Below are 175,968 nucleotides of genomic sequence, written 5' to 3'. Positions count from 1 at the left end.
CGCGTCGATCTGGTCGCGGAACACGGACGCCACGTACGCCGGGTCCAGATTCAGGCCGGCGGCCACGACGGATACCGCGTCGAGCACCTGCTGTTCGCGGGCCGGGTCCTCCACGGGTGATCGCGCTCATCGAAATTCCGCAGGTGTGCTCGCCGAAATTCCTCACCTGTGAGCAGCGGTCAGTGTAGTTGTTGGCGGGTGCCGGTGGTGGTTCGGCGCAGGGTTTCGGCGGCGGCCTGGTGGTCGCGGAGGCGGTAGGACTCGCCGTCGAGGTTGATGACCACGGAGCGGTGCAGCAGGCGGTCGAGCATGGCAGCGGCGACGGTGGTGTCGCCGAGGATCTCGCCCCACGCGCCCACGCCGCGGTTGGTGGTGATGACGATCGATGTTTTCAAATACCGTTGGGAGACCACCTGAAACAGTGCTGAGGCTGCTTCGGCGGGAAGTGGTAGATAGCCGAGTTCATCGATCACGAGCAGGGTGGGGCCGGCGTAGAAGCGCATGGTGGTGGCCCAGCGTCCCTCGATGGCGGCGCGGTGGCAGCGGGCGGCCAGATCGGCGGCGGTGGTGTAGGTGCGGTAGCCGGCGTGGGCGGCGGCTCGTGCCAGTCCCACACCGAGGTGGGTTTTGCCGGTGCCGGGTGGGCCGATGAGCAGGATGTTGGTTGCTGACTCCAGGTAGCGGCAGGTGCCGAGTTCGTCGATGAGCTTGCGGTCGATCCCGGCGGCGGCGTCGATGTCGAAGTCGGTCAGGGTGGCGGGGGTGGGCAGGCAGGCGAACCGTAGCCGGCCGGCCAGTCGGCGCGCGGTGCTGGCCTCGACCTCGACGGCCAGCAGCCGCTCCAGGGCCATGGTCAGCGACAGCCCTTCGGCGCTGGCTTGGTCCAACACGGCGGGTAGGGCTTCGGCGGCGGCGGTGAGTTTGAGTTCGGCCAGGTGTGAGCGCAGCTGCTGGTACCGCGACGCGGCTGCCGAGGGCGACTCCTCGGTGGTGGTCGTGGTGGTCTTGCCGGTGCGGGGTGTGGGGGTCATTGGATGGTCCTGTTCTGGGCGGCCCGCTCGTAGGCGGACAGGTCGATGACGATGGAATCGGTTGACGGAGTGAGGGTTTGGGATTTCTGGTTACTGACGTCGTTGGCCTGACGCAGGTGTGCGGCAGCGGCTTTGGCGGCCGGGCCCGGTGGGATGCGTTCCTTGCGGCGGTGCGGGCGCCCGGTGGCCGCGGTGGCCATCGCGGCGGTGTCCAGGGCGATGACATGGCCACTGTCACGCACCATCACCTGCAGCCCGTCAGCGGCCATGCGGTGGCGGGCGATCACGATCCCACCGACGGTGGCGATGTCGAGGAACTGTCCGCCGACCGGATGGGACACCACCACTTGGGCGGCGGCCAGCTCCGGGGGCACCGAGTAGCGGTTGCCGCGGTAGGACACCAGCGCCTGCCGCGACGCCGTGCGGGTCTCGGCCACGATCACCGGATACGGCGCCGCCGGTGGCGGAGCCAGCGGTTCGGCCTTGGCCGCCACAGCGACCGAGGACCGGCCATCGGCGGTGGCCCGCAGCCGGGTGTCGCCCCGCAGGGCCGCGAAACGGTCCAGGCTCACCTGGGCCGCCTCGACGGTCAGGTCATCGGGCAGGGTGCGCCACCAGCGTTGCGCAGCGGTGTGGTTGACCTTCTCCACCACGCCCTTGCGGTTGCCGCGCCGGGCCGGGCAGATCGCCACCGCCACCCCGTAGTGCTTGGCCACCCCGGCAAACGACGCGGTCACCCGCCCGCTGCCGGGATCACACACCGTGGCCATCCGGTCGAACCGCCATTGGCGTGTGACGCCGCCCAGGCCGCGGGTCACCCGGTCCAGGCCGGCGACCAGGTGCGGCTGATCCTCGCTGGGCGCCAGGAAGCCGCGCCACTTGCCCGAATGCGCCAGCGAGCCGACCAGCAAATGTGCGGTCTTACCCCACCCCCACAACTGCGGCGGATCAGGTAATTCCAGCCAGTCCCACTGGGTCTCCTCACCCGCAGGGTGTGGGATCACCGAGTTCGGCCGCTCCGTGACCGTGCGGCACGCCTGACAGACGGGGCGTAGATCGCGGGCGCGGATGTTACGGGTCAGGCTCTGATACGACAGACCAAACCCCAGCTCCTCGAGCTCGTCGAACAAGGTGCGGGCCCACAGATGCGGGTCCTCGGCCAGCCGGGCGCTGACGTAGTCGACGAACGGCTCGAACCGATCCGGGCCCGGCCGCGCACGCACTCCCGGCGTGCGCTTGCCCGACAGATAATCCGAGATCGTCTTGCGGTCCCGGCCGGTGTGACGGGCAATCGCGGCGATCGTCCAACCACGTTTGTGTAGGGCATGTATTTCCAAGTCGTCCTCCCATGTGAGCATGAGAAAGCGGGCCTCCTTCGGTGAAGCAGCTGGCGTCAGACACCAGCAGCATCGAAGGAGGCCCGCCCTTCTCGGCGGAGCCACACGGGTGGGGAATTTCGATGAGCGTCAGTGGGGAATTTCAGTGAGCGCGGTCACGGGAGCACCGGAGTGGAATTTGGCGGCCACGACGGGTTCGGCGGCCTGAAGCCGCCGGGTGGCCGCGTCGACGAGGTCGACGAGGGTGTAGTGGGGCTGGCTGTGCGCGGACGGGGCGCAGATCAACGACAGGACCGCGACGGTCACCCAGGGCAGCACGCGAATCAATCGTGGATCCAACCCGCCGACACCTCCAGGACGAGCCTGCTCCCACAGGCCACATTGAGAAATGCGCCATCGATTGCGACCTGCACCGGGTGCTGACATCGGAAGAAGCAGCAACCGCCTCGACAGCGACATCACGGCAACCTCACATCTACTTTACGACAGCGCGTACGCTGGCGAATCATCTACGGCCGGTGGCCACTTCGGAATCGTCGGTGGAGTTCGACGAGATGCGTCAAGAACTTGTGTTGGGCGCGTTGGCCAGGCACCGGAAATTGGACTTCGAGTGAACCAAGCCGGGGTCTTTCCGCCGGATCGGGTTGCCGTGACGCATTTCCGCGCGACAAGCATCAATCCGAAAGCAAGTTGCCCGTTCTGCTCTCCAGCGGAATTTCGCCGGCGATCTTGCCGATCACCCGTCCCGGCCAGGCATAAGGCTGGCTGTGGCGAGCGAAGAGCCGCCCGTCGGTCTCGGCCCGCAATTCCGTCTCCTCGCCAAGCGGATCGATCACCGTGGCGACGAGATCGCCCTTGCGGACCACCTCGCCCAGCCGGCGGCGATAGGCGACGAGCCCCGGGACCGGCGAGCGCAGTTGCGCCATCGCAGTCAGCGCCGTGGCGCGGCAGGACAAACGCGGGCGCCCGCCCGACCCATCGACAAAGCCGCGTCCCTGCAACATCCGCAGCAGGCCTGTGGCTTGATCGGCGGCGCGTTCGGGATCGACATCGTCGTTGCTGCCCATTTCCAGCGTGGCGGCAAGGCAGGCCGGCGGAATGGGCAGACCGGGGTGGTTCGTGGCCAGCACCCACCATGGACTGGCGCAGGCCTCATCGAAGGGGTAGCCGCCGGACACCTCTGACAGCAGCACCGCTCGCGCATCGATCGCCGCGGCGATGTCCTCGGCGGCCGGCCACAGCGCCGGGCCGACATACATGTGCGGCTCGGCCTCGTTGTCGGCGTGCAGGTCGAGCACGAGGTCGGCGTCGTGGGCGAGCGTCAGCAATCTGTGGCGCAGATGTGCCAGTGCTTTATCCGGCTGCATCGCCGCAAGCCGCGCGGACATCGCGGCCCGGATCGTTTCGACGTTCGACGCCGCGTCGGGGCCCAGCGACAGGTTTCCGAGATCTGACAGATCGGCATAGTTCCGGTTGAAGTTCTCCCCGGTGCCGCTTTCGATCCGACCGGACACGAAGCTGGTTTCGGTCTGCGCCAGGCCGATCGGGTTTGCCTGCGGCACCAGCAGGATTTCACCGCGGACCCCGCCGCGAGCTTCCGCTTCGGCCAGATGCCCGGCCAGAATGCGCAGGACCAACATGCCGGGGAACTCGTCGGCATGCAGTCCGGCTTGCAAATAGGCTTTCCGGCCCGTCCCCGCCGCGCCGAAGCTGAGCACGGTCAGGCGATGTGGCGAGCCCGGCAGATCGTAGGTCTGGCGCATCGCGGTTTCACTCCACCTGTCTCACTGCGGCTGCGGAGCTTCCGGCTCGCCGGCCGGAAGCACGAACACCTCGGTCTCGTAGTAGGCGGCACAGGCGGCATGCAGGCGTTCCTTCAGCTTGCCTTCCGTCGCCAGCGCCCCTGCGATCAAACGATGACCTGGGGGCATGTCGCGCAGTTCGATCCCCTGCGCATCGAGAAAGGCCGTCACGCCGGCCTCACCCAGTTCCGGCAGCGCCATGGCGGCCTCGATGACGGCGAGCGCCGAGGTGTAGCGCGGTCCCGCGGCCGCAATGGCAGGGGCGTTTGCAGCCGCTTTCTCCGCATCGGAAAGCAGCGTGGTGAGGGTGGTCCCATCGAGATACATGACTGTCCGTTCTTTCAGTTTCATCTGTGCCGATTCATCCGTGCCGATCACGGATGCTTTCAATGTCGAGATAGCCGGTGCCATCCTCGTGTGAGCGATAGCGCAGGGCAATATGGGCTTCGTGTGTGCCACCGGGCGCGGTCACCGGGCCGGCATTGCCGACGCATTCCTCGATCAGTTCGTCCACCAACGTATCCAGCGCGGCGGCGGAAGCGGCAGCCGGCGCCAGCCGGGTGACGGTCCCGGTCGCCATGTCGATGACATCCCCCGGACCGGCAAAGCACAGCCTGGTGTCCCCCGCGATGAAGTCGTCCCCCTGCAGCTCGGTCTTGAGCGAATCGAGCTCGACCAGGACGGCGCCGCGCGCGCCGGTCGCGGTGAGTTGGCTGTTGTCGTGGTTGGCGATGACGCCGCTGTCTTCCAGGAGACCGAGGCCGAAGCGTACGCCTTCCTCGGCGCAGGCGACGGCAAGGCGGCCGAGACGGCGCGAGGACGACAGTTTCTGGTCGACGATGGCGGCGCCGAAAAATCCCAACCCTTCCTGGATCACCAATCCGTGCCGTCCCATATCCGAGGCGATGCCGAAGCGCAGCGCTTCGTAGGACGTGCCGCCGCCGATCATGAAACCGGACAGCGCCGAGGCCGCGCCGCTGACCCCGACGATCATCGCGCCGGCCGCCCGCGCCCGCGCAATGGCGGTCAGCAGCGGCGTGACATCGCCACGGTAGAGCAGGCATTCCACCAGCCTGATCTGGTTACCGCCGGTCAGGATGATGGTGCGCAGGGCGGCGATCTGCTCGACCAGCGCTTCCTCGCGCATTCGGCGATCGACGTTGTCGATGGTGACGGCCAGATCGGTGGCCTCGACGCCGTGGCTCTGCAAGGCGCCGATATATTCCCGCGCGGCCGCGCGGGGCTCGGCGGAAGCGGCGGCAAGCACACCCACCTGCCCCTCGCAATACGACGCCAGTTCAGCAAGCAGCGGGCTGCCGGGATCGAGCGGCGCCGAGCCCAGCATCATCACGCGGGCCTGCTGTCCCGGCTTCTCACCGTAGTCGCGGGACAGCGCCGCCCGCCGGTTCTCCGCCAGTTGCGCCGCATTGAGCCGGCGCGTCTGCATGCTGGCCCGAAAATCCACCGCCGTCATGCGGAAATCACGCCCGCCTCCGGGAATGTAGGCGGCCGCACGGCCGCCCCGGCGGGATATCTCGACGCTGGTGGCGCAGCCCGCCTTGGGCTCTATCGCGCGGGCGCGATCCGTCGGATAGGCCTCGGGGTCCCCCAGCACCAGCCGCGCCACGAGATCGTAGAGCGTATAGGCGGCGAAGACGTTGCGGAGCGAGCGGGCGGGGGCGTTGTAGGTGATGTCGCGCCGGGTCACCGGCCGCTTGCCCGGACCGGGGACGACCTCGCCCGCTTCCAGGTCATAGCTGTCACCGTTGTCGGCATAGCTGAAACCGATATTTTCGATCAGCCTGCGGCGGCTATCGACTTGCGCCTCCTCGAGATGGAACACGAAGGCGCCATATTCGCCGATCACCCGCGCAATCTTGCCGTCGACGAACAAAGCGGTGTTCTCGTCGATGCCGAAGCCGAGCTTCGCGCCGGACGCCTGCATGCCGACGACCAGTCGGCCGAACCGGCCGCGCTTGATGAAATGCTGGTCGACCATGCCCCATGGAAAGAAGCCGAGCCCCGGCTCCAGCAGCATTCCGGGGTGGTCCGGGTCATCGGCCACACCGTAGGTCGCCGCTTCCAGCGACGTGCCACCGGAAATCATCACATCGGACATGATGGCGGCCCCGGCGCTCGACCCGGCGACCAGAGCACCGTTGCGCTGCGCTTTGCGGATCGCCTTCAGCACCCGGCTTTCCCTGCCCTTCGGCGCCAGCGCCCCGGTGATCAGGGCCTGGTCGCCGCCGGTGAAATAGACGCTGCCATAGTCCTCGACGAGATCGGCGATCGCCTTGTTCTGCGCGGCCCCCACCGCCCCGGCGCCGTGAACCCCGGCCAGGACGGCATCGAAGCCATGGGCGCGAAACACGCCGACGGCTTCAGGGCCGACCTCCTCAGGCACCGACGACGCCGTCGCGAAGACGACGATCCTTCCGCCCGCCAGACGGCGCATCTCGTCATAGATGGCGGCATTGTCATCCTCCAGTCGGCCGCCGACGATCGCCAGTTTCGGGTGGAACTCCTCACGATGAGCGAATGAGAATATGCTGCGTCTCCCTGTCATTTCGCCGGAACGACCAGCACACCTCGATCATCCGACGTGAGAACGAAGCCATCGGGAACACCGAAGGTGGATGCTGCCAGACGCTTTGCGATGGGCTCCGGTCCGGGCGCGGTGAATTTCGGGGTGAAGTGGATGATCTGCTTCCAGCAGCGCGTTATCGCCTCGCAGAAGTACAGCACCAAATCGTCGGGTCGCGCCTGCTCGAGCGCCGCGGCGAGGGCCTCGTCTTCCTCCTCGATGATGCTGATCGCGTCGGGCGCGACGCCCTGGGCAATCAGGGCGTCCCGCAACAGCGTAGGCACTTCGTCTGGCCTGCGATCGCGCAGATCGTCGTCGCGGTGGCAGATATAGGTGTCGAAATGGCCGGCGACCTTAGCCGCAATCGCCGCCACGTCCTCGTCGCGCCGGTCGCCCGGGCAGGTCACGCCGACGATGCGGCGCCCGCGCGGCTTGAGCCTGTCGACCACGTCGACCATGGCCGCCACCGCCGCCTCGTTGTGCCCATAGTCGAGGATCACCCGGAAGCCGTGTTCATCGAAGACATTCATCCGGCCGGGGCTCTGGAAGAAGCTGTTGTCGAAGGTGCGCAATCCGCTGCTGATCTGGTCCAGTGTCTTGCCGAGCGCATAGGCCATGCCGGCGGCGAACATCGCGTTTTCGACGTTGTGCAGCGCCTTGCCCTCCAGTGTCGCCGGGATGAGCTGGGTCCACATCAGCGGCATCTGTGTGCCGTTGTCGTAGATCACGATCTGGTCGCCGTTCACCCCCTGCTCGAGAACGACCGCAAGCTTGCCGAGCCGGATATGTTCGCGCACCAGTTCATGCTCCGGGTTGCGCGTCACATACATGACCTGCCTGGCGGGCGAGAAGGCCGCCATTTTCAGCGTCTGCTCGTCATCGGCGTTCAGCACCACCGTGCCGCGCGTGACTTCCGCGACAACGCGTTTCACCCGGGCAAGGCCGTCCAGCGTGTCGACGCCACCGAGCCCCAGATGGTCGGACGCGACGTTCAGCACCGCTCCCACATCGCAGTAGTTGTAGCCCAGGCCGGAGCGGACGATGCCGCCGCGCGCCGTCTCCAGGACCGCGATGTCGACCGAGGGATCGCGCAGCACCATCTTGGCGGAGGCCGGCCCGGTCATGTCGCCCTTGACGGTCACGTTGCCGTCGATCACCACGGCGTCGGTCGAGGTCTGCCCCACGACATGACCCGCCATTTTCAGGATGTGCGCCAGCATGCGCGAGCAGGTGGTCTTGCCGTTGGTTCCGGTCAGGGCGGCGATCGGAACGCGCGCCTGGGTTCCCGGCGGGAAGAGCATGTCCATGATCGCCCCGCCCACGTCGCGAGGCGTGCCCTCGGAAGGCGCGATATGCATGCGCAGGCCGGGTCCCGCATTGATCTCGCAAATGCCGCCGCCGGTCTCGCGATAGCTCTTGGTGATATCGGTGGTCAGGAAATCCACGGCGCCGACATCGAGCCCGATCGCCCGGATCGCCCGCTCGGCCATCAGCTTGTTGTCGGGATGGATCGTGTCGGTGACATCCACCGCCGTGCCGCCCGTCGAAATGTTCGCGGTCTTGCGCAGATACACTTCCTCGCCCTCGGCGGGGACCGTCTCCGCGGTGTAGCCCTTTTCCTCGAGCAAGCCCTTCGCCTGATCGTCGAGTTCGAGCCGGGTCAGCACGTTTTCATGCCCGACGCCGCGGCGCGGGTCATGGTTGACGATGTCCACCAGCTCGGCAATGGTGTGGCGCCCGTCGCCCTTCACATGGCCCGGCACCCGGCGCGCCGCGGCGGCGAGCTGGCCATTGACCACCAGAAGCCGGTGGTCGTCACCGTGCAGCATGGTCTCCACCACCACGGCCGATCCTTCGGCATCGGCGGTCTCGAAGGCGGCGGCGATGCCGTCCTCGGATGTGATGTTGACGGTCACGCCCCGGCCATGATTGCCGTCGACCGGCTTGATGACCACGGGATAACCGATGCGTTCGGCGGCCCCCATCGCCTCGTCCACGCTGTAGACCAGCTTCTGCCTCGGCGCGGGCAGACCGAGATCCTCGAGGATGCCGTTGGCGAGATTCTTGTCCGAGGCGATTTCGACGGCGATATGCGAGGTCTTCGACGTCAGCGCCGCCTCGATCCGCTGCTGGTACTTGCCCTGGCCGACCTGGATCAGGCTGGCGTCGTTGAGCCGGTAGACCGGAATGTCGCGGGCCTGGGCCGCACGCACCAATTCCATGGCCGAGGGCCCCAGAGAACGCCTATCGGCATAGTCCAGGAAATCCTCGACGTTGTCGTGGAGGTCGGGGGCCTCTTGATCATCGGAGTCGGCGCGGGCGATGGCCGCGAGCATGTCGCAGGCGACCTCGCCTGCCTCGATACCGATGTCCTCATTGCCATAGCTGTAGAACACCTCGACGATATCTGGATCGCCCGTCGATCCAGACCACGCCAATGTGCCGTCAACGCCGGCGGCATGCTGAAGCGCCAACGCCAGCCTTGCCACCAGATCGCCGATGGACAGCCCCTCGCCGGCGCGCAATGCGGCAAGCCACTCGGACTGTTCCAGCGCAAGCCCCGGCAGCACCGGCGCCAATCTGTCGATCACGCCCGCCCCCAGGTCCTCGAGGGTTTCCGCATAGCTGGGCTTGACGTCCAGCTTGAGCCTGATCACCGCCTCCCGCGCATGAACGTTCGGACCGACATAAACCGAAAGGGAATCGATATTCACCGGGGGCATCCTCATCAAGCGTCGGGCACTACACACGAGAACGCGGTCGGACAGAGCCGCGCAACGCAATAGAGCGTATTCCAACGTGCGGGACAGTCATCGGCAGAACTTGAGCATCACGAGGAATCCGGCTCTTTGCAGATGCGGGTGTAGAGGTGTGCAGGTAGAACGTGCAGGTAGAACGTGGTGGCCAGGGCCGGGATCGAACCGGCGACCTTCCGCTTTTCAGGCGGACGCTCATACCAACTGAGCTACCTGGCCGGACGGCACCGGATCACTGATCGACAAGTGCCTCGCCGTGCTGGCGACCCTGACGGGACTCGAACCCGCGACCTCCGCCGTGACAGGGCGGCGCGCTAACCAACTGCGCCACAGGGCCTTGCTGTGCTGCTCGACGACGGTTGCCGTGCGTACCCCCTACGGGATTCGAACCCGCGCTACCGCCTTGAAAGGGCGGCGTCCTAGGCCGCTAGACGAAGGGGGCCGGCCGAATCTCTCCGGGGTACTCACAACAACGTGTCGTTGGGAGCTTCGATAGCTTAGGGTACCGAGACCCAAATCCTCAAACGAGCAGCCCACCGCTATCATTTCGTGGTCGAAGCCCCTATAGCTCAGTTGGTAGAGCTACGGACTTTTAATCCGCAGGTCCCAGGTTCGAGCCCTGGTGGGGGCACCACAATCGCCGTGCCGGGCGCCGGTGGTTCCCGCACGCCTCTCCCTCTTAGAGTTGGGTGCCATGAGCGACCTTCGCGGCAACGCGCCGGGCGCCGGAGGGTTGTCCGAACGCAACCGCACGGTGGGGATCCTCGCGCTCGCGGCCCTCGCCTGGATCGGCGCCTACGCCCTCAACGAGTACCTCTGGGATGCGATCGTCGGCTGGCTGGGACTGAACCTCGAGGTTCGCGCGGTCGGTGCGATCCACTTCTTCTGCTACGACACCGTCAAGATCCTGCTGCTGCTGACCGGTCTGATGTTCGTGGTCGGCATGCTTCGCGCCAGCCTCGATCTGGACAAGGCCCGCGACTATCTGCAGGGCCGGGGGTTGTTCGTCGGGTTGGTGCTCGCCGTCGTGCTCGGTGTCGTCACACCGTTTTGTTCGTGCAGTTCGATTCCGCTGTTCATCGGCTTCGTGGCCGCGGGCATCCCGCTGTCGATCACGCTGACGTTCCTGATCGCGTCACCGCTGGTCAGCGAGATCGCCGCGATCACGATCGGCGACCAGTTCGGCTGGGGCATCGCCACGGCGTACGTGGTCGCCGGGAGCGTGCTGTCGCTGGTGATCGGATGGATCTTCGCCCGCCTCGACCTGTCCCGATGGGTCGAGGACATGGTGTTCACCACCAAGGTCGCCCAACTCCGGGCCGAGGGTCACGTGCCCACCCTCGCCGAGCGGGCCGGCGCCGCCCTCGCCGAGACCAAGGACATCTTCCGCACCGTGTGGCTGTGGGTCGTCGCCGGGGTCGCCATCGGAGCGGGCATTCACGGTTGGGTGCCGGCCGACCTGTTCGCCAGCGTCGCGGGGCCGGGCAACCCGTTCGCGGTCGTGGTGGCGACACTGGCGGGAGTGCCCCTCTACGTCAACGGTGCCGGCGTGGTGCCGATCGCCGAAGCCCTATGGGCCAAGGGGATGTCGCTCGGGACCGTGATGGCCTTCACCATGAGCACGATCGCCCTGTCGATCCCGCAGGCGGTGATGCTGCGCCGGGTGTTGAAGCCGCCACTGTTGGCGATCTTCTTCGGCACGGTGGCTGCGGGCATCATGCTGATCGGATTCCTGTTCAATATCGTCGGCTGATGATGCAGCCCACGCGAAGGGAGTCGACGTCATGATCGTCAAGATCCTCGGACCGGGTTGTCGCAATTGCCACACGCTGGAGGCCCGCACCCGCGAGGCGCTCAGCGATCTCGGCTTGGATGCCGAGATCACGTCGGTGACCGATTACGGCGAGATCGCGGGCTACGGCGTGATGCGCACGCCCGGCCTGGTCGTCGACGAGCAGGTGGTGGTGAGCGGCAAGGTTCCGACCGTCCGGGAGCTCACCAAGCTGCTCGGCGCACGCTGAGGATTTCGGGCCGAAGCACCGGTCAGCGGAAGTAGAGCTCGCCGCCGGACGGGTAACCGCCACCGGTGGTGGTGATGTGGACGTGGTCGTAGTGGCCGTAGCCACCGGACCGCGCGCCACCGGGGGTGTAGTAGGCGCCCCGCCAGATCGCATCCTGGATGCCGAATCGCTGCGCGTTGGCCATCACGTAGGCGACGATCTGGTTGCCCAGCGCGATCCCGGCCTCCGAACTCGGGTTGGGGATCATCACATCCAGCGCGAGCCCGTTCGGGTGCCAGCGCAGCGCGTCGGGCCGGACGCCGCCGATCTGGTGGATCTCGGGGAACTCCGCGCTGACACTGCGCGCCGTCAGGATCGTGCGGACCTGAAGGCCGCGTTCGGGGGCGACGCCCGCGGGCAGGGTGCGGCTGACCACCCGCCACCGCGAGGCGGACACCACCGGGTCCTCTGCCGGGGCGGCGCCGGCCTGGTCGACGATGCGCGCGGGCTGGGGCGCGGTCGGCGGCGAGGCGACGATCTCGACGCAGCAGGGCACGCCGGGTTCGAGTCCCTCCGCGGGCGCCGGCGAAGGCTCGGCGACCGGAGCGACCTCGGAGGGGTCGACGGCCGGAGCCGGGTCGCCCTTGGCGACGAGGAACACCGCGGCGGGGGCCAACACGGACGCCAGAAGCACCGACGGGTTCCGTCGCTGCTTGGTGTACGAATGTCGACCCACGACAAGCAAGATACGTGGAAATCGCGCAATGTACAGCACCTGACGAAAAAGGTGAATACGGCGCGCGGATCGTTACCCGACCGGGATCAGCCGGTTAGCGACGGTATACACCACGCTACCCATCTCCGGCGCGGTCGCCATCGGTGCAGGTCAGACCGGGCACCCTGCTATGCGACCACGACCAGCGCGGCGAGCACGGCGACGGCGAGTAACGCCGCCGCGGCGGCCAATACCCCGCCGGCGCGGCGCGGCCGTTTCGCGGGCGGATCCAGGCAGGCGCGCATCTGCGCGGCGCTGCCGAACCGCCACCGCGGGTCGGGGGACATCGCCCGCTCGACGGTCGCGCGCAGGGCCGGATCGATGTCGGGTCGCAGCGCGCTCAACGGTGTCAGCCGCGCCGCACCGATGGCGTCGGCGAGCGCGGCCAGGTTCTCCTGGGGATAGGCCCGGCGTGCCGTCAGCGCCTCGTAGGCGACCACCCCGAGCGCGTACAGATCGTCGCTGGCGGTCGCCGGCCGCCCGGCGATGCGGTCGGCCGGCAGGTAGGCCATCGTCCCGAAGACCCGGTTGGTCAGCGTGTGCGGGCTGTCGGCGCTCTTGGCGACCCCGAAGTCGGCGATCTTGACCCCGCCGAACGTCGTGAACAGGATGTTGGCCGGCTTGATGTCGCGGTGCAGCACGCCGGTGGCGTGCGCGGCACCCAGCGCCGCGAGCACGTCGCGGAGGATCGCGCGGACGTGTTCGGCGGGCATCGGGCCGCCGCGGGCCAGGACGTCGGCCATGCTGGCGCCGGGCAGCCGCTCCAGCACGATGTAGGGCCTACCCTCGTGCACGCCGGTGTCGTGCACCGCGACCACGTGCGGATGGTTGACCAGCGCCGCGGCCCTCGCCTCGGTCGCGAACCTGCGCCGGGTGTCCGGCTGCGCCTCCGCGGTGGGGTAGAGCAGCTTGACGGCCACCGGCCGGCCCAGCCGCCGGTCCCAGCCGTCGTGCACCTCCGCCATGCCGCCACGCCCGAGGATGCCGCGCAGCTCGTAGCGTCCGCCGAGGACCTGCCGGGCCTGCATACCCTCCAAGCTAGCCGCAATGCCGCCGGCCCAAACCTCACGGCCGTCGGCCGTATGCTTGACCACGATGCTCTACCAGCACGTTCAACGCCCGCTGTGGCGCCGCCATCCGGTCATGGCCGGCGCCGCCGCGGTGGTCGCGGTGTGGTGGCTGGCCTACGGCTGGTACGAGCCGCTCGCGGTGGCCGCGGTACTCACCGCCCTGTGGGCCCTGAGCCGGCGCCGCAGGGCCGCCACGGTGCGTGACGCGGGAATTCGGGCACGGGCCGACTACGAGCACCGGCTGAGCCTGGCCGGCGATCCGCGCGGCACGTACGGCCGTTACCCCCCGGTACAGGCCGGCTGGTATCCGGATCCGCGCAACGGATGCCTGTTGCGCTACTTCGACGGTGCGACGTGGACGTCGCACGCGGTGTGGCGGTAGCGCTCAGACCTTCGGGCTGTAGAAGTGCGGGTCATCCCGGTACTCGACCGGCGGCAGGTTGCGCGCGGGGGTCTCCACCAGCGGCGCATCCACCGGCAGCCGGCCACTGGCCCGGTCGCACGCCGACCGCTTGCGGGGGTGCATCAGCATCCGCTTGGGCAGCACCCTGGCCACCCGGTAGATCGTCGCCCCGAACAGCCGGTGCAGCCGCTCCTGGCGGGGCGACCACGGGTAGCCCAGCCGGTCGCGGACCGCCGGGTCGAACAGGCCGACGGTGGTGAAGTTGAAGAACCGCTGCATCGCGGCCAGGTTCAGCCGCCACAGCCAGTCGGGCATCCACCGCAGTGCCGGATGCTTCGGCATGGTGGACAGGTCGAGGACCGCGCGGGTGGCCCAGTTGTCCTCCAACACGTTGCGGCACATGTGATCCCAGTACTCTTCGAAATCTTCCCAGGACTTCGGGACCGGTCGCATGCTCATGCCGTACATCGAGTACCACTGCACGTGCTCGTCGAACAGTTGGTGCTGCTGCTCCAGGGTGAGGCCCCCGCCGAGCCATTCGGCGGCCAGGATCGTGGACTTGAAGAACGTCGCATGCGCCCAGTAGAAGACGTCGGGATTCAACGCGCTGTAGCGCCTGCCCTGGTCGTCGACGCCCTTGATGCCGATGTGGTAGTCGCGGACCTGGGCGCCGGTCGTGGGCGCCCGGTCCCCGTCGAACACCACGCCCCCGATCGGGTAGACGGAGCGGAACAATCTCGGCATCCGCTCGAGGAAGAAGATCGAGTGCTGCTGCACTGCGGCGCCCAACTGGGGGTGCATGTTCTGCATCGAGCCGGCCCACGGCCCCTGCAGCATGCCGGTCCACTGGCCGAAGTACTTCCACGTCAGCGAGTCCGGGCCCAACGGCTGCGGCAGGGCGTCGTAGCCGCCCCCGCTGACGGGGCAGCCCGCCGCGGGCCCGGCGGCGTCGGTGGCCGGCGCGCTGTTCACCGGGCATGCCGCGGACGTATCTTGAGTCACCGGCTGAACTTCCCTTCGATACGGTCGGGTTATCTCGACTACCCAGGATAATTTTGACTACACACGTTGTCACCTGGGGAGCTTAGGAGGAGTGTGCCGTCCGGTCAACGACGAGGCAGGTGGTCGGGCGTTCCGCTGCAGGACCGCCAGGCCCTTCGCCGCGACGAGCTGGTCGCCGCCGGCATCGGGCTGCTCGGCAGCCCGGGCGGCCCCAGCCTCACCGTCCGCGCCGTGTGCCGCGCGGCCGGGCTGACCGAGCGCTACTTCTACGAGAGCTTCAGCGACCGCGACGAATACGTCGCCGCGGTCTACGACGACGTGTGCGCCACCGCGATGTCGGCGCTGATGAACGCGTCCAGTCCGCGCGACGCGGTCGAACGGTTCGTCGCGCTGATGGTCGACGATCCCGACCGCGGCCGCGTGCTGCTGTTGGCACCCGAACGCGAACCGGTGCTGGCGCGTTCGGGGTTGCGCTGGATGCCGAACTTCATCGACCTGCTGCAGCGCAAGCTCACCCGCATCACCGACCCCACCACCCAGGCCATGGTTGCCACCGGGCTGATCGGGGCACTCACCGCGTTGTTCAGCGCGTACCTCGACGGCAGGTTGACGGCCACCCGGGAGCAGTTCATCGACCACTGTGTTGAGCTACTGCTCAGCCGCGCGGCGACCGGAAAGCCTTGACGACCTGCCTTGACGACCTGGGTGTGCATCACAGCGTGGCGGCTTGAATGTCACCGAGATACACAGATATATTGAGTGCAACCATCAGGTACAGATAACTGGGAGGTGTCGTGTCGAAAGACCTGACCGACCTGCAACTGCTGACCGAGCTCGAGCCCGCCGTCGAGCCCCTCGTCAACCGGCACATGCGGATGACCAAGGACTGGAACCCGCACGACTACATCCCGTGGTCCGACGGCAAGAACTACTACGCCCTCGGCGGCCAGGACTGGGACCCCGACCAGGCGCAGCTGTCCGAGGTCGCACGCGTGGCGATGATGGTCAACCTGCTCACCGAGGACAACCTGCCCGCCTACCACCGCGAGATCGCGATGAACTTCACGATGGACGGGCCGTGGGGCTTCTGGGTGAACCGGTGGACCGCCGAGGAGAACCGGCACGGCATCGCGCTGCGCGACTACCTGGTGGTCACCCGCAACGTCGACCCGGTCGAACTGGAGATGCTGCGCATCGAGCAGATGACCCGCGGCTTCAGCCCGGGCCAGAACCAGCAGGTCGAGGCCGACCTGTTCGCCGCGAGCCTGTTCGATTCGGTCATCTACGTGACGTTCCAGGAGCTGGCCACCCGGGTGTCGCACCGCAACACCGGCCGGGCCTGCGAGGAGCCCATCGCCGATCAGCTGCTGCAGCGCGTCTCGGCGGACGAGAACCTGCACATGATCTTCTACCGCGACGTCTCCGAGGCCGGCTTCGAGATCGCGCCCGACCAGGCGATGAAGTCGTTGCACAAGGTGCTGCGCAACTTCCGGATGCCCGGCTTCACCATTCCGGACTTCCGGCGCCGCGCGGTGTCCATCGCCTCGGGCGGCATCTACGACCCGCGCATCCACCTCGACGACATCGTCATGCCGGTGCTCAAGAAGTGGCGGATCTTCGAGCGGGAGGACTTCTCCGGCGAGTCCGCCGCGCTGCGCGACGACCTTGGCCTGCTGGTCGAGGAACTGCAGGAGACGGTCGACAAGTTCGAGGTGGCCAAGCAGCGCCGCCTCGAGCGGCAGGCCAAGGTCGCCGAGAAGAAGGCCGCCAGGAACCAGCTGGTCGGATCCTCAACGGGCAGTTGACCGTCACCACCGAGACAACGCAACCGGCCCGATCCGCCTTGCGGATCGGGCCGATCGCGTTGCGCAGCCCCGTCGTCCTGGCCCCGATGGCCGGGGTGACCAACGTCGCGTTCCGCACGCTGTGCCGCGAACTCGAGCAGAGCCGCGCCGGTACCGTCAGCGGCCTCTACGTGTGCGAGATGGTGACCGCACGCGCCCTGGTCGAGCGGCACCCGGTCACGATGCACATGACCACCTTCGCGCCCGAGGAGTCGCCGCGGTCGCTGCAGCTCTACAGCGTCGACCCGGCCAACACCTACGCCGCGGCGAAGATGATCGCCGACGAGGGCATGGCCGATCACATCGACATGAACTTCGGCTGCCCGGTACCCAAGGTCACCCGGCGCGGCGGCGGCGCGGCGCTGCCCTACAAGCGCCGGCTGTTCGGCCAGATCGTGGCGGCCGCGGTGAGAGCAACCGCCAACTCCGGTATTCCGGTCACCGTGAAGTTCCGGATCGGCATCGACGACGACCACCACACCCACCTGGACGCCGGGCGCATCGCGGCCGAGGAGGGGGCGGCGGCGGTCGCCCTGCATGCGCGCACCGCCGCGCAGCGCTACTCCGGCACCGCCGACTGGGAGCAGATCGCCGCGCTGAAGGCGCACGTCACGAATGTTCCGGTGCTGGGTAACGGCGATATCTTCGACGCCCGAGACGCGCTGGCCATGATGGCCGCGACGGGCTGTGACGGCGTCGTGATCGGCCGGGGCTGCCTGGGACGGCCGTGGCTGTTCGCCGAGCTGTCCGCCGCCTTCAGCGGGGCGACGCCGGCCACCCCGCCGACCCTCGGCGAGGTCGCGACGATCATCCGTCGACACGGCGCTCTCCTTGCTGCCCATTTCGGGGAGGACAAAGGAATGCGGGACATCCGCAAGCACGTGGCGTGGTACCTGCACGGGTTCCCCGCGGGCGCCGACCTGCGCCGGTCGCTGGCGCTGGTCAAGACGATCTCGCAGCTCGACGACCTGCTCGGCGAGCTCGACGGCGAGGTGCCGTTCCCGGAGGCCGCCAACGGCCCGCGGGGCCGGCAGGGATCGCCCGCATCGGTCACCCTGCCCGAGGGCTGGCTCGACGACCCGGACGACTGCACGGTGCCCGTGGGCGCCGACGTGATGCACTCCGGCGGCTGATCCCGACGAGATCGAGACGTATCTGACACCCGGGTTGGCCTAGCCGTCTCTCAGGATGTCTCAGTACGATAAGTGGTCACACTGTCCCGCTCGGGTGGCGGGGCTGTGACCAGTGCTTTAAGACAGATAGCAGGCAATCGGCACTCTGCGTGCCGGTGCGCAACGACGCGCGACCCTGCCGTAGGAGTCCGTGGGAGCTGGAAGGCCGGTAGAAAATGAGTGACGGTGATCACGTTACTCCCGGCCGTCCCCACTCCGCCGACGGCAGTGCCGACGGTGACTGGCATACCAGGCCGGAGTCCCCGGCACCCGGCGACACGCCGGTAGACGCCGGACCCACCGCCCCGGTCACCGTCGCCGACCTGATCGCCAAGATCGCCGCCGAGGCCCCTTCGGCGCCGCCGACCCGGCATCGTGCCCGATCCGATGTCCAGCCGGATCCCGGACCCGATGCCCGACCGGATGCCGGACCCGAACCGGACGCCGAGCCCTACCCGGTCTCCGACGACCTGGACACCACGGTGCTGCCGATCGCCGCGGCGCTGCTGTCCGAGTTGCCCGACCTCACCGCGCCGCCGGCGGTCCCGCAGCCCCGGCCCGCCGCGCCCCGCCCCCGGCCCCGGCACCGCCGGGCGGCGCTGGCCGGCCGCGCGGCGGCCGCCCTGCTCGCGGTGCTGGCCCTGGCGCTGACCGGAGGCGCCTGGCAGTGGCAGGCCAGCAAGAACAGCATGCTCAACCGGGTGGCGGCGCTGGACCCGGACTCGAGGGACATCGTCGATCCGAACGCACAGTTCGGTGACGAGAACTTTCTGATCGTCGGTGTCGACAGCCGTTTCGGCGAGAACCTCGACATGGGTGCCGGCGACACCGAGGCGGTGGCCGGTTCGCGCTCGGACACGGTGATGCTGGTCAACGTGCCCGCCAACCGCGACCGTGTCGTCGCGGTGTCGTTCCCGCGCGACCTCGAGATCGCGCCGATGAAGTGTGAGCCGTGGGACCCGCAGAGCACGGAGTACGGGCCGATCTACGACGAGGAGACCGGCACCTACGGTCCGGACGAGGTGTACACCGAATACAAGCTGAACTCGGCGTTCGCCGTCGGCGGCCCGAAATGCCTGGTGAAGGTGATCCAGAAGCTGTCCGGCCTGCACGTCAACCGGTTCATGGCCGTCGACTTCGCCGGCTTCTCCAAGATGGTCGACGCCCTCGGTGGGATCGAGGTGTGCAGCACCGAACCGATCGAGGACAGCATGCTGGGCACCGTGCTGGCCCGACCCGGCCGCCAGATCGTCGACGGCCACACCGCGCTGAACTATGTGCGGGCGCGGTACGTCACCACCGAGACCAACGGCGACTACGGCCGGATCAAGCGCCAGCAGCTGTTCCTGTCGTCGCTGATGCGCTCGCTGATCTCCAAGGACACGTTCTTCTCGCTGTCCAAACTGAACAACGTGGTCAACATGTTCATCGAGGACAGCTACGTCGACAACATGGACACCAAGGATCTCGTCGAACTCGGCCAGTCCATCCAGGGGGTGGCCGCGGGCCGGATCACGTTCGTGACGGTCCCGACGGTGGGCTACGCCGACGAGTGGGGCAACGAGGTACCCCGCACCGACGACATGAAGGCGCTGTTCAACGCGATCATCGACGACGATCCGCTGCCCGAGGAGCGCAACGCCGACGACACCCCGGTCGCGGGCACCCCCGAGGCCCTGGCCAACGCCACCACGGGCACCGGCCAGGACGGCGACGAGGTCGTCGACACCATCGTCGGAGATCCGGGCGACATCACGGTCCAGGTCTCGAACTCGACCAGTGAAGCCGGCCTGGCCACCGATGCGGCCGACGCGCTGCAGGCGCACGGGTTCAACATCACCACCCCCGACGACTACCCGGGCCCGCTGTCGCAGACCACGGTGTTCTACTCGCCGGGTAACGAGGAGGCGGCCGCGACCGTCGCATCGGCGTTTGCTGATCCCGCAGTCGAGCGTGTCACCGGCATGGGCGACGTGGTCCAGGTGGTGCTCGGCAATGACTTCGACGCGGTGTCCGCACCGTCCCCCAGTGGGTCCTCGGTGCAGATCCACGTCATCCGTGGCACCAAGACCACGCCGACGACGCTGCCTGAGGATCTGACCGTCACCAACGCCGCCGACACCACCTGCGAATAGCCGCGGTTCCGCCCGATTCCGCCCCTGGGCGCACCCGCCGGGCAGACGGCATTCACCTGTCGTTCACCGGCCTGCTCGTGCCGTTTCGCGGGGTTTGCCCGTAGGCTTGTGGACATGCGTACCGCTTACCACGAGCAGTTGGACGCCCTGACCCAACATCTCGCCCAGATGTGCGGGCTCGCCGGGGTCGCGATGGAGCGCGCCACCCAGGCGCTGCTGCAGGCCGACCTCGCGCTTGCCGAGCAGGTCATCACCGACCACGACCAGATCTCGCTGCTGAGCGCCCGGGCCGAGGAGGACGCCTTCGTGCTGCTGGCGCTGCAGGCGCCGGTGGCCGGCGATCTGCGCGCGGTCGTCACGTCGATCCAGATCGTCGCCGACGTCGACCGGATGGGCGCACTGGCGCTGCACGTGGCCAAGATCGCCCGCCGCCGCCACCCCCAGCACGCGCTGCCCGAGGAGGTCAACGGCTACTTCGCCGAGATGGGCCGCGTCGCCGTCGAACTGGGCAACAGCGCCCAAGAGGTCCTGCTCACCCGCGATCCGGAGAAGGCCGCCCGGATCCGCGAAGAGGACGACGCGATGGACGACCTGCACCGCCACCTGTTCACCGTGCTGATGGACCGCGAGTGGAAGCACGGCGTCGCCGCGGCGGTCGACATCACGCTGCTCGGCCGGTTCTACGAGCGTTTCGCCGACCACGCCGTCGAGGTGGCCCGCCGGGTGATCTTCCAGGTCACCGGCCGCGACCCCAACGAGGAAGAGCTGCCGACGCCCCGCTGAGGCTGTTTCCCTGGCGCAACAAGAATCCCCCGGGGATGTCCCCGGGAGATTTCTGGTTTGACGCCTCCCCGCGCCGGGTCAGCCGAACCGGCCCGAGATGTAGTCCTCGGTGGCCTTCTGGCTGGGGTTGGAGAAGATCTTCTCGGTGTCGTCGATCTCGATGAGCTTGCCCGGTTTGCCGGTGGCCTCGAGGTTGAAGAACGCCGTCTGATCGCTGACCCGCGCCGCCTGCTGCATGTTGTGCGTGACGATCACGATCGTGTAGTCCTGCTTCAGCTCGGAGATCAGGTCCTCGATCGCCAACGTGGAGATCGGGTCGAGCGCCGAGCACGGCTCGTCCATCAGCAGGACGTCGGGCTGGACCGCGATCGCGCGGGCGATGCACAGCCGCTGCTGCTGGCCGCCGGACAGCCCGCCACCGGGCTTGTCGAGCCGGTCCTTGACCTCGTTCCACAGGTTGGCGCCCTTCAGGGACCGCTCGGCGGTCTCGTCGAGGACCTTCTTGCTGCGCACCCCCTGCAGTTTCAGCCCGGCCACCACGTTGTCCTTGATGGACATCGTCGGGAACGGGTTAGGGCGCTGGAACACCATGCCGATGGTCTTGCGCACGCTCACCGGGTCCACCCCGGCCCCGTAGATGTCCTCGCCGTCGAGCAGCACCGAGCCGTCCACACGCGCACCGGGGATCACCTCGTGCATCCGGTTGAGCGTGCGCAACACCGTCGACTTGCCGCAGCCCGAGGGGCCGATGTAGGCGGTCACACTGTGCGGCAGCACCGACATCGCCACGTCAGCCACTGCGTGGAAGGACCCGTAGTAGATGTTGAGGTCCTTGAGATCGAGCCGCTTGGCCACTGTGTCTCCTAGAGTGCTTGTGAAGTCTAGACCCGGTTGCGGGTCAGGAATCGATTGACGAGTGCCGCTGCCAGGTACAGCACGGCGACCATGATGATCAGGGTGAGCGCCGCTCCCCAGACCCGGTCGACTCCGGCGGCCTCGGGATTCTTCAGCTCGGTGTAGATCAACAACGGCAGCGAGGCCATGTTGCCCTGGAAGACGTCCATGTTGATCGCGGTGCTGTAGCCCACCAGGATCAGCACGGGGGCGGTTTCGCCCATCACCCGGGCCAGCGCCAGCAGGATGCCGCTGATCATTCCGGGCAGGGCCGTCGGAATGACGATCCGGACGATGGTCTTCCACTTCGGCACCCCGAGCGCGTAAGACGCCTCACGGAGTTCGTCGGGTACCAGTTTCAGCATCTCCTCGGTGCTGCGCACCACCAACGGCAGCATCAGCAGCACCAGGGCCAGCGAGACCGCGAAAGCGCTCTGCTGAAAACCCATCGTCGCGATCCAGGCGGCGAAGACGAACAGGGCCGCGACGATCGAGGGCACCCCGGCGAGGATGTCCACCATGAACGTGGTGGTCCTGGCCAGCGCGCCCCGGCCGTACTCGACCAGGTAGACACCGACCATGATGCCCAGCGGGACCGAGATCGCCGCCGCGATCAGCGACTGGATGATGGTGCCGTAGATCGCGTGGTACACCCCGCCGGCAAACTGCTCGGGCAAAATACCGTAGAGCGAGTTGGTCCACCAGGTCGGGTGGATGACCGCCCGAAGGCCCTTGCCGAGCACCGTGACCAGCACCCAGGCCAGCGGGACGAGCGCGACCAGGAACGCCCCGGTGAACAGGATCGTCGCGAGCTTGTCCTTGATCTTGCGGCTGGTGCTGATCGGGTGGAACGTCGGCCCCTTGACCGCGGCGTCCAACGTGTCGGTCATCCTCCACTCACCCTTCCTCCGGCGGCCGCGCGGGCGAACGCGTTCACCACGAACGTCAGCAGGAACAGCACGAAGCCGGCGGCGATATAGGCGCCGGTGGGCAGCGGTGCGCTGAATTCCGCTGCCGCCGAGGCGATCTTCGAGGCGAACGTGTAGCCGCCGTCGAACACGGACCAGTGCCCGGCTGTTGCGGCCGCGCGCAGGATGATCAACACCGCGACCGTCTCACCGAGCGCGCGGCCCAGCCCGAGCATCGAGCCGGCGATCATCCCGCTGCGGCCGTACGGGAAGACCGTCATCCGGATCACTTCCCACTTGGTGGCGCCCAACGCCTGGGCCGCTTCGACGTGGCCGCGCGGCGTGAGGGCGAACACCTCGCGGGTCACCGACGTGATGATCGGCAGGATCATCACCGCCAGCACGATGCCCGCGGTGAAGATGGTGCCGCCGCCGGCGATCGACACGTTGCCGTCGGCAAACAGGAAGAACCATCCCAGGCTGCTGTTGAGGAACCGCGCGATCGGATCGAGCCACGGGGCCAGGATGAAGATCCCCCACAGGCCGAACACGATCGACGGAACCGCGGCGAGCAGGTCGACCAGCATGCCGAACGGCTTGGCGAAGCGCCGCGGCGCGTAGTTGGTCAGGAACGCCGCGATACCGACCGCGATGGGTACCGCGATGGCCAACGCGAACACCGAACTGAGCACGGTGACCTGGAAGAGTTCGGCGATACCGAACCGGAGGTTGCTCGCGTCGCTGGTGCTGAACTCCGAACTCGTGATGAAGTTGGCGTTGTTGGCCCGCAGCGACGGCCAGGCACGCACCAGCAGGAACAGGCCCATCAGGGCGATCGCCGCGATGATGGTGCCGCCCGCGGCGACGGCCAGCGACCTGAAAATCCTGTCGCCCCACCGGTCCAACCGGCCCTCACCGGTCTTCAGAGCCGTTCGTCGTTTCGGTGGTTGTGCCGACACCTGTGCAGTATCCCCGTCCCGCGGCAGGCCCGCAGGCTTTGCCCGCGAACCCGCCGCCGGCGGATCCGGTCTCAGTGACATGACCTTCCGTATCTTCGGTTTGCCTCGCGAAATGCCCTAGCCCTCAAGGCCTCGCTAGGAGATCGCGTCGATGGCGGTGGTGAGCCGCTCCTTGAAACGCTCGGGGATCGGGGCGTACCCGTTGTCCTCGAGACCGTCCTGCCCCTCGTTGATGGCAACCGTCAGGAACTTGCTCAGCGCCGGGGCCACGTCGGCCTCCGGGTACGTCGAGCAGACGATCTCGTAGGTCGCCAGCACGATCGGATACGAACCGCCCTCGGTGGGCAGGTAGAACGACGAGGTGTCGAGCACCAGGTCGTTGCCCTCGCCCTTCACCTTGACGCCGTCGATCGACTTGCCGACGGTCTCCGCGGTCAGCTCCACCGGCTCGGGTCCGGCCGAGGTGATGATCCGCGCGATCGACAGACCCTGGCTCTTTGCGTAGGACCACTCGTTGTAGGTGATCGCGCCGGGGGTGTTCTTCACCGCCGCCGAGGTGCCCTCGTTGCCCTGCGCGCCCTCACCGACACCGCCGACGAAGGTCTTGCCGGCGCCCTTGCCCCAGGCCCCGTCGGACGCGGCGTCGAGGTACTTCTGGAAGTTGTCCGTGGTGCCGGACTCGTCGCTGCGGAACAGCACCGTGATGTCCTGGTCCGGCAGTTCCTTGCCCTCGTTGAGGGCGGCGATCTCCGGCGCGTTCCACTTGGTCACCGCACCGCTGAAGATCTTGGCCAGGGTGGGGCCGTCGAGCGCCAGGTCGGTGATGCCGTCCAGGTTGTAGGTCACCGCGATGGGACCGAACACCACCGGCAGGTTCCAGGCGTCGTTCCCGCCGCAACGCTCCTTGGCCTTGTCGTACTCGCCCTTCTCCGCGCTCAGCGGCGAATCGGAGCCGCCGAAGTCGGTGATGCCGCCGGTGAACTCGGAGACACCCGCACCGGAGCCGCTGGAGGTGTAGTTGACGGTGAACCCGGGGCACGCGTTCTGGTAGGCGGTGATGAACCGGGTCATGGCGTTCTTCTGCGCCGACGAGCCGCTGCCCTTCAGCGCCTCCTTGCCGGAGCAGTCTCCCGATGCCGCACTGTCGCCACCCGTAGCGGTCGTCGTCCCGGCGTTGTTGTCGCTGCCGCACGCAGTGAGCGTCAGCCCGGCAATCGCGGTCGCCGACACAGTCGTCATCAATGCCTTGCCGATCGTGTTGCGCTTCACCTGTCTCGCTTTCCTCATGTCTGTATGAGGCCGCACCGGGCGATGTCGCCCCGAAGGCCGGTTCCGTACCAACGGGAAGTTAGGCGTTGGGGGTGGCCAGTAGCCCCATGCCAGGTGAACGCAGGGTGAACAACCAGATGAACCGGGGGTGACCAGAGGCTGTGAGCGGGTATGGCGTCACGACCCGACCTCCGCCGGCGTCAACGCGTGCGGTCGACCTGCGCATAGGCCGCGTCGACGGAATGCACGGCAAAGGACAGCTTCTCGTAGGTCCGCACCGCCGCGCCGTTGTCCGCTTCGACGTACAGCATCACCTCGGCGTCCGGGCCGGCGGCCGACAGCCGATCGGCCAGATGGTGCAGCCCGATCAGCGTGAGCGCGGACCCCAGTCCGCGGCGGTGCGCGGCCGGATCGACGCCGACCACGTACACCTCCCCCAGCGTTGCGGAATGCCGCTTGGTCCAGTGGAAACCGAGCAGCGCGCCGGTCTGCTCGTCACGCGCCAGGAACAGCCCCGCCGGGTCGAACCACGGCTCGGACCGGCGTTCGGCGATGTCGGCGTCGGTCCACCCGCCCTGCTCCGGGTGCCACGAGAACGCCGCGTTGTTCACCCGCAGCAGTTCGGGGTCGTCGGCTGCCCCGGAATAGGTGGTGAAGTTCACCCCGGGCAGCGCCGGGGCGGCGGGCAGGCCGGCCAGCGGGCGCCGCATCTGCAGCAGTTCGCGCACCACCACCAGACCGAGCGCGTTCGCGGTGGCTCGCGCAGGCTCGAGGTTCCCGTGCGCCCAGATCCGGGTGTCCGGTCCGGCCGCGTGCAGCGCGACACGGATCAGCGCCGAGCCGGTTCCGCGGCGCCGGGCCTGCGGGTGCACGGCCAGCTCCGCCATCGCCGGGGTGTCCCCACCCGCGGGAGCGAGGTCGAGGTATCCGCAGACGTCGTCGTCCTCGGTGGCGAGCAGGTGCCCGGTGCGGTCGTGGGCGAGCTCGCGCAGCACCTGATCACCCACCGGGGCGACACCGTCGGCGTCGGCCGCCGCAGCGATCAGCTCGCGCACCGACCGCTGTTCGGCGCCCGTCAGCCCGGCACGCCAGCCGATCGACGACGTCACTTACTGGGCAGCGCTTCGGGCGGACGAACCGTCCAGGGCCTCGCCGACCCCGTCGGGGCTCAGCGCCCCGATCCCGTCCTGGTAGGGGTCGTCATCGATGTCGTCGTCGAGATCGGCGCCGCCGGCCGGGGGGCGGCCCCGCGCCGGCCGGACCGCCTTGTATCCGACGTTGCGGACCGTCCCGATGAGCGACTCGTACTCGGTGCCGAGCTTGGCCCGCAGCCGTCGCACGTGGACGTCCACCGTGCGGGTACCGCCGAAGAAGTCGTAGCCCCACACCTCCTGGAGGAGCTGAGCCCGGGTGAACACCCGGCCGGCATGCTGGGCCAGATACTTCAGCAGTTCGAATTCCTTGTAGGTCAGGTCGAGCGGACGGCCCCGCAGCCGGGCCGTGTAGGTGCCCTCGTCGATGACGAGCTCGCCGAGGCTGATCTTTCCGACGTTCTCCTGGCTGGCCATGCCGCCGCGGCGGCCCACGAGCAGGCGGAGCCGGGCGTCGATCTCGGCCGGGCCGGTGCCGGGCAACAGGATCTCGTCGAGGCCCCACTCGACGTTGACGGCGACCAGGCCGCCCTCGTTGACCACGGCCACCACCGGGACCGATGTTCCGGTGGTTCCGAGCAGCCGGCACAGGCCGCGCGCCGCGGCCAGATCGGTGCGCGCATCGACGATCGCCACATCCGCCGTTCCGGCCTCCAGCAGCGACGACACTTCGGTCGGCGCGGTGCGCACGTTGTGAGCCAGTAGCGACAACGAAGGCAGGACCGATTCCGGATGCGGATCAACCGTCAGTAGGAGTAAGTCCATACTGGCCCTCCGACTGCCGTGGAGTTCTCACCATGACGTCGATGTCGCTCGGTGACCTTCCAGATTCATGCCTGACACATGGCCGTTACCCGACCTTTGGTGCCCTAACGATAGCGTGCCACCTGTTGGTAAGCCTCTCCGAACTAGTTCCGCGGTTCGCTTGGGCCACAATGTCGGGGTGCGCAAGCTCGTCATCGGTGCCCTCGCCACCCTCGTCACGCTGGTCGTCGGCGCGGTCGGCATCGATTTCGGCTCGGCGATCTACGCCGAGTATCGCCTGGCCAGAAGCGTTCGCACGGCAGCGAACCTGAGCTGGGATCCGTCGGTGGCGATCCTGGGCTTCCCGTTCATCCCGCAGGCCATGCGCCGCCACTACGACGAGGTGGAGATCAAGGCCAGTGGCGTTGGTCACCCCGTCGTCGGCAAGGTGTCGCTGGAGGCCACCATGCATTCGATCGACCCGGGCGGTTCCTGGCTGATCCCCCCCGACGCCACCCTGGTGGTGGGCAAGCTGGAGAGCCGGATCATCATCGACTCGACGCACCTCGGCCGCTATCTGGACATCCCCGATCTCCTCGTCGAAGCGCCCACCGTGGAGACCAACGACGCCACCGGCGGCACGACCGAATCCGGGATCTCCAGCAACGTCGGGGTGGTGTTCACCGGGACGCCGGCCAAGGCGGGTTTCGACAAGAAGGTCAGCATCTCGGTCGACCTGTCCGTCGCCGGACCGGAGGCGACCACGCTGGTGTTCACCGCCACCGGGGTGCTGACCGGCCCGGGGACCGCAGACCAGGCCGTTCCCGACGAGAAGCTGCCCGCGGTGCTGGCGGCGTTCACCGCGACCCTGCCGGGCCAGAAGCTGCCGTTCGGTGTCGCACCGACCAGCGAGGGTGCCCGCGGCTCGGACATCATCATCGAGGGCATCACCGAGGGAGTGACCATCGACCTGGACGAGTTCAGGCTGTCATGAGCCCGTCCTGGGTCGTCGTCGCCGCGGTGCTGATCGCGGCGCTGGGCTTCGCCTACGTGATCGGCAGACTGGTCACCCTGCGGGCCGGCCTGCTCAAGGCCGCCGAAGCGATCGAGGTGGACACCACCGGTCTGGGGTTGTCCACGACCGGGCCGACGATCCTGCACTTCACCGCCATCTGGTGCGGCCCGTGCGCGGGCGTGCGCGGGGTGGTCGACCAGGTCTGCGCCGAGCTGCCCGCGGTGGCGCACGTGGAGATCGACATGGATGCCGACCCCGACGCCGCGCGCCGGCTGTCGGTGCTGTCGCTGCCCACCACGTTCGTCTTCGACGCCGACGGCAGGCAGCGCCTCCGGGTGTCCGGCGTACCCAGCGCCGCTGAGCTGCGGGCGGCCGTGGAACCGCTGTTGGCTTGATCACCCCGTCATTGGGTAGGCTGTCTGCCGTGTCCGCCCGCCTCGAGCTTGTGCTCACCAAGCGCCGCGCAGTCGATCTGTGCCGCGTTGCGGGTTGTTTCTGTTGTTGTTGCAGCTGCTGAGTAGCCGCGCCGTTCTCGTCGCGTAGCACTCTGCGAGCGACCCTTGTCGGGGTTCGCCGTGTTCAGCCAGCAATTCCTTGAACAGCAGGAGCACAGTCATGTCGAGTATGTCCAGCACCGTCCGGCCCGGCGCCCGGGTCGACGTGCGCGCGCCGCGTTTCGCCGCGTGGGTCACCACCGTCGTGCCGGCATTCGTCGCGGCGCTTCTCAACGCCGCTTTCGGCATCTGCCCGGGCTGTCGGCTCCACCCGTTGTCCACCCGCTTCAGCACCACCTCCTGACCCTCCCGCAGCACCCCGGCAATCGAAAGGATCCACCCATGGCACGCCCCGACGTCCTGGTCACAGCCGACTGGGCAGAGCGCAATCTCGACGCGCCGAACACCGTCTTCGTCGAGGTCGACGAAGACACCAGCGCCTACGACACCGGCCACATCCCGGGCGCGGTCAAGCTGGACTGGAAGACCGATCTGCAGGATCAGGTCAAGCGCGACTTCGTCGACGCCCAACAGTTCTCCAAGCTGCTGTCCGAGCGCGGCATCGCCAACGACGACACCGTCGTCCTCTACGGCGGCAACAACAACTGGTTCGCCGCCTACGCCTACTGGTACTTCAAGCTGTACGGCCACCGGGACGTGAAGCTGCTCGACGGCGGCCGCAAGAAGTGGGAACTCGACGCGCGCCCGCTGTCGACCGACAAGGTCGAGCGGCCCCAGACCAGCTACACCGCCCAAGAACCCGACACCGGCATCCGCGCGTTCCGCGACGAGGTGATCGCCGCGATCGGCGTCAAGAACCTGGTCGACGTGCGCTCCCCCGACGAATTCTCCGGCAAGATCCTGGCCCCCGCGCACCTGCCGCAGGAGCAGAGCCAGCGCCCCGGACATGTGCCGGGTGCCATCAACGTTCCGTGGAGCAAGGCCGCCAACGAGGACGGCACCTTCAAGTCCGACGAGGACCTGGCCAAGCTGTACGCCGAGGCCGGCCTGGACGGCGAGAAGGAGACGATCGCGTACTGCCGGATCGGCGAGCGCTCGTCACACACGTGGTTCGTGCTGCAGGAACTGCTGGGCCACCAGAACGTCAAGAACTACGACGGCAGTTGGACGGAATACGGCTCCCTGGTGGGTGCCCCTATCGAGTTGGGAAGTTGATATGTGCTCTGCACCGAAGCAAGGCCTGAGGTTGCCCGCGAACGTCGACCTGGAGAAGGAGACGGTGATCACCGGCCGCGTCGTCGACGGGTCGGGTCAGGCCGTCGGTGGCGCGTTCGTGCGCCTGCTGGACGGCTCCGACGAGTTCACCGCCGAGGTGGTCGCGTCGGCCACCGGCGACTTCCGGTTCTTCGCCGCGCCCGGCACCTGGACGCTGCGCGCCCTGTCGAAGGTCGGCAACGGCGACGCCGTGGTGGCCCCGACCGGAGCCGGAATCCACGAGGTCGACGTCAAGGTCGCCTGACCCCGCAATCGGGTTCGGCGGGAATTAACGCGTCCGTAAGTGGACGTTGGGCTGATCTTGCTGTGAAAACGCTGCAGGATTAGCTGTTGTCGGCGACGATATGGTGAGTTCCCGCGCTGCGCAGCACGGGAACTCACCATCCGACCCGCGGCTGGCCGCGGTTATCCCGAGGACCGACGATGAAGATCACGATCGCGTGTGGCGCAGTGGCGGCGTTTGCCACAATGGCTCTGGTGAGTGCTCCCGCGGCTATCGCGGACCCCGAGGGCGATTTCCTCACGGTGATCTCCGGCGCCGGCATCACCTGGCCGTCGGACAAGACCGCCCAGGTCATCGAGACCGGCTACGCGGTCTGTCAGGACTGGGACAACGGGGCCACCTTCGAGCAGGAGGTCGCCGATCTGACCGGCGTCACCAACTGGACGGACTACCAGGCCGGCTACTTCATCGGGGCGGCCACCGGGGCCTTCTGCCCCGACTACGAGTACAAGGTCAGCTGAACCTCGGCGGCGCCCGGCGGCTAGACTTCCTGCCGTGGTGCTGTTCTTCGAGATTCTGCTGGTCGCGGCCGTCGTGGTGATCACCTGGTTCGCGCTGTACGCGCTGTACCGCCTCGTCACCGACGAATCGTGACCCGCGCACGCGAGGAGCGAAAGGTGATCCCGCGCACGCGAGGAGCACAATGACGCCGCGCACGCGAGGAGCACAATGACCTCCGGCGACGAGGCGGTCGCCGCAGCAGCCGAGCGGGCCAGGGAAACCGCCGGACGCAACATCCCGGTGTTCGGTGACCTTCCGCTGCCCGCCGACACCGCCAACCTGCGCGAAGGCGCCAACCTGCACGATGCGCTGCTGGCGCTGCTCCCGCTGGTCGGCGTGTGGCGTGGCGAGGGCGAGGGCCGCGGCTCCCACGGCGACTACCGATTCGGCCAGCAGATCGTGGTGTCCCACGACGGCAGCGACTACCTGAACTGGGAGTCGAGGTCCTGGCGGCTCAACGAAGCCGGCGGGTACGACAAACCCAACCTGCGCGAGACCGGGTTCTGGCGGTTCGTCGCCGACCCGGGTGATCCCGCCGAATCCCAGGCGATCGAGCTGCTGCTGGCCCACTCGGCGGGCTACATCGAGTTGTTCTACGGCCGTCCGCTGAGCCAGTCGTCGTGGGAGTTGGTGACCGATGCGCTGGCCCGAAGCAAGTCCGGCATGCTCGTCGGCGGCGCCAAGCGGCTCTACGGCATCGTCGAGGGCGGCGACCTGGCCTACGTCGAGGAGCGGGTGGACGCCGACGGGGGGCTGGTCCCGCACCTGTCGGCCCGGCTGTCGAGGTTCGTCGGATAATGCGCCGGCCGGGACTGTTCGCGACGCTGCTCGTCGCCGGTGCCGCGGTGGCGTGCTCCGGACCCGCCGAGGAGATGCCGCCGACGTCGGCGGTGCCGAGTGCGGGCCACGGGTCGCTGGCCTTCTGCCTCAACGAGCACGGGGTGTCCACCGGTCCGGCTCCGACACCCGGGCCACCTCCGGGTGTCGATGAGGCCACGTGGCATGAGGCGATGGCGGCCTGCTCGTCGCTGGCCCCCGGGCCCAGCGCCGGTTAACTCAGCACCGGCGCCCGCCCGGCATCGGCGAGCCAGCGCTTCTTCAGCCGGTCCAGGGTTCCGTCATCGCGCAGCGTGTCCACCGCCCAGGACACGCACCGGGTCAGCGGGCTGCCGTGGTCCAGCACGATGCCGAGCTGCTCGACGCCGTCGCCGACGGTGGGGAACTGCCCCACGATGACCCCGTCGGGCAGTTCGTTGGCCACCGCGAACGCCGTGGGCAGGTCGGCGACCAGGGCGTCGATCCGACCCTCGACCAACGCCATCTTGGCGTCGACGTTGGTGTTGTACACCTCCATCCCGCCGGCGCCGGCCACCGACGAGGCGGCGGTGTAGCTGGTCGTGCCGACCTGAGCACCGAGCCGGACGGCGCCCAGCCCGGCAAGGGTGTGCACCGCGGCGGCCGGCGATGTCCGCACGGTCAGCACCGCCTGCGTCACATCGAAGTACGGCGAGGAGAAGTCCACGGCGGCCCTGCGCTGGTCGGTGATCGAGAACTGGGACAGGTTCGCGTCGAACGGTTTGGCCCCGGGGGTCAGCGCGGCGTTGAACGTCACCCGCACCCAGCGCACATCATCGGGCGCGTAGCTCAGCTTGCCGGCGACGGCGTACGCCAGCGCCGACTCGAAACCCTCGCCGTTGGCCGGGTCGTCGCCCATGTACCAGGGCGGGTAGACCGGCTGATCGGCACCGAAGGTGAGGATGCCGGAATACAGGGTGCCCAGCGACTCCTTGGTGCACTTGCTCGGATCCACGCTCGGCACCGTCTCGGGTGCCGGCGCGGCGCACGCGGTGACCGCCACCGCGACGACGGTGGCCACGGCCGTCCCTGCGACGACGGAAGCCCGGTGCATAGCGGGCATCATCGCAGACACCCACGGACTCGGCAGGTTCAGCAGACCGGGCTCCGACATGGATCGGCCCCCGAGCCGTGGTTCCTGGTCGGACAAGACACAGGGGCTCGGGGGCCGGGTGACTGCGGGGAATTCGCCAGCGCGCACGAGTGTGCGTCATGCGCATCCCCGGCGCTGCTAGCTCGCAGCCACCTCACATGTCCACAAGTCACTCAATTTGCCGGACCACCTCCTTCCCTGTGTACCCGCGACCGTACTCGCGCTCTCGCAGGGCGACAAGCGATTTAGCCTCTCAGCGATCGGCCAGGATCGCCGCGTCGACCAACTCGGCGAACTCGTCGGCCAGCGCCGCGGGCCGCAGCGCCGCCCCGTCGAGGGTGTGCACCCGGGCCGCCAGCGTGATGCTCGAGACCAGCCAAACCCCTTCGGCGGCAACGAGATCCTCACGGGTCAGGGCCTGATAGTCACAGTCGTAGCCCTTGTTGCGGGCCACCTCGAACAGTGCCTGCTGAGTGGTGCCCCGCAGGATCGGGTACCACGGCGGCGGTGTCAGCAGGCAGGTGGAGCCCGTGTCGGGGGACGTGGTGGCGATGACGACGGTGGAACGCGGCCCCTCCAGGATCCGGCCGTCGGTGCTGACGAAGACGACGTCGCCGGCGCCGCGCCGTTCGGCGTGCCGCAGGGCCGCCATGTTCACCGCATAGGACAGCGTCTTCGCCCCCGCCAGCAGCCAGGGCATCGCGTCGACGCCCTCCGACGGCAGCCCGCGGTCCAGCGTCAGCGCGGCCAGCCCGTGCCGCCGGACGTCGGCCACCCGGGCGGGCAGCCGGCCGATGGTGGCGTAGGCGGTGCCCGGGCCCGGCGAGCTCTCCCGGCCCCGGCTGTACACCAGCCGCAGTACGCCCTCGTCACCTCCGTCGGCCAGCCACCGATCGACGGCGAGGCCCACCGCGGAGCGCCAGCGCGCCGGGTCCGGGGCCGGCAGGTCGACCATCCGCGCCGAATGCGCGAGCCGGGCCAGATGGGATTCCAGCAGGCAGGGCCGACCGTGGCGGATCAACAGCGACTCGAAGACGCCGTCGCCGCGCACCGCGGCCAGGTCGTCGGCGTGCAGCAGCGGTGCGTGCGGATCGTGCACCTGCCCGTCCAGCGTGACGACTACGCCCGCCGGGGCACCGGTTCGCTCGGCCATGGGGCATCAGCGTAGCCGCGGCCCCGGAACGCGGATCGTAGAGTTGAACCATGCCCGCCGTTCCCGCCCCCGACCCCGGACCCGACGCAGGCGCCGTCTGGCACTACGGCGATCCGCTCGGCGAACAGCGCTCCGCCGCGGCGGCCGCGGTGGTCGTCGACCGCTCGCATCGGGCCGTGCTGACGCTCACCGGAAGCGAGCGCAGATCGTGGCTGCACAGCATCTCCACCCAGCACGTCAGCGAGCTGCCCACCGGTGCCGTCACCGAGAACCTCAGCCTCGACGGACAGGGCCGCGTCGAGGATCACTGGTGGCAGACCGAGCTCGACGACCGCACGGTGCTCGACACCGAGCCGTGGCGCGGCGAGCCGCTGCTCTCCTATCTGCAACGGATGGTGTTCTGGGCCGACGTGGTGGTCGAGCCCGCGGATCTGGCGGTGCTGTCGCTGCTCGGCCCGCAGCTCGCCGATGCCGCGGTGTGCGACGCCCTCGACATGACCGCCCTGCCCGCCGCGGGCAGCGCGGTGCCGCTGCCCGGCGGCGGGTTCGTGCGCCGGCTCCCGGTGGCCGGGCTCGAGGTCGACGTCGTCGTCCCCCGTGCCCGCGCCGAGGGACAGCGCGACCGGCTGATCAGCGCCGGGGTGCGACCGGCCGGGGTGTGGGCCTATGAGGCCCACCGGGTCGCCGCGCACCGGCCCCGGCTGGGTGTCGACACCGACGAACGCACGATCCCCCACGAGGTCGGGTGGATCGGGGGCCCCGGAATCGGGGCGGTGCACCTGGACAAGGGCTGCTACCGCGGCCAGGAGACCGTCGCACGGGTCCACAACCTGGGTAAACCACCCCGCATGCTGGTGCTGCTGCATCTGGACGGGTCCGTCGACCGCCCGTCGCCCGGCGATCCGGTGCTCGCCGGCGGCCGCGCCGTCGGGCGGTTGGGCACCGTCGTCGACCACGTCGACGAGGGCGTCATCGCGCTGGCGTTGCTCAAACGTGGCCTGCCGGCCGACACGCCGTTGACCACCGGTGGCGAGGTCGAGGCGACGGCGGCCATCGACGCGGACTCGCTGCCGGCCGCGGACGTGACCGGCGCGGGGCGCCTGGCGGTGGACAGGCTGCGCGGCGGCACACGGTGACCAGGGCCACACCGGCGGACGCACCCGGGCCTGCCAGCGCCGCGGCGATCGGCACGGTAAGGTGTTGGCAGGACAATAAGCACACTCAGATCGGAGCCGCCTGATGAACGGGCCGCTCCGTTATTGCGCGAGGGGGTTCCCCCATGGGCCGCGGCCGGGCAAAGGCAAAGCAGACCAAGGTTGCACGTGAGCTCAAGTACAGCTCACCGCAGACCGATTTCGACCGGCTTCAGCGCGAGCTGTCGGGCGGTTCGGACGACGACCGCTTCAACGGCAGCGACGCCGCCTCCGACGAAGGCTGGGCGGACGAGGACGACTGGCGCCGCTGATCGGGGCCCGACCGGCACCGGCCTCAGAACCGCGGGTGCTGACCCACGAGGGTTGCTCGTGAACCTTCCTTGCCGCCCTTCATGACGGTTCCGAGGGTCCAGCAGTTCAGGTGACGGGCGGTCAGCACCGCCAGTGCGCGGTCGGTGTCCTCCGCCGCGACGACGGCGACCATGCCGACGCCCATGTTGAACGTCTTCTCCATCTCGGGCTGTTCGATACGGCCGCGCTGGGCGATCATGCCGAACACCGGGGCGGGCGTCCACGTGCCGCGGTCGAGTTCGGCCACCAGCCCGTGCGGGATCACCCGCTCCAGGTTCCCCGCCAGCCCGCCACCGGTGACGTGGCAGAACGTGCGCACCTGCGTCTCGGCGGCCAGCGCCAGGCAGTCCTTGGTGTAGATCCGGGTGGGCTCGAGCAGCTCCTCACCCAGCGTCCTGCCGAACTCCTCGACGTGTCCGGCCAGGTTCATGTGGTCGATCTCCAGCAGCACGTGCCGGGCCAGTGAATAGCCGTTGGAGTGCAGCCCGGTGGAGGCCATGGCGATGATCACGTCGCCGGGCTTGACCCGCTCGGGGCCCAGGACGTCGTCCGCCTCGACCACGCCCACCCCGGTCGCGGAGATGTCGTAGTGGTCGGGGGCCATCAGGCCGGGGTGCTCGGCGGTCTCACCGCCGAGCAGGGCGCAGCCCGCCAGCACGCAGCCGTCGGCGATGCCGGACACGATCTCGGCGACCCGTTCGGGCACGGTCCGGCCCACCGCGATGTAGTCCTGCAGGAACAGCGGCTCGGCGCCGCACACCACCAGATCGTCGACGACCATCGCGACGAGATCGATGCCGACGGTGTCGTGCTTGTCCATCGCCTGGGCCACGGCCAGCTTGGTGCCCACACCGTCGGTCGACGAGGCCAGCAGCGGTTCGCGGTAGCCGCCGCGCAGCGCGAACATCCCGGCGAACCCGCCGAGGCCACCGCGCACCTCGGGACGGGTGGCCTTCTTGGCCAGCGGTTTGAAGAGTTCGACGGCGCGGTCACCGGCTTCGATGTCCACCCCTGCCGATGCATAGGAAATGCCGTGTTGTTCGGCGCGCTCGGTCATCGCGACCTAGGCTACCGGTCGCCGCCCACCGCCGATACGTGCCCGCGGTCAGCCCACCCGGCGGGTCAGCCATTCGTTGAGTGGTTGCCCGGCGCGCAGGGCCGCGACCACGCGGTCCTTGGCCTTGCGGGTCCCCAGCCAGGCACCCACCGGCCAGGTCTTCATCATCGCCAGACCCTTGTGCCGCAACAGCTCGATGCGGGGATGGTCGGGCGGAAAGCCCCGGGGCGCCGTCTTGAGGACGTCGTGGGCCATGGTCTGGTACCCGCCCCGGTGCAGCTCGGCGACGATCCGGGCCAGCTGCGCGCCGGACGTCTCGGCCGCGACGGCGTCACGAAAGCGCTTCAACGCTGCCGCGTCGGGCATGTAGAGACCGCTGCCGACCGACAGCCCCTCCGCCGAGAACGACACGTAGCCTCGCGCGAGGCCGTCACCCAGCTGCGCCGCGCAGTTGGTCTTGTAGGGCGTCTTGTCGGCGCTGAACCGCACATCGCGGTAGGGCCGGAACACCTTGCCGGTGCCGAAGTCGTCGGCCAGCTCGGCCAGCAGTTCCTCCATCGGCGCCCGGACCTGCTGGTCGTAGGTCGTCTTGTGGTCCTGCCAGTACACTTTCGAGTTGTCCGCCTCAAGCCCCTCGTAGAACTCCACCGCCTCGATCGGCCAGCCGCGAAACGCCATGGCAGCCATTGTGACGCCCGAGGCCGCCCGGTCCGGCCGATTCGGCCGTGCTTCCGGCAATCCGGGGTGCCGTCGGCAACGAAGAACAGTTTGGTGGATGTCGACGATCGGAGAGGCGAGTGGCGGCTGAGCGAATCCTGGTGACCGGCGCGACGGGCTATATCGGAGGCCGGTTGATCCCTGAACTGCTCGAGCGTGGCCATCCGGTGCGGGCGATGGCGAGGACCCCGGCCAAGCTGGACCATGCCGGGTGGCGGGACCGGGTCGAGGTGGTGCGCGGTGACCTGACCGAGCCGGACACGCTGCGCGCCGCGTTCGACGGCATGGAGGTCGTCTACTACCTCGTGCACTCGATGGGCACGACCCGCGACTTCGTCGCCGAGGAGGCCCGCTCGGCACGCAACGTGGCCGCGGCCGCCGAACGCGCGGGGGTCCGCAGGCTGGTCTATCTGAGCGGCCTGCATCCTCCGGGCACCGGGCTGTCCCGACACCTGGCCTCCCGGGTCGAGGTCGGGCAGATCCTGATGGACTCGCCGGTGCCGACCGTGGTGTTGCAGGCCGGCATCGTGATCGGTTCGGGCTCGGCGTCTTTCGAGATGGTGCGCCACCTCACCGACCGGCTGCCGGTGATGACCACGCCGAAGTGGGTGCACAACAGGATCCAGCCGATCGCGATCGGCGACGTTCTGCATTACCTCGCCGAGGCCGCCACCCGGCCGTTCCCCCGGTCCCGGACGTGGGATATCGGCGGCCCGGATGTGATGGAGTACGGCGATGCGATGCAGGCCTACGCCGACGTCGCCGGGCTGCGCAGGCGGCTCATGGTGGTGCTGCCGTTCCTGACCCCGACGATCGCGAGCTGGTGGGTGGGCCTGGTGACGCCGATCCCGTCGGGCCTGGCCCGGCCGCTCGTCGAGTCGCTGGAATGCGACGCGGTGTGCCACGAACACGACATCGACGCGGTGATCCCCGCCCCGGAGGGCGGGTTGACCGGCTACCTCGACGCCGTCCGTCAGGCCCTGCATCAGGAGGGCGCGGGCGCCGACGGGCGGCGCCACCTGCTGCGGTTCAGCCCGACCGAATCGGGCTAGGGCCGGCGCAGTGCCGGATCGCGCCGCTAGGGCCGGCGCAGTGCCGACGCGTTGTCGTTGTCCGGCTGCAGCGGCACCCCGGTACGCGCCGCGGTGGCCAGCATGTGCTCGATGACGTTCTTGCCCAGGGCGGTCTCACCGGGCAGCTCGATCGGGTACACCCCGTCGAAGCATGCCGAGCACAGGCGTGACGCGGGCTGCTCGGTGGCCGCGATCATGCCCTGCTGCGAGATGTAGCCGAGGGTGTCTGCGCCGATCGCGTGGCGGACCGCCTCGAGCATCTCGTCCCCGTCGGAATCGACGTTGCCCGCGTTGGCGATCAGCTCGGCGGGGGTGGCGAAGTCGATCCCGTAGAAGCACGGCCATTTCACCGGCGGCGAGGCGATGCGCACGTGCACCTCGACCGCGCCGGCCTCCCGCAGCATCCGGATCAGCGCCCGCTGGGTGTTGCCGCGCACGATCGAGTCGTCGACGACGATCAGCCGCTTTCCGCGGATCACCTCGCGCAGCGGATTGAGCTTCAGCCGGATACCGAGCTGGCGGATCGTCTGCGAGGGCTGGATGAACGTGCGGCCGACGTAGGCGTTCTTCATCAATCCCTGGCCGTACGGGATACCGGACTCCTGTGCGTAGCCCACCGCCGCCGGTGTGCCTGATTCCGGCACACCGATCACCAGGTCGGCGTCCACCGGCTTCTCCCTGGCCAGCCGCCGGCCGATGTCGACCCGGGTGGCGTGCACCGAGCGACCCACCAGCGTGCTGTCGGGGCGGGCCAGATACACGTACTCGAAGACGCAGCCCTTGGGCGACGGCGGGGCGAAACGGGTCGAGCGCACGCCGTCGGCGTCGATGGCCAGCAGCTCACCCGGCTCGATGTCGCGCACGAACGAGGCGCCGACGATGTCGAGCGCCGCGGTCTCCGAGGCCACCACCCAGCCGCGGTCCAGCCGGCCCAGCGACAGCGGACGCACACCGTACGGATCGCGCGCGGCGTAGAGGGTGTTCTCGTCCATGAAGGTCAGGCAGAACGCGCCGCGCACGGTGGGCAGCAGCTCAAGGGCGGCCTGTTCGAGCGACGAGTCCGCGGCGCCGTGCGCCAGCAGAGCGCCGAGGATGTCCGAATCCGTGGTGGCCGCCGCCGCACCCCGGTTGTCCATCAGCCCTTCGTCGCGGGCACGGGCCGCCAACTCGGTGGTGTTGACCAGGTTTCCGTTGTGGCCCAGCGCCACCCCGGTGCCCGCGGCGGTGTTCCGGAACACCGGCTGGGCGTTCTCCCAGGTCGTCGATCCGGTGGTGGAGTAGCGGCAGTGCCCGACGGCGACGTGGCCCTGCATCGCGGCCAGGGTCTGTTCGTCGAAGACCTGGCTCACCAGCCCCAGATCCTTGAACACCAGCACCTGTGAACCGTCGGCGACGGCGATACCCGCCGCCTCCTGTCCCCTGTGTTGCAGGGCATACAGGCCGTAATAGGTGAGCTTGGCCACCTCCTCGCCGGGCGCCCAGACCCCGAATACACCGCATTCTTCGCGCGGCTCGTTCTCAACCTGTTCGGGCTGCTCGGCGGTCACGATCAGACTGCTCCCTGGGGGCTGTGGGTGACGCCGCCCAGTCTACGGTGAACGGCGGGAAAACGCGGAATCGGGCGCCGGTGTCGCCGGTGCGACGACGGCGTATCCGAAGACCCCGTTGCGGGCCGGCGGCCCCGGTCAAACGCGTTGACGGCATGCCGTTTTCAGCAACCGCGGCGGTCCTCAGCCCGGCAGGCCGACCACGGGCAGCGATGCGGCGATCTCGGCGGCCCGCGATCCCGACAGCGTCAGCGCGCCGGCCGCTGCGGCGGCGTCGACCGACACCAGCCCGGTGGCCAGCCGCAGCCAGGTGCGCGGATCGGTTTCCACGACGTTGGGCGGGTTGCCCCGGGAGTGCCGCGGACCCTCGATGCACTGCACCGCGACGAACGGCGGTACCCGCAGCTCGACGGCGGCTCCCGGCGCCACGGCGGCCAGTGTCCTGGCGGTGGCACGGACCGCGTCGGCGAGTTCCGTACGCCCCGGCTCGCCGGCGTTCTCGTCGCGCAACCAGTCCGCCACCGCGGCGACGGCTGCGCGGGTCTTTGCCGGATCGACGCTGCGGGCCACGAGGACAAATGTAGGGCCTGTCGATCACCCACGTCGGGGGCGTCGGCGCTGAACGGCCAGTGCCGCAACAGCGCCCGCTCCGTTGACCGAGGCGTGCGCCAGCATCGGGGCGACGAGGCTGCCCGACCTGGCGAACAACCAGCCGAACGCCCACCCGGCCACGCCGGTCACCGCCACGGTGGGAAGCACCGGCTCACCGACGGCCCGCGCGTCCGGGATGTGTGACAGCCCGAACACCGCTGCGGTGAACAGCCGGCCACCCTGCTCGCCGAACGCCCCGGCGGCCGCCGTGCCCAGAGCGGCACGGTAGGCCGCCTCCTCCGACCACACGGTGCCCAACGGGATGCGCAGCAGCAGCCAGCGGCTCGTCGAGCTCGGCAGCGTGCGGGACGCCATGCCGTTCCGCACCGGCGGGATCGCCGTGCTCGCGGCGACGCCGACCAGCACCGGCGCCGCGGCCGCCGCACCGGTGCGCAACCCGGCCCACACCGCCGGCGGTCGCAGGCCCAACGGGGCACCGGTCAGCGCCGCCAGCGCGGTGCCGAACAGGATGTGGGGCAACGGATGCCAGCGCGCAGGGATCCGCGTGCTGAGCGCGCTCCACCCGATCAACACCGTCGCCAGTGCGGCCGCACGAACCGTGTCGCGCACTACAGCGGACCGTCCTCGGCCTCGGTTCGCTTCAGCGCCAGCCGGATTCGCTCGGTGTCGGCGGCGGTCCAGCCGTCCGGGGCCGCGACGCCTACCCAGCCGTCCAAGAGGAGGTCGCCGTAGTTGTGCCCGTGCCCGCGCGGCACCGACAGCGCATTGGACAAGTCGGCGGCGACCTGCCAGAACGTGATGATCGGATACCACCGCATCGACGCGGTGCGGCCGTGGCCCGGCGGCTCGGCCAGCCAATCGGGCCGGGTGAACATCAGGTCCGTCGACCACCACACGATCGGGTCCGATGAATGCTGCAGGAACAGCACCCGCGTGCCGTGCCACGGCGGGGCGGTGTCGTCGGCGATCTCGGTTGCATCGATGGCCTGGGAGAACCGCACCGTGCGGCCGTCGTCGTACCGGGGTTCGACCTCGGGGGTGCCCGGATCGCGGCGCATCGTGAGGCCATGCCAGAGCGGGCTGGCGTTGGGCGGTCCGACCCACAACACCGAGGAGAACCCCATCGCGGCGATGTCCGGCAGCCAGGTGAACGCGGTCTGGCCGGCCAGCGAGCCCAGGCTCTCGCCGTAGAGCAGCAGCCGTGGGCGCTTGTCGGGCGGCCGCTGCGCCCACCGCCGATGGATCGCGTCGATCATCTCCCGGCCGGAGTCCATCGCGGTCTCCCGATCGCCCAGGAACGCGATCCAGCTCGGTAGATAGGAGTACTGCGATCCGACGATCGCGGTGTCGCCGTTGTACATCATCTCCAGGGACCTGGCTGCGATCGGGTTGACCCAACCCGTACCGGTGGTCGGAACCACGACGAGCACCTCGCGGTCGAAGGCGCCGGTGCGCTCCAGTTCGCTCAGCAGCACCGCCATCCGGGCTTCCTCGGTGTCGGCGGTCTGCAGCCCGGCATACACCCGGATCGGTTCTTTGGCGGGCCGCCCGTTGATCCGGGTCAGCTCCTCGGCGTCGGGTCCGGTGCCCACGAAGTTGCGGCCCTCGTAGCCCAGCGTGTCCCACGCTGCGAACGACTCCGGGCTACCGGACCGTTCGGGCAGCTGCGGCTGGACGACACCGATCCGGGTGGTGGCGTTCTGCGGCTGGGAGATCCGGTTGGCGCCGGCCAGGAACCCCCGCCACAGCACGCCGTTGACCAGCGTGAGCACCAGAACCACCACGATCGCGGTGCCGAAGAGCAACGCCAGTTCGTCGGACAGCCGCCAGCGCCGGATGAAGTACCGCGCCATCGTCTTGATCAGGTCGATCAGCGCCCGGGACGCCGCGATGCACACCGCGCCGACCACCGCCGCGATGATCAGCGTGCGCAGGTAGCCGACGGTGCTGGGGCCGGTCATGCCCATCAGGTCCGACACCTGGCGCTGCCAGGCCGCTGCCGGGATGACCATCAACACGCAGGCACCGGCGGCGGCCGCCACGATGATGACCTTCAGCAGGGAGGACATGTGGGCGGGCGGCCGCCACGAGCGTCCCGACAGTACGAAGCGGCGCAGCATCCGCTCGACGAAGACCCCGATGCCGTACCCGATCGCGGCGTTGAGCCCGCCGACCAGCCCGGCGAACAGCCAGTCGCGCGGTAGCAGCGACGGGGTCAGCGACAGGCAGAAGAACAGCGCGCCGAATGCGACGCCGGTGAAGTCCAGGCGCAGCAGTCGCCACGCCCACATATAGCGGGGATGGTGTTCGCGGTTTTCCGTCGTCACCCGAACAAACCGGGCAGCACGCCTTCCCACGTGCTCCGCAGCTCCTGCAGGGTCACCGTGAACCAGCCCTGCACCTCGAGGGTGGCCTGGCCGCCCGCCGGACCGTCGTCGACGACACCGATGCGGGCGGCGGGCAGCCCGCGCGCCTGGCACATCGCGGTGAACCTGCTCTCCTCGGTGCGCGGGACCGCCACCAGCGCCCGGCCGGCGGACTCGCTGAAGAGCGTCACGAAAGCATCCCAGCCATCGGGAAGCACTATGCGGCAACCGGTTTCGCCGGCCAGCGCGGCCTCGACGACCGCCTGGATCAGGCCGCCCTCGGACAGATCGTGGGCGGCCGACACCAGCCCGTCCCGGGATGCCGCGGTGAGCACCTCGGCCAGAAGCCGTTCCCGCTCGAGGTCCACCTTCGGCGGCACCCCGCCGAGGTGGTCCGCGGTGACCTGGGCCCAGATCGATCCGTCGAACTCGTCGCGGGTGTCGCCGAGCAGCATCAGCGTCTCGCCCGGTTCGGCGCCGAGGCCGGTGGGGATGCGGCGCCTGACATCGTCGATGACGCCGAGCACCCCGACGACCGGGGTCGGCAGGATCGCCGTGGTCCCGGTCTGGTTGTAGAAGCTGACGTTGCCTCCGGTGACCGGGATCCCCAGGGCCGCCGCGCCATCGGCCAGGCCGCGCACCGCCTGGGCGAACTGCCACATCACCGCGGGGTCCTCCGGAGAACCGAAGTTCAGGCAGTTGGTCACCGCGACCGGCGTGGCCCCGGTGACGGCGACGTTGCGGTAGGCCTCCGACAGCGCGAGCTGCGCACCCGCATAGGGATCCAGCGCGGTGTACCGGCCCGAGGCGTCGGTGGAGATCGCGATGCCGCGTCCGGTCTCCTCGTCGACGCGCAGCACGCCGCCGTCGGCGTGCTCGGCGAGCACCGTGTTGCCGCGCACGTAGCGGTCGTACTGCTCGGTGATGAACGCGCGGCTGCACAGGTGCGGGCTGCCGAGCATCGCCAGCAGCGTGGCACGCAACTCGTCGCCGGTGGACGGGCGGGTCAGCCCCGCGGACGTGTCGGCGATCAGGGCGTCCTGGCTGTCGGGCCGGGCCACCGGGCGCCGGTAGACCGGGCCCTCGTGGGCGACGGTGCGCGGCGGCACGTCGACCACCGTCTCACCGTGCCAAGTGATCTCGAGGCGGTCGCCGTCGGTCACCTCACCGATCACGGTGGCCAGCACATCCCACTTGCGGCACACCGCCAGGAAGGCCTCGACGTTGTCCGGGGTCACCACCGCGCACATCCGCTCCTGCGACTCGCTGGACAGGATCTCGGCCGGGGTCATGTTCGCGGCGCGCAGTGGCACCTTGTCCAGGTCCACCTTCATGCCGCCGTCGCCGGCGGAAGCCAGTTCGGAAGTGGCACAAGATAATCCGGCGCCGCCGAGATCCTGGATACCGACGACCAGATCGGCGGCGTAGAGCTCCAGACAGCACTCGATCAGCACCTTCTCGGTGAACGGGTCGCCGACCTGCACGCTGGGCAGCTTCTTGCGGCCCGCACCGCCCTCGTCGCCGCCGAAGGTCTCCGAAGCCAGCACCGACACCCCGCCGATGCCGTCGAGCCCGGTGCGGGCACCGAACAGGATGATCTTGTTTCCGACACCGGACGCGAACGCCAGCTTGAGGTCCTCGGTGCGCAGCACCCCGACGCACAGCGCGTTCACCAGCGGATTGCCCGCATAGCAGGCGTCGAACACCGTCTCGCCGCCGATGTTGGGCAGCCCCAGCGAGTTCCCGTATCCGCCGACGCCGCGCACCACCCCGTCGAGCACCCGGCGGGTGTCGGACGCGTCGGCGGCGCCGAACCGCAGCTGATCCATCACCGCAACCGGCCGGGCGCCCATCGCCATGATGTCGCGGACGATGCCGCCCACGCCGGTGGCCGCCCCCTGATAGGGCTCGATGTAGGACGGGTGGTTGTGGGACTCCACCTTGAACGTGGCGGCCCAGCCGTCGCCGATGTCGACGACGCCGGCGTTCTCGCCGATGCCGGCCAGCATCGACGCCCGCATCGCGTCGGTGGTGGTCTCCCCGAAGTAGCGAAGGTGCACCTTCGAGGACTTGTACGAGCAGTGCTCGCTCCACATCACCGAGTACATCGCCAACTCCGCGTCGGTAGGCCGACGGCCGAGGATCTCGCGGATCCGCTCGTACTCGTCGTCCTTGAGCCCGAGCTCACGGAACGGCTGCGGCTGATCGGGGCTGGCAGCGGCCCGCTCGACGGTGTCGACTTCGTGGCTGGACCCGGATGTCACAGCAGCAGTCTAGCCAGCGGGCCCGTCATCCTCCCGCGACGCAGAAGGCGTTGCCCTCCGGATCTGCCAGCACCACCCAGGAGAATTCCTCGCCGAAGCTGTGCCGGCCGGTCTCCCGGGCGCCGAGGCCGACCAGGCGGGCCACCTCGGCCTCCTTGTCGGCGGCGTGGAAATCCAGATGGACCTTGTTCTTGCCCGGCGTCGGGTCAGGCACCCGCTGGAAGCCCAGTGCGGGGCCGGCAGGCGGGGCGACCATGACGAACTCGCCGGGTGCCACGGCGTTCAACTCGCCCTCGACGGCCTTGGCCCACCAGTCGGCCAGCCCGTCGGGATCGGTGCAGTCGAACGTGATCATCGCGGTGTCGAGGGACATGCGAAGAGCGTAGGTCAGCCCACCGACAGCCGGTAGACGCGGCGGGCGTTGCCGCGCAGCATCTTGTCCTCGTCGAGTCGGTCGGCCAGGACGTCGCGCAGCATCCATACGCCGTCCGCAAGCACCAGGTTGGGTTTGTCGATCGGGTAGTTCGACGACCAGAACGTGCGGTCCGGGCCGAACGCCGCATCCAGGTGGGAGATCAGCGGAGCGGCGAGATCGCGCAGCCGTTCCCGCGACACCGGACCGGCACCCAGCACCGGCATGCCGAGACCACTGTGCTTGGCGACCACGTTCGGCAATTCCGCCAGCGCCGAGATGTCGTCGCGCCAGCGCCGCAGGATGTCGTCGCGGGCGATCGAGGTGTCGCCGGTGTGCCTGCCCCGAGGACCGAACACGCCCACCGGGGTGCCGTAGTGGTCGAGGACGAAGGTGGTCTCCGGGTACTCCCCGGCCAGCACCACCGCGTCGGGCAACTGCTGCCCGTATATCCACATGTCGAAGGTCAGGCCCCGTTCGGCCACAGCCGCGAAGCCCCGCAGGAAGCCCGGTTCGGTGTACAGGTGCGATGCGGGCGTCCACGACAGGACCCCACGGTCCTGGCTGTGTGCGGCCAGGCACCGCACGCCGCACACCAGCGCGCTGGCGGCCAGGTGTGCGTCGAGCACCTCGCCGACGTGCGGATCGTGCGGCTCCGCGTGCACGACGATCCCACCGAGTTCCGGTGCGCCGGCGGAACCGAACGGCAACCCGGCGACCCAGCGGGTCTCATCCACGACCGCCAACGGATCCTTGGCCTGCCAGCCGGCCTCGATGTGCACAACGGTGCCCACCCCCGCCGCTGCCCCGTCGGCCCGGTAGTCCCGCGGCAGGTATTCGCGCACGAGGTACTGCGGGTCGCCGACGAACTCCCGTTTGCTGCGCGGAAAGAGCCGGGCCAGCGCCGGCAACAGCGGGGGCACGCGCCGCACGACCTTCGCCGCCGCCGTCACGACGCGCGGCGTGGTGAACGGGTCCCACTGGTGGATGTGCGCATCCACGACGTCTCGCGCTTGCTCCGTCACCCGATCACCTTCGCGGTCGTCGGCGCGGCCGCGGGGCATATTCCCTGAATTGACGGGCTCAGCCCGGTGACATGAACGCCCGAAGCGCGGCCGAATAGTCGCCGACATCCGCCGCGCCCATCACCTCGCGGGCCGAGTGCATCGCCAGCTGCGCCGCCCCCACGTCGACGGTCGGGATGCCGGTGCGCGCCGCGGTCATCGGGCCGATCGTCGACCCGCACGGCAGGTCGGCGCGGTGCTCGTAGCGCTGCAGCGCCACCCCGGCCTGCGCGCAGGCCAGCGCGAACGCCGCCGCGGTACGACCGTCGGTCGCATACCGCAGGTTGGGCTGCACCTTGAGCACCGGCCCGGCGTTGACCTCGATCAGGTGTCCCGGCTCGTGGCGCTCCGGATAGTTCGGGTGGGTGGCATGGGCCATGTCCCCGGACGCCACCATCGAGTCCGGCAGCCGGCGCAGGAAATCCTCCCGGCCGCCGCCGGCGGCCAGCGTGATCCGCTCCAGCACCGTCAGCAGCAGGTCGGACTGCGCGCCGTGGTCGGACTGCGAGCCGACCTCCTCATGGTCGAACAGCACCAGCACCGGCGTCACACCGGAGCCCACACCGGCGGCCAGGAAGGCCTCCAGCCCGGCGTAGCAGGTGGCCTGGTTGTCCAGCCGCGGAGCGCTGACCAACTCGCCCTGCGCACCCACCAGCCGCGACGGGGCCAGGTCGTGGGTCATCAGGTCGAAACCCAGCACCGCGTCGGCGCCCACCCCGGCGCGCTCCGCCACGAAACCCAGGAAGGACCGCGGGCCGTCGCCGATGCCCCACACCGCGTTGACGTGGCGCTGCGGGTTGAGCTCGACACCCTTGCGGTCCTCGGCCAGGTGGATGGCCAGCTGCGGCACCCGCAGGATCGGCTCGTCGATGCGCACCAGCACGTGCTGTACGGCGTCGCCGGCGCGCACCGACAGCCGGCCGCTGATCCCGAGGTCGCGGTCCAGCCAGGAGTTCAGCCACGCGCCGCCGTAGGGTTGCAACGCGACCACCTGCCAACCGGAGACGTACCGGTCCGGGTGCTGCTTGACCCGCAGATTCGGGCTGTCGGTGTGGGCGCCGACGATCCGGAACGGCAGCGCCGGGTCACCCACCGACCGCCACGCGATCAGCGAGCCGGCCCGCACCGCGAAGTGGTCACCGGCACCGGGCCACGGGTCGCTCTCGGCGAGCTCGCCGAAACCGGCGGCGAGCAGACGCCGCCCGGCGGTGCGACAGGCGTGGAACGGCGACGGTGAGGCATCGACGAACTCGCAGAGCCCGTCGGCGGATGCGGCGCTGGACATGGGATCCATCCTTACCGGTGGCACAAGGTCACGGGGCGATAGGGTGCAGGTGTGGCCCGCCCGCAGCCGATCCTGACCCCGCTGAGTCCGGCAGCGATCTTCCTGGTGGCAACGATCGACGAGGGCGGCGAGGCGGCCGTCCACGAGGCACTCGCGGGACTTTCCGGACTGGTCAAGGCGGTCGGCTTCCGGGTGCCCGACGCGCAGCTGCGGCTGAACGCCGGTATCGGGTCGGCAGCGTGGGACCGGCTGTTCTCCGGCCCCCGGCCGGCCCGGTTGCACGAGTTCGTCGAGCTCACCGGCGCGCGCCACCACGCCCCCGCCACCCCGGGCGACCTACTGTTCCACATCAAGGGCGGCGCCCTGGACGTGTGCTTCGAGCTCGGCGGCCGGATCCTGGCCTCGATGGCGGGCGCCGTCACCGTCGTCGACGAGGTGCACGGGTTCAAGTTCTTCGAGCAGCGCGACCTGCTCGGCTTCGTCGACGGTACCGAGAACCCCGACGGCCCCGACGCGGTGGCCGCCGCGCAGATCGGGGACGACGACCCGGCCTTCCAGGGCGCGAGCTATGTGCACGTCCAGCGCTACACCCACGACATGGCCGCGTGGAACGCGCTGTCGGTCACCGAGCAGGAGCTGGTCATCGGCCGCACCAAGCTCGAGGACATCGAGCTCGACGACGCGGTCAGGCCGGCCAACTCGCACGTCGCGCTCAACACCCTCGACGACGAGGACGGCAACGCGCTGCAGATCGTGCGCGCCAACATGCCGTTCGGCTCGCTGGGTGACGGCGAGTCGGGCACCTACTACATCGCCTACTCCGCCGACCCGGCCGTCACCGAGCGGATGCTGGAGAACATGTTCATCGGCGACCCTCCCGGCAACACCGACCGGATCCTGGATTTCTCCACCGCCACCACGGGCACCATGTTCTTCGTGCCGACGATCGACTTCCTCGACGACCCGCCACCGCGCCCCATCCTGGTGGCCGAACCCGACGAAGATCCTGAATCCTCCGAAAGTCCTTCCTCACCAACTGTTTACGAAGGCTCACTGGCGATCGGCAGCCTGAAAGGACAACCCCAATGAACAACCTGTACCGGGACCTGGCACCGATCACCGACGCGGCGTGGGCCGAGATCGAACAGGAGGCGACCCGCACCTTCAAGCGCCACATCGCGGGCCGGCGGGTGGTCGACGTCAGCGAGCCGGGCGGACCGGTGACCGCGGCGGTCAGCACCGGGCACCTGCTCGATGTCGCCGCGCCCGGCGACGGCGTGACCGCCCACCTGCGCGACGCCCGGCCGCTGGTGCGGCTGCGGGTGCCGTTCACCGTGGGCCGCACCGACATCGACGACGTCGAACGCGGCTCGCAGGATTCCGACTGGGACCCGGTCAAAGACGCCGCCAAGAAGTTGGCATTCGTCGAGGACCGGGCGATCTTCGAAGGCTACGAGGCCGCGCACATCGACGGGATCCGCAAGTGCAGCTCCAACCCCGCGCTGGCGCTGCCCGAAGACCCCCGCGAGATCCCCGACGTGATCGCGCAGGCACTCTCCGAGCTGCGGCTGGCCGGCGTGGACGGCCCCTACTCGGTGCTGCTGTCGGCCGATGCCTACACCAAGGTCAGCGAGGCCACCGCACACGGGTATCCGATCCGCGAGCACATCAACCGGCTGATCGACGGCGACATCATCTGGGCGCCCGCGATCGACGGCGCGTTCGTGTTGTCCACCCGCGGAGGCGATTTCGACCTGCAGCTGGGCACCGATGTGTGCATCGGGTATCTGTCCCACGATGCCGACAACGTGCAGCTGTACCTGCAGGAGACCCTGACCTTCCTGTGCTACACCGCCGAGGCCTCGGTCGCCCTCACCGCATAGCGTCTTTTTCGCGAGCGCGCGTTGCTGCACGCCTGCGCACGGCGTGTTGCGTGCGCGAGCGCGCGCTCGCCGGCGACGAGAGCGCGCGAAATGACAGCGCGAGCGGCGCGCCGTCGTACAGACGCGCGCTCGCGCGGAAGAAGTCAGGCCAGCAGGTCGGTGATGGGAGCCCCGGCGACGATCTTGCCCCTGGTCTTCATCACCTTGCCCGGCATGCCACCGCCCACCACGCCGACCACGATGCCGTCGCGCTCGTAGTAGGCCAGGAACTTGCGGCCGTCGTCCTGGACGACGTGCACGGTGTCGGTGGCCTCCGGCTCACCCAGGCACTGGATCTTGACGTCGTACTGGTCGCTCCAGAAGTACGGGACGCTCACCGCCGCGGACACTTCCTGGCCCAGCATCGAGGGCACCATCACCCTCGCCTGGTCCGCGACGTTGCTCCAATGCTCCACGCGCACTTGGTCACCCACCGGGTCGCGCCAGGACGCCACATCCCCGATCGCCCATACGTGTGGGGAGCTGGTACGGCCCACCTCGTCACAGACCACGCCGTTGTCCAGCGCGATGCCGCTGTCCTCGAGCCAGCCGGTGGCCGGATGCGAGCCGATCCCGACGATGACGAGGTCGGCTTCGATCTCGCTGCCGTCGCCCAGCGTCACCTTGCGCACCCGGTCATCGCCGCTGACCTCCGCGACACCCACCCCGCAGCGCACGTCCACGCCTTCCGAGCGGTGCAACCGCGCCACCAGCTCGCCGATGGTCTCCCCGAGCACCGAGGCCAGCGGCGTCGGCTGCGGCTCGACGAGCACCACGTCGACTCCCAGTCCGCGCAGGCTGGCCGCGACCTCGCAACCGATGAAACCGGCCCCCACCACGACCGCGCGGCTCGCACTACCCGCCTCGGAGCGCAGCGCGAGGCTCTCGTCGTAGTTGCGCAACACGTGGATCCCGGCCAGGTCCGGGAACGACGGAATGCGCTTGGGGACCAGACCCGTGGCGATGACCAGCTCGTCGTAGCCCAGCGTCGTGCCGTCAGCCAGCCTCAGGACGTTGGCGACGGTGTCCACCGACGCCGCCCCGTTGCCCAGCAGCACGGTGATGTCGTTCTCGGCGTAGAACTCGGCAGGCTGGAGCGTGACATCGTCCTTCTCGGCCCGCAGCACCTCTTTGGACAGCGGCGGCCGGTCGTAGGGCAGATGGTCCTCGTCGCTGACGATCGCGATCGGCCCGGCGTATTCCGACCGGCGCAATTGCTCGGCCACCCGCGCGGCGGCGAGCCCGCCGCCGACGATCACAACACCGTTCGAACCGCCCGTCCCCGCTGATGTGGTCACGTGGGTGGTTCTACACCATGACGCCGAGCTGATGCGCGCCACCCCATGCGTAGCGGCCCCGTCAGGCCCGGGTCCGGTCGATCAGATTCGACAGCACGACGATGCTCTCGCTGCGCTCGATGTCCGCACTGGCCCGGATTCGCTCCAGCGCCTCCTCGAGGTGGCGCATGTCCCGGGCCAGCACGTGCAGCAGGGCATCCGAGGTTCCGGTGACGGTCGCGGCGCTGACCACCTCGGGGATGTCCTGCCACGCCGCGCGCAGCTGGTCCGGCGCGATGGTGCCGTGGCAGAACACCTGGACGTAGGCCTCGGTGGTCCAGCCCAGCGCATTGCGGTCGACGATGGTGGTGAACCCCCGGATGACGCCGGTATCGAGCATCCGGTCGACCCGTCGCTTGACCGCGGGCGCCGACAGGTTCACCCGCTGCCCGATCTCGGCGAACGTGGCCCTCGCATTCTCGGCCAGCTCGGCGAGGATGCGCTCATCGGTGTCGTCCAGACGTTCCATCATCGCTCCTCCGCAATAAATATTCACGATTACATGCTAGACGCAATGAATAGCATCTATACACGCAACATCAGTCGATTGATTGCGTCTTAGATAACCAATATCGTTGATTTCATGACGTTGACCAACGCCAACGGCGCCGCCGCGCCGGTTCTCCGCACCGCCGCACCCCGGACCGCGCGCCCCCGCCGGTATGTGATGACCGCCCCGACCCATTTTGCGGTCGAGTACGTGATCAACCCGTGGATGGACACCTCCACACCCGTCGACGTGTCGCGCGCGCTGTCCCAGTGGGAGGCGTTGCGCCAGGCTTACATCGCCTTGGGCCACTTGGTCGAACTGGTCGAACCGATCGCCGGACTGCCGGACATGGTCTACGCCGCCAACGGCGGCCTGATCGTCAACGACCGCGCCGTGGTCGCCCGTTTCGCCTATGCCGAGCGCGCCGGAGAGGCGGTCGCCCATGCCCAGTGGATGTCGGCCAACAGCTTCACGCCCGTCCAGACCCGCCACGTGAACGAGGGCCAGGGCGACCTGCTGGTGGTGGGCTCGATGGTGCTGGCCGGCCACGGGTTCCGCACCGACCGACGGGCCCACGACGAGATCGCCGCACACGTCGGGATGCCGGTGGTCGGCCTCGAACTCGTCGACCCGCGCTTCTACCATCTCGACACCGCGCTGGCCGTCCTCGACGACACGACGATCGCCTACTATCCCCCGGCCTTCGCAGAGCAGTCCCGCGCGACGCTGGCCCACTTGTTCCCCGACGCGATCGAGGTGGCCAGCGCCGACGCCTACGTGCTCGGCCTCAACGCCGTCTCCGACGGCCTGAACGTCGTGCTGCCCGCCGCGGCGACGGGATTCGCCGAGCAGCTGCGCCAGGCCGGGTTCCGCCCGATCGGGGTCGACCTGTCCGAGCTGCTGAAGGGCGGCGGATCTGTCAAATGCTGCACGTTGGAGGTGCATCCATGACCATCCTGGAAACCATGACGGACCATGCCAGCACCGTCACGATCGATCTCGACGCCCGCCACGTCGCGCACAACTACGCGCCGCTGCCCATCGTGGCCGTCAGCGCCGAGGGCGCGTGGATCACCGACGTGGAGGGGCGACGCTACCTCGACTGCCTGGCCGCATATTCGGCGGTCAACTTCGGCCACCACAATCCCGAGGTGATCGCGACGGCACACGCGCAGCTCGACAGGCTGACGCTGGTCAGTCGCGCGTTCCACTCAGACCAGCTGGCTCCGTTCTGCGCGGCACTCGCCGAGTTGTGCGGCAAGGACATGGTGTTGCCGATGAACAGCGGCGCCGAGGCCGTGGAGAGCGCGATCAAGGTGGCCCGCAAATGGGGCGCCGAGGTGAAGGGCGTGCCCGCCAACCAGGGCAACATCGTCGTGGCGCGCAACAATTTCCACGGCCGCACCACCACGATCATCAGCTTCTCCGACGACGAATCGGCCAGGCGCGGGTTCGGTCCGTACACGCCGGGTTTCCGCTCGGTGCCGTTCGGCCCCGACGATCCGAACGCCGACGCGATGGCCGCCGCCATCGACGACCACACCGTCGCGGTGCTGATCGAGCCGATCCAGGGTGAGGCCGGCATCATCGTGCCGCCGGACGGCTATCTGCCCCGGGTACGCGAGCTGTGCACCGCCCGCAACGTGCTGATGATCGCCGACGAGATCCAGTCCGGGCTGGCACGCACCGGGCGCACCTTTGCGTGCGACCACTGGAACGTGGTGCCCGACGTCTACCTGCTGGGCAAGGCGCTGGGCGGCGGCGTGGTCCCGCTGTCGGCGGTGGTTGCCGACCGCGGCGTTCTCGGCGTGCTCAAACCCGGCGAACACGGCTCGACGTTCGGCGGCAACCCATTGGCCGCGGCGATCGGCCACACGGTGGTCGACATCCTGCGACGAGACGAATTCCAGTGCCGTTCAGCCGAACTGGGCGCGCGGCTGCACGACCGTCTGCGGGCCCTGATCGGCCACGGCGTGACGGCGGTTCGCGGGCGGGGGCTGTGGGCGGGCGTTGACATCGATCCGTCGCAGGGCACCGGCAAACAGATCAGCCTTCGGCTGGCCGAACGCGGCGTGCTGGTCAAGGACACCCACGGATCGACGCTGCGGTTCGCCCCACCGCTGGTGATCACCGCGGCGGAGATCGACTGGGCCGTTGACCGGTTAGCCGACGTTCTGGCGCAATCGGGTTCACACTAGAAGACCCCGGCCGCCGAACGATCGGGAACGATGATGCCCGACCCGGTGCCGGTGCTGCCGAGCTGGTCAGTACTTCATCACGCCACGGTCGACGGCGATCTGAGATCCGCTTATCGCCATCGACCCGTCGGAGGCCAACCAGGCCACCACCTCGGCGACCTCGGCCGGGTCCATGAACTCGGCAAGACCCGGCTTGCCCTCCCGGGCAACCGGTTTGAGCGGCATCGGGGCGAAGCTGTGCAGATAGCCCGGATACTCGGAGAAGATGGCCCCCATCGCCTTCGGCTCGATCATCGGGGTCCGAATCGAGTACGGGTGGATGGAGTTCACCCGGATACCGAACTCGCCGGCCTCCAGCGCCAGCGCGTTGGTCAGCGCCACCAGCCCGTGCTTGGACGCCGAGTAGTGCGCGTTGCCCGGGGTGGCCTTGAGCCCGGCCGACGAGCTGACGACGATGATGGACCCGCCGTTGCCCGCCTCGATCATCGCGGGCACGGCCGCGCGGAGCGTGCGCCAGGTGCCGTTGAGGTTGACGTCGATCACGACGTCCCACTGCTCCTCCGACATCTCCCAGATGCGGCCCCAGCTGAGCACTCCGGCGTTGGCCACCACGACGTCCAGGCGGCCGAACTGCTCCATGGCGTCGGCCACCACCTGCTGCTGGGCTGCCAGGTCGCGGATGTCGACCACCCGGGAGATCGCCTTGCGGCCCGCGGCTTCGACCAGGCGCGCCGTCTCGGCGAGATCCTCGGGGGTCGGCATCGGATAGGTGACCGAGTCCGAGACCGGGGCGCACACGTCGATCGTTACGATGTCCGCGCCGTCGGCGGCGAGCCGGACCGCGTGCGCGCGCCCCTGTCCGCGTGCCGCCCCGGTGATCAACGCGACCCGTCCCTCCAGGGGTGCACCAGCTGCCACGGGGTGGTCCCTCCTTCTCCGCGAGCGTGCGTGTCCGCACACCGACACGCCGCATCCGGCGTACCACGGCGCGCGCTCGTGCCCGACGACCGGGCAGGATCAGGCTAACAGCAGAACTGGAACGTGTTCCAGAACGGCCGGCTTCGGGCTCCCTGGCGATACCTGAGTGAAGGTGCCTTCACAATCAGGCACCGGCGTGAAGGCACCCTCCCGACGGGCGCACGATATCGGCTTCGGCGAGCGGGACCGTCGACACTCCTGCGGCACCGCACGTTGGGCGGGGTGCTAGCGGTCGTCGAACAGCGGCCTCCGGTACGGTTCACACCCCCTCGGCTGGGCCGGCGGGGTGCGGTAGGCCAGCTCCGGTATCGGCAGCGTGACCGGCGTGTCCGGTTCCAGCAGGAACGGCCTGCCGTGGTGGGCGAGTTCGATGGTGCTGCCGTGCAGCAGCCGGTAGGTGGCGTTCTCCCTGTCGATGGCGACGACGATCCTGCTGTCGCGCAAAACCATTCGGAAGGACAGGTAGGACAGCGCGGTGGGTATCCGCGGTGCGAACGTGATCCGCCCCCCGTGGTCCCGCATCCCGCCGAAGCCGCCCACGCAGTCCATCCAGGCGCCCGCCAGCGCGGCGATGTGCAGCCCGCTGGAGACGTTGTGGTGCAGGTCGTGCAGATCGGTGAATGCGGTCTCCACCAGGTAGTCGTAGGCCAGGTCGACGTAGCCGACCTCGGCGGCGATCACCGCCTGACAGCACGCCGACAGCGATGAGTCGCGCACCGTCAGGGGTTCGTAGTAGTCGAAGTTGCGCAACTTCTCCGCGGGGGTGAACTGATCGCCCCACAGGTACATCGCCAACACCAGATCGGCCTGCTTGACGACCTGCTTGCGGTAGAGGTCGTAGTACGGGTAATTGAGCAGCAGCGGGTAACGGCCCACCGACTCGTCGAAGTCCCACGGCGCCAGATGGGTGAACACCTCCGACTGCGAGTGCACCCGCCGCTGACGGTCATACGGGATGCACATGTTCTCGGCGCACCGCTGCCAGTTCGCGAGTTCGGTGTCGGTGACGTCGAGAAGCGCGGCCACGTCCGGACGGCGTCGGCACGCCGAGACAGCGTCGTGCAGGTTCTGTCTGGCCGCGAGGTTGGTGAACAGGTTGTTGTTGGCGATCGCGCTGTATTCGTCCGGTCCGGTCACCCCGTCGATGCGGAACACCCCGTCGTCGTGGTGCCCGAGGCTCGCATACAGCCGGGCCCCCTCCACCAGTAGCTCGACGCCGCACTCGGTTTCGAACTGGGAGTCCGCGGTCGCCGCGAGGTAGCGGGAGGTGGCATTGGCGATGTCGGCGGTGATGTGCACCGCCGCCGTTCCGGCCGGCCAGTAACCGGAGCACTCGTCCCCGTTGATCGACCGCCACGGGAACATCGCACCGGCCTGACCGAGTTCGGCGGCATGCGCGCGGGCCTTGTCCAGCGTCGCGTGACGCCAGCGCAACACCTCGCGTGCGGCCTCCGGCACCGTGTACGTCAGCATCGGCAGCACGAATGTCTCGGTGTCCCAGAAGGTGTGGCCGTCATAACCGGGACCGGTCAGCCCCTTGCCGGGAATCGGCCGGGCCTCCCCGCGCGCCCCGGCCTGCAGCACGTGGAAGATGGCGAACCGGATGGCCTGCTGCAGTTCGGGATCCCCGTCGATCTCGATGTCGGCGTCCAGCCAGAAGGCGTCCAGGAACTCCCGCTGCGACCGCAGCAGTTCGTCCCAGCCGGCCTCGACCGCCATCGACAGCGCGGCGTCGACCTGCGCCTGCAACGACGGCATCGAGCGCACCCGGGACCAGCCGTATCCGAGGTACTTGACGACGGTCAGCTTCTGGCCGGCCGGCACGGGTGCGGCCACGGTGAGCCGGGCCAGGTCTCCGTCGGCCTGATGGGAGATCTTGGCCGTCCCGGGGTAGCTGACCTCGTGGTCCATCCCCGCCACCATGCGCAGCCCGGACCGTCGCGTGCTGTGGCTCAGCACCGCCCGGAGATCCCGGCACTCGGCATGTTCGGCGACCAGCGGCGCATCCAGTGCAGCGGCCAGCCGTGGGTCGTCGCCGGGTGCCGGCACCGACGCGTTGGCGAGCAGCTCCGACTGCACGACCAGGCGCATGTCCTGATCGATCGGCTCAACCTCGTACTTGATGGCGGCGTTGGCCCGCTTGGTGAACGACACCAGCCGCTCGGAGGCGATCTTGACCACGCGCCCGGTCGCCGACTTCCACACCGAGTGCCGGCGCAGCGTTCCGGAGCGGAAATCGAGGGTCCGCTCGTGCTCCAGCCAGTGCCCGTAGCGCAGATCGATGGGCGCGTCCTCGACCAGCAGCCGGATGATCTTGCCGTCGGTCACGTTGACGACGGTCTGACCGGACTCCGGGTAGCCGTAGCCGCCTTCCGCGTAAGGCAGCCCGCGTAGCTCGTAGAACCCGTTGAGGTAGGTGCCCGGCTGGATCACCGGTTCGCCCTCGTCGAGGGTTCCGCGCATGCCGATGTGACCGTTGGACAACGCAAAGGTCGATTCGGTGAGGCCGAGTGCGCCCGGACGGGCCAGGTGCCAGCGCAATTCCCATGGGGCGACCTCGAACCCCGGTATGTCACGCCTCATCGGTGCGCAACCCGCCATCGGTGGCACACGTGCCGATCGCCTTCATCCCGTCCTCCCCGTGTGGGGCCGCTTCGCCGGACTGCGCGTACGCCGCTGGCGCACGGCCGACCGCGAACGTATCGAAGGTAGCTGGCGCCGCCCTCGGCCGCGACCCGTTCAGAGGTCGGCGATGATCTGTTCGCGCTTGGTCCTGTACTCCTCCTCGGTGATCGACCCGGTGGCCCGCAGCGTCTCGAGTTCCTGCAGGCGCTGGGCCGTGGTCGGTTCGGGATCGGGGACGTGCGACGCTGCCGCCGGGACCGGGGGCGGTGGCGTCTGCCGCGCTGCGGCACGCCGCACGACGGTCTGCACCTGTTGGCGGGCAACGGGGTTGGAGCGCAAGTCGATCATGCTGTCGACGCCGATGTTGTTGGCCTTGAGGATCTGCAGGATCTCCATCAGCGGCTCGGTCTGGCCGGTCAGATCGTAGGTCCGGTTGTCCTCGGCGATGCTGAACGTCGCCGGCATCGCACCGCTGACCAGAGCGCTTCGCTCCCAGTCGATCTGATAGTCGTTGGTCACCGGGTCCACCAGCGCGACCAGCCGGCGGCTGGTGAGCATCGGCAGCCGGGTCAGCGAGCCGATCACCTGGTCCTGGGTCGCGAACGGGGTGATACCGGGACCGGACACCTGCAGGTCCAGCTTGACCAGCGGTTGGTCGTTGATCCTGGTGTTGGTTTCGGCGATGCCGGTGACCTGCGCCAGCGCCAGCACGCCGGTGGCCTCGAGCTGCTGTTTCTTGGCCGCTCTGTTGGACCCGGCGGCGGTGATGGCGAGCGCGATCAGCACGTCGAGCGCGGTGATCAGCAGCCCTGTCCAGAACATCCATTTCAGCAGCGGATCGGCACCGAGCACGAAGTACGCAACCAGAAAGATCGGCCCGACGATGCCGCACAACAGCACGAACAGCTGGATACGCACGTACCGCCACAACGTCGACATGAGCAGATTATCGCCGCACCCGGCCGTCGCCGCCCACGGTTCGGAGACCGGCTCAGGAGCCGGCGCTGACCACCACCCGATCTGCGAGCGGGGCCGGCGGCTCGGCGAGCGGGGCCGGCAGTTCGGCGACCGGGGCCTGCGACGCCACCAGCCGGTACAGCGGGGCGGTCCAGGGGTCGCTCACGGTCCGCGCGTAGCTGGTGTGCACCGCCACGGCCGCCGGGTTCTGGTCGTCCTCGGCGTCGGGGTCGTAATCGCAGACCGCGTCACCGAGATTGCACACGCTGATCGTCCGGCTGCCCATCGACACCGGAAGCGGCGCCGGGGCGTGCGCGAGGATCGGCCAGTCCTGGGCGACGCCCTTGCCCGCGCCGGGCACCGAGCTGACCGATCCCAGGTTGATGGTCGGGTCCTGCGGCAGCCGGTCGCCGTCGGCGACCAGCAGCGCTGCGACGAGGTTCGGGCTGGCGTCGAGCGCGTGCAGGTTGCGATGCACGACCATGGCGCCTTGCGAGTAGCCGGCCAGCACCACCTGGCTGGTCGGGCACTGCGCCACGAACGCCGCGTACTGCCGGCCCAGTGCCGCGGTGCCGGTGTCCACGCTGCCCATGAAGTTGGCCCAGTCCAGGATGCCGCCGTCCTCGGGCACCGCCGTGGCCGGGTACTCGACCGCCTCAGCGGTGACGGTGCGGCCGTCCTGGGCGACCCGCTGCGCGAACTCGTTGTAGGACTTGTAGACGACGCGGCCCATGCCGGCATCGGCGCTCAGGTCTCCGGTCCGTTCCCCGGAGCCCGCCGCGCCGATCCAGTGCACGTCCGGGCATGCCGGCTGCGCGGAGGCGACCCCGGCCGTCGCACCGGCGACCGCCGCCGCGCCGGTGATGGCGGCACACGTCAGCGCCGCGAATTTCGCCATTTTCAGCATCGGTAACAAACCCAACCCTCGTGACAGGACTCCGGCCGACCCCTCGACGGCCGTTGACTGGTACATCGACGGGTCGCCGGGTGCCGTTACAGCGCGCTCGAGGGCCGCGAGCGCGCGGGAAATGCCAGCCCGCGCGGCGTGGCGGTGTGCAGACACGCCCGCTCGCGAAACAAAGAAAGTGGCGCCCACCCTTTCGGGTGAGCGCCACTCCCGTTGGCTGAACCTAGATCACTTGATGATCTTGGTGACCCGGCCGGCGCCGACGGTACGGCCGCCCTCGCGGATCGCGAAGCGCAGACCCTCGTCCATGGCGACGGGCTGGATCAGCTTGACGGAGATGTCGGTGTTGTCACCCGGCATCACCATCTCGGTGCCCTCCGGCAGCGTCACCACACCGGTCACGTCGGTGGTGCGGAAGTAGAACTGCGGACGGTAGTTGTTGAAGAACGGCGTGTGACGGCCGCCCTCGTCCTTGGACAGGATGTAGACCTGGCCCTCGAACTCGGTGTGCGGGGTGGTGGTGCCCGGCTTGATCACGACCTGGCCGCGCTCCACGTCCTCGCGCTTGATGCCGCGCAGCAGCAGACCGACGTTGTCGCCGGCCTGGCCCTGGTCGAGCAGCTTGCGGAACATCTCGACACCGGTGACGGTGGTCTTGGTGGTGTCCGGACGGATGCCGACGATCTCGACCTCCTCGTTCACGTTGACCACGCCGCGCTCCACACGACCGGTGACCACGGTGCCGCGGCCGGTGATGGTGAAGACGTCCTCGACGGGCATCAGGAACGGCTTGTCGGTCTCACGGACCGGATCCGGGATCGACTCGTCGACGGCCTCCATGAGCTCCTCGACCGACTTGACCCACTTCTCGTCGCCCTCGAGCGCCTTGAGCGCCGAGACGCGGACCACGGGGGCCTCCTCGTCGAAGTCCTGGGCGGCCAGCAGCTCGCGGACCTCCATCTCGACGAGCTCGATGAGCTCCTCGTCATCCACCGCGTCGGCCTTGTTCAGGGCGACCAGGATGTAGGGCACGCCGACCTGGCGGGCCAGCAGCACGTGCTCGCGGGTCTGCGGCATCGGGCCGTCGGTGGCCGCGACCACCAGGATCGCGCCGTCCATCTGGGCGGCACCGGTGATCATGTTCTTGATGTAGTCAGCGTGACCGGGGGCGTCCACGTGGGCGTAGTGCCGCTTCTCGGTCTGGTACTCCACGTGGGAGATGTTGATCGTGATACCGCGCTGACGCTCCTCGGGCGCATTGTCGATCTGGTCGAATGCGCGCGACTCGTTCAACTCGGGGTACTTGTCGTGCAGAACCTTGGTGATTGCTGCAGTCAGCGTGGTCTTGCCGTGGTCAACGTGACCAATGGTCCCGATGTTGACGTGCGGCTTCGTCCGCTCGAACTTCGCCTTCGCCACTTCTGTGTCCTCCTGGACTGTGTTGGTGCTTTCTTGTTAAAGCAGGGTTGATCTTTGCAGTTGTTGTTCGCCGGAAGACAACCGGGTTACTGACCCGTCGCCTTCGCGATGATCTCCTTCGCCACGTTCGCCGGAACCTCGGCGTACGAGTCGAACACCATGGAGTAGTTGGCCCGGCCCTGGGTCTTCGACCGGAGGTCGCCGACGTAGCCGAACATCTCCGACAGCGGCACCTGCGCCTTGACGACGCGCGCACCGCTGCGCTCCTCCATGGCCTGGATCTGGCCACGGCGGGAGTTCAGGTCGCCGATCACGTCACCCATGTAGTCCTCGGGTGTGGTGACCTCGACGGCCATGATGGGCTCCAGGATGACCGGCTGCGCGGCCTGCGCGGCCTTCTTCATCACCTGAGAGCCGGCCACCTTGAACGCCATTTCCGACGAGTCGACCTCGTGGAACGCGCCGTCGAGCAGCGTGACCTTCAGGTTCACCAGCGGGTAGCCGGCCAGCACGCCGTACTGCATGGCGTCCTGGCAGCCGGCGTCCACCGACGGGATGTACTCGCGCGGGATGCGGCCACCGGTGACCTTGTTCTCGAACTCGTAGGTCGCACCGTCCTCGCCGGTGAACGGCTCGAGGTCGATGAGCACCTTCGCGAACTGGCCGGAGCCACCCGTCTGCTTCTTGTGGGTGAACTCGACCTTCTCCACCTTGCGGCGGATGGTCTCGCGGTAGGCCACCTGCGGCTTGCCGACGTTGGCCTCCACCTTGAACTCGCGACGCATCCGGTCCACCAGGATGTCCAGGTGCAGCTCGCCCATGCCGCCGATGACGGTCTGGCCGGTCTCCTGGTCCAGGTGCACCTTGAAGGTCGGGTCCTCTTCGGCGAGCTTCTGGATCGCGGTGCCCAGCTTCTCCTGGTCGCTCTTGGTCTTGGGCTCGATGGCGACCTCGATGACCGGGTCCGGGAACGTCATCGACTCCAGCACGATCTGATCGTTCGGGTCGCTCAGGGTGTCACCGGTGGTGGTGTCCTTCAGACCGATCACGGCGTAGATGTGGCCGGCCGCCGCGGTCTCCACCGGGTTCTCCTTGTTGGAGTGCATCTGGAACAGCTTGCCCAGCCGCTCCTTCTTGCCCTTGGTGGCGTTGACGACCTGCGAACCGGAATCGACCTTGCCCGAGTACACCCGGACGTAGGTCAGCTTGCCGAAGAACGGGTGCGTGGCGACCTTGAACGCCAGGGCCGAGAACGGCTCGTCGGTCGACGGCTTGCGGGTGATCAGCTCGTCTTCCTTGCCCGGGACGTGGCCCTCGGCGGCCGCGACGTCCAGCGGCGACGGCAGGTAGTCGATGACCGCGTCCAGCATGGGCTGCACGCCCTTGTTCTTGAACGCGCTGCCGCACAGCACCAGGTAGGCCTGCGAGCTGATCGTCAGCTTGCGCAGCGCACCCTTGATCTCCTCGACCGAGAGCTCCTCGCCGCCGAAGTACTTCTCCAGCAGCGCCTCGTCGGTCTCGGCGACCGCCTCGAGCAGCTTGGTGCGGTACTCGTCGGCCTTCTCCTGCAGGTCGGCCGGGATCTCGACGACGTCGTACTTCTCACCGAGCTTGGCCTCGGCGCTCCACACCTTGGCCTTCATCTCGACCAGGTCGACGACACCGGCGAAATCGCCCTCGGAGCCGATCGGCAGCTGGATCGGGATGACGTTGGCGCCGAGGCGCTCCTCCATGGTGCGCACCGAGAAGTAGAAGTCGGCACCCAGCTTGTCCATCTTGTTGACGAAGCAGATTCGCGGGACGTCGTACTTGTCGGCCTGCCGCCACACCTGCTCGGACTGCGGCTCGACACCTTCCTTGCCGTCGAACACGGCCACCGCACCGTCGAGCACGCGCAGTGAGCGCTCCACCTCGACGGTGAAGTCGACGTGGCCGGGGGTGTCGATGATGTTGATCTGGTTGTCGTTCCAGAAGCAGGTGGTGGCGGCCGAGGTGATGGTGATGCCCCGCTCCTGCTCCTGCTCCATCCAGTCCATCGTGGCGGCGCCGTCGTGCACCTCACCGATCTTGTAGCTGATCCCGGTGTAGTAGAGGATGCGCTCGGTCGTCGTCGTCTTGCCGGCATCGATGTGCGCCATGATGCCGATGTTGCGGACCTTCGTGAGGTCGGTCAGCACGTCCTGTGCCACGGCTAGATTCCCACTCTTTCGCTTGCTCGATAGGTGTTCAGTTGCACCGTGCGATCAGCACCGACACGCACGGGTGGAATCACCAGCGGTAGTGCGCGAAGGCGCGGTTGGCCTCGGCCATCTTGTGGGTGTCCTCACGTCGCTTGACGGCGGCACCCAGACCGTTGCTGGCATCGAGGATCTCGTTGGCCAGGCGCTCGACCATGGTCTTCTCCCGGCGAGCCTTGGAGAAGCTCACCAGCCAGCGCAGCGCCAGCGTGGTGGACCGGTCCGGACGGACCTCGACCGGCACCTGGTAGGTGGCGCCGCCGACGCGGCGGCTACGGACCTCCAGAGCGGGCTTGACGTTGTCCAGGGCGCGCTTGAGGGTGACCACCGGATCGGTGCCGGTCTTGTCCCGAGCCTGCTCGAGCGCACCGTAGACAATGCGCTCGGCCAGCGATTTCTTCCCGTCCAGCAGGACTTTGTTGACCAGCTGGGTGACCAGCTGCGATCCGTAGACCGGATCGTTGACCAACGGACGCTTCGGCGCGGGGCCCTTGCGCGGCATCAGCTCTTCTCCTTCTTCGCGCCGTAACGGCTGCGGGCTTGCTTACGGTTCTTGACGCCCTGCGTGTCCAGAGACCCGCGGATGATCTTGTAACGCACACCGGGCAGGTCCTTCACACGACCACCACGCACCAGCACCATCGAGTGCTCCTGCAGGTTGTGGCCCTCGCCCGGGATGTAGGCGGTGACCTCGACCGCGCTGGTCAGCCGCACACGCGCCACCTTGCGAAGCGCCGAGTTCGGCTTCTTGGGGGTGGTGGTGTACACGCGGGTGCACACGCCACGGCGCTGCGGGCTGCCCTTGAGGGCCGCGGTCTTCACCTTGGCGATCTTGTCGCGGCGACCCTTACGGACCAGCTGGTTGATGGTTGGCATGTACCGGCTTCCTGTGTTCCTCGTCGTGTTTGACGGTGCTGCTCTAGGTGGTGGTCGAGCTGTCTTAAGTTCTGTCGTCCTGCAGTTTTGCCCTTCCGCGTTACCCCGCGGCCGGGCGTGTCGCATGCGTCCACCGCTCAGTCTCGGAGTAATTTCCAAGGCACCGCACGGCGGAAGACATGCGAAGTGGCCCGGCGTGCAGGCAAGCTCGTGGGCCCCACGACGTACCGGGGAACCGCAAGCGCCTTATCTGCCAGGCACGACCGTCCACAATACCAGGGCGGCCTACCTCAACAAAACCCGCTGACCTGCGGCTGCGCTGCTTCCCGCGATCACCGCGACCGCATTCCGGCGGCCAGTCTCATCACCATGTCGGTGAAGACGGCGTCGGTGTCGATGCCGTTCATCACCCCGGTCATCTCCAACAGCACGAACCCGTGCATGGCCGACCAGAACTCCAGCGCGGCGTAGAACGCGGCCTCGTCGTCGAGCCCGTAGGCCGACAGCACCGCGATCACGGGCTCGGCGGCGGCATGGGTGGCCGCGGTGAACTCCGGGTCGTCACCGCCCAGCGGCATCCGGGTGAACGCCGAGTACCGGCCCGGGTGGTGATGGGCGTAGCTGCGATATGCGCTGGCCATCACCATCACCGCGTCGTCGGGCGTACGGCCCCGCCCGACCGTCGTGAGCATGTCGATGATGTCGCCGACCACCCGCATCCGCACGGTGCGGCGCAGGTCGTCGAGGCTGTGCACGTGGTTGTACAGCGACGGTCCCTTGGTGCCGAGCTGGTGGGCCAGCGCATTGATGGTCAGCGCATCCCAACCTTCACGGTCGAGGAAGGTCAGTGCCGCGTTGACGATGGCCTCACGACTGAGCTTCGCCGAGCGCGCCGGCCGAACTGCCATGTCGCGTGCCCCCTCGGTCAGTCGTGCCACCCGCGAGCGGGTCCGCGAGCACTCTAGCCCTTCGACCCGCTGCCCAACCCGTTCACAGTCAGTTCACCCGTTCCTGGCTCAGGGTGGCCAGCTGCTCGATGGTGGAGCAGAGATCGGGCAGTGTCACCGAGTTCATCGTCTGGATCGACCAGGTGATGACGTCACCGCCCTTGGCGACGTAGATGCTGCAGGCCGTGTCGTCGAAGGCCTTGAAGCCCTTGTTGCCGTCGATCGACAGTTCGGTGAGCCGGCGGCCCGCCAGCTTCTCGAGCTCACGCTCGGTGTCCATGTCGCTGCCCCGGTACCACCAGGTGGAGATGCCCATCCCGGCGCCGACGCTGCCGATCATGGTGTTCTCCTGCCAGAAGCACCCGGCGTCGCTGACCACGGCGGGCTTGAACAGATCCGATCCGACCACCCGGTCGATGTCGGCGTCGGTGATGCCGTTGCAGTCGGCACTCTGGAATCCCGGTCCGGTGGGCTGCAGGCGGGGATCGGTGCCTGTCGCACCCTGTTGGCCGGCCGTGCCACACCCGGCCAGCAGCAGCGGTACCGACAACGCGACGCAGAACCGGGCCGCAAAGACGGCGGCAGCCATCGTCACATGTCCGACTGCAGGGTCGCAGAAAGCAGGTTCTGCGCCTCCGCGCACGGATCGCCGGTCTTCTGACCGCGGAACTGCACCCACCAGCTCAACACCCCGGTGCCGGCCGCCGCGGTGACCGAGCACGCGGCGCCGGTGATGTCACGACGGGCCGAGAACGCCTGGTGGCGTTCGACGACGACGTCGGTGACGGTGGCACCTCGCGCCGCGGCCAGCGCCCTCTCCCGATCCAGGCTGCCCGTCTCGAACCAGGAGAACGTGGCGTCGACGGTGGTGGCCGCTCCCGAGCTCGAGCGCCGCGACAGGATGTACTGGCAGACCGCACCGCTGAACGGGCGCGTCACCTCGTCGGCGTCCAGGGTGGCCTGCACCGCGCTGTCGTCGAGCAGCCCGCATCGGTCGTCTATGTAGCCGTAGCTGCGCATCGCGTCCGGCGTCCCGGGATCGGCCCGCTGCGCGGTGCCGGTGACGTTCTGCGAGCACGCCACCGCGCTCGCCGCCACGGTGATCGCGGCGAGAAGAGCCCGGGTGGCACGTCGGCGCATCGTCGATCACGCTACCCAGCGGCACCGGCCCGGGCGAGTCCTACGCCAAGCCCGCCGAAGGCCCCCCAACCCGCAAGTCCGGCGTCGTAGGCTTCCAGTATCCGCACACCCGGCGAGGCGAAGGGGAATCGAGCGTGACAGCGACGGCCGCGGGACGGGCTCCGGCTCCCCCTACGGGTGGGGCCGGGACCGCGAATCGGGGATGACAAATCGCGTCGATCGGGTACCCACCGGAGGTCCCGTCGACGACGAAACGAGAAGTAGCGAGAAATGAGACCCCCGCATCCCCATCTGATCAGGATCGGCACCGCAGTCGCGGCGCTGGCGGCGGTCGCCGCGTGCGGCTCCGACGGGCAGGGCAACGACGACGTCACCGCGACCGCGGGCACCTCGGGCGCCCAGATCGAGATCGGCAACACGATCAATTACGGATCGTTCGGGACCACCGCAGAGATCGACTGCGCCGACGGCAAGTCGCTGAACATCGCCGGATCGAACAACACCCTGACCGTCATCGGCGCGTGCACCAACGTCGACATCGGCGGCGCCGACAACAAGATCGGGTTCGAGCGGATCGACGACGAGCTGTCGGTGATCGGGATCAACAACACCGTCACCTACTCCGACGGCGACCCGAAGGTCAGCAACACCGGCAGCAACAACACCATCACCAAGGGCTGAGGACCGGGTACACCGGCCTCAGTCGCGCGCACCGTGGCGGCCGGCGCCGGCGGCGAAGCGGGCCGCGCCCTCCAGCGATTCCGCCGCGACGCGCGGGAGGCTGCCGAACTCGAAATCCATCGCCTCGGCCTCGGAGTGCCCCCATTGGTTGAGCACCGACGTCCGGTCGGCACGCAGGCACTGCTGCGGCAATGCGGCGAGTTCGGCGGCCAGCGCCTCGGCCTGGCTGCGGGCCTCTCCGGTGGGCACCACCCGGTTGGCCAGGCCGATGGACAGGGCCTCCTCGGCGCCGACTCCGCGACCAGTCAGGATCAGGTCCATCGCGCGACTGTGCCCGATCAGCCGTGGCAGCCGCACGGTGCCGCCGTCGATCAACGGCACCCCCCACCGCCGGCAGTACACGCCCATGACCGCGTCGGCCTCGACGACCCGCAGGTCGCACCACAGCGCGAGCTCGAGACCGCCGGCCACGGCGTAGCCGCTGACCGCCGCGATCACCGGCTTGGACAGCACCATCCGGCTGGGCCCCATCGGGCCCGGCCCGGTCCGGTCCACCGGGTTGGCATCGGGTGTGCCGAACGCCTTGAGATCGGCTCCGGCGCAGAAGGTCCCGTTGTCGCCCCACAGCACCGCCACCGAAGCGGAGTCGTCGCGGTCGAATTGGTCGAACGCCGCATGTAGTTCGGCGGCCGCCGGACCGTTGACCGCGTTGCGGGCCTCCGGCCGGTCCATGACGATGGTCGTCACCGGACCGCTCTTCTCGATGCGCACTCCGCCTGAACCGGTCATTTCGCCTCCATCAACTCAGCACCGTCGCGCCGCGCGACCAGTTCGGCGGCGAAGTCGTTGTACGCGGCCCGCAGCGCGGCACCCGGCCAGTCCGGGGGCAGCAGCTCGTCGGGCAGCACCGGATCGGTGAGCAGGTGGCGCACGATCCCGGCGGCAGCGGTGAACCGGGCCGGAACGTCTGCTGCCGAGGCCATCTCGTCGAGCAGCGAGGTACCGACGGCCGCCCACCCGGTCAGATCCCACAGTTGTCCCGCGAGCCCGACCGGGTCGTCGTCGCGGGCGTGCAGCACCCGGACCCGTTCGCGCACGTCGGCGGCCAACTCGACGTCGAGATTGGCCGGCCGCATCCACACACCCTCACGAAGTTCACCGAACCGCAGCTCCTGCAACGTGTTCCGCAGCGCAGCGCGCGTGCGCGCGTCGCCACCGATGCTGGTGATCAGCAACGTCGTCCAGCAGCCGTCCCACGCCCGCACATGCGGGTTGATGGAGGCGTCCTGCCTGCGCTGCCGTGCCAGCAATCGGCTGGAGAGCCGGTAGCCGTCCTCGGAGCGGATCAGGTCCCCGGAACCGACCATCCGGGTCAGCGCCACCCGCACCGTCGCCTCCTTGAGGTCGAAATCGGTTGTCAGCTTGAGTAGCTCACCAGCGGTCGCCCACGCCGGATGGGCGCCGAGCAGCACGCTCAGCACCACCGACCGCGCGGTCATCCGGGTCAAGGTGGCCACGGTCAGACCCCGGAGGCCTGCCGGCCGTGGTCACCGAACGGCTCGTCGCGGTGCCGCACCGCCTCGCGGAAGCCGTGCTCGCGGGCCTGCGCGACGAACCCGTGCCCCTCGGGAGTGTGCCGGGCGACGCCGTCGAACACCGTGGAGATCATCGCGCTGTTGGCCACGCCCTGGTTGTAGAGGGCACTGTTCATCGCCAGCTTCACCATGATGAGCTGGTTGACCGGCACCGCGGCGATCCGATCGACGAGTCGCTCGGTGCGGTCGTCGAGGTCGGCCGGATCGGGCGCCTCAACGGCCAGGCCCCATTCGGCGGCCTGCGCCCCGGTGATGCAATCACCGGTCAGCAGAAGGCGTTTGGCGCGCTGATCACCCAGCCGATGGGCCCACATCCCGGCCGCCGGAACCCCCCACACCCGGGTGGGGGGATAGCCGATCTTGGCATCGGCGGCAGCGATGACCTGGTCGGCGTGCAGCGCGATGTCGGTGCCGCCGGCCACACAGTAGCCGTGGATCTTGACCACGGTGGGCTTGTCGGCGTGCATCAGGCTGGAGAAGCCGCGGACGAACCGGCTCATCATCTGATAGTCGATCATCGGATCCCACGGCTGGTTCGGTAGATGGTTGACCGCCTGCGTTCGGCCGGAGAGCACGGTGTCGCGGTACGGGCTGTCGTCACCGGCCGGCGAGGACCCCTCCGCGTAGGCGGACAGGTCGAACCCGGCGCAGAACCCGGCACCGCGCCCCGACACCAGGATCACGTGCACGTTCGGGTCCAGATCGGCCCGCTCGACCAGCGCCGAGAGCTCCAACGGGGTGTCGGCGACGATCGCGTTGCCCTTCTCCGGCCGGTTGAACGTGATACGCGCGACGCGGTCGGTGACCTCGTAGGTCATCGTCTTCAGCTCGTCGAAGTCGACGCGCCCGATCGCGTGGGTCATCGTGCCGTCACCACCCGCGAATGCGCGTGTCTGCACGCGAAACGCCGCCATCGCGCGGCAATTCGCGCACGCTCGCGCTCGCTGGTCATGCCTTGACCAGGGCGCGCTCGATCACCGGGGCCAGGTCCAGGCCGGTCGGCAGCGTGCCGAAGGCGCCACCCCAAGCTCCGCCCAACCGGCTGGCCAGGAATGCCTCGGCGACCGCGGGATGGCCGTGGCGCACCAACAGCGATCCCTGCATCGCCAGCGAGATGTCCTCGGCGACCTTGCGGGCCCGGTACTCGATGGATTCCAGGTCCGCCAGCTGTGGTCGCAGGGCATCGACATGGGCGTCCAGCCGGGGGTCATGACCGGCGGTGGATCCGAGCTCGTCGAACAGCACGTCGACGCACTCGGGCCGGGTTGCCATCGCGCGCAACGTATCCAGCGCACTGACATTTCCCGAGCCCTCCCAGATACCCATCAGGGGGGCTTCCCGGTAGAGCCGGGGCATCCCGGAGTCCTCGACGTAGCCGTTGCCGCCCAGGCACTCCATCGCCTCGGCGGCATGCGGAGTGGAGCGTTTGCACACCCAGTACTTGGCCGCGGCCAGACCGATCCGGCGCAACAGCGTCTCGCGCTCGTCACCACGCACCGCGTGATCGGTGGCCCCGGCCATCCGCATCGCCAGAACCGTCGCCGCCTCGGCCTCGACGGCGAGGTCGGCGAGCACGTTGCGCATCAGAGGCTGGTCGATGAGGTAGGCGCCGAACGCCTTGCGGTGCTGGGCGTGATGGATGGCCCGGGTCAGCCCGTTGCGCATGCTGGTGGCACTGCCCAACGTGCAGTCCAGCCGGGTCAGGTTGACCATCTCGATGATGGTCGAGACGCCACGGCCCTCCTCACCGACCAGCCAGGCGGTCGCACCGTCGTACTCGACCTCACTGGAGGCGTTGGCGTGGTTGCCGAGCTTGTCCTTCAGCCGCTGCAGGAACATCCGGTTGCGGCTGCCGTCCGGCAGGATCCGCGGCAGGAAGAAGCAACTCAGCCCGCCGGGTGCCTGCGCCAGCACCAGGAAGATGTCGCTCATCGGGGCCGAGGTGAACCACTTGTGGCCGGTGAGCCGGTAGCTGCCGTCGGCGTTGGGCAGCGCCTGGGTGGTACCCGCCCGCACGTCGGAACCACCCTGCTTCTCGGTCATCGACATGCCGGCGATCAGGCCCGGCTTCGTCGTGGGCACGGCGAGCTCGGGGTCGTAGACCCTGCTCGCCAGCAGCGGCTCGTACAACGCGGCCAGTTCCGGGTTGTGCCGCAGTGCGGGCACCACGGCGTAGGTCATCGAGATCGGGCAGATGTGGCCGGGCTCGGGCGTCCACACCGAGGTCTTGGCGGCGCGCACCACGTGGGCACCCGGCCGCTCGTCGGCCCAGGGCGCGGCGTGCAGCCCGTGGCCGACCGCGACTGTCATCAGCTCGTGGTAGGCGGGGTCGTACTCCACCTCGTCGACGCGGTTACCGACCCGGTCGTGGGTGTGCAGCACCGGTCGATGCCGGTCGGCCAGCTCCCCCCACCGTTGCGCGGTGGCGGTGCCGCTCAGTGCGCCGAGTTCGAACACCTCGTCGGCGCCCCACTGGCCGCCCTCGCGGATCAGTGCCTCGGCCAGCACGGGCGAGGTGGCCGGGTTGTAGTTCTCCAGTGGTGGCACCTGGTTGGTGACGACGTGGGTGCCCGACGAATGATCCATGCCCTCCACTGTTACATCTTTCCTGCGGTCGCACAAGAAACTGTAATGCCGATAGACTCCGGGATCCATGGACGACGGCACACCCGGTGCATCGGGGCAGTTCCCCGCGGGTCACCCCGCGATGCCGGTCAAGGACGTCGGCAGGCTGCTGCTGCGCTGCGCCGACCGGCCCGGCCTGGTCGCCGCGGTGAGTCAGTTCCTCGCCGGGCAGGGCGCCAACATCATCTCGCTGGATCAGCACTCCACCCAGCAGTCCGGCGGAACGTTCATGCAGCGCACCATCTTTCACCTCGCCGGCCTGCCGGCGGCCCGGGACCGGCTGGAGCGGTCGTTCGCCGAGCAGGTGGCCGCCCGGTTCGACATCGACTTCCGGCTCACCGAGGCGGCCAAGCCGAAGCGGGTGGCGATCATGGCCTCCCGAGAGGACCACTGCCTGCTCGACCTGTTGTGGCGAAACCGGCGCGGCGAGCTGGACATGTCGGTGGTGATGGTGATCGCCAACCATCCCGACCTCGCCGACGACGTCCGCCCGTTCGGTGTTCCGTTCATCCACATCCCGGCCCACCGCGACATCCGCGACGACGCCGAACAGCGCCAGCTCGACCTGCTGCGCGGCAACGTCGACCTGGTGGTGCTGGCCCGCTACATGCAGATCCTCACGCCGCGGTTCATCGACGCGGTCGGCTGCCCGATGATCAACATCCACCACTCGTTCCTGCCCGCGTTCATCGGCGCGGCGCCGTATCGCCGGGCCAAGGAGCGCGGCGTCAAGCTGGTCGGGGCCACCGCTCACTACGTGACGCAGGACCTCGACGAGGGCCCGATCATCGAGCAGGACGTGGTCCGGGTGGATCACCGGCACAGCGTCACCGATCTGACCCGGCTCGGCGCCGATGTCGAGCGCGCGGTGCTGTCCCGGGCCGTGCTGTGGCACTGCGAGGACCGGGTGATCCGGTTCGGCAATCAGACGATCGTGTTCTGAACGGGTTCCGGAAGCAGTTGCTGTCGCGATCTGCGCACCTCGAACTGCCGGATCCCCAGGATCACCACCGCCGCCAGCAGCCAGCCCAGCAGGACATCGATCACGTAGTGCTCTGCGGTGTACACCAGCGTGAACGCCATGACCAGCGGATAGGCCACCAACAGCGGCCGCCAGCGGCGGTTCACCCGATTCCACAGGAACACCGCGATCGCGGCCGACAGGCCGGAATGCAGCGACGGGATCGCGGCGACCAGGTTGACGCTGGCCTGGCCCTGGTCGATCAGCGCGCTGGCACTGTGCAGGTTGAGCACGCCCCAGCCCCGGCCGACGATGCGCTCCACGAACGCGTTGGCGCCGTCATGCGTGGAGTGCAACACACCCAACAGCCCGCCGTCGGGGACCCCCCGGGCCGAGTGGAACATGCAGCGCGGACCCGACGGTCCCCCCGCGACATCGTCGGCGGTGCAGCGGGCCGCCGCCCACGGCGGGGCCGCCGGCAACAGCGCGTAGATCACCAGCGCAGCGAACGACAGCCCGACGAACAGCCGCACGAACGACTTCCACTCCTCGCGGTCACGCAGCCAGAGCACCCCGGCGACCACGTACGGAAGGATGAAGAACGACATGTAGACGCTGCTGATCACCACTTCCCACCAGGGCGGATGCGGCAGTTTCAGGCGCTCCTGCAGCCACACCGTCGGCATGGTGCCGAAGAACATCCACCGGTCCATGTCGGCCTGCCAGTGCCACAGCGTGGGGCGCCCGACCAGGGTCGCCGCTCCCCTGCTCAGGTCGTAGGCGATCAGCACCAGCGCGAACGGCAACCAGTCGCGCACCACGTAGAAGACCCGTCGGCCCTGTCCGATGCTGGCGGCCACCAGTCCGGTGCAGATGTAGACCAGCAACAACTCGCGGTTGAAGGCGAACCCGTCGGTGAAGGTGCGCCAGACCACCACGGTGGCCCACACGGCGATCGCCGTCCACCGGATGATGCGCAGCCGTCGGGCCCGCCGGTCCGGCGCCGGGGCATCCGTGACATGCGTGCGCGCAATCGATGACTGCTCAATCGCGGACACGGCGACCTTTCGACGCGGGCGAGGTGAATATCCGCGTAAGCCTAATTAACCTCGACGCCACCCGCCGTTCAAAGGGCGTTCCGCTGCGAAAGTGTGACGCGTCGCGATGTCAGCGAACGTGCTCGCGCAGGAACGCGATGTCGTCCTTGCGGCCCTCGTCGGAGGTCTCGCAGATCACCGGGGCGTCGGCGGCCTCGACGACGGCCACCAGCAGCTGCGGGTCGATCTGGCCGGCGCCGAAGTTGGCGTGCCGGTCGGCGCCGGAACCGGCGGCGTCGCGGCTGTCGTTGCAGTGCACCAGATCGATGCGCCCGGTGATCGCCCTGATCCGCTCGACGGCGCCGATCAGCGCCTCGCCGGCCGCCCAGGCATGGCAGGTATCCAGGCAGAAGCCGATACCGGTGTCACCGATGTGGTCCCACAGCCGGGCGATCGTGTCGAAGTGCCGCGCCATCGCGTGGTCGCCGCCCGCGGTGTTCTCCAGGTAGACGGGGACCTCGGTGTTCAGGCTGGCCAGCGCTTTGACCCAGCGCTCGAACCCGGCCTCCATGTCGTTGTCGTCGGCATGCCCGCCGTGCACGATCACCGCGGTGGCGTCGATCGCCGCGGCCGCGTCGCAGGTGTCCTGCAGGATCTTGCGCGACGGGATCCGGACCCGGTTGTTCGCCGACGCCACGTTGATCAGATACGGCGCATGTACGTAGATCGGGACGGGCGAGGCCTTGAGCGCCTCGGCGTCCTCGCGCGGCGGCGGCTTCTTCCAGCTCTGCGGGTTGCCGAGGAAGAACTGCACCACGTCGGCGCCGTCTGCCTGCGCCGCCGCCAGCGGGTCGTCACCGTGGACGTGGGAACCAATGAGCACGCACCCGAGTCTAGGTGCGCCGCCCGACAACCTGTCGGAGCGGGCACAATGCCAGCCATGGACCAGGACAGCTACGACAAGGGCCGGAGGATCCGCTCCGCGGTGCTCGGCGAGGCCTACGTACGGCGTGCCGAAGAGAGCGCCGACGAGTTCAGCAAGCCCCTACAGGACCTGCTCACCGAGTACTGCTGGGGTGCGGTGTGGGGCCGGGAAGGGTTGCCGCTCAAGACCCGCAGCATGCTGAACATCGCGATGATCGCGATCCTCAACCGCCCCAACGAATTGCGCACGCATGTCAGGGGCGCGCTGACCAACGGCGTCTCCCGCGACGAGATCCGCGAGATCCTGCTGCAGGTGGCGGTCTACGCGGGCGCTCCGGCCGCCGTCGACGGGTTCCGTGTTGCGCGCGAGGCCTTTGCCGAGGTCGATGGGTCGACAACGTGACGATCGGGTTCATCGGGCTGGGCAACATGGGGTTCCCGATGGCCGCACGACTGCTCGCCGCCGGTCACCGGGTGATCGGATTCGACACCCGCGCCGAGGCAATTGACCGGCTGGTCGGGCTCGGCGCCGAGGGCGCCACCTCGGTCGCGATGGTGGGCGCGCGGGCCGACACCGTGCTGGCCAGTCTCCCGAGACCGGACGTGTCGCGCCGGGTGGTCGCCGATCTGGCCGCCGCCCCCGGTACGGTCAACCGGTTCGTCGACCTCTCCACCGTCGGCGCGCAGACCGCCAGGCTGAACGCCCGCGCGCTGGCCGGGCACGGAATCGCCGCGTTCGACAGTCCGGTCAGCGGCGGCGTGTCCGGCGCCGAGAACGGGAGCCTGGCGCTGATGGTCTCCGGCCCGGCCGCCGGATATCCCGCCCTCGAACCGCTGCTGCAGACGCTCGGCCGGCCGTTCTTCGTCGGCGAGACACCCGGTGCGGGACAGACCATGAAGCTGGTCAACAACCTGCTGGCCGCCACCGCGCTGGCGGCCACCGCCGAGGCGATGGCGATGGGCGTGAAGGCCGGTCTGGATGCGCAGGTGATGCTCGACGTGCTCAATGCGGGATCCGGAGGCACCCACGCCAGCCGGGACAAGTTTCCGCGGGCGGTGCTGCCGCGGACCTTCGACTACGGCTTCGCCACCGGGCTGATGGTCAAGGACGTCCGGCTGTACCTGCAGGAAGCCGAGGAGCTGGGGACGCTGAACCCGATCGCCACCGCCGTCGGCGCGCTCTGGGAGGACGTGCTCGCGCAGCAGGGACCGGATTCCGACTTCACCACCGTGGTCAAACGATTCGAGGAGGCCGCCGGGGTGGTTGTCCAGGGCCGCTGACGCTGCCTCACGACCGCGAACGTGAAGGTATCTTCACCGTCGCCATCGAACGTGAAGGCAGCTTCACACTCGGCCCAGGGCAAGCAAAAGGCCCGGGCACGAAAAAGCCCCCGCCCAAGGGGGTGGGGGCTTTTCCGTGGCCGAAGCGACGACCTACCGGTAGTCGCTGTAGCCGTAGTCGTCCAGCGGCACCGCGGCGCCGGTGGCCTGGCCGAAGTCCGGGCTGTAGTACTGATCCTCGTAGGACGGGATCGTGTACGCGGCCGCCCGGGCCTCCTCGGTCGGCTGCACCTGGATGTTGCGGTAGCGGCTGATGCCGGTACCGGCCGGGATCAGCTTGCCGATGATCACGTTCTCCTTCAGACCGTTGAGCTTGTCGCTGCGGCAGTTGATCGCCGCATCGGTCAGCACCCGGGTGGTCTCCTGGAACGACGCCGCCGACAGCCACGAATCGGTGGCCAGCGACGCCTTGGTGATACCCATCAGCACCGGGCGGCCGGCCGCGGGCTCGCCGCCCTCGGTGACCACCCGCCGGTTCTCGGACTCGAACTCGGCGCGCTCGGTCAGCGAGCCGGGCAGGAACTCCGTGGCGCCCGAGTCGATGATCGTGACGCGGCGCAGCATCTGCCGGACGATGACCTCGATGTGCTTGTCGTGGATCGACACACCCTGGGCCCGGTAGACCTCCTGCACCTCGTTGACCAGGTGCACCTGGACCTCGCGCGGCCCCATGACGCGCAGCACCTCGTGCGGATCGGCCGAGCCCTCCATGAGCTGCTGGCCGACCTCGACGTGGTCACCGTCGGAGAGCGGACGCTCCGAGCCGTCCTCGTGCTTGAACACCCGCAGGCGCTGGCGGCGAGGCAGCTTGTCGTAGACCACTTCCTCGCTGCCGTCGTCCGGAACGATGGTGATCTTGTAGAACTTCTCGCCCTCCTCCAGGCGGACCCGCCCGGTGACGTCGGCGATCGGGGCCCGGTTCCGCGGAACGCGGGCCTCGAACAGTTCCTGCACCCGGGGCAGACCACCGACGATGTCGGCGCCACCGGTCACACCACCCTGGTGGAAGGTACGCATGGTCAGCTGCGTGCCGGGCTCACCGATGGACTGCGCGGCCACGATGCCGACCGCCTCGCCGATGTCGACGAGCTTGCCGGTGGCCATCGAACGGCCGTAGCACATCGCGCACACCCCGGTGCCGGTGGTGCAGGTGAGCACCGACCGCACCTTGACCTCGGTGATACCCGCGGCCAGCAGTGCGTCGATCGCCGGATCGCCCAGGTCGTGACCCCGCTCGACGACGACGTTGCCGTCGGCGTCCACCGCGTCGGTGGCCAGCGTGCGGGCGTAGGCCGACGTCTCGATGTGCTGGTCGCGCACCAGGGTGTCGGCCTGCAGATCGGCCAGCGCAACGGTGATGCCGCGCTCGGTCTCGCAGTCGTGCTCGCGCACGATGACGTCCTGGCTGACGTCCACCAGACGACGGGTCAGGTAGCCCGAGTCGGCGGTACGCAGCGCGGTGTCGGCCAGACCCTTACGGGCACCGTGGGTGTTGATGAAGTACTCCAGCACCGTCAGGCCCTCGCGGAACGACGACTTGATCGGCCGCGGGATGAACTCACCCTTCGGGTTGGTCACCAGGCCCTTCATGCCGGCCAGGTTGCGCACCTGCGTCATGTTGCCGGTCGCACCCGACTTGGGCAGCAGCGTGATCGGGTTGTCCTCCGGATAGAACTGCTCCAGAGCCTCACCGACCTCTTCGGTGGCCTTCTGCCAGATCTTGACCAGTGCCTCGTTGCGCTCCTCGTGGTTCAGCGCGCCACGCTGGTACTTCTTCTCGATGCCGTCGGCCTCGTGCTCGTAGCGCTCGAGGATCTCCTGCTTCTGCGGCGGCACCAGCACGTCGGCCATCGAGACCGTCACGCCCGAACGGGTGGCCCAGTAGAAGCCGGCGTCCTTGAGCTTGTCGACGGTCTGCGCGACCACGATCATCGGGTAGCGCTCGGCCAGGTCGTTGATGATCGCCGCCTGCACCTTCTTGTGCATCTGCTCGTTGACGAAGGGATAGCCCTTCGGCAGCAGCTCGTTGAACATCACCCGGCCCAGCGTGGTGTCCGCGGTCCACGCGTCACCCTGGGTCCAGCCTCCCGTTTTCCCGTCGCTTCGCTCGCCCGTTTCGGGAAACAGCTCGGCCTCGATGTCGGCCGGCGGACGAAGCTGCGTCAGCCGGACCCGGATCCTGGCCCGCACGCTCAGCGCGCCGCGGTCGAAGGCCATGATGGCCTCGGCCGGCGAGCTGTACACACCGGTCTCCGGTTGATCCTTGGTGGCCGGCGTGAACTCGCCCTTGTCGCCCTCGATCAGCGTCGTCAGGTAGTACAGCCCGGTGACCATGTCCAGACGCGGCATGGCCAGCGGACGGCCCGACGCCGGCGACAGGATGTTGTTGCTCGACAGCATCAGGATGCGCGCCTCGGCCTGCGCCTCCGCGCTGAGCGGCAGGTGCACGGCCATCTGGTCGCCGTCGAAGTCGGCGTTAAACGCCTCGCAGACCAGCGGGTGCAGCTGGATCGCCTTACCCTCCACCAGCTGCGGCTCGAAGGCCTGGATGCCGAGGCGGTGCAGCGTGGGTGCGCGGTTCAGCAGCACCGGGTGCTCACCGATGACCTCTTCCAGCACGTCCCACACCTGCGGACGCTGACGCTCGACCATGCGCTTGGCGCTCTTGATGTTCTGCGCGTGGTTCAGATCCACCAGACGCTTCATCACGAACGGCTTGAACAGCTCCAGGGCCATCAGCTTGGGCAGACCGCACTGGTGCAGCTTGAGCTGCGGGCCGACCACGATGACCGAACGGCCGGAGTAGTCCACGCGCTTACCGAGCAGGTTCTGCCGGAACCGGCCCTGCTTGCCCTTGAGCAGATCCGACAGCGACTTCAGCGGACGGTTACCCGGCCCGGTGACCGGGCGGCCGCGGCGGCCGTTGTCGAACAGCGCGTCGACGGACTCCTGCAGCATCCGCTTCTCGTTGTTGACGATGATCTCGGGGGCACCGAGGTCGATCAGCCTCTTGAGGCGGTTGTTTCGGTTGATCACACGGCGGTACAGGTCGTTGAGGTCGCTGGTGGCGAACCGGCCACCGTCGAGCTGCACCATCGGGCGCAATTCCGGCGGGATCACCGGGACCGCGTCGAGGACCATGCCCATCGGCGAGTTGCTCGACTGCTGGAACGCCGCGACGACCTTGAGCCGCTTGAGCGCACGCAGCTTCTTCTGGCCCTTGCCGCTGCGGATGGTCTCGCGCAGGATCTCGGCCTCGGCGTCGATGTCGAAGTTCTCGATGAGCTTCTTGATCGACTCCGCACCCATCGCCCCGCTGAAGTACTCGCCGTAGCGGTCCTGCAGCTCGCGGTAGAGCAGCTCGTCGACGATCAGCTGCTTGGGAGCCAGCTTGGTGAACGTGGTCCAGATCTCGTCGAGCCGGTCCAGCTCGCGCTGGGCCCGGTCGCGCAGCTGACGCATCTCGCGCTCGCCGCCGTCGCGCACCTTGCGGCGCACATCGGACTTGGCGCCCTCGGCCTCGAGCTCCTTCATGTCGGCCTCGAGCTTCTGGGCCCGTGCCTCCAGATCGGCGTCGCGCTGATCCTCGACGGCCTTCTTCTCGACGACCATCTCGGCCTCGAGCGTGGACAGCTCGTTGTGCCGCATCTCGTCGTCGACGGACGTGATCACGTAGGCCGCGAAGTAGATGATCTTCTCGAGATCCTTCGGGGCCAGGTCCAGCAGGTAGCCCAGGCGCGACGGGACGCCCTTGAAGTACCAGATGTGCGTGACCGGCGCGGCCAGCTCGATGTGGCCCATCCGCTCACGACGCACCTTGGCCCGGGTCACCTCGACGCCGCAGCGCTCGCAGATGATGCCCTTGAACCGGACGCGCTTGTATTTGCCGCAGTAGCACTCCCAGTCGCGAGTCGGTCCGAAGATCTTCTCGCAGAACAGGCCGTCCTTCTCGGGCTTGAGCGTGCGGTAGTTGATGGTCTCCGGCTTCTTGACCTCGCCGAAGGACCAATTGCGGATGTCGTCCGCGGTGGCCAGGCCAATGCGGAGTTCATCGAAGAAGTTGACGTCTAACACGTAACTCCCTTTCCCCTTGCGGGATTTGGAAACTGATATGGGCGGTCGACGGGAGGCCTAGGCGAGGTCCTCGACGGATGCGGATTCGTTGCGCGACAGGTTGATACCGAGGTTGGCAGCGGCGCGCTCCAGGTCCTCGTCGTCGCCGTCACGCATCTCGATCGCGGCACCGTCGCTGGACAACACCTCGACGTTGAGGCACAGCGACTGCAGCTCCTTGAGCAGCACCTTGAACGACTCGGGGATGCCCGGCTCGGGGATGTTCTCGCCCTTGACGATCGCCTCGTACACCTTGACCCGGCCGACGGTGTCGTCGGACTTGATGGTCAACAGCTCCTGCAGCGTGTACGCGGCGCCGTAGGCCTGCATGGCCCAGCACTCCATCTCACCGAACCGCTGACCACCGAACTGCGCCTTACCACCGAGCGGCTGCTGGGTGATCATCGAGTACGGACCGGTCGAGCGGGCGTGGATCTTGTCGTCCACCAGGTGGTGCAGCTTCAGGATGTACATGTAGCCGACCGTCACCGGGTACGGGAACGGTTCGCCGCTGCGGCCGTCGAACAGCACGGCCTTGCCGTCGGCGTCCACCATCGTCTCGCCGTCGCGGTTCGGCAGCGTCGAGCCCAGCAGGCCCTGCAGCTCCGCCTCCCGCGCACCGTCGAACACCGGGGTGGCCACGATGCTGTCCGGCTCGGCCGCCAGCATCTCCTCGGGTAGCTTGCTCGCCCAGTCGGGCGTGCCACCAACGACGTCGATGTTCCAGCCGGCCTTGGCCACCCACCCGAGGTGGGTCTCCAGGATCTGGCCGATGTTCATCCGTCGCGGCACACCGTGGGTGTTCAGGATGATGTCGACCGGGGTGCCGTCCGGCAGGAACGGCATGTCCTCGACCGGCAGGATCTTGCCGATGACGCCCTTGTTGCCGTGGCGTCCGGCCAGCTTGTCGCCGTCGGAGATCTTGCGCTTCTGCGCCACGTACACGCGGACCAGCTCGTTGACACCGGCGGGCAGCTCGTCGTCGTCCTCGCGGGAGAACACCCGGATGCCGATGACCTTGCCGGACTCGCCGTGCGGCACCTTCAGCGACGTGTCGCGGACCTCGCGGGCCTTCTCGCCGAAGATCGCGCGCAGCAGTCGCTCCTCCGGGGTCAGCTCGGTCTCGCCCTTGGGGGTGACCTTGCCGACCAGGATGTCGCCGTCGCGGACCTCGGCGCCGATGCGGACGATGCCGCGCTCGTCGAGATCGGCCAGCACCTCGTCGGAGACGTTCGGGATGTCCCGGGTGATCTCCTCGGCACCCAGCTTGGTGTCGCGGGCGTCGATCTCGTGCTCCTCGATGTGGATCGAGGTCAGCACGTCCTCTTCGACCAGGCGGTTGGACAGGATGATCGCGTCCTCGTAGTTGTGGCCCTCCCACGGCATGATCGCCACGAGCAGGTTCTTGCCCAGCGCCATCTCACCGTTCTCGGTGCACGGCCCGTCGGCGATGACCTGGCCGGCCTCGACGCGCTGCCCGGCGTCCACGATCGGGCGCTGGTTGGCGCAGGTGCCGTGGTTGGACCGGGCGAACTTGCGCATCCGGTAGGTGTGCCGGGTGCCGTCGTCGGCCATCACGGTGACGTAGTCGGCCGAGACCTCCTCGATCACACCGGCCTTGTCGGCGACCACGACGTCACCGGCATCGATGGCGGCACGCAGCTCCATGCCGGTACCGACCAGCGGCGCCTCGCTGCGCACCAGCGGAACCGCCTGGCGCTGCATGTTGGCACCCATCAGGGCGCGGTTGGCGTCGTCGTGCTCGAGGAACGGGATCATCGCGGTCGCGACCGACACCATCTGGCGCGGCGAGACGTCCATGTAGTCGACCTCGGTCGACGAGACGTACTCGACCTCGCCGCCCTTGCGGCGGACCAGCACCCGGTCCTCGGCGAAGTGCCCCTCGGCGTCCAGCGGCGAGTTGGCTTGCGCCACGACGTGGCGGTCCTCCTCGTCGGCGGTCAGGTAGTCGATCTGGTCGGTGACGACGCCGTCGATGACCTTGCGGTACGGGGTCTCGATGAAGCCGAACGGGTTCACCCGGGCATACACCGACAGCGAGCCGATCAGGCCGATGTTCGGGCCCTCCGGGGTCTCGATCGGGCACATCCGGCCGTAGTGGCTGGCGTGCACGTCGCGCACCTCGAGGCCGGCCCGCTCACGGGACAGACCACCCGGGCCCAGCGCCGACAGGCGGCGCTTGTGGGTCAGGCCCGACAGCGGGTTGTTCTGGTCCATGAACTGGCTCAGCTGGCTGGTGCCGAAGAACTCCTTGATCGCCGCCACGACGGGACGGATGTTGATCAGGGTCTGCGGCGTGATGGCCTCGACGTCCTGGGTGGTCATCCGCTCGCGCACGACGCGCTCCATGCGGGACAGGCCGACCCGGATCTGGTTCTGGATCAGCTCGCCGACGGTGCGCAGACGACGGTTGCCGAAGTGGTCGATGTCGTCCACCTCGACCGGGACCTCGACGCCGCCGGGCGCGGTCATCACCTGGTCGCCCTCGTGCAGGCGCACCAGGTACTCGATGGTGGCGACGACGTCCTCTTCGGTCAGCGTCGAGCTGGTGATCGGCTCGCCGGCGTTCAGGCCGAGCTTCTTGTTGACCTTGTAGCGGCCCACCCGGGCCAGGTCGTAGCGCTTCTCCTTGAAGAACAGGTTCTCCAGCAGGGTCTGCGCGGACTCCTTGGTCGGCGGCTCGCCCGGACGCAGCTTGCGGTAGATGTCCAGCAGCGCCTCGTCGGTGCCGGCGGTGTTGTCCTTCTCCAGCGTGCCCATCATGATCTCGGAGAAGCCGAAGCGCTCCACGATCCGCTCGTTGGTCCAGCCCAGCGCCTTGAGCAGCACGGTGACCGGCTGACGGCGCTTGCGGTCGATGCGCACACCGACGGTGTCGCGCTTGTCGACGTCGAACTCCAGCCACGCGCCGCGACCCGGGATCACCTTGACGCTGTGCAGCGTCTTCTCGGTCGACTTGTCGATGCTCTCGTCGAAGTACACACCGGGCGAACGGACCAGCTGCGACACGACGACGCGCTCGGTGCCGTTGATGATGAAGGTGCCCTTCTCGGTCATCATCGGGAAGTCGCCCATGAAGACCGTCTGGCTCTTGATCTCGCCGGTGTTGTTGTTGATGAACTCGGCCGTGACGAACAGCGGGGCCGCGTACGTCATGTCCTTGTCTTTGCACTCGTCGACCGGCGCCTTGACCTCGTCGAAGCGCGGGTCGCTGAACGACAGCGACATCGAGCCCGAGAAGTCTTCGATCGGCGACAGCTCCTCGAGAACCTCCTGCAGGCCGCCCTTGGGATCGACTTCCCCGCGGTCGACGGCGCGCTGGAACCAGTCCTCGTCGCCGACGAGCCACTCGAAGGACTCGGTCTGAACGTCGAGAAGCCCGGGAACCTTGAGCGGCTCACGCAGCTTCGCGAAGGAAATTCGGTTGGGTGCTCCGGGAACGGAGTAATCGGTAGCTACTTCTGAACTGATCTGGCGGGACCCTGCCAAGATGCATCCTTCCAGCACCTCATGCGACCATTCGGAGAGCCGGTGCTGCCGGGTCCGCATTGCCGCGATATCTGCGTCGGTTCGGCTGGCCGTCAAGCCGGAACCTCACGGACGCACGACACGCGACAAGGTCACTGAGCGCGGTAGAGGGCTCAGGCTTGGTCCACGTGGGCAGCGCGGTGTTGGAGGGTGGGCAGGATGCAGCCAGCGCAACGTCCAACGATACCGCAGGGCGGCATATTCCTCAACAAGCCCGCGCGGGGACCATCCGGCGCTGGCTGGCCACCTCAACCCGTGCAAACATGCTGGCCAATAGATTGGCCCGGTTTCGTCCCGTCGTCAAGAGATAGAAGCGTGTCCGGCCCAGAAAGTGTCGCGGTTTCCTCCTCCGGTTCGGCGGCACAGGTCGCGAAGTTGATGCCGAACAGCAGGCCGGACACGAACTGGAACACCATGTCGACAAGGCTCAGGCGCTCGGGCGGGCCGGGCAGCACATAGGCCGACGCCGGGCCCCGCGACGTGTCGAACTCCAGCAACTCGCCCGCTTCTCCGTAGTACCCCGCGGTCTGCGTCCCGGCGAACATGTCGTTGATCCAGGCCGCGGTGATGAGCTCGGCGGCCTTGACGTTCGCGGCTTTCGGCCACCCGGTGATCAGGTTCATCGACGCCTGGATGAGCGGGTTACCGCCGACCATGAAGTCGCCGTGCGAGCTGTCGAGCAGCCGGGCGCCGATGAACTGATCGGGCCTGGCCTGCGCGAGTTCGGCGGCGCCGGTGCCGTTCATGTTCCAGAAGTACGACCTGGCGGCGAGGTCATAGAACGGGACATCGTCGGGAAGTTTGGCCAGAGCGTCGGGCACGACCGAACCGAACCCCACCCCGTCGAGCATGACGACGCCGGCCAGCCGGTCGATGCTCCCGTTGGTGGCCATGTATCCGGCGGTGCCGGCCACCAGCCCGCCGCCCGCCGAGTGGCCGATCAGCACGACCCGGTCCACGTCGTCGAGCAGCGTGCTGCTGTAGCCGGCGGCGGTCGCGCTGTCGGCCAGCGCGGTGTTGCCGTCGACGAACAGGTCGGCCACCGCGCTGTGCATCTGTGTGCCGCCCACCCAGCAGCCGTCGCAGGCCAGGAAGTTCGACGTCAGGCTCGGGACGACGACGATGCTGTGGGTGGACTCGGCCAGCCGCGCGGCCGTGTAGCTGTACATCGGCCCGGAGGCCATGAAGCCGTGCTGCGTGTAAACCAGCCGGGTCGGTGTCGGGCCCTCGGGGACGTACCAGTCCACGGGTACCTCGTATCCCTCACCGCAGTCGATCGTCAGCGTGGAGCTGTGCACGGTGACCGTGCTGCCCGGCGGCAGCTGCGGCGGGCCCGTCACCACCCGGGTCGCGAAACCGATCAGGTTGAACACGACGGCCCCGATGATGCTGAGCAGGGTCTGCCGCGGCGCCGTGGCCGCCTGGATTGACACCGGACCGTCCGCGGCGACCATCGCCATCTCGGTGACCACCGGCGCCGGTGGGGCGCGGTCGGCCTCGACCGCGACGAAGGCCGCCCGCCGGACCGGACCGGCGGGTTGCACCACCTCGGCGACGTCATCGGCCGGTTCGGCCACCGCGTCGGCCTCGTCGGCCAGTTGCGCCTCGACGGCCTCGTCGGCGACATCGGCCGGATCCCCGGGCGCGCTGCCGACCTCGGCGGCCGGCGAATCCATTGCGGTCGAGGGGGTTTCGCCCGCCCGGTCGGCTTCGACGCCGTCGGACTGAATGGCGTCGGCCTCGTCGGGCTCGATGCTGTCGGGCTGAATGCCGTCGGCCTCTGCGGGCTCGATGCCGTCGGGCTCGATGCCGTCGGGCGATCCCGGCGCGTCCACCGGGACCGAATCGTCATCGGTCAGCTCTGCGTCGGCCTCGTCCGCCAGGTCCTCGTCGAGGTCTGCCTGCAGCTCGTCATCGGCGGCTTCGGAGGTTTCGGGCTCGTCCTGCCCCGACCCTTCAACGTCGGCGGGTTCCGATTCGACGGTGGTGTCCGTCCCGCTCCCGGCGGCCTCGGGCCCGGTGGTGTCCGGGGACCCGGACGAGACGGTCGTCTGCTGCCCCGCTCCCGGCTCCGGCGCGGCCACGGCCACGCCGGCACCGCCCAGCAACGCCGCCGAGACGGCCGCGGTGACCACACCGGCACCGATCCACACCGACATCCGGTCGACCATGAAAGACCCCCGTCCGAATCCGGCAAACCGTATCGCGGTCATCTCCGCGGGCGGGCAGAATTCGCCAGAATCACGCGACGACGACGCGTTGCGTCGCGACCGGGCCGGCGTGCCGCCGTTGGCGAAACTCGGTATCGCCGGTGACATCCGGTTCCCGCCCGCGGCCCGGTACCGGTGCGACGACCGCGGGACATGCCTATGGCTGCGCGGCCGGACCGTGTGGCTGCGCGGCCGGACCGTGCGGATCTGCGGGAGGTCGGTAGGCGGCCCCCGGGGCGCCTACTCCGCGACCGGAATCCGGCCGGTCGGGGCGTCGTCCTCGTGCCCGTGACCGGACTCGCCGGCGAACTGGTGGGTGGGGTACTTGTGGGTACCCTCGAGGTCGTCGCGGATGGCTTCCTGCGCCGCCGGCGGCAGGGTGTGCATGATCTCGCGCACCCGCGCCTGACGACGGGCCACGGCCTTGCGTTCGGGCATACCGGGAGTGGCCGTGACCTGCGGCGGCACACCCTCGATCTCCTCGACGCCGCCGTCGTGGTGACCGGCCTCGAGCAAGGCCTGCTCCTCGGCCATCGTCGACTCGTCCTTCTCCTCGGACATGCCGATCGGGCCGATACGACGGCCGTTGAGGAACTGCTTGACCACCGGTTCGTCGCTGGTCAGCAGCACCTCGCGAGGACCGAACATCACCAGTTGCTTGCGGAACAACATGCCCATGTTGTCCGGCACGGTGCGGGCGATGTTGATGTTGTGCGTCACGATCAGGATCGTGCAGTCGATCTGGGCGTTGATGTCGATCAGCAGCTGCGACAGGTACGCCGTACGCACCGGGTCCAGACCGGAGTCGGGCTCGTCGCACAGGATGATCTGCGGGTCGAGCACCAGTGAACGCGCCAGCCCGGCGCGCTTGCGCATACCGCCGGAGATCTCACCGGGGAACTTGTTCTCGTCACCGGCCAGACCGACCAGGTCCAGCTTCTCCATGACGATCTGGCGGATCTCGGCTTCCTTCTTCTTCGTGTGCTCACGAAGCGGGAACGCGGTGTTGTCGTAGAGGCTCATCGAGCCGAACAGCGCGCCGTCCTGGAACATCACCCCGAACAGGGTGCGGATCTCGTAGAGCTCCTTGGCCGAGCACTCGATGATGTTGGTGCCGTCGACGATGATCTTGCCGCGCTCCGGGCGCAGCAGCCCGATCAGCGACTTCAGGAACACCGACTTACCGGTACCCGAGGGCCCCAGCAGCACGCTGACCTCGCCCGCGGGCAGGTCGAACGTGACGTCCTCCCAGATTCGCTGAGCTCCGAAGGACTTCGTCAAGCCTTCGATCTGAATACCAATGCCCACGCGAAATCCTCTCGCCATCGCCCGACTTGCGCCACATGCTCCCCGCCTGTGGCTTGAGTCACTGTAACCTACCGGCCTGCCCGGTCACACTCGGTCTGCAGATACCGGCGAACCGCCATTCACGCTGCCCACGGATACCGACGACTGTGGGGCCGGCCTGTTTTGCCAGGCCAGCCCCACAGCTGAGTTAGCCGACGTCGCCGCCGGCCCGCACGGCGCCGGTGGCACCGTGTTACCTACTACTTACTTGACGGTGACCGATGCGCCGGCAGCCTCGAGCTTGCCCTTGGCTTCCTCGGCGGCCTCCTTGGTGACCTTCTCCAGCAGCGGCTTGGGCGCACCGTCGACCAGATCCTTGGCCTCCTTCAGGCCCAGGCCGGAGACGATCTCGCGGACGACCTTGATGACGCCGATCTTCTTGTCGCCGGCACCCTCGAGGATGACGTCGAACTCCGACTGCTCCTCGGCGGCCTCGGCCGGGGCGCCGGCGGCGGCACCCGGGGCGGCGGCAACGGCGACCGGAGCCGCGGCGGTGACCTCGAAGGTCTCCTCGAACTTCTTGACGAACTCGGACAGCTCGAGCAGGGTCAGCTCCTTGAAAGCGTCGAGCAGCTCGTCGGTGGACAGCTTGGCCATGGTGGGTCCTTCCTGATTCTTACTTCGTGGCTAGTGGGGGTGGGACGTGCGGACGCTGCTAGGCAGCTTCCTCAGCGGCCTTCTTCTCTTGCAGCGCGGCAGCCAGACGTGCGACCTGCGACGCCGGAGCGTTGAACAGGCCGGCCGCCTTGGCCAGGTTCGCCTTCATCGCGCCGGCCATCTTGGCCAGCAGCACCTCGCGGGACTCGAGGTCGGCGATCCGCTCGACCTCGGAGACGGTCAGCGCGCGACCGTCCATGTAGCCGCCCTTGATGACCAGCGCCTTGTTGTCCTTGGCGAAGGTCTTGATCGCCTTGGCGGCGTCGACGGCCTCACCCTTGACGAACGCGATCGCGGTCGGACCCGCGAACAGCTCGTCGAGACCCTCGATGCCGGCCTCCGCCGCTGCACGCTTCACCAGGGTGTTCTTGGCGACCGTGTAGGTGGCGGAATCGCCGAGTGACCGGCGAAGTTCGGCGAGGTTGGCGACCGACAGCCCGCGGTACTCGGTGACGAGCGTCGCCGTCGCCTCCTTGAACTGCTCGGCGATGTCGGCAACCGCGGTGGCCTTGTCAGCCTTGGCCATGCATGCCTCCTCGTGGTTGGTTTCGGTCGTTCCGCCTCGACCTTCGGATGGTCAACCCCGAGAAATGACGAACGCCCCGACGCAGACAGGTCGGGGCGCACACGTATATGAGCCTCGTCCTCCTGCGTGGGCCGCCGGGATTTCCCGGACCTTCAACCGATTGCCGAGCCACTTGCTCTTCGCGCAAGCGCTCATCGGTGACCGACGGTCTTCGGTGGAACCGGATCAGGATAGCGTGCCACCCCCCGATCAGCCAAAACGCCGTCCCGTCCGGCACCGCGAACGCGCGCGTCTGTACGACGGCGCGCCGCGGCGGCCGGCACGCAGCGCACGCTCGCCGCTCACCAGTGCACGCCCGAGTACGCGAGGGCCGCGGCACCGACCAGACCGGCGTCGCCGCCGAGTTCGGCGGGCACCACCTGCAGGCCGCGGATGAAGTCCAGCCCGGCGTAGCGGGTCAGCGCCGCACGCAGTGGGCCGAACAGCAGATCGCCGGATTTCGCGACACCCCCGCCGATCACCACCAGGTCCAGGTCGCAGACCGCGGCGACCGACGCGATCGTGGCGGCCAGCGCGTCGGCCCCGCGCGTGAAAGCGCGCAAGGCCACCGGATCGCCGAGCCGGGCGGCCTCGGCGAGTTCCCTGGCGTCCGCGCCGGACGGCGCCTGCCAGCCCTGGGTGCGCGCCCATCGCGCCAGGTGGGGACCGGAGGCCACGGTCTCGACACAGCCGTGCCCGCCGCAGGTGCACGGCCCGCCGCCCGGGTCGACGACCACATGGCCCACATGACCGGCGTTGCCGGTCCGCCCGCGGTACGGAGCGCCGTCGAGCACCAGTCCCCCGCCGATGCCCGTCGAGACCACCATGCCCAGCAGGAAGGAGGCACCGCGACCGGCGCCGATCCATCGTTCGCCCATCGCCATGCACAGCCCGTCCCCGCCGAGCCACACCGGCAGCCCGGTGCACTCGGCGACCCGGGCCACGATCGGAAACCGCTGCCAGGCAGGGATGTTGATGGGGCTGACGGTGCCCCCGGGGATGTCGACCGGCCCGGCCGAACCGACGCCGACGGCGGTCACCGTGGTCTCGGCGGCACCGAGGGTGTCGGCCAGCACCGACGCCACCGTGTCCCACAGCGTCTCCGCGTCGTCGTGCGGGGTCCGGCGTTGCGTGACATGGGTGAGGTTTCCCGCCGCGTCGGCGAGCGCGGCGGCGATCTTGGTTCCGCCGATGTCGACGGCCAGCACACAGTCGCTCATCAGCCGTCCACTTCAGTGGCGGTGGATGTTGTCGGGCTGCCGGGGATCGCCGGGATGCTCGTATCCCGGCGCAAGCACGACGAGCGCGGCGCACCGCTCGTCGAGCCAGCGGCGGTAGACCCGGCGCCGTGCGGCGGCCAGCAGGTGCGCGGCGATGGCGGGCCGCGCATCCTCGAGCGCCGCGCCGGTGAGGGCGCCGTGCCAGCCCCCGGCCCGCGCCCGCCGCACCGCGAACCGCGACGGGTTTCTGGCGTGGTAGTCGGCCACCTCCTCGTCGCTGACCCGCACGGCCGACGTGACGTGGGCGAACACCGCCCGTGCCGAAGGGTCGGACAGCGTGGCCGCCGCGACGCTGCCGATCTCCATCCGCGCCACCTCGTCGGGCAACAGCTGCACCTGCGTAGGCGCATCGGCATCGTCGACCGCGAGCACCGCCGCTTCGGCGGCGACGACCCGCCGGGCGGTCAGCACCTGGGTGAGCCAGCGGCGCAGCTGCCGGGCCTCGCCGGTCCCCGGCCGCGGCAGCGCACCGGCCCGATCACCGGCCCGCGCCACACGTTCGGCCCGGTCCACATCGGCGACCGTCACGACCTGCGCGCCGACGGTGGCGGCCACGTCGGCGCTCATCGGGCCCGCACCCGTACCGGCACCGCGGCCGAATACAGCAGCTCGCCGGCGCATGCGACGCGGATCAGCACCCACCAGCTGCCGGGCTCCGTCCATCGCGGCGGTGCGACGTCGAAGCCCAGCTCGACGGTTCCCCGTGCTGGGATCACGCCGCCGACGATGTTGGGCCCCAACCATTCCCAGGTGCCCCACGGCGATATCGCGTGAGCCTCCACTGCGAGGTCCGCGTGCGCGTCGGTGCCGACGGTGACCGCAACCCGCGCGCTGTCGCCGGCGACGACGTCGACCGCTCCCGGCTCGGTGACCAGCCACAGCAACCGGTCGTCGTGGCCGCCGACGGAGATCACGCAGACGTCCTCGACGGTCTGATGCCAGGCTGCCGGGATCGCGGCACCGACGGCGGCCAGTTCGGCACGCACCGGGTAGAGCCCTGGGGCGACGCCGGACGGCACTTCGACGTGCACCGTCGACTCCAGGTGTTCGCCGGGCGGGAGCAGGAAGGGCAGCTCCGCGATATCCAGGTTCAGGCCCGTCGGCGCGATCAGCCGCACCCTGCCGTGCAGTGCGGTGTCGACGGCATCGCTGACCGCGGTGAGCCGCAGCGACAGCTCGCCACCCCCATCGATCGACACCCGGTGCGGATGCAGATGGGCGACGGCGGGCAGCCCGCCCAGCGGTGCGGGCCCGCGGTTGTGCAACCAGTACCTGGCATACAGCGGCTGGGCGGGTTCGGCGACCGCTCCCAGCGGCGTCTGCTCGGCATCGAGCAGACGCGGCAGGTTGAGCCGGGTGCGCAGCGTCGCGATCTCGTAGCCGTGCAGCCGCACCCCGTCCTCGCCACGATCGAGCGGGCGCTCGACCAGATCGAGCCGCTGCGACCCGGACAGGTGGCGCAACCCGGACTGGAGGGTGACGTCCGCCCGCCGCCCCAGCGTCTCCACCAGCCGCACCGCGATCCCGTCGGCCGGGTCGGCGCGCCGCGCGCTGCCACCCGCGGTCGGATTCCCGGCGGCCTTGACGGCGGCCACCGCAACGGATCGCTGCGGCTCGACCTCCAGCATCGAGCCCCAGCCGGGCAGGCCGCCGCTCGCCGGCTCGTGGACGGCCCGAACCGGCAGCAGCGGCTGATTGAATTCCGCACTGCGGGCAGGCATCTCCAGGTCACGCCAATCGCCGTGCGCCCCGATCAGCGCGTAGTCGAAGGTGTGCGTCCAGTGTTGGAGCTGAAAATTGGAGCCGTCGGGCGCGGTGCGGCGGGGCGGGTCGGTCCAGGTGCCCGACGGCCACCCGGTGCATGACCGCATCAGCGACATGTGCAGCGTGCCGTCGGTGTCGATCGCGAAACCGGGCACGCCCCGGTTGATCACCGCAACGGTCCGCGCCTCGAACTCCTCGACCCCGGCGACCTGATCGACGACGATCTCGGCGTCGCCGAGGTCGTCGATCAGCGCGGTGATGGCCGCGAGGTCACCGTCGGCGCCGACGACGAGCACAGGCAGCGCATCGACCGCGCGCAGATCGGCTCCCGGAATCCAGACGTCCCGCAGCGGCCGGGCCGCCGGAATCCACACCCTCGGCCCCGCCGGATGGCCACCGAGCACCTCGGTGGTGAACGCGTTGTCGGCGGCGCTGCCGACGCTGATCCGCACATCGGGCAGGTTCGAGTCGACGGCCAGGTCGCCGTAGCGCGGTGCGTCGGCCGTCGAACAGGTGGCGGTCACCCCCGCCCGCACGAGGGCAGCCATCAGGTCACGGACCACGGCGCGCAGGGCGGCATCGGCGCCCGGGGGAACGATCACCTCGGCCACCGACACCGCACGTACCGCATCGCCGCGGAAACGCACCCGGGCCGTCGAGGACAGCCCGAACCAGCCGTAGGCGGGGTTGTCCAGCGTGTACAGATGCACGGCGGTGTCCACCGAATCGGCGCGGCCCGGTTCGTGCAGCAGACCGAAACCGCGCCCGATCACCGCGTCACCGACCTCGCTGACCGGCATCGCGCCGGGCACCGGACAAGGCCAGCGCAGCCGCAACAGGCGGTCCGACCCGGCGAAGTCGTCAATCCTGGTGCGGCAGTCGACACGTTCGACCCCGCGCCACAGCGTCAGCGTCTGGGTGTAGCGCAGCAGCCCGGGGATCTCGCCGGTGACGACCACGCGTTCACCCAGCGCACAGCCGAACCGTCGCACCGACGTGGCGGGATGCTGCGCCGACGACGTCACCGGCCCTTTGGGCAGCAGATGCCACGGGCCCTCCCCGACGGTGGGGTGGGCGGGGTATTCGTCGTAGACGGCGAGTTCGTTGCCGACCCGCCCGGCGGCGATGAGTTCGCGGCCGTCCGACACCAACGTGCACACCCCGCCGCCCCGGGATCCGTCGACCCCCAGGCGGTAGTGTTCGTTGGCGATCACCTGGACCTCGTCGGCGGGCAACGGTTCCCAGCCCGGGGCGGACTCGCCGGGCGCCAGCCGGTAACCGCGCCACCCGAGCGACGGCACGTCGCGGGCCAGCCACGTCACCGAATGACCGCCGTCGCCGACGACCGCGGGCACCGGCACGCCGGAGCAGTCCACCACGCCGCCGGCGAACGGCTCGTCGAGGTGGATGGTGACCATGTCGGAACGGCTGTGCGCCAGCGGATTCCACACCACGACCGATGCATCGACCGCACTGGACAGCAGCCCCAGGGCGCGGTCGCGAGCACCGCCACCCAGTTGCCACGCATCCCGCCACCCGGTGAGCAGATCGAGATAGACCTGGTCGGACTCCGATCCGGTGATGCCGTCGTGGTGGGCGCAGTAGGCCAATTGCACCCAGGCCTTGGCCAGCGCGGCCTCCGGATAGGTCGCGCCGGTGGACAACGAGGCGAACACCGCGAACCTTTCGGCCTGCAGGACCGCGTTCTCCGCGGCGCGGTTGGCCTGCTTGGTGTCGATGTAGGACACGTCCTTGCCGGTGTAGATCGGGTTCATGTCCCGGGTCTGCGGGACCGGCGGCGTGGCGTGCTCGGCGGTTTCCGCGCGCACCGCCGCGAAGAACTCGCGCGGCAGGGCGCACACGAAGCGCGGCCAGGTGTAGCGGCTGTTCCAATCGCGGTGGATGTCGGTGACCCACTTGTTCGGCGGCGTGTAGTCGGTGCCGACCGGCAGCAGCACGTTACGTGTCAGTGCGACCTTCTTCATCGCGGTGAACAGCTCGAGGACGGCGGTCTCGGCGTCGGCCAGCGTGGCTGCGGAGTCCATCCACCAGCCCGCCGCGTAGTGGGCGGGCATGTAGTGGGTGAGCAGACCACGCCCGGACGGCGCCATCCACTCGAACTCGCTGGCGAACTGCATCCGCGCGGCATCGCCGGGCCGTCCCTTCTCCGCGGCCATCGGACCCCACTGATGGTGTGGGCCGCGCGCCCATGAGCTGGAGGTCAGCCCGGCGTCGGCGGCCATCCCGGGGAATTGCGGGTCGTGGCCGAACACGTCGAGCTGCCAGGCGGTGGCCGGGTCGGCACCCATCACGTCGCGCTGGAATCCGGTGCCGTGCACGAAGTTACGGATTGCCGTCTCGGGACTGGTCAGGTTGGTGTTGGGCTCGTTGTAGGTGCCGCCCATCACCTCCACCCGGCCCTCGCGGATCAATCGCCGCAGGTCGGCACGGTCCTCGGGGTGAGTGTCCCAATACGGCTTGAGGTAGTCGACCTCGGCCAGCACGAACTTGTACTCCGGCTCCCGCCTGGCCATCTCGAGGTGGGCACGGACCAGCTCGAAGCCGTTGGTCTGCCGGCAAGCGCCCGGCGGCTCCTCGGTCCACACGCTGGTGTAGGCACCCTGCGTGTTCCACCACACCGGGTCGTAGTGGAAATGGCTGACCATGTACATGGTCCAGCCCGGTTCGGCGACGGTGAACGTGAAGTCGACGGTGCTGTGCCCGGCGGCGGCACGGGCCGGGCGGCCCTGTCCGATCACCGGATCGACGACCTGCACCGCGATCTCGCCCACACCGTCCCCGGCGGACAGGTCGGCCTGGCCGCTCAGGCCCGGACCCTCGACGCGAACCGTGCCGGCACCGCCTCGGTAGGTCACGCGGACCAACTGCTGCGGGGTGTCGGCCGGCCCGGTGAACAGCTCGGTCGACTCGGCCGCGAGCACATCGATGGGCATGCCCCTCATCCTGCTTTCCGCCGGCGCGGGCGTCAGCCCGCGACACGCCCAGGCTATCCAGCGGCGCGGGCGATTCGCTCGGCTACGGCGCGCATCGCGGCGATCACCTCGACCGATGCCGTCGAGAACGTCTGCGCGACGGCGTGGTAGCGCACCCGGGCGACGTAGGGGTACGCGGATGGCTGACCGCTGCCGCCCGCAGGCACACCGCCACCGCGACCGCTTCCTCGGGATCCAGCAGCTGCAGCATCCGGCCGGTCCTCTCCACAGTGGCCACAGTCTGCCGGAGTGCATGGACAGAACCTGTCCGCCGAGACTGACACAGTGGGTTCATGACCGACGAACTGGCCTTTCACCTGGCCGACCAGCTCGACCATCACTGGCGCCGGCAGCTGCGCCCCCGGCTCGACGGCCTGACCGACGACGAGTACTTCTGGGCGCCGGTGCCCGACTGCTGGACGCTGCACACCGACGGATCGATTGACTACGAGTTCCCCGAACCGGATCCGGCGCCGCTGACCACGATCTCCTGGCGGCCGGCCCACATCACCGTCGGCGTCCTGGCGGTGCGCGGACACGGGTACTTCGGCGGCCCGCCCGCCGACTACCGGACCTGGCCCTACGCCCCCGACGCCGACACCGCGCTGCAGCAGCTGGACTCCGCCTACCGCGTCTGGATCGAAGGCGTGCAGCGCCTCGATGACCGACAGCTGCGACGACCTCTCGGACCGGCCGAGGGACCGTACGCCGACCGGCTCATGGTCGACCTCGTCCTGCACATCCACCGGGAAGTGATCCACCACGGCGCCGAGATCGCCCTGCTGCGTGACCTGTTCGCCCACACCCAACCCGAGGAGAGCTGACATGCCCGCGATGCCCCCACCCATCGCCGGCGAGCGGGCCGGACTCAAGGAGTACCTGGCCGCTCAGCAGCACGCGTTCCACGCGATCGCCTATGGGCTCACCGACGAGCAGGCGCGCTCGGCCCCGTCGGTCAGCGCGCTGTCGATCGGCGGGTTGATCAAGCACGCCACGACCTGCCAGCGCGGCTGGATGAGGCGGGTCTCTGCGGCGCCGGCGATGGCCGAGGAGGACGCCAGGCCGATGGCCGAGCAGCAAGCCGACTACGCCGACGAGTTCGTCATGAGAGACGATGAGACGCTCGCCGACATCCTGGCGGCCTTCGACGCGCAGAACGCCGAGACGATCCGCCTGGTGGAGACGGCCGATCTCGCTGCGGCGGTGCCGATTCCGCAGGATGTGCCCTGGCTTCCCAAGGACGTGTCCGCGTGGTCGGTGCGCTGGGTGTTCTTCCACCTGATCGAGGAGCTGGCCCGCCACGCCGGACACGGCCACATCATCCGCGAGAGCATCGACGGGGCGACCCTCTACGAGCTGCTCGCCGGGCTCGAGGGCTGGCCGAAGACCGAGTGGCTGACCCCGTGGATACGGGCGCAACCGTAACGAAGTACCGACCGACCCCCGAGCGTGCGGCTATTGCGAAATCGGAGCGATTTTTTCGCGCTGCCTTCACACTCGGCGCCCGACGAAAGGGGCGCCCCTCGTGGGGGCGCCCCTGGTGCGCGGCGGTGCGCGCCATCGGACAGCTGTGTCCTGTTGTACTTCTCGCTTCGTTACTTCACGTCGACGTAGTAGACCTTGCCGGTGATGACGTTCTGCCGGATGGAGTCGTCATCGGAACTCCAGACCTGGCCGCGCAGGTCGGCGCCGGGCTGGATGCCCACCACGGTGGCCTGCGACAGCGGGGCATCCGAGAGCCGGTTGACGATGACCCGGTTGCCCTGGTCCTCGAGCTGGCTGATGGTCGTGTCGGCGTTGCCTCCGGCGCTGGGGGCGGCGGCGGCCGGGGCGGCCAGGCCCAGGACGGCGGCGCCCAGGGCGGCGGCTACGGCGGTGGTGGTGAAGGTGATGGTGTTCATGGTGGTTGCTCTTCCCTGTGTCGGGTCGGAGCCGTGGAGCGAATCGCGCGGTTTCGACTTCGTGTGCTGATCTCGTCCGATCTGACCCGTACAACCGGGGGCCCACCGCCATGATTTCCGATGGCAGAAATTGAACGACCCCTGGCAGAAACCCGACGCCGAACGGTTGACAGCACGCGATGGGCGGACACCGGCCAACGCACGCGAGGAGCAGAACAGGGATCAGCGCACGCGAGGAGCAGAACAGGGGCCAGCGCACGCGAGGAGCAGAACAGGGAATCAGCGCAGCACCAGGCTCAGCGCGTAATCCACGACTGTGTCGAGATCGTCGCCCAGGTGCCCGGCCAGCCACTGCTGGGCCAGCTCGGCCATCGCACCTGCGTACAACGCCGCCGCGACCATCGCGGCGATGGGATCGGTGTCCGGGCGCATTCGCCACCCTTCGGTGAGCACGGCTTCGCGCAGCAGATCCTGCGTCGCGGCGCGACGGGCGGTCAGCACCGGGTTGGACCGCGCGTCGGTGAACAAGACCCGGCCCCGCCGCGGGTCGGCGGAACTGAAATGAAGGACCGCGGCGATCCCGGCCCGGGTCCTGGACCGCAACGATTCACCCGCGGTGGCCATCGCCTCCTCGACGGCGACGCCGAGTTCGGCACTCACCCGGTCGTAGACCGCTCCGAGCAGATCGTCGGTGGCCCGGAAGCTCTCGTAGAAGTAGCGGGTGTTGAGCCCACTCTCCCGCGACACGGACCGCACCGACAGCGCCGCCTCACCGCCCTCGCCGAACAGATGGAAAGCCGCGTCGATCAACAGCGCACGCCGCTCGGCGCGCCGGTGGACCAGCGGTATCCCCGCCCACCTGGTCGAGCTGGACGCCGGGACGGACATCGCACCAGCCTAAAGCGGACACCGTCAAGTTCTGGCCAGATCGGCGATCCCGCCGGTATTCTGGTAACACTCGTGTCCATTCTGGGGAGGCGTCGATGTTCCTGCCGCATCAGCTCGTCGGGCAACTGTTGGACAAACGCTTCGACCACGACGTGCGCCGACATTTCTTCCGCGGGATGCAGTTCGACGGGCCGGCCGGCGACCCGGGCTGGTTCGGCCCCGGCAGCGCCGTCTGGCACGTGCACTCGCACATGCAGGCCCTCGTCTTCGGCCTGCAGTGCGCGGCCTACATCGAACGCCTCGACCCGTCGATCTACTGGATGGGCGTGCACCATTCCCGGCTGGTCAAGCCGGACACCCGCGACGACGCGGTGCCCGAACTCGACCCCCAGGGCGCCAACGTGCGGCTCGGGCACTCCGTCGCGTTCTTCATCGGCACCGCATACGGCTCGACGCCGACCGCTGAAAGGCTGGCACTGGCGGTGCGCTCGATGCACCACACCGTGAAGGGCACCCGGCCGGACGGCGCGCGCTACGACGCCGACGACCCGGAATGGTTGCGCTGGAACTACGCGACGGTGGTGTGGGGCATCGCCACCGCGCACGAGCTGTATCACCCGCGGCCGTTGCGGGGCCGCGACATCGACCGCTACTACGGCGAGTTCGTCCGGGTCGGACATGCGCTGGGCGGCACCGATCTGCCCGCGACCAAGCGGGAAACACTGGACTGTCTGGAGTCCTACCTGCCCCGACTGGCGGTCACCTACGGCGCCGCGATGGCCACCGGCTCCAACCTCCCGATGCCCCAGAGCGCCATCGACTGGGCGGTGCGCGACACCATGCCGCCGTGGGCGCAGCGGCTGATCCAGCACCGCAACCCGAACATCGTCGAGCGAACCGCCCGCCGGGCGCTGGTGTGGTCGATCATCAACGGTATCCACACCGCCTCCGGCCCGGTGACGGAGTTCGAGCAGGCCAAGGCACGCGTCGCCGACGGCGTCGACCCGGCGCTCGCCCCGCACACCCTGCCCGGCCACCGGCCGGACAGCGACCCCATTCGGTCCCGCGACGAGGTCGAGCGGGCATTCGTCTGAACACCGGAACCGCTGGCAGTCCAGCGACGCCTCCGTTAACGTAGGGAATCGGGTCGGGGGGCTCGGTCTAGCTCGACGTGGGGGAATCCGACATGAGATTGCGTATCGCAGCGGCATCGCTGGCAGTGATGACGTTCTTCGGCGCCGGCGTCGCACACGCGGACACCGAATGGGAGATGCCCTACTTCGGGGGCATGACCCTGGACGAGGCACGCAGCACCTGGGACGCCATCACCGCGGGCGAAGGCCCCGAACTCAAAACCCGGATCATCAACACCGCCCCGGGGATTCCGATCAACTCCGACTCGTGGACGGTATGCGGTCAGAAGCCTTACCCCGGGGAGTCCGTCGACGCGAGCAGCTCGATTGCGGTGGCGGTCTCACCGCCCGGGATGTGCTGACCGGCGGTTACGGCCACGCCATGTGACCCGCTCCACACCTTTTTCGCCTGACCGCACCTTTTGAGACACTGCTGGTATGAGCACACCTCGAAAGACATCCCACCGCGAGGTTGCCAGGCTAGACCGGGTTCCCCTTCCGGTCGAGGCAGCCCGCATCGGAGCCACCGGGTGGCAGGTAACCCGCACCGGCGCCCGCGTCCTGACCAAACTGACCGGCCACGGCTCGCTGCAGCAGAAGGTGGTCAAGCAGATCCCGCAGACGTTCGCCGACCTCGGTCCCACCTACGTCAAATTCGGCCAGATCATCGCCTCCAGTCCCGGCGCCTTCGGCGAACCGCTGAGCCGCGAGTTCCGCGGACTGCTCGACCGGGTCCCGCCGGCGGACACCCGCGAGGTCCACAAGATGTTCCGCGAGGAACTCGGCGACGAGCCGCAGAACCTGTTCAAGTCATTCGACGAGCAGCCCTTCGCCTCCGCGTCGATCGCCCAGGTGCACTACGCGACCCTGCATTCGGGCGAGGAGGTCGTCGTCAAGATCCAGCGCCCCGGCATCCGCCGGCGGGTGGCCGCCGATCTGCAGATCCTCAAGCGCGGCGCCCAGCTGGTGGAGCTGGCCAAGCTGGGCCGACGGCTGTCCGCGCAGGACGTGGTCGCCGACTTCGCCGACAACCTCGCCGAAGAGCTGGACTTCCGGCTCGAGGCGCAGTCGATGGACGCCTGGGTCGCGCACATGCACGCCTCCCCGATGGGGGAGAACATCCGGGTGCCCCAGGTGTACTGGGACCTCACCAGTGAACGGGTGCTGACCATGGAGCGCGTGACCGGTGTGCGCATCGACGACGTCGCCGAGATCCGCAAGCGCGGTTTCGACGGCACCGAGTTGGTCAAGGCGCTGCTGTTCAGCGTCTTCGAGGGCGGCCTGCGGCACGGACTGTTCCACGGCGACCTGCACGCCGGCAACCTCTACGTCGACGACGACGGCAAGATCGTGTTCTTCGACTTCGGCATCATGGGCCGGATCGATCCGCGCACCCGCTGGCTGCTGCGTGAGCTGGTCCATGCACTGCTGGTCAAGAAAGACCACGCGGCGGCGGGCAAGATCGTCGTGCTGATGGGCGCCGTCGGCACGGTCAAGCCCGAGGCGGAGGCCGCCAAGGATCTGGAGAAGTTCGCCACCCCGCTGACGTTGACGTCGCTCGGCGACCTCAGCTACGCCGAGATCGGCAAGCAACTCTCGGCGCTCGCCGACGCCTACGACGTGAAGCTGCCGCGTGAGCTTGTCCTCATCGGCAAGCAGTTCCTGTACGTGGAGCGCTACATGAAGCTGCTGGCACCCAAGTGGCAGATGATGAGCGACCCGGCCTTGACCGGTTACTTCGCCAACTTCATGGTCGAGGTCACCCGCGAACACAACGACCAGGTCGAGGAGCGGACCGACAACGACCAGGTCGAGGCCTAGATGGGCCGGCGAGACCTCCGATGGGCGACGGCGTGAACATCCGCACCGGTACCGCCAAGTCGGGCGAGCTCGACATCCATTACGAGGACATGGGCGACCCGAACGATCCGGCGGTCCTGCTCATCATGGGCCTCGGCGCTCAGCTGTTGTTATGGCGCACCGGGTTCTGCGAGAAGCTCATCGACCAGGGCCTGCGGGTGATCCGCTTCGACAACCGCGACGTGGGGCTGTCCACCAAGCTGCCCGGCCACCATGCCGGCGCGCCGCTGCTGCCCCGGATGGCCAGGTCGTTCCTCGGGCTGTCCAGCCCGGCCGCCTACACGCTGGAGGACATGGCCGACGACGCCGCGGCGCTGCTCGACCATCTGGGGATCGACACCGCTCACGTGGTCGGCGGGTCGATGGGTGGCATGATCGCCCAGGTCTTCGCCGCCCGGCACCACGCCCGCACCCAGACCCTCGGCGTCATCTTCTCCAGCAACAACCGGGCCGTGCTGCCACCGCCGGGGCCGCGGCAACTGGCGGCCATCCTGCAGCGACCCCAGGGCACAACCCGCGAGGCGGTCGTGGACAACGCGGTTCGGGTCAGCCGGATCATCGGCAGCCCGGGATACCCGCCCTCCGACGACAAACTGCGCGCCGACGCGATCGAGGGCTACGACCGCTCGTACTACCCCGCCGGGGTGGGCCGGCACTTCGCGGCGATCATGGGCAGCGGCAGCCTACGCCGCTACAACCGTCAGATCGCGGTGCCGACGGTGGTCATCCACGGCCGGGCGGACAAGCTCATGCGGCCCTCCGGCGGACGCGCCATCGCCCGGGCCATCCCGGGTGCCCGGTTCGTGTTGTTCGACGGGATGGGCCATGACCTGCCGGAACCCCTGTGGGACGACATCGTGGGTGAGCTGAAGACGACGTTCGCCGAGGCCCGCTGAGTTCGACACGCGTCAACAATTCTCCGCCACACCGCCCGGCCCGTGGGGATTGGATCACAGCAGGCAGCTGACGATAGGCTGACCGCTTTAAGCGCGTGTTCGCAGAGGCGACGGGCCGCGCTTTCGGTACGGTCTGCACAGCAGCAGGAAGCAGAGCAGGGGAATCATGTCTGACCAATCCACCGGCACGAAGGATATGCGGCCGCATTTCGAGGATATCCAGGCCCATTACGACTTGTCGGACGACTTCTTCGGGGTGTTCCAGGATCCCACCCGCAAGTACAGCTGCGCGTTCTTCACCGGCCCCGACGTCACACTGTCGGAGGCGCAGATCGCCAACGTGGACCAGCATCTGGATCGGCTTGATCTGAAGCCGGGCATGACGCTGCTCGAGGTCGGCTGCGGCTGGGGGCTGACCCTGCAGCGGGCCATGGAGAAGTACGACGTCAACGTCATCGGCCTGACCCTGTCGAAGAACCAGCAGGCCTACTGCAACCAGTTGCTGAGCAAGATCGACACCGAGCGCACCTTCGACGTCCGCCTCGAGGGCTGGGAGCAGTTCCACAGCCCCGTCGACCGGATCGTGTCCATCGAGGCGTTCGAGCACTTCGGCTTCGAGCGTTATGACGACTTCTTCAAGACCTGCTACGACATCCTGCCCGAGGACGGCCGGATGACGATCCAGAGCAGCGTCGGCTACCACCCCTACGACCTGGCCGAACGCGGCAAGAAGCTGAGCTTCGAACTGGCCCGGTTCATCAAGTTCATGATCACCGAGATCTTCCCCGGCGGCCGGATCCCCACCACCCAGATGATGGTCGAGCATGGCGAGAAGGCCGGGTTCGTGGTGCCTGAGGTGAAGTCGCTGCGCAATCACTACATCAAGACGCTGGGCATCTGGGCCGACCGCCTCGAGCAGAACAAAGATGCGGCGATCGCGGCCACCGACGAAGAGAACTACCACCGCTACATGCGGTACCTGAAGGGCTGCCAGTACTACTTCATCGACGAGAGCATCGACGTCAGCCTCGTGACCTACCTCAAGCCGGCCGCCGCCGCCTGACTCCGAAGCGGCTGGCCATCGAGGCCGTCGCCCGGATAGCGCAGAGTTGCCTGGAGACGGTGTCACAGCGGGAGCACCGCGAAAAGCCCTGGTACCGGGCCCAAACGATGTTTGCTGACGCAACTATCGACTTCGGTCGTGAATGACCACACCCTCGGCAAAGCGCCGTTCCTGCGCACAATAATCGCTGGAGAGCGCACTGCCGCAGGTCGGCGAGCAGAAATTGTCCGTTGACCCGCGAAGAGCGCACCGTCGGTGCTATGTTGCTGCGGGGGTGCTTCTCGACCACCATGTCGGAGGTTCGCAGAGGGGGATGCGGCCACCGGGCTTGGCCCGCTCCGAGCCGCCGTTCGTGGGGGCCGGTGGCCGGCAGCCGAGGCCGGATGCGTGGTGGCCGAGGAGCGCTCCCGAAAAGCGCGCATAGCGAGGAACCCCGCACCTATCCCTTCGGGTGCGGGGTTTCTCGTTGTCTGTTGGTCGGCTCCGGCTGCGCCTACGCCTCCGACCCCATGGTCGGCTCCGGCTCCGCCTACGCCTCCGACCCCATGGTCGGCTCCGGCTGCGCCTACGCCTCCGACCCCATGGTCGGCTCCGGCTGCGCCTACGCCTCCGACCCCATGGTCGGCTCCGGCTCCGCCTACGCCTCCGACCCCATGGTCGGCTCCGGCTGCGCCTACGCCTCCGACCCCATGGTCGGCTCCGGCTGCGCCTACGCCTCCGACCCCATGGTCGGCTCCGGCTCCGCCTACGCCTCCGACCCCATGGTCGGCTCCGGCTGCGCCTACGCCTCCGACCCCATGGTCGGCTCCGGCTGCGCCTACGCCTCCGACCCCATGGTCGGCTCCGGCTCCGCCTACGCCTCCGACCCCATGGTCGGCTCCGGCTGCGCCTACGCCTCCGACCCCATGGTCGGCTCCGGCTGCGCCTACGCCTCCGACCCCATGGTCGGCTCCGGCTCCGCCTACGCCTCCGACCCCATGGTCGGCTCCGGCTGCGCCTACGCCTCCGACCCCATGGTCGGCTCCGGCTGCGCCTACGCCTCCGACCCCATGGTCGGCTCCGGCTCCGCCTACGCCTCCGACCCCATGGTCGGCTCCGGCTGCGCCTACGCCTCCGACCCCATGGTCGGCTCCGGCTGCGCCTACGCCTCCGACCCCATGGTCGGCTCCGGCTCCGCCTACGCCTCCGACCCCATGGTCGGCTCCGGCTGCGCCTACGCCTCCGACCCCATGGTCGGCTCCGGCTGCGCCTACGCCTCCGACCCCATGGTCGGCTCCGGCTGCGCCTACGCCTCCGCGAAGTTCCGGGTGACCGACGGATCCACCGGGATCCCCGGGCCGGTCGTCGTCGAGACGACGACCTTCTTCAGGTAGCGCCCCTTCGACGACGACGGCTTGGCACGCAGGATCTCGTCCAGGGCGGCACCGTAGTTCTCGGCCAGCGCCTTCTCGTCGAACGACGCCTTGCCGATGACGAAGTGCAGGTTCGCCTGCTTGTCGACGCGGAAGTTGATCTTGCCGCCCTTGATGTCGGAGACCGCCTTGGCGACGTCCGGGGTGACCGTGCCGGTCTTCGGGTTCGGCATCAGGCCGCGCGGACCCAGGATGCGCGCGATCCGGCCGACCTTGGCCATCTGATCGGGGGTGGCGATCGCGGCGTCGAAGTCGAGGAAACCGCCCTGGATCTTCTCGATCAGGTCGTCGCTGCCGACGATGTCGGCGCCGGCCGCCTCGGCCTGCTCGGCCTTGTCACCGACGGCGAACACCGCGACGCGGGCGGTCTTGCCGGTGCCGTGCGGCAGGTTCACGGTTCCGCGGACCATCTGGTCGGCCTTGCGGGGATCCACGCCGAGGCGGATCGCGACCTCGACGGTGGCGTCCTGCTTCTTCGACGAGGTGTCCTTGGCGAGCTTGGCGGCCTCCAGCGGCGTGTACAGCCGATCCTTGTCAACCTTCTCGGCGGCTTCCTTGTATGCCTTGCTGTTCTTGCTCATTGGTTCATCCAATCGCGTTGTTGGGTTGTGGTTTGCGGGCCGATGCCAGCCCTCCCACGGGTTACTGCGTTCAGACTGCGCCGGCGGTGAGCTCTACTCGAACTTCGTCGCCGTCAGTGCAGCCTCAACGAAATCACTCGACGGTGATTCCCATCGACCGGGCGGTGCCGGCGATGATCTTGGACGCGGCGTCGATGTCGTTCGCGTTCAAGTCTTCCTTCTTGGTCTCGGCGATCTCGCGCACCTGATCCCAGGTCACCTTGGCGACCTTGGTCTTGTGCGGCTCACCGGAACCCTTGGGCACGCCCGCCGCCTTGAGCAGCAGCTTCGCCGCCGGCGGGGTCTTCAGCGCGAACGTGAACGTGCGGTCCTCGTAGACGGTGATCTCCACGGGGATGACATTGCCGCGCTGCGACTCGGTCGCGGCGTTGTACGCCTTGCAGAACTCCATGATGTTGACGCCGTGCTGGCCGAGCGCGGGACCGACCGGCGGGGCGGGGTTGGCCTGCCCGGCCTGGATCTGCAGCTTGATCAGCCCGACGACCTTCTTCTTCGGGGCCATGGGTGTTGCTTTCCTTTCTGGCGGGCCGCAGCCCGGTTACATCGTCGGGGCGAGCGGCCCGACTAGATCTTGGCGACCTGGTTGAAGGTCAGTTCGACGGGGGTCTCGCGCCCGAAGATGGACACCAGCACCTTGAGCTTCTGCTGCTCGGCGTTGACCTCGCTGATCGAGGCCGGCAGCGTGGCGAACGGCCCGTCCATCACCGTCACCGACTCACCGACCTCGAAGTCCACCTCGATGGCGGGACGCTCGAGGGCGCCTGGCTCGGCCGTCGCGGTGGCCGCGGCCGCGGTCTTGCCGGCCTTCTTCGCCGGGCTCTGCGGCAGCAGGAACTTCACCACGTCGTCCAGCGACAGCGGCGACGGGCGCGAGGTCGCGCCGACGAACCCGGTGACGCCGGGGGTGTTGCGCACCGCGCCCCACGACTCGTCGTTGAGTTCCATGCGGACCAGGATGTAGCCGGGCAGCACCTTGCGGTTGACCTGCTTGCGCTGGCCGTTCTTGATCTCGGTGACCTCTTCGGTCGGCACCTCGACCTGGAAGATGTAATCACCGACGTCGAGGTTCTGCACGCGGGTCTCGAGGTTGGCCTTCACCTTGTTCTCGTAGCCGGCGTAGGAGTGGATGACATACCACTCGCCGGGCCGCAGGCGCAGGTCCTTCTTCAGCGCGACGGCCGGGTCCTCGTCCTCGTCCTCGTCCTCGACCGCGCTATCGGCGACCGCGGTCACCTCGGCGGCCGCGGCACTCTCGTCAGCGTCCTCGGCTGCGGTTTCAGCCCCAGCGGTGGCCTCGTCGACCTCGATGGTGTCGACGGTCTCACCCGTAGGCGCATCGCCGTCGAAGCTAGTCACGTGTCAGTCCTCTCTCAATTTCACTAAGTCAGCCGAACACCAGCATCACGAGCTTGGCCAGGCCGAGGTCCGTCAGCCCGATCAGCGCCACCATGAATGCCAGGAACACCAGCACGACGGAGGTGTAGCTGACCATCTGCTTGCGGTTCGGCCAGATCACCTTGCGCAGCTCGGCGACGACTTCCGTCAGGTACTTCCAGATGAACGCGATCGGATTGCGCGACGGCCCGTCCTTGGGCTTCCTGGCGGTCTTCTTCGCCGGCTTCGACCCGTTCTTGGATCCGTCGTCCTTGGACGACGAACCCTCGGTTTCAGGCTCGGCGTCCTCGACGCCGTCACCGGCATCGACCACGCCACGTCGCGACCGCTTGCCCGTCGGCCGCGCCGGCCGAGCCGCCACCGCGGTCTGAACCCGGGTGTCACCGTCGTCGGTCGCCGCGCCGCTGTCGGTGCCTGCGGAGCCGGCACTGTCGCGCTCGTCGCTCACCGCGTGTTCCTTTTCTGGTCGTCCGGTCGTCTGCCCGTGCGGGTTCACCTTCCAGTGTCCACACTTGTCTAGTATTCAGTTGAGCAGGGGCGACAGGACTTGAACCTGCAACCTGCGGTTTTGGAGACCGCTGCTCTGCCAGTTGAGCTACGCCCCTTCGTGGACCTCACTGTCGACCCTGCCATACGGGACAACACCGCCGCCCGGTGCGGGGGCCCACATAATGCGCGCGCTCCCCGTTCGGTCGATCCGAGCCGACGGACAGCGCGCTTTATCTGGGAAAACCCCGAGGTCCGAGTGTAGCGCGCGAGGCCTCCCAGTTACTAATCCGTGCCGCCGGCGCCGCCGACGGGCTCCGCGTCGTCGATGTCGTGGATGACCGGCTTGCGCACCACCTGGCCCGTCTCCGGATCCCAGCGCGCCGAGATCGAGTTGTCGCCCTCGTGGCCCATCAGCGTGGTGAACGCCTCCATGATGACCGCGCCGGTCTGGTCGGTCAGCACGTTGCGGGTGGTCACGATGTCGGCCCCGAACCGCTCGTCGACGGTCTCGACGTGCATCGTGCCGGTGACCGCATCGCCCTCCCTGATGGGGCGGTGGAACAGGAACTTCTGGTCGACCTGCACGATCTGCATGGTCTCGAAACCGACGTCGACGTGCTGGAAGAAGTGCCGCTGGATCATCACCGCGAAGATCGACAGGAACGTCGGCGGGGCGATCAGGCCGGGATGCCCGAGCGCGGCCGCGGCCTCGACGTCGTGGCTGGCCGGGTCGTTGGCCTTGACCGATTTCGCGTACTGCCGGATCTGTTCGCGGCCGACGACGAACGGTTCGGGGTACTTCCAGACCATCCCCCGGATGTCTGTCTTGAGTGCCATCGAAATCCCCGCCTACGCCAGCTTCGCGACGGCGACAGCGCGACCGAAGATCTTCTTCCCGCCCGCGGTGGCGTTGATGGCGATGGTGACGGTCTTGGATTCCTCGTCGACCGACTTCACCCGGCCGTTGAACACGATCTCGGCGCCCTTGCCGTCGTTGGGCACCGGCACCACCGCGGTGAAGCGCACGTTGTACTCGGTCACCGCTGCCGGGTCGCCGACCCAGGAGGTGACGTAGCCGCCACCCAGACCCATCGTCAGCATGCCGTGGGCGATCGCGGTGTCCAGGCCGACCTGCTTGGCGATGTCGTCGTCCCAGTGGATCGGGTTGAGGTCGCCGGACACGCCGGCGTAGTTGACCAGGTCAGCCCGGGTCAGCGGGATGACCTTCTCCGGCAGCTGATCGCCGACCTTGACCGAACTGAACTCACGCAGTGCCATCTGTGAAGCCACTCTCTCCGTCTTCTTCGCTACGCCCCGCCAGGGTGGTGTAGGACTCCTGCACAACATCGCCGTTCTCGTTGCTGACGATGTTCTTGGTGACGATGATGTCGGTGCCGTGCGCCCTGCGGATCGAATCCACGTACACGTCGCAGTACAGCTTGTCGCCCGCTTTGATCGGTTTCTCGAACTTCAGCGCCTGATCGACCTGCACGATCTTGGCGTCGCTGATGCCGATGTTGTTGGCGGCGAACATCGCCGACTGCGCCTGGTAGCCGAACACGGAGATGAAGGTCAACGGCGCGAGCAGGCCGTCGTGGCCGAGCGCGGCGGCGGCCTCCTCGTCGAAGAAGGCGGGATCGTCGTTCTTGACCGCTGTGGCGTACTCGCGGATCTTCTCGCGGCCCACCGTGTAGTGGTCGGGGAACCGGAAGTGCGTCCCGACGACCTTCTCCAGAAACGACACAGGTGATGAACCTACCTAGCCGACCCCGACGACCGGGAACCGGCCCGGTCGGGGGCGCTCAGCGCGACTCTTTGTGGGCCTGGTGCTTGCCGCAGTTCGGGCAGAACTTCTTGATCTCGAGCCGGTCGGGATCGTTGCGGCGGTTCTTCTTCGTGATGTAGTTGCGGTGCTTGCACACCTCGCACGCCAAAGTGATCTTCGGCCGCACGTCGGTACTGGACGCCACGTCAGGTGCCTCTTTCTAACTTCCTGGAAACTCGTATCTTCACTACCTGTAGCGGTGGGGGGGCTCGATCCCCCGACCTCACGATTATGAGTCGTGCGCTCTAACCAGCTGAGCTACACCGCCCCGGACGGACACGGGCGGCGTTCCGCTCACCCGGTGTCCACCGAGCCCCCTAACGGAATCGAACCGTTGACCTTTTCCTTACCATGGAAACGCTCTGCCGACTGAGCTAAGGGGGCACTGCCGTACTGCTTGTGATGCTGCGGTCCACCGTCGAGCGATGAGCCTTAAAGAGGGTACATTCTCACCGTTTCCGGCGCCAAACCGCTGGTCATCGTGACCGCACAGACCGCAAGAACCGGCAGTCGGACGATCCGGCGGCGCAAACCGCACCCTGGGCGCCGCCGTGCGGCGGCCCGGTGCATACGCTGGCCGACATGGCTGACTCGGACCGCCTCTACTTCAAACAGCTGTTGTCGGGCCGCGATTTCGCGGCCGGCGACATGATCGCCCAGCAGATGCGCAACTTCGCCTACCTGATCGGCGACCGGGAGACCGGCGACACCGTGGTGGTGGACCCGGCCTACGCGGCCCAGGACCTGGTGGATGCGCTCGAATCCGACGGCATGCACCTGTCCGGGGTGCTGGTCACCCACCATCACCCCGATCACGTGGGCGGATCGATGATGGGCTTCGAACTCAAGGGCCTGGCCGAACTGCTGGAGCGAGTCAGCGTTCCGGTGCACGTCAACGCCCATGAAGCGGACTGGGTTTCGCGTATCACCGGGATCGCGCCCAGCGAGTTGACGGCCCACCGGCACGGCGACAAGGTCGCCGTCGGCGATATCGAGATCGAACTGCTGCACACCCCCGGCCACACCCCGGGCAGCCAGTGCTTCCTGCTGGACGGCCGACTGGTCGCCGGTGACACCCTGTTCCTGGAGGGCTGCGGACGCACCGACTTCCCCGGCGGCAACGTCGACGACATGTATCGCAGCCTGCAGGCGCTGGCGCAGTTGCCCGGCAACCCGACGGTGTTCCCCGGGCACTGGTATTCCGCCGAGCCGAGCGCGTCGCTGTCCGATGTCCGCCGCGCCAACTATGTCTACCGTGCGAGCAATCTCGACCAGTGGCGCATGCTGATGGGCGGATGACGACCTCGCCCGCGCCAATTCCCGGTTGACGCGCTGGTCGTCGGATAGTCTCCCGGTGCCGGGCGCCGACAGGGCGAGTGACGGGAGACGCAGCGCGATGACGACACCGCAAACACCCGCGGGTTGGTACGCCGACCCGGACGGATCGGGGGGCCAGCGCTACTGGGACGGGCACTCCTGGACCGAGCATCGCGCACCCGCACCCCTGCCTCCGCCGCCTCCGCCGCCGGCCGCCCCGCCCGTGGTCACGCGGGAGCGGGTCGGGTCACACCGCGCACCCGACCCCGACGGCGAGCCCGAGCCTGCGTCACCGGCCGACCAGTCGGAAGCCACCACCGTCACCCCCACCACCCCGCCGCCGTCGGGCCGGACCGCCGTCATCCCGACCGTTCCGCCACCCGCCGAACCGCAGGACGCCGGCCGCACGCTGGTGATGCGCTACCTCGTCGCGGTCGCGGCCCTGCTCGCGGTTCTGCTCGCCCTCGTGATCTACGCGGCGTTCTTCACCGGCGACGGCTCCACCAGGATCGCGGTCCCCGAGACGTCCTCGTCGGCCGCGCCGACCACCGGCGAGAGCACCACTTCGGGCGACACCGAAACCGTGGCCCCGCCGGACACCGGCGAGGTGACCGACGGCACGCTGGCCTTCACGGTGCACGGCATCGAGATCGCCCCCAGCATCGCTGCCGCCGACGTCCCGGTCCGGAAGACCGCGCGGGGTGAGTACGTCATCGTGCACATGACGGTGCGAAACATCGGCGATGCACCGGCGACGTTCCTGGGCACGTTCCAGAAGTTGGCGGCCGCGGGCACGAACTACCCGATCGACGACGAAGCGACCTTCTACGCGGGCGGCGGCATCGCCCAACTCGCCCCCGGCGACGAAGCCGACGTCGCCGTCGCGTTCGATGTGCCGCCGGGAACCTCACCCGACGCCATCGAATTGCACGCCGATCCGTTGAGTCCCGGCATCGAGGTTCCGCTGACCTGACCGTCAGGAATACGGATTCCGTTGCCAGGGGCCCCAACTGGAGCGAAATCCGAAGCCGATCAACCTTTGTTGCCCAGGAAACGGCGACAAGTCGCGACAGATCTGGCAAACTGAATAGCCGGCGCTGCCAGCTAGCTCACGACGGGGGTCATCGTGAAGAACATCGCGCTGTGCTTCGATCACGTCTGCGATCGATCGGGCTCAGATGCGATGTCGAATGTCTCGGTGCTGGCGCAGCTGCTGGATTCCGGCGACGCACAGCTGGTGTGGTTCGCCCCGCCGCCGGCAACTCCCGGCCGTTACCGGCCCGGCGCCCGCCGTGGCCCGCGGGAGGCGGCGCGCGCATCCGTCGTGGCGGCCTACGAGTTTCTGGTCGAGCACTGGGAACCCGGCGATCGGATCCATCTGTTCGGCGCCGGACGGGGCGCCTTCTGCGCACGGGCCCTCGCGCGTCTGCTCGGCACGGTCGGGGTGCTGCGTGGCCCCGGCGTCCCCGGATGGACGGCCGCCGACTTCCGGGAGTACGTGCTGTCCACGTACGCGATGCCACGCACCGGGCGCAGCGCCGCCGACTGGCAGCGGGTGGGCAACATCGCGGCCGGACTGTCCGGCACCGACGTGGCCGTCGACGTCGCATTCCTGGGCCTGTGGGACACGCTGGAGGTACCGGGTGTCCCCCCGCTGCCCGATCCGCTGCCCACCGTAGCCGCCGTGCGGCACGCGGTGGCCATCGACGGCGGCTTCGGCCCGTTCGGCGCCCGACCGCTGGGGTACTGCGCAGACGGGGTGCAGGAGGTGTGGTTCCGCGGGGCGCATTGCGACGTCGCCGGCGGACCCAATGCGTGCGCTCCGCTGACCCGGATCACGCTCGACTGGATGCTCGACGGCGCCACCACGGCCGGTGTGGCGCTGCGCCCGTCGGCTCGGCACCGGGCGCCCGCGCCGAGCCCGGCCGACGCGCTCGCGGGCAGCACCCGACCGGTGCCCCTGCGCACCGTGCCGGCGGACGCGGCGGTGCACGCCAGCGTGCAGATCTATCTGCGGTCCCATCCGTCGTACTGGCGCCGGCTGCCCGCCCGGTTCGTCTGGGCCGATCTGGACTGGGTGGCCCGCGCGGAGCGGCTGATGCCGGAGCCGGCCGCGCACGCGACGGTGCTCGTCGGGGTTTCCTGACACCCGACGAGCACCGCAGCCCTCGGTCACTTCCAGCCCGAGCCGATTCCGCACTCCCACAGACCCAGCTTCGGTATCCCATTCGACGGATTCCGCCGCCTGTTCCTGCCGGTGCGTTGATCCGGCTCGAGCTGTTCGGCCGCCCTCTTCCTCTTGACCCGCATCGCCGCACTCCTTCCGGTCGGAGCGCGATGACCCCTCACCACCGCGCTGCACACAACGCTATGAACGACGCGGGCCGCGGTCGTGAGTAGCGCACTACGCGACTCGGCCGGCACCGACGCCATGCCCGCCTGAGTAGTGCCCGCAGTGGCGCTGTTAGTTTCGACCCGCGCCCCGCAACCGTCCCGATCGGAGGACCATGACCGGCATCGTCTCCTACCAGCTCGCGGACTCCGTCGCCACCATCACGCTCGATGACGGCAAGGTCAACGTGCTGGGCCCGGACATGCAGGCCGCGGTCAACGAGGCGCTCGACCGTGCGCAGGCCGATTCGGCCAAGGCGGTGGTGCTCGCCGGGAACTCGCGGGTGTTCAGCGGGGGGTTCGACCTGGCGGTGTTCCAGTCCGGTGACGCCGCCGCCGCGCTGGGAATGCTCGCGGGCGGATTCGAGCTGGCGGCGCGGGCACTGACCTTCCCGGTGCCGGTGATCATCGCCGCGACCGGGCCGGCGATCGCGATGGGATCGTTTCTGCTGCTCTCCGCCGACCACCGGGTCGGCGCACCGAAGTCCCGCTGTCAGGCCATCGAGGTGGCGATCGGCATGACCATCCCGGTCGCGGCGATCGAGATCATGCGGATGCGGCTGACCCCCGCCGCGTTTCAGCGGGGCACCGCACTGGCGTCGACGTTCGTCGGCGACGAGGCGATCGCGGGCGGCTGGCTCGACGAGATCGTCGACGCCGGCCAGGTGCTGGCGCGGGCCCAGCAGGTGGCGGGCGAGGCGGCCACCACCCTGCACGCCGGTGCGCACCTGGCCACAAAGCTGAAGGCCCGCCAGTCTGCGCTGGACGCCATCAGGGCCGGGATCGACGGCCTGGCAACAGAATTCGCGCTCAGCTGAGGCCACACGCGCGTCGGCCCCCGCGTAACGGCACACCTGGTCGCGCAGCCACCCGTCGGTACGACCGTGGCTTCTCGCTGGCTGGAGCATCGACCTGACATGATGATCGGGTGACCCACGTCAGGGGCAGGATCTGGCGGCATGGCAAGCCCCAGGACGACTTCGAGTTCGCCGCGATATCGGACTGTCTGGCCGCCGACGACACGTTGGTGTGGTGCGACATCTACGACCCCGACCACGAGATCCTCACCGAGCTTGCCGAGGAGCTGAACCTCAACGCGTGGGCGGTGGAGGACGCGCTGGCCGACGCCGAACGCACCAAGGCCGTCGTCTACCGGACCCACACCTTCTTCACCGTGTACGGGGTGTCGGTCAAGGATCCGCCCCCGCAGGACATATCCGAGTCGACCCTGCAGATAAGCCGGATCTCGGGATTCGTGTTGCCGCGCGGGTTGATCACCGTGCGGCTCTCCGAGAAGTTCGACATCGACGCCGTGTCGCGCCGGTTCGACGAACTCGGTGGCCAGGAGTTCGGGGTCGGCTCGCTGGTGCACGGCCTGCTCGACGTGGTCGTCGACGGGCACTTCGACGCGGTGCAGGCGCTCGACGACAGCATCGAGAACCTGGAGGACGACCTGTTCGCCGATCGGGCGCCGCGGAGCGGATTGCAGCGCAAGACATTCCAGCTGCGAAAGGATCTGGTTGCGCTGCGCCGGGTGGTGTTGCCGATGCGCGAGGTGGTCAACGCGATCCAGCACCGCCGGATGGACAGCAGGACCGCCGTCGAACTGGACGCGGAGTATGCCGACCTCTACGACCACGTGTTGCGGGTGTCGGAGTGGACCGAGTCGCTGCGCGACATGGTGACGACGGTCTTCGAGACCAACCTGTCGTTGCAGGACGCCCACCTGAACACGGTGATGAAGAAGCTCACCGGCTGGGCGGCCATCATCGCCGTGCCCACCGCGATTACCGGTTATTACGGCCAGAACGTGCTGTACCCAGGCATCGACACGGTGGCCGGCTTCGTGGCCAGCTCGGCGATCATCATCACGCTGGTCATCGCGCTGTACTTGATGTTCAAGAAGAAGGACTGGCTGTAGCCACCAGCGTCCCGGCGACGCGGCCGTCGACCCGGTAGGTCGCCGAGAAACCGTTGGGCCGGTCCACCAGCCGGCATTCCCGGTAGGGCCCGCCCCATCCCCGGTACCTCAAGGTGAACCTGCCTATGGTGCAGGAGAATCCGCTGACGCTGTCCCACACCGCGGACTGCCCCGCGGCGGTCAGGCCCGCCACCCGGCCCTGCAGCGCCGCGTCGCGCCAGTGCTCGGACACCACCGGCCGGCCCGCGGCGACGTTGTGGGCGAGCGCGATATCGCCTGCGGCATAGACGTTGCCGGCCGAGGTGCGCATGTGTTCGTCGGCGACGACACGACCGTCGCGGACGTCCAGCCCGGCGCCGACGGCCAACCGGATGTCCGGGCGCACACCCGTGGCGGCCACCACGACGTCACCGTCCACGCGCTCGCCGGAGATCAGCACGGCGCCGTCATCGTCGATCGCGGCCACCCCGGCCGAACCGGCGAACCGGACCCCGACATCGGAGAGCATCTTGACGATGCGCTCACCGACGTCGAGGCCGAAGCGGCGCAGCAGCGGTACCGGTTCGGGTGCGACCAGCGTGGTGGCCACCCCGAGACCGGCCAGGCTGCCGGCGGCCTCACAGCCGATCAGCCCGGCGCCGACCACGATGGCGGAGCGCGCATCCAGCGCCGCCATCCTCAGGGCGACGGCGTCGGCGAAGGACCGCAGCGGCAGCGCGGACCGTGCGCCCGGCGCCGCCGGCGGAACGGCGGTCGAACCGGCGGCGAGCACCAGGTGCCAGTACGGGTAGTGCGTCCCGCCGGCGGTGACGACCTCGCGTGCGTCGAGGTCGATCCGTTCGACGGTCACACCGCGGATCAGCTCGATCTCGTTACGCTCGAACCACCCGGCGGTGTGCAGCTCGAGCCCGGTCGGACAGCCCCGCAGGAACTCCTTGCTCAGTGGCGGTTTGGCGTACGGCAGCGCCGGATCGTCGGACAGGATGCGCACCGGGATGTGTCGGTGTCTGCTGCGGAACGTCTCGGCCGCGCTGACGCCTGCGGGGCCGCTGCCGATGGCGGTGAAACCCGTTGCCACCATGGCTCCTGAGTACCACCGCGCGCCGGCACCCAATCCACCCCGCGCGGGATCGTCGCGCTTTGGCCGGATACCGCCGCGATACGCCCACCGCCACCCCGTCGGAGAATCGTTGAGCGGGGACGATCGGTGTGCAACCATTCTGCGCATGGAGCCAGACGGCGACCCCGAAGCGCGGATCCGCGACCTGGAGCGCTCACTCGCCGACCGGGCGTCCGCCAGCGAGTTGGGCACCCGGCCCTACGATGGCTCGGCATCGGCGGGTGTACCCGTACCGCCGCCCACCTACGATGGCGCGCCGCCCACCTACGATGGTGCGCCGCCCGCTCCCGGCCCGGCCTACCCGCAGTACGGATCCCCGCAGTACGGGTCGCCGCAGTACAGATCGCCCCAATCCGGCTCGCCGTATTACGCGCCGCCGCAGCAGGTCGTGCAGAAACGGTCGGGAGCGCTGCTCCTGATCCCGATCGCCGTCTTCGCGGTGGTCGTGTTCGGTGTCATCGCCGCGATCGTGTTCTTCACCGTCGGTGGCACCGGGGACCCGAGCTCACGCTCCTACACCCCGCAGCCACCGGGGGTCGCCGGTGGCGGTGGTCCGGTCGACGCGCCGCGCGGCCCTGTCGACGCGCCACGCGGCGAGCCCCGCCCGCCGACCCCGGAAAAAGAGGTCACCACCGTCGAACCGGGGGGCCACCTCGGTATCGGCGGCATCGACCAGAAGCAGACCGTCGTCTGCGACCAGGGCTCGGTCAGCATCAGCGGCATGAGCAACACCATCGAGATCCAGGGCGACTGCGCAGCGGTGACGGTGTCGGGGTTCGAGAACATCGTCACCGTGGAATCCGCCGCGACCATCAACGCGTCGGGCTTCGACAACCATGTCACCTATCGCACGGGCGAGCCGGACATCTCCAACTCCGGCAGCGGAAACGTCGTCGAACAGGGCTGAACCGCGACGTCGGCGCACCCTGTCGGCGGGCGGGGATCGCACCCTGTCGGCGGGCGGGGATATGGTCGGGTTGTCCGGGGAGGAGACGACGATGAGCGAACACACACCCACACCGCGCCTGGGCGGACAGTTCTCCAAAGCATTGGTCTATGCCGAACTCAAACACCACAACCAGGTGCGCAAGGCCGGGGAGATCCCGTACCTGGGGCACCTGTTGTCGGTGGCGGGGCTGGTGCTGGAGGGCGACGGCACCGAAACCCAGGCCATCGCCGCGCTGCTGCACGACTGCGTGGAGGACGCCGGCGGACCCGCGACGCTCGCCGAGATCAGGGCCAACTTCGGGGACGAGGTGGCGCGCATCGTCGACCAGTGCAGCGACACCGACGAGACGCCGAAACCACCGTGGCGGCAACGTAAGCAGGCCTACATCGCACACCTCGCCGACGTCGACGAGGCCACCCTGCTGGTCTCGCTCGCCGACAAGCTCGACAACGCCCGCGCGCTGCTGCGGGACTACCGAGCGCACGGGCCGGCGCTGTGGCAGCGGTTCACCGTCGCCGACCCCCACCAGCATCTCTGGTACTACGGCGAGCTGCTGGCGGCGTTCCGCGCCAGGGGCTGCGACAGTTGGCTGGTCGACGAACTCGCCAGCGTCATCGACGAGCTCACCGCTCTGGTCAGACGCACGGAGCGAACGGTCGTGGTCTGAGCCCGATGGCGCTTCACCTCCATCGGGCCGACCGCGCCGACCTGCTCGCCGACGGTCTGGGCGAGCTGATGGCCACCCCGTTGCCCGACCCGTTCGCCGAGGAACTCGTGCTGGTGTCGGCGCGCGGCCTGGAACGCTGGCTGAGCCAGCGGCTGTCGCATGTGCTCGGCCGCGGACGCGGTGGCGACGACGGTATCTGTGCCGGGGTGACGTTTCGGCATCCACGCTCACTGATCGCCGAGCTGACCGACACCGACGACGAGGATCCGTGGTCGCCCGACGCCATGGTGTGGCCGCTGCTGGACGCCATCGACGCCAGCCTCGGCGAGCCGTGGTGCGCCACGCTGGCCGCACACCTGGGCCACCACCGGCAGGGCGAGGAGGGCGAGCTGCGGCAGGGCCGCCGCTACGCGGTGGCCCGGCGGCTGGCCGGGCTGTTCGCCTCCTATGCCCGGCAGCGCCCGCACCTTCTCGTCGACTGGCTCGAGGGCACGGCCGCAGACCTCGACACCGACCTGCACTGGCAGCCCGAGCTGTGGCGGGCCCTCGTCGCCCGGGTCGACGCGGACCCCCCGCACGTCCGGCACGCCGAGACGATCGCCCGGCTGCGGGCGGCGCCGACCGCCGTGCCCGCCCGGTTGTCCATGTTCGGCCACACCCGGCTGCCCGGCACCGAACTCGAGTTGCTCGAGGCGCTGTCGATCCACCAGGACCTGCATCTGTGGCTGCCCCACCCGAGCGCCGAGCTGTGGGACCGGCTGGCGGGCGACTCGGGTGCGGTCCGGCGCCGCGCGGACACCAGCCACCGCGTGGTCGGTCATCCCCTGCTGGCCACGTTGGGGCGGGACACCCGCGAGCTGCAGCGCAGCCTGCCCGTGGCGCGTGCCTCCGACGTCGCCCTGCCGGGGCCCGGCCGGCCGGACACCCTGCTGGGCTGGCTGCAGTCCGACATCGCCGCCAACTCCGTTCGCCCGCAGGGGCGTTCACATCATCCCGGGGACCGTTCGGTTCAGGTGCACGCCTGCCACGGCCCGGCCCGCCAGGTCGACGTGCTGCGCGAGGTCCTGCTCGGCCTGCTCACCGACGACCCCACGCTGCAGCCGCGCGACGTCCTGGTCATGTGCCCCGACATCGAGACCTACGCACCACTGATCGTCGCCGGCTTCGGCCTCGGTGACGTCGCACCCGATCCGCACCCCGCCCACCAGCTGCGGGTGCGGCTGGCCGACCGGGCCCCGGTGCAGACCAACCCGCTGTTGGGCCTGGCCGCGCAGCTGCTGACGCTGGCGGCCGGGCGTGCCACCGCCGGCGAAGTGCTCAACCTGGCCGAGGCTCCGCCCGTACGGGCACGCTTCCGGTTCACCGACGACGACCTCGATGCGGTGACGGCCTGGGTCCGCGAGGCCAACATCCGGTGGGGCTTCGACAAATCGCACCGCGAACCGTACGGTCTCGGCGAATTCATCCACAACACATGGCGGTTCGGCGTCGACCGGATCCTCGCCGGGGTGGCGATGTCCGAGGACTCGCAGGCCTGGCTGGACACCACGCTGCCGCTCGACGACGTCGGCAGCAACCGGGTGGAACTCGCCGGCCGGCTTGCCGACTACGTCGACTCGCTACGGGAGACCATCGCGTCACTGACGGGTGCCCGGCCGCTGCGCGACTGGCTGGCGAACCTGTCCGGCGGGATCTCCCGGCTGGCCACCGTCGAGGGCGAGGATGCCTGGCAGTCAGCCCAATTGGAGCGCGAGTTCGCGACGATCCTCACCGACGCCGGCCCCCGCGCCGACACGGTGTTGCGGCTGCCGGACCTGCGCGCCCTGCTCGACCGCCACCTCGCCGGGCGACCGACCCGGGCCAACTTCCGCACCGGTACGCTCACCGTGTGCACCATGGTGCCGATGCGCGCGGTGCCACACCGGGTGGTGTGCCTGGTCGGCCTCGACGACGGGGTGTTCCCCCGCTCCGGCGTCGTCGACGGCGACGACGTGCTGGCCCGCGACCCGATGACCGGGGAGCGCGACGTCCGCTCCGAGGACCGCCAACTGCTGCTGGACGCGATCTGCTCGGCCACCGAACGTCTGGTGATCATCTACACCGGAGCCAACGAGTACACCGGCCAGCACCTGCCGCCTGCGGTGCCGCTGGTCGAACTCATCGACACCTTGGACGCGACCACGCCGCAGCGGGTACGCGACACCGTCGTGGTCGCACACCCGTTGCAGCCGTTCGATGTTCGCAACGTCACCCCGGGAGAACTGGGCATGCCGGCGGGGCAGTCGTTCACCTTCGATCCGGTCGCGCTGACCGCCGCGGAGGCTGCCTGTGCGGCACGGGAGCCCGAGCCGGGCTTCCTGGACCGGCCGCTGGCCGCCCCCGAACCGGCCGACGTCGCGCTCGCCGACCTGGTGGGGTTCTTCAAGGACCCGGTGAAGGGGTTCTTCCGCGCGCTGGACCTCACGCTGCCCTGGGAGGTCGACGGTGTCGGGGACGCGATGCCCGTCGAGATCGACGCCCTGCAGGAGTGGGTGATCGGCGACCGGATGCTGCACGACATGCTGCGCGGGCAGCCACCCGAGCAGGCCCGGCAGATGGAGTGGCGACGCGGCTCGCTGCCCCCGGGCCGGCTGGGCTGGCGCAAGGCCCAGGAGCTGCGGGACCGGTCCGCGGATCTGGCGACAGCCGCTCAGCGGCAACGGATCCCACCGGTGCGGGCCCACGACGTCGACCTCGACCTGGGCTCCGGGCGACGGCTGACCGGCACGGTGCCCGATGTCTGGGGGCGGCAGATCGTGGCGGTGACGTACTCGAAGCTCGACGGCCGGCACCTGGTGGAGCCGTGGATCCGCCTGCTGGCGTTGGCGGCCCAGCACCCGGATCGGGATTGGACCGCGCGGGTGATCGGCCGGCAGAAGAACGGGCGGGCACCGGCCGAGCGGCTCCTGGGCGCACCCGACGAGGGCGCCGGGGCGGTGCTGCGCGACCTGGTCGCCGTCTACGACTGCGGCCGGCGCGAACCGCTCCCGCTGCCGATCAAGACGTCCTACGCCTGGGCGCACGCCCGCTACACCGGGGACCTGCCCGACCGCGATGCCGGGTACCGGTGGAAGTACGAAAAGGACGAGCCTGCCGTGCAACGGGTCTGGGGACGCGACGCGCCGCTCGACGTACTCCTCGACACGGTGCGCCCCGGGGAGGAGACAGCCGGGGAACGGACCCGGCTGGGAGCCTTCGCGACCCGGCTGTGGCTACCGCTGCTGCGGGCCGAACGGAGCGCGGACTGATGGAGCCCTTCGATCTGCTGGGGCCACTGCCCGCCGCATTGTCCACGACCGTGCTCGAGGCCAGCGCCGGGACGGGCAAGACGTTCGCGTTGGCCGGGCTGGTCACCCGCTACGTGGCCGAGGGACTGGCCACCCTCGACGAGATGCTGCTCATCACGTTCTCCCGTGCGGCCAGCCAGGAACTGCGCGAACGGGTGCGCGGTCAGATCCTCGAGGCGTTGCGCGCTTTCGACGACCCCACGCTCGGCGACGGCAACGAGTTGGTGGCCCACCTCGTCGACGTCACACCCACCGAACGTGACGCCCGCCGCGAGCGGCTGCGCGACGCGCTGGCCGGCTTCGACGCCGCGACGATCGCCACCACCCACCAGTTCTGCCACCTGGTGCTCAAGTCGCTGGGCGTGGCCGGGGACACCGACGCGGGGGTGACCCTCGTGGAGACCCTGGACGACCTGGTGGCCGAGATCGTCGACGACCTGTACCTGGCCCACTTCGGAGGCGGCACCACCGACCCCGTGCTGACCCGTGGCGAGGCGCTGACCCTGGCGAGCGAGGTGGTGAAGAACCCGCACGCGCAGCTGCGGCCGCACCGGCCGCAGCCCGAGTCCGAGCCGGCCATCCGGGTGAGGTTCGCCGAAGACGTTCTGCGCGAACTCAATCGACGCAAGCGCCGGCTCGGCATCCTCAGCTACGACGACCTGCTGAGCAGGCTGGCGGAGGCACTGCGGGACCCGGGATCGCCGGCCCGGACCAGAATGCATCAGCGCTGGTCGATCGTCATGGTCGACGAGTTCCAGGACACCGACCCGGTGCAGTGGCAGGTGATCGACCGTGCGTTCTCCGGACGGTCCACCGTCATCCTCATCGGCGATCCCAAGCAGGCGATCTACGGCTTCCGGGGCGGCGACATCGTCACCTATCTGGACGCCGCACGCACCGCACAGAACCGGCGCACGCTGAGCGTGAACTGGCGCAGCGATCGCGCGCTGGTGGACGGCCTGCACGCGGTGCTGGGCGGCGCCGAGCTCGGCGACACCGACATCAAGGTCCGCCCGGTGCAGGCCCACCACCAGCAGCGCCGGCTGGCCGGCGCCCCGCAGGAAGCCGCGTTCCGGCTGCGGGTGGTGCCCCGCACATTGTTCGGCACCAGGCCGACCAGGACGATCCCGATCGCCCGACTGCGCCCGCACATCTGCGCCGACCTGGCCGCCGACATCGGCGCGCTGCTGGGCAGCGGCGCGACCTTCGAGGGATCGCCGCTGCAGGCGCGCGACATCGCGGTGATCGTCGAACTGCACGACGACGCCCGCCGCTGCCACGACGCGCTGACCGAGGCCGGGATTCCGGCGGTCTACACCGGCGACTCCGACGTGTACCACTCCCCGGCCGCCGACGACTGGCTGTGTCTGCTGGAGGCTTTCGACCAGCCGCATCGCAGCGGGCTGGTTCGCGCCGCGGCCACCACCCGGTTCTTCGGGGAGAAGGCCGAGAGTCTGGCCCGCGGCGGGGACGCACTGACCGACCGGATCGCCGAAACCCTGCGCGAGTGGGCCGATCACGCCCGGCAGCGTGGCGTGCCGGCGATCCTGGAGATCGCGCAACTGCGCGGGATGGGCCGACGGGTGCTCTCGCGCGAGGGCGGGGAGCGCCACATGACCGACCTGGCCCACCTCACCCAGTTGCTGCACCAAACCGCCCACCGCGAGCACTTCAACCTGCCGATGCTGCGGGATTGGCTGCGCGCCCAACGCGAGGGCCGGACCGGTGAGCGCAGCCGCCGACTCGACAGCGACGCCGCCGCCGTGCAGATCATGACGGTGTTCGCCAGCAAGGGTCTGCAGTTCCCGATCGTCTACCTGCCCTTCGCGTTCAACCGCCACATGCACGACCAGCGCTTCATCACCTTCCACGACGGGGCCACCCGGTGCCTGCACGTCGGCGGGGAGGGCAGCCCCGACTTCAATCCCGTTGCCGTACAGGGAAAGCACGAACAGGCCGGTGATCACATCCGGCTGACCTATGTGGCGATGACGCGGGCGCAATCGCAGGTGGTGGCGTGGTGGGCACCGTCGTGGGACGAGCCGACGGGCGGATTGTCCCGGCTGCTGCGCGGCCGCGCTCCCGGCGAGTCCGTGGTGCCCGACCGCTGCACGGACGTACCGGCCGACGAGGCGGCGCTTGCGCAGCTGCGCGCCTGGGAGTCGCTGGGCGGTCCGACGATCGAGGAATCGGTGGTCGCGGCGCCGCCCCGGCGGGCCGGCAGTGCGGCGCCGGGTGCGCTGGACGTACGGCATTTCCATCGCACGATCGACACCGCGTGGCGGCGCACGTCCTACTCGGGGCTGATCCGCGACGTCGCACCGGCGGGTGTCGGCAGCGAGCCGGAACTGGCCGAACTCGACGACGAACCGCCGGAGGCGGCCGGTGAACCCACTTCCGCGGCAACGGATGTCGCTGTCCCCTCCCCGATGGCCGACCTGCCCACCGGGGCGAAGTTCGGCACCCTGGTCCACGCGGTGCTGCAGACCACCGATCCGTTCGCCACCGACCTGGCCGGCGAACTGCAGAACCAGATCGAACGCCACGCGGTGTGGTGGCCGGTCGATGTGCCCGGTGACCGACTCGCATCGGCTCTGGTCCCGCTGTACGACACCCCGCTGGGCCCGTTGGCCGACGGTGCGACACTGCGCCAGATCGGGTTGCGGGACCGGTTGTGCGAGATGGACTTCGAGATGCCGCTCGGCGGGGGCGACGTGCGCGACCGTCATCCCGACCTCCGCCTCGCCGACGTGGGCAGGCTGCTCCGGGATCATCTGGAGGACACCGATGTGCTGGCCGGCTACGCCGACCGGTTGACCTCCGATCCGCTGGGGCGCCGGCCGCTGCGCGGCTACCTGACCGGTTCGGTGGACGTCGTGTTGCGCGTGGGTGGTCGTTACCTCGTCGTCGACTACAAGACGAACTGGCTGGGGGTCGCCGATGCGCCGCTGACCGCCGACGACTACCGCCGACCCCGTCTCGTCGCGGCGATGATGCATTCGGACTATCCGTTGCAGGCGCTGCTGTATACCGTGGCGTTGCACCGCTTCCTACGGTGGCGTCAACCGGGCTACGACCCGGACACCCACTTGGGCGGGGTGCTGTACCTGTTCCTGCGCGGGATGTGCGGGCCCGGCACCCCCACGGTCGACGGCCGGCCTGCCGGTGTGTTCGGCTGGCATCCCCCCGCGGCGCTGGTGTCGGCGTTGTCCGATCTGCTGCACACCGGGCGGCCGTCATGACCGACCTGTTGCACGAGTTCACCGACGCCGGACTGATCGATGCCGCCGACACCGCGGTGGCCCGGCGGCTGTGCGCGATCACCGGCGACACCGATCCCACCGTCGCACTGGCGGTCGCGCTGCTGGTGTCCGCGCTGCGTGGCGGATCGGTGTGCCTGGATCTTCGGCAGGTCCGCGCCCACCACGAGCAGCCCGACGGGGCGCCGCTGGCCTGGCCCGATCCCGAGGCCTGGCTGGCCGCAGTACGGGCCAGCCCGCTGGCGGGCACGCCGCCGGCGCTGAGGTTTCTCGACGACCTGCTCTACTTCGACCGCTACTGGCTGGAGGAACAGCAGGTGTGCGCCGACGTGTCGGCCCGGCTGACGGAGCCGGCCGTGCAGGGGCCGGCACCCGATCTCACCCGGTTGTTCCCCGCCGAGTTCGGCGAGCAGCGCGCGGCCGCGCAGGTCGCTGTGGCGCAACGGCTGACGATCCTGACGGGCGGGCCGGGGACCGGCAAGACGACGACGGTGGCCCGCCTGCTGGCGGCGGTCGCCGAGCAGGCCGAGCTCGCCGGCGGCTCGCCCCCGCGGACGGCGCTGGCCGCGCCGACGGGCAAGGCCGCCGCCCGGCTGGCCGAGGCGGTCCAGCTCGAGATCGGCAAGCTGCCCCGACCCGACCGGGATCGCCTCGCCGGCCTGCAGGCGACCACACTGCACCGGCTGCTGGGCAGCCGACCGGACACGTCGTCGAGGTTTCGCCACCATCGCAACAACCGGCTGCCGCACGACGTGGTGGTGGTGGACGAGACGTCGATGGTGTCGCTGACGATGATGGCCCGGCTGCTCGAGGCGGTGCGGCCGGACGCCCGGCTGGTGCTCGTCGGGGACCCCGACCAGCTGGCGTCGGTCGACGCCGGGGCGGTGCTCGCCGACCTGGTCGACGGTCTGGGCGCAGCCGGCGTGGTGGAACTGAGGACATCGCATCGGTTCGGACAGTCGATCGGCAGGCTGGCCGCCGCGATCCGGGCAGGCGACGCCGACGGTGCGGTCGACCTGTTGAGCGCCGGGGGTGAGGCGGTGGAGTGGATCGACTCCGATGACGCCGCCGAGGCGCTGCGCCCGATACTGGTCACCCGGGCAACGCAGTTGCAGCAGGCAGCGCTGCTCGGCGACTCCGCGGGCGCCCTGACGATCCTGGACGGTCACCGCCTGCTCTGCGCGCACCGCCGCGGACCGTTCGGGGTGGCGTTGTGGAACCGTCGCATCGAGCGCTGGCTCGGTGATGCCACGGGCCAATCGATGTGGTCGCCGTGGTATCCGGGCCGCCCGCTGCTGGTGACGGCCAACGACTACGGCCTCGGCGTGTACAACGGCGACACCGGTGTGGTGGTGGCCGCCCCGGAGGGGCTGCGCGCCCACATCGGGTCGAAGCATTTCGTGCCGGGCAGGTTGGGCGAGGTGGAGACCATGTTCGCGATGACGATCCACAAGAGCCAGGGCAGCCAGGCCGACGAGGTCACGGTGTTGCTGCCGCCGCCGGAGTCGCGGCTGCTGACCCGCGAGCTGTTCTACACCGCGGTGACCCGGGCCCAGCACCGTGTCCGGGTGGTCGGGACGGAGTCGGCGGTGCGCGCGGCGATCGATCGTCGAGCGATGCGCGCCTCCGGGTTGGGCCGCCGGCTCAGCGCGGTCCCGGCGGGGCGCGGTTGACACCACTTCCGGCCCGCGACATAGCGGTTCCTGCCATTCGATGGGTCAATTTCTGCCACCCGCAAACGAATGCTCCGACGCCGGGGTTTGACCGATTGGATCGGCCCGGTCGGCCGGTCTACACAGTCAGAACCGCGCGACCAACTCCACCGCCCCGAGAAGAGCAGAACCGAAATGAAGACCATCAGAAACCTCGCCGTCGCGACGGGTGTCGCCGCCGGCTTGTCGGCCGGCGTCCTCGCATCGCCCGGGCCGGCATCGGCCGCCCCGTCGGGTACGGGAACCGCAGACGAGACGATCACTCGACTGGAAGCCCAGGGCAACCGGGTGATCGTCGACCGGCTGTCGGACGCACCGCTGACCGAGGCGTCGGTGGTGTCCATGAAGCCCGGCGCCGAACTGCGCGAATGGGTGTGGGACGCGGACGCCGACGACAGCCACCTGGCGGCGGTGGGTCAGGTCGTCTATGTGGCCGTGCGCTGAGCGCACCACGGAAGGGGCACCCCAGGGACCGGGTTGCCCGTTCTTGCCGTTCGGGCCGATCTTCGACGGGTCTGTAACGGCCACCGGGCTGCGGCACACCACCCATCGCAGGCCCGAAACACAAGGAAGTGCAGGGATACCCATGAAGAAGACCACCTTTGCCGGCGCTGCCGCTGCCGGATTCGCCGCCGCCGTCGTCGGTCTGGCTGCCCCCGTCGCCGCCGCGCCGGCCGGTGGCGACGCCGAAGAGACCATCTCGATGCTGGAGGCCGGCGGGATGAACCGCGTCATCGTCCACCGGTTGTCCGACCGGCCGCTGTCGGAGGCCGATGTCGTCGGCATCCAGCCGGGCCCGGACATCCGGGGCCGGGTGTGGGACTGGATCAACAACGACTATTACCGCAACGTCATCGTCGGCAAGACGTACTACGTCGACGTCCGATGACCAGGGCAGCTGAGCGCACCAGACCAGACACGGTGCGCTGAGCGCACCAGACCAGACACGGTGCGCTGAGCGCGCCAGAGGGCGTCCCGGCAGGGGCGCCCTCATCGTGTGTACCGGGCCGCACCGAAGAATCGCTAAGTTGTCGGTGAGCCGATGACGGTTCACAGCCAATCCGAGAGATCGTTGCCATATGCGAATTGACGGGCGGGAGATCGCTGTCTCCGGCAGCCTGCTCCAACCGTTGGTCCGCCGTACCAATGACATCCTGCGATTGACGCTGGCCGCGGTGTTCCTGGTGGTCGTGGTCACCAGCTCGCTGATCACCCGCTACGAGTGGGAGGCGCTGGAGAAGTCCATCTCCGAGATCATCGGCGTGCTCACCCCGACGCAGTCCAACACCGTGTACCTGATCTACGGCGTGGCGATCCTGGCGTTGCCGTTCGTGATCCTGATTGGGCTGATCGTCTCCCGCCAGTGGAAGCTGCTGGGCGCCTATGCGGCGGCCGGGGTCAGCGCGATCCTGCTGCTGTCGATCACCGGCAACGGCATCGCCGCGCCGCGATGGCACTTCGACCTGTCCGAGCGCCTGGACACCGTGCTGTCGCAGTTCCTCGACGACCCGCGCTGGATCGCCATGCTCGCCGCGGTCCTGACGGTGTCGGGGCCGTGGCTGCCCAGCCGCTGGCGGCACTGGTGGTGGGCGCTGCTGCTGGCCTTCGTGCCGATCCACCTGGTCGTCAGCGCGGTCGTGCCCGCCCGCTCGCTGCTCGGGCTGGCGGTCGGGTGGTTCGTCGGGGCGCTCGTCGTCCTGGTCGTGGGCACCCCGGCGCTCGAGGTTCCGCTGGACGGCGCGGTGCGGGCGATGGCGCGGCGCGGATTCGACGTGGCGGCACTGCGGGTGATCCGGCCCGCCGGCCGGGGACCGATGGTGCTCACCGCGACCCGGGACCACCCCGATGGGCTCGACGAGGGTTCGGCCGTCGTCGAACTCTACGGGCCGCACCAGCGCGGCGGCGGGTTCCTGCGCCAGTTCTGGAGCAAGGTGCGGCTGCGTGACAGCGAGACCGCACCGATCCAGACCTCGATGCGACGGGCGGTGGAACATCGCGCGCTGATGGCGATCGCGATCGGCGATCTCGGGCTGGCGAACACCTCGCCGATCGCGGTGGCCACCCTGGAGCGGGGCTGGACGCTGTACGCGCACAAACCCGCGCGCGGCACCCCGATCGACGGGCGCGCCGACGACACCCCGGTCACCCGGCTGTGGGACGCGCTCGGGGTGCTGCACAGCCAGCAGATCTCACACGGCGATCTGCGCGGCAAGGAGATCACCGTCGAGGACGGCACGCCACTGTTCGGCGGCTTCTCCTACGCCGAGTACGGCGCCTCCGAGGCGCACCTGCACACCGACATCGCGCAGTTGCTGGTGACGACGACCGACATCTACGGCGGCGAAAACGCCGTGCAGGCGGCGATCACGGTGTTCGGCAACCAGGCGGTGTTGGCGGCGTCGCGCCGGCTCACCAAAACGGCTGTGCCGAAACGGGTACGGGACGCGGTCCGCGACGCACCGACGGCGATGTCGACGGCCCGCGACGAGGTCAAGCGCCAGACCGGGGCCGATCAGATCGAGACCGCGACGATCACCCGGTTCACCCGCAATCAGCTGATCCAGATGGTGCTGCTGGTCGCGCTGGTCTACGTCGCCTACCCGTTCATCAGCTCGGTGCCGGTCTTCTTCTCGGAGCTGCGCTCGGCGAACTGGTGGTGGGCGCTGGCCGGGCTGACGGTGTCGGCGCTGAAGTACGTCGGTGCGGCGGCGGCGTTGTGGGCGTGCGCCGACGGTCTGGTGAGCTTCCGGGCGCTGACCATCATGCAGGTGGCCAACACGTTCGCCGCGACGACCACCCCGGCCGGGGTCGGCGGGCTGGCGCTGAGCACCCGGTTCCTGCAGAAGGGTGGGCTGGGCGCGCTACGCGCGACCACCGCGGTGGCTCTTCAGCAGTCCGTCCAGGTGATCACCCACATCACGTTGCTGATCATCTTCAGCGCCGCCGCCGGCGCCTCGGCGGACCTGTCGAGGTTCGTGCCGAGTGCCACCGTGGTCTACCTGATCGCCGGGGCGGCGCTGGGTGTGGTCGGGGTGTTCCTGATCGTGCCCAAGCTGCGGCGCTGGCTGGGCAGCTCGGTGCGGCCACGGCTCAAGGAGGTCGTCGCCGACCTGGTCGAGTTGGCTCGCGAACCCCGGCGTCTGGCGCTGATCGTGCTCGGTTGCGCGGCAACGACACTCGGGGCGGCGCTGGCCCTGTGGGCGAGCATCGCGGCGTTCGGCGGTGACGTCAGCATCGTCACCGTGACCATCGTGACGATGGTCGGCGGCACGCTGGCCTCGGCCGCGCCCACCCCGGGCGGCGTCGGGGCGGTCGAAGCCGCACTGATCGGTGGCCTGGCCGCGTTCGGCGTGCCCGCCGCGGTGGCGGTGCCGGCGGTCCTGCTCTACCGGATCCTGACCTGCTGGCTGCCGGTGTTCGTCGGCTGGCCGATCATGCGCTGGCTGACCCGCAACCAGATGATCTGAACCCGTTGGGGCGTTCCGCGAAATTGCACTCCTGGTCGCGCCGGCGGCGTCGACCACGGCCCGGTATGCAATTTCGTGGCGGGCGAACGATACCTGGCGGCTACCGAGCTTAATCTGCCCGAAACCCAGGCGTGGTTTCCTCCTATAAGACTGAGTTTCATCCCAGAAATCACGCTGGAGGCCTGATGACGAGTACCGCTGCGCCGACGTTCCTGGTGAGGTCCGGCTTCTGGAAGTCGCTGCCGCAGATGTCGCTGGAGCAGTACCCCGGCACCGAGGGCTTCATCGACGACGTGTACGCCAACCCCAATGGCGTGCCGATGTGCTCGGGGTATTTCGAGCTGCGCAACACCGACGCGCCGCTGGACTACTACTACGACTACGACGAGATGAAGATCGTGCTGGAGGGCGAGTTCCGGCTGGAGAACGTCGACACCGGCCAGGTCGAGATCGCCAAGGCCAAGGATGCCATCTTCTTCCCGAAGGGCTCGCGCATCCTGTTCTCCACCCCCGACCGCGCGCTGGCGTTCTACGTCGGCCACCGCTCCTTTGCGCCGTGAAATCGTTGTAAGACAACGATATTTGTAAGACGCTGATGTTTGCAAGACACTGATGTTCGGACTCTCGACGGCCGGGGACATCGAGCGCTTCCGCGTCGGACCCGGCTCGGTCACCGCGCTGCGGGTGTTCGGCGGCGACCGCATCGACGTCATCGACGCGCACGGCCGCCAGCCCGTCGAGTTGACGGTGCTCGCGGCCGACCCGCGTGCCCTCGCCGAGGTCAGACCCGACGCCGACACAACCGTGCTGTGCGGCCTGCTCCCCGGCGCTGACGAAAACGGCTACGCCGCGGGACGAATCCTGTCGCTGCTGTCGCGGCACCGCATCGAGCAGCACAACGCGCGCGCCACCCGACTGTTCGACGAACACTCCGCCGCGGGGTCGCGGGCCGGTTTCGCGGTCGACGGCGACGCCGTGGTGCTCGTCGCCGCGCCGGCATGGGCGATGTCGTTGTCCGGGCCGGACCCCAACCCGCCCTCGGAGGTCTTCGTCGAGGTGCGCCGCGCCGACCCGCACCGTCCAGAACTTCGCGATCTACCCGAGCCCCTGGCAGAACCGTTGTGGGACATGCGTATCGACGCCGCCACCGCGTCGTCCTACGAGTTGCGCGAAGGCCAGTTCGTCCAGATCATCGACGTCCAGGGCCGGCAGTGCTCGGACTTCCTGGCCTTCGACGCGCACGCACTCGGTGACGGGCACGAATACGGACTCGACGCCACCACCACCCGCACGATCGGTGGCGGCGCCTACCCGCAGCCGGGACTGTCCGGCAGGTTCTTCGACGGCCGGGCGCGGCCGCTGGTCGAGGTGGTCCGCGACACCGTGGGCCGCCACGACACGTTCGCCCTGGCGTGCACCGCGAAGTACTACGCCGACATGGGCTATCCCGGCCACGTCAACTGCACCGACAACTTCAACGCCACGCTGTCGCGGTTCGGCGTCGCGCCCAGGCAGGGCTGGCCTGCGCTGAATCTGTTCTACAACACCGCATTCGACGCCCAGCACTAGCTGATCTCCGACGAGCCGTGGTCGCGCTCCGGCGACTACGTGCTGCTGCGGGCATGTTCGGACCTGGTCTGCGCGTCATCGGCCTGCCCCGACGACATCGATGCCGCCAACGGCTGGCTGCCCACCGACATCCACGTTCGCGTCTACGACTCCACCAGGAGGTTCTCTGTGGCGGTGGGACACCGGCTCACCCCGGACTCCGAACCCGTGCTGACCAAGCCCACCGCGTTCGCCTCCCGGACCGGGGCGCTGACAAAGCAGTTCACCGAGGACCAGGGCTACTGGCTGCCCACCGCCTACGACAACCACGGGCCCCACCAGGAGTACTGGGCGTGCCGGGAACACGTCGCGGTGATGGACCTCTCGGCGCTGCGGAAATTCGAGGTTCTCGGCCCCGACGCCGAGGCATTGCTGCAGGCCGCCCTGACCCGCGACATCCGCCGACTGTCCCGGGGCCAGGTGGTGTACTCGGCGATGTGCAACGAGGCCGGCGGGATCGTCGACGACTGCACTGTGCTACGGCTGGGCGACAACAACTTCCGCTTCATCGGCGGCGATCCGTATGACGGGGTCTGGCTGCGCACCCAAGCCGAGCGGCTCGGGCTGAACCAGGTCTGGATCAAGGACTCGACCGACCAGCTGCACAACATCGCGGTGCAGGGCCCGGCCAGCCGTGATCTGCTCGCCGGCCTGATCTGGACCCCGCCCGCCCAGCCGGCGCTGCGCGAGCTCGGCTGGTTCCGCTTCCTGATCGGTCGCCTCGGTGGCCCCTAAGGGCCGCCGCTGCTGGTGTCGCGGACCGGCTACTCCGGCGAGCTCGGCTACGAGGTGTGGGTGCACCCCGATGGCGCCGAGCCGACGTGGGACGCGGTCTGGGAGGCCGGCGCGCCGCACGGCCTGGCCCCGCTGGGGCTGGAGGCCCTGGAGTTGCTGCGGGTCGAATCGGGCCTGATCGCCGCGGGCCACGAATTCGACGATCAGACCGACCCGTTCGAGGCGGGCATCGGGTTCACCGTCGCACTGAAGTCCAAGGCCGACGACTTCGTCGGACGCGACGCCCTGGTGGAGCGCAAGACACATCCGCAGCGCAAACTGGTCGGGCTGCGGCTCGACGGCAACGAGGTCGCCGGGCACGGTGACTGCGTGCACGTCGGGCGCTCCCAGGTCGGGGTCATCACCAGCGGGGTTCGCTCGCCGATCCTGAGCGCCAACATCGCCCTGTGCCGCATCGCCGTTCAGTACGCCGAACCGGGCACCCTGGTCGAGGTCGGCAAGCTCGACGGCCACCGCAAGCGGATCGCCGCCACCGTCACCACGTTTCCGTTCTACGACCCCGACAAGACCCGCCCCCGTTCATGACGTCGACGAGGAGAAACCCCATGTCCCGTACCGCGGTTATCGGCGCAGGCCCGTGCGGCCTGGCCCAGCTTCACGCCTTCGAGCAGGCCCGACTGGCCGGCGTCGACGTCGGCGAGGTGGTGTGCTTCGAGAAGCAGGGCGACTGGGGCGGCCTGTGGAACTACACCTGGCGCACCGGCCTGGACGAGCACGGAGATCCGTTGCACGGCAGCATGTACCGCTACCTGTGGTCCAACGGCCCCAAGGAGTGCCTGGAGTTCTCCGACTACACCTTCGACGAGCACTTCGGCAGGCCGATCCCGTCCTTCCCGCCGCGCGAGGTGCTGTTCGACTACATCGTCGGGCGGGCGAAGAAAAGCGATGTGCGCCAGTACATCCAGTTCGAATCGCCGGTGCGCGATGTGACATTCGACGGCCAGATGTTCTCGGTGACCGTGGAAACGTGGGAACCCTCCGGCGAAAGCGTCTTGCGCACCGAGCCTTTCGACCACGTGATCGTGGCGACCGGCCACTTCTCGACGCCCAACGTGCCCGAATATCCCGGCTTCGAATCGTTCCCCGGACGGATCCTGCACTCCCACGACTTCCGCGACGCCGTCGAGTTCGCCGGCAAGGACCTGCTGATCCTGGGCAGCAGCTATTCCGCCGAGGACATCGCGCTGCAGTCGCTGAAGTACGGAGCCGGGTCTGTGACCATCGCCTACCGCAACTCGCCGATGGGGTTCGGCTGGCCGACCGGGATCACCGAAGTTCCTGCGCTGCAACGACTCGAGGGGCGCACCGCACACTTCGCCGACGCCAGCGCCCGCGACGTCGACGCCATCATCATGTGCACCGGCTACCAGCACCACTTCCCGTTCATCGCTCCTGACCTGCGGCTGACGACGACCAACAACCTCTACCCCGACGGGCTCTACAAGGGCGTGGTGTGGACCGCAAATCCCAGGCTGCTCTACCTCGGCATGCAGGATCAGTACTACACGTTCAACATGTTCGACGCCCAGGCGTTCCTGGCGCGCGACATCGTGCTCGGAACCACCGCGTTGCCCGCGGCCGAGGAGATGGCCGCCGACGTCGCGGCCTGGCGGGCCAAATACGCCGAAGTGCAGACCATCATCGAACAGATCGATTTCCAGACCGACTACGTCTGCGACCTGATGTCGCTGTGCGACTACCCGGCGTTCGACATCGATCTGGTCAAGCAGCACTTCGTGACGTGGGAACACGACAAGGACGAGAGCATCACCGGCTACCGGGACAAGTGCTTCTCCTCGCCGTGCACCGGCAGCCTGGGCCCCGCACCGAGCACGACGTGGTGGGACGAGCTCGACGACAGCCTGGCCCGGTTTCTGCAGCGGTAGCGACTTTCTGCAGCGGTAGCGACCCACGAAAAGGCCCCCGGCGCCATCACGGCCAACCGGGGGCGACGGGTGGGAAAGGTCAGCAGGCCACGCCGGCGAACACCGCGCCGGACACCAGTGCGATCACGATCGCCACGGTGGGCATGCCACTGGACAGTGCGACGACCACGCCCGCGATCGCGGCGATCAGCAGCGTCACCATCAGGATCGCGACGAACCAGTTGTGCGCGGCACGCACCGCCCTCGGGGGCTTGGCCTCCGGTGGGATGATCGCGCCTTCGCCGGTTCCAACCATGTCCGTCCTCTCTGTGACTACAGACACAATATAGCCCGCCGATGGCCCAGATCACACGCTGGACTGCCGAGATGTGACCAAGTCGGAGATTCGAAAGCCCAACTAACAGAACTGATTAGCGCGACTAATCGCGCATCGGGGTTAGGTTGGGCAACGGTGACCACGACGAGAATGGCCGTGCTGACGGCGGCGGCGGTGCTGGCGTCCTGCGCTGCGCCCCCGCCGCCCGCAGGCCCGCCACCGCAGCAGCGCACACCGCAGACGGTCCGCACGGTATCGCCACCGCCGGACACCTCCACCCCGCCAACGCCGAGCACCCCCGGCCCGCCGTCGCCGGCCATGGTCACCCCGGTGACCGCCGCCGATCTGGGGTCGACCTGGCGGCCGGGTTGCCCGCTGGACCCCGAAGACCTGCGCCTGGTCGACCTGCCCTACCTGGGTTTCGACGGGCAGAACCACCGTGGACAACTGGTGGTGCACCGCGACCTCACCGATCGGGTCATCGCCGTCTTCGACCAGCTCTACCGGCTCGGCTACCCGATCGCGCGGATGCGCACCGTCGAGCACTACCCCGGCGCCGACGACGAGCTGTCGATGCGCGACAACAACACGTCGGCATTCAACTGCCGCGACATCCCCGGGACCGGCAGCTGGTCGTATCACGCGTACGGCCGCGCCATCGACGTCAACCCCCTGCTGAACCCCTACATCGACGGCGACGGCGCCTACCAGCCCGCCAACGCCGCAGCGTTCGTCGACCGCACCAGGACCGACCCCGGCATCCTGCACGACGGCGACGCCGCGGTACGGGCATTCACCGATGCCGGCTGGACGTGGGGCGGACACTGGCGCTCGCCGCTGGACTACCAGCACTTCGAGCTGCCCTGACCGGCCTGCCGATGCGCTGTGAACCGGTGGCATGAACCCCCGCCGCCGCTGATTCGTCTCATACGGTGGAGAGCCCTGCACCGGGAGCGGAGACCGAGTTTGCTGACCAGAATCGCGCTGCTGGCCCTGTCCGCACCGCGTCGTGTCCTCGCCGCCGCAGCGCTGTTGACCGTCGGGCTGGCGGCCTTCGGGGTGCCGGTCGCGGCGAGCCTGTCACCGAGCGGATTCGCCGATCCGGGCTCGGAATCGGCCCGCGCGGCCGAGGTTCTCACCGACACGTTCGGCCGCGGGGACGTGCAGATGCTGATCATGGTCTCCTCTCCCGGAGGCGTCGAGAGCCCCCGTGCACGCGAGGTGGCCACCGGCATCGTCGAACAGGTCTCCGGCCGGCCAGGCGTGGCCGAGGTGTCCTCGGCGTGGACCGCGCCCCCCGCAACCGCGGGCGACCTGATCAGCGAGGACCGCGCCGCCGGGCTGATCGTGGTCGGGATCGCCGGCAGCGAGGCCGAGCAGCAGCGCACCGCCGCTCAGATCGCCGACGAGGTCACCGGTGAACACGACGGGATCGTCGTCACCACCGGTGGCACCGCGATGGTCAACGTGCAGATCACCGAGCACTCCCGGCGCGACCTGCTGCTGATGGAATCCCTGGCGATTCCGCTGAGCTTTCTGGTGCTGGTGTGGGTGTTCGGCGGTCTGCTGGCCGCCGCCGTGCCGGTGGCGATCGGGGCGATGGCGATCGTCGGCGCGCTGGCCGTGCTGCGGGTGATCACCTACACCGGCGACGTGTCGATCTTCGCGCTCAACCTCGCCACCGCGATGGGCCTGGCCCTGGCGATCGACTACACCCTGTTGATCCTGAGCCGCTACCGCGACGAGCTCGCCACCGGCGCGGACATCGCCACCGCGATCACCACGACGATGATCACCGCCGGACGCACCGTCATCTTCTCCGCGACGACCGTCGCGCTGTCGATGTCGGCGATGGTGCTGTTCCCGATGCACTTCCTCAAGTCGTTCGCCTACGCCGGCGTGGCCACGGTGGCGTTCGCCGCCGCGGCGGCCCTGGTCGTCACGCCGGCGGCGCTGGCCGTGCTCGGCGCGCGCCTGGACGCGCTGGACGTCGGCCGGCTCGCCCGTCGCCTGCTGCGCCGGCCCGCTGCGCCGGTCGCGCCGGTCGAGCAGCGGTTCTGGTATCGGCTGGCCACCGCCGTGATGCGCCGCGCGCTTCCACTGGGCCTGGCCGTCGTGGTGCTGCTGCTGGTGCTGGGCGCACCGTTCCTCGGGGTGCGGTGGGGCTTCCCCGATGACCGGGTGCTGCCGGCCTCGGCGTCGGCGCACCAGATCGGCGACCGGCTGCGCGACGACTTCGCCGACAACACCGACACCGCGGTGACCGTCGTCATCCCGGACAGCGTGGGCCTGACCCCCGCCGAACTGTCCGGCTACGCTTCCGAGCTGTCCCGGGTGCCCGACGTCGCGGCGGTGTCCGCGCCGACCGGGACCTTCGTCGAGGGAACCCGGGCGGGCGATCCGTCCGCGCCGAGCGGCCAGCACGACGGCAGCGCATACCTGACCGTGGCCAGCACCGCGCCGCTGTTCTCCGACGCCTCCGAGACCCAACTCGACCGGTTGCACGCCGTCCCCGGGCCCGGCGGCCGGACCGTCGAGATGACCGGGACCGCCCAGACCAACCGCGACAGCGTCGACGCCATCACCTCCACCCTTCCGCTGGTGCTCGGCCTCATCGCGGTGATCATGTTCGCGCTGCTGTTCCTGCTCACCGGCAGCGTGGTGGTGCCGCTGAAGGCCCTGGTGCTCAACGTGCTCTCGCTGACCGCCGCGTTCGGCGCGCTGGTGTGGATCTTCCAGGACGGCCACCTGGCCGGGCTGGGGACCACGCCCACCGGAACGCTGGTGGCCAACATGCCGGTGCTGCTGTTCTGCATCGCGTTCGGCCTGTCGATGGACTACGAGGTGTTCTTGGTCTCCCGCGTCCGCGAATTCTGGCTCGACGGTGGGTACACCAATGACGAGGCCGTCGCGCTGGGCATCGCGCACACCGGTCGCATCATCACCGCCGCCGCGCTGATCATGACGATCTCGTTCGCGGCGCTGATCGCCGCCAGCACGTCGGTGATGCGGATGTTCGGCCTGGGCCTGACGCTGGCCGTCGCGGTCGACGCCACCCTGGTCCGGATGGTGCTGGTCCCGGCGTTCATGCACCTGATGGGCCAGTGGAACTGGTGGGCGCCGCGATGGCTGGCCGGCCTGCACCGACGTCTGGGCTTCAGCGACGCACCGAGCACCGAAACCGACAACCACACATCGACCGAGCGGATTCCGTCATGAACCGAACGAACAACGACAACAACCGCATCAGCGTGGTCTGCGGAGTGCAGGGCGCGCTGCCCACCCACCGCTACAGCCAGCACGAGATCACCGAGGCGTTCCTGCGGGTTCCGGCGTTCGCCGGCCTCGACGACGTGGTGCGCGCGCTGCACGACAACGCCAAGGTCAAAGCCCGCCATCTGGTGCTGCCGCTGGAGCGCTACCCGGCGCTGCAGGATTTCGGCGACGCCAACGACCTCTACCTCGAGCACGCGCTGGACCTGGCCTGTGAGGCGCTGGCCGCGGCGCTGGACGAGGCCGGGCTGCGACCGGCCGATCTGGACATGATCACGACCACCACCGTCACCGGCGTGGCCGTGCCGTCGCTGGACGCCCGCATCGCCGGGCGGCTCGGGCTGCGGCCCGACGTGCGCCGCCTGCCGTTGTTCGGGCTGGGCTGTGTCGCGGGCGCGGCCGGCATCGCCCGGATGCACGACTACCTGCGCGGCGCCCCCGGCCACATCGCCGCGCTGGTGTCGGTGGAACTGTGCTCGCTGACCTATCCGGCGGTGGAGCCGAACATGGCCAGCCTGGTGGGCAGCGCGCTGTTCGGCGACGGCGCCGCCGCGGTCGTCGCCGCCGGGGAAGACCGCGCCGAGAAGATCGGCGCCGCCGGCCCCGAGGTGCTCGATTCCCGCAGCCGGATGTATCCGGACTCACTGGACACCATGGGCTGGAAGGTCGGCCGCGACGGCTTCCAGCTGGTCCTGTCGCCCGATCTGCCCGAGCTGATCGAGCGCTATCTGGCCGATGACATGGCCGGCTTCCTCGGCGAGCACGACCTGACCGTCGACGACATCGCCGCGTGGGTGTCGCACCCCGGGGGCCCCAAGGTGATCGAGGCGATCACCGGCACCCTCGGCCTGGCCGACGACGCGCTCGAGCTGACCTGGCGCTCGCTGGCCGAGGTGGGCAACCTGTCCTCGTCGTCGGTGCTGCACGTGCTGCGCGACACCCGCGCCAAGAAACCGCCCGCGGGCCTGCCCGGCCTGCTGATGGCGATGGGGCCGGGGTTCTGCTCCGAGCTGGTGTTGCTGCGCTGGCGCTGAGATGCTCGCCTACACCCTGCTGATCGCCGCGGTCGCCGCCGAACGGGTCGCCGAACTGGTGGTCTCGCAGCGCAACCTGGCGTGGAGCCGGTCGGCCGGCGGCATCGAGTTCGGCGCCGGCCACTACCCGGTGATGGTCGCACTGCATACGTTGCTGCTGGCCGGCTGCCTGGTCGAGGCGGCCCACCGCCCGTTCGTGCCGCTGCTGGGCTGGCCGATGCTGGCCGTCGTGCTGGCCGCCCAGGCGCTGCGCTGGTGGTGCATCGCCACGCTGGGCCGGCAGTGGAACACCAGGGTCGTCGTCGTCCCCGACGCCGCCCGGGTGACCGGCGGGCCGTATCGGTTCCTGACCCACCCCAACTACGTCGCGGTCGTCGTCGAGGGCGTCGCGCTGCCGCTGGTGCACACCGCCTGGGTCACCGCCGCCGTCTTCACGGTGCTCAACGCCGCGCTGCTGCGTATCCGGATCAGGGTCGAGGACACCGCGCTCGAGGCGCTGACGTGATCGACCTGGTCGTCGCCGGTGGCGGGCCCGCGGGCCTGGCCACCGCCATCCACGCGGCCCGGGCCGGCCTGACCGTCACCGTCGTCGAGATGCGGGCCGGGCCGATCGACAAGGCCTGCGGCGAAGGCCTGATGCCGCATGCGGTGCGCGAGCTGCAGCTGCTCGGCGTGCACCCCGCGGGCCGGGACTTGCGCGGCATCACCTACCTCGACCACCGCCGGACGGTCACCGCGCGGTTCGGCTCGGCAACCGGGCTCGGGGTGCGGCGCACCGCGCTGCACGCCGCGCTGCTGGGGCAGGCCGCGACCGCCGGGGTGGACGTCGTGCAGGACCGGGTCGGCGCGCCGGTTCAGGACGTCGACGGCGTGGCGGTCAACGGGATCCGCGCCCGCTACCTGGCGGCGGCCGACGGGCTGCACTCCCCGATCCGGGCCCGGCTCGGGTTGGATCGGCCGGCCGGGAAGACCCGCCGCTGGGGCATCAGGCGCCACGTCGCCGTCGCGCCGTGGAGCGAGTACGTCGAGGTGCACTGGTCGGCGGGACCGGAGGCCGCCGAAGCGTACGTCACCCCGGTGGCCGACGACTGCGTGGGCGTCGCGATCCTGACCGACCGGCGGGGCCGCTTCGACGAGCACCTGGCCGCGTTCCCCGCGCTGCGCGAACGGCTGACCGGACACCCACACGAGCCGGACCGGGCCGCCGGCCCGCTGCGGCAGCGGGTGCGCCGCCGGGTCGCGGGGCGCGTGCTGCTGGTCGGGGATGCCGCCGGCTACGTCGACGCCCTCACCGGGGAGGGCCTCGGGCTGGCCTTCGCCGCATCCCGGCTGCTGGTCGACGCCGTGCTCGCCGACCGGCCCGACGTCTACGAGCACGCGTGGCGGCGTGCCACCCGGCGCTACCGGGTCACCACGACGGGCGTGCTGGGCGTCGGCACGTCGCCGCTGCGCTCACTGATCGTGCCCGCCGCGAGCCGCCTGCCGCGCGCGTTCGCGGGCCTGGTCAACATGCTGGCCGAGTAGCCGCTCGTCGGGCGACATCGAGATCCTGTTGCGGCCCTTCGACTTGGCCACGTAGAGCGCCCGGTCGGCGCGTTCGAGCAGGGAGCCGACCACGACGTCCGGGTCGGTGCCGCGGGGCGCGCGGCGCAGGTCTGTCCTGGCGACGCCGATGCTGATCGTGACGACGCCGGACGGCGAGTCCGGATGCGGGATCTCCAGCGCGCGGATCGCCGAGGCGAGGCCGGTGGCGAAGGTGTAGGGGTCCCGGCAGCCGGCGAGCAGCACCGCGAACTCCTCGCCGCCGTAACGGGCGGGCACACATTCCTCGGGGGCCGCCAGGTGTTGGAGCACGTCGGCGACGTCGCGCAGGCAGGAGTCACCGGCCTGGTGCCCGAAGTGGTCGTTGAACCCCTTGAAGTGGTCGATGTCGACGAACAGCGCCGTCAGCGGCTGCTCCAGCTCGTGGGCGCGCAGCCAGATCTCGCGGGCCCGCTGGGTCAGGCCCCGGCGGTTCGCCAGGCCGGTCAGCGCGTCGGAGTTGGCCAGATCGGTCAGCGAGTCCCGCACCTCGCGCTCCAGCGTGACGTCGCGCATGATCGCTGCGGTCAGTCCGTCACCGGCGGCACGCAGGTACACGACGAACCAGTTCCACGACCCGTCCAGGGTGCGGACCCGGAACGGTAGCGACGGACCGGCCGGCCCGGAGATCATCCGGTTGGAGATCAGGTGCAGGTCGTCGGGGTGGATGTGGCGCTCCCACTCCGCGCGGGTGATCCGGTCGCTGGGCAGGTCCAGATTGCTGTGCCCGGCGAACGCGTTGTGCAGCACATTGCCACGGGCATCGAGCACCAGCACCAGGTCGCCGGTCAGCTCGGCGACGAGGTCGTAGACCTCGTGGCTGGCGCGGTCCAGTGCGCTGAGCCGGTTGCGTTCCTCCAGCGCGGCGGCGACCATCACCACCATGGCGTAGCCGGCCAGCAGGAACACCTGGGCGTGCATCATGGCCTGCGTCGCGGTGGCCGCGTTGGCGTTGAACGGCCCGAGTCCGGCGAACGTGGTGCCCAGGATGACCGCCGCGCCGATCGCCAGCTGCCAGAACGCGGCGGCGATCCCGAACTCGATGAGCACCAGCAGCGCGGGCACCCCGGTCAGGAACAGCAGCACGAAGTTGGACTCGACGGCGGCGGCTATTCCCAACGCGACCATCAGCACGGCCAACCCGATCGAGATCGCGAACTGGCGCGGGGAGTAGCGCCGCCAGTACCGCTGCCAGCGCAGCAGTACCGGCGTCAGGAACGCGATGCCGACCGCCTCGGCGAGATACCAGATCAGCGCGGTCATGGCCAGCGAGTGGGCGTCGACGGCCGTCTGGTGGACCAGCACGCCGGCGGCCCCGATCAGCCCGGCGAACGCCGGCGCGATCACCACGCCGTACAGCACGAACCGCCGCCAGCTGCGCAGCGAGTCGGTGCGGCCGAACACCCAGTCCTGGTCGCTGCGCAGCACCGCGGCCGCGAACACCACGGCGGTCACGGTGGACAGCGCGGCCAGCTCCGGACGCTGTCCCAGCAACAGCCATGCGGGTACGTACTGGAAGACCGCGAACGACACCAGGTAGGCCGGCCAGTGCCGGCGCGGAGAGGTCAGCAGGGCGACCAGCTGCGGGGCGGCGGCGAGCCAGACGACGGTGAAGGTCCGGCCGTCGACCGAGGCGAGCCAGCGCACCAGGTACGACGTCGCCGCGACGCCGGTCGTCCACCCGGCCAGTTGCCAGAACGGCGGCAGCAGGTCGGCATGCCGCAAACGTCGACCCAGACCGACGACACCGGTCCGGGTCGGCCATCCGCCCGCGGACATTGCCATAGTCAACATCCTCGATATTCGTTCCGGCAATCCCCGCAGCTCACACGACGGGCTAGCGCGGAGTTCACATTGCGGACGCCGTTGAGAAACACGTGGGCGACACAATGACGCGTCCGCGCAAATTCGGGCCACACTCCAGGGAGAATCAGTGACCGATGTCGTCAACACCATTTCCGGTGAATCCACCGAGCACAACGGGAAGCCGGTCGGCCCGACGGGCCAGACCCGGTCCGGGATGACCGCCGACGCGCTGCGGGCGGCGGTGTCGGATCACCTGCTGTACTCGATCGCCCGGCCACCTGCGGTGCTCACGCCCGAGCACTACTACCGGGCGCTGTCGCTGGCCGTGCGCGACCGTATGCAGAAGCGCTGGATGGCCACCACCCAGGACTTTCTGGACCTGTCGTCGAAGGTCACCTGCTACCTGTCGGCGGAGTTCCTGATGGGCCCGCAGCTGGGCAACAACCTGCTCAACCTCGGCATCGAGGCGGAGGCCCGCCAGGCGATGGCCGACCTCGGCCAGGACCTCGACGTGATCCTGGACTGCGAGGGCGAGCCGGGCCTGGGCAATGGCGGCCTGGGCCGACTGGCGGCCTGCTACCTGGACTCGCTGGCGACGCTGGAGCGCCCGGCGATCGGGTACGGCATCCGCTACGAGTTCGGCATCTTCAAGCAGGAGATCCAGGACGGCTGGCAGGTCGAGAAGACCGACAACTGGCTGGTGCGCGGCAACCCGTGGGAGATCGACAAGCCGGATGCCGCCTACACCGTCAACTGGGGCGGGCACACCGAGACCTACGAGGATGTGACCGGCAAGTTCCGGGTGCGCTGGCTGCCCCAGCGGGTGCTCAAGGGCGTCTCCTATGACACCCCGGTGCAGGGCTACGGCGTGAACACCTGCAACACGCTGACGCTGTGGAGCGCGCGGGCGGTGGAGTCGTTCGCGCTCGATGCGTTCAACACCGGCGACTTCTACAAGGCCGTCGACGAGGAGGTCGTCTCCGAGACGGTGTCCAAGGTGCTCTACCCGAACGACGAGCCGGAGGCGGGTAAGCGGCTGCGGCTGCTGCAGCAGTACTTCTTCGTCACCTGCTCGCTGCAGGACATCCTCAACATCCACCTGCTGCGGGCGCACCTGCCGCTGAGTGCGCTGCCCGACAAGTGGGCCATCCAGCTCAACGACACCCACCCGTCGATCGCGGTGGCCGAGCTGATGCGGCTGCTGATCGACGAGCACCAGCTGGGCTGGGACGAGGCGTGGGACCTGACCGTGCGCACGTTCGGCTACACCAACCACACGCTGCTGCCGGAGGCGCTGGAGACCTGGCCGCTGCGCATCTTCGGCGAGGCGCTGCCGCGTCACCTCGAGCTGATCTACGAGATCAACGACCGGTTCCTCGCGGAGGTGCGGGCGAAGTTCCCCGACGACGAGGACCGGATCCGCCGGATGTCGCTGATCGGCGAGGACGGCGGCAAGACCGTGCGGATGGCGCACCTGGCCACCGTCGGCAGCCACGCCGTCAACGGTGTCGCCGCGCTGCACTCCGAGCTGCTGAAGGCCAGCGTGCTCAAGGACTTCTACGGGATGTGGCCGGAGCGGTTCGGCAACGTCACCAACGGGGTCACGCCGCGCCGGTTCCTGGCGCTGTCCAACCCGGGGTTGCGCGAACTGCTCGACGACACCATCGGGACCGGCTGGATGACCGATCTGGAGCGGCTGCACGGGCTGGAGGCGTTCGTCGACGACCCGGCGTTCCGGCAGCGCTGGCGCGACGTGAAGCGCGCGAACAAGTCCCGGCTGGCGGAATACGTACACACCGCGACGGGCATCGAGCTGGACCCGACGTGGATGTTCGACGTCCAGGTCAAGCGCATCCACGAGTACAAGCGCCAGCACCTGATGGTGCTGCACATCATCACGCTGTATCACCGGCTCAAGAACGACCCGACCCTGACCATCCCGCCGCGGGTGTTCATCTTCGGCGGCAAGGCCGCGCCCGGTTACTTCATGGCCAAGCGGATCATCAAGCTGATCAACGCCGTCGGGGAGACCGTCAACGCCGACCCGCAGGTCAACCGCTTCATGAGGGTCGTGTTCCTACCGAACTTCAACGTCAAGAACGCCCACCTGGTGTACCCGGCGGCCAACCTGAGCGAGCAGATCTCCACGGCGGGCAAGGAGGCCTCGGGCACCGGGAACATGAAGTTCATGATCAACGGCGCGCTGACGATCGGGACGCTCGACGGCGCCAACGTCGAGATCCGGCAGGAGGCCGGCGCGGAGAACTTCTTCCTGTTCGGGCTGACCGAGGGCCAGGTGGAGAAGGTCAAGGCCGAGGGCTACCGGCCGGTGGACTACATCGATGCGGACCCGGAGCTGGCGGCGGTGCTCGAGCTCATCGCTCGCGGCGACTTCACCCATGGCGACACCGAGGTGCTGCGGCCGATCGTCGACAACTTCGTCCATCACGACTCGTTCCTGGCGCTGGCCGACTACCGGTCCTACATCAACTGCCAGGACGAGGTCAGCAAGGTGTGGCTGGACGGCGAGGCCTGGACGCGGATGTCGATCCGAAACACCGCCCGCAGCGGCAAGTTCTCCTCCGATCGCGCGATCGCGGAGTACTGCGACGAGATCTGGGGCGTCGGCCCGATGTCGGTCGACCTCGACTAGCCTCGCGATTCGCGATTTGGGTGTAGTTCGTCACGCGCAGCGTGACGAACTACACCCAAATCACCCGTAGAGGCCGCGTTCGAGGGCGCGCAGCAGCGCGAGCGCCGGGGCGGCGTCGTGCTGCTCACCCGCCACCTCGAGCGCGTCGCCGAGCAGCCGCGCCCAGATGGCCCGCAGCCGTACCAGGTTCTCGGCGGATTTGGCCGTACCGCGCAGCACAGCCTGGCGGCTGTCGGCCGGATCGGGCGTGCGCTCGACCATGCCTTTGGCCTCCAGATCCCGTAGCGCCCGGCTCAGGTTGCTGCGTTGCAGCCCGGTCGCCGCGGCGACGGCGCTGGGGCCGACGCCGGGATGGTGGTCGATGTAGCGCATCACCGTCACCTCGGTGACGGACAGGTCAAGCACCGACGGATCGGCGGCGACCTCGGCTTTGACCGCGCGGCCGACCGCGAGCACCAGGTCGGCGAGGTCGGCGAGCTGATCGGCGCTGGCATCCACGGCTTGCATGATCCCAGCATAGCTGATAATTATTGACTGATAATTATGTATTGATAACTCATATCGGAGCGCCCATGACCACAACCGTCGACACCCCGCCGCGGACCGCGTCCGCGCCGCGGATCTCCCTCGGACTGCTCGCGACGCTGGCGCTGCTGTCCGCGGTCGCACCGTTCACCACCGACCTGTACCTGCCGGGGTTCCCGCAGATGGTGACCGACCTGCATACCTCACCGACCGCGGTGCAGTTGACGCTGACCGCGTGCCTGCTCGGCCTGGCCGTCGGCCAACTGGTCTTCGGTCCGCTGTCGGACCGGATCGGCCGGGTGAGGCCACTGATCGCCGGGTCCGCGATCTGTGTGCTCGCCAGCCTGGCCGCGGTACTGGCGCCGACCGTCGAGGTGCTCGTCGCCGCACGCTTCCTGCAGGGGCTGACCGGCGCCGCCGGCATGGTGATCGGGCGCGCCATCATCTCCGACCTGGCCACCGGCCGGGCCGCGGCCCGCGCCTTCAGCCTGATGATGCTGGTCGGCGGGCTCGCCCCGATCGTGGCCCCGCTGGCCGGCGGCTTCATCGTCGGGCCGCTGGGCTGGCGCGGCGCGCTGGCCGTCATCCTGGTGCTGTCGGTCGCGATGTTCGGCGCGGTGCTGGCGGTGATCCGCGAGACCCACACCGCGCAACGCCGGGCGACGCTGCGCGACGAGCGGGTCGCCGCCGGTTCGCCGCTGCGGGATCTCACCCGCCGCGAGTTCGTCGGGCACCTCGTCGCGTTCGGCTTCTCGTTCGCGATGATGATGGCCTACATCTCGGCCTCGCCGTTCGTCTACCAGACGATGATGGGGCTGACCTCGGCCGAGTACGGCGCGATGTTCGGCACCAATGCCCTGGGGCTGCTGCTGATGAGCGCGCTGAGCGCCCGGCTGACCACCCGCTTCGAACCGCGCTCGATCGCCGGCGTCGGGCTGACGGTCATCCTGGCCTCCAGTGTCGCGGCGCTGACTCTCGCGTCGGCGCCCGCCGGCGCGGGCTGGCTGGCGGTGCCGCTGTTCACCGGGGTCGCGGGCATGGGCCTGATCTACGGCAACACCACCGCGCTGGCGCTGGCCGCGGTGCCGCGTGCGGCGGGCACCGCCTCGGCCGTTCTCGGCGCCGCCCAGTTCCTGCTGGCCGCGCTCGTCTCGCCGTTGGTGGGCCTGGGTGGTGAGCACACCGCGGTGCCGCTGGGCGTCGTGATGGTCGCGTCGGCCGTCGTCGCGTGCACCGGCTTCACCCTCGCCCGCCACCGCTAGCGCCGAACTGGCATTCCGGCAGCGGAAGTTCGAGCAGACGCCTGCATAGGTGCAATCTCGGCACCGGGTCTCGGCCGCTGCGACGGGCAATCGCGCGCCGGACACGCGACTGTCACGAGGCGGTCACCGGCCCGCGCGGCCCACGGAACCGGCACGGGTCCGCTGCTAGCTTCGCCGCCGTGACCTCCCTCAGGCAGCGGGTCCTTCGGCTCGGCGCGGGTGTCGTCGCCGTGGCGCTCGCCGTCTCGATGCTGACGCCCGGCGCCGGTCCGGCGGCGCAGGCGTTCTCCCGGGAGGGTCTGCCCATCGAGCAACTCGATGTGCCGTCACCGTCGATGGGGCGGACCATCCGGGTCGAATTCCAGCTCGGCGGTCCGCACTCGGTGCTGCTGCTCGACGGCCTGCGCGCCCGGGACGACTTCAACGGCTGGGACATCAACACCGCGGCGTTCGAGTGGTTCGACCGGTCCGGGGTCTCGGTGATCATGCCGGTCGGCGGGCAGTCCAGCTTCTACGCCGACTGGTATCGCCCGGCCCGGGGCAGCGCCGGCACGCTGACCTACAAGTGGGAGACGTTCCTGACCCGCGAGCTGCCGACCTTCCTGGCCGCCCACCACGGCCAGGACCCGTTCGGCAATGCCGTTGTCGGGCTGTCGATGTCGGGTGGAACCGCTCTGACGATGGCGGCCTGGTATCCACGCCAGTACATCTTCGCCGCGTCGCTGTCGGGTTACCTGGCGCCGTCACGAGGTCTGTGGCCGACGCTGATCGACATCGCCATGCAGGACGCCGGCGGCTACGACGCCGTCGACATGTGGGGCAGCCCCGGTTCGCGGGCCTGGCTGCGTAGCGACCCGACCGTCAACGTCAACCGGCTGGTCGCCAACCGCACAGCACTGTGGGTCTACTGCGGCAACGGCGTGACCTCCGACCTGGATCCCGGAACCGACGCCGGGGCACAGTTCGGCGCGCAGTACCTGGAGAACATCACGCTGAGCACCAACAAGGAGTTCCGCGAGCGCTACCTCGCGGCCGGTGGCCGCAACGCGGTGTTCAACTTCCCGCCCAACGGCACCCACAGCTGGGGGTATTGGGGAGCGCAGCTGCAGCAGATGAAGCCCGACATCGTGCGCATCCTGACCACGCCGATCCCGCCGCCGCCTCCCCCTGCCGCCCCGGTGCCCGGACCGCCGCCCGCGCCCGCACCCCTACCTGCGGGATAGCGTCTGACGCAGGTACGGGTTCAGCACCGTCGACCAGGCGTTGTCGAGTTGGCCCCATTCGTCCCCGCACCGTCGGCCCGGTCCGGTTCGGGCGCCGAAGCCGCCAGGGCGAGCACCTCCTCGGCCGACGGCGGGCTGGCCGGCCATCGCCCGGGCGGCCTCGATCTGTGGCCGCGTTGCCCGGGATGTTGTTGTCCAGTCCCTTCGGGTGCTGGGTCGCGAACACCAGGCCCAGGCCGTACTTGCGGCCTGTGAGGACAACGCCAGCGTGCTCCGCTTTCAGGCGGTGAATCGTCTTGCGGGCGCGAAGTTCTGCGTCTCGTCCATCACCAACAGGCCGCTCAGTGGACGGTCCCCGGCCGGTTCCCGTCAACTCCGCAGGCGTCACAGTCACCACGCCAACCTATCGGGGTACGGCAGGATTGCGTTCGGCATGGATGACGGCAGGGATGACGACGGGGGCACCCCGGAGACGTCGCGGCGGCGGCACATCGCGCGGTTGGCGCTGTTCGCGGGTGCGCTGGCGGTGCTGTTCTACCTGGTCGCGGTGCGGCGCGTCATCGACGTCGAGTACGTGCGCGGCCTGGTGGCGTCGACGGGCCCGCTGGCGCCGCTGGCCTACGTGGTGATCTCGGCGCTGCTCGGGGCGGCCCTGGTGCCGGGCCCGCTGCTCGCGGCCGGCAGCGGGTTCCTGTTCGGGCCCCTGGTGGGGACGTTCGTCACACTGGGCGCGACCGCCGGGACCGCGACGGTGGCCAGCCTGGCGGGCCGGCGGGCCGGCCGGGACAGCGCCCGCGCGCTGCTGGGCCCCAAGCGTGCCGACCGCATCGACTCGCTGATCGACCGGGGCGGGCTGTGGGCCGTGGTCGGGCAGCGGTTCGTGCCCGGCGTCAACGACGCGCTGGCCTCGTACGCCTTCGGGGCGTTCGGAGTTCCGTTGTGGCAGATGGCCGTCGGCGCGGTGATCGGGTCCGCACCCAAGGCGTTCGCCTACACCGCGGCGGGGTCGGCGATCGGCGAGTTCTCCGCGCCGCTGGCGGTCGCGGCCGTTGTCGTGTGGTGCGTCACCGCCGTCGCCGGCGCGTTCGCCGCACACCGCGGGTGGCGGGCCTGGCGCTCGGGCGGGTCGTCGGAATGACTGACCGCCTCGGCGCGAACGCGTGCCTGCGGTAGCGATCCGGGACCCTTGCCTACCCTAGCCCTCTGCTCTTCGCGCGAGCGCTCATCGCCGCCCTCTGCTCTTCGCGCGAGCGCTCATCGCCGCCCTCTGCTCTTCGCGCGAGCGCTCATCGCCGCTACCGGCGTCGCACGTTCGGGGCGCGGGCCGGGTGCGATCATGGCTGCCATGCTGTCTGCCTCCACGGCGTTCGCGTCGGACAACGCCGCCCCGGCGCATCCGGAGGTGCTCGAGGCGCTGCGGCGGGCCAACGACGGGCCGGTCGCGTCCTACGGCGACGACCCGGTCACCGCCGCGGCCGCCGACGCCGTGAAGCGCGCCTTCGACTCCCCCGACGCCGACGTGCTGTTCGCCTTCACCGGCACCGCCGCCAACGTCATCGCCCTCGCCGCGGCGGCCCGGCCGTGGCACGAGATCCTCTGCAGCGACATCGCGCATGTCCTGGTCGACGAGGCCGGCGGTCCGGTGCGGCTGGCCGGAGCCCAGCTGACCCGGCTGCCCAGCGATGACGGCCTGATCGACCCCGAGGTGCTGGCCCGCAGGGTGCTGGGCCGCACCGAGGTCCATCATTCCCAGCCGCGCATCGTCAGCCTGACCCAGCCCACCGAGAACGGGCGGGTGTGGACGGCGCCGGCGGTCGCCGAGTTCGTCGACCGCGCCCACACGCTGGGGCTTCTGGTGCACGTCGACGGCGCGCGGGTCGCCAACGCGATCGTGTCGCTGGGGGTGTCACCCGCCGAGGCGATCGGCGACGCCGACATCGTCAGCGTCGGCGGCACCAAGAACGGCATGCTGTTCGGCGACGCGATTCTGGTGCGCCGCCCCGAACATTTCGACGGAATCCACTTCGTGCAGAAGCAGATCGGCCACCTCGCCAGCAAGCACCGGTTCATCGCCGCCCAGTTCGTCGCGTTGTTCTCCGAGGGGCTTTGGCTGCAGACGGCCGCGCAGGCCAACGCGATGGCGGACCGGCTCAGCGCGGGCCTGACCGGCCTGGGGCTGCGGCTGGCCGGCCCGACCGAGGCCAACGAGGTGTTCGTCGAGCTCGACACCGGTGCGCATCGCCGGCTCGCCGGCCGCTACCTGGTGCACCAGCCCGATCCTGGCGAACAGGTCGTGCGGTTCGTGTGCTCGTGGGCGACCACCGACGACGACGTGGCCGGGGCACTGGACGCGGTGCGCGAATCACTCTGAGCCGCCGGGCAGGAACACCGGCGATGAGTTCCCGACGCGCCGCGGGTCGGTACCGGCATGACCATCGGCGACGTTCTGCAGGCGGCGGTCGACGGCGGGCAGGTTCCCGGCGCGATCGCGGCGGTGACGGCCCCGGGCCGCGAGCCCGACGTCCAGGTCGTCGGCGACGACGGATTCGGCGTACCGCTGCGCCGCGACACCATCATGCGAATCGCGTCGATGACCAAACCGATCCTCGCGACCGCGGCGCTGACCATGGTCGACGCGGGCGAAATGGCGTTGTCCGACCCGATCGTCCGCTGGCTGCCCGAACTGGCCGGTCGACGGGTGCTGCGCGCCGATGACGCCGACGTCGACGACACCGTGCCGGCCGGCCGGGACGTCACCGTCACCGATGTGCTGAGCTTCCGCTGCGGCGACGGCATGCTGCCGCGGTTCCCGATGGACGCACCGATCCAGCTGGCCTACGCGGCCGCCCGGCTCGGCAGCGACGGTCCGCCCGGTCGCTACCACCCGCCCGCCGCCCGGGAGTGGCTGCGGCGGCTGGCCGCGCTGCCGTTGTGCGCCCAGCCCGGCACGCGCTGGCTCTACCAGACCTCGGCCGATCTGCTCGGCGTACTGCTCACCCGGGTCTCCGGCACCCCACTGGGGCGGCTGCTTCACGAGCGGGTGTTCGGCCCGGCCGGCATGGTGGACACCGCGTTTCACGTCAGCCCGGATCGATTGGACCGATTCGTGCCGCAGCTGATGAACACCGAGGACGGATTCGGGGTGTTCGACCCGGTGCACGGCATGTGGGCGCGGGCACCCCGGTTCCCCATGGGGTCATCGGGTTTGGTGTCCACCGTCGACGACCTGATCTGCTACACCGATGCGCTGCGCGACGGAAAGCTGCTGTCGGCCGTATCCTTCGCGGCGATGACGACCGACCACCTCACCGCCGATCAACGCGACAACGGCGCGCTGTTCCTCAACGGCGCGGGTTGGGGTTATGGACAGTGCATCGAGCCGGACGGCCGCTACGGCTGGGACGGTGGCCTGGGTACCGGGTGGCGTGCCGACCCGCACACCGGTGTCAGCGATCTGCTTCTGACACAGGTGATGTGGGCGGGCCCGGACGGAACCGAGCTGCTCGACGCGTTCCGCGCAAAGGTGTACGACGGCTAACCTTTCAGCTCGGGCTGCTCGGCGTAGATCTCGTCGATGATCGACAGGTCGAACAGGTCGGCGCAGCGGCGGAGCTGACGATCGCGAACGGCTTCTTCTGGTATGTCACGCCGACGATCTCGGCGGGCGGCCCGTTGAGCACCGCGGGGCGTGCCGCTCGCAAACCCCCGTTGAGACTGCGTCCACGGCGCAGATGTGCGAGAGCGCTTCGCCGTCAGCGCAGTCTCAACGGGCGATCGTCGTCCGTGGCGGCGCGATGCCGGTCGACGGCCTCGGCGATCGCCACGATCTCCGGGAACTCCTCGGGTAGCGGCCGCCAACCGCCGCCATGCCGGTGGGCCCGCACCAGCAGGAACGCCCAGCCGCGGAGCAGATCCACGCCCGCCCACTCCGGGATCTCGCCGGTGGCCCGATAGGCCTCGCGCAGCGGGGCGATCACCGCACCGAGTTGTTCGGGTCCCCCGGCCAGCCGGGTGTATCCGTTGTAGCCATGGGCCCACAGCCCGTAGTCGATGTCGGTCATCGAACTCAGTGTGAACCACTATGCGTTGATACTGCGTCCACGGTGGATGATCCCGGGCAAATCGCGCCGTCAGCGCAGCGCCAACGAGGTTCAGCACTCATACTGCGCGAGCTGCTCGGTGAGTTCGCGCGCATACCCGAGCTGGGTTTCCAGCGTGGCGCACGCCTGCTGGGCGCGGCGGTGGCACGACGCCAGAAACCCGGTGGCCGTGCTGCGTTCGGCATCGGTGGCCGAAGCGGACTCCAGTGCGTCGAGCGCGGCCAGCAGGCCGCGCATCTCGTCGAGGGTGAAGCCGAGGGGTTTCATCCGGCGGATCGCGATCAGCCGCGCGACGTCTGCGGGCGTGTAGAGCCGGAAGCCGCCGGCCGAGCGCGCCGACGGGATCACCAGTCCGACCTCGTCGTAGTGCCGGATGGTCTTGACCGACAGCCCGGTCCGCGCGGACACCTCGCCGATCTGCATGTCGGCCCGCTAGTGCGCGCCGGTGAGCTGACCGGACAGCCGGGCGTGCCGCTCGGCACTGCTGTCGTTCATCCCGATGATGGTGACGGTTTTGCCTTTTGCCGCGTACCTGGTGGTTATCGCGTCGAGGGTGGCCACGGTCGAGGCGTCCCAGATATGGGCCTCGCTCATGTCGATGACGACGTTGGCCGGGTCGCCGACATAGTCGAACTGGTAGACCAGGTCATTGCTGGAGGCGAAGAACAACTCGCCCTTCACCGCATAGACCCGGGTGTCCGGATCGGTGTCGTCGACGGCGACCACATCGGTGAAGTGCGCGACCCGGCGGGCGAACAGCACCATCGCGGCCAGCGTGCCGACGGCGACACCGTAGGCCAGGTTGTGGGTCGCGACGGTGACGGCGACGGTCGCGACCATCACCGCGGTCTCGCTCTTGGGCATGCGGCGCAACGTTTTCGGGTTGATGCTGTGCCAGTCCACGGTGGCCACCGACACCATGATCATGACCGCGACCAGCGCGGCCATCGGGATCCGCGCGACGATGTCGCCGAGCCCGACCACCAGGCCGAGCAGGAAGATCCCGGCCAGGAAGGTCGAGATCCGGGTGCGCGCCCCGCTGACCTTGACGTTGATCATGGTCTGGCCGATCATCGCGCAGCCACCCATGCCGCCGAAGAAGCCGGTGACGACGTTGGCGACGCCCTGCCCGACGGCCTCGCGGGATTTGTTCGAGTGGGTGTCGGTGATGTCGTCGACGAGCTTGGCGGTCATCAGCGACTCGAGCAGCCCGACCAGCGCCATCGCCAGCGCGAACGGCGCGATGATGCGTAGCGTGTCCAGGGTGAACGGCACTTCGGGGGTGAGCAGCGACGGCAGGCTCGACGGCAGCTGCCCCTCGTCGCCGACGTCGGGCACCGACCAGCCCGCTGTCAGGGTCAGCGCGGTCAGCGCCACGATCGCCACCAGCGGCGCCGGGATCGCGGTGGTCAGCTTCGGCAGCGCCACGATGACGAGGATGCCGGCGGCGACCATCGGGTACACCAGCCACGGCACCCCCAGCAGGTGCGGCAGCTGGGACAGGAAGATCAGGATCGCCAGCGCGTTGACGAAGCCGACCATGACGCTGCGCGGCACGAACCGCATGATCCTGGCGACGCCGAGCGCGCCGAGCACCAGCTGCAGGATCCCGGCCAGGATCACCGCGGCGATCAGGTAGTCCAGCCCGTGGCTGGCCACCAGCGGCGCGATCACCAGCGCAACGGCCCCGGTGGCGGCGGAGATCATCGCGGGCCGGCCGCCGACGACCGCGATGGTGACGGCCATGGTGAAGGAGGCGAACAGCCCGACGCGCGGGTCGACCCCCGCGATCACCGAGAACGAGATCGCCTCGGGGATCAGGGCCAGTGCGACCACCAGGCCGGCCAGCACCTCGGTGCGCAGCCGGCGCGGTGAGCGCAGCGCGGCCAGCACCGACTGCTGCTGTTGTGGCGTCGTCTCGTCGCGTGGGTGTTCCACCCGGTTCCTTCCGGTCCGACACGCGTACGGGCGCGCGTCGGTGCGCGAAAAGTGTTGCGTGATCGCTGAATCGGCACAATTGCCGGGACGTTGGGCAACTCTACCCTGACCGGAGAGTTGAATTCCAATATCGTGTGCGGCGTCACTGTCGCGCGACGGCCGGCCCCACCGGGCCCACCCGGGCGGGCCGACCTCGCGCAACCGGCCAGAAGTGTTGGGCCGGAGGCTAACCCGCCGCGAGCGCCTTCACGTCCTCGGTGGTCAACGGTTTACCGCCGACTGAAGACGTCGGCGATCAGCTTGACGTTGATGAGTGGCATTGCCTTTCCCTCCTATCCGTGCGCTCCGCCGGAGGCGGAGGGGTGTTCGACGGTGACGTCCACCGGCACGCCGCGCCGCAGGGTGTCCAGGACGACGCACGCATGTTCGGCGGCTCGGGTGAGACGGTCGACACGGTCGGGCGCGGTGCCCGGCGCGGCCTGGATGCGGACCGTCATCTCCAGGTGCTCGAAGCCGACCGGCACCGACCGATCGATGGCGAGCGTGCCGCGCACGTCGACCTGACCCGACACCTCGACCTCCAACCCGATGAGGCGCACCCGGAGCAGGTCGGCGACCATCCGGATGGAGCTGTCCGCGCACGCGGCAAGCGCCGCACACAGCATCTCCGCCGGGTTGGGGGCATCGTGCAGCCCGCCGACCGCCTCGTCGATCCCGTAATGCCACACCGCGCCGTACGGGCGCGACGGGTCGACCGCGTTCTCGGGGACGACGGTTCCGTGTATCGGATCGTCGGCGGCGGACGGGCCGGTGCGGGCCCGTTTGGTGACTGTCGCCGCGGCGGGGTTGTCCGCGTAGCGGGCCCGCAGCGCGACCTGACGCTCGGCGAGTGCCGACGCCCTGGCGGGCGCGGCGATACTTCCACTCTTATACGTACGATCGTTCATGCAGTCGACTGTACGATCGTGCGTGTAAGATGTCAATGCATGACGTCAAGCGACCCCGCCTCCGGCAGCGAGCGAGTTCGGCGCCCCCGGGCGCCGGGGGAACGCTCACGCCGCAAGGTGCTCGACGTGGCGGCTCGACTCGCCTCGGTGGAAGGGCTCGACGGGCTGTCGATCGGTCGCCTCGCCGACGCCGCGGACATGCCCAAGAGCAGCGTCTACGTGCTGTTCGGCTCCAAGGAGGAACTGCAACTCGCCACCGTCGACGCGGCCCGGACGAGCTTCATCGCCGAAGTGGTGCAGCCCGCCCTCACGCTGCCGCCCGGGCGCGACCGGCTCAACGCGCTGTGCGAGGGCTTTCTCTCGTACGTGCAGCGGCGCGTGTTCCCCGGCGGCTGCTTCTTCGTGGCGGTATCGGCCGAGCTCGGCGGCCGCGACGGCCGGGTCCGCGATCGCGTGGCCGACTATCAGCAGCAATGGCGCGACCTGCTGCGACAAACCGCCGACGAAGCCCACCGCCAGGGGGAGCTTCCCGCCGGCACCGATCCCGACCAACTCGCGTTCGAACTCGGCGCGATGCTGACCGGCACCAACATCATCGCGGTGCTGCACTCCGACGACACCGCCATCGAGCGGGCCCACCGAACGATCCGGGAGCGACTGGGGTACACGGAGCCGTTATCGAACATATGATCGAACGATGGGCGATCTGCAGGGCATCGGCTACGGCGGTCAGCCGACCCCGGTCGTCTTCCGCGACGTCGACCCGCCGCAGGCCGTGCTGGTCGATCTGGTCGCGCTGTTCCCCCACGAGCCGCACAGCCGGGGCCGCTACCACCCGTTCGGCCTGCAGATGCACAAGGTGGTGCGCGGCGAGCTGACCCGCTGGGGCGTCTGCGAGCAGGGCCACTGGTGGGGGCTGGTCAGCTACCCGGTCAGCCACGGCCCGAAGCAGGAACTGGTCACCCACTGGATTCCGGCCTGGCTGCTGCGAAAAGCGTGACGGCCCAGCGTGGCTGCAACTGGCTCGCTTGGGCCGAGATCGACTGGACGGCTGCGGTTCCGGCCCGAGCGGAGGTCACCACCGCCGTCGGGTCGATCTCGTCGTGAGGGACCAAAATCGTGCGGTGGCGGCACCGCCGGCAACGGTAGGGTCGTTACATGGCATCGGGGGATCTCGAGTCGCGGGTCGCCGCGCTGGAAGGCCAGGTACGCGATCTGAATGGCCGGGTTCGCGCCTCCCAGCACGACGCAGCGGCCGCGAGGGTGCTCGCCGGCGCGGCAGACCGCGACGTCGGCGAGATCCGCGGTGAACTCCGTGACTTCCGGCAGGGCGCGACGGCGAGCTTCAACGCGTTGCGTCGCGATTTCGTCGACCTCCGCGCCCACGTCGATGACGGCTTCACCCGCATCGACGATTCCTTCACCGAGATGCACGGCCGGCTGGACGCCGCGGCGGCCGGACAACAGCAGATCGTGGCGCTGCTGAGCCCCGTGCTCGACGAACGCGGACAGGCCTAGAGCCGAGACGCGCAGGCCCCGGCGAGGCGACCCGGCGACGTCGTCGGCCCGGCGATGCCGACTCCCCATCCCGACACCGCCAGAAACCGACGCGTCCTCTGCCTTCGCTCGACCCCTCGGTGCCGGCCCAGCGGTGCCGACGAGCGAAGCCACGGCCATCCTACATAAACATCGGCGTTCGTGGACAATCAGACGGTTTCCCGAGGTCCTCCCCTTCCGAGCAGCGGGTGCGCCGGGGAAACCTCCGGCTTTCAGCAAATACCCGGCCCGGGGTGCAGAAGCTGTGAACTCCGCAGTCTGCCGCGGCAGGTATGGACGGCAATTCGACATACGTCGTAATCCGTCGGATGCCCGGACCGGGACACGACCCGGGGGGATTCCCTGGGCGCGGACATCGCACCAAGGATAGGTTCACCTATGTGACGGTTCCGGCAACGACATCCGACCGGCGCATCCGGCCGATCGAGAACCGGCAGGACTCCACTGGCGGCTTGGACTGTGACGGTTTACGTCGCACCGCGAGACCGTGAGCCACACGGGGAAGGCACCGCATGTCCAAGCAGCTGCCCCCCAGCCCGCATGACCTCACCCCCGAGCAGGTCGCGGCGCACCGAGGCAGCGCCAGTCCAAGGCGCTTGCCGCGGTGGCCGACAAGGGCTACGACGCCACCACCGTCGCCGACCCGATCAAGCACGCCGAGGTCTCTCGGGCGACCTTCTGCCAACATTTCGACCTATCAACATTTCGACTCCGAGCAGGACTGCTTCATGTCCGGCTATGAGCGCATGCAGCAGTACATGATCGACGGCGCGGACCTCGCGGCTCTACCTCCTCGAGGTGTACGCGGCGGGACCCGACGCGGTCCGCCGCCGCCTCGAACTCCAGCAGGGTGTTGTCGACGTGGTCGCCACGGTGTTCAAGGCGCGCAGCAAGGCCGACCGGTTCGCGGGAGCTCCCGCGGCCGGTGGTCGTGAGCTGCGGATCACGTCGCCACGGGCCGAAAGCGGGGCAGATCGCCGCCATTTCCGATAACCTGCCCGACGGATTTCGCTGCAGAACAACACTGGTATCCAGGGGGCGAGCTGATGGAGGAGCAACTCCGGCCGTCAGCAGCCAACGGCGGGCAGGGACTGCGGGAACGCAAGAAGAAGCTGACCCGGATGGCGATACGGCGCGAGGCGTTCCGACTGTTCGACGAGCAGGGCTACGCCAACACGACGGTCGAACAGATCGCGGACGCCGCCGAGGTCTCGCCGCGCACCATCTACCGCTACTTCGGCGTCAAGGAGGGGTTGCTGGCCTCCGCGGACAAGATCTCCCCGATCATCGACGCTTTCGTCGAGGCCCCCGCCGAACTGCCCTACGTCGAGGCCTACCGTCACGCCATCGCCACCGTCTACGACGCGCTGTCGCCGGAGGAACGTGCCGACGCGATCACCGGTGAGCAACTGATGTATGCGACACCGGAGACCCGCGGGCTGTTGTACTCGGCCTACATCACGCTGGCCGACCTGATCGCGAACGCACTGTCACGACGTCCGGACGGGCCGACCGATGAACTGGAGCGCCGCGTGGTGGCCGGGGCGATCACCGGGGTGCTGATGACCACCTCCCACAACACCCCGGTTCCCGCCGCGGAACTGGACCGCGCGCTGTCGGCCCTGGCCGTCCGGCTGAGCTGACGCGCTGTCCTTCGAGTTCCTCGCCGACCGGAGCGAGAGCGCAGAACTGGGTTTCGCCGTTGGCGTCGTCAATCCGCCGTCGTCGGAGACGACGTGTCGAGGTTGCCGTTGCCGGCCACCACCAAGCTCTCGACCTTCCCCCGGGCAAGCTCGCTGGTGCCCTGCAGATTGGGAATCAGGTTGTAGGCCAACGCCTTCAGCGGACCCCTGGCGCCCCGGCGGCTGGGCTCACGCCATCGCCCGGCGGCATCTCCACCTTCACTATTGCGTTGCCTGGATCCGGTTCACGCGCGGAGAATCTGCGTTTCGTGGGGTGTAGACGGTCCGTCGCGGGGAGCTCGAATTCCTAGTGGCGCACCGGGTGATCGTGCGTCATATCGCGTGAGCGCCAAGGCCCCGCGCAGAAACCCTGGTGCGAAGTTGACCGGGTCCGCCCACCCCGCCCATGCACGACCCTCGAACGCCGCTCCTGGCGGAACGATCCCGGAAGATCCGCGCATCCGATCCAACGGCCAAAGCAACGCACCTATACTTCTGCTTCTGACTCATCGAAATCGGGGATTCAGTCCTGTTGTGCCGTGGAGTTGGCCGTCCGCCGGCTCCACGTATGCCGTGATGCCAATTCGCCCTGTTGTCCACCCGCCTGTCCACGGGAAGACCGGTTGACACTCATGCCACTTCCGTCACGCCGATTCCCGCCGCCACCGATCGCATGGAGGAAGGAAAGATATGGCTACCGTAGAGAACTTTCTTGACGGCAGTGCAACCACAAAAGAGTCGGCGACCGCGTTCATCGAGGACCCGTTGGCGTTCTTCGATATGTCTCTCACAAAGATGCAATCGGTACCGCGCGATGTCCTGCAGGAGCTTCAGGCCGAAGCCCTGTCGATGCGCTTCGAGCAGCAGAAAGACCGCATTCCGACGCTGTCGAAGCTGGCAGACCGACAAGGCATCACGCGTGTCGGAGAAATCGACGAAGTTCATCCGTTGCTGTTCGAACACACGATCTACAAGTCCTACCCCACCTACCTGCTCGAAAAGGGCCAGTTCGACAAATTGACCATCTGGCTGAACCGGTTGACCCCGCATGACCTCAGCGGGGTGGATGCGACTCATTGCGATTCCATCGACTCTTGGCTCGACCTGCTCTGCGCCGAAACCGATCTCGATCCCATCACGTCGTCGGGCACCACCGGCACCATGTCCTTCACCCCTCGCGACAAGAGCGATTGGCGCACCTTCATCTTGGGCGGTTTTCGCGTCCAGCTGCTCCAGAGGTTCGGTGAACCGCCCAGTGACGCCGATCTGAACGAACCAATTCACGTGTGCTGGCCGAGTTTTCCCGACGGCCATACTCCTTTTTTCCGGGCGCCGCACTATTTCCATGAGTACTTCGCACTGGGCAGTGACGATTACTTCCATCCGATGTTCGACACCCCGGGAGACACCGACGTCATGTTCCTGGCCGCCCGGCTTCGCGCCGCGCAGGCACGCGGGGACAGCCGGGTCGACGTGCCACAGCGGCTGCTCGACCGGCGCGACGAACTCGCCACCATGGAGGCCGAACGGCCGGCGAGGGCCGAGGCCTGGACGGACATCCTGGCCTCGAAGATGAGTGGTAAGCGGGTCTTCCTGATGTCCCCGGCACAGCTCATCTACGACGTTGCGAAGATGGGCCTGGACGCCGGCAAGAAGTGCGATTTCGCGCCGGATTCCTTCGTCTCGGCCGGCCTCGGCGGCAAAGGTTTTGCGATGCCGGACAACTGGCTGGATGTTGTCGAGGAGTTCCTGAACTTCGACGGTGAGTTCGGATATTTCTACGGTTTCTCGGAGCAAACCGGAGTCAGCGTCAGGTGCGAGCATGGGCGCTGCCATCTGCCGCCCTGGTTGATTCCCCTCATCCTCGATCCGGAAACGAGCGAACTGTTGCCACGGGAGGGCGCACACGTCGGTCGCGCGGCGTTCTTCGATCTGGCGATCAACGGCGTGTGGGGTGGCCTCATCACCGGGGACAAGGTGGAGATCGACTGGAACCCCTGTCCGTGCGGCCGGACCACCACTCATATTTCCGATGAAATCAACCGTTTCAGCGTGGAGCAGGGCGGGACCGACAAGATCTCCTGCACCGCGACGCCCGAGGCTCATGCGGATGCCATGGATTTTCTGACCAGCTTCTGAAGACTGAGGTGGGAAATATGATCAACCCCGTCGCACACGCTGTCATCCGTGGCGAGGTCGTCGACTCGGATCTGATCGAATACCCGGGCCGCGCCGGAGGCCTGACCTTCATGGCGCCCGACCCGCGGAAGTTCGTCGACCGGTTGCCGCTGGCCTCCCCCGGCGACATGGCCGATCTCTACGACCTGAGCTTCGACGACATCCTCGACTACCTGGAGGAGTTGGGGAAGCGGCTCGACATCAACAGCAACGAGCACATGCAGCAGGCGCGCGAACTCACCTACGACGTCGCACCGGTACCGCGTGAGCTCGTCGATCTGGGATACAGCGGTTTCACCACTTTCTTTGAACGCGACAAGGTCCGCCAGGTCGCCGAGAAGAGCGTCGGGCTGGACTATCTCGAGGGCTGGGTCGAGCACCGACTGATCGACGGTGTCATCATCAAGGTGCGGGCATTCGGCTCCCGAGGAGTGCACATCGTCGCCGGCAATGGACCCGGATTGGGCCTCCTGACGTTGCTGCGAAGCGCTATATCGCGCAGTGACTGCATCATCAAGGCGCCGTCGAACGACCCGTTCACATCCGCTGCGCTCGGCAAAACGATGTGTGAGATGGCACCCGATCACCCGCTCACCAAACATTTTGCCGTCGCATACTGGCAAGGTGGCGACGCTGCCGTGGAGGAGAAGCTCTTCCAGCCCCATAACGTCGAGAAGATCATCGCCTGGGGTGGATTCGCCGGCATCAAGCACGTTACGAAGTACATCCAGCCGGGCCTCGAACTCATCTCGCTCGATCCCAAGACGAGCATCAGCGTGGTCGGGCCGGAAGCTCTCGACGACGAGCAGCAGATGAAGGAGGCGGCATCGCGTCTCGCGATCGATATCGGTGGAGCCAATCAGGCCGGCTGTGCGAGTTCGCGCGTGACCTACGTGCTGACGGGATCCCATCAGGACGGCGTCGAGCGGATGACCGAACTCGCGAAACACACCTATGACGCGATCATGGAACTGCCGAGCACATTCAGCGTCATGCCGAAGTCATACGACAAAGAGCTGAAGTCACATGTGGACGCGCTGCGGCTCGACGACGACTGGTACGAGGTCATCGGCGGTGAGCGCGGCGAGGGCGCGATGATCGTCTCCAAGCTGCCACGGAAAGTCGATTTCGCTGCCTATCTCGCCGACCGCACCGCGAATTTCGTCCCGTGCGAGACCATCGACGATGTTCTCCTCGGCATCGATGCCTACACGCAGACGATCGGTGTCTGGCCGGAGAGCCTGAAAGCGCAATTGCAGGATGTCGTTCCCTTCTATGGCGCGCAGCGGCTGGTGACACTCGGGAACGCCCTCTACAACGGCCCACTCATCGGCCTGGCCCACGACGGGATGGAGCCGGTCCGGCGGATGTGCAAGTGGATCGCCAACGAGGTCTCCGAAGGCATCACGGATACCTCACCACTGAGTTGACGGTCGCCGACCGCGGCTGCAATTGCCGCGATTCCTCCAGGACTCGTTGAACGCAACGGATACCCCTCGGCTCTGCCCGAGGAATCGATCGAGTCGGCCACTTCGCCGGCTACCGCGCCATAACGGTGGCCACGCAGTCGGTGTGGCCATATTGTGAAGCCAATGACCGCCAACGCGAGCGGCGACGACTTCGGTGCCGGTGCAGCCGGGCCGCCGCTGGACATCACTCCCCTGCCGGATCTGCTGCGCGATCGGTCCCGCGCCGGGCCCGTCCGCGACCGCAGACCGGTCTACGTCGATCTCCTGCCGCCGTGCAATGCCGGCTGCCCGGCGGGTGAGAACATCCAAGCCTGGCTCAGCCACGCTCGAGCCGGCCGGCTCGAGCAGGCGTGGCGCCAGCTCGTCTCCGACAATCCGTTCGCCGCGATCCACGGTCGGGTCTGCTACCACCCGTGCGAATCGGTCTGCAATCGTGCCGATCTCGACGCCGCGGTGTCCATCCATTCGGTGGAGCGGTTCCTCGGTGATTCCGCGCGCGAACAGGGTTGGCAGTTCGAGCCGCCGGCGCAGCCGACCGGCAAGCGGGTGCTCGTGGTCGGCGCCGGACCGAGCGGACTGTCGGCCGCCTACCATCTGGCCCGACTGGGGCACCAGGTCGAGGTTCGCGATTCCGGCGCCGAACCCGGCGGCATGATGCGCTATGGCATCCCCAACTACCGGCTCCCCCGTGATGTCCTCGACGCCGAGGTGCAGCGCATCGCCGCGCTGGGGGTTCGGTTCACCTGCGATCACCGGGTGGAAGACCTCGCCGCGGAACGGGCGGAGGGCGACTTCGACGCCGTCTTCGTCGCTGTCGGGGCGCACCTGGCCAAACGTGTCGACATCCCGGCCCGCGACGCCGGGCCGATGTTGGATGCGTTGAGCTTCCTGCGCGCCGTCGCCACCGGTGAGCGGCCGGAGATCGGCCACCACGTGGCCGTCTACGGCGGCGGCAACACCGCGATGGACGCCGCGCGGGTGGCGCGCCGGCTCGGCGCCGACGATGCGGTCATCATCTACCGCCGCACCCGTGCGCAGATGCCCGCCCACCAGGAGGAGGCCCAGGAGGCCGAGCGGGAGGGCGTGCGGATCAACTGGTTGCGCACGATCACCGCCTTCGACGGCCCGGAGCTTCAGGTCGAGGTGATGGAACTGGACGAGTCGGGGCGTCCCCGGCCCACCGGGCATTTCGAGACCCTCGCCGCCGACACGGTGATCATGGCGTTGGGCCAGGAGACCGAGTCGGCGTTCATGCGGACGTTGCCGGGCGTGGAGTTCGAACGCGACGGCAGCGTCCGGGTGTCGTCGTCGCTGATGACCGGCTGCCCCGGGGTGTTCGCCGGCGGCGACATGGTGCCCAGCGAGCGCACCGTGACGGTCGGCGTCGGGCACGGCAAGAAGGCCGCGCGCCACATCGACGCCTGGCTGCGCGGTGACCACGTCGAGCCGGTTGCCAAACACCCGGTCGTCGGCTTCGACCAACTGCACCTGTGGTACTTCGGTGACGCAACCCGGCGCACCCAGCCCGAACTCCCCGCCGACCAGAGTGTGACCGGGTTCGACGAGGTGGTCGGCGGCTTGTCGGCCGATGCCGCGGTGTTCGAGGCGGGCCGATGCCTGTCCTGCGGCAACTGTTTCGAGTGCGACGGCTGCCTGGGCGCCTGCCCCGAGGACGCGGTGATCAAGCTGGGGACAGGACACCGCTACCGGTACGACTACGACAAATGCACCGGCTGTGCGGCGTGCTTCGAGCAGTGCCCGGTCCATGCCATCGACATGATCGAGGAGCCGACATGACCCGGGTCACGGTGGACGGCAACGAGGCGGCCGTATCGGTCGCCTACCGGCTCAACGAGGTGTGCTGCATCTACCCGATCACGCCGTCCTCGCCGATGGCCGAGCTGGCCGACGAATGGTCCAGCCGGAAGCGCCCCAACGTGTGGGGAACCGTCCCGTCCGTGATGGAGATGCAGAGCGAGGGCGGCGCCGCCGGCGCGCTGCACGGCGCGCTGCAGGGCGGGGCGTTGGCGACGACGTTCACCTCGTCGCAGGGCCTGCTGCTGATGATCCCGAACATGTACAAGATCGCCGGCGAGCTCACCTCGGCGGTGATGCACGTCGCGGCGCGCTCGCTGGCGGCCCAGGCGTTGTCGATATTCGGTGACCATTCCGACGTGATGGCCCTGCGCCAGACCGGGTTCGCGCTGCTGTCGTCCGCGTCGGTCCAGGAGGCACACGACCTGGCGCTGGTGGCGCAGGCGGCGACGCTGCGGACCCGGGTTCCGTTCGTGCACTTCTTCGACGGGTTCCGCACCTCCCACGAGCTCAACACGATCGACCTGCTCGACGACGAGGACCTGCGGGCGTTGGTGCCGGAGAACCTGATCCGGGAACACCGCGCCCGCGGCATGTCGCCGGAGCGGCCGTTCGTCCGCGGCACCGCGCAGAACCCGGACACCTACTTCCAGGCGCGCGAGTCCGTCAACCCGTTCTACGCCCGGGTGCCGGCCGTGGTCGAGGAGATGATGGCCCGGCTCGGCGAGCGGACCGGCCGCCACATGCACATCGTGGACTACACCGGCCACCCCCAGGCCGAACGGGTGCTGATCCTGATGGGCTCCGGCGGACAGACCGTCGCGCAGACCGTGACGGCGCTGTGCGAACGCGGCGAACGTGTCGGCGTCGTGCAGGTGCGGCTGTATCGACCGTTTCCCGCCGAGGCGCTGCTGGGCGCGCTGCCGCCGACCGTCCGCACGATCGGGGTGCTCGACCGCACCAAGGAACCCGGGTCCGAGGGTGAACCGCTCTATCTGGACGTCGTCGCCGCGCTCAGCACGGCCTACACCGACGGCGAACGGTCCCATCTGCCGCGGGTGTGCGGCGGGCGGTATGGCCTGTCGTCGAAGGAGTTCACCCCCGCCATGGTCGCCGGGGTGTTCGACGAACTGTCCCGGGAACGGCCCAGGCGGCACTTCACGGTCGGCATCGACGACGACGTGTCCGATTCCAGCCTCGCCTATGACCCGGCGTTCGACATCGAGTCCACCGACACCACCCGCGCGGTCTTCTTCGGCCTGGGCTCCGACGGAACCGTCGGCGCCAACAAGAACACGATCAAGATCCTCGGCGGGGAGGAGAACATCTACGCGCAGGCCTACTTCGTCTACGACTCGAAGAAGTCCGGCTCGCAGACCGTTTCGCACCTCCGGTTCGGGCCCGAACCGATTCGGGCCCCGTACCTGGTGGGTCAGGCCGACTTCGTCGGCTGCCATCAGTTCCGGTTCATGGAGCACGTCGACGTGCTCGGCCGGGCGGCGCCCGGCGCGGTGCTGCTGCTCAACTGCAGGCATTCTCCCGACGCCGTCTGGGACGCACTGCCCCGCACCGTGCAGCAGCAACTGATCGACAAGCGGATCAGGCTGTACACGGTCGACGCCAACAAGATCGCCCGCGACGTGGGCCTGGCCGGCCGGATCAACGTCGTGCTGCAGACCTGCTTCTTCGCGATCTCCGATGTGCTGCCCCGCGACAGGGCGCTGGCCAAGATCAAAGACGCCGTCGCCAAGACCTACGCCGACCACGGGGCCGACGTGGTCAGCCGCGAGCTCGCGGCGGTCGACCAGGCCATCGACGGGCTGCACCGGGTGGAGATCCCCGACCGGGTCAGCGCGACGCGTGACCCGGCGCCGGTCATCCCGGACAGCGCCCCGGCGTTCGTCCGGGAGGTGACCGCGGAGATGATCGCCGGTCGCGGCGACGCGCTGCCGGTCAGCGCGCTGCCCGTCGACGGCACCTACCCCAGCGGTACCTCCGCCTACGAGAAACGCAACATCTCCGATCTCGTCGCGGCGTGGGACCCCGACAGCTGCATCCAGTGCGGTAACTGCAGCTTCGTCTGCCCGCACAGCGTGATCCGCGCCAAGTTCTACCAGCAGGACCGGCTGGCGGCCGCTCCGGAGATGTTCCCGTCGGCGCCGCTGGACGCCGTCGGCCTGCCCGGCACCCGCTACACCCTGCAGGTCTACGCCGAAGACTGCACCGGGTGCGGGCTGTGCGTGGAGGCGTGTCCGGCCGTCACCCCGGGTAGTCCGACCGTCAAGGCGATCAACCTGGCGCCCCGGGAACCCTCGGGTGACGCGGGCCGGGAGAACGTCGCGTTCTTCGAGGCGCTGCCGACCAACGACCGGTCCCGGGTGGATTTCGGCACCGTGCGGGGCACCCAGTTCCTGCAGCCGCTGTTCGAGTTCCCCGGCTCGTGCGCGGGCTGCGGGGAGACGCCGTACCTCAAACTGTTGACCCAGCTGTTCGGCGATCGGCTGATGGTCGCCAACGCCACGGGCTGCTCGTCGATCTACGGCGGCAACATGCCCACCACCCCGTGGACCGCCAACGCCGACGGACGGGGGCCGGCGTGGTCCAATTCGCTGTTCGAGGACAACGCCGAGTTCGGTCTCGGCATGCGACTGGCCGCCGACACGCATACCCAACAGGCCCGCACCCTGATCGACAGACACCGCGACGTGCTCGGCGCCGATCTGGTCGACGAGGTCCTCGCCGCCCCCCAACTGCGGGAATCCGAGCTTGCGGCGCAACGCGCACGGGTGGCCGAACTCGCGGCGCGCCTGGACCGGCTCGAGCCCGGAGCCGCCGACGAATTGCGCAGCGTCATCGACAACCTGATCCGGCACAGCGTGTGGATCGTCGGTGGCGACGGCTGGGCCTTCGACATCGGGTCCGGCGGACTCGACCACATCCTGGCCAGCGGCCGCAATGTCAACGTCCTGGTGCTCGACACCGAGGTCTACTCCAACACCGGCGGGCAGATGTCGAAGTCGACCCCGCTGGGCGCGGTGGCCAAGTTCGCGGCGGGCGGGAAGTCGGTGCCGCGCAAAGACCTCGCGCTGCAGGCGATCGCGTACGGAAGCGTCTATGTCGCCCGGGTGGCGATGGGGGCCGACCCGCAGCAGACCCTGCAGGCGTTCCGGGAGGCCGAGTCCTATGACGGGCCCTCGCTGGTGATCGCGTACAGCCACTGCATCGCGCACGGCGTCGAGATGCGCCACGGGCTCGACCAGCAGTACCGCGCCGTGGCCAGCGGGCACTGGCCGTTGCTGCGCTACGACCCGATGCTGCGGGGCAGCGGGAAGACCCCGTTCCTGCTGGACTCGCACCGCCCGCGCATCCCGCTCGCCGACTACCGCGAGCAGGAGCTGCGCTTCCGAAGCCTGGCGAACGCCGATCCGGACGAGGCCGAGCGGCTCACGGCGCTCGCGCAGGAGTCGGTGATCCAGCGCTGGAACACCTACGAGGGTATGGCCTCAGCCGAGCCGCACGAGTTCCTGGCCGACACCCGCAAGGAGCGCTGATGGACCTGTCCACCCGGTACCTCGGGCTCACCCTGACCAATCCGCTGCTCGCCTCGGCCTCCCCGTTGAGCCGCACGCTCGACGGCGTCCGCCGCCTAACCGACGCCGGCGTCGGCGGCGTCGTGCTCTATTCGCTGTTCGAGGAGCAACTTCGCCACGAAGCCGAACGCAATGCCCGGCTGGTCGCCCAGGGCAACGAGAGCTTCGCCGAATCGCTGACCTACTTCCCCGCCGCCGTCGAGGAGGACCACGGCGCGAACCGGTACCTGAACCTCCTCGAGCGTGCCGCGAGCGCCGTGCAGGTCCCCGTCATCGGCAGCCTGAACTGCACCACAACCGGTGGCTGGGCCCGTTATGCACGCTCCATGCAGGACGCCGGCGCCGCCGCGATCGAGGTGAACATCTACTACCTACCGGGCAGCCCGGCCGTCGACGGCCGCGAGGTCGAGCAACGCCACGTCGACGTGCTGCGACTGGTCAAGGACGCGGTGACGGTGCCGGTCGCGATCAAGCTCAGCCCGTACTTCAGCGCGACCGCCGAGATGGTGCAGCGCCTCGATGAGGCCGGCGCCGACGGGTTGGTGCTGTTCAACCGGTTCCTGCAGCCGGACATCGACTGCGAGACTCTGACCACGGTCCCCGAGGTGACGCTCTCGACGCCGGCCGAATCCCGCCTGCCACTCACGTGGATCGCACTGCTGCACGGTCGGGTACGCGCGTCGCTGGCCGCCACCACCGGAGTCGACACCGCGACCGACGTGATCAAGTACCTGCTCGCCGGAGCGGACGTCGTCCAGTCCGCATCGGCGCTGCTGCGCCACGGCACCCGACACGCGGCCGTGCTGCTCGACGGGCTACGAAGCTGGATGCAGCGGAAGGGTTACACCTCCCTCGACGAGGTCCGCGGACTGCTCGCGATACCCGCCACCGAGGACCGGACAGCGCGCGGGCGCGCAGACTACGTGAGCGCGGTCCGCGACGCCGATCTGGGCACCCACGGCGGCTGGTGACGGACTCGGCGATCGACAACTCCCATGCGCGGACAGAAGGCCTTTGCGCGGAACCCATCGTCGGATTTTGAGTGTAGGCGGGTCGGCTGATCACTACGCTGCGGTGCGTACGGCGCAGAAACACAACGGGCGCAGGATGGGGAAGTCCTGCGGTCCGGGCTATTTGGGACATCGAGGTCGGCGTGCATGGTATGGGCCGCTTGAAAGGCTGGCGAGGGTTGGTAGTGAACAAGTACGTGCGTCTCTCCGACGGGGTCGGTATCGAGGATGTGCCGCCGGTCGGCAGTGAGAACACCTCGTTGGGCGAGATGTTTCCGTCGGCAGACCGTTACGCGCGAGGCGCCTGACCATGCAGCTGCCAACCGCCGTCGACCCGCGCTACCACGACGCGGTGATCTTCGACCTCGACGAACTGCTGTCCGAAGCCGCCTCCGTTCAGCGCGCGGCGTGTGCGTCGCTGTTCAACGATTTTCTGACGCGACGTCCCCCGCACGAGGGCGAGGACCGCTCCCTCTTCACCGATGACGACTACCAGCGACTGGACGAAACGAAGCCGTGCTCCGACCGGATCGCCGAATTCCTTGCTTCGCGGGGGATCTCGCTTCCCCCCGGCGGGCCGTCGGAGACCGGACAAGACACGATATACGGGCTGGCCAATCGTCACCGGAGCCTGTATCTGGATGCGCTCAGCGAGCGTGTGCCGCGGTTCGCGGCCATCGTCACCCTGGCGCGAAGGCTGCGCGGCATCGGTGTCGCCACGGCGGTCCACGCGTCCGGCCTCGTCTGCGAGCAGGTGTTGAAGTCCGCCGGCCTTGCGGACCTGTTCGATGTCTGTATCGACGGTTCAGCGGCAGAGGGGCTCCAGATCGCCGGGAACCCGGGCCTGGCCGTCCTGGCTAGGACCAAACACCTGTTGGAGGCCACCGACACGCTCGGCGTGCCTGCGCAACGCTCGATCCTCATCGCAGATACCGAGGAGGGCGTGACCGCGGGCCGTGATGCCGGGTTCGCCCTCGTCGTCGGTGCCAACTGGACCGGGGACGCCGACCGGCTGTTCGAACGGGGCGCCGACGTCCTGGTCGCCGATCTCGCCGATATCGCCGTGCGCACCGGCGGCAAGCGGATATCGACAGTTCCGAATGTGCTGCATGCGTACGGCCAGCTGGCCACCCTTGCCGGCGCCCGGGAGTCGGTGGTGATCCTCAACTTCGACGGAGTGCTGTCCCGGTACGTTTCGGATCCGGCCGCGGCCACGCTGGTAGAAGGAGTGGCCGAGGGGCTGCAGCGACTTGCTCGGGTGTCCCCCGTTGTCGTCATCAGCGGTCGCGATCTCGCCGATGTTCGCGAGCGGGTGGGCATACCGGGTGTCTGGTATGCGGGCGGCCACGGGTTGGATCTGGCCGGGCCCGACGGCAGTCACTACGAGAACGCCGAGGCGGCGGCCATGACGCCCGTGCTGGGGGAGGTGGCCGCCGAACTGCGCGATGCCATCGGACAGATCCCGGGAGTGCGAGTCGAGCACAAGCGGCTCGCCGTCGCGGTGCACATCGGTGACGTGGCATCGGAGCACGTCGGCGAGGTCGTCGCGACCGCGCACCGGCTCGGACAGCGAAGGACCCTGCGAGTGGTCAACGGGCGCAGGCTGGTCGAGTTGCGGCCGAACGTCGACTGGGACACGGCCACCACGCTGGCATGGATCCGATCCCATATCAACGCATCGAAACCCCTTCTCCCCATCTACATCGGCGGCGATCCGGCCGACGAGGATGCATTCGACGCGGTCCAATTCAACGGCGTCGGGATCGTTGTGCGCCACGACGAGGACGGCGACCGAAGAACGGCCGCCCGCTACACCCTGGACGGCCCCGAACAGGTCCGGGAGATACTCGATCTGGGGTCTCGATGGATGGCCTACAAGCATGAGATCGACGTCGATGCTTGGCATTTCACCTACGAGGGGTACGACCCGGCCAGCGAGAAGCTGCGCGAGGCGTTGTGCACCGTGGGAAACGGTTACTTCGCCACCAGAGGCGCCGCACCGGAGTCGAAGGCCGGGCAGGTGCACTATCCGGGCACCTATGCCGCCGGGGTCTACAACCGTCTGTTCGACGACGTATCGGGTGTGACCATCGACAACGAGAGCCTGGTGAACCTACCGAACTGGCTCCCCCTGACGTTCCGGATCGACGGCGGCGAGTGGTTTTGCATCGACCATGTCACCGTGTTGTCCTATCGGCAATCGCTCGACCTCCGCGGCGCCGTGCTGACCAGGGAAGTACGCTTCCGCGACGACGCCGGCCGGACCACTTCGCTGAACCAGCAACGATTCGTCGCCATGCACATGCCGCACGTCGCTGCGCTGACGACCACGATCGTCGCCGAGGATTGGTCCGGCCGGGTCGAGATCCGATCGACGCTGGACGGCAATGTCCGCAACTCGTTGGTCGAGCGTTACCGGGAGTTGGCCGACGAGCATCTGCGCGTGCTGGACAAGCGTGAAATCTCCGAGGATTCGGTGCTTCTGGCGGTCGAGACGACGCAATCACGAATCCCCATCGCGCTCGCTGCGCGAACCACGCTGCGGCGCGGTGAGACCCCGACTGCTGGAGGTGAACAGCCGGGGCGGGACGCTTCTGTCACCCGCCGACCGGTGGATCAGGACGGGCAAATCGGCCATGACATGGCCACGGAGCTGTCGATGGGTGAGTCGTTGACGGCGGAGAAGGTGGTGACCCTGTTCACCGGCCGCGATGTCGGGATTTCGGAGCCCGCCGAGGCAGCCCAGCGTTGGCTGGGCCGACTCGGCAGCTTCAGTGATGTGCTGGCGGGACACCTGAGCACCTGGAACCATCTCTGGGAGCGCTCCTCGATCGAGTTCGACCAATTCACAGACGAATTGCGCATCCTGCGCTTGCACATGCTGCAACTGCTCCAGACGGTGTCACCCAACTGCGCCGACCTCGATGTCGGGGTGCCGGCGCGCGGTCTGCACGGCGAGGCCTATCGCGGGCACATCTTCTGGGACGAGCTGTTCATCTTTCCGGTCCTCAACCTTCGACTGCCGATGATCACCCGCTCCCTGCTGCGGTATCGGCATCGTCGGCTGCCCGAAGCCCGCCATGCCGCCCGTGCGGCCGGCTACTCCGGTGCGATGTTTCCCTGGCAGTCCGGCAGCGATGGGCGCGAAGAAAGTCAACGACTGCACCTCAACCCGCGCAGCGGGCGGTGGAACCCTGACGCGAGCGCTCGCGCGCACCACATCGGCATCGCTGTCGCGTACAACGCGTGGACGTTCTACCAGGTCACCGGGGACCTCGCGTATCTGATCGACTACGGCGCCGAGATGCTGGTCGAGATCGCCCGCTTCTGGGTCAGCAGGGTGACCTACGACAAGGAGCGCGACCGCTACAGCATCCGCGGCGTCATCGGGCCCGACGAGTTCCATTCCGGATACCCGGACGCACCCTACGACGGCATCGACAACAACGCCTACACCAACGTCATGGCGGTGTGGGTGATCATGAAGGTGTTCGAAACCCTGGAACTGATGCCACTCCCGAACCGGCTCGACCTCCGGGACAACCTGCGTCTGGGCGACGATGAACTGGCGCATTGGGACGAGGTGAGTCGACGGATGTTCGTCCCCTTCCACGCCGGCGTGATCAGCCAGTTCGAGGGCTACGGCGACCTCGCGGAACTGGACTGGGACCACTATCGCGACAAGTACGGCAACATCCAGCGCCTGGATCGCATCCTGGAGGCGGAGGGTGACGACGTCAACCGCTACCAGGCATCCAAGCAAGCCGATGCGCTGATGCTGCTCTATCTGATGTCGGGAACCGAGTTGAGCGAGGTGCTCGAACGGCTCGGCTACCGGTTCGCCCCCGCGCAGATTCCGGCGATGGTGGACTACTACATGGCGCGGACCTCGCACGGTTCGACGCTGTCGGGCGTGGTGCACAGCTGGGTGTTGACCAGGGCCAACCGCGAACGCGGAATGGAGTTCTTCCGGGAGGCGCTGATCTCTGACATCGACGACATCCAGGGCGGCACCACATCCGAGGGCATCCACCTTGCGGCGATGGCCGGCAGTGTCGACCTCATGCAGCGGTGTTTCACCGGCATGGAGACCCGCGCCGACCGGATCATCCTCTCCCCGCACTGGCCGCAGACGCTCGGCGAGTTGTCGGTGCCCATCCACTACCGCGGCCTGCACCTGCACCTGCGGGTCAGCGGCAAGGGCGTGATCGTCAGCGTGGAACCACGGGGCATCGGCGGAATCGACGTGGAGTGCCACGGCCAGGTTCAGCGGCTGACCCCCGGCAGCACCGTCCGATTCCCCGCTTGATTGTTCCCGGGGGCAAGTTCTCGAAAATCCCGCGACGACGTCGAACCCGAACTACGTTCGCATACGCAGGACATAGGGGACCAAACGGGGTGGGACAGCCACTCGTGCATTCCTGGTGGTGGTCGAGTGCGATCTTGCCGTCGACGATCGAGCGGTTTCGTTATCCCATGGGGCCGACGACATCGGTCGCAGCAACCCTCGCTCATCGTCAGTCCCGGGCGCATCAACGCCCAACCCCGGGTGTGTCGGGGCAGCTGATGTGGCCGAAACCGCCGCACCCGGCGCCCGAACCCGTCGATCGGCACGAACCGTAGGGGCTGCCATGACCGCGACCGAAGGGCTGGACCGCGAAGCCCTCGACATGATGCTGGCTTCGTTGGACGAATTCGTCACCGAGGCCCTCCCGGACGAGCGCCGGCTCGATCTCGACCACGAGGACGTCTGTCCGGAGGACACCATCCGGGCGATGTGCGGCGAGGAACTGGGCGTGCACCTGGTCTTCATCCCCGAGGAGTACGGCGGGTTGGGTGGCGGCGCGTTCGACTCGTATCGGGTGTGCGAACGGCTGGCCCGCATCGACATCGGCGTCGCGACGTCGGTGTTCGCCACGTTCCTGGGGACCGACCCGATCCTGATCGGCGCGACGGCCGAGCAGCGCAAGCAGTGGCTGGGCCGCATCGCCGAGGAAGGCATTCTGTTCGCCTACGGCGCGACCGAACCCGAGGCGGGCAGTGACCTGGGCGCGATGAAAACGACGGCCACCCCGGTCGAGACCGACGGGCAGGTGACCGGATATCGGCTCAACGGGCGCAAGCAGTGGATCAGCAACGGCTCGATCGCCGACGTCTGCTCGGTTCTGGCACTGGCTCCCGGCGGCCCGTCCTGGTTCATCGTGGAAAGGGGCACGGCCGGTTTCTCGGCGGCGCATCCCGAAGACAAGCACGGCATCCGGCTGTCGAACACGGCCGCGCTGTTCCTCGACGACGTCGAGGTGCCGGCGGAGAACCTGGTGGGACGCGAGGAGGGCCGCGGCCTCATCCAGGCCCAGCAGGTCTTCGGCTACACCCGGGTGATGGTCGCCGCCTTCGGCCTCGGCGGCGGCTGGGAGGCGCTCGACCGAGCGATCGCCTACTCGGTCGACCGGGTGCAGGGCGGCGCGCCGCTGTCGACCAAGCAGGGTTTCACGCACAAGCTGATCGTGCCGCACGCCGTGCGACTGGAAGCCGCGCGCGCGTTGATCGAGGAGACCGCGACGCGCATCGACGCCGGCGAGGGCGCAGATGGCGCCCTCAACACCGAAGGGGCGATCGCGAAGTACCTGGCGACCGAGGCCGGCAACGCCGCCGCCGAGGCGGCCATCCAGGCCCACGGCGGCTACGGCTACACCCGCGAGTACCTGGTCGAGAAGATCAAGCGGGATGTCCGCATCACGATGATCTACGAGGGGACCTCGGAGATCCTGGAGATGACGATCGCCCGGGACCGCTGGCAGCAGCACCTCAAGACCTCCGGCGCTTACTACCGCGACGCGGCGCGCGCGCTCGCGGACGTTCCCGGGGACTGTGGCGGCCCGGCGGCCGCGCTGGCGCAGGAATGTCTGGCCGCGGTGATGGAGGCGTGTCGGGTGGGTCGGCTGACCCGCAACCAGCACGTGTTGCTGCGACTGGGCGAACTGGTGGCCTATGCCGAAAGCGCCGCCGCGCTGGCCCGCCGCGCCGCCGCGGCCGCGGCCGGCACGCTGCCCGAGAAGGCCGACACCCGCTTCTCGCCGGCCGCATTGGCCACCGTCAGTCGGGTGTTCGCCCGCGACGCCGTGTTGAAGGTTGCCGAAGAGGGGTTGCGCTGGGTGTCCGGCGCGGGCGCCGGAGTGGATGTGGCCGCGGGCGCCGGAATGGATGTGGCCGCGGGCGCCGGAGTGGATCTGGCCGCAACCCTGCCGCTCGACCGGACGCGGGCCGCACAGTCCGGTCTGCTCGACGACATGAACCTCGTGGCGGACGCGCTGTACGGAAGGTAGGCCGAACACCGTGACGACACCCATGCCGGAACCGATCGCCGTGGTCGGCGTCGCCGCAATCATGCCCGGGGCGCCCGACGCAACCTCGTTCTGGGCCAACATCAAGGCAGGCCAGTACAGCATCAGCGACGTCCCGCCCGAGCGTTGGGATCCCGAGTTGTACTACGACCCCGACCCGCAGGCGCCGGACAAGACGTACTCGCGGATCGGTGGATGGGTCCGCGACTTCACCTGGGAGCCACTGGCCTGGAAGCTGCCGATCCCACCGGCGGTCAGCGCCCAGATGGACACGGGGCAGCAGTGGGCGGTCGCGGGCACCCGTGCTGCGCTGCTCGATGCCGGCTGGCCGGATTGGACGGTGGACCCGGAACGAGTCGCCGTCATCATCGGCAACGCGATCGGGGGCGACAAGCAGCACCGCAGCAACCTGCGGATCGAGTTTCCCGAATTCGCCCGTGAACTCGGCGCCGCCCCGTCGTTCGCCGCACTGGCACCCGAGGTGCGCGAGGCCGTGCTCGCCGAGACCCACTCCTCCTTTTCCGCGAACTTCGAGGAGATCACCGAGGACACCATGCCCGGCGAGCTCGCCAACGTGGTCGCCGGCCGGGTGGCCAACCTGTTCAACTTCCGCGGCCCGAACTTCACCACGGATGCGGCGTGTGCCTCTGCGCTGGCCGCGATGTCGGCCGCGGTGCGCGGGTTGCAGGCCAGCGACTTCGACACCGCCGTCGCCGGTGGTGTCGACCGCAACATGGACGCACCCGGATTTGTGAAGTTCTGCAAGATCGGCGCGCTCTCGGCGACCGGCACCCGCCCGTTCGACGCGGGTGCCGACGGCTTCGTGATGGGCGAGGGGGCTGCCCTCTACGTCCTCAAGAGGTTGTCCGACGCCGAGCGCGACGGTGACCGGATCTATGCGGTGCTGCTCGGCATCGCCGGGTCCAGCGACGGCCGCGGAAAGGGCATCACCGCGCCGAACCCGGTCGGGCAGCGGCTGGCGGTGGAGCGTGCGTGGCACGCCGCCGGTGTCGACCCCGTGCGGGCGGGTTACGTCGAGGCGCACGGCACGTCGACGCGGGTCGGCGACGCCACCGAACTGGCCAGTCTGACCGACGTGTTCGGCAAGGCCGGCGCGGCGAGCGGGTCGATCGCACTGGGTTCGGTGAAGTCGAACATCGGTCACCTCAAGGGGGCCGCCGGCGCCGCCGGCCTGTTCAAGACGGTGTTGAGCCTGCACGAGAAGGTGCTGGCACCCAGCCTGCACTTCGAGCACCCCAACGACAACGTCGACTGGGACGAGATCCCGTTCCGGGTCAACACCGAGCTTCGGGAGTGGCCGTCATCGGAGTCCGGGGCGCGCTGCGCCGGCGTGAGCGCCTTCGGGTTCGGCGGCACCAACTTCCACGCCGTCCTCGAGGAGTACGTGCCCGGCCGGTACCGACCGCCCGACGCGGGCCGGTCGTTCCCCGGTGCGACGGTCGAGCGCCGATCCGCGTCCCCCGCCGGCGCGACGACCCCGGCACCGGCCGACCGCAAGGCGCCGCTGCGCGGGGCGGCCGTGGTGGGCGGCGCGGACGATGCCGAGGTCGCCACCCAATTGGAGCGACTGGCCGCCGCGGCGTCGGCCGGACGCGCACCCGAACCCGCACCCCCGGACCCGGCGCTGGCCGCCGCGGCGGTGCGGGTGGCCATCGACTACGCCGATGCCGCCGAGCTGGCCACCAAGGCGGCCAAGGCGGTCCAGGCGCTGCGCGGCGCCAATCCGGCAGGCAACCAGGCACTCTGGCGGATCCTGCGCGCCCAAGGGGTGTTCGTCGGCCGCGGCGCCCCGGGCAAGGTGGCGTTCCTCTACACCGGTCAGGGTTCGCAGTACGTCAACATGCTGGCCGAGCTGCGCCGACGCGAGCCGGTCGTGGCGGCGACGTTCGACGAGGCCGACCGGGTGATGGAGCCGCTGCTCGGGAAGCCGTTGACCGAGTACATTTTCGCCGACACCGCCGACGAGTCCACCGCCCAGCGGCTCGAGCAGCAGCTCATGCAGACCGAGATCACCCAGCCGGCGGTGCTGACGACCGATCTGAGTATGACCCGAATGCTGGCCGCCTACGGCGTGCGCCCGGACATGGTCATGGGCCACAGCCTCGGCGAGTACGGCGCCCTGGTGGCTGCGGGCGCGCTGTCGTTCGACGCCGCGCTGGAAGCGGTCAGCGCCCGGGGCCGGGAGATGGCGCACCTGTCGGTGGGCGACAACGGCGCGATGGCCGCGGTGTCCGCCCCGCTCGCCGACATCGAACGGATCGTCGACGAAACCGACGGCTACGTCGTCGTCGCGAACGTGAACAGCACCAGCCAGGCGGTCATCGGCGGTGACACCGACGCGGTGGATCGGGCGGTCGAATCGTTCCGGGCCGCCGGGGTCACCGCCAACAGGATCCCGGTCAGCCACGCGTTCCACACCGCGATCGTGGCCCCGGTGAGCGAACCGCTGAAGGCCGTCCTGCGCCGGCTCGAGGTTCGGCCGCCGGTCCTGCCGATCGTGGCGAACGTGACCGGCGAGTTCTATCCCGACGGCGCCGACGTCGACACGATGCTGGATCTGCTCTCCCGCCAGGTGGCCTCCCCGGTCCAGTTCGTCGAGGGGCTGCGCACGCTGTACGCCGCGGGGGCAAGGGTTTTCGTCGAGGTCGGCCCCAAGAAGGCGCTGCACGGCTTCGTGGAGGACGTGTTGGGCGACAGCGACGGGGATGGGGTGCTGGCGCTGTTCACCAACCACCCCAAGACCGGCGACGTCGCCTCCTTCAATCAGGCGCTGTGCGGGCTCTACGCCGCCGGGCTGGGGTACGCCGCGCCGGACGGGACGGCCGACCACGCCACCCCGGCTACCACCGCCGTCGACAGGACCCCCATGACCACTGCGATGACCGACGATCAGTTCGCCCGGCTGGGGCGCCTCGTTTTCGACGTTGTGGAGCACGGCATGCCGGCCGGAGCCGTACCGCCGGCCGCCGCGGCGCCGGTGGTGATCACCGGCGCGGCGCTCGGCCTGCCCGGGGTCGAGCGGGTTTTCGACGACGAGAACGTCGCTCGCATCCTGGACGGCCAGCAGTTCATCGAAGCGATCCCGCACAAGCTGCGCCGCGAGATGGTCGACCGGCACATCACCCGGCTGGTCAAGCGCGACTCCGGCGACCCGACCTTCGAGACGATCGACAACGAGGCCCAGGTCGTCAAGCTGGCCGGCCGCGGCGCGCCGCTGGATGTGGTGAGCGAGTTCGGGGTCGACGCCGCCCGCGACGCCGCGCTCGACTCGACAACCCGGCTCGCCATCGGAGCGGGTTTCGACGCGCTTCGCGACGCCGGGATTCCGCTCGTCATGCACTACAAGACCACGACGCTGGGCACCCAGCTGCCGGATCGCTGGGGGTTGCCGGAGTCGATGCGGGACGACACCGGCGTCATCTTCGCGTCCGCCTTCCCCGGGCTCGGCAACTTCGCCGATGACCTGGACCGCTACTACACCGACCGGGGCAACCGCGAGCAGCTGGCCGCGCTGGAGGCGGTGCGGACCCGGATGGCCGACGCCGACCCGGCCGCCGCCGAGGTCGACCGGCGAATCCATGAGCTGCGGCACGCCATCGAGACCGACCCGTTCGTGTTCGACCGCCGTTTCATCTTCCGGTGCCTGTCGATGGGACACTCGCAGTTCGCCGAGATCATCGGAGCTCGCGGTCCCAACACGCAGGTCAATGCCGCCTGTGCGAGCACCACCCAGGCGGTGTCGGTCGCCGAGGACTGGATCCGCAGCGGCCGCTGCCGCCGGGTGATCGTGGTGTCGGCCGACGACGCCAGCTCCGATGCGCTGCTGCCCTGGCTGGCGTCGGGGTTCCTGGCCTCCGGGGCCGCCGCCACCGACGACGTCCCCGAGGAGGCCGCCACGCCGTTCGACCGGCGCCGGCACGGGATGATCCTGGGCATGGGGGCCGCGGCCTTTGTCGTGGAGTCCGCCGATGCCGCCGCCGAACGCGGGCTGCAACCGATCTGCGAAGTCCTCGGCACGGTCACGGCCAACAGCGCCTTCCACGGCACCCGCCTGGACATCGGGCACATCGGCGCGATCATGGAGAAGCTGGTTGCACAGGCCGAGGCCCGCGGGGTGGACCGGCACGCCATCGCGGCGAACACGATGTTCGTGTCCCACGAGACCTACACACCGGCCCGCGGCGGCAGCGCTGCCGCCGAGATCCACGCGCTGCGAGAGGTTTTCGGTTCCGACGCCGACGCCGTCGTGATCACCAACACCAAGGGCTTCACCGGGCATGCGATGGGCGCCGGGGTGGAGGACGTCGTCGCCATCAAGGCGCTGGAGACCGGCGTGGTTCCGCCGGTGCCCAACTACAAGGAGCCCGATCCGGGGCTGGGCCGGCTGAACCTGTCGACGGGCGGCGGCTACCCCGTGCAGTACGCGCTGCGGCTGGGCGCGGGGTTCGGCTCACAGATCGCGATGACGCTGATGCGCTGGACTCCTGTCCCTGATGGCCGGCACCGCCCGCCCGACGAACTGGGGTACGAATACCGGATCGTCGACCAGGGCGCCTGGCGGCGCTGGCTGGCGGAGGCGGCCGGCACCGCCGACGCCCAACTCGAGGTGGTCCAGCACCGGCTGCGGGTGGTCGATGCCGGCGCGCCGGCGAAGGCGGCACCGCCGGTTGCACCGGCGAAGGCGGCGCCGCCGGTTGCGCCGGTGAAGGCGCCGGCGGCGCAACCCGCACCGGTGCCGCAGGTGCCCGCCGCCTCCCAAGCCCCGGCAGCTGCGGCCCCAGCTCCCGCGCCCACCGAAGCCCCGGCGGCGGCCGCGCCGGCGGCCGGTGGTGATGAGATGACCGACACCATCGTCGGCATCGTCTCCGAACTCACCGGCTACCCACCGGATCTGCT

At 69.0% G+C, this 175,968-nt stretch carries 154 protein-coding genes, 7 tRNA genes and 3 pseudogenes; 80 read left to right on the top strand and 84 right to left on the bottom strand.

The genetic code is table 11. From position 1 onward, the window contains the following. The 11 genes and pseudogenes from JDV09_RS09595 to JDV09_RS09545 form a co-directional block, all read right to left on the bottom strand. Positions 1–114: pseudogene (locus tag JDV09_RS09595) on the bottom strand (chorismate mutase); the annotation flags it as partial. A gap of 65 nt (positions 115–179) precedes the next feature. Then, on the bottom strand, positions 180–1,031 hold the full coding sequence (gene istB / locus JDV09_RS09590; protein ID WP_221368879.1) for an IS21-like element helper ATPase IstB: 852 nt from the start codon (positions 1,029–1,031) through the stop codon (positions 180–182). Beyond that, positions 1,028–2,389 (bottom strand): Mu transposase domain-containing protein, encoded by a 1,362-nt coding sequence (locus JDV09_RS09585; RefSeq protein WP_221368878.1) that lies wholly within the window; start codon positions 2,387–2,389, stop codon positions 1,028–1,030. The genes istB and JDV09_RS09585 overlap by 4 nt, the downstream gene beginning before the upstream one ends. A 108-nt stretch (positions 2,390–2,497) precedes the next feature. Next, entirely contained in the window at positions 2,498–2,686 is a 189-nt protein-coding gene (locus JDV09_RS09580) for a chorismate mutase family protein (protein WP_221368877.1), read from the bottom strand. A 356-nt stretch (positions 2,687–3,042) separates the two neighbouring features. Next, entirely contained in the window at positions 3,043–4,131 is a 1,089-nt protein-coding gene (locus tag JDV09_RS09575; protein WP_221368876.1) for a succinylglutamate desuccinylase/aspartoacylase family protein, read from the bottom strand. A gap of 21 nt (positions 4,132–4,152) precedes the next feature. Continuing rightward, positions 4,153–4,548 carry a hypothetical protein gene (locus JDV09_RS09570; RefSeq protein WP_308124065.1) on the bottom strand — a complete coding sequence of 132 codons (396 nt, stop codon included), beginning with the start codon at positions 4,546–4,548 and terminating at the stop codon, positions 4,153–4,155. Continuing rightward, positions 4,532–6,736, bottom strand: coding sequence for a cyanophycinase (locus tag JDV09_RS09565; protein WP_221368875.1), 2,205 nt, complete (start codon positions 6,734–6,736; stop codon positions 4,532–4,534). The genes JDV09_RS09570 and JDV09_RS09565 overlap by 17 nt, the downstream gene beginning before the upstream one ends. Then, positions 6,733–9,477, bottom strand: a complete 2,745-nt coding sequence (gene cphA, locus JDV09_RS09560; protein WP_221368874.1) for a cyanophycin synthetase — start codon at positions 9,475–9,477, stop codon at positions 6,733–6,735. Before cphA ends, JDV09_RS09565 begins: the two co-directional genes overlap by 4 nt. Positions 9,478–9,652: 175 nt before the next feature. Further along, positions 9,653–9,729, bottom strand: a tRNA-Phe gene (locus JDV09_RS09555). A gap of 41 nt (positions 9,730–9,770) precedes the next feature. Further along, positions 9,771–9,847: transfer RNA gene (locus JDV09_RS09550), tRNA-Asp, on the bottom strand. Between the two features lie 32 nt (positions 9,848–9,879). After that, positions 9,880–9,952 (bottom strand) — tRNA-Glu (locus JDV09_RS09545). Positions 9,953–10,068: 116 nt separating this feature from the next. Here JDV09_RS09545 and JDV09_RS09540 point away from each other — a divergent pair. From JDV09_RS09540 to JDV09_RS09530, 3 genes are all read left to right on the top strand, one after another. After that, positions 10,069–10,144, top strand: a tRNA-Lys gene (locus JDV09_RS09540). A gap of 60 nt (positions 10,145–10,204) precedes the next feature. Next, positions 10,205–11,263 carry a permease gene (locus JDV09_RS09535; RefSeq protein ID WP_221368873.1) on the top strand — a complete coding sequence of 353 codons (1,059 nt, stop codon included), beginning with the start codon at positions 10,205–10,207 and terminating at the stop codon, positions 11,261–11,263. A 31-nt stretch (positions 11,264–11,294) separates the two neighbouring features. Next, a complete protein-coding gene (locus tag JDV09_RS09530) occupies positions 11,295–11,531 on the top strand; it encodes a thioredoxin family protein (RefSeq protein ID WP_221368872.1) in 237 nt (78 codons plus the stop codon). Between the two features lie 22 nt (positions 11,532–11,553). Here JDV09_RS09530 and JDV09_RS09525 read toward each other — a convergent pair whose 3' ends face one another. Together JDV09_RS09525 and JDV09_RS09520 are read right to left on the bottom strand one after the other, a co-directional pair. Then, complete coding sequence (locus tag JDV09_RS09525) at positions 11,554–12,246, bottom strand: VldE C-terminal domain-containing protein (protein ID WP_221368871.1); 693 nt, start codon at positions 12,244–12,246, stop codon at positions 11,554–11,556. A 167-nt stretch (positions 12,247–12,413) separates the two neighbouring features. Continuing rightward, a complete protein-coding gene (locus tag JDV09_RS09520; RefSeq protein WP_221368870.1) occupies positions 12,414–13,313 on the bottom strand; it encodes a serine/threonine-protein kinase in 900 nt (299 codons plus the stop codon). A 67-nt stretch (positions 13,314–13,380) separates the two neighbouring features. On the opposite strand from JDV09_RS09520, the gene JDV09_RS09515 reads away from it, so the two are divergent. Then, positions 13,381–13,737: a DUF2510 domain-containing protein gene (locus JDV09_RS09515; protein WP_221368869.1), complete on the top strand. Its 357-nt coding sequence runs from the start codon at positions 13,381–13,383 to the stop codon at positions 13,735–13,737. A gap of 3 nt (positions 13,738–13,740) precedes the next feature. Here the strand turns inward: JDV09_RS09515 and JDV09_RS09510 are convergent, their stop codons facing one another. Beyond that, entirely contained in the window at positions 13,741–14,760 is a 1,020-nt protein-coding gene (locus JDV09_RS09510; RefSeq protein ID WP_221368868.1) for an oxygenase MpaB family protein, read from the bottom strand. 93 nt (positions 14,761–14,853) lie between these two features. Between JDV09_RS09510 and JDV09_RS09505 the strand changes: the two genes are divergently transcribed. From JDV09_RS09505 to phoU, 5 genes are all read left to right on the top strand, one after another. Next, entirely contained in the window at positions 14,854–15,444 is a 591-nt protein-coding gene (locus JDV09_RS09505; RefSeq protein WP_221368867.1) for a TetR/AcrR family transcriptional regulator, read from the top strand. Positions 15,445–15,554: 110 nt separating this feature from the next. Beyond that, positions 15,555–16,565, top strand: coding sequence for an acyl-ACP desaturase (locus JDV09_RS09500; protein ID WP_221368866.1), 1,011 nt, complete (start codon positions 15,555–15,557; stop codon positions 16,563–16,565). Between the two features lie 38 nt (positions 16,566–16,603). Continuing rightward, positions 16,604–17,737: a tRNA dihydrouridine synthase DusB gene (gene dusB / locus JDV09_RS09495; protein ID WP_221368892.1), complete on the top strand. Its 1,134-nt coding sequence runs from the start codon at positions 16,604–16,606 to the stop codon at positions 17,735–17,737. A 215-nt stretch (positions 17,738–17,952) separates the two neighbouring features. Continuing rightward, positions 17,953–19,911 carry an LCP family protein gene (locus JDV09_RS09490; protein ID WP_221368865.1) on the top strand — a complete coding sequence of 653 codons (1,959 nt, stop codon included), beginning with the start codon at positions 17,953–17,955 and terminating at the stop codon, positions 19,909–19,911. A 114-nt stretch (positions 19,912–20,025) separates the two neighbouring features. Continuing rightward, positions 20,026–20,694, top strand: coding sequence for a phosphate signaling complex protein PhoU (gene phoU / locus JDV09_RS09485; RefSeq protein WP_221368864.1), 669 nt, complete (start codon positions 20,026–20,028; stop codon positions 20,692–20,694). Between the two features lie 78 nt (positions 20,695–20,772). Here the strand turns inward: phoU and pstB are convergent, their stop codons facing one another. Genes pstB through pstS form a run of 4 tightly spaced genes read right to left on the bottom strand, consistent with a single transcriptional unit; the run spans position 20,773 to position 24,526 of the window. After that, positions 20,773–21,549 carry a phosphate ABC transporter ATP-binding protein PstB gene (pstB, locus tag JDV09_RS09480; RefSeq protein ID WP_221368863.1) on the bottom strand — a complete coding sequence of 259 codons (777 nt, stop codon included), beginning with the start codon at positions 21,547–21,549 and terminating at the stop codon, positions 20,773–20,775. Positions 21,550–21,575: 26 nt separating this feature from the next. Beyond that, complete coding sequence (pstA, locus tag JDV09_RS09475) at positions 21,576–22,478, bottom strand: phosphate ABC transporter permease PstA (protein ID WP_221368862.1); 903 nt, start codon at positions 22,476–22,478, stop codon at positions 21,576–21,578. Next, a complete protein-coding gene (pstC, locus tag JDV09_RS09470) occupies positions 22,475–23,536 on the bottom strand; it encodes a phosphate ABC transporter permease subunit PstC (RefSeq protein WP_221368861.1) in 1,062 nt (353 codons plus the stop codon). The genes pstA and pstC overlap by 4 nt, the downstream gene beginning before the upstream one ends. A gap of 54 nt (positions 23,537–23,590) precedes the next feature. Then, complete coding sequence (gene pstS, locus JDV09_RS09465; RefSeq protein WP_255605076.1) at positions 23,591–24,526, bottom strand: phosphate ABC transporter substrate-binding protein PstS; 936 nt, start codon at positions 24,524–24,526, stop codon at positions 23,591–23,593. On the opposite strand from pstS, the gene JDV09_RS26685 reads away from it, so the two are divergent. Continuing rightward, positions 24,525–24,752: a hypothetical protein gene (locus tag JDV09_RS26685; RefSeq protein ID WP_255605075.1), complete on the top strand. Its 228-nt coding sequence runs from the start codon at positions 24,525–24,527 to the stop codon at positions 24,750–24,752. The genes pstS and JDV09_RS26685 overlap by 2 nt on opposite strands. A gap of 172 nt (positions 24,753–24,924) precedes the next feature. Here the strand turns inward: JDV09_RS26685 and mshD are convergent, their stop codons facing one another. Then, positions 24,925–25,833, bottom strand: coding sequence for a mycothiol synthase (gene mshD, locus JDV09_RS09460; RefSeq protein ID WP_221368860.1), 909 nt, complete (start codon positions 25,831–25,833; stop codon positions 24,925–24,927). Further along, positions 25,834–26,640, bottom strand: a complete 807-nt coding sequence (locus JDV09_RS09455; protein WP_221368859.1) for a winged helix-turn-helix transcriptional regulator — start codon at positions 26,638–26,640, stop codon at positions 25,834–25,836. Positions 26,641–26,818: 178 nt separating this feature from the next. On the opposite strand from JDV09_RS09455, the gene lmeA reads away from it, so the two are divergent. The 9 genes from lmeA to JDV09_RS09415 all read left to right on the top strand — a co-directional run bounded on the left by lmeA (position 26,819) and on the right by JDV09_RS09415 (position 31,203). Continuing rightward, the gene (gene lmeA / locus JDV09_RS09450; RefSeq protein ID WP_308124064.1) at positions 26,819–27,613 is read left to right on the top strand and encodes a mannan chain length control protein LmeA; all 795 of its coding nucleotides are present in this window, start codon (positions 26,819–26,821) and stop codon (positions 27,611–27,613) included. Then, the gene (locus JDV09_RS09445) at positions 27,610–28,029 is read left to right on the top strand and encodes a thioredoxin family protein (protein ID WP_221368857.1); all 420 of its coding nucleotides are present in this window, start codon (positions 27,610–27,612) and stop codon (positions 28,027–28,029) included. The genes lmeA and JDV09_RS09445 overlap by 4 nt, the downstream gene beginning before the upstream one ends. A 29-nt stretch (positions 28,030–28,058) precedes the next feature. After that, positions 28,059–28,151, top strand: coding sequence for an Ms5788A family Cys-rich leader peptide (locus JDV09_RS27445; protein WP_372452876.1), 93 nt, complete (start codon positions 28,059–28,061; stop codon positions 28,149–28,151). 107 nt (positions 28,152–28,258) lie between these two features. Then, positions 28,259–28,432, top strand: coding sequence for a DUF4395 domain-containing protein (locus JDV09_RS27440; protein ID WP_372452875.1), 174 nt, complete (start codon positions 28,259–28,261; stop codon positions 28,430–28,432). A gap of 38 nt (positions 28,433–28,470) precedes the next feature. Further along, the gene (locus tag JDV09_RS09435) at positions 28,471–29,304 is read left to right on the top strand and encodes a sulfurtransferase (RefSeq protein ID WP_221368855.1); all 834 of its coding nucleotides are present in this window, start codon (positions 28,471–28,473) and stop codon (positions 29,302–29,304) included. Between the two features lies 1 nt (position 29,305). Next, complete coding sequence (locus JDV09_RS09430; protein WP_221368854.1) at positions 29,306–29,608, top strand: DUF1416 domain-containing protein; 303 nt, start codon at positions 29,306–29,308, stop codon at positions 29,606–29,608. 224 nt (positions 29,609–29,832) lie between these two features. Next, complete coding sequence (locus JDV09_RS09425) at positions 29,833–30,108, top strand: DUF732 domain-containing protein (RefSeq protein WP_255605098.1); 276 nt, start codon at positions 29,833–29,835, stop codon at positions 30,106–30,108. Between the two features lie 208 nt (positions 30,109–30,316). Continuing rightward, complete coding sequence (locus JDV09_RS09420; protein WP_221368852.1) at positions 30,317–30,946, top strand: heme-binding beta-barrel domain-containing protein; 630 nt, start codon at positions 30,317–30,319, stop codon at positions 30,944–30,946. Further along, complete coding sequence (locus tag JDV09_RS09415) at positions 30,946–31,203, top strand: hypothetical protein (protein WP_221368851.1); 258 nt, start codon at positions 30,946–30,948, stop codon at positions 31,201–31,203. Before JDV09_RS09420 ends, JDV09_RS09415 begins: the two co-directional genes overlap by 1 nt. On the opposite strand, the gene JDV09_RS09410 is transcribed toward JDV09_RS09415, so the two are convergent. Both JDV09_RS09410 and JDV09_RS09405 read right to left on the bottom strand, forming a co-directional pair. Further along, positions 31,200–32,057, bottom strand: a complete 858-nt coding sequence (locus tag JDV09_RS09410; protein ID WP_221368850.1) for an ABC transporter substrate-binding protein — start codon at positions 32,055–32,057, stop codon at positions 31,200–31,202. The genes JDV09_RS09415 and JDV09_RS09410 overlap by 4 nt on opposite strands. A gap of 292 nt (positions 32,058–32,349) precedes the next feature. Next, a complete protein-coding gene (locus JDV09_RS09405) occupies positions 32,350–33,249 on the bottom strand; it encodes an aminodeoxychorismate lyase (protein WP_221368849.1) in 900 nt (299 codons plus the stop codon). A 50-nt stretch (positions 33,250–33,299) separates the two neighbouring features. On the opposite strand from JDV09_RS09405, the gene ygfZ reads away from it, so the two are divergent. Further along, the gene (gene ygfZ / locus JDV09_RS09400) at positions 33,300–34,385 is read left to right on the top strand and encodes a CAF17-like 4Fe-4S cluster assembly/insertion protein YgfZ (protein WP_221368848.1); all 1,086 of its coding nucleotides are present in this window, start codon (positions 33,300–33,302) and stop codon (positions 34,383–34,385) included. A gap of 143 nt (positions 34,386–34,528) precedes the next feature. Beyond that, positions 34,529–34,714, top strand: a complete 186-nt coding sequence (locus JDV09_RS09395; protein ID WP_221368847.1) for a DUF3073 domain-containing protein — start codon at positions 34,529–34,531, stop codon at positions 34,712–34,714. Between the two features lie 23 nt (positions 34,715–34,737). Here JDV09_RS09395 and purM read toward each other — a convergent pair whose 3' ends face one another. After that, positions 34,738–35,811: a phosphoribosylformylglycinamidine cyclo-ligase gene (purM, locus tag JDV09_RS09390; protein ID WP_221368846.1), complete on the bottom strand. Its 1,074-nt coding sequence runs from the start codon at positions 35,809–35,811 to the stop codon at positions 34,738–34,740. A gap of 48 nt (positions 35,812–35,859) precedes the next feature. Then, positions 35,860–36,489 carry a DUF2461 domain-containing protein gene (locus JDV09_RS09385; protein ID WP_221368845.1) on the bottom strand — a complete coding sequence of 210 codons (630 nt, stop codon included), beginning with the start codon at positions 36,487–36,489 and terminating at the stop codon, positions 35,860–35,862. Positions 36,490–36,608: 119 nt separating this feature from the next. Here JDV09_RS09385 and JDV09_RS09380 point away from each other — a divergent pair, with 119 nt between their 5' ends. Then, complete coding sequence (locus JDV09_RS09380) at positions 36,609–37,580, top strand: NAD(P)H-binding protein (protein ID WP_221368844.1); 972 nt, start codon at positions 36,609–36,611, stop codon at positions 37,578–37,580. A 26-nt stretch (positions 37,581–37,606) separates the two neighbouring features. Here the strand turns inward: JDV09_RS09380 and purF are convergent, their stop codons facing one another. The 8 genes from purF to JDV09_RS09340 form a co-directional block, all read right to left on the bottom strand. Then, on the bottom strand, positions 37,607–39,148 hold the full coding sequence (purF, locus tag JDV09_RS09375) for an amidophosphoribosyltransferase (RefSeq protein ID WP_221368843.1): 1,542 nt from the start codon (positions 39,146–39,148) through the stop codon (positions 37,607–37,609). Between the two features lie 183 nt (positions 39,149–39,331). Next, entirely contained in the window at positions 39,332–39,718 is a 387-nt protein-coding gene (locus JDV09_RS09370) for a sterol carrier family protein (RefSeq protein WP_221368842.1), read from the bottom strand. Positions 39,719–39,742: 24 nt separating this feature from the next. After that, the gene (locus JDV09_RS09365) at positions 39,743–40,369 is read right to left on the bottom strand and encodes an Rv0804 family intramembrane glutamic endopeptidase (RefSeq protein WP_221368841.1); all 627 of its coding nucleotides are present in this window, start codon (positions 40,367–40,369) and stop codon (positions 39,743–39,745) included. Next, entirely contained in the window at positions 40,369–42,051 is a 1,683-nt protein-coding gene (locus JDV09_RS09360; RefSeq protein WP_221368890.1) for an alpha/beta hydrolase, read from the bottom strand. The genes JDV09_RS09365 and JDV09_RS09360 overlap by 1 nt, the downstream gene beginning before the upstream one ends. Positions 42,052–42,083: 32 nt before the next feature. Beyond that, complete coding sequence (gene purL, locus JDV09_RS09355) at positions 42,084–44,390, bottom strand: phosphoribosylformylglycinamidine synthase subunit PurL (protein ID WP_221368840.1); 2,307 nt, start codon at positions 44,388–44,390, stop codon at positions 42,084–42,086. A gap of 25 nt (positions 44,391–44,415) precedes the next feature. Continuing rightward, positions 44,416–44,763 carry a VOC family protein gene (locus JDV09_RS09350; protein WP_221368839.1) on the bottom strand — a complete coding sequence of 116 codons (348 nt, stop codon included), beginning with the start codon at positions 44,761–44,763 and terminating at the stop codon, positions 44,416–44,418. A gap of 14 nt (positions 44,764–44,777) precedes the next feature. Continuing rightward, a complete protein-coding gene (locus JDV09_RS09345) occupies positions 44,778–45,827 on the bottom strand; it encodes an amidohydrolase family protein (RefSeq protein WP_221368838.1) in 1,050 nt (349 codons plus the stop codon). A 58-nt stretch (positions 45,828–45,885) separates the two neighbouring features. After that, a complete protein-coding gene (locus JDV09_RS09340; protein WP_221368837.1) occupies positions 45,886–47,151 on the bottom strand; it encodes a M18 family aminopeptidase in 1,266 nt (421 codons plus the stop codon). 51 nt (positions 47,152–47,202) lie between these two features. Between JDV09_RS09340 and JDV09_RS09335 the strand changes: the two genes are divergently transcribed. Both JDV09_RS09335 and JDV09_RS09330 read left to right on the top strand, forming a co-directional pair. Beyond that, a complete protein-coding gene (locus tag JDV09_RS09335; RefSeq protein ID WP_221368836.1) occupies positions 47,203–48,240 on the top strand; it encodes a Dyp-type peroxidase in 1,038 nt (345 codons plus the stop codon). Next, entirely contained in the window at positions 48,237–49,034 is a 798-nt protein-coding gene (locus JDV09_RS09330; RefSeq protein ID WP_221368835.1) for a family 1 encapsulin nanocompartment shell protein, read from the top strand. The genes JDV09_RS09335 and JDV09_RS09330 overlap by 4 nt, the downstream gene beginning before the upstream one ends. A gap of 143 nt (positions 49,035–49,177) precedes the next feature. Here the strand turns inward: JDV09_RS09330 and JDV09_RS09325 are convergent, their stop codons facing one another. Both JDV09_RS09325 and JDV09_RS09320 read right to left on the bottom strand, forming a co-directional pair. Then, positions 49,178–50,371: an NAD(P)/FAD-dependent oxidoreductase gene (locus tag JDV09_RS09325; RefSeq protein ID WP_221368834.1), complete on the bottom strand. Its 1,194-nt coding sequence runs from the start codon at positions 50,369–50,371 to the stop codon at positions 49,178–49,180. Positions 50,372–50,432: 61 nt separating this feature from the next. Beyond that, complete coding sequence (locus tag JDV09_RS09320) at positions 50,433–50,879, bottom strand: Rv2324 family transcriptional regulator (protein WP_221368833.1); 447 nt, start codon at positions 50,877–50,879, stop codon at positions 50,433–50,435. A 114-nt stretch (positions 50,880–50,993) separates the two neighbouring features. Here JDV09_RS09320 and ddaH point away from each other — a divergent pair, with 114 nt between their 5' ends. Together ddaH and rocD are read left to right on the top strand one after the other, a co-directional pair. Further along, complete coding sequence (gene ddaH, locus JDV09_RS09315) at positions 50,994–51,851, top strand: dimethylargininase (RefSeq protein ID WP_221368832.1); 858 nt, start codon at positions 50,994–50,996, stop codon at positions 51,849–51,851. After that, positions 51,848–53,098, top strand: a complete 1,251-nt coding sequence (gene rocD, locus JDV09_RS09310; protein ID WP_221368831.1) for an ornithine--oxo-acid transaminase — start codon at positions 51,848–51,850, stop codon at positions 53,096–53,098. The genes ddaH and rocD overlap by 4 nt, the downstream gene beginning before the upstream one ends. Positions 53,099–53,164: 66 nt before the next feature. Here rocD and JDV09_RS09305 read toward each other — a convergent pair whose 3' ends face one another. The 11 genes from JDV09_RS09305 to JDV09_RS09255 form a co-directional block, all read right to left on the bottom strand. Continuing rightward, a complete protein-coding gene (locus JDV09_RS09305) occupies positions 53,165–53,998 on the bottom strand; it encodes a mycofactocin-coupled SDR family oxidoreductase (RefSeq protein WP_221368889.1) in 834 nt (277 codons plus the stop codon). A gap of 303 nt (positions 53,999–54,301) precedes the next feature. Continuing rightward, positions 54,302–56,659, bottom strand: coding sequence for a glycoside hydrolase family 65 protein (locus JDV09_RS09300; protein ID WP_221368830.1), 2,358 nt, complete (start codon positions 56,657–56,659; stop codon positions 54,302–54,304). Between the two features lie 156 nt (positions 56,660–56,815). Continuing rightward, the gene (locus tag JDV09_RS09295) at positions 56,816–57,640 is read right to left on the bottom strand and encodes an SHOCT domain-containing protein (RefSeq protein ID WP_221368829.1); all 825 of its coding nucleotides are present in this window, start codon (positions 57,638–57,640) and stop codon (positions 56,816–56,818) included. A 52-nt stretch (positions 57,641–57,692) separates the two neighbouring features. Further along, a complete protein-coding gene (locus JDV09_RS09290; protein ID WP_372452874.1) occupies positions 57,693–58,556 on the bottom strand; it encodes a cutinase family protein in 864 nt (287 codons plus the stop codon). Between the two features lie 237 nt (positions 58,557–58,793). Continuing rightward, the gene (gene tuf / locus JDV09_RS09285) at positions 58,794–59,984 is read right to left on the bottom strand and encodes an elongation factor Tu (RefSeq protein WP_221368827.1); all 1,191 of its coding nucleotides are present in this window, start codon (positions 59,982–59,984) and stop codon (positions 58,794–58,796) included. Positions 59,985–60,070: 86 nt separating this feature from the next. Further along, positions 60,071–62,122 carry an elongation factor G gene (gene fusA, locus JDV09_RS09280; protein ID WP_372452877.1) on the bottom strand — a complete coding sequence of 684 codons (2,052 nt, stop codon included), beginning with the start codon at positions 62,120–62,122 and terminating at the stop codon, positions 60,071–60,073. 130 nt (positions 62,123–62,252) lie between these two features. After that, on the bottom strand, positions 62,253–62,723 hold the full coding sequence (gene rpsG, locus JDV09_RS09275) for a 30S ribosomal protein S7 (protein ID WP_018601866.1): 471 nt from the start codon (positions 62,721–62,723) through the stop codon (positions 62,253–62,255). After that, the gene (rpsL, locus tag JDV09_RS09270) at positions 62,723–63,097 is read right to left on the bottom strand and encodes a 30S ribosomal protein S12 (RefSeq protein WP_003929602.1); all 375 of its coding nucleotides are present in this window, start codon (positions 63,095–63,097) and stop codon (positions 62,723–62,725) included. Before rpsL ends, rpsG begins: the two co-directional genes overlap by 1 nt. 332 nt (positions 63,098–63,429) lie before the next feature. Next, positions 63,430–64,005, bottom strand: coding sequence for a TetR/AcrR family transcriptional regulator (locus JDV09_RS09265; RefSeq protein ID WP_221368825.1), 576 nt, complete (start codon positions 64,003–64,005; stop codon positions 63,430–63,432). A gap of 88 nt (positions 64,006–64,093) precedes the next feature. Continuing rightward, positions 64,094–64,633, bottom strand: a complete 540-nt coding sequence (locus JDV09_RS09260) for a DUF3558 domain-containing protein (protein ID WP_221368824.1) — start codon at positions 64,631–64,633, stop codon at positions 64,094–64,096. A 2-nt stretch (positions 64,634–64,635) separates the two neighbouring features. Next, positions 64,636–65,184, bottom strand: a complete 549-nt coding sequence (locus JDV09_RS09255; RefSeq protein WP_221368823.1) for a DUF3558 domain-containing protein — start codon at positions 65,182–65,184, stop codon at positions 64,636–64,638. A gap of 270 nt (positions 65,185–65,454) precedes the next feature. On the opposite strand from JDV09_RS09255, the gene JDV09_RS09250 reads away from it, so the two are divergent. Continuing rightward, positions 65,455–65,865, top strand: coding sequence for a DUF3060 domain-containing protein (locus tag JDV09_RS09250; RefSeq protein WP_221368822.1), 411 nt, complete (start codon positions 65,455–65,457; stop codon positions 65,863–65,865). An 18-nt stretch (positions 65,866–65,883) separates the two neighbouring features. Here the strand turns inward: JDV09_RS09250 and JDV09_RS09245 are convergent, their stop codons facing one another. The 4 genes from JDV09_RS09245 to JDV09_RS09230 all read right to left on the bottom strand — a co-directional run bounded on the left by JDV09_RS09245 (position 65,884) and on the right by JDV09_RS09230 (position 70,046). Then, the gene (locus JDV09_RS09245; protein ID WP_221368821.1) at positions 65,884–66,654 is read right to left on the bottom strand and encodes a crotonase/enoyl-CoA hydratase family protein; all 771 of its coding nucleotides are present in this window, start codon (positions 66,652–66,654) and stop codon (positions 65,884–65,886) included. Further along, positions 66,651–67,364 carry a PaaX family transcriptional regulator C-terminal domain-containing protein gene (locus JDV09_RS09240; RefSeq protein WP_221368888.1) on the bottom strand — a complete coding sequence of 238 codons (714 nt, stop codon included), beginning with the start codon at positions 67,362–67,364 and terminating at the stop codon, positions 66,651–66,653. Before JDV09_RS09240 ends, JDV09_RS09245 begins: the two co-directional genes overlap by 4 nt. Before the next feature lie 20 nt (positions 67,365–67,384). Continuing rightward, the gene (locus tag JDV09_RS09235) at positions 67,385–68,323 is read right to left on the bottom strand and encodes a crotonase/enoyl-CoA hydratase family protein (RefSeq protein WP_221368820.1); all 939 of its coding nucleotides are present in this window, start codon (positions 68,321–68,323) and stop codon (positions 67,385–67,387) included. 85 nt (positions 68,324–68,408) lie between these two features. After that, positions 68,409–70,046, bottom strand: coding sequence for an acyl-CoA dehydrogenase family protein (locus JDV09_RS09230; protein WP_221368887.1), 1,638 nt, complete (start codon positions 70,044–70,046; stop codon positions 68,409–68,411). Between the two features lie 121 nt (positions 70,047–70,167). Here JDV09_RS09230 and purU point away from each other — a divergent pair, with 121 nt between their 5' ends. Then, the gene (purU, locus tag JDV09_RS09225) at positions 70,168–71,028 is read left to right on the top strand and encodes a formyltetrahydrofolate deformylase (RefSeq protein ID WP_255605090.1); all 861 of its coding nucleotides are present in this window, start codon (positions 70,168–70,170) and stop codon (positions 71,026–71,028) included. On the opposite strand, the gene JDV09_RS09220 is transcribed toward purU, so the two are convergent. Both JDV09_RS09220 and JDV09_RS09215 read right to left on the bottom strand, forming a co-directional pair. Then, complete coding sequence (locus JDV09_RS09220) at positions 71,010–72,104, bottom strand: phosphatase PAP2 family protein (protein WP_221368818.1); 1,095 nt, start codon at positions 72,102–72,104, stop codon at positions 71,010–71,012. The two genes, purU and JDV09_RS09220, sit on opposite strands and share 19 nt — an antisense overlap. 109 nt (positions 72,105–72,213) lie before the next feature. Beyond that, positions 72,214–72,966: a deoxyribonuclease IV gene (locus JDV09_RS09215; RefSeq protein ID WP_221368817.1), complete on the bottom strand. Its 753-nt coding sequence runs from the start codon at positions 72,964–72,966 to the stop codon at positions 72,214–72,216. Positions 72,967–73,023: 57 nt separating this feature from the next. On the opposite strand from JDV09_RS09215, the gene JDV09_RS09210 reads away from it, so the two are divergent. Both JDV09_RS09210 and JDV09_RS09205 read left to right on the top strand, forming a co-directional pair. Continuing rightward, a complete protein-coding gene (locus JDV09_RS09210) occupies positions 73,024–73,410 on the top strand; it encodes a carboxymuconolactone decarboxylase family protein (protein ID WP_221368816.1) in 387 nt (128 codons plus the stop codon). Next, positions 73,407–74,288, top strand: a complete 882-nt coding sequence (locus tag JDV09_RS09205; protein WP_221368815.1) for an NAD(P)-dependent oxidoreductase — start codon at positions 73,407–73,409, stop codon at positions 74,286–74,288. The genes JDV09_RS09210 and JDV09_RS09205 overlap by 4 nt, the downstream gene beginning before the upstream one ends. Positions 74,289–74,441: 153 nt before the next feature. Here JDV09_RS09205 and JDV09_RS09200 read toward each other — a convergent pair whose 3' ends face one another. The 10 genes from JDV09_RS09200 to JDV09_RS09155 form a co-directional block, all read right to left on the bottom strand. Continuing rightward, positions 74,442–78,422 (bottom strand): DNA-directed RNA polymerase subunit beta', encoded by a 3,981-nt coding sequence (locus JDV09_RS09200; RefSeq protein ID WP_221368814.1) that lies wholly within the window; start codon positions 78,420–78,422, stop codon positions 74,442–74,444. Between the two features lie 57 nt (positions 78,423–78,479). After that, complete coding sequence (gene rpoB / locus JDV09_RS09195) at positions 78,480–81,989, bottom strand: DNA-directed RNA polymerase subunit beta (RefSeq protein ID WP_221368886.1); 3,510 nt, start codon at positions 81,987–81,989, stop codon at positions 78,480–78,482. Positions 81,990–82,258: 269 nt separating this feature from the next. Beyond that, entirely contained in the window at positions 82,259–84,181 is a 1,923-nt protein-coding gene (locus tag JDV09_RS09190; RefSeq protein ID WP_221368813.1) for an alpha/beta fold hydrolase, read from the bottom strand. A 279-nt stretch (positions 84,182–84,460) separates the two neighbouring features. Further along, positions 84,461–85,528 carry an ABC transporter ATP-binding protein gene (locus tag JDV09_RS09185; protein WP_221368812.1) on the bottom strand — a complete coding sequence of 356 codons (1,068 nt, stop codon included), beginning with the start codon at positions 85,526–85,528 and terminating at the stop codon, positions 84,461–84,463. 243 nt (positions 85,529–85,771) lie between these two features. Continuing rightward, entirely contained in the window at positions 85,772–86,164 is a 393-nt protein-coding gene (gene rplL / locus JDV09_RS09180; protein ID WP_221368811.1) for a 50S ribosomal protein L7/L12, read from the bottom strand. A gap of 58 nt (positions 86,165–86,222) precedes the next feature. Continuing rightward, entirely contained in the window at positions 86,223–86,750 is a 528-nt protein-coding gene (gene rplJ / locus JDV09_RS09175; RefSeq protein WP_221368810.1) for a 50S ribosomal protein L10, read from the bottom strand. A gap of 341 nt (positions 86,751–87,091) precedes the next feature. Then, complete coding sequence (locus JDV09_RS09170) at positions 87,092–88,009, bottom strand: ROK family protein (RefSeq protein WP_221368809.1); 918 nt, start codon at positions 88,007–88,009, stop codon at positions 87,092–87,094. 12 nt (positions 88,010–88,021) lie between these two features. Further along, entirely contained in the window at positions 88,022–88,636 is a 615-nt protein-coding gene (locus JDV09_RS09165; protein WP_221368808.1) for a DUF7158 domain-containing protein, read from the bottom strand. After that, positions 88,633–92,781 (bottom strand): glycoside hydrolase family 38 N-terminal domain-containing protein, encoded by a 4,149-nt coding sequence (locus tag JDV09_RS09160; RefSeq protein WP_221368885.1) that lies wholly within the window; start codon positions 92,779–92,781, stop codon positions 88,633–88,635. Before JDV09_RS09160 ends, JDV09_RS09165 begins: the two co-directional genes overlap by 4 nt. A 59-nt stretch (positions 92,782–92,840) precedes the next feature. Beyond that, positions 92,841–92,993 (bottom strand): hypothetical protein, encoded by a 153-nt coding sequence (locus JDV09_RS09155; protein WP_221368807.1) that lies wholly within the window; start codon positions 92,991–92,993, stop codon positions 92,841–92,843. A 126-nt stretch (positions 92,994–93,119) separates the two neighbouring features. Here JDV09_RS09155 and JDV09_RS09150 point away from each other — a divergent pair, with 126 nt between their 5' ends. Beyond that, positions 93,120–93,650, top strand: coding sequence for a DinB family protein (locus JDV09_RS09150; protein WP_221368806.1), 531 nt, complete (start codon positions 93,120–93,122; stop codon positions 93,648–93,650). 1 nt (position 93,651) lies between these two features. Continuing rightward, the gene (locus tag JDV09_RS09145; protein ID WP_221368805.1) at positions 93,652–94,251 is read left to right on the top strand and encodes a DinB family protein; all 600 of its coding nucleotides are present in this window, start codon (positions 93,652–93,654) and stop codon (positions 94,249–94,251) included. Between the two features lie 170 nt (positions 94,252–94,421). On the opposite strand, the gene JDV09_RS09140 is transcribed toward JDV09_RS09145, so the two are convergent. Both JDV09_RS09140 and JDV09_RS09135 read right to left on the bottom strand, forming a co-directional pair. Then, positions 94,422–94,727, bottom strand: coding sequence for a hypothetical protein (locus tag JDV09_RS09140; RefSeq protein WP_221368804.1), 306 nt, complete (start codon positions 94,725–94,727; stop codon positions 94,422–94,424). A 279-nt stretch (positions 94,728–95,006) separates the two neighbouring features. Next, the gene (locus JDV09_RS09135; protein WP_221368803.1) at positions 95,007–95,615 is read right to left on the bottom strand and encodes a TetR/AcrR family transcriptional regulator; all 609 of its coding nucleotides are present in this window, start codon (positions 95,613–95,615) and stop codon (positions 95,007–95,009) included. 95 nt (positions 95,616–95,710) lie between these two features. Between JDV09_RS09135 and JDV09_RS09130 the strand changes: the two genes are divergently transcribed. The 6 genes from JDV09_RS09130 (at position 95,711) to JDV09_RS09105 (ending at position 101,940) form a co-directional block, all read left to right on the top strand. Next, a complete protein-coding gene (locus tag JDV09_RS09130) occupies positions 95,711–96,709 on the top strand; it encodes an oxygenase MpaB family protein (protein WP_221368802.1) in 999 nt (332 codons plus the stop codon). Positions 96,710–96,801: 92 nt separating this feature from the next. Then, positions 96,802–97,110, top strand: coding sequence for a PASTA domain-containing protein (locus tag JDV09_RS09125; protein ID WP_221368801.1), 309 nt, complete (start codon positions 96,802–96,804; stop codon positions 97,108–97,110). Positions 97,111–97,186: 76 nt separating this feature from the next. After that, the gene (locus JDV09_RS09120) at positions 97,187–98,569 is read left to right on the top strand and encodes an ABC1 kinase family protein (protein ID WP_221368800.1); all 1,383 of its coding nucleotides are present in this window, start codon (positions 97,187–97,189) and stop codon (positions 98,567–98,569) included. 32 nt (positions 98,570–98,601) lie between these two features. Beyond that, positions 98,602–99,504 carry an alpha/beta fold hydrolase gene (locus JDV09_RS09115; protein ID WP_221368884.1) on the top strand — a complete coding sequence of 301 codons (903 nt, stop codon included), beginning with the start codon at positions 98,602–98,604 and terminating at the stop codon, positions 99,502–99,504. 166 nt (positions 99,505–99,670) lie between these two features. After that, positions 99,671–100,567 (top strand): cyclopropane mycolic acid synthase family methyltransferase, encoded by an 897-nt coding sequence (locus tag JDV09_RS09110; protein ID WP_221368799.1) that lies wholly within the window; start codon positions 99,671–99,673, stop codon positions 100,565–100,567. A gap of 473 nt (positions 100,568–101,040) precedes the next feature. Beyond that, positions 101,041–101,940 (top strand): hypothetical protein, encoded by a 900-nt coding sequence (locus JDV09_RS09105; protein ID WP_221368798.1) that lies wholly within the window; start codon positions 101,041–101,043, stop codon positions 101,938–101,940. On the opposite strand, the gene rplA is transcribed toward JDV09_RS09105, so the two are convergent. The 11 genes from rplA to JDV09_RS09050 form a co-directional block, all read right to left on the bottom strand. Further along, positions 101,853–102,560, bottom strand: a complete 708-nt coding sequence (gene rplA, locus JDV09_RS09100; RefSeq protein WP_221368797.1) for a 50S ribosomal protein L1 — start codon at positions 102,558–102,560, stop codon at positions 101,853–101,855. The two genes, JDV09_RS09105 and rplA, sit on opposite strands and share 88 nt — an antisense overlap. A gap of 133 nt (positions 102,561–102,693) precedes the next feature. After that, a complete protein-coding gene (gene rplK / locus JDV09_RS09095; protein ID WP_221368796.1) occupies positions 102,694–103,122 on the bottom strand; it encodes a 50S ribosomal protein L11 in 429 nt (142 codons plus the stop codon). Between the two features lie 62 nt (positions 103,123–103,184). Further along, on the bottom strand, positions 103,185–103,976 hold the full coding sequence (nusG, locus tag JDV09_RS09090; protein ID WP_221368795.1) for a transcription termination/antitermination protein NusG: 792 nt from the start codon (positions 103,974–103,976) through the stop codon (positions 103,185–103,187). 28 nt (positions 103,977–104,004) lie between these two features. Then, entirely contained in the window at positions 104,005–104,463 is a 459-nt protein-coding gene (gene secE, locus JDV09_RS09085; RefSeq protein ID WP_221368794.1) for a preprotein translocase subunit SecE, read from the bottom strand. Positions 104,464–104,547: 84 nt separating this feature from the next. After that, positions 104,548–104,620 (bottom strand) — tRNA-Trp (locus JDV09_RS09080). Positions 104,621–104,786: 166 nt separating this feature from the next. After that, positions 104,787–105,341, bottom strand: a complete 555-nt coding sequence (gene hadC, locus JDV09_RS09075; protein WP_221368793.1) for a (3R)-hydroxyacyl-ACP dehydratase subunit HadC — start codon at positions 105,339–105,341, stop codon at positions 104,787–104,789. A gap of 12 nt (positions 105,342–105,353) precedes the next feature. Then, positions 105,354–105,782, bottom strand: coding sequence for a (3R)-hydroxyacyl-ACP dehydratase subunit HadB (gene hadB, locus JDV09_RS09070; protein ID WP_221368792.1), 429 nt, complete (start codon positions 105,780–105,782; stop codon positions 105,354–105,356). Next, on the bottom strand, positions 105,769–106,248 hold the full coding sequence (gene hadA / locus JDV09_RS09065; protein WP_221368791.1) for a (3R)-hydroxyacyl-ACP dehydratase subunit HadA: 480 nt from the start codon (positions 106,246–106,248) through the stop codon (positions 105,769–105,771). The genes hadB and hadA overlap by 14 nt, the downstream gene beginning before the upstream one ends. 58 nt (positions 106,249–106,306) lie before the next feature. Next, positions 106,307–106,474, bottom strand: a complete 168-nt coding sequence (gene rpmG / locus JDV09_RS09060; protein ID WP_003929651.1) for a 50S ribosomal protein L33 — start codon at positions 106,472–106,474, stop codon at positions 106,307–106,309. Between the two features lie 49 nt (positions 106,475–106,523). Beyond that, a tRNA-Met gene (locus JDV09_RS09055) sits at positions 106,524–106,597 on the bottom strand. A gap of 43 nt (positions 106,598–106,640) precedes the next feature. Continuing rightward, a tRNA-Thr gene (locus JDV09_RS09050) sits at positions 106,641–106,713 on the bottom strand. Between the two features lie 198 nt (positions 106,714–106,911). Here JDV09_RS09050 and JDV09_RS09045 point away from each other — a divergent pair. From JDV09_RS09045 to JDV09_RS09025, 5 genes are all read left to right on the top strand, one after another. Further along, the gene (locus JDV09_RS09045) at positions 106,912–107,628 is read left to right on the top strand and encodes an MBL fold metallo-hydrolase (RefSeq protein ID WP_221368790.1); all 717 of its coding nucleotides are present in this window, start codon (positions 106,912–106,914) and stop codon (positions 107,626–107,628) included. Positions 107,629–107,725: 97 nt separating this feature from the next. Next, positions 107,726–108,619, top strand: coding sequence for a DUF4352 domain-containing protein (locus JDV09_RS27435; RefSeq protein WP_221368789.1), 894 nt, complete (start codon positions 107,726–107,728; stop codon positions 108,617–108,619). Between the two features lie 153 nt (positions 108,620–108,772). Next, positions 108,773–109,792 carry a phospholipase effector Tle1 domain-containing protein gene (locus JDV09_RS09035; RefSeq protein WP_221368788.1) on the top strand — a complete coding sequence of 340 codons (1,020 nt, stop codon included), beginning with the start codon at positions 108,773–108,775 and terminating at the stop codon, positions 109,790–109,792. A gap of 361 nt (positions 109,793–110,153) precedes the next feature. After that, positions 110,154–110,855, top strand: a complete 702-nt coding sequence (locus JDV09_RS09030) for a crotonase/enoyl-CoA hydratase family protein (RefSeq protein WP_221368787.1) — start codon at positions 110,154–110,156, stop codon at positions 110,853–110,855. A gap of 110 nt (positions 110,856–110,965) precedes the next feature. Then, entirely contained in the window at positions 110,966–111,958 is a 993-nt protein-coding gene (locus JDV09_RS09025; RefSeq protein WP_221368786.1) for a magnesium transporter CorA family protein, read from the top strand. Here the strand turns inward: JDV09_RS09025 and JDV09_RS09020 are convergent. Continuing rightward, positions 111,936–113,039 (bottom strand): NAD(P)/FAD-dependent oxidoreductase, encoded by a 1,104-nt coding sequence (locus JDV09_RS09020; RefSeq protein ID WP_221368785.1) that lies wholly within the window; start codon positions 113,037–113,039, stop codon positions 111,936–111,938. The two genes, JDV09_RS09025 and JDV09_RS09020, sit on opposite strands and share 23 nt — an antisense overlap. A 145-nt stretch (positions 113,040–113,184) precedes the next feature. Here JDV09_RS09020 and JDV09_RS09015 point away from each other — a divergent pair, with 145 nt between their 5' ends. From JDV09_RS09015 to JDV09_RS08965, 13 genes and pseudogenes are all read left to right on the top strand, one after another. Further along, positions 113,185–113,985, top strand: coding sequence for a DUF3060 domain-containing protein (locus tag JDV09_RS09015; protein WP_221368784.1), 801 nt, complete (start codon positions 113,185–113,187; stop codon positions 113,983–113,985). Between the two features lie 91 nt (positions 113,986–114,076). After that, positions 114,077–114,694, top strand: a complete 618-nt coding sequence (locus JDV09_RS09010) for an HD domain-containing protein (RefSeq protein WP_221368783.1) — start codon at positions 114,077–114,079, stop codon at positions 114,692–114,694. Positions 114,695–114,699: 5 nt separating this feature from the next. Then, complete coding sequence (gene recC, locus JDV09_RS09005) at positions 114,700–117,981, top strand: exodeoxyribonuclease V subunit gamma (protein ID WP_221368782.1); 3,282 nt, start codon at positions 114,700–114,702, stop codon at positions 117,979–117,981. Continuing rightward, on the top strand, positions 117,981–121,262 hold the full coding sequence (gene recB, locus JDV09_RS09000) for an exodeoxyribonuclease V subunit beta (RefSeq protein ID WP_221368781.1): 3,282 nt from the start codon (positions 117,981–117,983) through the stop codon (positions 121,260–121,262). Before recC ends, recB begins: the two co-directional genes overlap by 1 nt. Further along, positions 121,259–122,953, top strand: a complete 1,695-nt coding sequence (gene recD, locus JDV09_RS08995; protein ID WP_221368780.1) for an exodeoxyribonuclease V subunit alpha — start codon at positions 121,259–121,261, stop codon at positions 122,951–122,953. The genes recB and recD overlap by 4 nt, the downstream gene beginning before the upstream one ends. 174 nt (positions 122,954–123,127) lie before the next feature. Next, on the top strand, positions 123,128–123,436 hold the full coding sequence (locus JDV09_RS08990; RefSeq protein WP_255605066.1) for a hypothetical protein: 309 nt from the start codon (positions 123,128–123,130) through the stop codon (positions 123,434–123,436). Positions 123,437–123,578: 142 nt separating this feature from the next. Next, positions 123,579–123,881 (top strand): hypothetical protein, encoded by a 303-nt coding sequence (locus tag JDV09_RS08985; RefSeq protein ID WP_221368779.1) that lies wholly within the window; start codon positions 123,579–123,581, stop codon positions 123,879–123,881. A gap of 190 nt (positions 123,882–124,071) precedes the next feature. Then, positions 124,072–126,459, top strand: a complete 2,388-nt coding sequence (locus JDV09_RS08980) for a lysylphosphatidylglycerol synthase transmembrane domain-containing protein (RefSeq protein WP_221368778.1) — start codon at positions 124,072–124,074, stop codon at positions 126,457–126,459. A gap of 185 nt (positions 126,460–126,644) precedes the next feature. Next, complete coding sequence (locus tag JDV09_RS08975; protein ID WP_221368777.1) at positions 126,645–127,019, top strand: cupin domain-containing protein; 375 nt, start codon at positions 126,645–126,647, stop codon at positions 127,017–127,019. Positions 127,020–127,071: 52 nt separating this feature from the next. Then, positions 127,072–128,028 (top strand): DUF1989 domain-containing protein, encoded by a 957-nt coding sequence (locus tag JDV09_RS26670; protein WP_255605065.1) that lies wholly within the window; start codon positions 127,072–127,074, stop codon positions 128,026–128,028. Between the two features lie 39 nt (positions 128,029–128,067). Further along, positions 128,068–129,042: pseudogene (locus JDV09_RS26665) on the top strand (aminomethyltransferase); the annotation flags it as partial. Positions 129,043–129,090: 48 nt separating this feature from the next. Then, positions 129,091–129,387 (top strand): glycine cleavage T C-terminal barrel domain-containing protein, encoded by a 297-nt coding sequence (locus JDV09_RS26660; protein ID WP_308124066.1) that lies wholly within the window; start codon positions 129,091–129,093, stop codon positions 129,385–129,387. A 20-nt stretch (positions 129,388–129,407) separates the two neighbouring features. Then, positions 129,408–130,748, top strand: coding sequence for a trimethylamine monooxygenase (locus JDV09_RS08965; RefSeq protein ID WP_221368776.1), 1,341 nt, complete (start codon positions 129,408–129,410; stop codon positions 130,746–130,748). 79 nt (positions 130,749–130,827) lie between these two features. Here JDV09_RS08965 and JDV09_RS08960 read toward each other — a convergent pair whose 3' ends face one another. Continuing rightward, positions 130,828–131,043: a hypothetical protein gene (locus JDV09_RS08960; protein WP_221368775.1), complete on the bottom strand. Its 216-nt coding sequence runs from the start codon at positions 131,041–131,043 to the stop codon at positions 130,828–130,830. A 171-nt stretch (positions 131,044–131,214) separates the two neighbouring features. Here JDV09_RS08960 and JDV09_RS08955 point away from each other — a divergent pair, with 171 nt between their 5' ends. From JDV09_RS08955 to JDV09_RS08935, 5 genes are all read left to right on the top strand, one after another. Continuing rightward, positions 131,215–131,931, top strand: a complete 717-nt coding sequence (locus JDV09_RS08955) for a M15 family metallopeptidase (protein ID WP_221368882.1) — start codon at positions 131,215–131,217, stop codon at positions 131,929–131,931. Between the two features lie 99 nt (positions 131,932–132,030). Then, positions 132,031–134,283 (top strand): MMPL family transporter, encoded by a 2,253-nt coding sequence (locus JDV09_RS08950; RefSeq protein WP_221368774.1) that lies wholly within the window; start codon positions 132,031–132,033, stop codon positions 134,281–134,283. A 26-nt stretch (positions 134,284–134,309) separates the two neighbouring features. Next, entirely contained in the window at positions 134,310–135,371 is a 1,062-nt protein-coding gene (locus JDV09_RS08945; protein WP_221368881.1) for a type III polyketide synthase, read from the top strand. Position 135,372: 1 nt separating this feature from the next. Further along, complete coding sequence (locus JDV09_RS08940; RefSeq protein WP_221368773.1) at positions 135,373–135,876, top strand: isoprenylcysteine carboxyl methyltransferase family protein; 504 nt, start codon at positions 135,373–135,375, stop codon at positions 135,874–135,876. Next, entirely contained in the window at positions 135,873–136,895 is a 1,023-nt protein-coding gene (locus JDV09_RS08935) for an NAD(P)/FAD-dependent oxidoreductase (RefSeq protein WP_221368772.1), read from the top strand. Before JDV09_RS08940 ends, JDV09_RS08935 begins: the two co-directional genes overlap by 4 nt. Here JDV09_RS08935 and JDV09_RS08930 read toward each other — a convergent pair. Beyond that, on the bottom strand, positions 136,824–138,737 hold the full coding sequence (locus tag JDV09_RS08930) for a sensor domain-containing diguanylate cyclase (protein WP_221368771.1): 1,914 nt from the start codon (positions 138,735–138,737) through the stop codon (positions 136,824–136,826). The genes JDV09_RS08935 and JDV09_RS08930 overlap by 72 nt on opposite strands. A 148-nt stretch (positions 138,738–138,885) precedes the next feature. Between JDV09_RS08930 and JDV09_RS08925 the strand changes: the two genes are divergently transcribed. Next, positions 138,886–141,411, top strand: a complete 2,526-nt coding sequence (locus JDV09_RS08925; RefSeq protein WP_221368770.1) for a glycogen/starch/alpha-glucan phosphorylase — start codon at positions 138,886–138,888, stop codon at positions 141,409–141,411. A gap of 60 nt (positions 141,412–141,471) precedes the next feature. Here JDV09_RS08925 and JDV09_RS08920 read toward each other — a convergent pair whose 3' ends face one another. Beyond that, on the bottom strand, positions 141,472–141,918 hold the full coding sequence (locus JDV09_RS08920) for a MarR family winged helix-turn-helix transcriptional regulator (protein ID WP_221368769.1): 447 nt from the start codon (positions 141,916–141,918) through the stop codon (positions 141,472–141,474). A gap of 65 nt (positions 141,919–141,983) precedes the next feature. Here JDV09_RS08920 and JDV09_RS08915 point away from each other — a divergent pair, with 65 nt between their 5' ends. Both JDV09_RS08915 and JDV09_RS08910 read left to right on the top strand, forming a co-directional pair. Then, on the top strand, positions 141,984–143,198 hold the full coding sequence (locus tag JDV09_RS08915) for a multidrug effflux MFS transporter (RefSeq protein ID WP_221368768.1): 1,215 nt from the start codon (positions 141,984–141,986) through the stop codon (positions 143,196–143,198). A 248-nt stretch (positions 143,199–143,446) separates the two neighbouring features. Next, positions 143,447–144,421: an esterase family protein gene (locus tag JDV09_RS08910; protein ID WP_221368880.1), complete on the top strand. Its 975-nt coding sequence runs from the start codon at positions 143,447–143,449 to the stop codon at positions 144,419–144,421. A gap of 166 nt (positions 144,422–144,587) precedes the next feature. Here the strand turns inward: JDV09_RS08910 and JDV09_RS27430 are convergent. Continuing rightward, positions 144,588–144,790: pseudogene (locus tag JDV09_RS27430) on the bottom strand (zonular occludens toxin domain-containing protein); the annotation flags it as partial. Between the two features lie 64 nt (positions 144,791–144,854). Here JDV09_RS27430 and JDV09_RS08905 point away from each other — a divergent pair. The 3 genes from JDV09_RS08905 (at position 144,855) to JDV09_RS08895 (ending at position 147,959) form a co-directional block, all read left to right on the top strand. After that, a complete protein-coding gene (locus JDV09_RS08905) occupies positions 144,855–145,559 on the top strand; it encodes a TVP38/TMEM64 family protein (RefSeq protein ID WP_221368767.1) in 705 nt (234 codons plus the stop codon). Between the two features lie 207 nt (positions 145,560–145,766). Continuing rightward, positions 145,767–146,792, top strand: a complete 1,026-nt coding sequence (locus JDV09_RS08900) for a threonine aldolase family protein (RefSeq protein ID WP_372452872.1) — start codon at positions 145,767–145,769, stop codon at positions 146,790–146,792. A gap of 57 nt (positions 146,793–146,849) precedes the next feature. After that, a complete protein-coding gene (locus tag JDV09_RS08895) occupies positions 146,850–147,959 on the top strand; it encodes a serine hydrolase domain-containing protein (RefSeq protein WP_221368765.1) in 1,110 nt (369 codons plus the stop codon). 214 nt (positions 147,960–148,173) lie between these two features. On the opposite strand, the gene JDV09_RS08890 is transcribed toward JDV09_RS08895, so the two are convergent. The 4 genes from JDV09_RS08890 to JDV09_RS08875 form a co-directional block, all read right to left on the bottom strand. Next, positions 148,174–148,482 (bottom strand): hypothetical protein, encoded by a 309-nt coding sequence (locus tag JDV09_RS08890; protein ID WP_221368764.1) that lies wholly within the window; start codon positions 148,480–148,482, stop codon positions 148,174–148,176. A 90-nt stretch (positions 148,483–148,572) separates the two neighbouring features. Further along, a complete protein-coding gene (locus JDV09_RS08885; RefSeq protein WP_221368763.1) occupies positions 148,573–148,944 on the bottom strand; it encodes a MerR family transcriptional regulator in 372 nt (123 codons plus the stop codon). A gap of 9 nt (positions 148,945–148,953) precedes the next feature. Next, on the bottom strand, positions 148,954–150,459 hold the full coding sequence (locus JDV09_RS08880) for a SulP family inorganic anion transporter (protein ID WP_221368762.1): 1,506 nt from the start codon (positions 150,457–150,459) through the stop codon (positions 148,954–148,956). A 332-nt stretch (positions 150,460–150,791) separates the two neighbouring features. Next, complete coding sequence (locus tag JDV09_RS08875) at positions 150,792–151,406, bottom strand: OsmC family protein (RefSeq protein ID WP_221368761.1); 615 nt, start codon at positions 151,404–151,406, stop codon at positions 150,792–150,794. A gap of 39 nt (positions 151,407–151,445) precedes the next feature. Between JDV09_RS08875 and JDV09_RS08870 the strand changes: the two genes are divergently transcribed. The 5 genes from JDV09_RS08870 (at position 151,446) to JDV09_RS08850 (ending at position 154,606) form a co-directional block, all read left to right on the top strand. After that, positions 151,446–152,096: a TetR/AcrR family transcriptional regulator gene (locus JDV09_RS08870; protein ID WP_221368760.1), complete on the top strand. Its 651-nt coding sequence runs from the start codon at positions 151,446–151,448 to the stop codon at positions 152,094–152,096. Positions 152,097–152,103: 7 nt separating this feature from the next. Next, the gene (locus tag JDV09_RS08865) at positions 152,104–152,406 is read left to right on the top strand and encodes a hypothetical protein (RefSeq protein ID WP_221368759.1); all 303 of its coding nucleotides are present in this window, start codon (positions 152,104–152,106) and stop codon (positions 152,404–152,406) included. A 158-nt stretch (positions 152,407–152,564) separates the two neighbouring features. Further along, complete coding sequence (locus tag JDV09_RS08860) at positions 152,565–152,924, top strand: hypothetical protein (protein WP_221368758.1); 360 nt, start codon at positions 152,565–152,567, stop codon at positions 152,922–152,924. Positions 152,925–153,567: 643 nt separating this feature from the next. Next, the gene (locus JDV09_RS26650; RefSeq protein ID WP_308124063.1) at positions 153,568–153,705 is read left to right on the top strand and encodes a TetR family transcriptional regulator; all 138 of its coding nucleotides are present in this window, start codon (positions 153,568–153,570) and stop codon (positions 153,703–153,705) included. A gap of 304 nt (positions 153,706–154,009) precedes the next feature. Then, on the top strand, positions 154,010–154,606 hold the full coding sequence (locus JDV09_RS08850) for a TetR/AcrR family transcriptional regulator (RefSeq protein ID WP_221368757.1): 597 nt from the start codon (positions 154,010–154,012) through the stop codon (positions 154,604–154,606). A gap of 68 nt (positions 154,607–154,674) precedes the next feature. Here JDV09_RS08850 and JDV09_RS26645 read toward each other — a convergent pair whose 3' ends face one another. After that, positions 154,675–154,797 carry a hypothetical protein gene (locus JDV09_RS26645; RefSeq protein WP_255605063.1) on the bottom strand — a complete coding sequence of 41 codons (123 nt, stop codon included), beginning with the start codon at positions 154,795–154,797 and terminating at the stop codon, positions 154,675–154,677. Between the two features lie 538 nt (positions 154,798–155,335). Here JDV09_RS26645 and JDV09_RS08845 point away from each other — a divergent pair. The 8 genes from JDV09_RS08845 to JDV09_RS08810 form a co-directional block, all read left to right on the top strand. After that, positions 155,336–156,784: a phenylacetate--CoA ligase family protein gene (locus JDV09_RS08845; RefSeq protein ID WP_221368756.1), complete on the top strand. Its 1,449-nt coding sequence runs from the start codon at positions 155,336–155,338 to the stop codon at positions 156,782–156,784. Positions 156,785–156,801: 17 nt separating this feature from the next. After that, positions 156,802–158,253, top strand: a complete 1,452-nt coding sequence (locus JDV09_RS08840; protein WP_221368755.1) for an acyl-CoA reductase — start codon at positions 156,802–156,804, stop codon at positions 158,251–158,253. A gap of 162 nt (positions 158,254–158,415) precedes the next feature. Next, positions 158,416–160,089, top strand: coding sequence for an NAD(P)-binding protein (locus JDV09_RS08835; protein ID WP_221368754.1), 1,674 nt, complete (start codon positions 158,416–158,418; stop codon positions 160,087–160,089). Beyond that, entirely contained in the window at positions 160,086–163,658 is a 3,573-nt protein-coding gene (gene nifJ / locus JDV09_RS08830) for a pyruvate:ferredoxin (flavodoxin) oxidoreductase (RefSeq protein WP_221368753.1), read from the top strand. Before JDV09_RS08835 ends, nifJ begins: the two co-directional genes overlap by 4 nt. After that, positions 163,658–164,668 (top strand): dihydroorotate dehydrogenase-like protein, encoded by a 1,011-nt coding sequence (locus JDV09_RS08825; protein WP_221368752.1) that lies wholly within the window; start codon positions 163,658–163,660, stop codon positions 164,666–164,668. Before nifJ ends, JDV09_RS08825 begins: the two co-directional genes overlap by 1 nt. A 349-nt stretch (positions 164,669–165,017) precedes the next feature. Next, positions 165,018–169,016 (top strand): trehalose-phosphatase, encoded by a 3,999-nt coding sequence (otsB, locus tag JDV09_RS08820; protein ID WP_221368751.1) that lies wholly within the window; start codon positions 165,018–165,020, stop codon positions 169,014–169,016. A gap of 322 nt (positions 169,017–169,338) precedes the next feature. Next, the gene (locus JDV09_RS08815) at positions 169,339–171,033 is read left to right on the top strand and encodes an acyl-CoA dehydrogenase family protein (protein WP_221368750.1); all 1,695 of its coding nucleotides are present in this window, start codon (positions 169,339–169,341) and stop codon (positions 171,031–171,033) included. A gap of 10 nt (positions 171,034–171,043) precedes the next feature. Then, positions 171,044–175,968: type I polyketide synthase (locus tag JDV09_RS08810; RefSeq protein ID WP_221368749.1), on the top strand; the 4,925-nt coding region annotated here is incomplete at its 3' end.

Origin of the sequence: Mycolicibacterium xanthum (assembly GCF_019710635.1) — a bacterium.
GTDB lineage: Bacteria > Actinomycetota > Actinomycetes > Mycobacteriales > Mycobacteriaceae > Mycobacterium > Mycobacterium xanthum.
This window is presented reverse-complemented; position numbering and strand designations above follow the sequence as displayed.

Bases quoted from the DNA above. Each gene is read 5' to 3' on its own strand.
- istB (WP_221368879.1), bottom strand. From the start codon at position 1,031: ATGACCCCCACACCCCGCACCGGCAAGACCACCACGACCACCACCGAG.
- JDV09_RS09585 (WP_221368878.1), bottom strand. From the start codon at position 2,389: ATGCTCACATGGGAGGACGACTTGGAAATACATGCCCTACACAAACGT.
- JDV09_RS09575 (WP_221368876.1), bottom strand. From the start codon at position 4,131: ATGCGCCAGACCTACGATCTGCCGGGCTCGCCACATCGCCTGACCGTG.
- JDV09_RS09565 (WP_221368875.1), bottom strand. From the start codon at position 6,736: ATGACAGGGAGACGCAGCATATTCTCATTCGCTCATCGTGAGGAGTTC.
- cphA (WP_221368874.1), bottom strand. From the start codon at position 9,477: ATGCCCCCGGTGAATATCGATTCCCTTTCGGTTTATGTCGGTCCGAAC.
- JDV09_RS09535 (WP_221368873.1), top strand. From the start codon at position 10,205: ATGAGCGACCTTCGCGGCAACGCGCCGGGCGCCGGAGGGTTGTCCGAA.
- JDV09_RS09530 (WP_221368872.1), top strand. From the start codon at position 11,295: ATGATCGTCAAGATCCTCGGACCGGGTTGTCGCAATTGCCACACGCTG.
- JDV09_RS09520 (WP_221368870.1), bottom strand. From the start codon at position 13,313: ATGCAGGCCCGGCAGGTCCTCGGCGGACGCTACGAGCTGCGCGGCATC.
- JDV09_RS09515 (WP_221368869.1), top strand. From the start codon at position 13,381: ATGCTCTACCAGCACGTTCAACGCCCGCTGTGGCGCCGCCATCCGGTC.
- JDV09_RS09490 (WP_221368865.1), top strand. From the start codon at position 17,953: ATGAGTGACGGTGATCACGTTACTCCCGGCCGTCCCCACTCCGCCGAC.
- phoU (WP_221368864.1), top strand. From the start codon at position 20,026: ATGCGTACCGCTTACCACGAGCAGTTGGACGCCCTGACCCAACATCTC.
- pstA (WP_221368862.1), bottom strand. From the start codon at position 22,478: ATGACCGACACGTTGGACGCCGCGGTCAAGGGGCCGACGTTCCACCCG.
- pstC (WP_221368861.1), bottom strand. From the start codon at position 23,536: ATGTCACTGAGACCGGATCCGCCGGCGGCGGGTTCGCGGGCAAAGCCT.
- JDV09_RS26685 (WP_255605075.1), top strand. From the start codon at position 24,525: ATGGCGTTCTTCTGCGCCGACGAGCCGCTGCCCTTCAGCGCCTCCTTG.
- pstS (WP_255605076.1), bottom strand. From the start codon at position 24,526: ATGACCCGGTTCATCACCGCCTACCAGAACGCGTGCCCCGGGTTCACC.
- JDV09_RS09455 (WP_221368859.1), bottom strand. From the start codon at position 26,640: ATGGACTTACTCCTACTGACGGTTGATCCGCATCCGGAATCGGTCCTG.
- JDV09_RS09445 (WP_221368857.1), top strand. From the start codon at position 27,610: ATGAGCCCGTCCTGGGTCGTCGTCGCCGCGGTGCTGATCGCGGCGCTG.
- JDV09_RS27440 (WP_372452875.1), top strand. From the start codon at position 28,259: ATGTCCAGCACCGTCCGGCCCGGCGCCCGGGTCGACGTGCGCGCGCCG.
- JDV09_RS09435 (WP_221368855.1), top strand. From the start codon at position 28,471: ATGGCACGCCCCGACGTCCTGGTCACAGCCGACTGGGCAGAGCGCAAT.
- JDV09_RS09430 (WP_221368854.1), top strand. From the start codon at position 29,306: ATGTGCTCTGCACCGAAGCAAGGCCTGAGGTTGCCCGCGAACGTCGAC.
- JDV09_RS09425 (WP_255605098.1), top strand. From the start codon at position 29,833: ATGGCTCTGGTGAGTGCTCCCGCGGCTATCGCGGACCCCGAGGGCGAT.
- JDV09_RS09420 (WP_221368852.1), top strand. From the start codon at position 30,317: ATGACCTCCGGCGACGAGGCGGTCGCCGCAGCAGCCGAGCGGGCCAGG.
- JDV09_RS09415 (WP_221368851.1), top strand. From the start codon at position 30,946: ATGCGCCGGCCGGGACTGTTCGCGACGCTGCTCGTCGCCGGTGCCGCG.
- JDV09_RS09410 (WP_221368850.1), bottom strand. From the start codon at position 32,057: ATGCACCGGGCTTCCGTCGTCGCAGGGACGGCCGTGGCCACCGTCGTC.
- JDV09_RS09405 (WP_221368849.1), bottom strand. From the start codon at position 33,249: ATGGCCGAGCGAACCGGTGCCCCGGCGGGCGTAGTCGTCACGCTGGAC.
- ygfZ (WP_221368848.1), top strand. From the start codon at position 33,300: ATGCCCGCCGTTCCCGCCCCCGACCCCGGACCCGACGCAGGCGCCGTC.
- JDV09_RS09395 (WP_221368847.1), top strand. From the start codon at position 34,529: ATGGGCCGCGGCCGGGCAAAGGCAAAGCAGACCAAGGTTGCACGTGAG.
- purM (WP_221368846.1), bottom strand. From the start codon at position 35,811: ATGACCGAGCGCGCCGAACAACACGGCATTTCCTATGCATCGGCAGGG.
- JDV09_RS09385 (WP_221368845.1), bottom strand. From the start codon at position 36,489: ATGGCGTTTCGCGGCTGGCCGATCGAGGCGGTGGAGTTCTACGAGGGG.
- JDV09_RS09360 (WP_221368890.1), bottom strand. From the start codon at position 42,051: ATGTGGGCGTGGCGACTGCTGCGCCTGGACTTCACCGGCGTCGCATTC.
- JDV09_RS09350 (WP_221368839.1), bottom strand. From the start codon at position 44,763: ATGTCCCTCGACACCGCGATGATCACGTTCGACTGCACCGATCCCGAC.
- JDV09_RS09340 (WP_221368837.1), bottom strand. From the start codon at position 47,151: ATGTCCAGCGCCGCATCCGCCGACGGGCTCTGCGAGTTCGTCGATGCC.
- JDV09_RS09330 (WP_221368835.1), top strand. From the start codon at position 48,237: ATGAACAACCTGTACCGGGACCTGGCACCGATCACCGACGCGGCGTGG.
- JDV09_RS09320 (WP_221368833.1), bottom strand. From the start codon at position 50,879: ATGGAACGTCTGGACGACACCGATGAGCGCATCCTCGCCGAGCTGGCC.
- ddaH (WP_221368832.1), top strand. From the start codon at position 50,994: ATGACGTTGACCAACGCCAACGGCGCCGCCGCGCCGGTTCTCCGCACC.
- rocD (WP_221368831.1), top strand. From the start codon at position 51,848: ATGACCATCCTGGAAACCATGACGGACCATGCCAGCACCGTCACGATC.
- JDV09_RS09300 (WP_221368830.1), bottom strand. From the start codon at position 56,659: ATGAGGCGTGACATACCGGGGTTCGAGGTCGCCCCATGGGAATTGCGC.
- JDV09_RS09295 (WP_221368829.1), bottom strand. From the start codon at position 57,640: ATGTCGACGTTGTGGCGGTACGTGCGTATCCAGCTGTTCGTGCTGTTG.
- JDV09_RS09290 (WP_372452874.1), bottom strand. From the start codon at position 58,556: ATGGCGAAATTCGCGGCGCTGACGTGTGCCGCCATCACCGGCGCGGCG.
- fusA (WP_372452877.1), bottom strand. From the start codon at position 62,122: ATGGCGCACATCGATGCCGGCAAGACGACGACGACCGAGCGCATCCTC.
- rpsG (WP_018601866.1), bottom strand. From the start codon at position 62,723: ATGCCGCGCAAGGGCCCCGCGCCGAAGCGTCCGTTGGTCAACGATCCG.
- rpsL (WP_003929602.1), bottom strand. From the start codon at position 63,097: ATGCCAACCATCAACCAGCTGGTCCGTAAGGGTCGCCGCGACAAGATC.
- JDV09_RS09265 (WP_221368825.1), bottom strand. From the start codon at position 64,005: ATGGCAGTTCGGCCGGCGCGCTCGGCGAAGCTCAGTCGTGAGGCCATC.
- JDV09_RS09260 (WP_221368824.1), bottom strand. From the start codon at position 64,633: ATGGCTGCCGCCGTCTTTGCGGCCCGGTTCTGCGTCGCGTTGTCGGTA.
- JDV09_RS09255 (WP_221368823.1), bottom strand. From the start codon at position 65,184: ATGCGCCGACGTGCCACCCGGGCTCTTCTCGCCGCGATCACCGTGGCG.
- JDV09_RS09250 (WP_221368822.1), top strand. From the start codon at position 65,455: ATGAGACCCCCGCATCCCCATCTGATCAGGATCGGCACCGCAGTCGCG.
- JDV09_RS09245 (WP_221368821.1), bottom strand. From the start codon at position 66,654: ATGACCGGTTCAGGCGGAGTGCGCATCGAGAAGAGCGGTCCGGTGACG.
- JDV09_RS09240 (WP_221368888.1), bottom strand. From the start codon at position 67,364: ATGACCGCGCGGTCGGTGGTGCTGAGCGTGCTGCTCGGCGCCCATCCG.
- JDV09_RS09235 (WP_221368820.1), bottom strand. From the start codon at position 68,323: ATGACCCACGCGATCGGGCGCGTCGACTTCGACGAGCTGAAGACGATG.
- JDV09_RS09230 (WP_221368887.1), bottom strand. From the start codon at position 70,046: ATGGATCATTCGTCGGGCACCCACGTCGTCACCAACCAGGTGCCACCA.
- purU (WP_255605090.1), top strand. From the start codon at position 70,168: ATGCCGGTCAAGGACGTCGGCAGGCTGCTGCTGCGCTGCGCCGACCGG.
- JDV09_RS09210 (WP_221368816.1), top strand. From the start codon at position 73,024: ATGGACCAGGACAGCTACGACAAGGGCCGGAGGATCCGCTCCGCGGTG.
- JDV09_RS09190 (WP_221368813.1), bottom strand. From the start codon at position 84,181: ATGGTCGACCGGATGTCGGTGTGGATCGGTGCCGGTGTGGTCACCGCG.
- rplL (WP_221368811.1), bottom strand. From the start codon at position 86,164: ATGGCCAAGCTGTCCACCGACGAGCTGCTCGACGCTTTCAAGGAGCTG.
- rplJ (WP_221368810.1), bottom strand. From the start codon at position 86,750: ATGGCCAAGGCTGACAAGGCCACCGCGGTTGCCGACATCGCCGAGCAG.
- JDV09_RS09170 (WP_221368809.1), bottom strand. From the start codon at position 88,009: ATGAGCGACTGTGTGCTGGCCGTCGACATCGGCGGAACCAAGATCGCC.
- JDV09_RS09165 (WP_221368808.1), bottom strand. From the start codon at position 88,636: ATGAGCGCCGACGTGGCCGCCACCGTCGGCGCGCAGGTCGTGACGGTC.
- JDV09_RS09150 (WP_221368806.1), top strand. From the start codon at position 93,120: ATGACCGACGAACTGGCCTTTCACCTGGCCGACCAGCTCGACCATCAC.
- JDV09_RS09145 (WP_221368805.1), top strand. From the start codon at position 93,652: ATGCCCGCGATGCCCCCACCCATCGCCGGCGAGCGGGCCGGACTCAAG.
- JDV09_RS09140 (WP_221368804.1), bottom strand. From the start codon at position 94,727: ATGAACACCATCACCTTCACCACCACCGCCGTAGCCGCCGCCCTGGGC.
- JDV09_RS09135 (WP_221368803.1), bottom strand. From the start codon at position 95,615: ATGTCCGTCCCGGCGTCCAGCTCGACCAGGTGGGCGGGGATACCGCTG.
- JDV09_RS09130 (WP_221368802.1), top strand. From the start codon at position 95,711: ATGTTCCTGCCGCATCAGCTCGTCGGGCAACTGTTGGACAAACGCTTC.
- JDV09_RS09125 (WP_221368801.1), top strand. From the start codon at position 96,802: ATGAGATTGCGTATCGCAGCGGCATCGCTGGCAGTGATGACGTTCTTC.
- JDV09_RS09120 (WP_221368800.1), top strand. From the start codon at position 97,187: ATGAGCACACCTCGAAAGACATCCCACCGCGAGGTTGCCAGGCTAGAC.
- JDV09_RS09110 (WP_221368799.1), top strand. From the start codon at position 99,671: ATGTCTGACCAATCCACCGGCACGAAGGATATGCGGCCGCATTTCGAG.
- rplA (WP_221368797.1), bottom strand. From the start codon at position 102,560: ATGAGCAAGAACAGCAAGGCATACAAGGAAGCCGCCGAGAAGGTTGAC.
- rplK (WP_221368796.1), bottom strand. From the start codon at position 103,122: ATGGCCCCGAAGAAGAAGGTCGTCGGGCTGATCAAGCTGCAGATCCAG.
- hadC (WP_221368793.1), bottom strand. From the start codon at position 105,341: ATGGCACTCAAGACAGACATCCGGGGGATGGTCTGGAAGTACCCCGAA.
- hadB (WP_221368792.1), bottom strand. From the start codon at position 105,782: ATGGCACTGCGTGAGTTCAGTTCGGTCAAGGTCGGCGATCAGCTGCCG.
- JDV09_RS09045 (WP_221368790.1), top strand. From the start codon at position 106,912: ATGGCTGACTCGGACCGCCTCTACTTCAAACAGCTGTTGTCGGGCCGC.
- JDV09_RS27435 (WP_221368789.1), top strand. From the start codon at position 107,726: ATGACGACACCGCAAACACCCGCGGGTTGGTACGCCGACCCGGACGGA.
- JDV09_RS09030 (WP_221368787.1), top strand. From the start codon at position 110,154: ATGACCGGCATCGTCTCCTACCAGCTCGCGGACTCCGTCGCCACCATC.
- JDV09_RS09020 (WP_221368785.1), bottom strand. From the start codon at position 113,039: ATGGTGGCAACGGGTTTCACCGCCATCGGCAGCGGCCCCGCAGGCGTC.
- JDV09_RS09015 (WP_221368784.1), top strand. From the start codon at position 113,185: ATGGAGCCAGACGGCGACCCCGAAGCGCGGATCCGCGACCTGGAGCGC.
- JDV09_RS09010 (WP_221368783.1), top strand. From the start codon at position 114,077: ATGAGCGAACACACACCCACACCGCGCCTGGGCGGACAGTTCTCCAAA.
- recC (WP_221368782.1), top strand. From the start codon at position 114,700: ATGGCGCTTCACCTCCATCGGGCCGACCGCGCCGACCTGCTCGCCGAC.
- recB (WP_221368781.1), top strand. From the start codon at position 117,981: ATGGAGCCCTTCGATCTGCTGGGGCCACTGCCCGCCGCATTGTCCACG.
- recD (WP_221368780.1), top strand. From the start codon at position 121,259: ATGACCGACCTGTTGCACGAGTTCACCGACGCCGGACTGATCGATGCC.
- JDV09_RS08990 (WP_255605066.1), top strand. From the start codon at position 123,128: ATGAAGACCATCAGAAACCTCGCCGTCGCGACGGGTGTCGCCGCCGGC.
- JDV09_RS08985 (WP_221368779.1), top strand. From the start codon at position 123,579: ATGAAGAAGACCACCTTTGCCGGCGCTGCCGCTGCCGGATTCGCCGCC.
- JDV09_RS08980 (WP_221368778.1), top strand. From the start codon at position 124,072: ATGCGAATTGACGGGCGGGAGATCGCTGTCTCCGGCAGCCTGCTCCAA.
- JDV09_RS08975 (WP_221368777.1), top strand. From the start codon at position 126,645: ATGACGAGTACCGCTGCGCCGACGTTCCTGGTGAGGTCCGGCTTCTGG.
- JDV09_RS26670 (WP_255605065.1), top strand. From the start codon at position 127,072: ATGTTCGGACTCTCGACGGCCGGGGACATCGAGCGCTTCCGCGTCGGA.
- JDV09_RS08965 (WP_221368776.1), top strand. From the start codon at position 129,408: ATGTCCCGTACCGCGGTTATCGGCGCAGGCCCGTGCGGCCTGGCCCAG.
- JDV09_RS08960 (WP_221368775.1), bottom strand. From the start codon at position 131,043: ATGGTTGGAACCGGCGAAGGCGCGATCATCCCACCGGAGGCCAAGCCC.
- JDV09_RS08955 (WP_221368882.1), top strand. From the start codon at position 131,215: ATGGCCGTGCTGACGGCGGCGGCGGTGCTGGCGTCCTGCGCTGCGCCC.
- JDV09_RS08940 (WP_221368773.1), top strand. From the start codon at position 135,373: ATGCTCGCCTACACCCTGCTGATCGCCGCGGTCGCCGCCGAACGGGTC.
- JDV09_RS08930 (WP_221368771.1), bottom strand. From the start codon at position 138,737: ATGGCAATGTCCGCGGGCGGATGGCCGACCCGGACCGGTGTCGTCGGT.
- JDV09_RS08920 (WP_221368769.1), bottom strand. From the start codon at position 141,918: ATGCAAGCCGTGGATGCCAGCGCCGATCAGCTCGCCGACCTCGCCGAC.
- JDV09_RS08915 (WP_221368768.1), top strand. From the start codon at position 141,984: ATGACCACAACCGTCGACACCCCGCCGCGGACCGCGTCCGCGCCGCGG.
- JDV09_RS08910 (WP_221368880.1), top strand. From the start codon at position 143,447: ATGCTGACGCCCGGCGCCGGTCCGGCGGCGCAGGCGTTCTCCCGGGAG.
- JDV09_RS08905 (WP_221368767.1), top strand. From the start codon at position 144,855: ATGGATGACGGCAGGGATGACGACGGGGGCACCCCGGAGACGTCGCGG.
- JDV09_RS08900 (WP_372452872.1), top strand. From the start codon at position 145,767: ATGCTGTCTGCCTCCACGGCGTTCGCGTCGGACAACGCCGCCCCGGCG.
- JDV09_RS08895 (WP_221368765.1), top strand. From the start codon at position 146,850: ATGACCATCGGCGACGTTCTGCAGGCGGCGGTCGACGGCGGGCAGGTT.
- JDV09_RS08890 (WP_221368764.1), bottom strand. From the start codon at position 148,482: ATGACCGACATCGACTACGGGCTGTGGGCCCATGGCTACAACGGATAC.
- JDV09_RS08885 (WP_221368763.1), bottom strand. From the start codon at position 148,944: ATGCAGATCGGCGAGGTGTCCGCGCGGACCGGGCTGTCGGTCAAGACC.
- JDV09_RS08875 (WP_221368761.1), bottom strand. From the start codon at position 151,406: ATGAACGATCGTACGTATAAGAGTGGAAGTATCGCCGCGCCCGCCAGG.
- JDV09_RS08870 (WP_221368760.1), top strand. From the start codon at position 151,446: ATGACGTCAAGCGACCCCGCCTCCGGCAGCGAGCGAGTTCGGCGCCCC.
- JDV09_RS08865 (WP_221368759.1), top strand. From the start codon at position 152,104: ATGGGCGATCTGCAGGGCATCGGCTACGGCGGTCAGCCGACCCCGGTC.
- JDV09_RS08860 (WP_221368758.1), top strand. From the start codon at position 152,565: ATGGCATCGGGGGATCTCGAGTCGCGGGTCGCCGCGCTGGAAGGCCAG.
- JDV09_RS08850 (WP_221368757.1), top strand. From the start codon at position 154,010: ATGGAGGAGCAACTCCGGCCGTCAGCAGCCAACGGCGGGCAGGGACTG.
- JDV09_RS08845 (WP_221368756.1), top strand. From the start codon at position 155,336: ATGGCTACCGTAGAGAACTTTCTTGACGGCAGTGCAACCACAAAAGAG.
- JDV09_RS08840 (WP_221368755.1), top strand. From the start codon at position 156,802: ATGATCAACCCCGTCGCACACGCTGTCATCCGTGGCGAGGTCGTCGAC.
- JDV09_RS08835 (WP_221368754.1), top strand. From the start codon at position 158,416: ATGACCGCCAACGCGAGCGGCGACGACTTCGGTGCCGGTGCAGCCGGG.
- nifJ (WP_221368753.1), top strand. From the start codon at position 160,086: ATGACCCGGGTCACGGTGGACGGCAACGAGGCGGCCGTATCGGTCGCC.
- JDV09_RS08825 (WP_221368752.1), top strand. From the start codon at position 163,658: ATGGACCTGTCCACCCGGTACCTCGGGCTCACCCTGACCAATCCGCTG.
- otsB (WP_221368751.1), top strand. From the start codon at position 165,018: ATGCAGCTGCCAACCGCCGTCGACCCGCGCTACCACGACGCGGTGATC.
- JDV09_RS08815 (WP_221368750.1), top strand. From the start codon at position 169,339: ATGACCGCGACCGAAGGGCTGGACCGCGAAGCCCTCGACATGATGCTG.